The 230,686-nt window shown below is 35.8% G+C and carries 234 protein-coding genes, 1 tRNA gene, 3 pseudogenes, 1 riboswitch and 3 other annotated features (2 of these 242 cut by a window edge); of the genes and pseudogenes, 82 read left to right on the top strand and 156 right to left on the bottom strand.

Features of this window, described 5'->3' with window-relative positions:
• The 7 genes from NST14_RS07090 to NST14_RS07060 form a co-directional block, all read right to left on the bottom strand.
• Positions 1 to 625, bottom strand: the 5' portion of a protein-coding gene (locus tag NST14_RS07090; RefSeq protein ID WP_000862149.1) for a saccharopine dehydrogenase family protein. The gene continues 560 nt to the left of window position 1, outside the view; only the first 625 of its 1,185 coding nucleotides appear in the window; its start codon is at positions 623 to 625; its stop codon lies off the left edge, out of view.
• A complete protein-coding gene (phnW, locus tag NST14_RS07085) occupies positions 622 to 1,719 on the bottom strand; it encodes a 2-aminoethylphosphonate--pyruvate transaminase (protein WP_000138244.1) in 1,098 nt (365 codons plus the stop codon). The genes NST14_RS07090 and phnW overlap by 4 nt, the downstream gene beginning before the upstream one ends.
• A gap of 15 nt (positions 1,720 to 1,734) precedes the next feature.
• Entirely contained in the window at positions 1,735 to 2,529 is a 795-nt protein-coding gene (gene phnX, locus NST14_RS07080) for a phosphonoacetaldehyde hydrolase (RefSeq protein ID WP_000687359.1), read from the bottom strand.
• 21 nt (positions 2,530 to 2,550) lie between these two features.
• Complete coding sequence (locus NST14_RS07075; RefSeq protein WP_000425420.1) at positions 2,551 to 4,308, bottom strand: putative 2-aminoethylphosphonate ABC transporter permease subunit; 1,758 nt, start codon at positions 4,306 to 4,308, stop codon at positions 2,551 to 2,553.
• The gene (locus tag NST14_RS07070; protein ID WP_000006183.1) at positions 4,309 to 5,310 is read right to left on the bottom strand and encodes a putative 2-aminoethylphosphonate ABC transporter ATP-binding protein; all 1,002 of its coding nucleotides are present in this window, start codon (positions 5,308 to 5,310) and stop codon (positions 4,309 to 4,311) included.
• Positions 5,311 to 5,330: 20 nt separating this feature from the next.
• Positions 5,331 to 6,407 (bottom strand): putative 2-aminoethylphosphonate ABC transporter substrate-binding protein, encoded by a 1,077-nt coding sequence (locus tag NST14_RS07065; protein ID WP_000750887.1) that lies wholly within the window; start codon positions 6,405 to 6,407, stop codon positions 5,331 to 5,333.
• A gap of 228 nt (positions 6,408 to 6,635) precedes the next feature.
• Positions 6,636 to 6,788 carry a hypothetical protein gene (locus NST14_RS07060; protein ID WP_000240799.1) on the bottom strand — a complete coding sequence of 51 codons (153 nt, stop codon included), beginning with the start codon at positions 6,786 to 6,788 and terminating at the stop codon, positions 6,636 to 6,638.
• Between the two features lie 148 nt (positions 6,789 to 6,936).
• Between NST14_RS07060 and NST14_RS07055 the strand changes: the two genes are divergently transcribed.
• Positions 6,937 to 7,272, top strand: coding sequence for a DUF3905 domain-containing protein (locus NST14_RS07055; RefSeq protein WP_000725962.1), 336 nt, complete (start codon positions 6,937 to 6,939; stop codon positions 7,270 to 7,272).
• A gap of 38 nt (positions 7,273 to 7,310) precedes the next feature.
• On the opposite strand, the gene NST14_RS07050 is transcribed toward NST14_RS07055, so the two are convergent.
• The 5 genes and pseudogenes from NST14_RS07050 to phaR all read right to left on the bottom strand — a co-directional run bounded on the left by NST14_RS07050 (position 7,311) and on the right by phaR (position 12,512).
• Positions 7,311 to 8,660, bottom strand: a complete 1,350-nt coding sequence (locus NST14_RS07050) for a TrkH family potassium uptake protein (RefSeq protein ID WP_001204709.1) — start codon at positions 8,658 to 8,660, stop codon at positions 7,311 to 7,313.
• Between the two features lie 23 nt (positions 8,661 to 8,683).
• Positions 8,684 to 9,872 (bottom strand): annotated as a pseudogene (locus tag NST14_RS07045) (NAD(P)/FAD-dependent oxidoreductase).
• 94 nt (positions 9,873 to 9,966) lie between these two features.
• Positions 9,967 to 11,052 carry a class III poly(R)-hydroxyalkanoic acid synthase subunit PhaC gene (gene phaC, locus NST14_RS07040; RefSeq protein ID WP_000206335.1) on the bottom strand — a complete coding sequence of 362 codons (1,086 nt, stop codon included), beginning with the start codon at positions 11,050 to 11,052 and terminating at the stop codon, positions 9,967 to 9,969.
• A gap of 82 nt (positions 11,053 to 11,134) precedes the next feature.
• Positions 11,135 to 11,878 carry an acetoacetyl-CoA reductase gene (locus tag NST14_RS07035; RefSeq protein ID WP_000250412.1) on the bottom strand — a complete coding sequence of 248 codons (744 nt, stop codon included), beginning with the start codon at positions 11,876 to 11,878 and terminating at the stop codon, positions 11,135 to 11,137.
• Between the two features lie 151 nt (positions 11,879 to 12,029).
• The gene (gene phaR / locus NST14_RS07030; RefSeq protein WP_000566940.1) at positions 12,030 to 12,512 is read right to left on the bottom strand and encodes a polyhydroxyalkanoic acid synthase subunit PhaR; all 483 of its coding nucleotides are present in this window, start codon (positions 12,510 to 12,512) and stop codon (positions 12,030 to 12,032) included.
• 198 nt (positions 12,513 to 12,710) lie between these two features.
• Here phaR and phaQ point away from each other — a divergent pair, with 198 nt between their 5' ends.
• From phaQ to NST14_RS06995, 7 genes are all read left to right on the top strand, one after another.
• Entirely contained in the window at positions 12,711 to 13,163 is a 453-nt protein-coding gene (gene phaQ / locus NST14_RS07025) for a poly-beta-hydroxybutyrate-responsive repressor (protein WP_000903020.1), read from the top strand.
• A 42-nt stretch (positions 13,164 to 13,205) separates the two neighbouring features.
• Positions 13,206 to 13,730 (top strand): polyhydroxyalkanoic acid inclusion protein PhaP, encoded by a 525-nt coding sequence (gene phaP, locus NST14_RS07020; RefSeq protein ID WP_000448576.1) that lies wholly within the window; start codon positions 13,206 to 13,208, stop codon positions 13,728 to 13,730.
• Between the two features lie 101 nt (positions 13,731 to 13,831).
• Positions 13,832 to 14,275 carry a MaoC family dehydratase gene (locus NST14_RS07015; RefSeq protein WP_001067916.1) on the top strand — a complete coding sequence of 148 codons (444 nt, stop codon included), beginning with the start codon at positions 13,832 to 13,834 and terminating at the stop codon, positions 14,273 to 14,275.
• Positions 14,276 to 14,423: 148 nt separating this feature from the next.
• Positions 14,424 to 14,609, top strand: coding sequence for an alpha/beta-type small acid-soluble spore protein (locus tag NST14_RS07010; protein WP_001140707.1), 186 nt, complete (start codon positions 14,424 to 14,426; stop codon positions 14,607 to 14,609).
• Between the two features lie 114 nt (positions 14,610 to 14,723).
• Positions 14,724 to 16,043 (top strand): TrkH family potassium uptake protein, encoded by a 1,320-nt coding sequence (locus NST14_RS07005; protein WP_000822333.1) that lies wholly within the window; start codon positions 14,724 to 14,726, stop codon positions 16,041 to 16,043.
• Positions 16,044 to 16,081: 38 nt separating this feature from the next.
• Positions 16,082 to 16,247: riboswitch (yybP-ykoY riboswitch) on the top strand.
• A gap of 90 nt (positions 16,248 to 16,337) precedes the next feature.
• On the top strand, positions 16,338 to 17,132 hold the full coding sequence (locus tag NST14_RS07000; RefSeq protein WP_000383322.1) for a TerC family protein: 795 nt from the start codon (positions 16,338 to 16,340) through the stop codon (positions 17,130 to 17,132).
• Between the two features lie 203 nt (positions 17,133 to 17,335).
• On the top strand, positions 17,336 to 18,187 hold the full coding sequence (locus NST14_RS06995; RefSeq protein WP_000893048.1) for a formate/nitrite transporter family protein: 852 nt from the start codon (positions 17,336 to 17,338) through the stop codon (positions 18,185 to 18,187).
• Between the two features lie 27 nt (positions 18,188 to 18,214).
• Here NST14_RS06995 and NST14_RS06990 read toward each other — a convergent pair whose 3' ends face one another.
• From NST14_RS06990 to NST14_RS06950, 9 genes are all read right to left on the bottom strand, one after another.
• Positions 18,215 to 18,526, bottom strand: coding sequence for a cyclic-phosphate processing receiver domain-containing protein (locus NST14_RS06990; RefSeq protein ID WP_001103778.1), 312 nt, complete (start codon positions 18,524 to 18,526; stop codon positions 18,215 to 18,217).
• Between the two features lie 14 nt (positions 18,527 to 18,540).
• Positions 18,541 to 19,263, bottom strand: a complete 723-nt coding sequence (locus NST14_RS06985; RefSeq protein WP_000495748.1) for a prepilin peptidase — start codon at positions 19,261 to 19,263, stop codon at positions 18,541 to 18,543.
• Between the two features lie 112 nt (positions 19,264 to 19,375).
• A complete protein-coding gene (locus tag NST14_RS06980) occupies positions 19,376 to 20,086 on the bottom strand; it encodes a LutC/YkgG family protein (protein ID WP_000147209.1) in 711 nt (236 codons plus the stop codon).
• Positions 20,086 to 21,507, bottom strand: coding sequence for a LutB/LldF family L-lactate oxidation iron-sulfur protein (locus NST14_RS06975; protein ID WP_000061914.1), 1,422 nt, complete (start codon positions 21,505 to 21,507; stop codon positions 20,086 to 20,088). Before NST14_RS06975 ends, NST14_RS06980 begins: the two co-directional genes overlap by 1 nt.
• Before the next feature lie 16 nt (positions 21,508 to 21,523).
• Positions 21,524 to 22,243 carry a (Fe-S)-binding protein gene (locus NST14_RS06970; protein WP_000869149.1) on the bottom strand — a complete coding sequence of 240 codons (720 nt, stop codon included), beginning with the start codon at positions 22,241 to 22,243 and terminating at the stop codon, positions 21,524 to 21,526.
• Positions 22,244 to 22,411: 168 nt separating this feature from the next.
• Positions 22,412 to 23,101 (bottom strand): FadR/GntR family transcriptional regulator, encoded by a 690-nt coding sequence (locus NST14_RS06965; protein ID WP_255256540.1) that lies wholly within the window; start codon positions 23,099 to 23,101, stop codon positions 22,412 to 22,414.
• 223 nt (positions 23,102 to 23,324) lie between these two features.
• Positions 23,325 to 24,725 carry a sensor histidine kinase gene (locus NST14_RS06960; protein WP_048557209.1) on the bottom strand — a complete coding sequence of 467 codons (1,401 nt, stop codon included), beginning with the start codon at positions 24,723 to 24,725 and terminating at the stop codon, positions 23,325 to 23,327.
• Between the two features lie 3 nt (positions 24,726 to 24,728).
• The gene (locus NST14_RS06955) at positions 24,729 to 25,400 is read right to left on the bottom strand and encodes a response regulator transcription factor (protein WP_000049874.1); all 672 of its coding nucleotides are present in this window, start codon (positions 25,398 to 25,400) and stop codon (positions 24,729 to 24,731) included.
• The gene (locus tag NST14_RS06950; protein WP_001232401.1) at positions 25,393 to 26,367 is read right to left on the bottom strand and encodes a YncE family protein; all 975 of its coding nucleotides are present in this window, start codon (positions 26,365 to 26,367) and stop codon (positions 25,393 to 25,395) included. Before NST14_RS06950 ends, NST14_RS06955 begins: the two co-directional genes overlap by 8 nt.
• Positions 26,368 to 26,503: 136 nt before the next feature.
• Between NST14_RS06950 and NST14_RS06945 the strand changes: the two genes are divergently transcribed.
• The 4 genes from NST14_RS06945 to NST14_RS06930 all read left to right on the top strand — a co-directional run bounded on the left by NST14_RS06945 (position 26,504) and on the right by NST14_RS06930 (position 31,767).
• Positions 26,504 to 27,619: a CdaR family transcriptional regulator gene (locus NST14_RS06945; RefSeq protein ID WP_000898624.1), complete on the top strand. Its 1,116-nt coding sequence runs from the start codon at positions 26,504 to 26,506 to the stop codon at positions 27,617 to 27,619.
• Between the two features lie 117 nt (positions 27,620 to 27,736).
• Complete coding sequence (glcD, locus tag NST14_RS06940; RefSeq protein ID WP_000890742.1) at positions 27,737 to 29,149, top strand: glycolate oxidase subunit GlcD; 1,413 nt, start codon at positions 27,737 to 27,739, stop codon at positions 29,147 to 29,149.
• Entirely contained in the window at positions 29,146 to 30,474 is a 1,329-nt protein-coding gene (locus NST14_RS06935) for a (Fe-S)-binding protein (RefSeq protein ID WP_000209638.1), read from the top strand. Before glcD ends, NST14_RS06935 begins: the two co-directional genes overlap by 4 nt.
• Positions 30,475 to 30,939: 465 nt before the next feature.
• A complete protein-coding gene (locus tag NST14_RS06930; RefSeq protein WP_000747582.1) occupies positions 30,940 to 31,767 on the top strand; it encodes a CAP domain-containing protein in 828 nt (275 codons plus the stop codon).
• A gap of 40 nt (positions 31,768 to 31,807) precedes the next feature.
• Here the strand turns inward: NST14_RS06930 and NST14_RS06925 are convergent, their stop codons facing one another.
• From NST14_RS06925 to inhA1, 11 genes are all read right to left on the bottom strand, one after another.
• Positions 31,808 to 32,413, bottom strand: a complete 606-nt coding sequence (locus tag NST14_RS06925) for a DUF1648 domain-containing protein (protein WP_000598992.1) — start codon at positions 32,411 to 32,413, stop codon at positions 31,808 to 31,810.
• 91 nt (positions 32,414 to 32,504) lie between these two features.
• Complete coding sequence (locus tag NST14_RS06920) at positions 32,505 to 33,428, bottom strand: RluA family pseudouridine synthase (RefSeq protein ID WP_000448363.1); 924 nt, start codon at positions 33,426 to 33,428, stop codon at positions 32,505 to 32,507.
• Between the two features lie 98 nt (positions 33,429 to 33,526).
• Entirely contained in the window at positions 33,527 to 33,943 is a 417-nt protein-coding gene (locus tag NST14_RS06915; RefSeq protein ID WP_000490297.1) for a hypothetical protein, read from the bottom strand.
• A gap of 101 nt (positions 33,944 to 34,044) precedes the next feature.
• Complete coding sequence (locus NST14_RS06910) at positions 34,045 to 36,237, bottom strand: MMPL family transporter (RefSeq protein ID WP_229142925.1); 2,193 nt, start codon at positions 36,235 to 36,237, stop codon at positions 34,045 to 34,047.
• A 110-nt stretch (positions 36,238 to 36,347) separates the two neighbouring features.
• Positions 36,348 to 36,965: a phosphatase PAP2 family protein gene (locus tag NST14_RS06905; RefSeq protein WP_074543518.1), complete on the bottom strand. Its 618-nt coding sequence runs from the start codon at positions 36,963 to 36,965 to the stop codon at positions 36,348 to 36,350.
• Positions 36,966 to 37,051: 86 nt separating this feature from the next.
• Positions 37,052 to 38,101 carry a spermidine/putrescine ABC transporter substrate-binding protein PotD gene (potD, locus tag NST14_RS06900; RefSeq protein WP_000772498.1) on the bottom strand — a complete coding sequence of 350 codons (1,050 nt, stop codon included), beginning with the start codon at positions 38,099 to 38,101 and terminating at the stop codon, positions 37,052 to 37,054.
• Positions 38,102 to 38,140: 39 nt separating this feature from the next.
• Positions 38,141 to 38,941 carry a spermidine/putrescine ABC transporter permease PotC gene (gene potC / locus NST14_RS06895; protein WP_000714204.1) on the bottom strand — a complete coding sequence of 267 codons (801 nt, stop codon included), beginning with the start codon at positions 38,939 to 38,941 and terminating at the stop codon, positions 38,141 to 38,143.
• Between the two features lie 6 nt (positions 38,942 to 38,947).
• Entirely contained in the window at positions 38,948 to 39,796 is an 849-nt protein-coding gene (gene potB / locus NST14_RS06890; protein WP_000715494.1) for a spermidine/putrescine ABC transporter permease PotB, read from the bottom strand.
• Entirely contained in the window at positions 39,793 to 40,776 is a 984-nt protein-coding gene (gene potA, locus NST14_RS06885; protein WP_000720320.1) for a spermidine/putrescine ABC transporter ATP-binding protein PotA, read from the bottom strand. Before potA ends, potB begins: the two co-directional genes overlap by 4 nt.
• A gap of 238 nt (positions 40,777 to 41,014) precedes the next feature.
• Positions 41,015 to 42,382, bottom strand: a complete 1,368-nt coding sequence (locus tag NST14_RS06880) for an aldehyde dehydrogenase (RefSeq protein WP_229142924.1) — start codon at positions 42,380 to 42,382, stop codon at positions 41,015 to 41,017.
• A gap of 171 nt (positions 42,383 to 42,553) precedes the next feature.
• The gene (gene inhA1 / locus NST14_RS06875) at positions 42,554 to 44,944 is read right to left on the bottom strand and encodes a M6 family metalloprotease immune inhibitor InhA1 (RefSeq protein ID WP_001035919.1); all 2,391 of its coding nucleotides are present in this window, start codon (positions 44,942 to 44,944) and stop codon (positions 42,554 to 42,556) included.
• 341 nt (positions 44,945 to 45,285) lie between these two features.
• Between inhA1 and NST14_RS06870 the strand changes: the two genes are divergently transcribed.
• Together NST14_RS06870 and NST14_RS06865 are read left to right on the top strand one after the other, a co-directional pair.
• Positions 45,286 to 45,420, top strand: coding sequence for an anti-repressor SinI family protein (locus NST14_RS06870; protein ID WP_000276217.1), 135 nt, complete (start codon positions 45,286 to 45,288; stop codon positions 45,418 to 45,420).
• 79 nt (positions 45,421 to 45,499) lie between these two features.
• Positions 45,500 to 45,823, top strand: coding sequence for a helix-turn-helix domain-containing protein (locus NST14_RS06865; RefSeq protein ID WP_000578880.1), 324 nt, complete (start codon positions 45,500 to 45,502; stop codon positions 45,821 to 45,823).
• 75 nt (positions 45,824 to 45,898) lie between these two features.
• Here NST14_RS06865 and calY read toward each other — a convergent pair whose 3' ends face one another.
• The 6 genes from calY to NST14_RS06835 form a co-directional block, all read right to left on the bottom strand.
• A complete protein-coding gene (gene calY / locus NST14_RS06860) occupies positions 45,899 to 46,492 on the bottom strand; it encodes a biofilm matrix protein CalY (RefSeq protein WP_000053740.1) in 594 nt (197 codons plus the stop codon).
• A 423-nt stretch (positions 46,493 to 46,915) separates the two neighbouring features.
• Entirely contained in the window at positions 46,916 to 47,722 is an 807-nt protein-coding gene (locus tag NST14_RS06855) for a DUF4047 domain-containing protein (RefSeq protein WP_000917715.1), read from the bottom strand.
• A 160-nt stretch (positions 47,723 to 47,882) separates the two neighbouring features.
• Entirely contained in the window at positions 47,883 to 48,470 is a 588-nt protein-coding gene (locus NST14_RS06850) for a CalY family protein (protein ID WP_000172834.1), read from the bottom strand.
• 62 nt (positions 48,471 to 48,532) lie between these two features.
• A complete protein-coding gene (gene sipW / locus NST14_RS06845) occupies positions 48,533 to 49,102 on the bottom strand; it encodes a signal peptidase I SipW (RefSeq protein ID WP_000767809.1) in 570 nt (189 codons plus the stop codon).
• A 185-nt stretch (positions 49,103 to 49,287) separates the two neighbouring features.
• Positions 49,288 to 50,574: a D-alanyl-D-alanine carboxypeptidase family protein gene (locus NST14_RS06840; protein WP_000247652.1), complete on the bottom strand. Its 1,287-nt coding sequence runs from the start codon at positions 50,572 to 50,574 to the stop codon at positions 49,288 to 49,290.
• A 155-nt stretch (positions 50,575 to 50,729) separates the two neighbouring features.
• Positions 50,730 to 50,957 (bottom strand): hypothetical protein, encoded by a 228-nt coding sequence (locus NST14_RS06835; RefSeq protein WP_000251858.1) that lies wholly within the window; start codon positions 50,955 to 50,957, stop codon positions 50,730 to 50,732.
• Positions 50,958 to 51,322: 365 nt separating this feature from the next.
• Between NST14_RS06835 and NST14_RS06830 the strand changes: the two genes are divergently transcribed.
• From NST14_RS06830 to NST14_RS06820, 3 genes are all read left to right on the top strand, one after another.
• A complete protein-coding gene (locus NST14_RS06830) occupies positions 51,323 to 52,078 on the top strand; it encodes a class I SAM-dependent methyltransferase (RefSeq protein WP_000858642.1) in 756 nt (251 codons plus the stop codon).
• Positions 52,079 to 52,362: 284 nt separating this feature from the next.
• Positions 52,363 to 52,587 (top strand): hypothetical protein, encoded by a 225-nt coding sequence (locus NST14_RS06825; protein ID WP_000929655.1) that lies wholly within the window; start codon positions 52,363 to 52,365, stop codon positions 52,585 to 52,587.
• A 189-nt stretch (positions 52,588 to 52,776) separates the two neighbouring features.
• Positions 52,777 to 52,849: transfer RNA gene (locus NST14_RS06820), tRNA-Val, on the top strand.
• A 212-nt stretch (positions 52,850 to 53,061) separates the two neighbouring features.
• Here NST14_RS06820 and NST14_RS06815 read toward each other — a convergent pair.
• From NST14_RS06815 to NST14_RS06790, 6 genes are all read right to left on the bottom strand, one after another.
• Positions 53,062 to 53,607 carry a hypothetical protein gene (locus tag NST14_RS06815; protein WP_113732393.1) on the bottom strand — a complete coding sequence of 182 codons (546 nt, stop codon included), beginning with the start codon at positions 53,605 to 53,607 and terminating at the stop codon, positions 53,062 to 53,064.
• An 81-nt stretch (positions 53,608 to 53,688) separates the two neighbouring features.
• Positions 53,689 to 53,958, bottom strand: a complete 270-nt coding sequence (locus tag NST14_RS06810; RefSeq protein WP_001195388.1) for a hypothetical protein — start codon at positions 53,956 to 53,958, stop codon at positions 53,689 to 53,691.
• Between the two features lie 18 nt (positions 53,959 to 53,976).
• On the bottom strand, positions 53,977 to 54,336 hold the full coding sequence (locus tag NST14_RS06805; protein ID WP_001036551.1) for a hypothetical protein: 360 nt from the start codon (positions 54,334 to 54,336) through the stop codon (positions 53,977 to 53,979).
• A 134-nt stretch (positions 54,337 to 54,470) separates the two neighbouring features.
• Complete coding sequence (locus NST14_RS06800; RefSeq protein ID WP_001178301.1) at positions 54,471 to 54,653, bottom strand: DUF3976 domain-containing protein; 183 nt, start codon at positions 54,651 to 54,653, stop codon at positions 54,471 to 54,473.
• Between the two features lie 28 nt (positions 54,654 to 54,681).
• Entirely contained in the window at positions 54,682 to 55,059 is a 378-nt protein-coding gene (locus NST14_RS06795) for a hypothetical protein (protein ID WP_001109907.1), read from the bottom strand.
• Positions 55,060 to 55,061: 2 nt separating this feature from the next.
• Entirely contained in the window at positions 55,062 to 55,271 is a 210-nt protein-coding gene (locus tag NST14_RS06790; RefSeq protein ID WP_000428510.1) for a helix-turn-helix transcriptional regulator, read from the bottom strand.
• Between the two features lie 825 nt (positions 55,272 to 56,096).
• Here NST14_RS06790 and odhA point away from each other — a divergent pair.
• The 6 genes from odhA (at position 56,097) to NST14_RS06760 (ending at position 66,587) form a co-directional block, all read left to right on the top strand.
• Positions 56,097 to 58,964, top strand: coding sequence for a 2-oxoglutarate dehydrogenase E1 component (gene odhA / locus NST14_RS06785; protein WP_000197153.1), 2,868 nt, complete (start codon positions 56,097 to 56,099; stop codon positions 58,962 to 58,964).
• Positions 58,965 to 59,097: 133 nt separating this feature from the next.
• Positions 59,098 to 60,357 carry a 2-oxoglutarate dehydrogenase complex dihydrolipoyllysine-residue succinyltransferase gene (gene odhB, locus NST14_RS06780; protein WP_061535900.1) on the top strand — a complete coding sequence of 420 codons (1,260 nt, stop codon included), beginning with the start codon at positions 59,098 to 59,100 and terminating at the stop codon, positions 60,355 to 60,357.
• A gap of 124 nt (positions 60,358 to 60,481) precedes the next feature.
• A complete protein-coding gene (locus NST14_RS06775) occupies positions 60,482 to 62,401 on the top strand; it encodes a putative thiazole-containing bacteriocin maturation protein (protein ID WP_061185267.1) in 1,920 nt (639 codons plus the stop codon).
• Positions 62,398 to 64,347: a TOMM precursor leader peptide-binding protein gene (locus NST14_RS06770; protein WP_095842669.1), complete on the top strand. Its 1,950-nt coding sequence runs from the start codon at positions 62,398 to 62,400 to the stop codon at positions 64,345 to 64,347. Before NST14_RS06775 ends, NST14_RS06770 begins: the two co-directional genes overlap by 4 nt.
• A 15-nt stretch (positions 64,348 to 64,362) precedes the next feature.
• Entirely contained in the window at positions 64,363 to 65,904 is a 1,542-nt protein-coding gene (locus NST14_RS06765) for a SagB family peptide dehydrogenase (protein WP_095842668.1), read from the top strand.
• Between the two features lie 92 nt (positions 65,905 to 65,996).
• A complete protein-coding gene (locus NST14_RS06760; RefSeq protein ID WP_229142922.1) occupies positions 65,997 to 66,587 on the top strand; it encodes a class I SAM-dependent methyltransferase in 591 nt (196 codons plus the stop codon).
• 32 nt (positions 66,588 to 66,619) lie between these two features.
• Here NST14_RS06760 and NST14_RS06755 read toward each other — a convergent pair whose 3' ends face one another.
• The 3 genes from NST14_RS06755 to NST14_RS06745 form a co-directional block, all read right to left on the bottom strand.
• Entirely contained in the window at positions 66,620 to 67,030 is a 411-nt protein-coding gene (locus NST14_RS06755; RefSeq protein WP_000996789.1) for a DUF3908 family protein, read from the bottom strand.
• Between the two features lie 144 nt (positions 67,031 to 67,174).
• Entirely contained in the window at positions 67,175 to 67,666 is a 492-nt protein-coding gene (locus tag NST14_RS06750) for a GNAT family N-acetyltransferase (protein WP_095842666.1), read from the bottom strand.
• A 101-nt stretch (positions 67,667 to 67,767) separates the two neighbouring features.
• Positions 67,768 to 69,102: an FAD-dependent oxidoreductase gene (locus tag NST14_RS06745; protein WP_001110208.1), complete on the bottom strand. Its 1,335-nt coding sequence runs from the start codon at positions 69,100 to 69,102 to the stop codon at positions 67,768 to 67,770.
• A gap of 199 nt (positions 69,103 to 69,301) precedes the next feature.
• Between NST14_RS06745 and NST14_RS06740 the strand changes: the two genes are divergently transcribed.
• Complete coding sequence (locus tag NST14_RS06740) at positions 69,302 to 69,733, top strand: hypothetical protein (protein ID WP_000332405.1); 432 nt, start codon at positions 69,302 to 69,304, stop codon at positions 69,731 to 69,733.
• Between the two features lie 42 nt (positions 69,734 to 69,775).
• Here NST14_RS06740 and NST14_RS06735 read toward each other — a convergent pair.
• Together NST14_RS06735 and NST14_RS06730 are read right to left on the bottom strand one after the other, a co-directional pair.
• Positions 69,776 to 70,002, bottom strand: a pseudogene (locus NST14_RS06735) (YARHG domain-containing protein); the annotation flags it as partial.
• 76 nt (positions 70,003 to 70,078) lie between these two features.
• A complete protein-coding gene (locus NST14_RS06730; RefSeq protein ID WP_000649876.1) occupies positions 70,079 to 70,852 on the bottom strand; it encodes a zinc ribbon domain-containing protein in 774 nt (257 codons plus the stop codon).
• Positions 70,853 to 71,049: 197 nt separating this feature from the next.
• Between NST14_RS06730 and NST14_RS06725 the strand changes: the two genes are divergently transcribed.
• Complete coding sequence (locus tag NST14_RS06725) at positions 71,050 to 71,883, top strand: hypothetical protein (RefSeq protein ID WP_000424508.1); 834 nt, start codon at positions 71,050 to 71,052, stop codon at positions 71,881 to 71,883.
• A gap of 14 nt (positions 71,884 to 71,897) precedes the next feature.
• Here the strand turns inward: NST14_RS06725 and NST14_RS06720 are convergent, their stop codons facing one another.
• The 12 genes from NST14_RS06720 to trpE all read right to left on the bottom strand — a co-directional run bounded on the left by NST14_RS06720 (position 71,898) and on the right by trpE (position 83,261).
• Positions 71,898 to 72,581, bottom strand: coding sequence for a DUF2278 family protein (locus NST14_RS06720; protein WP_001128586.1), 684 nt, complete (start codon positions 72,579 to 72,581; stop codon positions 71,898 to 71,900).
• A 90-nt stretch (positions 72,582 to 72,671) separates the two neighbouring features.
• On the bottom strand, positions 72,672 to 74,171 hold the full coding sequence (locus tag NST14_RS06715) for an L-lactate permease (protein WP_000974169.1): 1,500 nt from the start codon (positions 74,169 to 74,171) through the stop codon (positions 72,672 to 72,674).
• 618 nt (positions 74,172 to 74,789) lie between these two features.
• Entirely contained in the window at positions 74,790 to 75,170 is a 381-nt protein-coding gene (locus NST14_RS06710; protein WP_000733134.1) for a hypothetical protein, read from the bottom strand.
• Between the two features lie 142 nt (positions 75,171 to 75,312).
• Positions 75,313 to 76,128: a hypothetical protein gene (locus NST14_RS06705; RefSeq protein WP_000751438.1), complete on the bottom strand. Its 816-nt coding sequence runs from the start codon at positions 76,126 to 76,128 to the stop codon at positions 75,313 to 75,315.
• Positions 76,129 to 76,467: 339 nt separating this feature from the next.
• Entirely contained in the window at positions 76,468 to 76,818 is a 351-nt protein-coding gene (locus NST14_RS06700) for a DUF4029 domain-containing protein (RefSeq protein ID WP_000946143.1), read from the bottom strand.
• A gap of 74 nt (positions 76,819 to 76,892) precedes the next feature.
• Complete coding sequence (trpA, locus tag NST14_RS06695; protein WP_229142921.1) at positions 76,893 to 77,669, bottom strand: tryptophan synthase subunit alpha; 777 nt, start codon at positions 77,667 to 77,669, stop codon at positions 76,893 to 76,895.
• Between the two features lie 3 nt (positions 77,670 to 77,672).
• The gene (gene trpB / locus NST14_RS06690) at positions 77,673 to 78,866 is read right to left on the bottom strand and encodes a tryptophan synthase subunit beta (RefSeq protein ID WP_001105010.1); all 1,194 of its coding nucleotides are present in this window, start codon (positions 78,864 to 78,866) and stop codon (positions 77,673 to 77,675) included.
• Complete coding sequence (trpF, locus tag NST14_RS06685; protein ID WP_048557227.1) at positions 78,863 to 79,477, bottom strand: N-(5'phosphoribosyl)anthranilate isomerase; 615 nt, start codon at positions 79,475 to 79,477, stop codon at positions 78,863 to 78,865. Before trpF ends, trpB begins: the two co-directional genes overlap by 4 nt.
• Positions 79,474 to 80,235, bottom strand: coding sequence for an indole-3-glycerol phosphate synthase TrpC (trpC, locus tag NST14_RS06680; protein WP_048557228.1), 762 nt, complete (start codon positions 80,233 to 80,235; stop codon positions 79,474 to 79,476). Before trpC ends, trpF begins: the two co-directional genes overlap by 4 nt.
• Position 80,236: 1 nt before the next feature.
• Positions 80,237 to 81,262 carry an anthranilate phosphoribosyltransferase gene (trpD, locus tag NST14_RS06675; protein ID WP_001067335.1) on the bottom strand — a complete coding sequence of 342 codons (1,026 nt, stop codon included), beginning with the start codon at positions 81,260 to 81,262 and terminating at the stop codon, positions 80,237 to 80,239.
• A complete protein-coding gene (locus tag NST14_RS06670; protein WP_048557229.1) occupies positions 81,259 to 81,846 on the bottom strand; it encodes an aminodeoxychorismate/anthranilate synthase component II in 588 nt (195 codons plus the stop codon). Before NST14_RS06670 ends, trpD begins: the two co-directional genes overlap by 4 nt.
• A complete protein-coding gene (gene trpE / locus NST14_RS06665) occupies positions 81,843 to 83,261 on the bottom strand; it encodes an anthranilate synthase component I (RefSeq protein ID WP_048557230.1) in 1,419 nt (472 codons plus the stop codon). The genes NST14_RS06670 and trpE overlap by 4 nt, the downstream gene beginning before the upstream one ends.
• A gap of 52 nt (positions 83,262 to 83,313) precedes the next feature.
• Positions 83,314 to 83,558 (bottom strand) — a binding site (T-box leader).
• A 42-nt stretch (positions 83,559 to 83,600) separates the two neighbouring features.
• Positions 83,601 to 83,838, bottom strand: a binding site (T-box leader).
• Positions 83,839 to 84,294: 456 nt separating this feature from the next.
• On the opposite strand from trpE, the gene putP reads away from it, so the two are divergent.
• Positions 84,295 to 85,773: a sodium/proline symporter PutP gene (gene putP / locus NST14_RS06660; protein ID WP_000107220.1), complete on the top strand. Its 1,479-nt coding sequence runs from the start codon at positions 84,295 to 84,297 to the stop codon at positions 85,771 to 85,773.
• A 271-nt stretch (positions 85,774 to 86,044) separates the two neighbouring features.
• On the top strand, positions 86,045 to 86,443 hold the full coding sequence (locus tag NST14_RS06655; RefSeq protein ID WP_000878719.1) for an Ig-like domain-containing protein: 399 nt from the start codon (positions 86,045 to 86,047) through the stop codon (positions 86,441 to 86,443).
• A 24-nt stretch (positions 86,444 to 86,467) separates the two neighbouring features.
• On the opposite strand, the gene NST14_RS06650 is transcribed toward NST14_RS06655, so the two are convergent.
• Both NST14_RS06650 and NST14_RS06645 read right to left on the bottom strand, forming a co-directional pair.
• Positions 86,468 to 86,863 (bottom strand): PH domain-containing protein, encoded by a 396-nt coding sequence (locus tag NST14_RS06650; protein WP_048557231.1) that lies wholly within the window; start codon positions 86,861 to 86,863, stop codon positions 86,468 to 86,470.
• 79 nt (positions 86,864 to 86,942) lie between these two features.
• Positions 86,943 to 87,854, bottom strand: coding sequence for a DMT family transporter (locus tag NST14_RS06645; protein WP_048557232.1), 912 nt, complete (start codon positions 87,852 to 87,854; stop codon positions 86,943 to 86,945).
• Between the two features lie 203 nt (positions 87,855 to 88,057).
• Here NST14_RS06645 and NST14_RS06640 point away from each other — a divergent pair, with 203 nt between their 5' ends.
• The 6 genes from NST14_RS06640 to exsF all read left to right on the top strand — a co-directional run bounded on the left by NST14_RS06640 (position 88,058) and on the right by exsF (position 93,271).
• Complete coding sequence (locus NST14_RS06640; protein ID WP_001076848.1) at positions 88,058 to 88,789, top strand: alpha/beta hydrolase; 732 nt, start codon at positions 88,058 to 88,060, stop codon at positions 88,787 to 88,789.
• Positions 88,790 to 88,881: 92 nt separating this feature from the next.
• The gene (locus NST14_RS06635) at positions 88,882 to 89,400 is read left to right on the top strand and encodes a YjcG family protein (protein ID WP_000765876.1); all 519 of its coding nucleotides are present in this window, start codon (positions 88,882 to 88,884) and stop codon (positions 89,398 to 89,400) included.
• 1 nt (position 89,401) lies between these two features.
• Entirely contained in the window at positions 89,402 to 89,824 is a 423-nt protein-coding gene (locus NST14_RS06630) for a GNAT family N-acetyltransferase (RefSeq protein ID WP_000543279.1), read from the top strand.
• Positions 89,825 to 89,923: 99 nt separating this feature from the next.
• Positions 89,924 to 91,990 carry an ATP-dependent helicase gene (locus tag NST14_RS06625; RefSeq protein ID WP_000191174.1) on the top strand — a complete coding sequence of 689 codons (2,067 nt, stop codon included), beginning with the start codon at positions 89,924 to 89,926 and terminating at the stop codon, positions 91,988 to 91,990.
• A 142-nt stretch (positions 91,991 to 92,132) separates the two neighbouring features.
• Complete coding sequence (gene cotY, locus NST14_RS06620; protein ID WP_001277716.1) at positions 92,133 to 92,600, top strand: spore coat protein CotY; 468 nt, start codon at positions 92,133 to 92,135, stop codon at positions 92,598 to 92,600.
• 167 nt (positions 92,601 to 92,767) lie between these two features.
• Complete coding sequence (gene exsF / locus NST14_RS06615) at positions 92,768 to 93,271, top strand: exosporium protein ExsF (RefSeq protein WP_000492931.1); 504 nt, start codon at positions 92,768 to 92,770, stop codon at positions 93,269 to 93,271.
• A 78-nt stretch (positions 93,272 to 93,349) separates the two neighbouring features.
• Here exsF and NST14_RS06610 read toward each other — a convergent pair whose 3' ends face one another.
• Both NST14_RS06610 and NST14_RS06605 read right to left on the bottom strand, forming a co-directional pair.
• A complete protein-coding gene (locus tag NST14_RS06610; RefSeq protein ID WP_011181560.1) occupies positions 93,350 to 93,535 on the bottom strand; it encodes a hypothetical protein in 186 nt (61 codons plus the stop codon).
• Between the two features lie 101 nt (positions 93,536 to 93,636).
• Positions 93,637 to 93,996 (bottom strand): DUF1360 domain-containing protein, encoded by a 360-nt coding sequence (locus tag NST14_RS06605; protein WP_000899670.1) that lies wholly within the window; start codon positions 93,994 to 93,996, stop codon positions 93,637 to 93,639.
• A gap of 125 nt (positions 93,997 to 94,121) precedes the next feature.
• Here NST14_RS06605 and exsY point away from each other — a divergent pair, with 125 nt between their 5' ends.
• Positions 94,122 to 94,580: an exosporium assembly protein ExsY gene (exsY, locus tag NST14_RS06600; RefSeq protein ID WP_001277736.1), complete on the top strand. Its 459-nt coding sequence runs from the start codon at positions 94,122 to 94,124 to the stop codon at positions 94,578 to 94,580.
• 60 nt (positions 94,581 to 94,640) lie between these two features.
• Here the strand turns inward: exsY and NST14_RS06595 are convergent, their stop codons facing one another.
• The 10 genes from NST14_RS06595 to NST14_RS06550 all read right to left on the bottom strand — a co-directional run bounded on the left by NST14_RS06595 (position 94,641) and on the right by NST14_RS06550 (position 102,667).
• Complete coding sequence (locus NST14_RS06595) at positions 94,641 to 95,174, bottom strand: spore coat CotO family protein (RefSeq protein WP_229142920.1); 534 nt, start codon at positions 95,172 to 95,174, stop codon at positions 94,641 to 94,643.
• 140 nt (positions 95,175 to 95,314) lie between these two features.
• Positions 95,315 to 96,085: an enoyl-ACP reductase FabI gene (gene fabI / locus NST14_RS06590; RefSeq protein WP_000421886.1), complete on the bottom strand. Its 771-nt coding sequence runs from the start codon at positions 96,083 to 96,085 to the stop codon at positions 95,315 to 95,317.
• Positions 96,086 to 96,193: 108 nt separating this feature from the next.
• On the bottom strand, positions 96,194 to 97,048 hold the full coding sequence (gene rfbD, locus NST14_RS06585; RefSeq protein ID WP_001209175.1) for a dTDP-4-dehydrorhamnose reductase: 855 nt from the start codon (positions 97,046 to 97,048) through the stop codon (positions 96,194 to 96,196).
• Between the two features lie 11 nt (positions 97,049 to 97,059).
• The gene (rfbB, locus tag NST14_RS06580; protein ID WP_001024147.1) at positions 97,060 to 98,028 is read right to left on the bottom strand and encodes a dTDP-glucose 4,6-dehydratase; all 969 of its coding nucleotides are present in this window, start codon (positions 98,026 to 98,028) and stop codon (positions 97,060 to 97,062) included.
• Between the two features lie 15 nt (positions 98,029 to 98,043).
• Positions 98,044 to 98,589, bottom strand: a complete 546-nt coding sequence (gene rfbC, locus NST14_RS06575; RefSeq protein ID WP_000451992.1) for a dTDP-4-dehydrorhamnose 3,5-epimerase — start codon at positions 98,587 to 98,589, stop codon at positions 98,044 to 98,046.
• A gap of 8 nt (positions 98,590 to 98,597) precedes the next feature.
• Positions 98,598 to 99,335: a sugar phosphate nucleotidyltransferase gene (locus NST14_RS06570; protein ID WP_000676174.1), complete on the bottom strand. Its 738-nt coding sequence runs from the start codon at positions 99,333 to 99,335 to the stop codon at positions 98,598 to 98,600.
• Between the two features lie 14 nt (positions 99,336 to 99,349).
• Positions 99,350 to 100,030: a glycosyltransferase family protein gene (locus tag NST14_RS06565; protein ID WP_000654997.1), complete on the bottom strand. Its 681-nt coding sequence runs from the start codon at positions 100,028 to 100,030 to the stop codon at positions 99,350 to 99,352.
• A 12-nt stretch (positions 100,031 to 100,042) separates the two neighbouring features.
• On the bottom strand, positions 100,043 to 100,729 hold the full coding sequence (locus NST14_RS06560) for a glycosyltransferase family protein (protein ID WP_001272381.1): 687 nt from the start codon (positions 100,727 to 100,729) through the stop codon (positions 100,043 to 100,045).
• The gene (locus NST14_RS06555) at positions 100,726 to 101,415 is read right to left on the bottom strand and encodes a class I SAM-dependent methyltransferase (protein ID WP_001087862.1); all 690 of its coding nucleotides are present in this window, start codon (positions 101,413 to 101,415) and stop codon (positions 100,726 to 100,728) included. The genes NST14_RS06560 and NST14_RS06555 overlap by 4 nt, the downstream gene beginning before the upstream one ends.
• 151 nt (positions 101,416 to 101,566) lie before the next feature.
• Positions 101,567 to 102,667: a glycosyltransferase gene (locus NST14_RS06550; protein WP_000932900.1), complete on the bottom strand. Its 1,101-nt coding sequence runs from the start codon at positions 102,665 to 102,667 to the stop codon at positions 101,567 to 101,569.
• A gap of 165 nt (positions 102,668 to 102,832) precedes the next feature.
• Here NST14_RS06550 and NST14_RS06545 point away from each other — a divergent pair, with 165 nt between their 5' ends.
• The 7 genes from NST14_RS06545 (at position 102,833) to NST14_RS06515 (ending at position 110,196) form a co-directional block, all read left to right on the top strand.
• Positions 102,833 to 103,684, top strand: coding sequence for a BclA C-terminal domain-containing protein (locus NST14_RS06545; protein ID WP_048557233.1), 852 nt, complete (start codon positions 102,833 to 102,835; stop codon positions 103,682 to 103,684).
• Positions 103,685 to 103,806: 122 nt separating this feature from the next.
• Positions 103,807 to 104,652, top strand: a complete 846-nt coding sequence (locus NST14_RS06540) for a TylF/MycF family methyltransferase (protein WP_000428847.1) — start codon at positions 103,807 to 103,809, stop codon at positions 104,650 to 104,652.
• Between the two features lie 136 nt (positions 104,653 to 104,788).
• Positions 104,789 to 105,547: a class I SAM-dependent methyltransferase gene (locus NST14_RS06535; protein WP_001004741.1), complete on the top strand. Its 759-nt coding sequence runs from the start codon at positions 104,789 to 104,791 to the stop codon at positions 105,545 to 105,547.
• Between the two features lie 6 nt (positions 105,548 to 105,553).
• Entirely contained in the window at positions 105,554 to 106,489 is a 936-nt protein-coding gene (locus NST14_RS06530; protein ID WP_000427737.1) for a glycosyltransferase family 2 protein, read from the top strand.
• Between the two features lie 142 nt (positions 106,490 to 106,631).
• Positions 106,632 to 107,792 carry an FtsW/RodA/SpoVE family cell cycle protein gene (locus NST14_RS06525; protein ID WP_000654691.1) on the top strand — a complete coding sequence of 387 codons (1,161 nt, stop codon included), beginning with the start codon at positions 106,632 to 106,634 and terminating at the stop codon, positions 107,790 to 107,792.
• Between the two features lie 74 nt (positions 107,793 to 107,866).
• Entirely contained in the window at positions 107,867 to 108,607 is a 741-nt protein-coding gene (prpE, locus tag NST14_RS06520; RefSeq protein WP_000872681.1) for a bis(5'-nucleosyl)-tetraphosphatase PrpE, read from the top strand.
• 200 nt (positions 108,608 to 108,807) lie between these two features.
• A complete protein-coding gene (locus tag NST14_RS06515; RefSeq protein WP_000730496.1) occupies positions 108,808 to 110,196 on the top strand; it encodes a peptidase G2 autoproteolytic cleavage domain-containing protein in 1,389 nt (462 codons plus the stop codon).
• A gap of 47 nt (positions 110,197 to 110,243) precedes the next feature.
• Here NST14_RS06515 and NST14_RS06510 read toward each other — a convergent pair whose 3' ends face one another.
• From NST14_RS06510 to NST14_RS06495, 4 genes are read right to left on the bottom strand one after another with little or no spacing between them, the layout of a single operon-like run.
• Positions 110,244 to 111,137: an RluA family pseudouridine synthase gene (locus NST14_RS06510; protein ID WP_048557234.1), complete on the bottom strand. Its 894-nt coding sequence runs from the start codon at positions 111,135 to 111,137 to the stop codon at positions 110,244 to 110,246.
• A 15-nt stretch (positions 111,138 to 111,152) separates the two neighbouring features.
• Positions 111,153 to 111,950, bottom strand: coding sequence for an NAD kinase (locus NST14_RS06505; protein WP_000673184.1), 798 nt, complete (start codon positions 111,948 to 111,950; stop codon positions 111,153 to 111,155).
• Positions 111,951 to 111,968: 18 nt separating this feature from the next.
• The gene (locus NST14_RS06500) at positions 111,969 to 112,607 is read right to left on the bottom strand and encodes a GTP pyrophosphokinase (RefSeq protein ID WP_001081482.1); all 639 of its coding nucleotides are present in this window, start codon (positions 112,605 to 112,607) and stop codon (positions 111,969 to 111,971) included.
• 30 nt (positions 112,608 to 112,637) lie between these two features.
• Positions 112,638 to 113,009 carry a UPF0738 family protein gene (locus NST14_RS06495; RefSeq protein WP_001180003.1) on the bottom strand — a complete coding sequence of 124 codons (372 nt, stop codon included), beginning with the start codon at positions 113,007 to 113,009 and terminating at the stop codon, positions 112,638 to 112,640.
• Between the two features lie 146 nt (positions 113,010 to 113,155).
• Here NST14_RS06495 and NST14_RS06490 point away from each other — a divergent pair, with 146 nt between their 5' ends.
• From NST14_RS06490 to NST14_RS06475, 4 genes are all read left to right on the top strand, one after another.
• Positions 113,156 to 113,734, top strand: a complete 579-nt coding sequence (locus NST14_RS06490) for a CYTH domain-containing protein (protein ID WP_000191110.1) — start codon at positions 113,156 to 113,158, stop codon at positions 113,732 to 113,734.
• A gap of 180 nt (positions 113,735 to 113,914) precedes the next feature.
• Positions 113,915 to 114,313: a globin domain-containing protein gene (locus tag NST14_RS06485; protein WP_000043380.1), complete on the top strand. Its 399-nt coding sequence runs from the start codon at positions 113,915 to 113,917 to the stop codon at positions 114,311 to 114,313.
• Positions 114,313 to 115,206, top strand: a complete 894-nt coding sequence (locus tag NST14_RS06480; protein ID WP_000360652.1) for a ClpXP adapter SpxH family protein — start codon at positions 114,313 to 114,315, stop codon at positions 115,204 to 115,206. The genes NST14_RS06485 and NST14_RS06480 overlap by 1 nt, the downstream gene beginning before the upstream one ends.
• Positions 115,207 to 115,435: 229 nt before the next feature.
• The gene (locus tag NST14_RS06475) at positions 115,436 to 115,609 is read left to right on the top strand and encodes a hypothetical protein (RefSeq protein ID WP_000754592.1); all 174 of its coding nucleotides are present in this window, start codon (positions 115,436 to 115,438) and stop codon (positions 115,607 to 115,609) included.
• Between the two features lie 117 nt (positions 115,610 to 115,726).
• On the opposite strand, the gene pepF is transcribed toward NST14_RS06475, so the two are convergent.
• From pepF to mecA, 4 genes are all read right to left on the bottom strand, one after another.
• Positions 115,727 to 117,553 (bottom strand): oligoendopeptidase F, encoded by a 1,827-nt coding sequence (pepF, locus tag NST14_RS06470; protein WP_000003390.1) that lies wholly within the window; start codon positions 117,551 to 117,553, stop codon positions 115,727 to 115,729.
• Between the two features lie 50 nt (positions 117,554 to 117,603).
• Positions 117,604 to 118,848 (bottom strand): competence protein CoiA, encoded by a 1,245-nt coding sequence (locus NST14_RS06465; protein ID WP_000612266.1) that lies wholly within the window; start codon positions 118,846 to 118,848, stop codon positions 117,604 to 117,606.
• Positions 118,849 to 118,928: 80 nt separating this feature from the next.
• Positions 118,929 to 120,473 (bottom strand): cardiolipin synthase, encoded by a 1,545-nt coding sequence (locus NST14_RS06460; protein ID WP_000799204.1) that lies wholly within the window; start codon positions 120,471 to 120,473, stop codon positions 118,929 to 118,931.
• A gap of 72 nt (positions 120,474 to 120,545) precedes the next feature.
• Positions 120,546 to 121,229, bottom strand: coding sequence for an adaptor protein MecA (mecA, locus tag NST14_RS06455; RefSeq protein WP_000350710.1), 684 nt, complete (start codon positions 121,227 to 121,229; stop codon positions 120,546 to 120,548).
• Positions 121,230 to 121,568: 339 nt separating this feature from the next.
• On the opposite strand from mecA, the gene NST14_RS06450 reads away from it, so the two are divergent.
• Positions 121,569 to 122,243, top strand: coding sequence for a TerC family protein (locus NST14_RS06450; RefSeq protein ID WP_000362603.1), 675 nt, complete (start codon positions 121,569 to 121,571; stop codon positions 122,241 to 122,243).
• A gap of 49 nt (positions 122,244 to 122,292) precedes the next feature.
• Here NST14_RS06450 and spx read toward each other — a convergent pair whose 3' ends face one another.
• Positions 122,293 to 122,688, bottom strand: a complete 396-nt coding sequence (gene spx / locus NST14_RS06445) for a transcriptional regulator Spx (protein ID WP_000258267.1) — start codon at positions 122,686 to 122,688, stop codon at positions 122,293 to 122,295.
• A gap of 592 nt (positions 122,689 to 123,280) precedes the next feature.
• On the opposite strand from spx, the gene NST14_RS06440 reads away from it, so the two are divergent.
• Entirely contained in the window at positions 123,281 to 123,484 is a 204-nt protein-coding gene (locus NST14_RS06440; protein WP_229142919.1) for a hypothetical protein, read from the top strand.
• A 28-nt stretch (positions 123,485 to 123,512) separates the two neighbouring features.
• On the opposite strand, the gene NST14_RS06435 is transcribed toward NST14_RS06440, so the two are convergent.
• Positions 123,513 to 125,159: a peptide ABC transporter substrate-binding protein gene (locus tag NST14_RS06435; protein WP_000728616.1), complete on the bottom strand. Its 1,647-nt coding sequence runs from the start codon at positions 125,157 to 125,159 to the stop codon at positions 123,513 to 123,515.
• A 352-nt stretch (positions 125,160 to 125,511) separates the two neighbouring features.
• On the opposite strand from NST14_RS06435, the gene NST14_RS06430 reads away from it, so the two are divergent.
• Positions 125,512 to 126,957 (top strand): MATE family efflux transporter, encoded by a 1,446-nt coding sequence (locus NST14_RS06430; protein WP_002163724.1) that lies wholly within the window; start codon positions 125,512 to 125,514, stop codon positions 126,955 to 126,957.
• Positions 126,958 to 127,101: 144 nt separating this feature from the next.
• On the opposite strand, the gene NST14_RS06425 is transcribed toward NST14_RS06430, so the two are convergent.
• The 5 genes from NST14_RS06425 to NST14_RS06405 all read right to left on the bottom strand — a co-directional run bounded on the left by NST14_RS06425 (position 127,102) and on the right by NST14_RS06405 (position 132,816).
• Positions 127,102 to 128,037, bottom strand: coding sequence for an ABC transporter ATP-binding protein (locus NST14_RS06425; RefSeq protein ID WP_000166346.1), 936 nt, complete (start codon positions 128,035 to 128,037; stop codon positions 127,102 to 127,104).
• Entirely contained in the window at positions 128,030 to 129,073 is a 1,044-nt protein-coding gene (locus tag NST14_RS06420) for an ABC transporter ATP-binding protein (RefSeq protein WP_000854346.1), read from the bottom strand. Before NST14_RS06420 ends, NST14_RS06425 begins: the two co-directional genes overlap by 8 nt.
• Positions 129,074 to 129,091: 18 nt before the next feature.
• A complete protein-coding gene (gene opp3C / locus NST14_RS06415) occupies positions 129,092 to 130,108 on the bottom strand; it encodes an oligopeptide ABC transporter permease (protein ID WP_000974101.1) in 1,017 nt (338 codons plus the stop codon).
• Positions 130,105 to 131,034 carry an oligopeptide ABC transporter permease gene (gene opp3b, locus NST14_RS06410; protein ID WP_000534165.1) on the bottom strand — a complete coding sequence of 310 codons (930 nt, stop codon included), beginning with the start codon at positions 131,032 to 131,034 and terminating at the stop codon, positions 130,105 to 130,107. The genes opp3C and opp3b overlap by 4 nt, the downstream gene beginning before the upstream one ends.
• Before the next feature lie 126 nt (positions 131,035 to 131,160).
• Positions 131,161 to 132,816, bottom strand: a complete 1,656-nt coding sequence (locus NST14_RS06405; RefSeq protein ID WP_000727207.1) for a peptide ABC transporter substrate-binding protein — start codon at positions 132,814 to 132,816, stop codon at positions 131,161 to 131,163.
• A gap of 319 nt (positions 132,817 to 133,135) precedes the next feature.
• Here NST14_RS06405 and NST14_RS06400 point away from each other — a divergent pair, with 319 nt between their 5' ends.
• Positions 133,136 to 133,516 (top strand): DUF3899 domain-containing protein, encoded by a 381-nt coding sequence (locus NST14_RS06400; protein WP_001044989.1) that lies wholly within the window; start codon positions 133,136 to 133,138, stop codon positions 133,514 to 133,516.
• A 106-nt stretch (positions 133,517 to 133,622) separates the two neighbouring features.
• Positions 133,623 to 133,839 (top strand) — a binding site (T-box leader).
• A gap of 75 nt (positions 133,840 to 133,914) precedes the next feature.
• Positions 133,915 to 134,904, top strand: coding sequence for a tryptophan--tRNA ligase (trpS, locus tag NST14_RS06395; protein ID WP_000110985.1), 990 nt, complete (start codon positions 133,915 to 133,917; stop codon positions 134,902 to 134,904).
• 402 nt (positions 134,905 to 135,306) lie between these two features.
• Here the strand turns inward: trpS and NST14_RS06390 are convergent, their stop codons facing one another.
• From NST14_RS06390 to NST14_RS06360, 7 genes are all read right to left on the bottom strand, one after another.
• Positions 135,307 to 136,053: a YjbA family protein gene (locus NST14_RS06390; RefSeq protein WP_000966137.1), complete on the bottom strand. Its 747-nt coding sequence runs from the start codon at positions 136,051 to 136,053 to the stop codon at positions 135,307 to 135,309.
• A 143-nt stretch (positions 136,054 to 136,196) separates the two neighbouring features.
• Positions 136,197 to 136,985: a DUF2268 domain-containing protein gene (locus tag NST14_RS06385; RefSeq protein ID WP_000539323.1), complete on the bottom strand. Its 789-nt coding sequence runs from the start codon at positions 136,983 to 136,985 to the stop codon at positions 136,197 to 136,199.
• A 106-nt stretch (positions 136,986 to 137,091) separates the two neighbouring features.
• A complete protein-coding gene (gene fabF / locus NST14_RS06380) occupies positions 137,092 to 138,330 on the bottom strand; it encodes a beta-ketoacyl-ACP synthase II (RefSeq protein ID WP_000412651.1) in 1,239 nt (412 codons plus the stop codon).
• Positions 138,331 to 138,361: 31 nt separating this feature from the next.
• Positions 138,362 to 139,294, bottom strand: coding sequence for a beta-ketoacyl-ACP synthase III (gene fabH, locus NST14_RS06375; protein WP_001100541.1), 933 nt, complete (start codon positions 139,292 to 139,294; stop codon positions 138,362 to 138,364).
• Between the two features lie 402 nt (positions 139,295 to 139,696).
• Entirely contained in the window at positions 139,697 to 139,873 is a 177-nt protein-coding gene (locus NST14_RS06370) for a ComZ family protein (protein ID WP_009879752.1), read from the bottom strand.
• 53 nt (positions 139,874 to 139,926) lie between these two features.
• Positions 139,927 to 140,799 (bottom strand): NAD-dependent epimerase/dehydratase family protein, encoded by an 873-nt coding sequence (locus NST14_RS06365; protein WP_000486163.1) that lies wholly within the window; start codon positions 140,797 to 140,799, stop codon positions 139,927 to 139,929.
• A 29-nt stretch (positions 140,800 to 140,828) separates the two neighbouring features.
• Positions 140,829 to 141,563, bottom strand: coding sequence for a hypothetical protein (locus NST14_RS06360; protein ID WP_000028704.1), 735 nt, complete (start codon positions 141,561 to 141,563; stop codon positions 140,829 to 140,831).
• Between the two features lie 156 nt (positions 141,564 to 141,719).
• Here NST14_RS06360 and NST14_RS06355 point away from each other — a divergent pair, with 156 nt between their 5' ends.
• On the top strand, positions 141,720 to 141,902 hold the full coding sequence (locus NST14_RS06355; protein WP_001211114.1) for a YjzD family protein: 183 nt from the start codon (positions 141,720 to 141,722) through the stop codon (positions 141,900 to 141,902).
• A gap of 37 nt (positions 141,903 to 141,939) precedes the next feature.
• Here NST14_RS06355 and clpB read toward each other — a convergent pair whose 3' ends face one another.
• Both clpB and NST14_RS06345 read right to left on the bottom strand, forming a co-directional pair.
• Complete coding sequence (gene clpB / locus NST14_RS06350) at positions 141,940 to 144,540, bottom strand: ATP-dependent chaperone ClpB (protein WP_000365374.1); 2,601 nt, start codon at positions 144,538 to 144,540, stop codon at positions 141,940 to 141,942.
• Positions 144,541 to 144,751: 211 nt separating this feature from the next.
• Positions 144,752 to 144,931, bottom strand: a complete 180-nt coding sequence (locus NST14_RS06345) for a YjzC family protein (protein ID WP_000531418.1) — start codon at positions 144,929 to 144,931, stop codon at positions 144,752 to 144,754.
• A 491-nt stretch (positions 144,932 to 145,422) separates the two neighbouring features.
• Here NST14_RS06345 and NST14_RS06340 point away from each other — a divergent pair, with 491 nt between their 5' ends.
• The 3 genes from NST14_RS06340 to NST14_RS06330 all read left to right on the top strand — a co-directional run bounded on the left by NST14_RS06340 (position 145,423) and on the right by NST14_RS06330 (position 146,676).
• Positions 145,423 to 146,232, top strand: coding sequence for a Cof-type HAD-IIB family hydrolase (locus tag NST14_RS06340; protein ID WP_001041235.1), 810 nt, complete (start codon positions 145,423 to 145,425; stop codon positions 146,230 to 146,232).
• 105 nt (positions 146,233 to 146,337) lie between these two features.
• The gene (locus NST14_RS06335; protein WP_000516816.1) at positions 146,338 to 146,478 is read left to right on the top strand and encodes a hypothetical protein; all 141 of its coding nucleotides are present in this window, start codon (positions 146,338 to 146,340) and stop codon (positions 146,476 to 146,478) included.
• Positions 146,479 to 146,676, top strand: coding sequence for a DUF3813 domain-containing protein (locus tag NST14_RS06330; protein WP_000527400.1), 198 nt, complete (start codon positions 146,479 to 146,481; stop codon positions 146,674 to 146,676).
• A 25-nt stretch (positions 146,677 to 146,701) separates the two neighbouring features.
• Here NST14_RS06330 and NST14_RS06325 read toward each other — a convergent pair whose 3' ends face one another.
• A complete protein-coding gene (locus NST14_RS06325; RefSeq protein ID WP_000364453.1) occupies positions 146,702 to 147,559 on the bottom strand; it encodes a YitT family protein in 858 nt (285 codons plus the stop codon).
• Positions 147,560 to 147,659: 100 nt separating this feature from the next.
• Here NST14_RS06325 and NST14_RS06320 point away from each other — a divergent pair, with 100 nt between their 5' ends.
• Together NST14_RS06320 and prsA are read left to right on the top strand one after the other, a co-directional pair.
• Entirely contained in the window at positions 147,660 to 147,791 is a 132-nt protein-coding gene (locus tag NST14_RS06320) for a DUF3941 domain-containing protein (RefSeq protein ID WP_001120845.1), read from the top strand.
• Positions 147,792 to 147,920: 129 nt separating this feature from the next.
• Entirely contained in the window at positions 147,921 to 148,778 is an 858-nt protein-coding gene (prsA, locus tag NST14_RS06315; protein ID WP_001214230.1) for a peptidylprolyl isomerase PrsA, read from the top strand.
• Between the two features lie 49 nt (positions 148,779 to 148,827).
• Here prsA and NST14_RS06310 read toward each other — a convergent pair whose 3' ends face one another.
• Positions 148,828 to 149,682, bottom strand: a complete 855-nt coding sequence (locus NST14_RS06310) for a CvfB family protein (protein WP_000281266.1) — start codon at positions 149,680 to 149,682, stop codon at positions 148,828 to 148,830.
• A gap of 246 nt (positions 149,683 to 149,928) precedes the next feature.
• On the opposite strand from NST14_RS06310, the gene NST14_RS06305 reads away from it, so the two are divergent.
• On the top strand, positions 149,929 to 150,420 hold the full coding sequence (locus NST14_RS06305; RefSeq protein ID WP_001040153.1) for a YajQ family cyclic di-GMP-binding protein: 492 nt from the start codon (positions 149,929 to 149,931) through the stop codon (positions 150,418 to 150,420).
• Between the two features lie 483 nt (positions 150,421 to 150,903).
• Here the strand turns inward: NST14_RS06305 and NST14_RS06300 are convergent, their stop codons facing one another.
• Positions 150,904 to 151,806 (bottom strand): helix-turn-helix domain-containing protein, encoded by a 903-nt coding sequence (locus tag NST14_RS06300; protein WP_000397900.1) that lies wholly within the window; start codon positions 151,804 to 151,806, stop codon positions 150,904 to 150,906.
• A 316-nt stretch (positions 151,807 to 152,122) separates the two neighbouring features.
• On the bottom strand, positions 152,123 to 153,424 hold the full coding sequence (locus tag NST14_RS06295) for an alpha-amylase family glycosyl hydrolase (RefSeq protein ID WP_229142917.1): 1,302 nt from the start codon (positions 153,422 to 153,424) through the stop codon (positions 152,123 to 152,125).
• Between the two features lie 213 nt (positions 153,425 to 153,637).
• Here NST14_RS06295 and NST14_RS06290 point away from each other — a divergent pair, with 213 nt between their 5' ends.
• Entirely contained in the window at positions 153,638 to 154,870 is a 1,233-nt protein-coding gene (locus NST14_RS06290; protein ID WP_001091644.1) for an ammonium transporter, read from the top strand.
• Between the two features lie 275 nt (positions 154,871 to 155,145).
• On the opposite strand, the gene katB is transcribed toward NST14_RS06290, so the two are convergent.
• The 3 genes from katB to asnB form a co-directional block, all read right to left on the bottom strand.
• Positions 155,146 to 156,612 carry a catalase KatB gene (gene katB / locus NST14_RS06285; protein WP_001069173.1) on the bottom strand — a complete coding sequence of 489 codons (1,467 nt, stop codon included), beginning with the start codon at positions 156,610 to 156,612 and terminating at the stop codon, positions 155,146 to 155,148.
• 59 nt (positions 156,613 to 156,671) lie between these two features.
• Positions 156,672 to 157,631, bottom strand: a complete 960-nt coding sequence (gene hemH, locus NST14_RS06280) for a ferrochelatase (protein ID WP_061184757.1) — start codon at positions 157,629 to 157,631, stop codon at positions 156,672 to 156,674.
• Between the two features lie 188 nt (positions 157,632 to 157,819).
• Complete coding sequence (gene asnB / locus NST14_RS06275; protein ID WP_061184758.1) at positions 157,820 to 159,667, bottom strand: asparagine synthase (glutamine-hydrolyzing); 1,848 nt, start codon at positions 159,665 to 159,667, stop codon at positions 157,820 to 157,822.
• 238 nt (positions 159,668 to 159,905) lie between these two features.
• Between asnB and NST14_RS06270 the strand changes: the two genes are divergently transcribed.
• Positions 159,906 to 160,460, top strand: coding sequence for a DUF2777 domain-containing protein (locus NST14_RS06270; RefSeq protein ID WP_000616053.1), 555 nt, complete (start codon positions 159,906 to 159,908; stop codon positions 160,458 to 160,460).
• Positions 160,461 to 160,520: 60 nt separating this feature from the next.
• Here the strand turns inward: NST14_RS06270 and NST14_RS06265 are convergent, their stop codons facing one another.
• Positions 160,521 to 160,886, bottom strand: a complete 366-nt coding sequence (locus tag NST14_RS06265; protein WP_000233491.1) for a YisL family protein — start codon at positions 160,884 to 160,886, stop codon at positions 160,521 to 160,523.
• 150 nt (positions 160,887 to 161,036) lie between these two features.
• Here NST14_RS06265 and rocD point away from each other — a divergent pair, with 150 nt between their 5' ends.
• Together rocD and NST14_RS06255 are read left to right on the top strand one after the other, a co-directional pair.
• A complete protein-coding gene (rocD, locus tag NST14_RS06260) occupies positions 161,037 to 162,227 on the top strand; it encodes an ornithine aminotransferase (protein ID WP_000616655.1) in 1,191 nt (396 codons plus the stop codon).
• A 110-nt stretch (positions 162,228 to 162,337) separates the two neighbouring features.
• Positions 162,338 to 162,622 (top strand): hypothetical protein, encoded by a 285-nt coding sequence (locus NST14_RS06255; protein ID WP_000926868.1) that lies wholly within the window; start codon positions 162,338 to 162,340, stop codon positions 162,620 to 162,622.
• A 36-nt stretch (positions 162,623 to 162,658) separates the two neighbouring features.
• Here the strand turns inward: NST14_RS06255 and NST14_RS06250 are convergent, their stop codons facing one another.
• On the bottom strand, positions 162,659 to 163,561 hold the full coding sequence (locus NST14_RS06250; RefSeq protein WP_000945298.1) for a fumarylacetoacetate hydrolase family protein: 903 nt from the start codon (positions 163,559 to 163,561) through the stop codon (positions 162,659 to 162,661).
• 242 nt (positions 163,562 to 163,803) lie between these two features.
• Here NST14_RS06250 and NST14_RS06245 point away from each other — a divergent pair.
• From NST14_RS06245 to gerPF, 7 genes and pseudogenes are all read left to right on the top strand, one after another.
• Positions 163,804 to 163,977, top strand: a pseudogene (locus NST14_RS06245) (aspartyl-phosphate phosphatase Spo0E family protein); the annotation flags it as partial.
• A 100-nt stretch (positions 163,978 to 164,077) separates the two neighbouring features.
• Entirely contained in the window at positions 164,078 to 164,299 is a 222-nt protein-coding gene (gerPA, locus tag NST14_RS06240) for a spore germination protein GerPA (RefSeq protein WP_001111188.1), read from the top strand.
• A gap of 14 nt (positions 164,300 to 164,313) precedes the next feature.
• Positions 164,314 to 164,520: a spore germination protein GerPB gene (gerPB, locus tag NST14_RS06235; RefSeq protein ID WP_001012508.1), complete on the top strand. Its 207-nt coding sequence runs from the start codon at positions 164,314 to 164,316 to the stop codon at positions 164,518 to 164,520.
• A gap of 67 nt (positions 164,521 to 164,587) precedes the next feature.
• Entirely contained in the window at positions 164,588 to 165,202 is a 615-nt protein-coding gene (gerPC, locus tag NST14_RS06230; RefSeq protein WP_001070747.1) for a spore germination protein GerPC, read from the top strand.
• A 6-nt stretch (positions 165,203 to 165,208) separates the two neighbouring features.
• Positions 165,209 to 165,403, top strand: coding sequence for a spore germination protein GerPD (gene gerPD / locus NST14_RS06225; protein ID WP_001052802.1), 195 nt, complete (start codon positions 165,209 to 165,211; stop codon positions 165,401 to 165,403).
• Positions 165,404 to 165,418: 15 nt separating this feature from the next.
• Complete coding sequence (locus tag NST14_RS06220) at positions 165,419 to 165,805, top strand: spore germination protein GerPE (protein ID WP_229142916.1); 387 nt, start codon at positions 165,419 to 165,421, stop codon at positions 165,803 to 165,805.
• Positions 165,806 to 165,847: 42 nt separating this feature from the next.
• Entirely contained in the window at positions 165,848 to 166,063 is a 216-nt protein-coding gene (gene gerPF / locus NST14_RS06215; protein ID WP_001141566.1) for a spore germination protein GerPF, read from the top strand.
• 104 nt (positions 166,064 to 166,167) lie between these two features.
• Here the strand turns inward: gerPF and NST14_RS06210 are convergent, their stop codons facing one another.
• The 9 genes from NST14_RS06210 to NST14_RS06165 all read right to left on the bottom strand — a co-directional run bounded on the left by NST14_RS06210 (position 166,168) and on the right by NST14_RS06165 (position 180,435).
• Complete coding sequence (locus NST14_RS06210) at positions 166,168 to 166,455, bottom strand: RNA polymerase alpha subunit C-terminal domain-containing protein (protein WP_000255721.1); 288 nt, start codon at positions 166,453 to 166,455, stop codon at positions 166,168 to 166,170.
• A gap of 12 nt (positions 166,456 to 166,467) precedes the next feature.
• A complete protein-coding gene (gene addA / locus NST14_RS06205) occupies positions 166,468 to 170,193 on the bottom strand; it encodes a helicase-exonuclease AddAB subunit AddA (RefSeq protein ID WP_229142915.1) in 3,726 nt (1,241 codons plus the stop codon).
• On the bottom strand, positions 170,190 to 173,705 hold the full coding sequence (addB, locus tag NST14_RS06200) for a helicase-exonuclease AddAB subunit AddB (protein ID WP_229142914.1): 3,516 nt from the start codon (positions 173,703 to 173,705) through the stop codon (positions 170,190 to 170,192). The genes addA and addB overlap by 4 nt, the downstream gene beginning before the upstream one ends.
• A 116-nt stretch (positions 173,706 to 173,821) precedes the next feature.
• A complete protein-coding gene (gene lepB, locus NST14_RS06195) occupies positions 173,822 to 174,385 on the bottom strand; it encodes a signal peptidase I (protein WP_000751900.1) in 564 nt (187 codons plus the stop codon).
• A 56-nt stretch (positions 174,386 to 174,441) separates the two neighbouring features.
• Entirely contained in the window at positions 174,442 to 175,035 is a 594-nt protein-coding gene (locus NST14_RS06190; RefSeq protein WP_000347516.1) for a TVP38/TMEM64 family protein, read from the bottom strand.
• 602 nt (positions 175,036 to 175,637) lie between these two features.
• The gene (locus NST14_RS06180; RefSeq protein ID WP_000727686.1) at positions 175,638 to 176,219 is read right to left on the bottom strand and encodes a hypothetical protein; all 582 of its coding nucleotides are present in this window, start codon (positions 176,217 to 176,219) and stop codon (positions 175,638 to 175,640) included.
• A gap of 269 nt (positions 176,220 to 176,488) precedes the next feature.
• Complete coding sequence (locus NST14_RS06175) at positions 176,489 to 177,148, bottom strand: response regulator transcription factor (protein WP_000573661.1); 660 nt, start codon at positions 177,146 to 177,148, stop codon at positions 176,489 to 176,491.
• A 44-nt stretch (positions 177,149 to 177,192) separates the two neighbouring features.
• Positions 177,193 to 179,478 (bottom strand): sensor histidine kinase, encoded by a 2,286-nt coding sequence (locus NST14_RS06170; RefSeq protein WP_229142913.1) that lies wholly within the window; start codon positions 179,476 to 179,478, stop codon positions 177,193 to 177,195.
• A gap of 375 nt (positions 179,479 to 179,853) precedes the next feature.
• Complete coding sequence (locus NST14_RS06165) at positions 179,854 to 180,435, bottom strand: competence protein ComK (RefSeq protein WP_000444428.1); 582 nt, start codon at positions 180,433 to 180,435, stop codon at positions 179,854 to 179,856.
• A gap of 284 nt (positions 180,436 to 180,719) precedes the next feature.
• Here NST14_RS06165 and NST14_RS06160 point away from each other — a divergent pair, with 284 nt between their 5' ends.
• Both NST14_RS06160 and NST14_RS06155 read left to right on the top strand, forming a co-directional pair.
• Positions 180,720 to 180,905 (top strand): hypothetical protein, encoded by a 186-nt coding sequence (locus NST14_RS06160; RefSeq protein ID WP_000659564.1) that lies wholly within the window; start codon positions 180,720 to 180,722, stop codon positions 180,903 to 180,905.
• Between the two features lie 307 nt (positions 180,906 to 181,212).
• Entirely contained in the window at positions 181,213 to 181,416 is a 204-nt protein-coding gene (locus tag NST14_RS06155) for a hypothetical protein (RefSeq protein ID WP_000412673.1), read from the top strand.
• A 200-nt stretch (positions 181,417 to 181,616) separates the two neighbouring features.
• On the opposite strand, the gene cspA is transcribed toward NST14_RS06155, so the two are convergent.
• On the bottom strand, positions 181,617 to 181,820 hold the full coding sequence (cspA, locus tag NST14_RS06150; RefSeq protein ID WP_000301522.1) for an RNA chaperone/antiterminator CspA: 204 nt from the start codon (positions 181,818 to 181,820) through the stop codon (positions 181,617 to 181,619).
• A gap of 352 nt (positions 181,821 to 182,172) precedes the next feature.
• Between cspA and NST14_RS06145 the strand changes: the two genes are divergently transcribed.
• Positions 182,173 to 182,964, top strand: coding sequence for a phosphotransferase (locus tag NST14_RS06145; RefSeq protein ID WP_061131524.1), 792 nt, complete (start codon positions 182,173 to 182,175; stop codon positions 182,962 to 182,964).
• A 183-nt stretch (positions 182,965 to 183,147) separates the two neighbouring features.
• Here the strand turns inward: NST14_RS06145 and aceA are convergent, their stop codons facing one another.
• The 11 genes from aceA to NST14_RS06090 all read right to left on the bottom strand — a co-directional run bounded on the left by aceA (position 183,148) and on the right by NST14_RS06090 (position 193,188).
• Positions 183,148 to 184,425 (bottom strand): isocitrate lyase, encoded by a 1,278-nt coding sequence (gene aceA / locus NST14_RS06140; protein ID WP_000787354.1) that lies wholly within the window; start codon positions 184,423 to 184,425, stop codon positions 183,148 to 183,150.
• A 23-nt stretch (positions 184,426 to 184,448) separates the two neighbouring features.
• On the bottom strand, positions 184,449 to 186,038 hold the full coding sequence (gene aceB, locus NST14_RS06135; RefSeq protein ID WP_048557247.1) for a malate synthase A: 1,590 nt from the start codon (positions 186,036 to 186,038) through the stop codon (positions 184,449 to 184,451).
• Positions 186,039 to 186,227: 189 nt separating this feature from the next.
• Positions 186,228 to 186,887 (bottom strand): S-layer homology domain-containing protein, encoded by a 660-nt coding sequence (locus NST14_RS06130; protein ID WP_229142912.1) that lies wholly within the window; start codon positions 186,885 to 186,887, stop codon positions 186,228 to 186,230.
• A 339-nt stretch (positions 186,888 to 187,226) separates the two neighbouring features.
• Complete coding sequence (locus NST14_RS06125; protein WP_000739933.1) at positions 187,227 to 187,886, bottom strand: S-layer homology domain-containing protein; 660 nt, start codon at positions 187,884 to 187,886, stop codon at positions 187,227 to 187,229.
• Between the two features lie 411 nt (positions 187,887 to 188,297).
• Complete coding sequence (locus NST14_RS06120; protein ID WP_001208791.1) at positions 188,298 to 188,969, bottom strand: S-layer homology domain-containing protein; 672 nt, start codon at positions 188,967 to 188,969, stop codon at positions 188,298 to 188,300.
• A gap of 84 nt (positions 188,970 to 189,053) precedes the next feature.
• Positions 189,054 to 189,956: a DMT family transporter gene (locus tag NST14_RS06115; protein ID WP_000469094.1), complete on the bottom strand. Its 903-nt coding sequence runs from the start codon at positions 189,954 to 189,956 to the stop codon at positions 189,054 to 189,056.
• A gap of 95 nt (positions 189,957 to 190,051) precedes the next feature.
• Positions 190,052 to 191,317, bottom strand: coding sequence for a M48 family metallopeptidase (locus NST14_RS06110; protein ID WP_001233284.1), 1,266 nt, complete (start codon positions 191,315 to 191,317; stop codon positions 190,052 to 190,054).
• 134 nt (positions 191,318 to 191,451) lie between these two features.
• Positions 191,452 to 191,640 (bottom strand): hypothetical protein, encoded by a 189-nt coding sequence (locus NST14_RS06105; RefSeq protein WP_000949420.1) that lies wholly within the window; start codon positions 191,638 to 191,640, stop codon positions 191,452 to 191,454.
• A gap of 11 nt (positions 191,641 to 191,651) precedes the next feature.
• Positions 191,652 to 191,951: a hypothetical protein gene (locus tag NST14_RS06100; RefSeq protein WP_001006054.1), complete on the bottom strand. Its 300-nt coding sequence runs from the start codon at positions 191,949 to 191,951 to the stop codon at positions 191,652 to 191,654.
• A 25-nt stretch (positions 191,952 to 191,976) separates the two neighbouring features.
• Positions 191,977 to 192,315: a hypothetical protein gene (locus NST14_RS06095; RefSeq protein ID WP_000651702.1), complete on the bottom strand. Its 339-nt coding sequence runs from the start codon at positions 192,313 to 192,315 to the stop codon at positions 191,977 to 191,979.
• Positions 192,316 to 192,339: 24 nt separating this feature from the next.
• Entirely contained in the window at positions 192,340 to 193,188 is an 849-nt protein-coding gene (locus tag NST14_RS06090) for a CPBP family intramembrane glutamic endopeptidase (protein WP_001067975.1), read from the bottom strand.
• Between the two features lie 141 nt (positions 193,189 to 193,329).
• On the opposite strand from NST14_RS06090, the gene NST14_RS06085 reads away from it, so the two are divergent.
• On the top strand, positions 193,330 to 194,034 hold the full coding sequence (locus NST14_RS06085) for a response regulator transcription factor (protein WP_000272687.1): 705 nt from the start codon (positions 193,330 to 193,332) through the stop codon (positions 194,032 to 194,034).
• Between the two features lie 9 nt (positions 194,035 to 194,043).
• On the top strand, positions 194,044 to 195,786 hold the full coding sequence (locus tag NST14_RS06080) for a sensor histidine kinase (protein WP_229142911.1): 1,743 nt from the start codon (positions 194,044 to 194,046) through the stop codon (positions 195,784 to 195,786).
• 280 nt (positions 195,787 to 196,066) lie between these two features.
• Here the strand turns inward: NST14_RS06080 and NST14_RS06075 are convergent, their stop codons facing one another.
• Positions 196,067 to 196,969, bottom strand: coding sequence for an AraC family transcriptional regulator (locus NST14_RS06075; protein WP_000446822.1), 903 nt, complete (start codon positions 196,967 to 196,969; stop codon positions 196,067 to 196,069).
• Positions 196,970 to 197,106: 137 nt separating this feature from the next.
• Here NST14_RS06075 and NST14_RS06070 point away from each other — a divergent pair, with 137 nt between their 5' ends.
• Entirely contained in the window at positions 197,107 to 197,592 is a 486-nt protein-coding gene (locus tag NST14_RS06070) for an RNA polymerase sigma factor (RefSeq protein WP_000823996.1), read from the top strand.
• 5 nt (positions 197,593 to 197,597) lie between these two features.
• On the top strand, positions 197,598 to 198,716 hold the full coding sequence (locus NST14_RS06065) for an anti-sigma factor (protein WP_000501920.1): 1,119 nt from the start codon (positions 197,598 to 197,600) through the stop codon (positions 198,714 to 198,716).
• Between the two features lie 40 nt (positions 198,717 to 198,756).
• Here NST14_RS06065 and NST14_RS06060 read toward each other — a convergent pair whose 3' ends face one another.
• The 16 genes from NST14_RS06060 to NST14_RS05985 form a co-directional block, all read right to left on the bottom strand.
• Positions 198,757 to 199,734, bottom strand: a complete 978-nt coding sequence (locus NST14_RS06060) for an HD domain-containing protein (protein WP_048557256.1) — start codon at positions 199,732 to 199,734, stop codon at positions 198,757 to 198,759.
• Between the two features lie 213 nt (positions 199,735 to 199,947).
• Entirely contained in the window at positions 199,948 to 201,054 is a 1,107-nt protein-coding gene (locus tag NST14_RS06055; protein ID WP_048557257.1) for a metallophosphoesterase, read from the bottom strand.
• A 127-nt stretch (positions 201,055 to 201,181) separates the two neighbouring features.
• Positions 201,182 to 201,697: an SMI1/KNR4 family protein gene (locus NST14_RS06050; protein WP_000551523.1), complete on the bottom strand. Its 516-nt coding sequence runs from the start codon at positions 201,695 to 201,697 to the stop codon at positions 201,182 to 201,184.
• 64 nt (positions 201,698 to 201,761) lie between these two features.
• Complete coding sequence (locus tag NST14_RS06045; RefSeq protein ID WP_000659253.1) at positions 201,762 to 202,610, bottom strand: hypothetical protein; 849 nt, start codon at positions 202,608 to 202,610, stop codon at positions 201,762 to 201,764.
• Positions 202,611 to 202,787: 177 nt separating this feature from the next.
• Entirely contained in the window at positions 202,788 to 203,438 is a 651-nt protein-coding gene (locus tag NST14_RS06040) for a hypothetical protein (RefSeq protein ID WP_001037223.1), read from the bottom strand.
• Positions 203,439 to 203,480: 42 nt separating this feature from the next.
• Positions 203,481 to 204,236 carry an Imm26 family immunity protein gene (locus NST14_RS06035; protein WP_000446713.1) on the bottom strand — a complete coding sequence of 252 codons (756 nt, stop codon included), beginning with the start codon at positions 204,234 to 204,236 and terminating at the stop codon, positions 203,481 to 203,483.
• 164 nt (positions 204,237 to 204,400) lie between these two features.
• Positions 204,401 to 205,003, bottom strand: a complete 603-nt coding sequence (locus NST14_RS06030) for a hypothetical protein (protein ID WP_000382049.1) — start codon at positions 205,001 to 205,003, stop codon at positions 204,401 to 204,403.
• Between the two features lie 115 nt (positions 205,004 to 205,118).
• Positions 205,119 to 205,643: a hypothetical protein gene (locus tag NST14_RS06025; protein WP_001008521.1), complete on the bottom strand. Its 525-nt coding sequence runs from the start codon at positions 205,641 to 205,643 to the stop codon at positions 205,119 to 205,121.
• 43 nt (positions 205,644 to 205,686) lie between these two features.
• Positions 205,687 to 205,932, bottom strand: coding sequence for a hypothetical protein (locus NST14_RS06020; RefSeq protein ID WP_000282232.1), 246 nt, complete (start codon positions 205,930 to 205,932; stop codon positions 205,687 to 205,689).
• Positions 205,933 to 206,113: 181 nt separating this feature from the next.
• Positions 206,114 to 206,611, bottom strand: a complete 498-nt coding sequence (locus tag NST14_RS06015; RefSeq protein ID WP_048557258.1) for a barstar family protein — start codon at positions 206,609 to 206,611, stop codon at positions 206,114 to 206,116.
• A gap of 263 nt (positions 206,612 to 206,874) precedes the next feature.
• The gene (locus NST14_RS06010) at positions 206,875 to 207,900 is read right to left on the bottom strand and encodes an S-layer homology domain-containing protein (protein ID WP_048557259.1); all 1,026 of its coding nucleotides are present in this window, start codon (positions 207,898 to 207,900) and stop codon (positions 206,875 to 206,877) included.
• 89 nt (positions 207,901 to 207,989) lie between these two features.
• Complete coding sequence (locus NST14_RS06005; protein ID WP_000435472.1) at positions 207,990 to 208,241, bottom strand: hypothetical protein; 252 nt, start codon at positions 208,239 to 208,241, stop codon at positions 207,990 to 207,992.
• Positions 208,242 to 208,353: 112 nt separating this feature from the next.
• Positions 208,354 to 209,886, bottom strand: coding sequence for a fatty acid--CoA ligase family protein (locus NST14_RS06000; protein WP_001055186.1), 1,533 nt, complete (start codon positions 209,884 to 209,886; stop codon positions 208,354 to 208,356).
• A 161-nt stretch (positions 209,887 to 210,047) separates the two neighbouring features.
• On the bottom strand, positions 210,048 to 210,476 hold the full coding sequence (locus NST14_RS05995; protein ID WP_000832616.1) for a hypothetical protein: 429 nt from the start codon (positions 210,474 to 210,476) through the stop codon (positions 210,048 to 210,050).
• A gap of 254 nt (positions 210,477 to 210,730) precedes the next feature.
• Positions 210,731 to 211,720, bottom strand: a complete 990-nt coding sequence (locus tag NST14_RS05990) for a lipoate--protein ligase (RefSeq protein ID WP_000897258.1) — start codon at positions 211,718 to 211,720, stop codon at positions 210,731 to 210,733.
• 9 nt (positions 211,721 to 211,729) lie between these two features.
• A complete protein-coding gene (locus NST14_RS05985; protein WP_000784661.1) occupies positions 211,730 to 212,464 on the bottom strand; it encodes an MBL fold metallo-hydrolase in 735 nt (244 codons plus the stop codon).
• A 180-nt stretch (positions 212,465 to 212,644) separates the two neighbouring features.
• Between NST14_RS05985 and yhfH the strand changes: the two genes are divergently transcribed.
• On the top strand, positions 212,645 to 212,773 hold the full coding sequence (gene yhfH / locus NST14_RS05980) for a protein YhfH (protein ID WP_000567010.1): 129 nt from the start codon (positions 212,645 to 212,647) through the stop codon (positions 212,771 to 212,773).
• A 39-nt stretch (positions 212,774 to 212,812) separates the two neighbouring features.
• Here the strand turns inward: yhfH and NST14_RS05975 are convergent, their stop codons facing one another.
• Complete coding sequence (locus NST14_RS05975) at positions 212,813 to 213,826, bottom strand: LacI family DNA-binding transcriptional regulator (protein WP_048557260.1); 1,014 nt, start codon at positions 213,824 to 213,826, stop codon at positions 212,813 to 212,815.
• 197 nt (positions 213,827 to 214,023) lie between these two features.
• Here NST14_RS05975 and NST14_RS05970 point away from each other — a divergent pair, with 197 nt between their 5' ends.
• The 4 genes from NST14_RS05970 to NST14_RS05955 all read left to right on the top strand — a co-directional run bounded on the left by NST14_RS05970 (position 214,024) and on the right by NST14_RS05955 (position 218,129).
• The gene (locus NST14_RS05970; protein ID WP_001082268.1) at positions 214,024 to 214,965 is read left to right on the top strand and encodes a helix-turn-helix transcriptional regulator; all 942 of its coding nucleotides are present in this window, start codon (positions 214,024 to 214,026) and stop codon (positions 214,963 to 214,965) included.
• A gap of 84 nt (positions 214,966 to 215,049) precedes the next feature.
• Complete coding sequence (locus NST14_RS05965) at positions 215,050 to 215,550, top strand: DinB family protein (protein ID WP_000713022.1); 501 nt, start codon at positions 215,050 to 215,052, stop codon at positions 215,548 to 215,550.
• Positions 215,551 to 216,133: 583 nt separating this feature from the next.
• The gene (locus tag NST14_RS05960) at positions 216,134 to 216,871 is read left to right on the top strand and encodes a hypothetical protein (RefSeq protein ID WP_000733102.1); all 738 of its coding nucleotides are present in this window, start codon (positions 216,134 to 216,136) and stop codon (positions 216,869 to 216,871) included.
• Between the two features lie 64 nt (positions 216,872 to 216,935).
• Positions 216,936 to 218,129 (top strand): hypothetical protein, encoded by a 1,194-nt coding sequence (locus NST14_RS05955; protein WP_229142910.1) that lies wholly within the window; start codon positions 216,936 to 216,938, stop codon positions 218,127 to 218,129.
• A gap of 31 nt (positions 218,130 to 218,160) precedes the next feature.
• Here the strand turns inward: NST14_RS05955 and NST14_RS05950 are convergent, their stop codons facing one another.
• The 4 genes from NST14_RS05950 to NST14_RS05935 form a co-directional block, all read right to left on the bottom strand.
• The gene (locus NST14_RS05950; RefSeq protein ID WP_000138195.1) at positions 218,161 to 218,466 is read right to left on the bottom strand and encodes a DUF2087 domain-containing protein; all 306 of its coding nucleotides are present in this window, start codon (positions 218,464 to 218,466) and stop codon (positions 218,161 to 218,163) included.
• Positions 218,467 to 218,504: 38 nt separating this feature from the next.
• A complete protein-coding gene (locus tag NST14_RS05945; protein WP_002163726.1) occupies positions 218,505 to 218,717 on the bottom strand; it encodes a hypothetical protein in 213 nt (70 codons plus the stop codon).
• 143 nt (positions 218,718 to 218,860) lie between these two features.
• Positions 218,861 to 221,674, bottom strand: coding sequence for a YhgE/Pip family protein (locus tag NST14_RS05940; protein WP_074532249.1), 2,814 nt, complete (start codon positions 221,672 to 221,674; stop codon positions 218,861 to 218,863).
• Between the two features lie 215 nt (positions 221,675 to 221,889).
• Positions 221,890 to 222,462, bottom strand: coding sequence for a TetR/AcrR family transcriptional regulator (locus NST14_RS05935; protein WP_000963374.1), 573 nt, complete (start codon positions 222,460 to 222,462; stop codon positions 221,890 to 221,892).
• 474 nt (positions 222,463 to 222,936) lie between these two features.
• On the opposite strand from NST14_RS05935, the gene NST14_RS05930 reads away from it, so the two are divergent.
• The gene (locus tag NST14_RS05930; protein WP_000984141.1) at positions 222,937 to 223,782 is read left to right on the top strand and encodes a membrane protein; all 846 of its coding nucleotides are present in this window, start codon (positions 222,937 to 222,939) and stop codon (positions 223,780 to 223,782) included.
• Positions 223,783 to 223,836: 54 nt separating this feature from the next.
• On the opposite strand, the gene NST14_RS05925 is transcribed toward NST14_RS05930, so the two are convergent.
• Positions 223,837 to 224,136, bottom strand: a complete 300-nt coding sequence (locus NST14_RS05925) for a hypothetical protein (RefSeq protein ID WP_229142909.1) — start codon at positions 224,134 to 224,136, stop codon at positions 223,837 to 223,839.
• A 152-nt stretch (positions 224,137 to 224,288) separates the two neighbouring features.
• Positions 224,289 to 226,655, bottom strand: a complete 2,367-nt coding sequence (locus NST14_RS05920) for a DUF6359 domain-containing protein (RefSeq protein ID WP_229142908.1) — start codon at positions 226,653 to 226,655, stop codon at positions 224,289 to 224,291.
• Positions 226,656 to 226,896: 241 nt separating this feature from the next.
• On the opposite strand from NST14_RS05920, the gene NST14_RS05915 reads away from it, so the two are divergent.
• Positions 226,897 to 228,249, top strand: a complete 1,353-nt coding sequence (locus NST14_RS05915) for a DUF4026 domain-containing protein (protein WP_000453738.1) — start codon at positions 226,897 to 226,899, stop codon at positions 228,247 to 228,249.
• Positions 228,250 to 228,288: 39 nt separating this feature from the next.
• Here the strand turns inward: NST14_RS05915 and hemY are convergent, their stop codons facing one another.
• The 3 genes in view from hemY to hemE are tightly spaced (at most 19 nt apart) and all read right to left on the bottom strand, a layout consistent with a single transcriptional unit that may run on beyond the window.
• Entirely contained in the window at positions 228,289 to 229,710 is a 1,422-nt protein-coding gene (gene hemY, locus NST14_RS05910; protein ID WP_061185143.1) for a protoporphyrinogen oxidase, read from the bottom strand.
• A 19-nt stretch (positions 229,711 to 229,729) separates the two neighbouring features.
• A complete protein-coding gene (hemH, locus tag NST14_RS05905; RefSeq protein ID WP_000726777.1) occupies positions 229,730 to 230,665 on the bottom strand; it encodes a ferrochelatase in 936 nt (311 codons plus the stop codon).
• Between the two features lie 14 nt (positions 230,666 to 230,679).
• Positions 230,680 to 230,686 carry the end of a uroporphyrinogen decarboxylase gene (gene hemE / locus NST14_RS05900; RefSeq protein ID WP_000252614.1) on the bottom strand. It continues 1,040 nt past the right edge of the window, so only the last 7 of its 1,047 coding nucleotides appear in the window; its start codon lies off the right edge, out of view; the stop codon is at positions 230,680 to 230,682.

Below are 230,686 nucleotides of genomic sequence, written 5' to 3'. Positions count from 1 at the left end.
TTGTCTTACCATAAGGCGCCGGTAATTCAATTTCTCTTGGACGCGCAAACGGAGGCACTTGCTTAAACTCACCATCTTCATACACTGTACGCGATGGCAAATGTGGATCATATTCATATGTCGTTGTTTCTGTAATGGATGCAGAAAAAGCAATAGGACGATACGAACCATGACTTACACGAACTGACTCTACAGTATGTAACTGATTTGCTGCATGCATCGCCATCATTTGCGTTACACCTGGCGTCATACCAAACCCAGGTAAACATGTTTTTCCGTTTTGAACAAATATAGAATGCGAATCATTTTCTTCACCAAATCCATTTAAATTCACACCGTGACAACCTGCTTCTGCAATACATCGAGTAGATAATCCATTTAACTTAATTGTTGTACCATCCATTACAATGTCATAGCCCTTCATTTTTGCAACCGTATCCTCATGATTCGTTACATCTACTTTCACAAAATCAACGCGAGGATCGTTGAGCCATTCTACTACTTTAAGCCCCTCTTCTTCGTTAAAATCTGCTACTGTAATCGTCTCAAAAGATGAAAATTGCACTAAATCTAAAATTGCTTCACGACAAATTTTACCTGCTCCACCTAAGCAAAATACTTTCAACCTATAACAACTCCTTTAGCGATACTATCAACTAAGCGATGAATATCTGCCTCATGTACATCACCGATATTTCCAATGCGGAATGTATCTACTTTTGAAATTTTACCTGGATATATAACAAATCCATCACGCTTTAATTCATTGTATAATTGATCAAAATCAAACCATTCTTCTGGATAAATGAAAGATGTAATAATAGGCGATTGATATTTTTCATCTACTAGTGGCTTAAATCCGATTTCTCTCATTCGATTCACTAATAGTTTTTGATTGTTATCATATCGATTGTAACGTGCTTTTACTCCGCCCTCTTCTTCTAATTCAAGTAGTGCTTGATAAAAAGCGTGTACAACATGTGTAGGTGATGTAAAACGCCATTTTCCATTTTGATTTTCCATCGTTTCCCATTGATCGTATAAATCTAAAGATAATGAACGTGCCTGCCCTTTACATTTCAACAATTCATCGCGCTTTGCAATAACAAATCCGAACCCTGGAACCCCTTGAATACATTTATTCGCACTACTAATTAGAAAGTCAATTTGCAACTCAGCGATATCTATTTCAATACCACCAAAACTACTCATTGCATCAACTAGTGTTACTTTTCCGTATTGCTTCCCTAATTTACATACATCTACAATTGGATTGATAATACCTGTTGTTGTTTCACAATGAACAACTGCAATATGTGTAATCTCTTTATCTTGTTGTAATATCTTTTCTACTTCTACAATATTAGTAGGCTCCCACTCTTCTGTTTGACTGACCACCACATCTATATGTAACATCTCTGCCATTTGTACAATTCGCTTACCATACGCACCATTTGTACAAACAAGCAGCTTTCCGTTTTTTGGAATGACAGAACCGATTACTGCTTCAACTGAAAACGTACCGCTTCCTTGCATTAATACTGTTGTATATCTCTCTTCTTCCTTCGTTGCTAACGATACAAGTTTAGCTCTTACCTGTTGCACCATCATGTTATATTCAACATCCCACGTACACCAATCGTATAGCATAACTTCTTTTACTGTTTTTGTTGTCGTTAATGGTCCTGGCGTTAATAATAAGTAGTGATTTTCAGTCATGATCCTATTCCCCTTTTATGAAATAATAAATTCTTGTTTCTCGATTTGTTCAATTACGTTTTCGAGTCCCTGCATCGTTTCAATTGTAAAATGAGCCCCGTTTTCAACGAAACGCTTTCGAACTACTTCCATTTTTTCACGAAGTTCTACCGGATCCATAGTTTCAGCTGCCCACTCGCTTAAGCCGAGCTCACTACTACCGAGAATTACACCCACAGTCCACATACCAGCATTTCTGCCCTCTTTCATATCTGACACTGTGTCCCCGACTTTTATCATATGATTCATCGGATACACACCAAGTTCCATTGCATTTTTATAACACATCCAAGGGTACGGACGGCCTGCTGAAACATCATCTGGCGTCACAAGAACATCAGGTTTATATCCTTGTATTTCTGCTTCTTTTGCAACGATGTCCATCATTTCTCTCGTATAACCAGTTGTTGAGCCAATTTTAAGGCCTCTTTTACGTAATGAAGCAACCACTTCTTTCACCCCATCAATTGGCGTGGCATAGTGTGGCAAAATAGTAAAGAGTATTTCTTCAAACTCTTCATACATCTCGTGAATGTCTGCTTCTGTTGGTAAATGTCCGAAAACACGCTCCCACTCATTCGCAATACGAGGCATTTCTGTTAGTGCCCTTACATGATCGATCTTTAATAATCCCATCGGTTTACGGGCTTCTTCATCTGTAATTTTAACACCACGTTTACGAAAAATTTTTATGAATACTTCCAGTGGTGCAAAACATCCGTAATCAACTGTCGTACCTGCCCAATCAAAAATAACTGCTTCTATTTTCATTCAATCCATCACCCTTCTCACTTATCTTTTTTGCCATTGTGACGTTCGGTTACGAAGTGCTTTCGTTCCCCATTCATATACAACTCTTACTACAATATTTGTAACAACAATAAGTACACTCATTGCAGCTGCTGGCGCTACATTTCCTGCATCATCCATATTTACGATTGATACGGCAGCTAGTTTAAAATCAGCTGCGTATAAGAATACAACCGCTGACACAGTTACCATCGAATTGACGAAATAGTACATGACCATTTCTAAAATTGCTGGTAAACACATCGGTACTGTTACTCTAAAGAATGTTTTATAAAACGGAATGCCCATCGACTGCGAAACAAGCTCAAACTCTCGGTCTAATTTCTTTAAAGCAGTCGTTGCGGTAACGAATGTTACAGAATAAAAATGAATGATGTTTACTAGTACTAGCACAGCAATTGTTCCGTATAAAGAATGAAACGGATTCGTTACTGAAAGTCCAAGTATTTGAATCGTTGGTTGACTAAAGAAAAAGACGTATCCCAATCCAAGTACTAAACCTGGGATTGCTAAAGGGACAATCGAGAAAAAGTAGCCTGTTTTTCGGAAAAACTTTAGCTGATCTATTTTCTCAATCGCATATGCGAACATAAATGTTAAAATTGCCCCAATAACTGCTGTAACTGCTGAGACAATCACACTATTTTTAAATGCTTCAAGTCCATCTCCTGTTAAACTCGAAAAATTAAAATGCTCAAATGTAAAACTCATATTATATGGCCATACTTTCACACTTGCAGCAATACCAACCGCCACAAATAAAAGAATAATCATAAGTGTAATCACACTACAATATATGAATGAGACTACATCTCTTTTCTTATTAGCCGTTATTCTATATGGCACTGCTTTGGAAGATAAGAAATTTGCCTGCTTTCTTTGCGTAATGCGATCAACTGCAAATGCAAATATAGCTGGAATTAATAAAATCATTCCGACAGTTGCACCCATCGGCATATTTTGTTGTCCAATTACTTGTTTGTATACATCAGTAGCAAGTACATTATATTGCCCACCAACAATTTTTGGTGCGCCAAAATCAGTAAAACTAAGTGTAAACACAACAAACATCGCACTAATTAATCCATACTTTACACTAGGTAAAGTAACAGTGAGAAATTGCTTTGTTTTACTCGCTCCCAACATATTAGAAGCTTCATATAAACGATAATCAGAACCTTGGAAAGCAATTAATAATATAAGAAATGCTTGCGGAAATGTATACATGACTTCAGCCATTACAATTCCTACTGGTCCATATAAAGGGATTTGTATACCTTCAAATAAACCAAACATCCCTTTCGTTACTAATCCTTGATTACCAAATAAATATGTCAGTGCGATACCATGCATCATCGTTGGTGCGAATAATGGTAACAACGCGACATATTGAAATACACGCTTGCCAAATACATTCGTACGAGCGATCGCATAGGCGTAAGCGAAAGCAAGTGTCACTGCAATAATTGTTGTCGCGCCCGAAATCCATATCGTATTTTGTAATGATTGAACTAATGTTGGGGTTGTGAAATATTTACTGAAATTCGCAACACCAATGAAAGCTCCATCTTTATCATAAAAAGCTTGTGTAAACAATTGTAATAGTGGTAATACAAGCATAATCAAAAAAGCAAGAATCATACCAATAATTAATAGTCTTTGTATCCATTCTTCTTTACCGATACGTCTCTTAATCTTTTTTTTCGTACTTTCTACCTTTAAGTCTTCTAACATCTCCATCTATACAACAACCTTCTTTCCATATGACAACATATGATTTTCTGAGAAAGAGATTTGAATCGGATTTCCTTTCCTAATAGCTGTTTTTTCTACTTCTGATGCCAATATATCTACAACGATTTTCTCATTATATAGATGTGTTTTTTCATCTATAACTCGCACTTCTGTCCGGTATACAGATCCACGAAATTCCATACTTTCCACAACCGTTTTAATACCATCATTTTGTACAATCGTTACATGTTCAGGACGAATTGCATGTTCTTCATTATTTTTCGAAAAGAAATTAATAGAACCAATAAAATCTGCCACAAACGGATTGGCTGGTCTTTGATAAATCTCCTCTGGTGTTCCAATCTGCATAATTTCCGCATGATTCATTACAACAATTTTATCAGCCATCGTTAATGCCTCTTCTTGATCATGCGTGACCATAATAGTTGTTACTCCTACTTTTTCTTGCAAATCACGCATTTCTCTACGTAACTTTTCACGTACTTTTGCATCTAAAGCAGATAACGGCTCATCGAGTAACAAAATATCCGGAGACAGAGCGAGCGCACGTGCAAGTGCTACTCGCTGCTGTTGTCCACCAGACATTTGAGCAGGATATTTATCTTTTACATTCAGTAAATCAACTAGTTCTAACGCCGATAGCGCCTTCTCTTTTACTTCTGCTTTTCCATACTTTTTCGTCTTTAAGCCGTATTCAATGTTTTCAAGTGCTGTTAAATTCGGAAATAATGCATATGATTGAAACACCATTCCGAAATTTCTCTTTCCAGGAGGTAATGCTGTAATATCTTTTCCATTCACAGCTATACTGCCTGTTGTCGCCTCTTCTAGCCCTGCTAAAATTCGAAGCAATGTTGTTTTCCCACAGCCACTTGGGCCTAATAAACATACAAACTCATTTTTTTTCACAGTAAAAGAAATATCTTTTAACGCTGTAAATGCATCAAACTGTTTTTGAATGTGTTGAATTGATAAATATTCGCTCATTTTTTCTCTCTCCCACTCACTTACTTTTTCGGTTCTGCTTTTTGGCCAAACTCTTTTTCCCATTTTTCTAAAATTTTGTCGCGATTTTCTGCTGCCCACTTAAAGTCATTCTTTTTGTATAATTTTTCCGTCACATCTTTAGGGAATCCATCTGGAAGTTTATAATCATTTTTAATTGTCGCAAATCCATTTTTCTCGAAGTATAACTTCATTACATCATCAGTAATTGCCCAATCTAAAAATGCTTGCGCTAATTTTTCATTTTTTGCATTATCTTTTTTAATAAGTGCGTTCGCTTCTACTTCCCAACCTAATCCTTCTTTTGGCAATACAACTTCAACTGGTGCACCTTTTTGTTTCTCTTTCAAAGCACTATAAACCATCGATACACCAACTGGATATTCACCCGCCCCCGCTAATTTCGCTGGTTTTGAACCTGAATGAGTATAAGTTGCCATATTATCATGAAGTTTCTTCATGTAATCCCAGCCTTTATCTTCACCCATAATTTGTAACCATGCAGAAACTGTTAAAAATCCTGTTCCAGAAGATGCTGGATGCGGCATAACAAGCGTTCCTTTATACTCTGGTTTCGTTAAGTCTTCGTATGATTCTGGCATCGGTAAATTTTTCTTCTTTAATTCTTCTTTATTTATAGCAATCCCCGTCATAAATGCAGTATTTCCTACCCATTTTTCTGGTTGTTTATCATCTTTAAATTGCGGTAAAACGCGATCCGCTCCTTTTGGAGAGTATCCTTTTAACATATCTTTTTTATCTAAAGCTAATAGACTTGAAGCTGCAGTTCCCCATACAACATCTGCTTGTGTATTTTTTCCTTCAGCTAGCAATTTTGCTGTAATAACTCCAGTTGAATCACGAACAATATTCAGCTTCACATCTGGATATTTCTTTTTAAAAGAATCAAGATAAATTGGTACAAGTTCTTCTTCAATTGCTGTGTAAACAGTTAATGATCCAGATAATTTATCATCTTTTACTTTTGCCCCAGCACTTTCTTCTTTCTTTGCACCACACCCCATTAATAACGAAAATACCATTCCAGTTGCTACAGCTTTAAAGATTGTTTTTTTCACTGTCTCTCTCTCCTTTTACAAATCTTATGTACAACTCAAATATAAACAACTAGTGTAAAAGCAGTATTAAACCAACATTAATCTTTTGTTTGTTGTTTGTTTTTGTGTAATACGTTGCTACTTCTATGTTTTTTCGCATTTTTCTGCTAATAATGAACACTAAATTTACAAATAATTAAAAAAACCTTTATAATCCCACAAAAAAATGAGGCGTTTGTAAAAAACGCCTCACTTTTGTTTACCTTTTTTTGAATTACGATTTGCATACTTCGCGCTATTTTCTCCTTCATACTCTAATGCAAATTCTGCATCTGGTAAGCTTTCTTTCGGAGTTTTATTATTGTTGATTGCCGCATTTTGTTTCACTTTTCTTTTTACCAATACATTCACCTGCTCTCAAAAATTCACTTTCTACTCTAGTTTGAAGCGAGCTAAAATAATTATTACTGGCAAGTGTTAACAAGTACATAAGAACTGTTAGATGGAAATACTACATATGAAGAAATCATAATAAAAAGGAGCTCTTATTTTGAAGAAGAAAGATAAAATCCAGTCACCCATTTTAGATGAAACGCTCCCGCATCAAATGAATTTCCCATCTTTTAAAGGAACAGGAAAGAAGATGCAACAACCTTTCATAAATCAATATGACGTCGTAATCGGAGACAGTAAATATGATTCCGAGAACAGTCCACTTCACAATTGGAGTGATGATGTAGATCCTGCCATTATGGCTGGAGAAGAATGGATCCATCCTACAAATGATATTGGTTGGATTTCAGAAGAAAATCAAGAGTTACTAAAAAAAGAAGGAGATAATAAGAAGGATACTTTTATGCATCCGCAATTTGGCATTAATGACTAAAAAACCATTCTACCTATGTTAGGTAGAATGGTTTCATACTATCCAATAATAATTCTCTCTTTCGGATATTTATAGCGAGGTGGCTGTTCTCTTCCGCCACTAGCTAGTATAAATGTTAAAATACCGACACGCCCGATAAACATAAGTACAATGAGTACAAGTTTACCAACAGTTGTTAAATCTGGCGTAATACCTGTCGATAGTCCTGTCGTCCCGAAAGCAGAACAGACTTCAACAATTAAACTCATAAGCGGTACATTTTCCGTAATAGATAAAATAAATAGTGCTGTGGCACATAATAAAATCCCCATTGTCATAACGACAGATGCTTTCAGCACGTCCTCTTCATGTAGCTGACGTTTGAAGACTCTAACCGTTCTCCCGCCTCTTGCAAAAGTGTATAGTGACAATATACTAACAGCAAATGTCGTTGTACGTATCCCGCCCCCAACCGAACTTGGAGATGCTCCTATAAACATTAATATACTCATAAATAAAAGCGTCGGTTGTGACAATTCAAGTATATCCATTGTAGCAAGTCCCCCGCTTCGCGTCGTCACAGATTGGAATAGTGTATAGAAAACTGTTTCATGCCATGACTTTCCTGCTAAAAAATGATTTCGTTCTAGTAAAAAAATCATAATCGTTCCAACGACCACGAGCGCAAAAAATGTTGTTGTCGTCAATTTTGTAAATAGCGAAAAACGAAATAGTTGCTGTCTCCTTTTACTAAGGAATTGTTTCACTTCCATTAATACAGGGAAGCCGATTGCTCCTAAAATAATAAGTAACATATGAATCATTTGAACAATGTAATCTTTTTTATACGGAATTAGCGATTGTCCTGTTAAATCAAATCCGCCGTTCGTAGTTGCACTAACAGCTGCAAAAAAACCGTGAAAATAAGCTTCTTGCCAAGTTGGAAAGTAAAGTAAGAATCTTGTACCTAATAATATCGCTCCAATAAGCTCTATTGAAATAATTACAATTAAAATAGAACGCATCAATTCTACAAGACCTGATAAATTCCCTTGATTATGGTCTGCCATAATGAGTCTTCTTCTCTGCAAACCAATCTTTTTTCCTGTTATAATCCAAACGAATGTACCTAACGCCATAATTCCTAAGCCGCCCAATTGTAAAATAAGGGCTAAAATAATAATTCCTGCCGTAGTAAATGTATCTGAAATCGTAACAACAGACAGGCCCGTAACACTTACCGCACTAACCGATGTAAAAAGTGCATCTATAAATGTCCATTTGACACCAGGCTTCGTAACAAACGGTAAACTAAGCAATATCACCGATACAACTACCGCTAATAAATAAAACAGAACAATGAGTTGTACAGGGCGTAATTTTTGTAAAAACTTTTTTATATCTCTCATTCCATCACTTCGCTACCTTTTTTCTATCGATTAAATAAAGAAAAATCTTTACTTTCTTTATTTGTAAATAACTGCTCAAATATTTTAGCAAATACCATTCCATACACAGTTCCATTACCTCCATATGGCAATGCATAAAATAAATTATGTATCTTATTATCTTCTTTTAAAATAGGGAGACCATCATGACTACCGCCAAATGCTGCCGCCCAATAGTAGTCTGCCTGTATATCTTTATACTGCGGGAACATCTCTTTTATAATGTTAATAAGGACATCACGCTTATGCAATAATTTCGTATCACCGATTGTTTGAATTTGCATTGCTTCATCTAATCCGCCTACAATAATACGGTTTTTATACGTTCGAAAATATAAATACGGCCGTGCTGTTTCCCAAATTAATGATCGCTCATACCAACCTTCAAACTGATCTATTTCATTTGTTACAATTGCATAAGAAGTTTCTACTATTGTATTTTTTTCTTTCTTTCCAAAAAGTGCTTCATAACCCGTCGCCATAATAATATTCTTTGCTACAATTTGATTTCCTGTTTTCGTATAACAAATTAAATCATTTTGACGTTTTTTTATATATATGGCCTCTGTATGTTCATATATAGTAGCACCCATTTGATTTGCTTTATGCAAAAGGCTATGCGCTAATAAATACGGATTTACCTCAGCATCACCGTGTGTATATAATGCCGCTTGTTTTGTAAAAGGATACCGTTCCTTAATATCAGATGCTGTAAAATACTCAACTGGAAACTCATAATTCTGTAACGTTTTGTATTCCTCTTGTAAAAATGAGACATCTTCACTTTTACTTGCATAATATAAACTGTTTCGCGGAATAAACTGGGGATCGATATCGAGAGTCGGTACAACTTTCTCCATTGTTCGTAACGCTTCGTAACAAAGCTTATATGCTCGCACCCCTTTTTCTTCGCCAAATGTATGGATAAGTGAGGTTAACGATTTATCATGAAGAAATTGTAATAACCCTGTATTAGCAGCTGTGCTGCCACATGAAATCATATTTTTTTCAATAAGTGTAACGCACATTCCCATTTTCGCTAACGAATACGCTATTTGAGCACCCGCTTCGCCACTTCCAACTACAAGCACATCACATATCATTTTCTAACGATGGATAACAAGGCATAGAAGCTCCTGTATCCCAAAACAACTTACCAATCATAAGCTTCATAATTATACTCCTAAAATATAAATTTCTCCTTTCTATGTTTTGTTATTTTACATAAAAAAATCCAACTAACATATGCTAGTTGGATTTTTTATTTTTACTTAGAGCGCTCGTCAAGCCAGTCTCCAATCGTCGGATACGTTTGTTTTACCGCTGTTCCACCGTAAACAATCGACATATGTCCCGTTGGTAAACATACATATTGTTTATCTGTGCTAGAAATATGATCTAGCAACGCTTCTACTTGGCACGGCAGGGCGATATGATCACGTTTCCCTGAAATATTTAAGACATTCGCCTTAATATTTGCAAGGTCTACCTTTTGTCCGCGAATCACAAGTTCACCCTTAACCAATTTATTATTTTGATAAAAATCACGAATCCACTGTCTGTATGATTCACCTGGGAACGGAATGCCATCGCCAACCCACTTTTGAACTAACCTCCAGCTTTCAACGAAGCGCTCATTCTCTGAACGATCTACTAAAGCAACATATGGACCAACAAAGTTCGTAATTGGTTTTAACATTTTGTTTCCGAAATCAATCATTTCTGGCGGAATATTTCCAAATGTATCAACCGCTTTATCTAGATTGAAGTATTTCTCATCTAATAAAGGGCCATATAATCCTGTTTCAGAGAAATCAAAAGGACTTGTCATAAAGATTAGGTTACGAATTGGCATGTGCGGATGAAGTGCCGCATAAATAGAAGTTAGCGTTCCCCCCATGCAATAACCAAGTAAAGAAATCTCGTCCGATTTTGCAGTTCGCATTACTTTTTTCACTGCTTTTGCAATATAATCAAACACAAAATCATCAAATTTCAAATGACTATCTTCTAAACCAAATGTGCCCCAATCAAGCATATACACATCAAAACCACGGTCCACTAAATATTCCACTAAACTATTTCCAGGAGTTAAATCCATAATATATGGTTTATTAATAAGAGCATATATTAGTAGAATTGGGACTCTTTGTGTTTTTTCTTGTTTTGGAATGTAGCGATAAAGCTTCGTCTTATTCTTCGTCCAAATAACCTCTTTCGGCGTTAATCCTACTTGTGGCTCTGGTTCACGTAATAAAATTTCACTCGCCCTTTTCACTCGGCGATATGCTTTTCGGTACTCTTCTGGGTATAGCTCTAATTGCTTTTCCCATTCTGTTGCGAATGTAGTCATTTTTCTATCTCCTTTTTGGTCAATTTCCTTCTAAAAAAAGAAGTGCATTCCTGCTATGGATATGCACTTTTTTCTTACTTCATTACATATATAATCCGCCGTTAATGTTTAATTGCTGACCTGTGATATAAGCACCGTCACGGCATAGGTATACTACACCTTTTGCAATTTCATCAGCTTGACCAAAACGTTTTTTCGGGATTTTCGCAACGATTTTTTGGCGTACTTCTTCTGGTACTTCTGCTACCATTTCAGTATCAATAAACCCTGGGCAAATAGCGTTTACAGTTACATTTGTTTTTGCAAGCTCTAATGCTAATGATTTTGTAAATCCTAGCATACCTGCTTTCGCTGCTGAGTAGTTTGTTTGTCCAAATCCACCCGCTTGACCAATAATAGAAGAAATGCTAATAATTCTACCTTCTTCCGCTTCCGTTATGTATGGAAGTACCGCGCTTGTCGTATTAAACACACTGCTTAAGTTCACGTCAATTACGCGTTCCCAATCTTCACGATTTAACTTTTTGAATGTACGATCTCTTGTAATACCAGCATTATTAACAAGAATATCAACTTTACCAAAATGATTCACTGCTTCTTCTACAAGTCGGTTTGCGTCTTCTACTTTAGAAACATCTGCTTGAACTGCATAAACGTCATGTCCTTCTTTTCCTAGTTCATTTACTAAGTTTTCAGCTGCTTCTTTACTGCTGTTATAGTTAATAACAACTTTTGCGCCCTCTTGTGCTAACGCTACTGTGATTGCTTTTCCAATCCCTTTTGCCCCACCTGTTACGATTGCTACTTTGCCATTTAATTGAACCATTTCTTCTCCCCCTTAAATGAATTTGTGAACGACTATTATGAATCATTTTGGTACTCATACTATGGAGTCCCTATATAATTATGTTTCGCTGTTTATACATAGAAAAGAGATTCTCCCTTTCTCTTTCATATGTTATAAACAAGCGCTATTATCACTTTTTATTTTCTGGCTTATTCGTAGGTTTTACTTCTTCTTTTACAGGTTCTTGTAGTTTTGCTAGTACTGCATTTTGCTTTTCTAGCAATTCTAAAATTTGATCAACTTTCGTTTCTAATGTGCGAATATCTTGTTTTACTTTCGTAACATCGCGCTTTAATGTAGGAGCTTGTCCTACTGACTCTACCTTATCTTCTAGAAACTCCTCAATGTTATCCACTTTATTTTCTAAGTTAATAACAAGCGTAGCCACTCTAGCGATATCCTCTTTCGTAGGCACATTTACCTGCTCTAAATAATTTTTTGTCGTATCATTTAATGCTTTTTGATAAAACAAATTCAAATCTAGAACGCTGCCCATCCAAGCAGAATATTCTTCTGTTTTAATTGTTTCATTGAGCGCTTTTCCCCAAAATGTTTCGGTTTGTTCATAAGCATTTTTCCATGCTTGTAGTGGATCGAATTTTTGATCAATCACTTTACCTACACTCCCTTTTTCGTTTTTGAAACAATTCAACCTATTCATTATTTTCTAATATTCTGAATAAAACTTCAAGTCTATATTTTATTTTTTTCTATTTTCTAACAAATGTATTGACTTTAAAAACAGATAGGTGTAAATTGCACTTATAAGCAAAAAATTCCATCTAACTGATTCATGAGGTGATGCACAATCATGCTACATAATGAACCAGAACAACGCGAAAGTTTGGAGAACAACCAAGCAAAACAACCAAACTCCATGCCAAAAAACTTCTTAGTTCCCTTCTTACTTCTCTGTCTTAAAGACTGGAGTCTTCATGGTTACAAACTTATTCAAATGCTAATGGATATCGGCTTTTCTTCTGTTGACCAAGGTAATGTGTACAGAACACTACGCAAATTAGAAAAAGAAAACCTTATTTCTTCTACTTGGGACACAAGCGACGGAGGGCCAGCCAAAAGAATTTATTCTTTAACTGAATATGGAGAGCAATATTTAACAACATGTGCGACTTCTTTTGAGCATTATCAAAATATGTTGCGGACGTTTTTCACGTTATACACCAATGCATTCTTTCCATTTTCTACTTCTCCAGAAAAGGATGAAAAAGATTCTTCATCTTCACCTGGTGATACAGCAGAATAATCTGCGTTCACAATATGTAAAAAAACATTTGGGGGTCAAACAATGGAAACTAAACCATACGAATTAGTCGATGCATTTTGGAAAAACTGGTCTCAATCACTTTCCCTTTTCTCTTCAGCTGGGAAACAATTAGAGCAACTTACTTTAGAAACATTAAAACAACAACAAGATGCTTTGCATAAATTAACAGCAGGAGTAGATGAACTAGAAAAAGAACTGCAACAATTTACTACTCAATTCAATAATCAGTATACAGATTACGTGAAGCAATTAACTGGAAACTCCTTAAATGATCAAATTAATGAGTGGCAAGACAAATGGAAAGAGCTTTCTGCTCATATGCAACAGCTAACTGTTTCTCCTACAAAAACATCTTTGTCTATCCTTACTCAAACAAGCGGTCAATTTGAAGAAACAACGAAGCAATTTATTGAACAACAACAATTACAACGTGAAGAGGCTCAAAAACAGTTAGAAGGTTTTTTGGAAGATTTCAAGACAAAACAGTTGGAACTCGCAAAAAAGTTCGAGGAAAACTCAAAAAATCTATTTACTTCCATCAAGTAAGAAAAATGTGGGAGCTAACTGCAGCACAAACAAAACTCTTTCTTCCTCCTACTACATCAAGATGGCTAGCATTTTTCGATATGGAAAAGAAGGAGGACAAAATGAATCCATTTCAAGAAGCACAAACCGTCCCGGAGCTTCGTTATGATGAGATTCAAGTCGGTGATCAAGCATCACTTACAAAAACGATTACGGATGAGGACGTTATCAATTTTGCAAAATTGACTGGAGATGTGAATCCTATTCATATTTTAGATTCTTTTGCAAAAACGACAATGTTTAAAGAACGTATTGCTCATGGTATGCTCGTTTCAAGTTTTATTTCTACCATCCTTGGAACGAAACTCCCGGGTAAAAATACGATTTATTTATCTCAAAACGTTTCATTCCGCGCTCCTGTCAAAATCGGCGATACACTTCGCGTTGTGGCAGAGGTCATCAAAAAACGTGACGATAAAAAAATCATTACGTTGCAAACAAATATATATAATCAATCGGATGATATTGTCGTGGAAGGTACAGCGACAATACTAAAAAAAGAGTAGCAAAAATTGCTACTCTTTTTTCTATCCAATAACTTCTAATCACACCGATTACTTCCGCGTATGAGCACGCCGGTTCCACATAAAATAACGGTACCAGTTCAGATACATACTTAGCTGAACTGGATTACTCATAAGGATGTGTATCATCATGGCAAAAACAAACAAATTACTAGTTCCAGGTGCTGAACAAGCACTTGATCAATTTAAATATGAAATTGCACAAGAATTCGGCGTAAGCTTAGGGTCTAATACTGCATCACGTTCTAACGGATCAGTTGGCGGTGAAGTAACAAAACGTCTTGTTTCTTTAGCTCAACAACAATTACGTGGATAACAATATAACATATGGCTTAGAGGCAGATATTCTCTGCCTCTTTCTATTTTTAACATACATAATGGTGCTTTTTCACATACTAGTAAAAGCAAACTGAAAGGAACGATATGTAACATGAAACGGATTAACATTCGCATGAGTCCTCCCCGTGTTCTTACTTTGTCTTTTATTATGTTATCAATTATCGGTACATGCTTATTAAAATTGCCAATTGCTACAACGACGTCTATTTCATGGCTCGATGCTTTATTTACAACCGTTTCTGCTTGTACGGTTACAGGGCTTGGTGTTGTGGACACCGGGAAAGTATTTACCTTATTTGGCCAATGTGTCATTTTAACACTTATACAAGTGGGCGGACTTGGCATTATGAGCTTTGCCGTTTTAATTGCGATTATGCTTGGCAGAAAAATTGGCCTTCAAAACCGAATTTTACTGCAACAAGCATTAAATCAAACGAATATAGGCGGTGTCATTCGTCTTGCCAAAGCATTATTTTTATTCTCTTTTACAGTCGAATGTATCGCTGCTTTCATTCTTTCTTTTGAATGGGTACCGAAATATGGGATTGCTAAAGGGATCTATTATAGCTTTTTTCATTCCATCTCTGCTTTTAACAATGCAGGTTTTTCTGTTTGGAGCGATAATTTAATGTCCCACTCTCACAGCATTCTTGTCAATCTCGTCATTTCCTCCCTCATTATTTTAGGTGGGATTGGTTTTACAGTAATCGTAGATATAAAAAGAAAGAAAAATTTTAAAAACCTTACATTACACTCAAAACTTATGCTCTCTTCTACTCTAATCATCAATATTATTGCGACTGTTTTTATTTTTATATTCGAGTTTCACAATTCTCTTTCTATGAGAGGCTTTACTCCATTTGAAGAAGGCATGGCTGCTTATTTCCAAGCTATTTCAACGCGTACTGCTGGTTTTAATACAGTTGATATTTCCGCATTATCAAAGCCTTCCCTTTTATTAATGATGCTTCTAATGTTTATCGGAGCCGGTAGTGCTTCAACTGGCGGTGGGATTAAATTAACAACCTTTTTAATCATGTTTTTTGGAGTATTTAAATTTTTACAAGAGCAAGATGATATTGTCGTGTTTAAAAAATCCATTAAAGATACTCTCATTGTCAAATCATTAACCATCGCTATTATTTCTATTTCATTTATTTTTTTTGCTATTTTAATTTTAAGCATTACTGAGCGAGTTCCTCTATTGATGAGTGCTTTCGAAGTATTTTCAGCATTTGGGACTGTCGGTCTCAGTATGAATTTCACACCACACTTAACGATGATTGGAAAAGCTATTATTATCTTTATGATGTTTTTTGGGAAGATGGGGCCTTTAACATTAGCTTTTTCATTTGCACGTAAAAAGAACCGGAAAATAAAATATCCGAATGAAGACATTTTAACAGGTTGACAACCGTATAAATTATCCATATAATGAGAGTACAATAGCATATCTCCAAAGGGGAGTAGCGTCCAAGAATATTTCTTGGAAACAAAGTCGTCATTACGTAGAACTTAGTTCTTCCGGCTTTGTTGGCATTTTCATTACATATGTCTAGCAAGACCTTTGCCTATTAACGGCAGAGGTCTTTTTTGCATTCATTACCAAATTCTTCCAAAGTTAATAGGCAGGAGTATGGGGAAACTAAATAGTGGGGAAATTCTTCACTTATTTAGTACTTATAGAAATGAGAGGAGAATGTACATGGATGTATCATTATTATTGGAGTATGGTTGGGTATTACTCATCCTAATTGCACTAGAGGGGATTTTAGCGGCTGACAACGCTCTTGTTCTTGCAATTATGGTAAAACATTTACCAGAAGAAAAAAGAAAGAAAGCACTATTTTATGGATTAGCAGGGGCATTTGTTTTCCGTTTCGGATCGTTATTTATGATTTCGTTCCTAGTCGACGTATGGCAAGTGCAAGCAATCGGTGCCATTTACCTTATGTTTATCGCTGGTAATCACTTATTTAAAACGTATGTTAAAAAGAATACAGATGAAGAAACAGAAGAAAAAGAAGCAAAGAAAAAACAAGAGAACTTTTGGTGGACTGTATTTAAAGTTGAAGTTGCAGATATCGCCTTCGCAGTTGATTCTATTTTAGCTGCTGTTGCATTAGCAATGACTTTACCAAAAACAGGATTAGGTACAATTGGTAGTCTTGATACTGGACAATTCGTTGTTATCTTTGTAGGTGGACTTATCGGATTAATCATTATGCGATTTGCGGCAACTGCTTTCGTACAAATTTTAAAACGTAAACCAGGACTTGAAACTGCGGCATTCTTAATTGTAGGTTGGGTTGGTGTGAAACTAGCAGTTTATACGTTAGCACACCCTGCATTAAATGTAATTCCGCACTCATTCCCAGAATCTACACCATGGAAGCTTACATTCTGGATTGTATTAGTTGGAATCGCAGCTGGTGGTTGGTTCTTCTCAAAAGAAGTAGAAACAAAAGTAGAAAAGAATTTAGACGAAAAAGCGCTGTAATTACAGTGCTTTTTCTTTTTTCCTTGTCCCCTCTCAATGTCCAGAAAAAATTCTATTATACTATATTTTGTAAACGCTTTCTTAATATATGTATGTCCTTTTTGTGAAACATTGCACAAACTTATTGAAACTATAAAAGAATCCATGTACTTTATTCATATAAGGAGTATTTATAGATGATGTACTAAAGGAGCGTATTACTCATGCTAGAACAAGGATTAGATTATGTTGTCAAACTGGCTAAGAGCAAAAAACAAATGTTAGATACAAACCCGATGCAATATTTCATTCGTGCAGCACTTGCGGGTATTTATATCGGTTTTATTATTGTTCTATGCTTTAAATTAGGTAACTTTTTTCACATTGCAGATTCACCAGCAACTTATTTAGCTGCTTCTATGTTTTTCGGAATTGCTCTCGTACTTATTATATATGGTGGTGCTGAATTGTTTACTGGAAACACAATGTACTTCACTGTAGCAACATTAAGAAAAGAAACAACACTATCTGATACACTTCGTAACTGGTTTGCTTGTTATGCAGGCAATTTAGCTGGTGCTTTATTCTTTGCCTTACTATTTTACGCAACTGGCATTTTTGAAGCAATTGATCACGGTCATTTCATGAATAAAGTAGTAGAAGGAAAAATGAATACACCTACAATGCAACTATTCTTTAAAGCAATTTTATGTAACTGGCTTGTATGTCTTGCTTGTTTCTTACCTTCTCAAGTTAAAGGTGATACAGCAAAAATTATGATGATGATGATGCTCGTTTTCACATTCTTCTTATCTGGTTACGAGCATAGCATCGCAAACTTATCACTGTTTGCTTTATCTTTAGTTTCACCGCATCCTGAGACAATTTCTTTTGCAGGTGCTATTCATAACTTAATTCCAGTTACAATCGGTAACATTATTGGTGGGTCTGTATTTGTCGGTATGGTATACCATTACTTAACAAAGAAAGTACCTGACGTGAAACAAGAAGAAACTGAATTAGGAGCAGCTCAACAAGAAGAAATCATTCCGTTGCAAGCGCATATGAAACATTAAAAACTCCAAAGTTTTACTTTGGAGTTTTTAGCTCCCCACATATTTAACAACAAGATTAGGATTAATCTCTCCTTCTTCCTTTCCCTTATTCATTCTCTGTTTCATCTTATGCATACCGATGACATCATTCGTATGAAAGTGTATTTCATTTACATATAAACCCTCTTTACAAAAAGCTTCGACAAAATCTAATCCACTTTTTTCTCCCCATCCCATATTGAAATCAATGGAAAGAACATTCACCTCATAATCTCGTACCATTTGCAAAGCACATTCTACTGTAGTTGCGAGCACGTAACCGTACGGACAACTTCTTTGATCATCCATATATACATTCATTTTCTATCCCCTCTCTATTTTGCATACGTGACCAACATGTAACATATTGCCCCAAGACTAATAAAAGGACCAAACGGTATTTGAGTCCTCATTTTCATACGTTTTAATACGAGACCAGCTCCAAAGAAACAAAGACTAAAGCAAGATGCTAAAAATAAAACGATAAAAATCCCTTTCAGTCCCACTATAAATCCAAGTAACGAAAGTAATTTTATATCCCCTCCCCCAAGCCCTTCTGGATATATCTTTTGCATGCAGTATAACAAAATGAATATAACGCAACTACCAACTATACTATCTATCCAAGTGACTAACGGTATAAAAGCACATTCTAAAATGAGTAAACAAGCAAACCAAGCTAAAATACGATTTGGAATTAACATATATATGTAATCTGTAACTGAAATAATAAGAAGTAACGAAAAAAGTGATAAAACGATAATAAGCTCTCGTTCCACCCCAATCATATATACAGTAAGAAGGCATATCATTCCAGTTACAAGTTCAAATACTACGTACAAAATTGAAATTTTCCTCTTACAATTCGTACAACGCCCTCTTTGCATACAAAAAGAAATGATTGGAATCAATTCTTTTGGCTTTAGCACATACTTACAATAATGACAATATGAACGCGGGGTTATGATAGACTCCCCTAGCGGAACTCTCATCGCAATTACCATAAAAAAAGAACCAAACACCATCCCCGCTAACAATGCATATACATAAGTGAACATCCCTTCCTCTCCTTTCCAGAAGAACATAGCAAAAAAAGGAGAGAACTTCTACTTCATATTATCTCTATTCTATTAAAAAAGCAGGCCATTTTCTGGCCTGCTTTCCCCTATTTTATACGATGAAATATACTGCTTTTAATGGTCCATGTACTCCGACAACAAGATTCATTTCTATATCTGCCGAGTTACTAGGTCCTGTAATAAAGTTAATACAAGATGCCACTGTCTCGCCATTTTCTACACGCTTGTTCATATCCTCAACTGCTTGTGTAATACGAGGTACAAGTGTTTCACGTGGAATAATAGCAAAGTATACAGTCGGTAAAAAGTGTAAAGAACGGCCTTGGCCTTTATGACTTTGTACAACGATCGTACCAGATTCGGCTAAAGTATAATCACTAAATGCAATTCCAATATTCGTTCTTTCCGCGATACGCATATTCTCTTCTTTTTTCTCAGGATCCCATACGTTCACTTCAACATTTTGCTTTGGAAGTTCTTCTTTAAATAAAGAAGTCAATCCATAAGAATCAAAACGTTCATCTGCCGATAACATAATAGGTCCCCCGCCGTTTTCAACGATTACTTTTTGAATATCTTCACGTAAACGGTCATTTGTCGTTTCCACAACAGTTGTATGAATGTTTGTACATTGATTTTTAAATACTTCTAACAATTCTTCTTGTGAATAATTTTTTAACGTTTCTTTATTCACATTGTTTTTCCATACTGGACGTTTTACACCATCCGTTTTACGCGTGCGTCCAAGTTCTTTTGCAATATTTTCTAGAAAGGACTCACGGTTTTGAATTAATCCTGTCATTATTTGTCCCCGCCTTTCTTATGATCTTTATACCAATCACGGAATCGTTCTTTACTTGGAGCCGGGAATTCACGAATATCTGTCCAGTTTTTAAGTGGCCCAACACCTTTTGATACACGGTTACCAGATGTAAATGGACTCATTGCTGCTGGCGCCATCTTTGATCCCATTTTATATAAAGCTGCTGAAGATGCACCCATACTAAACATTTTCATTGCTAATTTTTCTGCAAGTGGAGCACGCCCTTCTTGCTCAACGATAACTTGACGATGTTTTAATAATAAATCATGCAATGGAATTTTTACTGGACAAGCTTCTGTACACGCTCCGCATAAACTAGAAGCATAAGGAAGCTCTTTGTAATCATCATATCCACCTAAAAGTGGTGTTAATACCGCCCCAATTGGTCCTGAGTATATAGAGCCGTATGAATGTCCACCAACATGTCGATATACAGGGCATACGTTCACACAAGCAGCACAACGAATACATTGCAAAACTTGACGGAATTCAGATCCGAGAATTTGAGAACGACCATTATCAACCACAACTAAGTGGAATTCTTCTGGGCCATCTACTTCCTCTTCTTGAATTGGTCCCGCTACCGTTACATAACTTGTTAACTTTTGACCTACTGCACTACGACATAGTAAACCAACTAAAACATCTAATTCTTCCATTGTCGGAACCATACGTTCCATACCCATAACCGCAATTTGTGTTTTTGGAATCGACATAACAAGGTCGGCATTACCTTCATTTGTTACTAAACAAAGAGAGCCAGTATTTGCAACAGCGAAGTTACAACCTGTCACACCAATTTCAGCATCCATAAATTTTTCACGAAGTTGTTTACGAACAAACTTTGTCATTTCGTATGGATCATCAGAATTTTCATAGCCAAGCTTTTCTTTAAATACGTCACGAATTTGCGTTCTATTTTTATGAAGAGCAGGCGCAATAATATGTGAAGGTGGATCGTTATCTACTTGCAGAATATACTCTCCTAGATCACTTTCTAACACTTCACAACCGATTTCTTCAAGCGCATGGTTCATACTAATTTCTTCTGTTACCATTGACTTTGATTTTACTACCTTTTTTGCCTGCTTCTTTTTTGCAACGTCTTGAATATACTTTGCTGCTTCCTCTTTCGTTTTCGCAAAGTACACATGTCCGCCTCTTTTGGATACATTTTCACTTAACTGCATTAAGTAATAATCAAGATTTTCTAACGTATGTTGACGAATTTCTTCACCGAGTTCACGCCATTCTTCCCAGTTTCCTAATTCATCTGCTGCTTTTAAACGATTCGTATATAAGCGTGTTTGTGCAGAAGATACTGCTCCGCGCATAAACGAATCTTGAATTCCATCGCCAACGCGATCATTAAATTTTTTCTCACTGATTTTCATAGACATAGCTTATGTTCCCCCTTCATGAGCGACTATTCAGTACCTCAGCAATATGCATTACTTTTATTTCTTTTCCTAAACGCTCAATACGTCCGCCAATGTTTAACAAACACCCACAATCTGCACCGATTAAATAATCAGCGCCTGTTTCCATTGCACTATCTACCTTTTCATCTACCATTTGCTCAGAAATTGGAGTCATCTTCACTGAAAACGTTCCCCCAAACCCGCAACAATTTTGCACATTTGGTAACTCTCTCACAGTTAACCCTTTTACATTTGATAATAAAATTCCTGGTGCCTCTGTTACTCCAAGCATACGTGTCATATGACATGATTTATGAATAGTAGCAATCCCTGGTAAACTTGCACCAACATCAGTAACCTTTAAAACGTCTACAATAAATTGTGTAAATTCATATGTTTTATCAGCAACTTTTTGTGCACGTTTAGCCCACTTCGGATCATCTTTAAAAACATGCGGATACTCATGAAACATTGTCGCACAAGAACCAGATGGCGTAACAATATATTCTGCATCTTCAAAAGTTTCAATCATATGTTTCATCGCTTCTTTTGCAGCTTCTACATGGCCGCTATTATAAGCAGGCTGACCGCAACAAACTTGTGCTTCTGGAAATTCAATTTCACAACCTAAACGCTCCAACACCTCAACTGTTGCTTTGCCGACATTTGTTTCAAACATATCGACTAAACAAGTAACAAATAAAGTAACTTTCATAATTATTACTCCCCCTTTTTACAACTCCACCAACAAACATATGGTCATCAGATGACTAAGGAGAGAAGAAATAGGCTCAACCATGGCCTATCCTCTCCCTCTTCTAAAGAAAACGCTTACTTAATCTCTCTCTATTTTATCAGAAAATTAGATTTTTAAAAGATTAAATTAAGAATTTATATCGTTGCTACCTGTGACAATATGTTCCACATTTGTTAAATGATCTAGCATTGCTTGCTGCGCTAATTCTACATCTTGCTTTAACACTGCATCATATATAACTTGATGCTCTTCTATAAGTCGTTCTGATGTTGTTTGTTCACCATATAAAATAATGCGTCTTGATTCACCAATCGTTTCAGCAATCATCTCTGAAACATGATTCATGAGTTCAAGCAAAATGTTGTTATGCGAAGACTCCGCAATTCCCATATGGAACTGAAAATCTGCTTTTTCGCCAGCCTTTTCATCTCCAATGCTCTTTGCCATTTCATCTAACCAATGCTTCATATTTTGCAAATTATCTTCCGTACGTTTTGCCGCAGCTGCTCGAACTGCCCCCACTTCAAGCACCTTTCGTACTTCTAATAAATTCAAAATATCTTCTTTCTTCATCAATAATCTATTGTTTAATGATTTTGTTAATGAAGAAGAATCAAAATTCTTCACATATGTACCTTCTCCTTGTTTCATCTCAATTAAGCCCATCGCTCTTAGCGCACTTAGCGCTTCACGAACAGCAGATCTGCCAACTTGAAACTGCTCAGCTAATTGATGTACAGGAAGTAGTTTGTCACCAGGTTTTAACGTACCATTTTTAATCATTGTTAAAATAGCTTCAGATACTTCTTCGTAAATTTTTTTCGGTTTAATAGATTTGTACTCCAGTTAAATCACCTCAGTATCTTCCAAACAACAATTGAAACGATTTATAAGAACTTTGCATCATAACCATTTTAGAACGAATTGGTAAGAAGTACAAATGTTTTGTTCATAAAATCGTCAAAATTTCGATATTTATTACATATTAATTAATACTTTTACGTATAACTGTTTTCTAAAGAAGAGCATGCCCTAAAAATTAGAACATGCTCTCCTCATCCTGTACTTTCAATTTAATACTAACCGTCGTGCCGTTCCCTTTTTCACTTTCAATTCGCCACTGTCCTTCATGTATATGAACAATTTGTCTTACAATTGCCAGGCCTAAACCTGTTCCACCATGTTGACGACTTCTCGCTTTATCAACTCTGTAAAAACGTTCACCAAGGTTTTCTAAATGCTCCGTATCAATACCGATTCCTGTATCTTTTATGTTCAATTCACAGTAATCATCTATCTGCCTAAGCGTTATCATAATATCCCCGTTTTGATTTGTATACCGTATCGCATTATCTAACACGTTATGAAGCACTTGTTGCATACGATCCTCATCAATCATTACAATGATTTCTGGATTTAAATTTGTTGAAATACGAATTTTCTTTTCTATAAACTTAATCTCATACGTATCTAACACATCTTCAATTAGTTGTGAAAAAACGATAGGTTGTTTCTTTAAAGGGAAATGTTCCCCTTCTAGTTGTGCTAAATCTAATAAATCATGAACGAGACGCTGCATACGATCTGCTTCTTTATGAATGAGCTGTGTTACTTTTTCCTGCTGCGGTCCCTTCGCTACACCATCTAAAATAGCCTCGCTATACCCTTTTATATAACTAAGCGGTGTTCTTAGTTCATGCGAAACGTTAGCTAAAAACTCCTTACGCTTTACGTCTTCTGTCTCTAAAGAATTTGCCATCTTATTAAATGCTTTTCCTAATCGTCCAATTTCATCTTCAGAAGAAATTGTAATTCGTTCTGAGAAATCTCCCGTAGCCAAATGATTGGCAACTCGTTCCATTTGCGAAAGTGGTTTCGTAATAGCAATAATAATTTTTCTACCAACCCATATTGTCAGTAAAGTTATAGCAAGTGCTAACGGTGCTAAAATAAGACCCATATCATATATTAAGTCTTTTATACTTTTTAAAGGAATATAAGAATATACAATACCAACTAATTTTTTATTTTCTAAAACAGGGATGACAACCCCCATAATATTACGGTCAAAATGTTCCTCGTATCCTATCTTTGTCACAGTTTTTCCATCTAATAATGCTTGCCTGTCCCCTTCACTTATAAGAGAATGATGGTGCACATCAAATGGTAAACATGCACTTAAATCACGTGGGTTCGATACGAAAAGAACGTCTGAACTAGATATTTGATCAAATGCTCTTACTTTCTCTTCAAAAATTGATATTCCTTCGCGCTTATCATATTGCGCAGCAAGACGCTTCCCTTCCATTACTAATGAATCTTTTAAATTATCAACGTATAGTTTTTCATACGAATATAAAGATACAAAATAAAGAAAGGAAACTGTTACAAATACTGCACATACTACTGTCAGCCAAAGCTTCTGTACCATCGTAAACATACGTTACACCTCAAATTTATAGCCTACACCCCAAACAGTTTGAATGTAGTTTCCACTTTCTCCAAGCTTCAAACGCATCGTTTTCACGTGCGTATCTACTGTTCTTGTACTTCCGGCATAATCATATCCCCATACCTTTTCCAGCAATTGTTCCCGGCTAAATACTTGTCCTGTATGTTGGCAAAGAAAATAGAGTAAATCAAACTCTTTTACTGTAAGAGAAATCGTCTCACCATCCACCTCAATCTTCCTACTTTTTTCATTAATAAGGATCGGGCCAAACTGAATCTCCTCTTGTTGCTCTTGCTTTGTATAACGTCTTAACACAGCTTCCATACGAGCAATTAATTCACCAGGACTAAATGGCTTTACAATATAATCATCTGCTCCCATACGTAAGCCGTTCACCCTATTCCACTCTTCACCTTTTGCTGTTAAAAATATTATTGGTACATCTGACGTTTTTCTAATTTCTTTACAAACTGAAAGTCCATCCATCTCTGGCATCATAATATCTAGTACAACGAAATCATAATGATTTGTCTCTAATTTTTTTAGAGCTTCTTTTCCATTTTCAGCTTCTTCCCACTCGTATCCGAAATTATCTAAGTACATTCCAACAAGTTGCCTCATATCACTTTCATCATCTACAACTAGCACCCTATATTTACTCATTGTCCTTCCCTTCTCTCTCTATGAGTTGAAACGGTCCTTTTCCGACTTTAATTGTTTGTTTTATTTTCAAATTCTTCATATCCATGACGCAAACTTCATCACTATCATAGCTTGCTACGTACCCTTCTGCTCCGCTCTTCAAAAATGCAAATGGGTTTGATCCTACTTCTACAGAAGCCACCTCTTTATACGTGCTAACATCAAACTTTCTAAGCGTATTCGAACCGTGACTTAATGCATATACGTACTTATGATCCTTCGTAATATTCACAGGCATAAACGGAGCGTGTAAAGAACGTACCATTTCTCCGCTCTGCAAAGAATACACTAATACTTTCTCATTTACCTGATTTCCATCACCATGTCCGCCAATCCATATTTCTTTCCCATCTGGACTAATTGTCGCCCCCGTTGACGCTGGTGGAATCATAAAGGTTTGTATCACTTCTTTTTTCTTTGTATCAATTGTCGTTAGCTTCGTATCATAAAAGTTTAATACAGATAACTGGTTATGGTACTCTACCATCGTTATTGGCCCTTTTCCGGTTGACACACTTCCTGTCTCTTTACCTTTTATCGTAAAGAACCTTACCTTTTGGGCATTTTGATCGGCAGCAAATAATTGTTTTTTATCTTCGGATACGATTACATTTACAATACCTTTTCCAGTTTTATATTTCTCCACTTGTCTTCCTTCGACTAGTGAATATACATACATGTACTCTAACTGCTTACCATATACAAGTATGTCTTCACCATTTGGAAGTAGTAGGGTTCCTGCCATCGGCTCGTTAAGTTCCCATGTCGTAATTAACTTTTTAGTTTGCTTATCGACAAAACTAATACTGCCTTCTTTTATATTCGTTGTTATAATAACACTTTTATCTTTAGCAATCGGTGTATACGAGCTTCCTTGACACCCTACTAATAGAAATACAAAACAGAGAAGAAAAACAGACTTTCTCAAAAGATTCCCTCCATCTTCGGATGATTTCGTTATAATTGTAAAATAACAAATAAATGTGTGGAAAGTGTGAAATTTCCCTTTCCTACTTCATTTACATATATAATGTACAACAAATAGAATTTGAGGTGTGCCAATTATGCTTTTTCCTGATTTAGCAAATAAAATTGTACGAGAAGTACGCAGACTAATTAAAGAAAATATTATTATCATTAATATACAAGGCGTTATTATCGCAAGTACAGATATAGAAAGAATCGGTCAATTTCATGAAGGCGCACTCCGCTGTGCGAAACAAAAGAAAACTGTCATTATTACAAAAGAAGATGAACGACGTTTGCATGGCGTAAAAGCGGGTATGAATCTCCCTTTACTATTCCATGACGAAGTAATTGGTGTCATTGGAATTACAGGCGAACCTGAAAACATTTCCCAATACGGAGAAATATTACGTAAAATGACCGAACTACTCATTCACGAAAACTACTTTTTAGAACAGCTAGAACTTGAACACCGTTCTTATGAAGCATTTGTCTTTGATTGGCTCCAAAATACAGACTGGTCTCCAAGCTTTCTCGATCGTGCCAAAACACTTGGTATTGATTTATATAAGAAGAAACAACTTATTTTGTTCTCTATCGATCAAAATGACACGATGCTTCAGCGTAAGATTTGGCAACACGTACGCAATCTATTAACAAAGGAGCATCTATTTGTTCGCTGGGGAAATGATCGATTCATTTTATTTACAGCCACGAACTCCAAAGAGCAAACATATCAATTTTTAAAACGATTAAAACAAGACTGTGAAACTTTGTTTTCTATTCCTTTATATATCGGGATTGGCCAATCCGTTACACCAAGCAATATGAACTTATCATACGAACAAGCATTACAAGCTCTTTCCGTATCACTTGAAACGAAAAACATTGTATTTAATGAAGATTTACGTTTAGAAATGTGCTTACAAGATATTTCTGCGGAAACGCGGGAACAATTTCTAAAGCGCACCATCGAAAACTTATTATCATCGCCTGAACTTATGCACACTTTACGTTTATTTATTGATTATAACCAATCCTATAAACAAACAGCGGAGCAATTACATATACACATTAACACATTGCATTATAGACTTAAAAAAATTGAGGAGTATACAGGACTTGATCCGAAACAATTCAAGGACTTAAATATTTTATATTTCTCGCTCCTCTTATTAGATAATCAAACAAAAAAGAATGATAAAATAGATTAATCTTTAGATGATTATACATAGAAAGAATCCCCCGACTTTTTTATCATTATAATGAAAGCACTGTGACAACGTTTTTTATTATGACTCATTACGTTAACAGTTTGAGGGGGATTTCCAATGTTAGAAAAACAAATTATTGATTCATTCGTATCCATTGTTGGCGAAGATAATGTAGATACATCCAATATGGGGCGTTTAACGTATAGTTATGATGCCACTCCAAACTTCCAAGCAATGCCTGATGCAGTCATTGCTCCTCGTAATACAAATGAAGTAGCTGAAGTATTAAAAGTATGTAACACTCACAAAATCCCTGTATATGTTCGTGGGTCTGGAACAAATCTTTGCGCAGGGACATGTCCACTTGAAGGCGGTATCGTCCTTATCTTCCGCCATATGAATAACATTTTAGAAATTGATGAAGAAAATTTAACAATTACTGTACAAGCTGGTGTTATTACGCTTGATATTATTAAAGCAGTAGAAGAAAAAGGTTTATTTTATCCACCAGATCCAAGCTCAATGAAAATTTCTACAATTGGCGGTAACATTAATGAAAACTCGGGTGGATTACGTGGATTAAAATATGGCGTAACACGTGATTATGTGATGGGGCTTGAACTTGTCTTACCAAATGGTGATATGATTCGCACTGGTGGTAAATTAGCAAAAGATGTAGCTGGTTACGATTTAACTCGTTTATTTATCGGTTCTGAAGGAACACTTGGCGTCGTAACAGAAGCAATATTAAAACTTGTTCCTATGCCTGAAACGAAGAAAACGATGCTTGCACTATATGAAGATATTAATGAAGCTGCACGTGCTGTTTCTTCTATTATTGCAAATAAAATCATTCCAGCGACACTTGAGTTTTTAGACCAGCCGACAATTGAAGTAGTAGAAGAGTTTGCTCAAATCGGTTTACCAACTGACGTAAAAGCAATTTTATTAATTGAACAAGACGGTCCACCTGAAGTTGTTAATCGAGATATTGAAAAAATGGCTAACGTTTGTCGTTCCATGAATGCAGTTGATGTTCGCGTCGCAAAAGATGAAGCGGAAGCAGATGCGCTTCGAACAGCTCGCCGTAGTGCACTGTCAGCACTGGCAAGATTAAAACCTACTACAATATTAGAAGATGCAACGGTACCACGCTCACAGATTGCTCCGATGGTTGAAGCTATTAATGCCATTGCCAAAAAATATAATATTCCTATTTGTACGTTTGGCCATGCTGGCGATGGCAACCTACACCCAACTTGTATGACAGATGCTCGCAACGAAGAAGAAATGCACCGAGCTGAACAAGCTTTTGCTGAAATATTTGCGAAAGCAATTGAACTTGGTGGCACGATTACTGGTGAACATGGTGTTGGTGCGATGAAGGCTCCGTATTTAGAAATGAAGTTAGGTAAAGAAGGTATTGCTGCTATGCAAGGAATTAAACAAGCCTTCGATCCAAATAACATTATGAATCCAGGAAAGATGTTCGCGAAGGACACTCGTAAAAGAGTGGTGGTTGAGCGATGACAACATTAAATAAAGAAAACATTCAAAAGGAATTTAAAGAACGATTAAGTGAAGATGAACTACTAAACTGTATGCGATGCGGTTTCTGCTTACCAACTTGCCCTACTTACATTCAATCTGGATATAAAGAATCACATTCCCCGCGTGGACGTATCGCATTAATGAAAGCGGTCGTTGACGGCTTAATTGAGCCAGATGAAGATGTTGAAAACACATTAAATGTTTGCCTCGGCTGCCGTGCTTGTGAACCTGTTTGTCCATCTGGTGTGAATTATGGACATTTATTAGAAGAAGCTCGTGATATTATAAATCAAAACAAAAAGTTTTCAATGCCAGTGAGAGCTGTTCGTAAAGTCGTTTTTGAAGGACTTTTCCCGCATCAAAATCGAATGAGAACATTAACAGGATTAATCGGATTTTACCAACGTTCCGGTTTACAAACGCTAACACATAAAACAGGGATTATGAAGTTATTCCCTGAAACACTTGCAACAATGGATCTCGTTTTGCCTAAGGTCCCTAAAATGAAAGCAATGAAAGATCGCCCTGAATTTTTACCTGCTGAAAGTACGAAGAAGAAACAAGTTGCATTCTTCACAGGTTGTTTAATGGATACAATGTTTTTAGAAACAAATAACGCAACGATGAAACTGCTTCAGTTAGCTGGTTGTGATATCGTTATTCCGAAAACACAAAGTTGCTGCGGGGCATTACATGGACATGCTGGTGAGAAAAATGGGGCAAAAGAATTAGCAAAACGCAATATAAAAGCATTCGAAGATTTAAACATCGACTATATTATTACGAATGCTGGTGGTTGCGGAGCTTACCTCGTAGACTACGATTACTTGTTAAAAGATGATCCACAGTGGGCTGAACGTGCAAAGCAGTTCGTTTCTAAAATTAAAGATATTACTGCTATTCTAGTAGAACTAGATTTCCATAAACGTAATGACTTACGAGTCACGCCGCAAGTTATTACGTATCAAGACTCTTGTCACTTACGCAATGTTATGCGAACATCTTCAGAACCTCGTATGTTACTAGAAGCAATTCAAGGCGCAACATACCGTGAAATGAAAGATGCGGATCGCTGCTGTGGTTCTGCTGGTATTTATAACATTGTTCATTCAGAACTATCTATGGAATTTCTAGATTACAAAATGGACCGTGTGCATGAAACAGAAGCAGCAACCATTGTTACTGCAAATCCAGGTTGTTTATTACAAATGAAATTAGGCATTGAACGAGAAGGTCTTTCTCATAAAATGAGAGGAATTCACATCGTTGATTTATTATTAGAAGCAATTGAAACCAACTCGTAATAACTCGTAACATACGTAATAATAGGAAAACGGCTATCTCCTTCGTCTATGTAAAGAGATAGCCGCTTTTTTGTCCGCTACAACATTAAAAATATGTTACTTTATTATAAAAAAGAACAACAGAAACATTACAGTTTTGTAAAAATCAATCCAGTATATTCCTCAAAAAAACGCTCAAACCATTGATACAATAGGATTCTTCATTTTCAATATAGGTACATTTATCCAAAAAACGCGTCTTATAACCAAGTATAAAAATGCTGAAAATTCCTTTTATACTCTATGTTTCTCTTATTTTTCCCCTTTTCCCCTCTTAGGATAAATTAGGTAAATTTTAAGTCTATGAATTTTTTTCCATCTTTTTTCTCACAAAATCTATGCTACGATGAATTTGTCAGTCAGACAGGCTGTCAAAAACAAATCGTGTGAAAACAAATTAAAACTTTATATAGGGGGACACACATCATGAAAAAGCGTGTTTTATTATCTGTAGCTGCTGCAACAGCTCTTACTTTAGGAGTATCTTCTCTAGATGCACAAGCTGCAACAGTACAACCATCTAACATAAAGGTTCAAAATATTCAGCATTCAAAAGTGATGATGAAGCAAATGAGCCAACAAGAATTACAAGCATTCTTACAATCTATGGGCGTTGAGTCATTAGCACAATGGCAACAAGGAAACTTCCAACCAAATTGCATTATTCCTGGTCAACAACCTACTGAAAATGTTGTAACTGAGCAACCGACAGCTAAGCCAGAAACTCAAAAGCCTGCTGAGCAAAAACCTGCCGAGCAAAAGCCTGCTGAAGAAGTTCAAAAACCAGAAGCTCAAAAGCCTGCTGAAAACAATAATACGCAAAAACCGGCTGAACAAAAACCAGCTGAGCAAAAGCCTGCTGAAGAAGCAAAATCTTTAAGCGAGTTCGAACAACGTGTTGTTGAATTAACAAACGCTGAGCGTGCAAAACAAGGTTTACCAGCTTTAAAAATCGACACTGAATTAAGCAAAGTAGCACGCATTAAATCTGAAGATATGCAAAAAAATAACTACTTTGATCATAACAGCCCTACATACGGGTCTCCGTTTGACATGATGAAGAAATTTGGTATTTCTTATACATCTGCAGGTGAAAACATCGCCCAAGGCCAACGTACACCTGAAGAAGTAGTACAAGCTTGGATGAACAGTGCTGGACACCGTGCAAACATCTTAAATAATGGATTCACTCACATCGGTGTTGGCTATGTAGAAAGCGGCAACTACTGGACACAACAATTTATTACGAAGTAAATAGATTAAAAGAGTCTTCTCATAATGAGAAGACTCTTTTTTACGTTTCATAACTTTCTATTATGTATGAGTATAAAGCGTAGAACATAAACAAAATAGAACCACCACTTATTACGCTAAGTAACACATAAAATCCCCATTTCAAGTTCAAAAACAATGAAAACAATATACTACATGCCATCACTTGAAAAATCCGTCTACTCACTAAACGGATCTTTTTTAATTTGATTGGGTCTTTTTCCGTACTCTGAACTTTTTTAAACGCCTTACTAAGCATAAAAAGAAACATACTAATCCCTATTGTTAGTCCTGTTTGAAAGGATATCATGCTTCCAAAATTAATAAAGAGAATGAGCATATGGATAAACAACATAAATAAAGTAATCGTCTTTAGAAATCCACTTATAATGACATGCTCGTCTTCATTAAACTTATATATATTATGTGAAATAATATACATCAATCCATGTAAGAAAATAATAAGACAAGGAATAAGTGCTATAACAACTTGTTTACTCATAAACTCGTTTGGCCGACCATTTACATCCCAATGTACCGCCAAATGCTCTTGTAAATATGGATAGAGACATAGAGTAACTAAAAGACAAGCGAAAAATATTCCTAGTATATATTTATATTTGATCAAGTGATTCTCACCCCTCTTTTCTCTTAACGGCTTCGCTTCTTTTAGAGAAATTCCTGCAAAAATCTACTTTTCTCAACTTTAAACTTACACTTTACGCATTTACTCTTTGAAATTCTTTCATTGTGTCATTTAATTTTGTAGGAAATGGTACATCCACTTCAATCTCTTCTTTCGTAATTGGATGTAAAAAGTTTATCTTCATCGCATGTAACGCTTGCCTAGACATATATTTCGTTCCTCCACCATATAAAACATCCCCAACTAACGGATTACCATTATAGCTCATATGAACACGAATTTGATGGGTTCTACCAGTTTCTAATTGTAACGTTACAAGCGTAACATTTTGTTTTCTAAAATACTTCTCTACTTTATAATAGGTAATTGCTTGATCTCCCTTTGGAGAAACACGTCGTCTCGTCGCATGATGGCGATCTCTTCCGATAGCCGCGTCAATCGTTCCTTGCTTTTTTTTCACTTTGCCTTCTACAAGAGCTGCATATGTTCTTTTAATTTTTCGTTCCATTAATAAACGATCCATAATTGCACCAGCAATTCTATGTTTGGCAAACACGACACCACCTGTCGTATCTTTATCTAACCGATGAATATGACGAACCTTCGTCTCTAAACCTTGCATTTGAAAATGAAAGGCAACAAGATTTGCAAGTGTTCCCATCCCGCCTTTTTCAGAAGGATGCGTATCCATCTTCTCAGGCTTATTTACAATGAGTACATGATCGTCTTCATATACTACATGTAATTCACCATATTCAGGCTCTACATCGTATTCTTCCTCCATAAACATATGAACTTGCAACTTATCGCCTTCTTTTAAAAGCTCATTCCATCTTCTTTGTTCTCCATTAACGGTAACACCTTTTTCCATACGAAGCTGATGTAACAACTTTTTCGGTATTTCCCATTCTATTTTTAATAACGACTCAATGCTTATACCATTCCATTTCGCTGGCACAGTCATTTCGCACCATTCGCCCTTCTTCTTCGTTTCCATACTGTATCACCTTATTTCTATTGATTCTCTCATTGTAACGGAAAATACAATTTGATGCACCGTCAAAAATAGAGGACAGTCTTATAATAGACTGCCCCTCATGCTCTACGCCTTCTCATTTCCTGCAACACTTCTTCCGCTTTTTGTTCATATGATAAATCTTTAAAGAAATCCGCCAACCTCTTATAATCGTTATACGTATCTAATAAGTCATCCATCTTTTCTACTTTCATCACTTGTTGTTTTTGCTTCATTTTTACCGGATAACGATAGCCCGATACTTCTTGTATTTTGTAATACTCATCCTCTACTTGAATGACCTTTACAAGTTCCTCTTCTTCCGCATCCATCGTATACCCATCAAAATCTCTAAGCAATTCATAAATAATATGAGTCCATTCATCTTTTGGATAAAATCCTTTTTCTAACCGATAACCGACAATGCGATACATATGCCCATCGTTTTCTGCAAACTGTACTGTATCATTTAGCTTAAATTTAAAATAACGAAACATTGCCTTCACCTACTTATATGTAATGTTCTTATCACATACTATTTGCAAAATGTAGGTCTTGCTATTCATAAAAAAATACTCATCTATAAGATGAGTATTTTTTACGATGATTTTTCTTTTTTCTTTCGAAATGGTAACCACCAGTTCCAGTCTCCAAACAATTTCATTAAACTTGGTACGAGCATAAGACGAATAATTGTTGCATCAAGAAATATCGCTAATGCAACGCCAAGCCCCATTTGTCGTACTGGTAAAATATCAGTAAAAGCAAACGCACCAGTTACAACAATCATAATTAATGCAGCTGATGTAATAATTCTACTTGTTGAAACAAGTCCTTCTAACGTCGCCTGATCGTTATCCCCTGTTTCTTCATACAGTTCATGAATACGCGAAATAAGAAAGACTTCATAATCCATGCTAAGCCCAAAGACGAGGCCGAAAATGAAGATTGGTAAAACAAATAGAACTGGACTTGCTTCTAAACCAAAATGACCACCTTCGAATAACCAAACAACAATTCCAATTGTTGCGCTTAAACTAAGTATATTCATAATAATCGCCTTAATTGGAATGAGTATAGATCGAAATGCAAATAATAATATAACAAAAGTCGATCCAAATATAACAGACATACCAATTGCAACTTTATCTTTAATTTCATCTTCTAACTCTTGTTGGAACGTCGTCATTCCGCCTAGATAATATGTAACGTTCGTTTCTTTATAATTTTGTTTAAAATCACGCACCCACTGTTTCGCAATTTCTGTACGTGGTTTTGTATGTAAAAAGACTTCGATTGTTGTCTTATTTCCTTTCGTATACGATTCAAATACCGGAGCTATTTTAGCAGCTTCTGGCGACTGTAACATCCCCGCAACTTGCTCTGATTTCATTCCATTTAAACTGTCGTATAAACTTCTTACTTCATATACTTTCTTATCATCTTTTAACTTTTGAACGACTTCTTCTACCTTTTGTAAACTTTCTTTTTCTTTCATATCTTTTTTCGTCTCTACCACTAACGTAACATCAGCATGTGTTTTTGCAGTTTTATTAAATGCCTCTTCGTACTTCTCATATGCAATTCTTGTATCACTTTGTTTAGGTAAAGCTTCTACGTCAGGGAACTGTAAATTAGCTGTACGTAATGGTAATAAACAAATTACAATAAATGTTGTAACAACAATAATCATCGCAATTGGATGTTTCATTACAAATTGTGCAAATGTACGCCATGCCTTTGCCGGCGTATGTGCTACTTGATTCTTTTTTAATATTCGTTTACCAATTAATGATAATAACGCTGGAAGAAGTGTGAGCGAGAATACAATACTCATAATCACAACAATCATTCCACTAATTGCGACAGACTGAATATAATCGATTTTAAAGAAAAACAAACCGGATAGGCCAACGAATACACATAATCCTGAAAATATGATTGCCCGCCCTGCTGTCTGATATGTAATTGCTATTGCTTCTTTTACCGTTCGCTTTGCAACTTCCTCTCGAAAACGATTTACAAATAATAGCGCAAAATCAATAGATAGCGCAAGTCCGATCATCGGTGCAACATTTAGCACAAAGATAGATAGTTCCTTATCACTACCTATAAAATATAATATGCCCATCGTACTAATAACACTAAGTGCCCCATTTACAATTGGTAAAATAGATGCCAAAAGGCTACCGAATGAAAATAGTAATACGAGAAATGCAATTGGTAACCCAATCATCTCTGCCACTTTTAAATCATTTTGCGTTCTTTCATTAATCTCTTTATTAATTTTCGGAAACCCTGTAGGTGTTACTTTTAATGCTGTATTACTTTCCTTTTCAATTTTATCAGCAAATTGTAATGTCTTTTCCATTCGTTCTTTATTTGTTTTCCCGGAAAATAAAATTGTCGCATAGCCGATATCATCTTGTAACATTTCTTTATTTTGCACTGGATGATGGAAAGATTCATATGTCTCTTTCTCTTGAACATTCTTTACAATTTCCTCTAACTGCTTTTTAAATTCCTCATGTGAAACACCTTTATTTTTTTCAAAAACGAGTAGGAGCGTATCTTGAGACCTCTTAAAATCTTTATCTAAAATTTCTTTCGTTTTTTGATAGTCTCCTTCTGTTTGGAAACCGTCACCACCTAATACTCCCGGTAGCTTTGGAGCGAAAATACCGAGCGCTATCGCAACCAATAGTAATGCTACTATTACTGTATAACGGAACTGATACAAAAAAGCTCCTAATTTTCCCCACTTATCTAATTTATGTACATTTGTTTTCACACATTTTCACCTACTTTACATCATTCAATTGTTACTTATAATGTATCACATCTTCATGCAAACAAAAAACGTCTGGAAACACTATAATGATAGTTTTTCCAGACGTTTTTTTATCTCTCTTTATTAAGTCCCAATCTCTCGGTAAGTAAACGATGGCAATAAATCGCCATAATTAACAAAATACCACCTACACAATAACCTGCTAAAATATCAGTTGGATAATGTACATTTAAAATAACTCTACTTAATCCAATCGATACGATTACTATTCCCATGAAAAGCGTTATCACATATTTTCCGGTCACACTCTTCAAATTTGCTGCAATAATATAAGCAAGAAACCCGAATGTCATAATAGATAACATTGCATGCCCACTAGGAAAACTATATCCAAGCGCATCAAATGCTTCATTTAACGACGGACGATCTCTTTTCATAATTTCTTTTATCCCTTTATTCACAAGATGTGTTGTTAAAATGCCCATTGGATATACAATCATCGCAGCATAATAACGTTTTCTCCAAAAAACAAGTAAACTTATAATAAGCACAGTTACAATTCCAATGGCAGAACCTAATTTTGTATAGTGTGAGAAAAATGTAAGCGAACTTTCTGTTTGTAACCCTTTTACTACCCCTCGGACATATGTATCCATCACTGTAACGCCGCCAGCATGTACTCGCCAAGCAACAATGCCAAATACAGCAAATAATAAACCGATACACATTACCTCATATTGATGCAACTTCTTCAAACGATTTCCTCCTACTATGAAAAAATGCGATTTCTACTGTAGAAACCGCATTTTCTTACTTATTTACCTTTTGTTTTTAACTCTGTCCAGTAACGGTCGTAGTCTTTTAGCTTATCGTCTACATCAACAAGCCATTCTGTACGATCTAATTCTTCTTTCGTTAAGAAGATCATGTGGTTATCACGATATTCTTTACTATGAAGAGGGTGAGCTTTTTCATTTGGATTACTGTATCCAATTGACTCGTAGTTTTTCACACTTACTTTTTCATCTAATAAGTAGTTCATAAACTTCTCTGCAAGCTCTTTGTTTTTTGCACCTTTTGGAATTGCTAACGTATCAGCCCAAATTGTGCCGCCTTCTTTTGGTACAACGTACTCTACATCTTTATTATCTTTTGCGATAAATGCTGCATCCCCAGACCAAACTGTTCCGATCCAAGCATCTTCTGTAATGAATTTTTGTTTAATATTATCTGTATCAAATGCTAATAAGTTTGGAAGTAGCTTCTGTAAATCAGTTGCTGCTGTCTTTAACTGTGCATCGTCTTTCGTGCTGTTTGAGAATCCATGCTTCTTAAGACCCATTCCTAACACTTCACGAGAATCATTTAATAAAGTTACATGCCCTTTATATTTCTCATTCCATAAGTCAGCCCAGCTTGTAGGTGCTTCCTTCACATACTTTTTATTGTATGCAATACCTGTTACGCCCCAAGTATATACTAAAGAATATTTATTCTCTGGATCAAACGCAGGTGTTTTGAAATTAGAAACCATGTTTTCGATATTTGGGATATTCTTTTTATCTAACGGCGCTAATAAATCCATTTTCGCCATCGTTTTAACCATATAATCCGACGGCTGAATTAAATCATACTTCGCGCCACCTGCTTGTAATTTCGCAAGCATTTCTTCATTACTTGCATACTTATCATAGTTAATTTTCACGTTATATTTCTTTTCAAAATCTCTTAGCACTTGCTCATCAAAATTGTCAGCCCAGCTATAAATGTTTAACTCTTCTTTTTTTTCACCACAACCAGCAAGTACACCAGCAACAAGGCTAAAGCTAATTGCTGCGCCGGCTAATCTTTTCATTAATTTCATCGGTTTTATTACCTCCTCGTACTTTCTATATCGTTCGTATTATAAAGGAAGGTGTCCTCCAGAGTTTTCTTCACCATCTGCACCTTTGTTACGGAAGATTTCAGATAGAACCATTAATCCTACGATAGCCACAATTAAAATTGTAGAAAGTGCATTAATTTCTGGTGATACTCCGCGCTTAACCATACTGTAAATGTATAATGGCAATGTTGTTGATCCTGGTCCTGATACGAAAAAACTAATTACAAAATCATCAATTGATAATGTGAATGTTAATAATGCAGCCGAAATAACTCCAGGTGCAATCGCTGGGAACGTTACAAAACGAAACGTTTGCCACGGCGTTGCTCCTAAATCATTCGCAGCCTCTTCTAAATCACGTCCCATACCAGAAAGACGTGCTGCTAAAATAACGACAACAAATGAAATACTAAATGTAATGTGTGCAATAATAATTGTTGTTTTACCAAGTTCCATACCTAATTGACTAAATAAAATAAGTAAAGATAATCCCATTAAAATATCAGGAATTAAAATTGGTAAATACACAAGACCATTAATAGCACCTTCATAACGATATTTATAACGATGTAATGCAATTGCGAAAATCACACCAAGAACAGTCGTTACAATCGTCGTTACGACCGCAATCGTCATACTATTTACAAACGCATCAATAACATCTTGTTTTTGAAATAAATCTGTATACCAATGGAATGTGAATCCTTCCCATTCCGCATTAATGCGAGAATCATTGAAGGAATACACCATTAAAACCATCATTGGAAAATACAAGAACAATAAAATTAACCAAGAATAAGAAACTAAAAACTTCTTCATCTTTGCCTATTCCCCTCCGTTCCCATCATATTTATATACTTTCGTTGCACGATAATATAAGTAAATTAACAGAACAGAGAATAGAACAACAATCATAGATAACGCAGATCCAAACGGCCAATCACGCGCTCCTAAGAATTGATTTTGAATTACGTTTCCGATTAATGCTACTTTCGATCCACCCATAACGTCTGATACAACAAACATTCCGATAGAAGAAACAAACACTAAAATAGAACCGGTAGCAATCCCTGACATCGTCATTGGTACTGTAACATTCCAAAATGCTTTTACTGGTGTTGCTCCTAAATCATAAGCTGCTTCTAGCTTACGCTTATCAAGCTGCTCAATCGCTGCATACACTGGTAAAATCATAAATGGTAATAAAGAATATACCATCCCAAGTATTACAGAAGGTGTATTATATAATAAATTTAAAGGCTCACTAATAATACCTAGCTTCAATAGCAATGTGTTTACAAGACCTTGTGAACGTAAAATAACAATCCATGCGTAAGAACGAACAAGGAAGTTAATCCAAAACGGGATCGTTGCCAATAATAAAAGAATGGAACGATATTTACGATCAACAATTGTAATTGTATATGCAAATGGATAACCGATCAGTAAACATATTACTGTCGTGATAACCGCAATTTTCACTGTTTCCCATAACGTCCCCATATATAATGGGTCAAATACACGTGCTATGTTCTCTAATGTAAATTGCATTTCCACTGTCCCATATGCTCCGCGCTGCATGAAGGCAAATGCCAATACAAACAGAAGGGGAATTAGGAAGAATATTAACAGCCACGCGACTGTAGGTAGTGCGAGTAATTTCCCTTTTTTCAATTTAAGGTCACCTCGTCCTCTTGCTCCCAGCCTACGTATACATTATCTCCAATGCTCCACTGCGCTGCTTCTTCAGCAGTTTGATATGCCATTAGTAATTCTGATGTTTTCTCATCACGTACATAAAGCTTTTCCATATTTCCAACAAACTCAATGTCTTCAATATGTCCAAGGTGGTATTCTTTTAAAATCTGCTCTTCAACCGAACGCACTTTTACATTTTCAGGGCGAATTGCTACATAGCCTTCCCCGTTTTTCACAATATTATTTTCACCGATAAATGTCGCAACGAACAACGTTTTCGGCTTATTATAAATTTCTTTCGGCGTTCCAATTTGTTCAATATGGCCTTTATTCATAACAACGATACGATCACTCATGCTCATCGCTTCTTCTTGGTCGTGCGTTACGTATATGAACGTAATTCCTAAATTACGTTGTAAGTTTTTCAATTCACGTTGCAAGTCTTTTCTTAACTTAAAGTCTAATGCTCCAAGTGGCTCGTCTAGTAATAATACACGCGGGTTATTTACAATCGCTCTCGCAATTGCTACACGCTGCTGCTGTCCACCAGAAAGCTTTGCAGGTTTACGATTACGGAACTCAAGTAACTGCGTTAAACGCATTGCCTCTTCAGCACGCTCTTTTTGCTCTGCTGCCGGTACTTTCTGCATTTTCATACCGAAACAAATATTTTTCTCCACATTCATATGTGGGAATAACGCATAGTGTTGAAACACTAAGTTCATATGACGCTTATATGGTGGCAAATCGTTAATCTTTTCATCATCTAACAAAAGATTCCCTTTAGTTGGTGTTTCAAACCCTGCGATCATACGAAGTAACGTCGTTTTCCCGCAACCACTCGGCCCTAAAATCGTTAAAAATTCCCCTTCTTTAATATCTAAAGAAAGCGGTGGGATAATCACTTGATTTCCAAAATGTTTTTCTACTGCTTCAACTTTAATAATCTTTTTCATTTTCCCGTCCTATCTACCTCAAATTTAAATTTTTATATTCATGAATACATATTTATGTTCTATAGACTATTTTTTGTTTCGATCCAAACAAAAATGGTTATTTAGCAAGCGTTCACTTCTATTCTTTATGTAGTATGTTTGATTCATTTTCGCATGATACATAATGTCGAACAGAAAAACCCCTTCCATTGCGAAGGGGCTTTTATCATACGGCTACGCCTACTGATAAACACCATCATCATTTTAACAACTTTCGTATGAATTTTAAAGCACTTTTTGTAGAAGAGTAGCGAATTTTCATATCGAATGCCGTAGATTGGGCTAAAATGCTTTTATAATGTGAAAAAGTCCGAAAACTTTCTTCCCCATGATAACTCCCTAATCCACTACTTCCGACGCCACCAAAAGGTAAATATGGCGTTGCAAGATGATAGACGACATCATTAATACAGCCTCCGCCATATGAAATATTACTCGTCACTTTCTTTTGTACCTCTTTATCTTCAGAAAATACATATAACGCTAACGGCTTCGGATGTTGCTGGATTGTGCCAATTACATCTTCTATATTGTCATACTCTATGATTGGTAAAATCGGACCAAAAATTTCATCTTCCATAACGGAACTTTTCCATGTAACATTAGTTAACACTGTTGGTTCTATATGTAAAGTCTCTTTTTTATGGTTCCCGCCAATTACAGTTTTACCATCTTTCAAAAACGTACATAAACGTTCAAAATGACGCTCACTCACAATTCTTACATAATTATCATTGTGCAGTGGCTCTTCTCCATACTGCTCCTCAATTTCATGTCGCAACGCTTCAATTAACTGTTCTTTCACGGAAGCATGCACATACATATAATCAGGCGCTACACACGTTTGCCCTGCATTTAAAAACTTTCCCCACACAATCCTTCTTGCCGTTACATCTACTTTCGCATCTTTATGTACAATACATGGACTTTTCCCGCCAAGTTCTAACGTAAGCGGCGTCAACTGTTTTGCTGCTGCTTCCATGACAACTTTCCCAACGCCCACACTACCTGTGAAGAAAATATAATCAAATGGTTCTTTCAGCAAAGCTGTACTCTCTTCAACGCCGCCTTCTACTACCGCTACAAGCTCTTCTTGGAATAAATCCTCTAACATCCTTGTAATCACTTTGGAAACGTTTGGCGTTAACTCCGACGGTTTTAAAACGATTGTATTTCCAGCTGCTAGAGCTCCTACAAGCGGTGCAATTGCTAATTGAAACGGATAGTTCCACGGTGCAATAATAAGTGTCACACCGTACGGTTCAGGCACTACTTTCCCCTTTGCTCCAAAATGAGTGAGTGCTGTTCGAACACGCTTCGGTTTACTCCACGATGAAATATGCTTCAATTGAAAAGAGATTTCTTTTAATACATATCCCACTTCCGTTGTAAATGACTCATGAACTGACTTATTTAAATCTAATTTTAACGCCTGAAATATTTCTTCTTCAAAACGCTGAATGCCTTCATAAAGCTTCTTCAAATTATTCTTTCTCACTTCTACACTTCTCGTATGGCCATTATAAAAATATTCCTTTTGTTTATTTACAATAGAAGAAACACTCATTCATTCACCTTCTCCCACTATTTTTATCCAATTCTTTCATTATTTATATAGACTTCATATATAATAAATTTCTATTCGTAAAGTTACATTATATATAATTTCTTTTTGTATATAAAATTCATTGCTCACAAAAAAACTACCGAAAGAAAACCTCTCGGTAGTTTTACTGTATTAACGATATAAACGAACAGCACCTGCAGAATTATCATCAGCTTGTCCTACTACTTCAAACTTCAGGCCAAGATTCGGTAAAATACGTCCTGCATCTGGAATCTGTTGATTAATATACGTTTTTGAATCATCAAACTTCGGTACACCCGCTAAGCCATCATACGTAAATGTTCCACGCGTTGGAGATACAACTTTCCAAGCTGGTGTTTTGTCGAATGAGAACGCCGCATCAGCAATTTGGAATCGTGTACTACTCTTAACTGTCGGTTTACCATTTAAAGTTCCTACAATTGCTTCTGGATGAGAATCTACTACACCAAGGAAACCGTGTCCTGGATGTACGCCAACCCAGTTATCTGTGTAAGCTGAGTCCGCATACCATACAACCATACCAGTGTTAAATACTGGACCACGAGCAAATTTCAATGCGTTATCTGCACCAGCATAGTTTCTCCACTCTACATAATAGTTATGTTTTTTCTTCTCAGTTCCGTTAGATACAACAAAACCATCTAACTTTAATTGTGGTGTCCCTTCTGCATCATCAGAGAATACTACTTTACCATCTACTGTTAATGAAGCATTATCAAGAGCAAATCCATTTAATGCTAAACCACCATCAGTAATGTAATCAAATGTTAATTTTACTTTCTTACCTTTGAATTGGCTTAAATCATATGATTTGTCAATCCATTTTCCATTTGTCGAATCTGCATTTCCACTATTAGCTTTCTCACCAAGTCTTTCAATTAACGTTTGTTGACCATCTTCTGTTACAGCATGTACTTCAAGGAAGTCATACTCTGCTTCGATTTCATATAATGATTTGAAATCAAATTTTGCAGTAGTTGCATTCGTTAAATCGAACAGTGGTGTTTCCATCTTCGTATGAAGATCGTCACCTTTTGTGCTGTAGTAATACTGTTTTCCAAATGCAGGATCAATTGTTTTTACATCTTTATCAGGTAAGTTAACACGAATCATACCTGGGCGGTTAGATTTCGTAACACTTTGGTCTAAATATGTCGCTAAACCGATACCTTTATTTAATTTCTCGTAATCTACTTCTACGATATTTGCCCAGTTACCACCGATTGTTTTTTGGAAAAACTCTTTATTTTGCGGTGAGAAACTCGTTGGCGTTGTTCCTGCAATTTTACCAGCCCAGCTTCCGCCACTCATAACAGACCAAGCTTCAATTGGCTCACCTTGACCGCTATATTGTGTATCGTACTCATCCGGAAGGCCTAAATCATGACCATATTCATGTGCGAATACACCAACCGCTCCATCTTCTGGTTCAATTGTGTAGTCAAATGCTGCAATCTTTCCGCCCCAATATGGAACTTTTGCTTGCGTGCCTTCAATTGGGAATGGCTTTGGTCCAACAGTCCAGCGATGTGACCAGATTGCATCGTCACCTAATTTACCACCACCTGCTTCTTGTCCAACACCCGCATGAATAATCATTAAGTGATCGATTAAACCGTCCGGTTGATTTTGATTTCCATCACCATTTACATCGTATTGATCGAACTGGTCAAACTCTGATAAATCAATGCCGCTATCTACAGCTGCTTTTAATGCATCTTTTACTAAATCACGAGGTCCTTTTGGCCCTTTATTATCATGACCACCGCTCGCAGCATCTGCACCGTAATCAGCAGCTTTACCAGGAACTGTTAACCATTTTGTAACTGTTCCGTCTACTGTATAACTACCGCCAGATTGCTCTTCATAATATTGTTTAAACGTTTCGATTTTACTTCCGTCATCTAATGTGAATGGCTCATTACCGAATAACATTTTTTCATAATGTTCTTTGTTAAAGTCTTCCGAATACATATAACCAGGTTCTTTATCGATATTGTTATGTTTAAAGTCAGCGTACTCTACAAGTAAAACGAGTACTTTATCTTTACGAACATCACCGTTATACGCTTTTTGCTTTGCCGGAGATGTTGGTACTTTACCATTTAGACCACCTTTAACTGGTCCTGTCGCTGCTGGTGTGCCTGTTGCTGGTTTGTCTAACTTTTCTTTCGTATCTGCTTTTGCATCTTTCACTTTCTTTAAAAAGTCCGATGCTTCTTTCGTAAGTGGGTCCCCATTTGATACTTCTTTCCCAGGATTTTCACCCTTTTTGTTCTCTACGTATTTTTCGACAGCTTTCTTTGTTTCTGTCTCTGAAGCCTTCGAATCAATTACCCCACGTTTTTTTAGAGCATCTGCTAAACGTTCTTCCGGAATTAAATGATCATCAACTGGGCTCGTAGCTGTCTTATTAACAGGCGTTTCAGCATATGCAGACTGACCACCTGCTCCGAATGAAAGACCTAATACAGCTGTCAAAGCGATCGATGATAAAACTTTGAACGGTTTCTTGTTCATCCCTTATTTCCTCCCCTAATAAATAATATGTATTACAAATTGAATTTTATTAAAAATTCAATATTTTTTCAATATTTAGTCATATTATGTAATGTTTTTAATATATTTGTAAAAATTCCATAGTTAGCATACGAATATATCACAATTCAACAATGTTTTCTGAAAATATTGAAAATATTTGTCAGAAACTTTATAATCGCCATAGAGGGAATTTAATGGGGATTTTATCTTTGTTTTATCTACAAAATATTTGATAATTCACTACATAAATACAAAATCTGATTGTATTATCACGTATTCTGTAGCAGCAGTTATGACCGATAATTAGGGAGGAATTACATTTGTACAAAGATAAGACTGACGCATTGGATCAAGAATGGATTGATTTAATACTTGAAGCTCTAGACGCTGGTATCGCTCTGCAAGATATCGAACATTTTTTCCAACGTATGAAACCATCAAGCCAGGCTCAATAGGTTTGTTCTTTTTAGCGAAGTTTATGTTATAATAATGACATCATAAGACGACGACATATTGATAGAAAGGTGCGCAAATATGATTGGAGAACGTATAAAACGCCTGCGTTTACAAAAAGGTATTTCATTAACTGAACTTGCCGAAAAAGCTGGTGTTGCTAAATCTTACATTAGTTCTATAGAACGAAATTTACAAAAAAACCCTTCCATTCAGTTTCTTGAAAAAATTGCAGCAGTTCTACAAATTCCAGTTGATACTCTACTTCATGATGAAACAACAAAGGAAAATCACTTAGACTCCGAATGGACACAACTCGTTAAAGATGCAATGAACTCCGGCGTCTCCAAAGAACAGTTTCGTGAATTTCTTGAATTTACAAAATGGAAGCAAGATCAAAAATAATAAATAGAAAGAAGTGCTTACAATCGGCACTTCTTTTTTCTTTATAAAAAAAAGCGGGGGATACCCGCTTTTTTATTATTTTTCTTCTCCAGCTTCTTGGTTAGCATTGAACGTCCATTCTAAATTCAATGAATCACCTTGGAAGATATTTTGGTCTTTTCCATCATCTACAAATTCAAATTGTACCCATAAATAATCCTCTGTACCAGCTTCTAATCCACCCTTTTCTCCCCACTCAGGAGCAAAAATGTCTTTAGCTAAAAGATCTGGATCAGTTTTTTGTAAGTCTGCTAAAGTTGTTTCATATACAGGCTCACTTTGTTTATCCCAGTTCCAAAGGAATTTCACTTTAACGTGCTTACCAAAGTCTTCACCAGCATTATCGCCCTTTGCATCTTTCACAGTATACTTTGTCGCTAGTTTAACGTCTTTAATTGTTAATGAACCGCTATTCTTTAATAAGAACTCTTTCTTAACAGAATCCCCTGGTTTTAAATCTTTAATATCTACAAGCGTTGTAGGGTCTAATGTAAGATCTAACGTCCCAGCCGCAAATGTATTATTCGATACTTCTTTATCGCTAAAGTATGCGAATGTTCCTCCACCAATTAAAGATAACCCCAATGCTGCTGATGCAACTCCCATACCTAATTTCTTTTTCAGACTCACAATCAATTCCCCCTAGCTGTTTTTTTATATTTTTATTGCTATCTCTTATTTAAAATAAGAGATGTAACTAAAACTATATTAGCATTAGCTAATATTTGTTCTTTTTTAAAAACCTTATGTTCATTATAACGAACAAACCTATATAAATACAACAAATATTTATTAATATTTTCAGTTATTTTTATTTCTCAATATTATTCTGAAATTTCCAAAAAATATCGAGAAATAAAAAATGCGAATTAATATTTAAACTAATTATTCTCCTTCACTATCATACTGTCAACTAGTTTTCTCCTATCTTCTAGATTTTTACATGTATCGTTAAAATAAAGAGGATACAGCCGAATAGGTGAGTCGCAATGCTCTCTCACCTATTCGGCTGTATAACCGCTATTCGCTCTATATGTTGCTGTATTTTACTTGCTATTCTTGTTTCTTACTCTCTTCTTGATTTTTTGCTTCCTCTTGTTTCTTCTTCTCTTCTAGCTTTTTCGCTTCCTCTTGTTTCTTCTCTTCTAGTTTTTTTGCTTCTTCTTGTTTCTTCTCTTCTAGTTTTTTTGCTTCTTCTTGTTTCTTCTCTTCTAGTTTTTTCGCTTCCTCTTGTTTTTTCTCTTCTAGTTTTTTTGCTTCTTCTTGTTTCTTCTCTTCTAGTTCTTTTTGCTTCTCAGCCTCACTCACTTGTTTTGCTGTTTCATCTACTAGTAACTTCTCAAAATCTTGAATTTGTTTATCAATCACTTGTAAATTAACTTCTTTATCAATATACTCACAGTTTTCTTTTACTATATGGAAGCCAGCATTCACATACGAGAATACTTGCTTATTCGATTCAGTTGTATTTCCTTTTAACTCTTCTTGTACTTGATTATAAGGTTCTTCTATTGATTTATATACTTTTTGTAACGATTCTCTCTCAGTAGCTATCTTCTCACGCCCTTGCTTCCATATAACAAGCGCCTGTTCTAATTCCTGAGTGGATCTAACATTTAATTTTGATTTCATCCCTTCGTACTCATGCAAAATAACTTCCTTATGCTGCTTAGCTTGTTCTATTAATTGATCAACTGTTTTTGGAAAAATACTTGCTGTAGAAATAGTAGCCGCTACTTTCGTTTCATGAACGAAAGCTGCTTCTGTATAAGTCATCATTTGAGAGCCTAAATAAAAAGTAATAGAACACAAACATGGCAATATAAGCATCTTTTTGAATTTACGCGGTTGCTTCAGCATTTTAATCTCTCCTATCGAACAACTTGTTCTTTATCAAGAACTATATCTTTATTATAATAAAGTGAATTACAAAATGATATAAAAATTATGTTTCTTTTTATATTTCACTTTTAGCAAAAAAGAGACTATCATTTTTGATAGTCTCTTTTTCTTGTCCTTATTATTTTCCTTCAGCTTCACCTTGTTGTGCATCAAACGTCCAAGTTAATTGTAGCTTATCCCCCTGGAATTCATTTTGATCTTTTTTATTATCAACGAACTCAAATTTCACTTTGAATTTATCAGACTTACCTGCAGAAATACCTTTTTCATCCCAGAACCAAGCAGCTAAATCGTTATTTACCGCAGTAAGTGTGTCACCCTTCAATTTATCTAGCGTTGTTTCCTTTACGATTGTTTCATGCTTGTCTACATTTTTTAAGAATGTTACTTTAATATGTTTACCAAAATCATCTTTATTATCTTTCTTCACATCTTCTACATTGTAATCTGTTTTTAGTAGTACTTTTTTAATATCTAATGTCCCTTTATTTTCTAATTTGAATTCTTTTTCGACTGTATCACCAGGCTTTAAATTCGATACATTAACAACTGTTGATGGATTTAATGCTAAATCAAGCGTACCAGCCGCAAATGTATTGTTTGACACTTCTTTATCACTGAAAAACGCAAACGTTCCTCCGCCAACTAACGCTGCTCCTAATACTGCTGATGCGATACCCATTCCTAATTTTTTCTTTAAAGTCATGTCCATATCCCCTTGATTTATATATTTGTCAACTTCCTAAACGGAAAGTATAACCAAATGAACTAGACAGATTGTTCTACTTTTTTCTCTTTCTTTTCTCCGTCTATGCTACGAATAGCACCAAAAATAGTAATAGCGGAATATCCTAATAAAAAGACTCCTGGAATAATAAGAAGTAAAGCAGCTCCCGCTTTTGAATTTGCATAATTTAATGCATACCCTGCATAAGGAACTGTAATATCCGCGTATTTTCCAATGACATTCTCCGCAAGTACTGGTTCTAAATCAGCGCCGTTGTTGTTATCCCCTTTTGTTTCATACATTACTTTTCCATTTATATCTTTCACACCGATAATACGGTGAGTGATAATTTTTTCATCTTTCTCTTTAAAGGTAATAACATCACCTTTTTGATATTTAGAACCATCTTTCGTCGGCTCTATCGCAATGATTGATCCTGTTAAAAATGTTGGCTCCATCGATCCTGAAAGAACACTCTTAAATTGATATCCCATTACCGTTGGATCACCACCACTCGCTTTTGAAGAAATAACTACAAAAGCTAAGCAAACCATCAACGCAAATAAAACAAATGAGATAACGTTGCTAATCACCTTCCAAATTAATTTCATCGTTTCTCTTCCTCTCCGTTGTTTTATATTATTTGAAGTATGCAATATTCATTTTTGTTCTTTAACAAGAACACAACTAAATAATATAACGAACAAACTAAAAATGCAATAAGAAGATTTACAATTATTAGTTATTTTAAAAATAAAAAAGGCAGTTCATGCTGAACTGCCTTTTAATTAGTAATTTATTTTTCTTCTGATTTCATTCCTGTTGTATTTCGGCGTAGCACTACAAATAAAATAGCTCCAAATAGTACAGCAGCTCCTATCCCAATGCTTATTATTTTCACATTTGATTCTTTTACTTCAGGCGTAGCCGTATCTTTTTTAGGCATCGCAAAAGTAACATCTTCTTTTGAAAGAACATTTACCGTCGCAATTGTTTGATTATTTTTCGTAATATCAACTGCCCCAACTACCTCACCGCGATGGATTCCTTTATGATACAAAGAATCTTTATCTAATGTAGCCGCCCGGAACGTCGTCTTCACATTTTTCCCTTCATCTTTCTTAAGCATTAGTTCTGCACTTTTTTCAAGCTCACTATCAATATCTTTATTTAAATACGTTGTCTTTTGATGCCAACTATGTTTATCCAGTACAGTTTGCTTCACAAATTGACCGAAAGAATAGTCCGCCATCTGCTTTAAATCTTCATAAATTTCAGGTCTTTGAGAAGCCATTACTACATTTATAATACGATTTCCATCCTTCTCATTTAATAAAACGAGTGTATTGCGCGCTTCATTTGTAAAACCTGTCTTACCACCAATACTATATGGATTTTCAAAATAAGTAGATTTATTAAAAATAGACACCGTCTGCCTAGATGTCGTAACTGTCGTTCTTTTCGTATTCATCGCTTGTAAAATTTCAGGATACTTTTGCACACCTCTCGTAATCATAGCCATATCATATGGCGTAGTATAATGATTCGGATCATGCAATCCGTTTGGTGTTACAAAATGACTGTCGGTAGCGCCTAATTGCTTCGCTCTCTCATTCATCATATTAGCGAAATTCTCAACACTTCCGCCAATACGCTCCGCAATCGCATACGACACATCATTTGCACTCAGCACCATTAAAATCATAAGTGCAGTATTTCTATTAATCGTCTCACCAGGTTGAAACTCAATTTGATAATTACTCTTCTCTTGATCTAATGCTAATTGTGAAAATGTAAATTGATCCTCTGGCTTCGTATGTTCCATAAGTAAAATCGCCGTTAACACTTTCGTCATACTAGCCGGAAATGCACGGTGATGTGCGTTTTTATCATACAAAATATCTCCGGTTTTCGCATCAATTGTAGTTGCAAACTGACTAAAAACATTTGGTCCTTCCTTAGGTGGTGGCGCCACTTGTTCTGGATTCACTCCAATATTCGTCTCAGCACGTAACGTCATAGGTGTCAAAAAAAATAAACAAATAACGGTAACAAAAGCCAAAATTTTCTTTAAATTTACCATATGACTCTCCCTTTTCACTATACTCTCACAGTTTAAAAATTGAATCTACCAATCTATATGTAATTTGTATTAAATTGGAAGAATATTCACTGTTTTTTACTATATCATACTTTTACGATGAAGAACATAAATATACAATAAAAAATAAGAAAGAATTATTCTTTCTTATCCTTCTCATCAATCAATGAATCTATTAAATTTTGACTAGCTTCCTCAGGTGTAATCTCATCGGTCATCCCCATAAACGACCAACCTTTAGAATCGACCCACTCAACAAACTCTTGCAAAAACTCATCATGTGTAACATCCACATCAAGAATTGAGCCATTAATTGAAATCGTTCTATTTTTAGATACGCGCATCTTGAACGTTTTCCTTACCATTACGATAATTCTCCCTTTACTTTTGAATATTTATAAAATAATCTTGTATCTCTGTTATACATGATTTTAAGTAAATTGTAAAAAGGATATATTGGCCAATTTAGATATTGAAAATGGAAATCGCTTATCCTACATACCTCTCGTTCCATATACAAATGGTCATATTATTCAACAATTAAACCATTTAGATGAATAAAAAATCATGGTCTTTTGGAAGATATCACGCAAAATAGTATAATTTGAATAAGAGCACTAAGGTAGCTCCATTTAGATGAACTTTTACGTTGTAGACTTAGAGATTGATGCGGAAATTACTATTTGGTTCCTATTTCTATACATAATATTGCTGGAAAGAAGGTAGTAAGGTGAAAACAACAGAAAATTTTACTGACAAGGCCGATATATATGCGAAATATCGACCTAGTTATCCCAATGAATATATTGAGTATTTGCTTTCAGCTAACGAATTAAATGAGAATCAAATTGTGGCCGATATTGGTTCAGGTACAGGGATATTTAGCTGCCAGCTGCTTGAAAGTGGTTTACATGTTATTGGCGTTGAGCCAAATGACGACATGAGAAAAATGGCAGAGCACTCGTTAAAACGATATCCTCATTTTCAATCAATAAAAGCAACTGCCGAAAATACCACTTTAAAAGAAAATAGTGTGGATTTAGTAACTGTTGCTCAAGCATTTCATTGGTTTGATAAAGAAGCTTTCAAAATCGAATGCCAACGAATTTTGAAACAAAAAGCAAACGTTGCTCTTGTTTGGAATAGTAGAGATGTAACTAGTCCACTTATTAAAGAGAACGCAGAAATTTGCCAGAAAACCTGTCCAACCTTTAAAGGCTTTAGCGGTGGAATAGATGAAACTCCAGAAATGTTTAACAGCTTTTTTAAAGATGGAAAATACGAGTTTAAAGAATATCAAAATGATTTACTTTTTGATTATGAAGGCTTTTTAGGAAGGAATTTATCAGCGTCCTATGCTCCGAAAGAAAATGACGAAGAGTATAAAAGCTTTGTTCTTCTCCTATCAGAGTTATTCGATAAATACAGTAAGAATGGAAAAATTATTCTTCCAAACTTAACGCGAAGTTATTTGGGCAATGTGTAAACAGCTGGACATATAATTAACCCTCACCAATCGGACACGATCATTGAATAAACCTTAGCTTTATTGGTATATGTTGAATACAATGCGGTACACTATATTGAAAATTAAGCAAGCATACTCCCGGTCTGGATTTAGGACGAGGGTATGCTTGTTTCGTGTGATAAAATTTAATAGCTTTATTATCTTTTTATAAAAAACTCACATTTTATCACACGAAATACACTTGAATTTATTACAATGAAATGGAATATATTAGAAAATATCTAAAACCGAGGAGGAACTTCATGGCGCACTGTACGTATTGTAAAACGAAATGGAAAGTAAAAGATGTATGGTCGATACTCGTAACATTTGAAAAAGATTGTCCGTATTGTTTCGGAAGGCAATATTTATCAAAGAAGACCGTAAATGCTATGCCAGAACTTTTAAGCTTACCTTTACACTTCTTATTCCCTTTTCTTGTTCATTTGAGTGATGAAGGTCCTTTGGATTGGTATCGAAAAAAATAATATAACCGCTCTATTTTAACCCACTTTTCATTACATTCCCTACCTATATATTCCTTAATACACTACTAAATTGACTCCAAATTCTTCCTGTTCAAAAGATTACTATAAAAATATTGTAAAATTTCAGTTAATTATATATAATTGCTTTAACATAATGAGTAAAGATGCTATTACATAAGTATTTTTGAAGATCCCGTAGCTCAGCAGGGAGAGCGCCACCTTGACAGGGTGGAGGTCGTGAGTTCGAGCCTCTCCGGGGTCATAAAAAAAGAGAAACCATATCAACTTTCTACGTGATATGGCTTCTCTTTTTTATCTAAATCAATCACTTCCCACCAAACCTCTTCTCCAAAGACTTCGCATTGGCAAACAATACTTCTTTCAAGTTATCATCTGCAACGATTTTCTAGTCACCACCTCTATCTTTGCTAAAAGCACTAGCAAAGACCATTGGCATAAAACTTCTCCCATCTATCAATCCGTATCAGTAGCACAAACTAACCACATTTTCTGCTCCCTACTATCCAACACCATCCAAGTAACATCCCACGCAACATCATAAAACCAATCTGTCCAAGGGTGATAGCTTTCAAAAACTTTAATATCTTCGTATCGATCTTGGAACATATATTGGCATACATTGACTGCTAATTGCTTTGCGATAACTGGTCGTTCCTTAAATGTTTCATATGCTCCGCCCCACAAAATTTGCGCGGCAATGCTACCATCAAGCATGACTGCCAGATGTTCTTCAAAATGAAACTTATATTTTTCTGACGTATGTATTTTTAACTCTTCTAAGTTATGCATTATATCTAAAGAGTTGAAGATTCTTCTAAAGAAGTGATCGTATCCATCTTTCAAATGTGGTATTTCTTTGAAAAAATTTTCATTATGTACTTTAAAACAGCTTATAACCGCTCCGCCATTTACGTTTTGTTCCTTGAATGTATGTATGAGTTTCTCAATAGATGAGTCATTCGTTTCAATTTCCTCAAACGTTCCCTCTTTCCATCTCATAACGCTCACTACTCTCTATTAAAAATTTGTTTCTTCATTATAAATAGCAAAATAAAACCCAGCAACTTTAAAATTGCTAGGTTATCTCTTATTTATATTCGAAAAAACAATTACAATTGCTCCAAGCACATAATGCCCCGACACCAGCCACACGCCCCGATCAAAAATCATAAGTGACAACCAAAGCGATATATTAATAGCAGCAAATAATACGTATAAAATGAAGTCTCTCTTTTGTAGTGCCCCTCTATTCATTACAATGTAGATTGCACCGATTGGTGGAAGGATAAAACAAAGGAAAAAGACAAACGTTTTTCTTAACGACCATGGATATGAAGTTACTGTCTGCATAGGAATCTCCTTTTCACTTTATAATACTTTTAACATTGGCCTCACAATTCTATATTCTTCACCATCAGGCTCCTTTATGATTAAAGGTGAGTGGGGACCTTTTTCTTCTTCTATCATTGTGAATACTTCTGTTTTTTCCTGTACTATGTTGGATTCACTATTTTTAATAGGTTTTTCACTTGTTTCAATTTTCTTTGTTACTTCTCCTAGCCTTTGCCCGACTTCTTCTGCTTTGGCAGGTTCATTCGTAACATAATATTCTTGCCCCTCCCATACTAACATAGGTGGCACTTGTTCTCGTTTGTTACATATTATATAAGTAGTACTAGCTACAAGTAATAGACATATTAATAAAAAGAAGATAGTTTTTTTATTCATATACTATTCTCCCTATCTATCATTTTATTAAATTATATAATATCCATTATATGCAGTAAATGGATATCGTGGGAATTTTCCGATTTTATACAAAAAAGAAAAACCTTACTGATGTAAGGTTCCATTTTTATATTCTATAGTGACCGATTTATTAAAACGATCATTACGATAATCGCTATAAACATAACAACTAAACAGCCGATCATTTTATAAAAACCTCTTTTCGTTAACGTCCCGCCTTGCACGTCTTTCCGAATAAATAAGAATACGGCTAAAAATAATACAAGCCCAATGCCAAAAGCATACATCATTTGCATATGTTAATCTTCCTTTCTCACTTCCATCTTAATATCTTTTCGATAAAACAACAAACGAGATAAAAACTGTACTCATTGTAAGTGCCATAAGTATATTCAATAGTTCAGTAGCAGATAGTGTAAGTATTTTTAAGTTTAAGCCGAAAGAGAAAAGAAGATAATATGCCGTTAGCGCAAAAAAGCTGAAGAACATTCCTTTATAACGAATAAGTTTCATTCGCTCATCTTTTTCTTTAAATTGTGGGTGTAAATAACTTAAGCAAAAACACATAATCATCATACCAAGTAATGGATAAGTTGCTTCTGGCGGTGCGGAATGCGTCATTATACCTGTTAATATCATAAATCCACTCATGAATAGAAAAATAATTCCCATGATAACGAAGTACTTTTGTGAATAGTTCATCTTTATTCCTCCCCTTCTTTTCCTTCATAAATAAATACATGTTCTATCGTTGTCTGAAATGTTTTCGCGATTTCAAATGCTAACGGAAGTGACGGATCGTATTTTCCCTTTTCAATTGAAATGATGGTTTGTCTGGAAACACCAAGTTTCTCAGCCAATTTTTCTTGAGATAGTCCAAATTTTTTTCGGTATTCGACCATTTTATTTTCCAAGGAAATTTCTCCCTCCTTCCTTATAACGAGTATATACGTAAAGCAAACTTTACGTCAAGTTTCCTTTACATCTGTTTTGTTTATTTTTCGTTCTATTTATATAGAAGAAACTTTTTAATTTCAGCACGTCTATTTTGAAACAAAATACGGAACACTGTAACTAACAGTTACTATATCTCCTCCTCTCTTTTTTTTAAATTTAATATCTCCATATTTGTTTTATCCTTTTAAAATATTTCATTTATCCCTTTATTCGGCGAAATGTGTTATTGGTTTTACGGTGTTTTTCGTCATATTTATAGAAACTAACTGTTTATAAAGCATTTTTTATGTTTAGCAACTTTTTTTGTAGAAATCCTTCACTTTCCTTTCAATATTTAACACTATCTAAATAAAGTTTACGATAAATTCATAATTTTTTATTTTTTATACTATATTCCGTTATATTGTTGTATAATATCAATGAAAGCGCTTATTATTTCAATATACATAATTCGAACTTATTTTTATCGAAACATTCTAACCATTATACTTATATTTACATGCAACAATTTTAGTTATTTGTATAGGTATACCAAATATATCCACCCTATTTTTCTGTAAAATTACTTTATAACATGAAAGATTAACTTGGGTGATAAGTTATTGTGAATGTTTTTTTACAAAACAGATAAGTAATAGTGTTTGGTATTATGTAAATTATTGTAATAACATAAGAGTAAAGAAAAACATTTACATTGATTATTGATTCATCAATTATTGAAAAGAGCAAAATGCACCTTTTTGTATGGAAAAAGGATTATATGCATTGGGAGGTTTAAACAAATGACGAGGAAGAATACAACGACAAACCCTTGGGCCAAGTTCCACGGTCCGAACCTTGGTTATGTTATTGAACAGTATGATCTTTACGTAACTGGAGCAGGTTCTGTTGATCCGGAATTACAAGAGCTTTTTGAAATTTTTGGAGCTCCTTCGTTTCAAGATGATGTCGTAACAGGGGACAACACAGCAACACATTTTTCTCCTCAAAACACAGGGAACATTGAAAAAATTCTTAAAGTCGTTCAGCTTGTTGAACAGATTCGTTCTTTCGGGCATACGTTGGCTCACATCAATCCGATGGAAGATGCTGCAAATGGACAATCTCTTCTTGAGAAAGCAATGAACGAACTGAGCGACGCTGATTTGAAAGCGATTCCAGCAAAAACAGTATGGCAAGATGCACCAGAAGGTATTCACACTGCACTTGATGTAATTCATAGATTAAAAGAAGTGTATACACAAACTTTAGCTTATGAATTTTCTCATATACAAGATAGTGAAGAACGCGCGTGGTTGCATCAAATGGTGGAATCAAATTCATTGCGTCAACCACTATCAAATCAAAAACGAACTGCTCTTTTAAAACGTTTAACAGCTGTTGAAGGTTTCGAGCAATTCTTGCATAAAACATTCGTTGGGCAAAAGCGTTTCTCTATCGAGGGCGTTGATATGCTTGTACCCGTTCTAGATGAAATTGTGCTAGAAGGTGCTAAAAACGGCGTAGAAGATGTCATGATTGGTATGGCTCACCGCGGTCGCCTAAGCGTACTTGCACACGTATTAGAAAAACCATATAGTCACATGTTTGCTGAGTTCAAACATGCAAAAATAGAAGGCGCAGTAGCAAACTCTGGTTGGACTGGCGACGTAAAATACCATTTAGGTAGAGAACAAGTCGTTAGTAACGAAGAAGTTAGTACTCGCGTTACATTAGCAAATAACCCAAGTCACCTTGAGTTCGTGAATCCTGTTGTAGAAGGTTTCGCACGTGCGGCTCAAGAAAATCGTAAAAAATCTGGTCTTCCAGAACAAGATACTTCAAAATCATTCGTAATTTTAGTTCACGGTGATGCTGCATTCCCTGGTCAAGGTATTGTATCTGAGACACTCAACTTAAGCAGATTGAATGCATATCAAACAGGCGGAACAATTCATGTTATCGCAAACAATGCAGTTGGTTTTACGACTGATAGCTATGATTCTCGTTCTACGAAATATTCAAGTGACCTTGCAAAAGGTTTCGATATTCCGATTGTTCACGTCAATGCTGATGATCCGGAAGCTTGTCTTGCTGCTGCTAATCTTGCGATTCAATATCGCATGTTGTTCAAAAAAGATTTCTTAATCGATTTAATTGGTTACCGCCGCTACGGTCATAACGAAATGGATGATCCAGCAGTTACACAACCACAAGTGTACAAAAAGATTAAAAATCACCCAACTGTAAGAGCAATTTATGCAGATCAATTACAAGCTGCTGGTGTTCTAAATGCAGATGAAATTGAAACAATTACACAGTTTACGCAAGAGCAATTAAAATCTGACTATGCACAAGTACCGCCAGCTGATACGAGCGATGCAACAATTCACGTTAAAGTGCCAGATGTCGTTGCAAAGGGCATTCAGTCAATTGATACTGGTGTTGAGCTTGATTCACTTCGTGCAATTAATGAAGGTCTGCTATCTTGGCCAGAAGGCTTTAACGTATATCCGAAAGTGAAGAAAATTCTTGAGCGCCGTAAAGACGCTCTTGAAGAGAACGGTAAAATTGAATGGGCACTTGCTGAATCATTAGCATTTGCTTCTATTTTACAAGAAGGTACACCAATTCGTTTAACTGGTCAAGATTCACAGCGTGGTACATTCGCGCATCGTCACATCGTATTACACGATACGGATACAAATGAAACATATTCACCATTACATCGCTTACCAAACATCAACGCTTCATTCTCTGTTCATAACAGTCCATTATCAGAAGCTGCTGTTGTTGGTTACGAGTATGGTTATAACGTATTCGCTCCAGAAACGCTTGTTATGTGGGAAGCGCAATATGGTGACTTCTCAAATACTGCGCAAGCATTATTTGATCAATATGTTTCAGCTGGAAGAGCAAAATGGGGTCAAAAATCTGGTTTAGTTCTTCTATTACCACACGGTTATGAAGGTCAAGGGCCAGAGCACTCTAGTGCGCGTCCTGAACGTTTCTTACAGTTAGCTGCTGAGAACAACTGGACAGTTGCAAACTTAACGAGCGCGGCACAATATTTCCATATCCTGCGTCGTCAAGCATCTATCTTAGGAACAGAAGCTGTTCGACCATTAGTATTGATGACGCCGAAAAGTTTATTACGTCACCCACTTACGCTTTCAACTGCTAGTCAGTTAAGCGAAGGACGTTTCCAACCTGCTTTAGAACAAGAAAACCTTGGCATGAAACCAAACAAAGTAAAACGTCTTGTTTTAAGTACAGGTAAAATGGCGATTGACTTAGCAGCAGAAATCGAGTCTGGTAAGCATGAGTACAACTTAGATGAAATTCATATCGTTCGTATTGAACAGTTGTACCCATTCCCTGCTGAGAAAGTTCAATCTATTATTAAACGCTTTAAAAACTTAGAAGAAATTATTTGGGTTCAAGAAGAGCCTCGTAATATGGGCGCATGGCATTACATGGCTCCAATTCTGTTCGAACTAGCTGGAGATAAAGTGAAAACAGGTTATATTGGACGCCCAGATCGCTCTAGCCCATCTGGCGGCGATCCATTCGCTCACAAAGCTGAGCAAGAACTAATTGTTTCACACGCTTTAGACGTGAAGTATAACTTCCGTCAAGATAAACTAGAAATTGAAGTTTTCAGCAACTAAAAAGTAACAATGAAGATTTCTAGCTTGTTCCTTGGGCAGATATTCTGCCCAAGGTCAGGCTAACAAATGGAGATTACCGAAGACAAAAGAAGAAAAAACACACCGTTAGGCAAATAAGGGGAGGACATTTAAAATGATCGAAATTAAAGTACCTGAGCTTGCAGAATCTATTACTGAAGGAACTATCTCACAATGGCTTATCAACGTAGGCGACAAAGTTGAGAAAGGTGGCAGCGTTGTTGAGCTTGAAACTGATAAAGTCAATGTAGAAATCATTGCAGAAGATTCAGGTATTGTATCGAAGTTACTAGGCGAACCTGGGGATACAGTTGAAGTTGGCGCAACTATCGCAATTTTAGACGCAAACGGAGCACCAGTTGCAGTAAGTACACCTGCACCGTTGGCTGAGCAACCAAAACAAGAAACAACTGAAGCACCAAAAGCTGCGGCACCAAGTGCTGAACAAACTGCAACTTTACAAGGTTTACCAAATACAAACCGTCCTATCGCATCACCAGCTGCTAGAAAAATGGCTCGTGAATTAGGAATCGACTTAAACGACGTACGTAGCACAGATCCACTTGGACGTGTGAGACCACACGATGTACAAGCTCATGCTGCAGCACCAAAAGAAGCACCAGCTGCTCCAAAAAGTCCAGTTCCTGCTCCAGTTGCAAAAACTGAATTCGAAAAACCAGTTGAGCGCGTGAAAATGTCCCGCCGCCGTCAAACAATTGCAAAACGTCTTGTAGAAGTTCAACAAACATCTGCAATGTTAACAACATTTAACGAAGTTGATATGACTGCAATCATGGAATTACGTAAAGAGCGTAAAGATGCTTTCGAGAAAAAACATGATGTACGTCTTGGTTTCATGTCATTCTTCACAAAAGCAGTTGTTGCAGCATTAAAACAATTCCCATTATTAAATGCTGAAATTCAAGGCGACGAGCTTATCATTAAAAAATTCTATGATATCGGTATTGCAGTAGCAGCTCCAGATGGATTAGTTGTTCCAGTTGTACGCGATGCGAACCAATTAAACTTCGCTGAAATCGAAAGCGAAATTCGTGAATTAGGTAAAAAAGCACGTGATAACAAACTTTCACTAAAAGAACTACAAGGTGGTACATTTACAATTACAAACGGTGGTGTGTTCGGTTCTCTAATGTCAACACCGATCCTAAACAGCCCACAAGTTGGTATTTTAGGAATGCACAAAATCCAAGTACGTCCAGTTGCAATCGATAACGAACGTATGGAAAACCGCCCAATGATGTACATCGCTTTATCTTACGATCACCGTATTGTTGATGGTAAAGAAGCAGTTAGCTTCCTTGTTGCTGTTAAAGATATGCTTGAAGATCCAAAATCATTATTATTAGAAGGTTGATGGATTCATAATCTATTACAGGCTGTAGAATATATCATTCTACAGCTTTTTTTATTGCATTCATACGGGACAAATCGCATGACATAAGGTAATAATGTATGCCTAAAAAGTAAGGAGGATTAAAATGAGTAACCTTCCAGCACATGCAAAACTAAAAGCAAATAAAGATACTTTCTTCCTCCCCGACTCAAACGGGGGTGTCTATTTTCGAAATAACGCCAGTTCATTTCGTATGGACGGTGACGGAATTTATAACTGGATTGAAAAATTAATGCCAATGTTTAACGGTAATTATTCTTTAGCAGAAATAACGGATGGTCTCCCTCTCCCCTATCAAAATCGTGTATTTGAAATTGGAGAGATTTTATATACAAATGGGTTTGTCCGTGATGTAAGTCAAGATGCACCTCATGAATTAAACAGTGCATTACTTGATAGATATGCTTCGCAAATTGAATTTCTAGAAGCAGATTCTCATTCAGGCGCTTTAAAATTCGAAACGTACCGCAATGCAAATGTACTTATAATCGGCTCTGGAGATATGCTTACTTCCTTAGTTTCTTCTTTATTAGAATCCGGATTACCTACCTTTCATTACCTTGTGACAGATTATGAAGAAACGAATTACGACCGTATTCACGAGCTAGTAGAACTTGCGCATGAAGTAGATGATGCTGTACTTGTTCAAGAAATAGATACAACAATTGATCGTCCCCTGCATGAAGTGTTCGAGCCTTTCGACTGGATTTTATACGTTTCGCAAAATGGAGATATCGAAGGACTAAGAGCAGCTCACACGATTTGCAAGGAAGTAGGAAAGAACTTCATACCAGCCGTTTGTTTATCAACACTTGGTATAGCTGGTCCTGTCGTAATGGCTAATCGTGAAGAATGCTGGGAATCCGCATGGCATCGGCTACATGAAACGACTTTACAAAATGAAAATTCATCAGCCGCCTTCTCTCCTATTACATCTGCAATGCTAGCAAATATAATCGTTTTTGAATTATTTAAGCACGTTGCTAATGATTCTTACCGAGAAAAAGAACCTCAATTCTTTTTATTAAATTATGAAACACTCGAAGGAGCATGGCATCCTTTTATAAAACATCCTCTCGCCACTGATGAAAGTTTTACAATTGATACGATAGAAAACCTTTCTGAACAACTTGAGCATCGGTCTAACCAACATACCTCAACTGATTTATTCCGTTTTTTCGATTCATTAACTTCTAAAGAAACTGGTATATTCCATGTATGGGATGAACAAGATTTATATCAATTACCATTATCACAATGCAATATTCAAGTAGCTACACCGCTATCAGATGGTCCAACTTCCCTCCTTCCTCTTATGACTTGCGCTGGTTTGACTCATAACGAAGCGCGCCGAGAAGCTGGTTTAACAGGAATTGAAACCTATGTAACAGAAATTATGCACCGCCTTATCCCTGAACATAACGATATCGGTATTGGCGCTGGAGAAACGATGACAGAGGGTGTATACCGGGCACTACAACAACATTTAAATCACAAATTGTATGAACGACAAGCACATATGCTAGAAGAAATTACGACGGTCGACTTAACGGACATTTATGATAAACATTGTAGATTTTATTACGATGCCCTCGCTACCATTCATGAAACACCTAAAATCGCAATGGGTGAAGAGATTCTCAGCTTTCCAGTCGTTTGGGTTGGTATACATGATCGATGGTACGGTGCATCTAATATTAATATGACGTTAGCGTTACGAAACGCACTACAACTATCGCTTCTTCATATTCAAAATGAAGAAACTCCTTACAGAGCTAATATCTTGCCGGAATCCTCTATTATTTTATATGACACGGATTCTTTTAGGTTAGAAATACAAGCAGAAGAAGAAATTCCAAGTACGCAATCTGTACAGCTTGCCCTGCAACATTTAGAAGAACATCATTTTTATCCATTCGTGTTTGATTTAGCGATTGAATCATTTTTGAAAGAAAACTTAGATGGTGTGTACGGGGTATTAATTGCAAAGGAGGACGGTCTATGACTCAAAATATATTACTTATAGGGGATGGCATTCTTGCAGACTATGTACATGATCGATTATGCAAACAATATTCCATCGTTCGCCAACATACAATTGCAGACGAACTCCCTGAAAATATCGATCTCGCTCTCGTATTACACGACGGCTCTCCTTCTACTATTCATCATGACGCTGAGCTAATTTTCCGTTCAAATCATATTCCGTGGCTACGTGGTTTTACTTCATTTGGTGAAGGTATTATCGGTCCTTATATTCATCCTCTTGCAGCAGGATGTACTCATTGTGCCGATGGACGACGCTTTATCGCTGGATTTGATCAAAAAGAGATGTGGGAGCTACAACGAAAATATGCGGTAAAAGAAGAAAACGTAACAAGGCGTGATGTACGTGCCACCCAAAATGGCATTCTGCAAATGTGCCATCTTATTTGCGCAGAAACAGAGAAAATATTAACTCATACTCATTCTTCTTTAGAAAATGAACTCATTTTACTAAACTTACAAACACTGCAATGTACGCGGCATTCTTTTCTTCCAGATCCGCTCTGTCCTGTATGTAGTAATTTGCCTGATGACACGGCAGATGCAGCAGCGATTTCATTACAACCGAGCTTAAAAACAAGTGATGCAACATATCGCTGTCGTTCCATTCATGAACTAAACACATTTTTAACGAAGGACTATTTAGATTACCGAGTCGGTATGTTGAACGGAAAAATGCAGCATTCTTTATTACCATTTGCTGACGTTATTATAAACATGCCATTAATGTTTGGAAATGAAGGGGTTGCAGGCCGAACTCTTTCATTTGCAATAAGTGAAGCAACTGCTATTTTAGAAGGTTTAGAGCGATATTGTGGTATGTCACCTCGAGGGAAAAAGACAAATGTGCATGCTAGTTTTCATGATGTAGAGGATCATGCACTAAATCCCCTTACGCTCGGTGTACATACAAATGAACACTATAATCGTGATGGTTTTCCATTTAAACCGTTTGACCCTGACTATGAACAAAACTGGGTATGGGGATATTCATTGTCACAAAACCGTCCAATTTTAGTTCCTGAATCAATCGCTTATTATAGCCTCGGTCATCGAGATGCTTACGTATATGAAACATCAAATGGATGTGCCATTGGTGGTAGTTTAGAAGAAGCAATTTTTCACGGTATTTTAGAAGTTGTAGAGCGTGACGCCTTTTTGCTCACTTGGTATGCCGAATTACCTCTTCCCCGCCTTGATCTTAGTTCAGCAAATGATACGGAATTACAATTAATGATTCAGCGGCTGTACACGATTACCGGTTATGAATTGCATGCTTTTAACGCAACGATGGAACACGGCATCCCAAGCTTATGGGTAATCGCGAAAAATACGCGTGAAAATGGAATGAACGTTGTTTGTGCTGGAGGCTCTCATTTGGACCCAGTCCGTGCTTTAAAGAGTGCCATCCATGAAATAGCAGGCATGTTACTTATAACAGACGATGAACTCGAACAAAAAAGAGAGCACTACGAAAATTGCTTACAAGACCCGTATCTCGTAAATAAAATGGAAGACCATAGTATGCTGTACGGATTGAAAGAAGCAGAAGAACGTCTTCACTTTCTTTTACGCGGGGATGCCCCGGTGCAAACGTTCCAAGAAATGAACGGATTACAATCAGTTGATCTAGATTTAACATCCGATCTTAATCAACTTTTAAACCGCCTGCAGCAATCTGGACTTGACGTAATCGTTGTAGATCAAACAGTGCCTCTTATAGAAAAAAACGGATTGCATTGTGTAAAAGTCATTATTCCAGGCATGCTACCGATGACGTTCGGTCACCATCTCACTCGGATTACAGGACTGGATAGAGTGTATACTGTACCGATGACGCTTGGATATACCGCTGAGCCTTTAACGAATGAACAATTAAATCCACATCCGCATCCGTTTCCATAGTAAAGGAGGGATTCTATGCAGCTGGATACTTTTTTACATCATCTCCATTTTTCTATAGAAGAAATTATGCCGAATCATGAAGTGGACTGGGAAGATGCACCGCTTCCTTATAAACTATATCGAAATGTACCTATCATTCCTCTCTCTTTAGAAATCCCATTCTCTTTACCTAACTCTTCTACTACACCTACTTTGAAAGAGATTGGTCATTACCTTTGGTGTTCATTTGGTTTAACCCAGTTATGTCAGCTAAATAGCGAGAAAATTTTATTTCGAAGATCTATCCCTTCCGGCGGCGCTTTATATCCAAATGAATTGTATATATATTTAAAAATTGACGATTATCCAGACGGCATTTACCATTACGACGCCGCGCATCACCGACTTATTTTACTTCGCGAAGGAAATTTCGATTCTTACCTTACAGAAGCACTTGGCAATCGTTGTAACATACAATCTTGTTTTGGTGCTGCATTCGTATCCACTATGTTTTGGAAAAACTACTTTAAATACAATAACTTTTCGTATCGGCTTCAAGGGTTAGATAGCGGTGTTCTCATCGGCCAATTACTGGAATGTGCCAAACAATTTGGTTACACAAATGGTGTATATTTTCAGTTTCTAGACCGTGCAATCAATCATTTACTCGGACTGTCAGAAGGAGAAGAAAGCGTGTATGCTGTCGTTCCTTTCAGTACAGAACCGCAATCTAATTGGTTTCACAATGATTACCGTGAACATAAAACAATTACTTCTCATGAGCTATTACAACAAATTCCGCCTTTAGCACATGAACATTTCGTTCGCTCAAAACATGTAAATGAGTATCCGATGATAACAAAAATAAATGTAGCTTCTATGATCGAATCGACAGCACAGTTCCAAACACTAGCTCATGAAGAGCACTATCAACATCATGTGCACGCTGTACAACTGCCGAAAGTAGAGCGTTTATCTTATGATTTCTTACAACTTTGCCGAAAACGGTATTCCCCTGATGCTGACTTTATTTTAACAAAATGGGATGCAGCCGAGCTCGCTACTTTACTACAAGAAGCGAGCCTCTCCTTCCCTTATTACAATGACATTGATGGTCAGTATGTAAATGAAAATGTGCGCGTCTCATTATATGGATGTTTCTATAATGTAAAAGATATAGAAAACGGCGCTTACACTTATAACAGTAAAACACATTCCATACAATCACTTCGATATGGGGACCTTCGTTATCCCCTTCAATCTAGTATGACGATGGATAACGTAAACCTTTTTCAAGTACCACTTTGCTTACATGTAGTCGGAAAGAAAGATTACTATACAAATGCATTAGGCTATAGAGGGTACCGTATTCATCAAATGGAGGCAGGTATACTCGTTCACAAACTCGTTTTTGCAGCGACCGCAATGGGGATGGGCGGGCATCCTTTACTTAGTTTTGATACAAATTCATGTGATCAGTTGTACGGAATAGATGCTGGGAATGAAACGTCACTTATTCAAATTCCTGTTGGAGCTTATCGGGCGCGGAATTGGTTAAAAGGGGATTTGCGTATTTAGAAGCACGCCGCTCATCGGCGTGCTTTTTTTAAAGGACTTACTTAATAAAAAGAGAAGTGAGTATATATTCTTACATAAAAGGAGAGTTTAACTTGAGCATTTTACAACGATTAATCCAGCAAGCAAAAAATCCTCGGGGGACAATTGGTTCTTCCATGCTTTGTATTATGAACAGTGCACATACGAGACTAACCAATTGGGCATTACAAAAAGTATATATAAAGAAAGAGGCAATTATATTAGATATCGGTTGTGGCGGCGGTAAAACGATACACACTCTTTCAAAACGAACTCCACTTGGAAAAATATACGGGATTGATTACTCCTATCAAGCTGTAAAAAATTCGATACAGACGAATATAAAAGATGTTCAAAAACAAAAAGTCATTGTTCAACAAGCAAGCGTTTCTTCTATTCCCTATCATACAAACTTCTTCGATCTCATTACCGCTTTTCAAACACACTACTTCTGGCCTGATATGGAACAAGATATAAAAGAAGTATTTCGCGTCTTGCAACCGAAAGGATCCTTTTTATTAGTGGCTGAAACTTTCAAAATTCAATATCATATAGAGAAATGCAAAACGAATGAAGAATTAGTAAACCTATTTTATAAAACAGGATTTACAAGCGTGAAATGTTATGAAGAAAGAGGATACCTTTGTGTAATAGGGACCAAGTAAAAAAACAGACCCTTTGAGGTCTGCTTTTTTTACTAGATTAATTTAAAAATACTCTTTATTTGTCTCGCAAATAACCAGTTTTTCGTACCGTAGTTATCATTTAAACTATCTAAATTGATAGATTGTCCGTTAGCAAACTTTAATTCTAACGTTGTATTTTTATCGTTTGTTTTTAAGTTACTATGTGTAATAGCATCATACTTTAATTTTTCAATTTCAACATATTCGTCTTTTTCTTGTCCGATCACGACATGGTCTTGGAAGAAGAAAAATACTTCTACTTTCTTACCGAAACAAAATACATTTTTCGTATAAATTAATGTCGCATTATCAAGTCCGACGCATACTTCTTTCATCTCTTCAATAACGTGTCCAAAGTCTTCTTCCTGTCTTGCGTTTGATTCAGCAATCCATTCTTCGATTGTTTTCATGTTAATTGCCATACTGTGCCCCCTGGTTCGTTCATTGCTTTGTTTAAAAACTAAATACTATATGACAATATAAGCGATACGTACTATGTTTTCAAGGGTGAACGGTATATTCAAAATAAAGTTAAATTTCAAAGTAATATACTAGGAGCACCAATCTCATTGTATTTTAAACGTTTGCACGAGGCATTCTTCATCGTCGATTAACTGTATTTTCTCATCAAATTCGATGTTTAGCTCCCTATATACTTTCTTCCAAAAAGAAACAGCTGGTACATTTTTCACAAGTTCGATAACGAAATATTGCCCTCGTTTCTCTTTTAGTACATTCTTAATAACTTGTTTACCGATTCCTTTCCCCTTGTATTGATTCAATATGAAAATGTCATTTATACCAAAATCGTTTTCCTTCTTCAAAAATGGACGTTCCAGTATTAATAAAAATCCTACAATCTCATTATCACTTTTAATAAAATACGGAGTGATTCCATCATTTCCCCAAAACATATGTAAATCTTCGTATTCAAAAAATCCATTTGCTTCAATTGTTATATTGGGTGTGAACTTAGAGAGGTCATGCAGATATAGTGCATATAAATTACGCAATATTTCTTTTTCTGATTCTTGAACAGTTTGAAGTGTTACAAACATTTTTAATAATCCCCTTCCCTATATGTAACTATTTCCCAACCCTCTTCATTCGACAAAAATGATGATTACCCTTTAACGAAAAAAATAGCACTTAAAAAGTGCTATTCCGCTCGTCTTGCCGCTTGCTGAATTGGATCCCAAACGCTGTTATATGGTGGTGCATAACTTAAGTCGACATCTTCTAAATCGTGAATGCTCATTTTATTGAAGAGTGCCATTGCGATCACATCAATCCGTTTATCTACACCTTCTTCTCCAATTACTTGTCCGCCTAATAATTGTTTCGTGTCAGAACGGTATAGTAATTTCAAGTAAAGTGGTTTCGCATTTGGATAATAGCCCGCCATATTTGTCGAATCTACTTTGACTGTTTTATACGGGATATGTAATCCTTTTGCTTCCTTTTCATTTAAGCCTGTTCTTGCGAGCGTCAAATTCATAAATTTAATAATGCCTGTACCCAACGTTCCTTTAAAAGCTCTTCGTTTATCCAGCATATTCAGTCCAGCAAGTCGCCCTTGTTTATTTGCAGTTGTTCCAATTGGAATATGATCATGAATTTCTTTTATAACGTGATAATGTGTCGCACAATCACCAGCTGCATATACGTCTTGCACATTCGTTTGCATATATGCATTTACCTCGATTGCCCCTTTATGATTTGTACGTATATTCGTTCCTTCAAGAAAATCAGTATTCGGCTTCACTCCGACAGATACTAGAACAAGATCCGCTTTATACGTACCTTTATCCGTTTCAACTGCTTCTACTCGTTCATTCCCTTTAAACGCTTTTACATTTTCATTCGTTAAAATTTCAATATGATGTTTATCTGCTTCTTTATGTATATATTCCGCCATATCTGCATCGTAAATTGTACCGATATGATCATTTCTCTCAATCATTCTTACTTTCTTACCAAGTTCGACGAAAGTTTCTGCCATCTCAAGTCCAATTGCACCGCCGCCAATAATGGTTACATCTTCAACTTTATTCGTTTCTAGCGTTTTTAATATGCGCTCAGCATCCGGAATTGTTTTTAAAAGATGAACACCTTGTAAATCTCGACCTTCCCATTCTGGCATAACAGGACGCACGCCAGTCGCAATTAATAAACGATCGTACGGAAATTCAAAGACATCTTTCGTCTTCGTATGCTCTGCGTACACAATTTTCTTTTCCGTATCTACTTTCGTTACTTCATGTCGTACTTTTGCATCAATCCCGTATTTATCACGAAACGTCTTTACATTACGCGCGATTAACTTTTCCGTTGAAGCGATAGCACCACTAATGACATACGGTAACCCACACTGCGCGTACGAATAAATTTCACCTTTTTCTAACGTCACAACATTTGCATTTTCATCGTTTCTAACAATTTGCATCGCTGCACTCATACCAGCTGCATCTCCGCCAATAATGACATAGTTCACTTTACCACTCCTTCTTTTTTACATACTCTTTACGTTTTCCATATTTTATAGAAATAACACCTACTTCTATTGTAAAGAAAGAGAATTTCATCTTCAAATTTAGTGCACAAACCTATGCCTAAATAGGTAACCGTCGTGCCTTATAAACAACATGTTTAATATGCTATAACAGTAACAATTGAAAGTAGGTGAAACATACATGTGCGCCGGCCTTCTCGCCCAGCTTCCAGATGAACCGCAAGAACCAAAAGAACCGAAACCCGCCGTCTCACTTGACCAAGAATTTTCCATTAATGCAACAATATATAGCGCTCGTGCTTGGTTATCTAACGATGATACATTTGCGCAAGATATTTGGAAAGCTACCCAATTCGCTTCAGCATCACATGCTGGCAAGTCCATCTTTCCAGTCGGTTCTGTTAAAATTATAAACTTCTCTGATGATACAATTACTGTTATTGCTTCACCAGAATCAGATCATGCGCTCAAAATAGTCGTCCCACCCCATTCCGAGGCAGCCCTAACGTCTGGTCCTTTATCACATATACAAGCTAGTACATCAGGAGGATCCAGTAAAGTCACATTTCTCTTTCACATCTTTTTCTCAAGGGATCCTGGTTCAGATAAATAACGATAAAAAGGTACAGTTATGCACTGTACCTTTTTATCGTGTTTATTCTCTTGATTTAATGAGTTCAACATTATAAGATTCAATATCCGTTAGCTCTCCTGTATAATACTTGTTTTCTCTATACCAAGACTGCTTTGAAAAATATGTCCATGCCTTGCGTATATTTCGTTTCTCTCTATTTTCAATTGTTCTTTCGATAAGTATGTTAAGTCCCCACTCGTTAATTTTCGGATATCAATATCAGGAAAGATGAAGCCATTATATATATACTGAGGTTTTGACAAAATTGAACACCGTCTTCAAAATGAGTGCCACACTTTGTACATACATTCATCCACCTTTTCGTTAGAAGCCAGTGAATCCCTGTGTAAAGGTTTGAATTATCGTGCTAATGTAAGACCACAGTACAATGAATGTTGCAATTCCAATTAAAACATTTGCGATAAGAAGTGTATAAATAAGGTCTAATCCGCCGTTATCTAGCTTTACTATAGCAACAATTATACTAATTGACATATACGTTGTAGCCAGCCCTAATAAGATTGGTAAGAAAAAGATTAATAAAAAGCTAAACAGAAAAGAAAGAACTAATATAGCAATAGCTGGCGTCGCTATCGTTCCCCACACACCGAATACTTCAAGAAATGAAAATGAAGATTTCATCATCTTTCCACTTACAAAAATAATAAATCCGACAAATAAAGTTAAAATTAGTAAAAATAAAAAGACAGTTATAGAGTCCCAAAAAAAATTAGGAGTCGTTATATCTGGTGCAAATGTTCTCGTAACAGCAGCTGCTGTGCTCATCATTCTATAAAAAATACATGCTCCTAAAAAACAAATAAGAACAAGACTTACAATTCCATTTCGTACTTCAATCTTGCCGCTTTTCATAATCGCTGTCGGTGCTTTGAAAGCATGTTTAAAAAACTGAAAATATCCACTCGCAAATCGCTTCGCTTGCTCTACCGTTTCATTTGTTCGAGTTTTCTTTGCTAAAGCTACGCGTTCCTGTTGCTCACCTTCACTCGCTACGGCTTCCTCCGTTAACGAATGTCCACAATTCCCGCAAAACTTTGCCTCTGCTCTATTTTCTGTATGACACGCCAGACATTTCATTCTCGCATTCCCCCCTTAAGCAGATACCGTATAGGGTGTTACAAATTCAATATATGACTTTGTACATAAAACATGACTACAAGAAAAAGATTCTGAAATCCTCCTTCTGAAAGAAAATATATGTGCTAGCAATCTTGAAAAAAAATGCTATTATGAAACAGAATAAATAATATTTTTAACAGATTGGATGAAAAACAATGGAATTGGTAAACTCAATTTTTCAAATACTCCTTACAAGCGTAATCCAATTATTTTCTTTAATTGGCGTTATCATTGTAATCGGATTTCTATTAGGCTATTTAGAATCACTAACACGGATGTATTGGTCGAGAGCATTTGGAAGAAAAGGATTCCTTTTGACTGCTTGGATTGGTGTTCCTATTCATGAACTTGGACATGCCATTATGTGCGTACTATTTCGTCATAAAATTGTAGCAACGCAGTTTTTCCCAACAGATACAAGCCAGGGCGCTTTAGGCTACGTACAACATCAATACAATCATAAAAGTGTATATCAACGAATTGGAAACTTCTTTATCGGCATCGGGCCTATTATTTCTGGTATTACCGCACTAATCCTTTTAATGCGCTATTTCGTACCAAATTCATATTTTTTATTTCATACAACTCTCGAAAAAACAATCACTTCTACTTCTATTAATGTAGAAATGGTTCAAAACATGCTCTTGTCGACGTTCGTATTATTGAAAAGTTTATTTACAATAAATAATGTATTGAATCCTTCCTTTTGGCTATTTTTATTTATCGCCATTTGTATTTCTGCACATATCGCTTTAAGCAAACCAGATATTCAAGGATCAATAGACGGTGTTATCGTCATGTTTATCGTGTTATTTTTATTCAACATCATAGCGGGATTGTTTCAGTATGATAGCAACCAACTAATTGGAAAAGTGATGAAGTATAATATGTACCTCATTGCGTTTTCTAGTGTAGCACTGCTGTTCTCTTGTATTTCTACACTTGTTAGTTTTGGGTTTTATAAAATAAGAGGAGGGCGTTCTTTTTGAACGCCCTCTTCTTCTCAATTATTCCTCTTATAATCACAATGCTCAACCGGCACACGAGCATGTCCCTCTTCATCGGTACACCATGACTGTGACTGGAAGGCAAGGAATATACCGATCCATTTTTCTTCCTTTTCAAAGTGAATGAGTATTCCTCCGTCTTGCCATATACCATTATCACCTTTCCATTTTTCTACATTCCCTTGATTCATGTGAATATCATGTATCCCGTTTCCTGGTTCGAAATGAAAGTAAGAATCGGGTGTATTTTCTTCTGGTCCCCATCTTTCACCGAACGCGTAAATAATTGCTTTTTCTTCTATTGCTTGTTTTATATAACGTTCTATTTTTTCATTTAAATCATTATCCACTCCTGCTTTTTCAGCAGGTAAAGGAATCATTTGCTTGGAATCAAATAAATTACCTCTTACGTAGTCTAAAGCTACTTTCGGTTCATTGTTTTTTATTTCTGTAAAACCAAATGGTAATGTTGGTAAAATATGAATCGCTTCTGACCGAATATTGTCGCTTGCAAAATATAAAACTTCTGACGGATAACTTTGCGACTTTACGTTAATTGCAATACGATAATCTACTTCTGCTTCACCTTGTAAATGAACTTGATAATGAGGAGTTTTCCCTTTTCCGATTTTAGATTGTATAACTGTACCTTTTAACACGCCGTAGTTTTTTAGGGGCATACATTTCATCTCCTATTCATTTAATAGAAGCTATTCATGTTTAAAACATTATCCACTCATAACAAAAATCCTCCTATGTCAGGAGGATTTTTAATTTCTCAACATATACCAAACAACAACCTCTACCACTATAAGCAACACCGCACCAAAAATCATTAACGTCGTCTTCTTTAATAGTTCATTTTCACGATACGGAATGTTACATAAATACGCACCTAGTGTAATCCGTGACGGGCAAGCGATCGTCGCTACTGATGATGCGGTGTTTTGCAATGTTGTGACGTATTGCCACGGGAGTGCTACATTTTGCGCCGTTTGCATTTGTAGTTTTATGAACATCGCATTTGAGCCTGCATTACTACCTGTTAAAAAGCCACCGATACCACCGATAAACGGAGCAACGAAAACGAAAAATGTTCCAAATGTTTCACCAGCCGTTTTTGCAAGTAATGAATGCATGCCAGATGCACCCATTAATTCTGAAATGGCGATAAACATTGTCGTCGTAATCGCAAAAGGAATCCATTGTTTGATCGTTTGTGAGAGTGATTGTTTAATAATATTAGACGGGATGCGGAAGAAAATAATAGTAAATAAGCAAGTCATACCGAGCCAAAATCCTGGTGAATATAGTAACTCTAGTTTGTAAGAGTATGATTTCAAATCAAGAACCGCATATGATCTGAACAAATCATGTAATGCTGGAACGAGGCGAGAAAGTAAAATACAAACTGTTAGAAATATATAAGGGCTAATAATTTTTATAATAGATACTTCTCTCTCCGTTGCAGCCGCATGCTCTGTTATAAGATTTTGCCCACTTTTTCCTTTTAATTTAATGATAAGAAAGCCAAATGTAATCGTAATGATAGAACTTAGTATACCTGCTAGTTCAACACTTACGTATGCGTTAGAAAGATAGATTCCGAGAGAAAATAATAGAAAGAAACTGAATCCTTCCTTCCACTTTTCAATAACCGCCTGCCAGCCGCCAACAACGTGTAAAGAAAGAATGACGAAATAAGCAAACATCGGGATACTTAATAGCGCTGTATTTGTACCGAGTGTTGTAAGCGGCATATTGATAAGTTGCGAACCGATAATCGTACCAGTTGCCATTGCCCCCCATGAACTAGCTAGTAAGCCGATAAACGAGAGCAGTACAGCTTGGAACGGTTTATAACCTAATGAAAGAAAAATAGGTGCTGCAACCATAAAACCAATTCCGAATCCACTTACCGATTCAATTAGTGGGCAAATACCAAAGCACATAAGAAGCATTTGTAATAAACGATCTTGCGTCACTTCTTCTAAAAAACGCGCTACTTGGTCGATGTACCCCATTTTGTTCATGAGGTGAAATAAAAAAATACCGAAAAATAAAACGTACCCGACAATAAAACAAATTAACCATCCTTTAATCGTTGCGTGCACAGTTTCACTTATCCCTAATTGAAACGTTGGCGAGAGTAAAACGATTCCAACACATACCGCATAAGAAATTAACGAGGATCTTAATGACGTTTGTTTCAATAAAAATAAGCAAATGAAAATCATCATAATTGGGATAAGTGCCAAAAATATGGCCATGTTATCATCTCATTTCGTTTAAAATACAATTTTCAACTATTATATAACAGATTCACAAAAGAAGACGAGTGATTAAACATATTATAATGAAAGAGATTATTTATTATGTATCCCCTGTTAAAAGAACATATATTAGTTTTTGAGACAAAGAAGTAACTCACAGCAAAAGGGTTATTGAGGTCAGTTGACCGAGTACAAAAATTTCAGGAAGGAAGATTTGTGTATAAGAGTTAATACCAGAATATAGGAAAAGGTACATATGGGTAGATAAAGAAGGTATTTTTGCGATAATGCATTAAGTATTTGGATTATACAGAGGCCAGTAGGAACACATAGAAAACATACTGTTATGCATTAAAGTAATATTTCTTATATATATACAAGAAACTAGGAAAGATCTCAAACGTATGAGACTAGAAGAGTTTGTAAGTTGGTTGCAACGTCCCTATAAAAACACAATTGAATAATTTATTACTACAGCTATTCATGAAAAAGTTAGGTGTTATAGTATAAGGGTACCGAAAAAGCCCATTTTATAAGAAAAAAGAGACTTTTGATAAAAATTCTTGTTTTTTTAATTAATTACTTTTTCAGTCCCTCTATAGTACTTGGAACATTTTATTTTTTTGATTTCAACAAGAACGTTTCTTCATTCTTACCATTCCATTTAATGGTAACTTTTATACTCTCCTTTTTATCAGTTGCCATACATCCCTGACAATTAGATGATAAAAAAATAGTTGCCCCCTTATGAATCTCTACCTTTTTAGAAGTCTGTTCAAATTTACTGCTAATACTAATTTCTAAATTCTCAAATTTTGTATCTTTATCACCATTCTTATAATGAAAATCATAATTCCCATGTTCTTCATTCCCATCAATGTTTACTGAATATCTTCCTGCCCAATGTTGACTTTCTCCAGAAAAAACACTGTATTCTTTTGAGCAGCTTCCTAAAATGGGAATAAAAATTAATAAAAAAGCAATTAATTTTTTCAATGTTTTCCTCCTATAATCACAATTTTTTCTATGCCTATATAAGTTGTTGAAAAACAATCTTCCAATTTAATATTTAATTCTATATAGTAAAACAATCCCCTTCTATTTTAAGAGGATTGTTTTACTATATATTTGTATAATATTAAAAGTTATTTGACCAACTAAATTGCCAAGAAGAACCCCCTCGTTTAATTGTTACATATTGTCCAGCCCCTACATACGCTTGTCCAGCTCCTGATGTAATAGTTGATACTTTTGGCCATGAAGGTGCCGTGTAGTTAAATGTAAGACCTCCTGGGTAGTAATCTTGTTGCTTCATCACTGCCCCATTTACACCAACTCCAGATTGGTTTAATCTCACACGTCTGTTTGGTATAGTGTAACTACTATCTGCTATTTGCCAACCACCTTGTACACTTGAAAGAGATATCCATCCTGATGTTTCATTTATATAGAGTCTACTATAAGCTTTCAAACCACCAGTGTCATCCCATTTTTCTCTATATTTATCTGCTAAAGCGACAATACCTTTTTTAGAATCATTCTCAGCCTCTTGGATAACAGCAAGATTAGTAACAACATATGTCTTGCTTTTCGTTCCGTCTGCATAAGTTATTTCTTCGAGTAATTGAGAAGTTTGATAATCGTCAGCGTTTAATGTATTTGATGTGCTTTCGCTAATAGCAACTCCTTGTTGGATTGGGGTGATTTTCGCTTCTGATTTAAATTTTAGACTGTCTTTAAAATCTTGTTTATTGATTTTTGCTCTCTCATATAATACGTTTAAATCTGTAATTTCATCATATTTCTTAACATCTTTAATTTTAGATTCCCCAGTAGTTTTTTTAATCGCTGGAGCATCTTGTGTTTGAGCTAAGCTAGAAGTAGGAGCAATGAAACTAGTAAAACCAATTGATAAAGCTAGACTTGCATAAAACAAACCTTTAGTTTTCTTCATAGTATTCCTCCCTAATTATAATAGTTTTGCCACAAACCCATTATATGTAATTTTTTCAAACAAAACAACAATATGTAATTAATTGGAATATAATAATTACATATACATTTATGCTACTATCTATTTAATTATTTTAAATGATAAACAATCACTTAAAAATTAACGGAATTTTTGCTTACAAAATTTGTTTTCACGTATGGAAAACAAATTTATTGTCAATCTGCATTGCAGCTATAATAGTAAATCCTATGTATATAAGAAATCCAAATTCAGTTTTAAAAATCATATCAAAATAAAATATCTTAATAACATAGGCTCCTTTTTTGAGTACACAACAATTTATCTATTATTCTCAAAAACCGTCTGCTGCCCAATTATTTTGTCTAACACAACAAACACAATATAAGCACATATGACTTGCAATACAACATCCCCAAATTTTATTAATTCAAATGAATGGATACATCCAAATAATTCATTTAATAATACAATCGAAACGATACTAAATAATTCTATACTAATCGAAAATATACATATTTCTAAAATAGATTGCTCTTGAATGCGATTTAAGTTTGAAAAGATGAATACATATCCTAAAAATAGAGCCATCAACTCTATTTTTGTCATGCTAATGAGCCAAGCGTATAGTGGTACAGTTAGAAGTAGATATAATAGTTTCCGTCTTAGCATGCTTTCTCACCCTCTAAATTATATGTATTTTCTGTATATTTTAACATTTATTACACAAAACAAAAAGAAGAGACTTATGCCTCTTCTTTTTGTTTTGTTGCCTGTATGAATTCACATATTTCTTCTCGTTTTCCATTTTCTAACAGTTCAATGATTTTACTTCCAACGACAACCCCGTCACATAATGTAATCATTTCTTCTACATGTTCCTTTGTTGAAATACCGAACCCTGCCACTACCGGTAAATGCGTATGTGATTTTACTTTTTCTAAGTAACTATGAATCTCCTCTTTAAAGTTTTGACGTACTCCTGTTACGCCCGCTACTGTAACGGCGTAGACGAACCCTTCTGATTCACTCGTAATTTTCTCAATTCGCTCAATTGGGCTTGTAACGGTAACGAGTGGGATTAAAGCGATATTTGCAATTCGGAGAAGCGGTGCAATAATATTTTGTTCTTCATACGGTAAATCTGGAACGATAATACCGTCCACACCTGCCTCTAAGCATCTCTCAATGAATCGTTCTTTTCCGAATGCAAGTACTGGATTTAAGTATGTCATGAGTACAAACGGAATTTGCACTTCTTTCCTTACCTCTATTAATGCTTGAAAAATGCCTTTTACTGTTACACCGCTATCTAGCGCTCGTTTCCCTGCTCTTTGAATCGTCGGGCCGTCTGCGACTGGATCTGAAAACGGGATGCCGATTTCAACGATGCTTGCTCCCGCTTCGTCTAGAAAACGAATTCTTTCTTTTAATTTTTCAAGGCCACCATCTCCGCCCATTACGTACGGAATAAATGCTTTCTTGCCATTTTCAAATGCTGCTTTCATTTTTTCTACTCCCATTGTTTACACCTCTTCCATATAACGTTTTATACTCTCTACATCTTTATCACCGCGGCCAGATAAACAAATGACAAGCCCTTCGTCTTTCTTCATTTGCGGCGCTAATTTTAAAGCGTACGCGACAGCATGCGAGCTTTCTAACGCCGGGATAATTCCTTCTTTTTTCGTTAATAATTGAAATGCTTCTAACGCTTCATCATCAGTAATGGAATGATAAGAAACGCGGCCAATATCTTTTAGCAAGCTATGTTCTGGCCCAACACCAGGGTAATCAAGTCCCGCCGAAATAGAGTGAGCTTCTTGAATTTGTCCTTCTTCATTTTGCAGAAGATACATCATCGATCCGTGGAGAACGCCAACGCTTCCTTTCGTTAAAGTAGCTGCATGCTTTTCTGTATGAACTCCTTTCCCTGCTGCTTCTACGCCGTAAAGAGCAACTTCTTTATCGTGTACGAACGGATAAAACATTCCCATCGCATTACTACCACCACCAATACAAGCAACGACTGCTTCTGGTAACTTTCCTTCTAATGCTTCATATTGTTTTTTTGTTTCTTTCCCAATTACACTTTGGAAATCACGAACAATTTGCGGGAATGGATGTGGTCCGAGAACAGATCCCATAATGTAGTGCGTATCATGCACATGTGAAACCCAGTAGCGAAGCGCCTCGTTTACCGCATCTTTTAATGTACCGCTACCTGCTGCTACACTTTCTACTTTCGCTCCGAGTAATTCCATTCGGAACACATTTAATTTTTGACGTCTTACATCTTCTTCTCCCATAAAAATGACGCATTCTAAACCGAGAAGGGCACATACAGTAGCTGTTGCGACTCCGTGTTGTCCAGCTCCTGTTTCAGCGACAACTTTTTTCTTTCCCATTCGCACCGCAAGAAGTGCCTGACCAATTGTATTGTTAATTTTATGAGCTCCTGTATGGTTCAAATCTTCACGTTTTAAATAAATCTTTGCACCTCCGCAATACTCCGTCATATTCTCAGCGAAATAAAGCGGTGTTTCTCTTCCGACATACGTTTTTAAATAATGATTTAATTCCTTTTGAAACTCTTCATCTTCCATTGCCTCTTTATATGCTTCTTCTAGTTCTAATACAGATTGCATTAATGTTTCTGGAACGTATCGTCCTCCGTATATACCGTAGTGACCTTTTTCATCTGGATATGCGTAGTTCATTTAGAACACTCCTTCGCTTTTATAATAAATTGTTTTATTTTCTCTACATCTTTCTTTCCTTCTGTCTCTACTCCGCTGCTCACATCGACCATATATGGCCGAACAGTTCGAATTGCTTCTTCTATATTAAGAGTGTTTAATCCACCAGCTAATATCGTTTTCTCTCGTAATTCTTTTGGCATATGCGCAAGTAACTCCCAAGAAAATGTCTTTCCATTTCCTCCGTGAAACTTTTCTTTCGGACTATCAAACAATATATAATCCGTTTCATATGCTTGAGCATTTTTCATATCGGCCTCTGAAGTTACTCCGAGCGCTTTTATAGACGGAATATTCAATCTTCTAATCTGATGATTATCTTCGTCCCCATGTAGTTGCACATGTGTTAACCCGCAATTCTCTGTAATTTTCTGGATTACTTCTACTGATTCATTTACGAAAACACCGATTTTTAACACGTTGGCTGGAAGTTCCTGAATGATTTCTTTCGCTAGCCCTGGAGTAATTTTTCTCTTACTTTCTGCAAAAACAAATCCGAGTGCATCAGCTCCGTATTCGCAAGCACGTTTTGCTGTTTCCATATCAGTGATCCCGCAAATTTTCACTTTCATATGTTCACCTTACAATCTTCAAAAAAGGTATGAATAGAAGACGATGTCATAAGCGCTTCTCCAACTAGTACACCTTTTGCCCCAGCTCGTTTAACGCGAATCATGTCTTCTTTTGAATGAACCCCGCTCTCACTAATCCAAAGTAATTTCTCCTCATTTAATCGTTTTCCAAGCTTTTCTGTTTGACTTAAATCGACTTTGAATGTTTTTAAATTACGGTTGTTAATACCGATAACGTGCGGATTTAATTGAATTGCAATTTCTAATTCCTGTTCATCATGAACTTCAACAATCGCTTCTAACCCTTTTTCTAGTACGTAGCTATACAACTCTTTTAATTTCTCTTTCGTTAACGCCGCTACGATTAGTAAAATAATATCTGCACCAGCTTCATACGCTCTATCAATTTGAATCTTATCGATTATGAAATCTTTACATAAAAGCGGAATGCTACTTTCTTCTCTTGCCGTTTGTAAATCATAAAATGATCCTTTAAAAAATTGACCGTCTGTTAAAACAGAAACTGCACCAGCGCCGCATTCTTCATATGCCTTCACTTGTTTTCGTACATCAACATGTAAATTAATATCTCCTTTTGATGGTGATGCTCGCTTTACTTCTGCAATGACAGTAAATTGCTCTAGAGCCTTTACAAGTGAGCGCGTTTTTCTTTTTTCTTTTACTGGTGTATATGTTTCATATAATGCCGCAACTTCCTTTTTCTTTTGATCTACAATTTTGTCTAAAATCGTCCCCACTTTAATTCACCCTTTCTAATTTTTCGTTACTTGCTGCAATTAATAAGTTTAGTTTCGCTAATGCTTTTCCAGAGTCAATGCTATGTGCTGCGAGTGTTATTCCTTCTTCAATCGTCTTTGCTTTTCCATTTGCGAAAAGAGCAAGCCCTGCATTGAATAAAACAGTATCACGGTAAACACTCTTCTCTCCGCTTAATACTCCGAGCGTAATCTTTGCATTTTCTTTCGAATTCCCTCCTCTAATCTCTTCGTTTTTCACTATTGAGAATCCATATTTCTCAGGTTCAATACTCGTTTCTACTATTTCATTATCTTTTAAAATGACAACATGATTTTCTCCTTGCAATGATGCTTCATCTAAAAACCCACTTCCGTTTACGACAAGTGCTTGTTTTCTTCCTAGTTTCTGTAGTACTTGCGCAACTGGTAGTAACATATCTCGTTTATAAATGCCGACAAATTGTGTTTCTAAATTCACCGGATTCGTTAACGGTCCAATTAAGTTAAAGATCGTCGGAACGTTTAATTCTTTTCTTATTTTCATAATGCGCTTTAATGCTGGATGCATCGCTGGTGCGAATAAAAATGCGATTCCGACATGCTCTAATAAATAATCAATTTCGTTTGGCGTACTACTAATATTTACACCGAGTTCTTCTAATAAATCTGCACTTCCTGTTTTACTAGAAACAGCACGATTACCATGTTTTGCAACCTTTACGTCAGCTCCTGCCAGTACAAATGCTGATGTTGTGCTAATATTAAACGTTTGGGCACCGTCACCACCTGTCCCGCAATTGTCCATCGCGCCTTGTATATGATTCGAAAACGGTAATGCCTTTTCGCGAAGAGCTCGAACGAGACCGTATATTTCTTCTGCCGTTTCACCTTTCGCTTTCAGTAAGACTAAGAAAGCTGCAATTTCACTTTCCAATATGTTTTCATTTAATAAAAGAATCCCCGCTTTATACATTTCCTCTTCTGTTAAATGTTGTCCCTCCACCAATTTACGAAGATAGTTATTCATACTCTTTCCTCCTCTTTCACTTCGCCTAAAAAGGCACGTATTAACTTTCCGCCTTCTTCTGTCGCGATTGATTCCGGATGAAACTGTAATCCGAAGAGCGGATAATAATTGTGACGAACTGCCATTATTTCTCCATCGTCCATCGCTGTCGCTAATATGTCAAAACACTGTGGCAAGCTCGTTTGTGCTGCAACAAGAGAATGGTAGCGCATCGCTGTTAGCGGCTGCGTCACATACGAAAAAATTGACGTTCCGTTATGTTTCACACGCGATGTTTTTCCGTGTTTAATGCGCTCTGCTCTTACAATCTCTCCTCCAAACGCTGATATAATTGCTTGATGACCAAGGCAAATACCTAACATGGGAACGTTCTTATAAAAATGATGAATCACTTCAATACAAATGCCAGCATCCTCTGGTTTTCCTGGTCCTGGCGAAAGCACAATTCCTTTTGGGTTCATTTCTTCTAATTGTTCTATCGTTATTTGATCATTTCTTACGACAACAATCTCTTCTTCGTATTCGCCTAATAGTTGATACAAGTTATATGTGAATGAATCATAATTATCGATCAGTACAATCATTTCATTACCTCCAATAGCGCTCTCGCTTTATTTAATGTTTCTTCATATTCAGCTACTGGATCTGAATCGTAAACGATACCCGCTCCTGCCTGAACGTATGCTTTTTCATCCTTTACAACCATTGTTCGAATGGCGAGCGCCATATCAAGATTCCCTGAAAAACTAACGTATCCAACTGCACCGGCGTACACATTTCTTTTTTCATTCTCTAGCTCATTTATAATTTCCATCGCCCTAATTTTCGGAGCACCTGATACCGTCCCCGCTGGTAAGCAATACGCTAATGCATCAAATCCGCTCATTCGTTTTCGTAATGTTCCGTAAACTTCAGATACAATGTGCATAACGTGAGAATATTTTTCTACTTTCATATATTTATCTATCGTAACTGAGCCGATTTCACTCACCCTACCAATATCATTTCGCCCAAGATCTACAAGCATCATATGCTCCGCTCGCTCTTTCTCATTTTCTAACAGTTCTTTTTCAATCTCCGTATCTTCCTCCTTCGTTTTCCCTCTCGGTCTCGTACCGGCAATTGGATTCGTCATTACTTTATCCTCCCTTACCGATAACAAACTTTCTGGCGAAGAACCGAGTACAACATAATCTTGAAAATCGATATAAAACATATATGGTGATGGATTGGCAATTCGAAGTTTTCGATATAACGCGAATGGATCTCCAATACATTCGCTTTGCAAACGCTGAGATAATACAACTTGAAATATATCCCCGGCCCCAATATGTTCTTTCGCCGTTTCTACCATCGCGCAAAATTCTTTTTCCGTTATAGAAGAAGTGAATGATAGTGTTGATCTTATTTCGGTTACTTCAGCTTCTTCTCCCTGTAGCACTTCTTCTTTGTATATTTGCAACCTTTCATATACTTCTTCGTAATCTGCTGAATCATCTTCCCTGCATACATATACAAACGACAACTTTTGGCGTAAATGATCGTAAACGATAAACTCACGATATATTAAAAGGTGTACTTCTGGAATATTCAATGGATCATATAAATCTGCTCCAATGTTTTCATATTGCCGAATGACGTCATAGCCAATATAACCAACTGCTCCACCGCAAAATGGAAATGGACTATCTACTTGAGCTGACGCAATCACTTCTTCTAACACTTGAAGTACGTTACTTTGCAACTTTTCTGACCTGCCGTAAATAGTTCGTTCCACTTCTGTACCAGCACTTTTCACTTCACTATATGGATTACAACCTAAGTAAGAATAGCGCCCTTTATCTTGATGAAGCTGTGAGCTTTCTAATAAAAATTTCTTTTTACCTTTCATACGTCTATATAAAGAAATTGGCGTAATGCTATCTCCTTCTTCTTCAGTGATTACTAAAAATGTCTTTCTCTCTCTTTTTTGTTTTATAAATTCTTCTTTCGTCATCATGTCCTTCACCTCGCCCTGAAAAATAAAAAAGTCCTCTACATATCGAAAATATGTAGAGGACGATAAATATACCGCGGTACCACCTCGTGTTGGATGCAAAAGCATCCCGCTTTGTTCAGGTACAAAATTTATACCTTATCCTTGTAACGGCGGAACCCGGGTTGCCTACTGAAAATAATTGTTCAGCATACCTCTCGTAAGCCCATTCCGTATATGACACCGCACCGGGCTCCCACCTATCCCCGGCTCTCTGTAACGTCTCCAATATACGTACTCTTCTTACTTAAACGATTTCATTTATTTAATTTTTTATACACAAAAAGGGAGTACTCATCCTATAGAAAGGACGGGTACTCCCGTGGTGCCACCTTAATTCGTTACGAACGTAACGCACTTTACCGTATCAAAAACAATACGTGTCTCTTGTATCGATGAGATCATGTCGCCAAAGCCTACTTCTTTCGTTTCGGTTTGGAAGCTCCGAAGCCCATTCCACATCAATTCCATACTGATTCGCACCAACCATCAGCTCTCTGACATGTTCATCATGTGTACTCTTCTTCATCAACGCTTGCATTTTTTTAAGTTGCACTCATTATAGACCTAACTTTTTTCACAAGTCAATACTTTTTAAAAAATTTTATTTTTCTCTCCTTTCAATATTATATTGACAAAACAACCTCTTTTTATGTAAATATAATAAATACTCTATTAAAAATAAGGTTTTTTGTATGAATATTATATATCAAAAAAGTAAAATGACATCAAAAAACGCTTACATTTCTGAAAATTCATATTTCTGTATGGATTTTTCAGAATAATCATGATAGATTATAAAGTGAAACTTTAATCAGTGGGGATTTTGTTCATCCCCCACTGATTATTAGTTGAACCAATCGGGCATTTACGGGCAGTTGATCTCCCACCTAACTTCCTTGCCCAGCCGATTTTAAGGTGGGAGTTTTACTGCCCGTTAATGCGGGATAAATATGCATAACGCATCAAAAGACATGACAAAAGGAAGGGGAACTACATGAGTACGCAGATGTTAACTTTAACTTCTATCTCTATTTACATGCTCGGGATGTTAGTAATTGGCTATTTTGCCTATAAACGAACGTCCAACTTAACAGATTATATGCTTGGCGGGCGTACACTAGGCCCCGCAGTAACGGCATTAAGTGCTGGAGCATCCGATATGAGTGGTTGGCTTTTAATGGGCTTACCCGGTGCAATGTTTAGCGTTGGATTAAGTAGTAGTTGGATTGCGATCGGCCTAACACTAGGCGCATACGCAAACTGGCTATATGTCGCTCCTCGCTTACGTACCTACTCAGAAATTGCAAACAACTCTATTACTATCCCAGAATTTTTGGAACACCGATTCCAAGACAAATCCCATATGCTACGCTTAGTATCTGGACTTGTTATTATGATTTTCTTTACTTTTTATGTAGCTTCAGGATTAGTTTCAGGCGCTGTATTATTTGAAAATTCATTTGGTATGAACTACCATGTTGGATTATTCATTGTTGCAGGCGTTGTTGTCGCTTACACGTTATTTGGTGGTTTCTTGGCAGTAAGTTGGACAGACTTCGTGCAGGGAATCATTATGGTAATTGCTCTTATTCTTGTTCCTACTGTTACAATTATGAATGTAAATGGGCTTGGTCCAGCATTTAGCACAATTAAATCAATTGATCCAACATTATTAGACATTTTTAAAGGCACTTCTGTATTAGGTATTATTTCATTATTCGCATGGGGCCTTGGTTATGTTGGACAACCACATATTATCGTACGATTTATGGCAATTTCTTCTGTAAAAGAAATTAAAAGTGCAAGACGAATTGGTATGAGCTGGATGATTTTCTCTGTTGTTGGAGCTATGTTTACTGGTCTTATCGGTATTGCATACTACTCAGACAAAGGATTAAAGCTATCCAATCCAGAGACAATTTTCCTGGAACTGGGAAAAATTTTATTCCACCCGCTTATTACTGGATTTTTATTAGCCGCTATTTTAGCAGCAATTATGAGTACAATCTCATCTCAGTTACTCGTTACTTCTAGTGCCATAACTGAAGACTTATATCGTACTTTCTTTAAACGTTCTGCTTCTGATAAAGAGCTTGTATTTGTCGGCCGTATGGCTGTACTTGTTATTGCATTAGTTGGATGTGCATTAGCGTTTAAACAAAATGATACGATTTTAGCTCTTGTTGGATACGCTTGGGCTGGATTTGGCTCTTCATTCGGACCTGCTATTTTATTAAGCTTATACTGGAAACGTATGACGAAGTGGGGCGCACTTGCTGGTATGATTTCTGGTGCCGCTACAGTCATTATTTGGACTCAATTCAAATTCTTAAAAGAATTCTTATATGAAATGATTCCTGGTTTCACTATTAGTTTACTAGTAATCGTAATTGTTAGTTTACTAACACAGCCTTCAAAAGAAATTGAAGAGCAATTTGAGAATTTCGAAAAACAACATAGTGATAATCTATAAAGGAAAAGCTCTGCTGTTATGATAGCAGAGCTTTCTTTTTATCCCGCTATTTGTTGGCAATAAGACTCACACCTCAAAATTCGGCGAATACGAAGGAGCTAGGTGGGAAATAACTGCCCGATTGGTAAAGAACTAATTAAATTTGCAATTTATCAATGTTCGACAATCTTCTGCTCGAATTTAACAATTTCTTTATGTTTCATTAAATTAAACGTAACACTACTCCTTTATAGTAATACTATCAGCACTTATACAGAAAGGGGACTCCAACATGTTAGCAGCTTTCCAGCAACAACAAACACGAAAATTTTCACCTATCACCAATACTTCTGCGTCTTGTTTGAACATACAACCTAATCCACCTAAAATTTCAATCGCTCCTTCTGTTATTTCAGTCATCGGTGTTCATATGGAAAAAAATAAGTTGAAAATAAGAACTGGCCAAAGCACTGAGTTGTCCGCCACTGTTTTGCCAGTACAAGCAACCAATAACGAACTTATTTGGACGAATATGAATGCTGATGTTATCACACTGTATCCAAAAGGTGATACAGTAACGATTACTGGAAAAAGTGCAGGTAGAGCAGTCGTAATTGTTACAACTGCTGAAGGTAAGTTCAGGGACCTATGTATCATTCATGTACAACCTTATATGACAAACCCAAAGTAAAAGAGTGGCTATGAAGCCACTCTTTTACTTTATTTCAATGTGTGGATTTTTACTTGTAACGAGATTGATAAATTTCTCTTTATCTTTAGGAGAAATAATTTCTGTTTGATGTGATCCATAAATAATTTCAAGTCGATCAAGTGACAATGCATAGGCTGCTATTGGATTTTTCGTATTTGAAATTTGTTTTATATCTCGTATCAATATGCGCTTTTTCACGAAACCGGATCTAATAGTAATTGTTTCTTCTCCGACAATATATTTTGTTGAAAACCAACTCCAAATAAATACTATGGCTAATGGGATTGTGAAAAATAAAAGAAAATATTCTCTTCCTGCAAATATGGGAGCAAAACACGCTCCCATGACAACGAAAAAAATCGGATATAACCATGCATCTTTTTTTGATAGAAACTCCATTTCCCTCCCCCTTCTACGCCGCCCGTATTTCTATAAAACAAAAAGAGAAGTATCACAACTTCTCTTTTCTCTCTTAACATTATAATTCCTGTGTATAAACAGGCTCGTTTACGACATTTTTTGCTGTTCTTTTTTGTTGCTGCAATAAGAAAACAGATACACCAAACAATACGAGTATGCTACCGATCATTTGCATTGCATTTAATCTTTCCCCAAGTAAGAAGAACGCTAGTATAGATGCTCCAACTGGTTCCCCTAAAATACTCATCGAAATTGTTGTTGCATTTACGTAGTTTAATAACCAATTATTAATGACGTGTGACACTGTCGGCACGACCGCAAGTAAAAGAAAGACGGTCCAATCCCACTTTGTATAACCTGTAAAAGGCACTTGCAATACTATATTATAAATTCCCATAAAAATACCTGCGAATGCAAAGACTGTAAAGCTGTAAATCCAGTGTGATACTTTCTTTACTGTCGTTTGCCCGATAAATAAATAACCGACAACTGCTATTACACTTAAAAAGGATAATATATCTCCATAAATTGCTTGTTTACTTAGTCCTAAATCTCCCCAACCAATACACACTACACCTAATATCGCAATTCCCATTGTCGCAATGGCTGAGTATGTTGTTCTTTCTTTAAATAAGAAAAAACCTCCAACTAAAGATACGATTGGTTGAAGCGCTAAAATAATCGTCGAACTCGCAACTGTTGTATGCTTTAAAGATTCAAACCATAAAAGAAAATGAAGTGCTAAAAAGAAACCAGATCCAATTAAAAATCCCCAATCTTTTATTTGAATCTTACTAAACTCTTCCCGTTTTTTCCAAACGATAGGCAGCATAAGAAGTACGATAATCCATAATCGATACATACTTAATATGGAAGATGGTGCTGAGGACATCTTTACAAAAACTGCTGCGAATGAAATGGCTATAATGGAAATGGCTAATGGTAGTGCGATTGATCTTTCTTGTTTCAAATTCCGTCTCCCCTCTCACCTGTCAAAAATCCCACTTCATTATATCCGTTTTCTTTCCTAACTTAAATACTAATTTTTTAGATTCTTCGTACCATTATGGTAAAATAGAAACGAAAGCACCTATTAGTGAATATTTCTTTCTTTTTCACTACAAGCGTCGCTCTTACAATTATTACAGTAAATTTTTATTTAGGGGGATCTACATGAATCAAACAATTGGGAGAATTGAAGAAATTTCATTTTATAGTGCATCACTTCAAGAAGATGTTACACTTCTCGTTTACTTACCGGTAAATTACACACCGCTGCACAAACATACAGTTGTCATTGCACAAGATGGCAGAGATTATTTTCAGCTTGGGAAAGCACACCGTGTAATTGAGCGCCTTCGTGAAACTGAAGAAATTGACCGTACAATTATTGTCGGTATTCCCTATAAAAATGTCCACGATCGTAAAGAAAAATATTTCCCAAACGAAGTAAAAAACGCTGCTTATATTCGTTTCCTTGCTCATGAACTTGCGCCATATATCGATGAAAATTATCCAACGTACCAAATGGGAAAAGGTCGCGTGCTAATTGGAGATTCTCTTGGCGGAACAGTTTCCTTTATGACTGCACTTATGTATCCGCATACATTCGGTAAAGTCGTTATGCAATCACCATTTGTGGATGAAACAGTAATGAACTTAGCAAAAGACTTCAAAAATCCGGAGGCGCTAGAGCTTTATCACGTTATTGGGACAGAAGAAACAGCTGTAAAGCGCACGGATGGACAAGTATCTGATTTCGTAGGGCCGAACCGTGAGCTTAATACGCTTCTGACAGATAGAAATTTCATCACGCATTACGAGGAGTTTGAAGGTAATCATACGTGGAAATATTGGCAAACTGATTTACCGAAAGCTTTCTCTCATATGCTATCAATGAAATAATAGAGAGCAGTATTCAGAATAATTTGATATAATAGATTAAGAGAGTTATTTTCTCAAAATCTAACTAGACTTACAAAGGGAGGAATTGGAACATGAAATTAGGCATTGTAATTTTTCCATCTAAAATGATTCAAGATAAAGCGAACGGATTGCGTAAACGTTATGATCCGCACTACGCATTAGTTCCGCCACATATTACATTGAAAACACCCTTTGAGACGCAAGATGAACAATTAGAATCGATTGTAAACGAGTTACATACAATCGCAAGTAAAACGAACCCTTTCACCCTTCATGTTGGAAAAGTTGGTTCATTCGCACCTGTTAATAATGTTATTTATTTTAAAGTAGAAAAAACACCTGAACTTACTTTCTTAAATGAGGAAATGCATAGCGGATTCTTTACACAAGAACGCGAATACGCTTTTGTACCTCATTTAACAATTGGACAAGGCTTATCAGATGCAGAGCATGCTGATGTACTAGGTCGATTACGTATGAAAGATTTCTATTACGAACAACCAATTGACCGCTTCCACCTTCTATATCAATTAGAAAACGGAACATGGACTGTACACGAAACATTCCGCCTTGGAAAGGGGAACAACTAATTTGCATGCACAGATCGTACAAACGGACGAACAACTAAGAGATGCATTCTCTGTACGTAAGCAAGTATTTGTGAAGGAACAGCAAGTTTCTGCCGAAGAAGAGTATGATGAGTTTGAAGAAACTTCCATACACGTCGTTATATATGATAATGATGTTCCCGTTGGTGCTGGGCGTTTTCGCACCATTGATGGAATAGGAAAAATGGAACGCATTTGCGTACTAGCTTCCCATCGAAAAAAAGGCATCGGAAAAATTGTTATGAATGCACTTGAAGCATATGCGAAGGAAAACTCGCTACCAAAATTGAAGCTGCATGCTCAAACACATGCAGAAGATTTCTATAAGAAACTTGGATATGTAACGAATTCTGATGTATTTATGGAAGCAAATATTCCTCACATCGTTATGATAAAAGAATTGTAATTTGAAAACAGGAGGTATCCCCTCCTGTTTTTTACATTGCTATTTTCTTTTTCTTCCGCTAAAGTTAAATGTTGATGCTATAGTTTTGAAGGTGAATATATGACACAAGAAAAATTTTCACAAAAATCATTAACGCACGCTGATATTCCACGTGCAACATATCATATTCCGAAAACATCTACCCATTTAATTATGGAAGAAGATGCAGATGCGGCGTATTTCCGCGCTCTCGAACAGCAAAATGTATTTTTAAACGAAAAACAATTAGAGGCTGTACGAACGACAGAAGGCCCTGTTCTTACACTGGCTGGTGCTGGAAGCGGGAAAACATCTGTTTTAACAACTCGCGTCGGTTATTTAGTAAATGTAAAACAAGTTCATCCGCGAAATATTTTATTACTTACATTTACACAAAAAGCGGCTGAAGAAATCCGAAATCGTGTAGCGAATTTACCGGGTATGAATCATGCGGCAAGTAGCTACGTTGTTGCCGGTACATTCCACTCTGTCTTTTTAAAATTGCTTCGTAGTCAAGGATATAATCAGCAAATTTTAGCAAACGAAAAACATAAACAAATTATGATAAAGAAAATTTTAAAAGAATTGCGTTTAAAAGACGATTATGATGCTGAAACGATGCTCGCGATGATTTCACTTGAGAAAAACAAATTAAATCGTCCGAAAGATGTAAAAGCAAAAACACCCGTTGAACAAGAATTTAAAGAAGTATACGAGCGTTTTGAAGAAGTGAAACAACGATATAATTATATTGATTTCGATGACATCTTATTAGAAACATATTATATGTTAGAAAATAACGCTCCTTTGCTTACCCAATTACAACAACGTTTCCACTATATTGAAGTAGATGAGTTCCAAGATACATCGTATGCTCAATATGAAATTGTAAAATTGTTAGCTTCGCCAAGAAATAATTTATTTATCGCAGGTGATGACGATCAAGCGATATACGGTTGGCGAGGAGCAAGTCACCAAATTATTTTATCTTTTCCAAAAGAATTTGATAACACTACGATTATCGCCCTTAATACGAATTATCGATCCAATCCTTTTATTGTCGGACTTGGAAATGAAGTTATCAAACTAAATCAAGAACGGTTTGATAAAGAGCTATATTCTGTTCGTGAAGAAGGTGTACAACCTTTTTACGCAAGACCGGCTACGACTCTTGATGAAGCAAATCAAATTTTGCAGCTCATTCAAGAAAAAGTAGATAGTGGTGAACGAAATTATAAAGATTTTTGTTTGCTGTATCGCACACATTCTGTAAGCCGTTCGTTACTTGATCAGCTTACCATTCATAAAATCCCGTTTATTAAGCACGGTGCGAGTCAGTCATTTTATGAACATTCTTTAATTAAGCCTGTATTGGATCATTTACGACTCGTAATTGAACCATTTCGATTAGAATCACTTTCAAACATATTACCAACGATGTATATCGGGCGTGATGATTGTATTTCATTTATTGAACGTGAACAATGGAAATATGGTGAAGGCCGTTTCCCTTCTCTTCTTCATTTCTTATTATTAAATCCGAACTTAAAACCTTTTCAAGTGAAAAAGGTAAATGAGCGTATCGATTTTATTAAATTTATAAAAGAATTAGAACCGAAAAAAGCATTAAAAGAAATTATTCATGGTAAAGGAAAGTATTTAGAGTACTTACAAAGTAACGATCGTTCTTCCTTTACGATGCATAAAGATATACAAGAAGAAATGTTAGAAGAATTAATGGAGTCTGCAACTCGTTTCACCGACATTCCAGCTTATTTACAGTTTATTGATGAAGCCATTCAAGGGCAAAAAGAAATGGAAGCATTAAAAACAATGCCGCAAAAAGATGCTGTTTCGCTTATGTCTATTCATAACGCAAAAGGACTTGAATTTCCATGTGTCTTTTTACTCGGGGCGAGCGATGGTATTCTGCCTCATACTTCTTCTTTAAAAGATGCAAATGATCGTGTTACAGAGACTTCTGAAGCTTTAGAAGAAGAACGCCGACTACTTTATGTCGCAATTACACGTGCGAAAGAAGAATTGTACATTTCCTCTCCGCAATTTTTTAGAGGAAAAAAATTAGATATATCTCGCTTTTTGTATACTGTGCGAAAAGATTTACCTGAAAAGACATCCACGAAATAAGGATGTCTTTTTTTATATTGCAATATGTACATCCCTCCTATATAAATTCCCTCTTTTTATCATAAGAATTAACGTAATATCAACCATATCCCACTCATATTGTAATAGTGTATGTCAGAACTCACGAGAAGGAGTGAACATAATGAGCTGCAATTGTAACGAAGATCATCAACATGATTTTGATTTCAACTGTGTATCTAATGTCGTTCGTTTTATACATGAACTACAAGAATGTGCAACGACAACATGCGGATCTGGTTGCGAGGTTCCATTTTTAGGAGCACATAATAGCGCATCCGTAGCAAATACGCGTCCTTTTATTTTATATACAAAAGCTGGAGTACCTTTTGAAGCATTCGCGCCATCTGCAAGCCTTACTAGCTGCCGCTCTCCAATTTTCCGTGTCGAGAGTATAGATGATGATGATTGTGCTGTATTGCGTGTATTAAGTGTCGTATTAGGTGATACCTCTCCTGTACCACCTACTGACGATCCAATCTGTACGTTTTTGGCTGTACCAAATGCAAGATTAATATCGACTAACACTTGTATTACTGTTGATTTAAGTTGCTTCTGCGCTATTCAATGCTTACGTGATGTTACGATTTAAAACTAAATAATGAGTTAAGCATGGATTGGGTGGCAGAATTATCTGCCACCCAATCCATGCTTAACGAGTATTATTATGTAAATTTCTTAAAATTGGGAACTTGTCTAGAACATAGAACCTGTCCTTTTCATTAACTGAAAGTAGAAACAGATAAAGGAGTGAAAAACATGTTCTCTTCTGATTGCGAATTTACGAAAATTGATTGCGAGGCAAAACCAGCTAGTACACTACCTGCCTTCGGTTTTGCTTTCAACGCGTCTGCACCTCAGTTCGCTTCACTATTTACACCACTACTATTACCTAGCGTAAGCCCCAATCCAAATATTCCTGTTCCTGTAATAAATGATACAGTAAGTGTCGGAGATGGCATTCGAATTCTACGAGCTGGTATTTATCAAATCAGTTATACATTAACAATTAGTCTTGATAACGTACCTACTGCACCAGAAGCTGGTCGTTTCTTCTTATCATTAGGTACACCAGCTAACATTATTCCTGGATCAGGTACAGCGGTTCGTTCTAACGTTATTGGTACTGGTGAAGTAGACGTATCCAGCGGTGTTATTCTTATTAACTTAAACCCTGGTGACTTAATTCAAATTGTACCAGTCGAGTTAATTGGAACTGTAGACATCCGTGCTGCAGCATTAACAGTTGCACAAATTAGCTAGTAAAAAGCGGTATTTCTAATACAGAAATACCGCTTTTTTATATGTATAATAAAAAACACTCACAGTAACATGAGTGTTTCATTCTTCATAGTGTTTTATTGTGTTCTTTTTTTTTCCACAATTACATCCCTTTTTCTTCACAAATCCTTGTTGCTGTAATTGTTCTTGATATGCCTGTTGTTGTGCTTGGTGTTGTTGCTGCATGTGATACCATTGCTGCAGGTCATATGAATTTTGCCTTGGATTATTGCTCACAGCAAACATCTCCTCTACTGTCAATTCTGTCTATTTACTATATGAACAACTCTTTATTTCCGTTCCCTCATTCTTTTAAACTCCGCTTTTTCTCGTATTATGGAAATATATTATTCTCCCATAAAATATCCTGTAATCGTTTCAATGATTGCTGCTGCTCCTGCAATAGCTAATAATGCAAGTAACGGCTCTGCAACGATCGGAATCCAATTATATAAGACTAATAAAAAAGCACTAACCCATACACCTGTACACCAATAACAGCTTAATAATTCGCCAACCCACTTTCTTAATCCTTTACCTTTTACTTTTGTAAAAGTTGATACACTTCCATCCGGCTCTGTAATTTCTAATTCATCAATAAATGGTCTTCGCAAAAAGCCTGTAATTTTATCATAAACAATTAAACGAGTGAGCCTAAAAGCAGCTAACGCGAAAATAAAAAATAAAAGCCAGCTTGTAAACAGCATAATTCCACCTTCCCTTATCCTCTTTCGCCTATTTAAAAAAAAAGGTCTTGAGATTGTGACCAAATCTCCTCAACTCCAATATCTTATTAATGTAAATACAAACAAGAAGATAAGGAGTGACATTAATGAGTTGTAACGAAAATAAACACCATGGCTCTTCTCATTGTGTAGTTGACGTTGTAAAATTCATCAATGAATTACAAGATTGTTCTACAACAACGTGTGGATCTGGTTGTGAAATTCCATTTTTAGGTGCACACAATACTGCATCAGTAGCAAATACACGTCCTTTTATTTTATACACAAAAGCTGGAGTACCTTTTGAAGCATTTGCACCATCATCAAGCCTTACTAGCTGCCGATCTCCAATTTTCCGTGTGGAAAGCGTAGATGATGATAGCTGTGCTGTGCTACGTGTATTAAGTGTAGTATTAGGTGACGGTACTCCGGTACCACCTACTGACGATCCAATTTGTACGTTTTTAGCTGTACCAAATGCAAGACTAGTATCGACATCTACTTGTATTACTGTTGATTTAAGCTGTTTCTGTGCGATTCAATGCTTACGCGACGTTACTATCTAATAAGTGAAGTAAACTAAAAAACTATTGGGGTGGTAGAAGATTTCTACCACCTTTACATATTTAAAAGCCGGCCATATCAATCGATTTTATCTCCTCTATAGATAACCTAATATCTCTCATACTATTTGGCGGCATAATGGCTACAATTCCATTACGATACGAGATGATTGATCCAACATATGAGACTGTAGCTGTTTTTATTCTGCACCTTACTTTCGGAATATAATGAGGACGATTTAATAAAAAATGAATCTTCTCTTCATTATTCATATCCTTAAATGATTTATTATACGGGACAGTTCTCACTGGTTCTTTCTGTTTCTGTTCCAGTTCCTCTTCTTCTTCTATTTTCTCTTCTACTTGTTGCTCTTTTTGCTCTTTTTGCTCTTCTATTACCTCTTCCACCGCACTACTTACAACATTTTCGTTTCTATTACTTTCCTCTTTTTGATCCTCATTTTCAAAGTTTGTTAAAATAATTCTTTTGATTTTCGGTGCAGCAAGTTCCAAACTTACTTGCGCAATATATAACAACGGTTTTCCAACTGTTGAACTTTTATTTTTATTCTTCACACTCGTCCCTCCCACTTCCATACGTAGCTGAATAAATCGTGTACTATTATACTTATATTCATAACGTGGTAAGAACTTTCGTTAAAAATCGTTCTTTCTAAGAACAAATAAAAAGGACAATCTCAACATGTAGAGATTGTCCTTTAAAATTAATATTATATTTATCCTAAGATATGATACCCTGAATCAACGTGAATGTTTTCTCCTGTTACGCCGCGTGCTAAATCACTGAATAAGAATACTGCTGTATCCCCAACTTCTTCTTGCGTTGTTGTACGACGAAGTGGTGCGCGCTCCTCAATTTCTCTTAAGATTGAGTTAAAGTCGCCTACACCTTTTGCAGATAACGTACGAATTGGACCTGCAGAAATAGCGTTAACGCGAATGCCATGTTGACCTAAATCGTTAGCTAAATATTTCACGCTCGCTTCTAATGAAGCTTTTGCTACACCCATAACGTTATAGTTTTTCACAACGCGCTCGCCGCCAAGATATGTTAACGTTAAAATATTTCCGCCTTCTGTCATTACTTTCTTCGCTTCTCTTGCTACAGCTGTTAAAGAGAATGCACTAATATTTTGTGCAAGTAAAAATCCATCGCGAGAAGTATCTACAAATTCACCTTTTAAGTCGTCACGATTTGCAAAAGCAATACAATGTGCTACACCGTGAATTGTACCAACTTCTTGTTTGATTGTTTCAAAGCAAGCTGTAAGTTCTTCATCATTTGTTACATCACAAGGTAATACAAGTGACTCTTGTCCTTCTAATGTATCCGCTAATTCACGAACGTTTCTCTCTAAACGTTCTCCTGCATATGTGAAGATTAATTTTGCACCTGCATTATGCAAAGAGCGAGCAATTCCCCATGCAATACTTCTTTGGTTCGCAACGCCCATAACAACAAATGTTTTCCCTTGTAATAGTTCCATGATATATCCTCCCAGAAATACTTATACTTGTTATTAGTACCTGATACTATAATTATAGTAACATAAAACCTCTTAAAGGCAAACAAAAAAGTCATTAACTGAAAATTGTTAATGACTTTTTGTTTCTATAAAAAAACGCTCTAATCCTTCTTCCCAAGAAGGCATTTGTAAAAAACCATTTAATCGCAGCATGTTATGTTGGAAAATAGAATATTTTGGTCTCGCTGCCGCCGATCCAAATTCTTCAGTTGAAACCGGTAATACATCCACTTTCATATTTGCATACGAAAATATTTTCTTTGCAAATTCAAACCAAGAACATGATCCTCTATTGGATACGTGATACGTACCGTATAAAGAAGTATGGATGAGCTTATTAATCATTACATTTAAATCCGCCACATACGTAGGAGAACCGATTTGATCCGCTACAACAGATACTTCTTCTCTTTCTTTCCCTAATCGCATCATCGTTTTCACAAAATTATTTCCATACTTACCATACAACCATGATGTACGAACGATAAAGTATTTATTATGTAACTCTTTGACGAACTGCTCTCCCGCATATTTAGAAGCCCCGTATATATTTATCGGCGCCGGATTATGAAATTCATCGTACCCTTCCGGTCTATCACCTTGAAATACATAATCCGTACTAATATAAACTAACTTTGCCTCCACTAATTGTGAGGCAACTGCTACATTTCGAGCCCCTATTGCATTTATTCTATAAGCAAGATCTCGTTCTTTCTCAGCTTGATCAACCTTCGTATACGCTGCACAATGAATAATGATATGTGGCCTTATTTTTTGTACCACTTGCTGCACTTTGGATATATTTGTTATATCTAGTAACTTTTTATCAAATGGATATATGTCATATTCTTCAGGATTTAACTCTTCTTGTAGTTGCTTTCCCAATTGACCATTTGCTCCTGTTATGATAATCCGTTCTCTCATTTATATGCCCCTTACTTTTTTAATGGTTTCCACCATTCCTCATTCTTCTCATACCATTGCACCGTTTCTTGTAACCCTTGCTCAAACGTATACTTCGGTTCCCAATCAAATTCATTCTTCATTTTCTCTGCATCAATCGCATAACGGCGGTCGTGTCCTAAACGATCTGTCACATATTCAATATCCTTTTCCGTTTTTCCTAAGAGAGTAATAATTTGTTCCACAACATCTATATTTGTTTTTTCATTATTTCCACCTATATTATATACTTCTCCTATACGTCCCTTATGCAAAACAACGTCAATCGCACGACAATGATCCGTTACATGTAACCAATCTCTTACATTTAATCCATCGCCATATAACGGTAATTTTTTTCCTTCGAGCGCATTCGTAACCATTAACGGAATTAATTTTTCAGGATATTGATACGGCCCGTAGTTATTGGAACAACGCGTTACTATAACTGGTAATTGATATGTTTTATAATAAGATAAAGCTATCATATCGGCGCTCGCTTTGCTTGAAGAATATGGACTATTTGGAGCTAACGGGGTTTCCTCGGTAAATCGCCCTGTTTTTCCTAAAGAGCCATACACCTCATCCGTTGATACTTGCACGAGTTTAATATGCGGATATTTTTTTACTAATTCTAATAAGGTGACTGTCCCAATTACATTTGTATCATAAAAAGGAAGCGGATTTTCAATACTACGGTCCACATGTGATTCAGCTGCGAAATTGACAATGACTTGCACATCACGTTCCTTAATAACATGCTCCAGCAGCTCTCCATTTTGAATTTCACCTTTTACAAAATAGTAATTCGGATGATCTTGAATAGACTTTACATTATTTAAGTTTCCACTATATGTTAATGCATCGAAATTAATAATTTTATATGTTTCATAGCTTTGTAACATATAATGCACAAAATTACTTCCAATAAATCCGGCCCCACCTGTTACTAATATATTCATACACAACTCTCCTACTCAAAAACTATCTTCACATTCCTGAAGCGATGGTAATATTCGATCTTTATCAGACAAAATAGGGCTTGTTACCGGCCATGGAATTGCTAAGTCTTTATCATTCCAAAGTACCCCTGAGTCATGATTAGCACTATAATACTCATCTACTTTATACATAACAATAGTATGCGGGACAAGTGTACAAAAACCATGTGCAAATCCTTTTGGCACTAATAATTGCCGATGATTATCCGCGCTTAAAATATATCCTCTCCATTGTTTAAAAGTTGGTGAATCTTTTCGCAAATCAACGATAACGTCATAAATTGCTCCTTGCATAACTTGAATAAGTTTCGTTTGTGCTTTCGGATTTTTTTGAAAGTGTAACCCCCGAATCGTTCCCGCTTCTGTCGAATACGAAACATTATCCTGTACAAATGAATACGTAACTCCTAATGTTTCTAGCACCTTCTTATTATAACTTTCAGTAAAAAAGCCACGCTCATCTCCAAATAACCTCGGTTCTAACAATTTTGCGTCGGTAAAGTTTGTTTCTATAACTTCCATATTCTCACCTATTCTCCGTTAAACTGTTTACCAAAGTTTATATCCCGCGCTAACATATTCGCCCTTTGAAGAGAAACATGAGTTCCTGCATCAGTCCACCAACCGCTCATTTCATTATAAGTAAGTACCTCACGTTTTAAATACCAATTATTGATATCTGTAATTTCAAGCTCTCCCCTTGCGGAAGGTTTTAATTCTTTTATATAAGAAAAGACTTTCGAATCATACAAATAAATTCCTGTGACTGCATAGGAACTTTTCGGCTCTTTCGGCTTTTCTTCAATTTCAATTATTTTGCCGTTTTGAATATTTGCTACGCCAAATCTCTCCGGATCATCTACAGATTGCAGCAGTACTTTCGCACCTTCTTTTTGATTTGCAAACTCTTCAACATACGGACGAATATCATCCGAAAAAATATTATCACCTAATATAACTACCATGCGGTCATTCCCAACGAAATCTTCACAAAGCCCTAATGCTTGCGCAATTCCACCAGCCTTATCTTGCACACGATACGTAAAGGACACGCCAAACTCTTGACCGCTTCCTAAAAAACTAACAACATCTCCCATATGCTCTTTACCTGTAATAATCATAATATCTGTAATCTCGCATTGTTTTAGCTTATATACCGCATGATAAATCATTGGATAACGTCCAACAGGAAGCAAATGTTTATTCGTTACTTTCGTTATTGGGTATAACCTCGATCCAGTACCGCCTGCTAAAATAATCCCTTTCACTCTGCATCTCTCCCTTATGATGGAGATAATATATCTTTATACTGTTCTACAAACACTTTTCGATCTTTCTCATATGTATCCGCATCAAATTCATCTCCGTTATAATGAATACACCATAAATTTGATTGGTTTGGGATACCAATTAAATAACCAGCCCTTTGAAACTCTAAAGACTGTGATACATCATAAAAGTGGAACCCTTGAAACAAATCTTCTCGCCACGGAATATCATACTGCGTTGCCATGAATAACCCATCAATTGCCTGCACCGACATAAAAGATTGGCTTCCATAAAACCCCTGATCTAAATTTAATAGTTGATAATTCCGTCTTCTATACTCAATCACTTTCCCTACTAAATTTTTCCCTTCCCACCATATCCCGTTACTCGGTAAAAATTGGGCTCCAGCTACTCCAATTAAGCCGAGCTTTTCATTATCTTTAAACAGAGAAATAAGTGTATAAAACATCTCTCGATTAATAAGATAAGTGTCCTGATGTATATAAACCTTATACTTCGCGGGATATGAAAGCGCTCGGTTATATGCGCTTGCCATACTTTTCGCATCTCGTATCGGAAAAATTTGCACGACATAATCAGGGGGAACAAAAAGGTTTCTTATTTGTCTCTCGCATTGTTCAAATAGCTCTTCATTATTTACACAAACAACAACTAATATTGTACGATCCTTCATTTTGTAGCCCCTCTATTCGTCTTGATTTACATCTGACATATAGTTCTCCACAAATATCTTTCTATACTTGTCATAGTTGGTCATATTTACATCAATATGATAGTGAATGCACCACGCATCACGCTGTACAGGAACCCCAACTGTATAGCCAGCTTTTCTAAATTCAAATGACTGAGATACATCATAATAGTCAAACCCATCAAACAAGTCTTCTCGCCACGGAATATCGTATTGCGTTGCCATCAATAAACCGTCTATACATTCCACAGGCATAAATGTTTTTGACTCATGGTACGGTTGTTCTTGCGTTGCCATATAAAATAAATCGTTCATATAACCAATTACTTTCCCAACAACTCCCTTGCCTTCATTCCATATCCCGTTTGGAGGAACATACTGGGCTCCAATCATTCCAATCATTCCAAGATGTTCATGTTCGTTAAATAATTGAAGTAATCCGTATAAAAATGCCACATTCATAATGAAAACATCTTGGTGTATATATACTTTATATTTCGCTGGATGCGAAATCGCTTGATTATATCCGCTCGTCATACTTTTCGCATTCCGAATTGGCATAAATTGTACAATATATCCTGGAGGCACTGCCAATCTCAATATATGCCGTACACACTGTGCATACATTTTCCGATCATTTATACACGTAACAAATAATATTGTTTTTTCACCAGCACTCATAACTGTGATTTTTCTGCTTCAATAATATACTGAAATACGACCGTCTCAGCCATGAAGCCACTTCCAAGACGATATTTCTTACAAATTCCATATAACTCCTCAATTAACGGTTCATACACTTTATGATCAATATATACACGATCTACTTTACTAATTGAATAGCCTGCTTTTAAAAACATTCGGAGCATTTCATTAAATGTAAAGAAACGAATATGCGTTTTATCTAATAAACCATATTCTGTATACGTCCAATTTCCAGCAAGTAACGGTGCTAATACTGAAATGTGAGCAACGTTTGGTATACTTGCTAAAATCACACCATTTTCTTTTATATATGGCTTTACTTTTTCTATTACAGCCCAAGGATCAAATAAATGCTCTAATACGTCACCAAATATAACGCAATCAAATTGCTCCTCCTCGTACGGCATATCCATTGTTTCTATATCGCCTAAAACGACATGATCTAGTTTTTCTTTTGCTTGTTCTGCCGCCTCTGGGAATGCCTCAATTCCAGATACACGTGTGCCATTTTCTTTTATGGCAGCTCCCAATGCACCACTCGAGCAACCGATATCAAGAACTTCTTTCCATTCCTTTTTTATATGCTTTAATAAATTCGGATTCACTGCATTATAATAATGCCCAGACTTTTCTTCGTATAAAGAATTTTTTGGGGAATTCATTTTACACACTCCTTATGCAAATTGAATTTGAAATATAAATCTCATTTAAAGTCTATAAATGTAACCTGTACTAGTTACATTGCCGATACTTTACTATATAGCCAATCTATTAGAGTTAGAATCGCGATGAGCCATTTCTAAAAAAAGCTGCCTATAACGATTTATATTGTTTATCAAAAACACTCCGAAAATATTTGCGGTTATATTCGATTGCAGCATTATTTGGAACATAAGCAGCCGCTAATTCGTTGTAATAATAAGCTTTGTCTTGATCTCCTAACTTGCTATAACAAATACACATTTGTAAATAGGGAAGCCATGTGTAGCTCGCTGGACTATGAAATGGACTCTCCGTCGCCATTGGTACTTCCGTTGCAAGTTTAAACCAAAATATCGCTTCGTTATATTTTTGTTGTTCCATATATATATATCCTATTCTTGTACAATTCTCCCCTCTAGGAACATCATATCGAAACGACTTCACGCAAGATTCAATTGCCTTTTCCCATGATCCAAGCTTTGCATAGCAATCTCCTAACTTACCACATGCATAAATTTTCTCTTCATACCATCCTTCATCTTGATTAAGAAATGTTTCATATAGCATAACTGCATCATCATATTTTTGGTTATCCATAGATTCATTAGCGTAATAAAATAAATCTCTCGGACTCAATTCTTCTCCTGCAGCTACAGCATTTTGAAAAATTTTCAAATTACGATTTGTTACCTTTTTTTCTTTTTTATGTGTAATAGCAACATTACTACTAAAAGTTTCACCAGAAATAGCTAAATACTCATGAACCTTTCCAAACCATTGAAATTGTTTTTCACGCTTTACAAGTCGATTTCTTTTTGTACAATATAAAGGTTTCCCGCTAGAATCCAATGCAAGATGATACGGCATCGAAACAGCATCAATTTTAGGATCTAATTCTCTTTTTAAAAGTTTCAATGCTTCTTGAGCATCTTCTAATAATACGTCATCTGCATCTAGCCACAATATATATTCTTGCGTTGCTTTTGAAAAAGAAAAATTTCTTGCTGCTGCAAAATCATTAATCCATGGAAAGTCATATATGTTAGAGGTATATTGAGCTACAATTTCTTTCGTTCGATCAATGGAACCTGTATCAACTATAATAATTTCATCAACAATTTTTTCGACTGCATCTAAACATCGACCTATTGTATCTTCCTCATCTCGAACAATCATACATAAACTAATTGTAATTCCTTGCTTGTTCAACATAATCACCCTCTTCCAAATCAATCATATGTTATACATACAATAAACTTTCCACTTTTTTAACTTGCACAAGCAGTTTAAGATTTCTTTTCAATAATTCAAATGTCCGTGTCATTTTCTTTCGGTTTTGCATCTACTATATAATGAACGCTTTATGGAGGTGAATTTATGTCAAATAATAATTATTCAGATGGATTGAATCCCGATGAATCTTTATCAGCTAGTGCATTTGACCCTAATCTTGTAGGACCAACATTACCACCAATACCACCGTTTACCCTTCCGACTGGACCAACTGGACCGACTGGACCAACTGGGCCGACTGGGCCAACTGTACCAACTGGGCCAACTGGGCCAACTGGACCGACTGGACCGACTGGGCCAACTGGTACAACTGGTACAACTGGACCAACTGGTGCTACTGGACCGACTGGGCCAACTGGTACAACTGGTACGACTGGACCAACTGGGCCAACTGGAGACACTGGTGCTACTGGATTAACTGGGCCAACTGGAGATACTGGACCAACTGGACTGACTGGGCCGACTGGAGCTACCGGACTGACTGGGCCGACTGGTGCTACCGGACTGACTGGGCCAACTGGGCCATCCGGGCTAGGACTTCCAGCAGGACTATATGCATTTAACTCCGGTGGGATTTCTTTAGATCTAGGAATTAATGATCCACTACCATTTAATACTGTTGGATCTCAGTTTGGTACAGCAATTTCTCAATTAGATGCTGATACTTTCGTAATTAGTGAAACTGGATTCTATAAAATTACTGTTATCGCTAATACTGCAACAGTCAGTGCATTAGGAGGTCTTACAATCCAAGTGAATGGAGTACCTGTACCAGGTACTGGATCAAGTTTAATCTCACTTGGAGCACCTATCGTTATTCAAGCAATTACGCAAATTACGACAACTCCATCATTAGTTGAAGTAATTGTTACAGGGCTTGGATTATCATTAGCTCTTGGTACGAGTGCATCCATTATTATTGAAAAAATCGCTTAAATTTTTACTTAGCAGTAAAACTGATATCAGTTTTACTGCTTTTTCATTGGTAAATTCAATCATTAAATCCTTCTTTTCTACATAGTCATAATGTTGTATAACATTCTTCAGGAGGCACTTATATGGAAAATAAATCGGCTGTCCAGCTTTATCTCGAGTTATTAAAGAAAACAATTTTATTTGAAATATGGTTGGAATACGAACCATACTTACCTGCTTCGTTACATATTTCTAAAGAACTATCATATGAACCAGTTACGGTTCCCCTTCCTTTATTTCTTAAGCAGTATATAGAAAATCACAATTTAAAAATCGTTAATCCTAACGTTTCAAACAATGAGCGTCAAGGTGGCAAGGATTGGCCAAGAGCTGCACATAGTATGGTTGGGCGAAAACGTATGAATCAATTACAAGAGGCGATGGAAACTGTAGTCAGGGAAAATATAGAAGGTGATTTTATTGAAACTGGTGTATGGCGCGGAGGATCATGCATTTTTATGAATGGGTTTTTACAAGCAAACAACATTAAGGATCGTACTGTATGGGTTGCCGATTCGTTTGAAGGTCTGCCCGCACCTAACTTAGAACAATATCCGAAAGATTACGGTGATTATTTGCACACATTCGATTACTTACGAGTTTCTTTAGAAACAGTGCAAGAAAACTTTAGAAAATATGATTTATTAAATGATCAGGTGAAATTTTTAAAGGGTTGGTTTAAAGATACATTGCCTTCAGCACCGATAGAAAAAATTGCAATTGCACGCCTTGATGGTGATATGTATGAATCAACGATGGATAGTCTTGTAAATTTATACGATAAAGTTTCAATAGGTGGCTTTATTATTATTGATGATTATGGACTGATAACATGCGCAGAGGCTGTAACAGATTTCAGAAGTGAAAGAAACATAAAAACTCCTATGACTCAAATCGATGATTTCGGTATTTTTTGGAGAAAAGAATAGAATAAAAAAATATTTAGTTGAGGGGTACTATTATACTACTAATTCATGAAAACCAATCTTGTAATGAATAAAAGCAAAGCTCCCCTCAATATAAAGTAGAAATTTCCTACTTTACTATAAGAAAGGTGTGAATTTTTTGAACGAAAATGAGAAAAAAATCACATTAATCCCACCTCCAGAACTTGTTCAATATGTAGGTGGTCATTTTGAAGAAGTTGGAAAAGAGTTTATGCAGTATTTTATTGAAATTGGCAATTTAAAATCAAATGAAACAGTGTTAGATGTAGGCTGTGGTATCGGCCGGATGGCGGTTCCATTAATGAACTATTTAAGCGATGATGGTAATTATTATGGATTTGACTTATTTAATAAAGGAATTACATGGTGCAAAAATAACATTTCAACACGCCGTAACAATTTCCATTTTGAACATGTCGATATATATAACCAATTCTACAATCCCGATGGAAAAGAAGATGCTTCCCAATACAAGTTTCCATATGAAGATGAATCATTCGATTTTATTTTTTTAACGTCTGTATTTACCCATCTTCTTCCGAAAGAATTAGAACATTACGTACGCGAGATTGCACGAGTTCTGAAAAAAGATGGGAGATGTTTTATTACTTTCTTTTTAATTAATCCTGAATCTTCCTATTACTTAAATGCAGGACTAAGTCCGTTAGGTTTTTACCATCAAATTGACAATTGTTATGTTCTAAATAAAGATATCCCGAATTTCGCAGTTGCCTATCTTGAGGAAGATATTCGTACTCTATTAAATAAATATGGGCTAGAAATGCAGACTCCTCCCCATTATGGTTCATGGTGTGGCAGAACTGAACACACAAGTTATCAAGATATTATTCTTACACAGAAAATTTCTGAAAGGTAGTTGTATATGGAAAACATAAAAAATGTACCTCTCGTTTCCATCCTTATTCCTACCTATAATCGGCCACATTATTTTAAAATTGCTCTAGAAAGTGCATTAGCACAAACGTATTCAAATATTGAAATTATTGTAGGAGACGATAGCACAAATAATGAAACAGAAAAATTAATATACAGAGATTATTTACATAAGCATAAACATATAACGTACATTCGAAACCCCTCTACTTTAGGACAATTTCATAACGCCCTTATGCTTTTAGAACAATCAAATGGAGAGTACATAAATTTCTTAATGGACGATGATATATTTTATAATAATAAAATTGAAAAAATGATGTTTTATTTCCAAAAAGACTTAGATCAAAATCTCGCACTTATTACATCTTATCGTACTTGGATTAATGATGATGGAGAGATAATTGAACAACACCCCTCCATGAACAGATTATATGATGAAGATACTCTATTAAATGGGAAAGATCTTGGAAACCATATGCTTATACTAGGGCAAAATATTATTGGTGAACCTACGACTGTACTCTTTCGAAAACGCCTATTAACAGAACCTTTCGGTACTTTAAATGGTAGAAATTATAATTGTAGTGTGGATATGGCTTCTTGGATCAGTTTACTTTCCAAAGGTGATGCAATCTATATTACGGAACCTTTAAGTTCTTTCCGCCTTCATACGGGACAGCAAGTACATCACAAATACCTTGAAGGTTGCGAAGATTTTTCACATCTCGTTTTACATTCAAAAAAATATGGTTTTCTACAAGAGACTGACTATTACAAAACGAGTCTGTTAAAAGCTTGCGAATGGTATAAAAACGCTACAACATTTTATCAGCTATATCCAGAACTCATTCCAACGACCGATACACATACTCGCCTTTCTCATTGTTTGAATATAGTTACAAAAGAACTCCATGCAATCTAATCCATCACAAGGGGGAATTCCTTCCTTGTGATGTATGACTTCCCGCAAATAGTGGAATAAATGTATGCATAGTCTGCTTGTATATTATTTTTTTCATGACATAATCCATATATTTACTAGGCGATAGAAAGGAATACATACATTGAAAGATCCAAATTCTCAATATCAAATAGACTACGTATTACTATGCATCTTATTTGCCATTGGGACTGTTAGTTGCTTTGCAATTGCAAGTGCACAAGCCTCTTTACCACCATTTTTGCAACATGTAAATTTTGTATTAAAGCAAATCCAGTGGTACTTCATTGGATTCATAGCCATTGGTGTTATTATGATTATCGATTTCGATCGTTATCAAAAAATTGCTTGGTATTTATATAGCTTTGCATTGGTACTACTAATTGGACTAGAACTTCAAGTACCAGGTGCCATTACAATTAAAGGTGCGACCGCTTGGTACAGGCTCCCAGGCATCGGAAATTTCCAGCCTTCTGAAATTATGAAATTGTTTTTAATTATCGTCACCGGACGAATTATAGCAAATCACAATGAGAAATATTTTTACCGAACAATACACGATGATTTTTTATTACTCGGAAAAATATGCGCAACAAGTTTGCCGCCCCTACTACTTATCGCAAAGGAACCTGATTTAGGAAACACAATGGTAATTTCAGCTATGCTTGCAGCAATGATATTAGTTTCTGGTATACGTTGGCGTTTTATTTTCGGGATAGCTTCCGGTATCTTTGCAGCTGGCGTTACATTAACGTATATTTTTTTTACTCATACAAAATTCTTTAAAGCACACATTTTACAAGAATATCAATTAAATCGCTTCTACGGCTGGTTAGCTCCATACAAATATGATGCGCAAGGCTATCAATTAAGACAAGCTTTCTTAGCTACTGGATCAGGAGAAATGCAAGGAAAAGGTTGGGAAAATGGACAAGTATACTTTCCAGAACCACATACAGATTTTATTTTCACGAATGTCGCTGAGCAATTTGGATTTTTAGGCGCAAGCGTCATTATTGCACTTTTTTTCCTACTTATTTTCCGCATGATTCATATCGCTATAGAAAGTAATGACCCTTTCGGTAGTTACATCTGCGCTGGTACAATCGGAATGTTTACTTTTCAAGTATTTCAAAATATCGGGATGACAATCGGACTACTACCTATTACAGGAATCACATTACCCCTTATGAGCTACGGAGGAAGTTCCTTACTCACATACATGATAGCGATTGGATTTGTTTTAAACGTCCGCTCAAGAACGAAAATCTTTATGTTCAACTGAAGCACAAAAACGGTATATTTTTATCTCTATCCTTTTTTAGATATACTAATGAAAAATATGATGGAGGTTTAAATATGAAATATGACATTATAGGGGATATTCATGGATGCTTCCAAGAGTTTCAAGATTTAACGAAAAAACTCGGATATAACTGGAATAGTGACTTACCGATTCACCCTGATCAACGCAAGCTTGCTTTTGTTGGCGATATCACAGATCGCGGTCCTCATTCATTACGTATGATTGAAATTGTATGGGAACTTGTCATAAATAAAAAAGTAGCGTATTACGCTCCGGGAAATCACTGCAATAAACTATACCGATTTTTCCTTGGACGTAATGTGACAATCGCTCATGGACTCGAAACAACTGTTGCCGAATATGAAGCACTACCTTCTCATCAACAAAACATGATAAAAGAAAAATTCATCACACTTTACGAGCAATCCCCTTTATATCATGTACTCGATGAAAAAAGGTTAATTGTGTGTCACGCCGGCATTCGGCAAGATTACATAGGAAGAAAAGATAAAAAAGTACAAACCTTTGTATTATACGGCGATATTACAGGAGAAAAACATGCTGACGGTTCACCTGTCCGTCGCGACTGGGCGAAGGAGTATAAAGGAACATCTTGGGTTGTATATGGACATACACCCGTAAAAGAACCTCGCTTTGTAAATCATACAGTCAATATTGACACTGGTGCTGTATTTGGTGGCAAACTAACTGGACTACGTTATCCTGAAATGGAGATTGTTTCCGTTCCTTCCTCCCTGCCTTTTGTCCCTGAGAAATTCCGCCCAATTTCATAACTCATATGTGTAAGGATTACCGTATCTTTTAGGCGTCTCTCATATAAAGTGAAACTTTAATCAGCCCTCACCAATCCCACTTTAATGGGCAGCCCGCCCATTAAAGTGGGATAAAAATTGGGTAAAGTCATTAAAAAAAGATGCAATAAAGTGCATCTTTTTTTAATGACACGGCATATACTGTCGCAGGAGGTGACAGAATGAAGAAAAAATCTTCTAAACAAAAAAGAAAATGCCCGCCTTTTTATCTGCCCATGTACGGAATTAACAACTGGTGCAGCATTCGAGCTGCAGCTGTAGAAGAACTGGAAGAACAAGAGGCTTCCACAAAAAACAAAGATAGACCAAAATATGTCTCATTACAGAATGCTGTAATGAGCCGCATAATTGATAATAGAAAAGCAAAGATGCAGCAAAAAAATAAACCTCTCTCTACTCATATTGAACAGATTGTGCCTTCTGAGCAAGTAGAGAAGAATACAGAAGAAAACAGCCCTGTAGCAATAAATAAAAAAGCGGAAGCAGAAATTCCAGCTGCTATTATAAATCAAGTAAAAAAAATTAAAGAAGCATTAGTACCATCAGGTGATATACAAACAGAAAAAACGATTATCATTCAGACCCCTACATCTGAAAATAAAAAAGTAAAAAAAGATGGGCGGTATGCATATGCAGAGGGTCTTCACTCTCATGCAGAGGGTACAGCTTCACATGCAGAAGGACTTCTCACACATGCAAAAGGTTCTTTCTCTCATGCAGAAGGATCAAAAACAAAAGCAACTGGACATAGTTCCCATAGTGAAGGAAGTGAAACGACAGCAGGTGGCTCCTATTCTCATGCGGAAGGTAAACATACAATCGCTTTAGGCGAAGCAGCACATGCAGAAGGAACCGCGACTATCGCTAACGGATTCTCTTCTCATGCGGAAGGTAATCATACATCAACAGCTCATTTTGCAGGTAGCCATATTATGGGGCGCTTCGGCACAGCAGATGAATCTTATTCTTGGTTTATTGCAAACGGCACAAATGAAACCGATCATAATATCGGTGCAAAGTGGCTTGCTCATAATGGAGAAATGTATATTGAGGGCGCTTCTTACAATGCAAGCGGAACTGATTTTGCACAAATGTTTGAAACAGTAGACAATACTTTTATTGATGTAGGTTACTTCGTTACATTTAGTAGCGAAGAAAAAATTCGAATCGCTACTTCAAACGATTCATTCATCTTAGGAATATCTAGTGCCACCCCCGCTCTTATAGGAAATAGCGGTGCTTTAAGTTGGCAAAAACGCTATAAAACAGATAGCTTCGGAAAACGTCAATATGTACGTACGGAATCGCAAGACATACAACCTCTTTTAAATGCAGAATGGGATCCAGCTTGCAAATATATAGCAAGAAAAGACCGTAACGAGTGGCTTCCTGTCGGATTAATTGGACAAATGTTAGTACGTGATGACGGTACTTGCGAAACGCATGGATATTGTCGTCCAAATAACGATGGCATTGCTACAAAATCTGAAAGTGGCTTTTTCGTTATAAAGCGCACGGGCGACAATCAAATTTTAATATTATTCCGCTAAGAAAAAGGGAACAAAACTCTTCGTTACATAAGAATTTTGTTCCCTTTTTAAATATGTCTTAATACCGCTTGCATATCGCTTGGAATCGGTGTAGTGAAAGACATTTCTTTCTCTAAAATAGGATGATAAAACGTCAAGGATGTACTGTGAAGCGCTTGTCGTTTCATTTCATCTCTTTTTCCACCATATAAATTATCGCCAAGTAGCGGATGTCCTATGTACGCCATATGCACACGAATTTGATGCGTTCTCCCTGTATCGAGCTCAAGTGATACGTGCGTCTTATGATTGACGCTATCGATCACTCTAAAATGAGTAACGGCTCTTTGCCCCTCCTCACAAACGGTTCGCTCAATAATGCTATCCGATTTTCGTCCAATCGGTGCGTCAATCGTTCCTTCTCTTTCTACCATCTCACCGTGAACAATCGCTTCATACGTTCTTTTCACAGCTTTTTGTTGATGCTGTTTCGATAAAAGATGATGTACGAAACGATTTTTTGCAATAAGCATAAGCCCTGAAGTATCACGATCTAACCTCGTTACGATGTGAACCGTACTTGTAAGATGTCGCTTATCATAATGAGATAAGAGCGCATTCGCAACACTTCCTGCCGGATGTTCTCTAGACGGGATCGTTGACATGTTTGCCTCTTTGTTTATGACAAGAACTGCATCATCTTCATATACGATACATAAAGGAATATCTTCAGCAATCATCCCTTCACTTCTTTCCTCTACTGGAAAAAAGACACGTAATTCTTCACCAGCTTGCAACTGATGACGAACGCTCGCATGTTGACCATTTACTTCTATAGATCCGCCATGAAACTTTATATCCGTTAATGCAGCTTTGGAGATTCCTTTTGTTTTTAAAAATTCTCTAACTAAAGTTCCTTCCTCAGCCGAGTCTATATCCCATTTCAATGTAAATCTGTTCAAATATATAAACCCTTTCTATTTATCTGCAACAAACGAGTCACGAACTCGTTTCCAGAACGGAAATGGACGGAAACGAACGAATCGTACTTTCTCATTTGCCACGCGATACTGAATTGATTTCACATCTTGATGAACCATCGTTAAATGGTCCACCGTAATTTGTAAGTTCATTCCTGCAGTCGGCTTCAGCACGCATGTATGATGTTTCGGCAATACGAGCGGCGAACCTACCGTACGAAACACCCGGTTATTAATAGATGCCATTTCCGCAATTTGAATCGCTTCAATAGAAGGGTGAATAATTGCTCCGCCAAGCGCCTTATTATACGCAGTACTTCCCGAAGGAGTAGAAATACAAAGGCCATCCCCGCGGAACGTTTCAAAGTACTCTCCGCGTATTTCCACTTCTGTTACTAATGTACCTTCTGCACTTTTTACAGTCGCTTCATTCATCGCTAAATACTGCGACTCTTTACTCCCATTCACATAGCGAATAATCACTTCTAAAAGCGGATATTCCACCACTTGGAATGGTGTTTTAGCAATTGCAATTACTAATTTCTCTACTTCTGTCGGTAACCAATCTGCATAGAAACCTAAATGCCCTGTATGTACACCAACAAATGCTGTTTCATCCAATCGATTATAATAACGATGAAACGCATATAAAAGCGTTCCATCTCCCCCAACAGAAATTACAATATCGGGTTCCTTTTCATCCATTATAAATCCAAAATCTAGCAAGTATTCTTTCATCGTGCTTGCCAGTGCATCTGATGATTGATCTCCCTTTGACATAATTGTAAATTTCATCGCCCAACACCCTTTAGTTTATGATTCGGAATCTTTCGTTTCTTGCTTTCTTGAAAAAGCTTTCTGCGCTTCTTGAATTTCAAGACGGATAGAAGACATTTCTTCATCTAATAAAAATGCTGCTTCCGCTGCACGTTGCAAGCGTATTTTAATATCTTCAGGAAAACGTCCACTATATTTATAATTTAAAGAATGCTCAATTGTTGCCCAAAAGTTCATTGCTAGCGTACGTATTTGGATTTCTACCAATACTTTTTGTTCCCCTTGAATTGTTTGAACAGGATAACTAATAACAACGTGATAAGAACGATAACCGCTATCTTTCTTCTGCGTGACGTAATCACGTTCTTCCACGATTTCAAAGTCATTTCGTTTTCGAAGATATTCTACAACAGGCTTAATCTCATCAACAAATTGACACATCATTCGAAGGCCCGCGATATCTTGCATATCTTCTCTTAGCCTGTCTAACGGTACATTTCTCTTCTCCGCTTTATCAATAATACTTGCAACCGACTTTACCCTTCCTGTTACAAACTCAATTGGAGAATGCTCTGTTAACATTGCAAATTGAGTACGCATTCCTTTTAGTTTCACTTTCAGCTCTGCCACCGCTTGGTGGTAAGGTGCTAAAAATTCTTCCCAATTTCGATTCATTTCAACCACCACCAAAATCAATCCATTTGCTTATAGAAATACTTTTTCTACAGCAGTTACTAGTTCTTCTCCGTAATTTGCATTACCTTCAATATTTTCAACTAAATATTCTACTTCTTCTTTTAAACCTTCTAATTCCATTTCAATGTCATTCACGCGAACGAACATAACCACGTCGTTATTCATCGCTTCATGCATTGCTTCCCAGCATGTATGCGGAATGCTTACATAAATGAAAGATGATTCGTTTTCTAAGATATATAAAAATGATAAATTATCTGAGTCTACAAGTACGTGATTACGCGCACTTAACTCCTTTACCTCTATTTCACTATTTTCCGCACAAAAAATAAGAGCATTCTCTCTCTTTTCTACGCTCTTAACTTGGATTTTATTTTGCATGCTCTAACTCCTCCATCTCAACTTCCTGTCTTACTTAACAGTATTATTGTATCATAACATGGACGCAAACAAATAAAACATTGAACCAAATTTGTGAAAAAGCGATAATGTGTAAAGAATTATTTTTCAAAAGGAGCGCGCATACAATGACACAAGAAATTGAAATTGAATTTAAAAATATTGTTACAGAAGAAGAATTCAATACATTATGTAAATCATTCTCTATTGAAGGATTTACGAAACAGGTGAATCACTACTTTGAAACACCGAGCTTCTCATTAAAAGAAGCTGGCTCTGCACTTCGTATTCGTCATAAAGGAGAAACTTATACATTAACATTAAAACAACCTGCAGAAGTCGGCTTGTTAGAAACGCATCAAGTTATAACAGCAGATGAAGCAAGATTGATGATGGAAACAAATACAATTATTCAAGGCGCTGTAGTAGATCAACTACACACATTACAAATTCCTGTTTCTGCTTTAACTTATATGGGTAGTTTAACAACTGAAAGAGCCGAAACACTATTTGAAGGCGGAACGCTTGTCTTTGATCATAGTTTCTATTACAATCACGATGATTATGAAATTGAATTTGAAGTGCAAGATGAAGAAGCAGGCAAAGCTGCCTTTATTCATTTGTTAAAGCAACACGACATACCAATCCGTCATACAAATAATAAAGTAAAACGCTTTTTCCTTGCCAAACAAAACAAAGCACGCTAAAGTGAAAATTCCACTAGTGAATACGTTCTACTAGTGGATACATCTCACTTTTTGAAAAAGAAAAGATTCTTTTACATCTGTAGAATAAGCAAAGAACGTTATGAAGGCGGTTTATTTGCCCTCCCTAACATTCCATTGCTACAATAGATATACATTTCATGGAAAAAGGAGTTTAAAAGGATGAGCAAGCAACCGATGACACCATTTGAAGCAATTGGCGGTGAACAATGCATTGCAATATTAGTAGACACATTTTATTCCTATGTCAGTAAACACCCTGACCTATCTCCCATCTTCCCGGATGATTTAACAGAAACAGCTAGGAAGCAGAAGCAATTTTTAACACAATATTTAGGTGGTCCTAATTTGTACACGGAAGAACATGGTCATCCTATGTTAAGAGCACGCCATCTCCCGTTTGAGATTACTCCAAAACGAGCAGAGGCTTGGCTATCGTGCATGGAGCAAGCAATGGATGACACAGGAGTGCACGGTCATATAAGAGAGTTCGTTTTTGAACGTTTAGCATTAACTGCTCAGCATATGGTTAATACTCCAGACGAAACAGGTGAAATATAATGGATAAACAGGAAGCAAAGCATATCAATATGCCATCTCCTTCCGCATGTGAGCATAAGTCTGTAGAAGCATATTTATTTATTGATCCACTTTGTAAAGATTGCTGGGAAATTGAGCCCTTTATTATTAAACTATGGCTTGAATACGGGAAATACTTCTCTATTCGTCATATCGTAACAGGAAAAGTGGACGGAACGAACGCTTCCTCACACAAATGGAATAAACCTGCTAATATTCGATTTGTGTGGGAAAAGACAACAAGTTTACAAGGTTTTTCATGTGATGGAAAGGTACATATGCAAGAAGCATCGTCAACACCATATTTAGTTTCGATGGCAATTAAAGCAGCGGAGTTGCAGGGCCGAAAAGCAGGTTCGAAGTTTTTGCGAAAACTCCAAGAATACATTTTCCTTGAAAATGTATCAAATCCTGACTGCGAATTATTACTTGCATGCGCAAAAGATAGCAATATTGATGTAGAAGAATTTAAAAAAGACCTATATTCTGCTAGCGCAAAAAAGGCTTTCCAATGTGACTTAAAATTCACAAATGAGATGCATATTACAGAAATACCTTCTCTCGTATTCTTTCATGCAAATTCAGATGAAGAAGGTATTAAAATCGCTGGAACGTATTCCTACGACGTCTACGTACAATTATTGAAAGAACTTGTAAAATGTGAAATCGAGCCAGAGCCATTACCACCTTTAGAAGTATTACTGGAAGCGACACAATTTATCTCTTCAAAAGAAGTAGCATTTATATATGACTGCTCGAAGCAAGAAATTGAACGTGAACTAAAAAAATTACAACTGAAACGAAAAGTACAAATGATTGACGTAAAATGTGAGCGTTATTGGAAATGGATAGCAAAAGAAAAAGACCTGGTGTAAACACCAGGTCTTTTTCTTTACGGCTTATAAAAATATTAAAGGGGATGGGAGAAATTTTCACGTTCAAACAAAGGGGTATATGTTTGTATGTGAATTCGTTCACGCTTATTATATTACAAGATTCGACGTCAGATGACAACCCCTTTTGTCGAATTTCACACTTTTGTCACATTCTAAACGTTTTCATTTTTGAATAAGCTATAAAAAAGCTATTTTGGAGGTGTTTTGTATGAAAAAAACGTATATTTTACTTATCATTCTAGCTATCATTGTTTCTTTTTTCTTGTACATCCTCTCCCTACTACAAGCTTTTCCTAAAATGATTGCCTTTCCTCTTTTATTTGGAGTCATTGTCATCGCTCTCTCTTATTTCAACCATAAAAAACGATTTAAAGGGTTTTAATGAACTGTAAAACTGCCTTCTATTTTAGAAAAAAGAAGACAATTCGATTTATTTTCTCGACAAATATCGACAAAATGACATTAAGAAAAAGACGAGGCAAATTCCTCGTCTTTTCTATTACTTCTCTTCAAATAATAATGCTTCTAATTCATTTAATTTCTCTTCAAATACTTGCAATGCTTCTTTTACCGGTTCTGGAGATGCCATATCTACTCCAGCTTTTTTCAGCACTTCAATTGGGTAATCTGAGCTTCCTGCTTTTAAGAACTCATTAATGTAACGTTCTACTGCTGGTTGCCCTTCTTCTAAAATTTGTTTAGATAGAGCCGTTGCTGCACTAAATCCTGTTGCGTATTGGTATACGTAATAGTTGTAGTAGAAGTGCGGAATACGAGACCACTCTAAACCAATTTCTTCATCAATTACTAAAGCATCACCGAAATATTTCTTATTTAAATCATAGTAGATCTCCGTTAGCATGTCTGGTGTTACCGCATGTCCCTCTTGTACTTTCTTATGAATAATATGCTCAAACTCTGCGAACATCGTTTGACGGAATACAGTACCACGGAATCCTTCTAAATAATGATTTAATAAGTATAGACGCTCTTTCTTATCTTCTGTCGTTTTTAATAAATAATCGTTTAGAAGCGCCTCATTACAAGTTGATGCTACTTCCGCAACAAAGATTGAATAATCCCCGTATACGTGCGGCTGCGTTTTTCTTGTGTAGTAACTATGGACAGAATGGCCAAATTCATGAGCAAGTGTAAATAAATTATTTACATTATCATGCCAGTTCATTAAAATATAAGGATTTGTTCCATAGGCACCAGATGAATATGCACCGCTTCGTTTTCCTTTATTCTCATACACATCTACCCAGCGATTTTCATATGCTTCTTTCAAAATATCAACATACTCATCACCAAGTACATGTAAAGACTTTAATAACATGTCTTGCGCTTCTTCATACTTCACATTCATTTTCACTTCGGGTACAAGTGGTGTATATAAATCATACATATGAAGCTCATCAAGCCCTAGTGCACGCTTACGAATATCAATGTAACGATGTAGCAAGTGTAAATTGTCATTTACAGATTGAACAAGTTGATCATACACCGCTTCAGGAATATTATTATTACTTAATGCTGCTTGACGTGCAGAGTCATATTTACGAACGCGTGCATTAAAGTTATTACGCTTCACAGCTCCGCTTAACGTACTTGCAAATGTGTTCTTATATTTCCCGTACGTTTCATATACAGCTTTGAATGCATCTTCACGCACACGACGATCATCACTTTCTAAAAACTGAATGTAACGGCCATGTGTAATTTCTACTTCTTCTCCATCCTCACCTTTAATAGATGGGAATTTCAAATCCGCATTATTCAACATACCAAATGTATTACTTGACGCACTCATTACTTCAGATGCTTCTGCTAATAAAGCCTCTTCCGCTTCAGATAATACGTGAGGGCGTTGACGCGTAATTTCTTCTAACGCATGTTCATATACACTTAAGTCTCTATTTTCTTTCAAGAATGTTTGCAATGTATCTTCTGAAATCGATAAAATTTCAGGCACAATATATGCTGTGCTACTAGATACTTGTGAATATAAATTTGTCGCGCGATCATTTAACGCTTGATACACAGAGTTTGTTGTATCTTGATCGTAACGCATATGTGCATATGTATATAACTTACCTAATCGCATTGAAATTTCATCTTCATATTGCAATGCTTCAAGTAAATTGTTCGCAGAGTCACCAAGTTTCCCTTTAAATTCAGTTAACTTCGGTAATAGCTCTTTAATAGCTTGGAATTCTTGTTCCCATTCTGCATCTGTTTGGAAAATATCTTCTAATCGCCACGTACTTGATTCTTCAATTTCGTTACGATCCGGTAATGTTTTTGCTGTGTTTTGTTCAGACATGCTTTAAGCCCTCCTTTAAATATCTCTACTTACATACAATTCGATTTTTCTTATGTAATTCCTTCAAGATCAGTCTTTATTATATCCGCTTTTCCTTCTCTCATGTTGTACTTTGCCTCAAATAAAGATAAGGCATACGCTAAACTCCTTTCATCATATTTCATAACTTCCTCCTCTGTTTTTAACATGGATATCCCCCGTATTTTCCGGTACTTATAAGCCCCTACTCTCTGCAAGACACCTGCATAACATAAAAATGTCATATATTCAGTAACTGCCACTTTCCATATATGCTGTGAAAAGTACGGGAGCATACGCCTTTTCGTATACTTTTTTATATAACTACACACGTACTTGAGGGAAATACAATCCCCTACCGCAAGCTCACCTATACACTTCATATATAGAAAAGCTTGCCATATAAATGAATTTGTTTGAAAAGCAAATGAGGACGGGAGTGGCACACCAATTTCAGAAGGAAAATTTGCTGGGGTACATTTACATTGATATAAGAGGCGTAATAGTGACTTATCATTATACTTCAAGATGGGCAAAGCGTTTTGACGAAAATAATCCTTTCGCTTCTTCCATTCTCGGTTTAATACTTCCCTTTGGAAAGGAACAGGAGAAAAGAGCATTTCAAAAGTAGTCGTTTCAATTGGTAAATATATAATCTGTGAAAAAGCAACGCTTGTAGAAAATGATGTAATAAACGTGCATTTCATAAATGATTTTTGTTTCGAACAGAAGAAAATAAGAAGTGGCTGAGGATAAGATTGTAAGGAGAAAGCCATAATTGAGGAGAATTTCATCCAGTATGCAGAGTGCTTTTTCAATTGATTTCCACCAATAATCCAAATGACTTGTATACCAGCTTTCCAATACGAATAGGTTCGTTTGCAGAGCTGCTCTATAGAAAGATTGGCGCATTGATATTCAATCGCAATTTTTCTCCCTGCTCTCTCTATAAAAATATCCGGTCGTTGCTGAATCTCTGGTAGATAATGCTCTATCTCTACATGAACATTTTGACGTTTGAACCACCGATATAACAATTCTTTACCGTACATATGATATGTAGATTCTGCTTCATAAAAGGCTAAACATGAATCTACTTTCTTATGAGCAAAATGCCACCTTTTTTGTTTTCCTAATCTCATTAGTACTTCCTTCCCGCAAGCTATGCAAAAGAAACTTTCCCTTTTACGCATATGGTGTAAAAGCTCTTCATCATGATGATCGAGTAGATGAATTTTTTCTCCGTTTTCTCTTTTTGCGATAAATATTGGAATCACACCCTTTCAGCTCCTTATATTCTACAATTTATTACAAATTCCTTTTAAAAAAGAGATGTCCCAATTTTGGACATCTCTTTTTATAATAAAGGCGATAATAACCGGTACGTTGATTCAACGATTCGTCTATGAAGACGCCTTTTATGAAAACGATCGACATGAATTTCACTTGATTCTTCTAAATCGTCTTTAAAATCTTGAACAAGTTTTCGAATGCTATCTGTATCATATAAAAAGGCATTTACTTCAAAGTTCAAATGAAAACTTCTCATATCCATATTCGCTGTCCCAATTGAAGCTAAATCAGAATCGACAATGACAACTTTACTATGGAGAAAACCTTTTTCGTATTCATATATCTTTACCCCTGCGTCTAAAAGCTCTGGGAAGTACGATCTCGATGCGTAAAAGACAGTTCGCTTATCAGGCTTACTCGGCATTAACAACCGAACATCAATACCAGCAAGTGCCGCTACTTTTAATGCGGATAAAATATCATCATCCGGAATGAAATACGGCGTTGCAATCCAAATGGATTTCCGCGCAGAAGCAATCATGGCAAAATATAAATGTTTAATTGTTTCCCATTTATTATCCGGCCCACCTGCAACGAGCTGCACGCCGCCCCAATGCTCCCCCTCAACTGCTTTCGCTTGTAAATATTCAGGGGCTAGCACAGCCTCGCCAGTCATATAAAACCAATCTTGAAGGAAAATAAGCTGCAAACTTTGCACAGCTTCCCCACGCAAATATAAATGCGTGTCTCGCCAAAAGCCGAAGTACTTATCCTTTCCTAAATATTCATCACCAATATTTAATCCACCTACAAATCCTTCATTCCCATCAATAATAACGATTTTTCGGTGATTTCGATAATTAATCTTATCGTTTAAAATCGGAAAACGTACAGGGAAGAACGGAATCATTTCGACACCTGCGTCGTTTAATTCTTCAATATATGATTTTGATAATTTAAAACTTCCAACCGCATCATATAAAAAACGAACGACTACGCCTTCTTTTGATTTTTGTATTAAAATATCTTTAATTTCTGTTCCAAGTTTATCATCACGCACAATGTAATATTCCATATGAATGTGATGTTTCGCTCGTTTTAATCCATCTAAAATAGCCTGAAACGTTTCATCTCCATTTGTTAATGTTCTCGTTTCAGTTTGAAATGAAATATTTAAAGCGCCTAAGCGATCCGCTAAACGAAATAACAGCTCTTGATGCTTATGATTGCGCAAAATCCGTTCTTCGTAATCTTCATGCCCCTTATATTGTAAAAACGCTTGTTCATCGAGCAACGCCTTCTTTTGGAACATTCTCTTCCTCCGAAAGTTCTGTCCGAATAATAAATAAGCGAAGAATCCAAATACCGGAAAAATCCCTAACACAATGAGCCATGTAAGTGTTTTTGACGGATGACGGTTCTCTAAGAAAATAACGCAACCAATTAAAAATGCAGATACCGTAAATAAAATACTAATAATACCTAAAATCGAAACATCTTTTATCCCAATTACATCCGAATAAAACGCTACATCAATAAACATACGTAATGACACAAATAATGCGAACAATAGTAAAACAAAGAAAATCAACTTTAACGTATTTTTCATCTCTTACCTCCTTACTAAGAAAGCTTTCCTATTCTTCATATAAAAAGCCGATTTCATACTACAGAAATCGGCCTACGTTTTAGCAGGAAAATTATTGCGAATTGTTTCAAGCGCATGCTCTTTCACAATTTGTTTCCCATACTCACTTACACGATGAATTGTTAAAGTTGATTCTTCCCCGTATTCTAAAACAATGCTTAAAATGCGATCAATTTCTTCTTCATCATGTAGCACTTCATCGAATTCCACATATACATAATAGCGGTCCTCAAATGAATACAGCTCATCTTTTATATCTTCAAAGATAAGACGATGACTTAATGAAATGACATCTTCAAAATCATTAAACTTAATTAAAAAGCCAAACGTACCATCTTCGTTAAAGTTTGTACCTGCTTGTTCCTCTACCTCTTCCACTAATTCTTGCTGGAATAATGATTCAATACCTTCATCTAGAGGAATGTCTATAATTTTATCTACACCTATTGGTAGTTCTAGCTTTTGTCCATCCTTTGAAAGTTCTGCTTTCGTTACAAGTACTTCAATCCCTTTATCGACTGCTTGCACTTGAATCCATAACGGCCCATCAATAAAGAAATCGTCATGATCACGAGCTTCGTCCATCATTTCCCAAAAGAGCTCTTCGCTTCTTTCGCGGTCATACCAAATTTCCTCACGATTAAAGCCTCTGTCCTCTATATCAATGTACGTAATAAAAAATTTCATCGTATGATCATTAATTCTTTCAATATCCAAAATACAACTCTCCCTTCCTGCTTAGAATTGTTATGAAGGGATTCCCCACTCATATGACAAATCAATAGATTCTTGTACTCTCATTTTATGATAAGATTCTCCAGAATGGAAATAAAATCGATTTATTTTACAAAAATAGTTATATACCTATCTTCATTCAATGGTATACACAAATATATCATTGTCGCGATGCCTCACTTATAAAAAATTTGGACATACATTTCCATCTTCCCCCGTACACTGTAATAAAGTGAAACTTTTATTAGAGAAGATGCTTTAGTCCTTTTCACCACATACATATAGTTCGCTTATTAAAACATCATAAATGGAGGCAGACGAATGGACTTAGAGTTTTTAACATCTGTACTAATGATTGTCGGTATCGATGTTGTATTAGGTGGTGACAACGCAATTGTCATCGCACTAGCTAGCCGAAATTTACCTGAATCGAAACGAAATAAAGCTATTTTGATCGGTACTCTTTTAGCAATCGTACTAAGAATTATCCTTACTATACTAGCTGTCTATTTGCTCGACATTCCATTTCTGCAACTTATCGGGGGCATTTTACTTACATTCATTGCAGTAAATTTACTAACTGATAATAGCAACGATCTTTCTTCTATTCAAGGAAAAACAACTTTATTTCAAGCTGTGCGTACAATTGTATTCGCGGACCTTGTTATGGGATTTGACAACGTTATCGCCATTGCAGGGGCAGCTCACGGAAGATTTTTACTCGTAATAATCGGTTTACTCATTTCTATCCCGATTATTATTTGGGGCAGCAAACTCATTTTAATACTTATGGAACGCTTTCCACTCCTCATTTATTGCGGGGCAGCAATTCTCGCTTATACAGCAGGAAAAATGGTCACACATGAAGACAGACTTGCAACCTTTTTTCATAACAACCCAAGTTTCACTGCAGGCATTCCTTACTTATTTATTTTCACCATCTTATGCATCGGCTTTATCGTTCAACGAGTTCGATTACGAAATTTGAAACATTAAAAAAAACCTTCTACTATATAATAGGTAGAAGGTTTTCATATTATTATAATTAATTTACAAGACGCTGTGCTTCACGTAATTGGAACGTTCTTACTGTACGTGGTAAGAAACGGCGGATTTCGTCTTCATTGTAACCTACTTGAAGGCGTTTCTCGTCAATCATAATTGGACGACGTAAAATCCCTGGATAGTCACGAATCATCTTATATAAATCTTGAAGTGGTAAAGACTCTAAGTTTACATTTAATTCTTGGAAAACTTTCGAACGAGTAGAAATAATCTCATCCGTTCCGCTTTCTGTCATACGTAAAATCTCTTTAATTTCCTCAATCGTTAATGGATCTGAGAAAATATTACGTTCTGTATAAGGAATATGATTTTCCTCTAGCCATAATTTCGCCTTTCTACAAGACGTACAGCTTGGAGAACTATATAATGTTACCATACAAAGCTCACTCTCCTTAAAGAGTACAAATTCTGTACTAATTACAGTTTAAATTTCTAAATTCAGCAATTTTTCGCGATACCTTGTCTTAAAACAAAGTGCAAAAATTGCTTTTCATGTAAGCAACAACTTTTAGTAAACAACAATTACTTTTAATAAGTAACTTCTATAATCATTATACAATAGATTTTGCAAGAAATATACAGTAAATTTCCTTCTAATTGAGAAAACTCTTCCGTGCATTTCACTGCTATGTAACATAATCACACTTACTTCAGCTGTTCTTTAACAATAATCTTCAACCCTCTTAACGCTTGCTTTTCATAGATTTTTCATATGATTTATAGTTATTCTCTCATAATCTTTCCTATGAAAAAGAGAACGTTTTCTTACCTTTTTTTGATAAATCAATTAAGAAATGTAAGACTATACAAGTGAGAATCAAAAGAACGTTTGTTCTCATTTTAACAAACATTCTCATTCATGTCCATACGATTTCTAAAATAAATCAAAAATTTTTCTGACATTTCTTTCTTTTTCATTTTTTATCTCATACAATAAAAATACAGACAGGCAAAGGGGGAATTTGCAAATGATTGCTTTTTTTATTGATTTTGTCACTGTTGCTGCCCTCATCATCGGAATAACAGCATTGATTGGCGTCATTACAAATAGTATTGGTGAAAAACTCTTTGGCGGAAAAGAAAAGATGAAGTTTGTTAATAAAAGTTTCGATGTACAATCCGGCTGGAACCAAGTTGGTGGGAAAGGTATTTATAAGAAACGTACGTATTAAAAAAAGCAGGCAATTACCTGCTTTTTTCTTATTTCTCTACTGACGCCCATTTAAAGCTTAAATCGCCACCATATTTATGGTTGTACATATTTTTAATGGAATCTCTTTGTAAGTATGCTCTACCACGTTGATATACCGGTACAATCGCAGCGTCATCAAGTAACATTTTCTCTGCTTCTAGTAAGCTTTTCCAACGAGCATTTACATCGCTTCCATCTTTTTTTGCTTTCATGATGATCTCATCATATTTCGGATTAGAATATTTCATTTTATTTTGTGATCCGTCAGTTACAAACATATCAAGATATGTAATTGGATCTGGGAAGTCTGCACTCCATCCAGAGAATGACATGACGAAATCGCCCGCATCTTCTAATTTTAGTTTTTGCGCGAATGGTTGTTGTTTAATTTTCACTGTTAAACCTGGTAAATTCTTTTCTAACTCACCTTTTAAATATTCCCCTGTTTTCTTCGATAATTCAACATCTTCGTTTAATAACTCTAATTCGATTTCATTTTTACCAAGCTCTTTTTTACCAGCTTCCCAATATTTCTTCGCTTCTTTCACGTTTGGTTTTACAATATCTCCATTTACAGCACGGAAGTCCTTTTTATCCGGTCCTTTAATGAAGTTATCAGGAATTAATCCTGTTGCTGGCTTAGAACCGTTATTTAATAATGTATCAACGAACGGTTTACGTTCAAAAGCAAGTGAAATTGCTTTACGAATATTTTTATTTGCTAACGCTGGATCTTTTTGATTTAAACGAAGGAAGAATACAGATGTATCTTCTACTGTTTGGAAATCTGGTTTTCCTTTATATTTATCGATGAACTCCGCTAATAACGTTGCTCGATCGACTGCGTTTGTTTCATATAAATTAATTGGTGTAGACGTGTCTTTAACAATATTAAAGTTTACTTCCTCAATCTTCACTTCTTTATTATCCCAATATGACGAGCTCTTTGTCATTTTAAAGCTACGTTCATGTTGCCAATCACTTAATGTAAATGGTCCGTTATAGAGTGTTGTATTCGCTTCCAAACCAAACTTCGTACCTTGCTCTTTCACGAACTTTTCATTCACAGGATAGAAGATTGGATATACCATTAAATCTACAAGGTATGGAATGGAATTGTCTAATTCCACTTCTAATGTATAATCATCAATCGCCTTTACCCCTAATTGGTCCGGACTCATCTCTTTTTTGTTAATTTTCTCTGCATTTTTTATATCATACATAATGTACGCTGATTTCGCAGCTGTATCTGGGTTAATCGCTCTTTGCCATGCGTATACGAAATCTTTTGCCGTCACAGGCTCACCATTTGACCATTTTGCGTCTTCACGTAATGTAAATGTATATTTTTTACCGTCTTCTGATTTTTTGAATTCCTTCGCTACACCAGGAACAAGCTTATCGTCTTTTCCTAAACTGTATAAGCCTTCCATCGTATTAGTCATTACTCTTGAAGAAACTGCATCAGCTGATAACGCTGGATCCATCGTTGGAATTTCTTGCGTTTCAATTAAGTTAATAACTTGCTTCGCACCGCTTTTCCCGCTATCCCCTTTTGCGTTCGCTTGCGGCTCATCTTTTTGGTAGCTACATGCCCCTAACATCATGCTCATTGCTACTGTTGATACTACAAAAACTGGCATCTTTTTTTTCATATTTCCACCCTCCACAAAAATGTTAGCCCTTTCATTTTCAAACAAAAAGAAATATATATATGTTCTAACAATTCATATTATACACACAAATATATTTTTTGTATATTTATATTTCTATTTTATTAAAATTTTCTGTTAAAACTTAATCCTTTGTAAACGTTTCATATTGCCGATTTTCCTTACTGAAGTGTCAGAAATAATTATTTTTATATTTTTCTAAATTATTAGATAAAAACAAAATTTATATTTTATAATACTTTACGCATAATTATCCTTCTGTTTTTATCATAAAATAGCTCTCCCTTCATAATAAAGATATGTAGGTTAAAATGAGTGCAAAGGTCAAGAAAGTATGTTACGATACACTTTGCTAAAAATAGATATCGGTAAAGAGGGGACGGACATGACAGCAATTCAGGCAAAAAACAGGCCTACTGAGAAATTAAGTTTATTCTTATTAACATGGCCTATTTTTCTAGAAGTTTTTCTATTTATGTTAATGGGGATCGCTGATACTTTCATGTTAAGTGCATTATCAGACGATGCTGTATCTGGGGTTGGTGCAGCGAATCAATATCTCCATATCGCTATTTTGGTACTAGAAGTCATCGGGAACGGCGCAGCCATCGTCGTATCTCAATACCTCGGTTCCAAACGTTTTATGGAAGCATCAAAAATATCAGCTTTAGCCGTCACATTAAATTTAGTGGTCGGACTCGTTATAAGCGCTGGTTTTCTTTTATTCTCAAAACATATGATGATGGCAATGAACTTACAAGGCGATGTACTAATGTATGCACAGAGCTATTTATCTATCGTCGGAGGAGCTATTTTCCTTCAAGCTATTATTAATTCATTAGCCGCAATTATCCGCGTACATGGCTTCACAAAGCAAGCGATGTTTATTTCTCTTGGAATGAATATTATTCATATCGCTGGAAACTACGTACTCATTTTCGGAAAATTTGGTTTCCCAGAGCTAGGTGTACAAGGGGCTGCCATTTCTTCTGCTGTCAGCCGACTTATAGCGCTTCTCGTTTTCTTCTGGTTACTGTACCGCGTTATGGAGTACCGTGTAAAATTACAATACTACTTCACCTTATCAAAAGAATATATCGGGAAAATTTTAAAAATCGGAATTCCATCTGCGTTTGAGCAGGTTATGTATCAAGCTTGCCAAATTGTCTTCTTATACTATGCAACATATTTAGGAACGGAATCGTTAGCTGCTAGACAATACGCTACGAACATCTCTATGTTCACTTATTTATTCGCTATTGCAATCGGTATGGGAACTGCAATTATTATCGGACGCCTCGTTGGCGGTGGTGAAAAAGATGAAGCGTATGAACGTGTATGGAAAAGTGTAAAGTGGGCGATCGGTGTCACTTTATGTATGGTTGCTCTCGTTATTACATTCCGCACACAATTAATGGGACTATTTACAGATAATCCGCACATTATTGCGTTAGGTGCGTCAGTTCTTTTACTAAGTGTACTACTTGAAACAGGGCGTACGATGAACATCGTCATCATCAATTCACTTCGCGCAGCTGGTGATGCAAAGTACCCAGTTTTAATCGGCGCATTCTCTATGGTGTTAATGAGTTTACCACTCGGTTATTTTTTCGCCTTCCATTTAGATATGGGGCTCGTTGGTATTTGGCTAGCAATTGCTATTGATGAATGGACACGTGCCATTATTATGTTCTTCCGCTGGAAAAGTAGAGCGTGGGAGCGTTATGCACTTGTTAAACCTGAAGAACAAGAGGAGATTGTTTCTGTTCAGGCGCAATAATACTCGTTTAATTAAGGTGTAGTCATTAGTATAGGCAACTTATATTTGCGATTCTTTAAATATATCGACTTACCGAGAAATATTGACAACTCTTTTATATAGTAAAAAAATCCATTCTTCTGTAATAGAAGAATGGATTTTTTATTATTGATAAATCTCTTTATATTTCTTGTACTCCGCTTCAGAACATAGTACGAAATGTCCCGGGCGAATTTCACGCATTGTCGGTTCTTCACTGCCATAATTGTGCTGAGATGGATCGTATACGATACGTTTACGATTGCGCTCATAATCTGGATCTGGAAGTGGAATTGCTGATAATAGTGATTTTGTATATGGATGAATTGGATTTGCATATAACTCATCACTTGTTGTTAATTCAACGATTTGACCACGGTACATTACACCAATGCGGTCACTAATGTATTTTACCATTGATAAATCATGGGCAATGAATAAGTATGTTAAACCTTTTTCTTTTTGTAACTTTTTCAGTAAGTTTACAACTTGCGCCTGAATTGATACGTCAAGTGCTGAGATTGGCTCATCGGCAATGATAAATTCAGGTTCTACAGCAAGTGCACGAGCGATACCGATACGCTGACGTTGTCCACCTGAGAATTCATGAGGGAAACGGTTTGCGTGCTCTTTATTTAAGCCAACTGTGTTTAATAATTCATGAACACGGTCCATACGCTCTTTTTTGTTTTTCGCTAATCCGTGAATATCAATACCTTCTGCAATAATATCCCCTACTGTCATACGAGGGTTTAATGATGCATATGGATCTTGGAAAATCATTTGCATTTTACGGTTGAATTTCTTCAATTCTGCGCGTGATTTTTTGCCATGTACATTTTCACCGTCGAACAATACTTCACCTGCAGTTGCATCATATAAACGAATGATCGTTCTTCCAGTTGTTGATTTACCACAACCCGATTCTCCTACAAGACCAAATGTTTCTCCGCGGTAAATATCAAATGAAATATCATTAACCGCTTTGACAACACCACCACTCACGTCGAAGTGCTGCTTTACATTTTTTACTTCAATTAATTTCTCACGTTGTTTAGTCATGTTGTTCACCTGCTTTCATTTGAAGAATGCGTTTTTCAACGACTGCCGGCGGTTTTACTTCTGGAGCTTGCTCATGAAGTAACCAAGTTGCCGCATAGTGTGTATCACTTACTTTAAATAAAGGTGGGTCCATTTCAAAATCAATTTTCAGTGCCTGTGGGTTACGTGGTGCAAAAGCATCTCCCTTTGGCGGCTTCAATAAATCTGGAGGCGTTCCAGGAATTGCATATAACTCTTCTTCTGAACCATCTAAACTTGGCATAGATGCGATTAAGCCCCAAGTATATGGATGTTTTGGATTGTAGAAAATTTCATCTACAGTTCCGATTTCAACAACTTTACCAGCGTACATAACTGCTACGCGGTCCGCAACGTTCGCCACTACACCTAAGTCATGCGTAATGAAAATGATTGCTGCTTCTGTTTTTTGTTGAATGTCCTTCATAAGCTCTAAAATTTGCGCCTGAATTGTAACGTCTAGCGCTGTTGTCGGCTCATCGGCAATCAATAATTTTGGGTTACAAGCTAATGCCATCGCAATAACTACACGCTGCCTCATACCACCAGAGAATTGGTGCGGATATTGTTTTAAACGAGCTTCTGGATTTGGAATACCTACAAGGTCGATTAATTCCAACGCAACTTTACGTGCGTCTGCTTTACTCATTCCTTGGTGTTTAATAAGGCCTTCCATAATTTGATTTCCAATTGTCATCGTTGGGTTTAATGATGTCATTGGATCTTGGAAAATCATCGCGATATCTTTACCACGTACTTGCTGCATTTCTTTTTCTGTTAATTTCGTTAAGTCACGACCTTCAAATACGATTTCACCATTTTTAATGCGTCCAGGAGGATTCGGAATTAATCCCATTAACGCTTTAGAAGTAACTGATTTCCCAGAACCAGATTCTCCTACAATCGCTAATGTTTCCCCTTTTTTCAAATCAAAAGTAACGCCGCGTACAGCTTGTACTTCACCTGCATGTGTATCAAAGGAGACTTGTAAATCTTTTACCTCTAACAATGTTTTCATCTTTGCCTCTCCCCTCTTTTACTTACGCATTTTTGGATCTAACGCATCGCGTAATCCGTCTGCCATTAAGTTAAACGCTAAAATTAATATACTGATGACAACCGCAGGAATGAACATCATATGCGGATACGTTTGAATTGATTTATAACCGTCATTTACAAGAGAACCAAGTGATGCGAATGGTGGCTGAATACCTAAACCGATGAAGCTTAAGAACGCCTCACCAAACACCGCTGTTGGAATTGTAAACATTGTCATTACAATAATTGGTCCCATTACGTTCGGGATTAAGTGTTTTACAATTAATTGTGTATTTGTTGCACCTAATGTACGAGATGCTAATACGTATTCTTGATTTTTTAATTTAAGGATTTGTCCACGAACGATACGCGACATCCCTATCCAACCTGTAATTGCCATTGCGAGTGTAATTGACCATATACCAGATCCCATAATGATTACCATTAAAATAACGATGATTAAGTATGGAATACCGTTAATAATCTCCATAATACGTTGCATAATGTTATCTACTCTACCGCCATAGAACGCTGAAATACCTCCATATGCAACCCCAATTACTAAGTCAATTGCTGCTGCTAAAAGAGCGATATATAATGATACGCGTGTACCTTCCCATGTTCTTGTCCATAAATCGCGTCCAAGATCATCTGTACCAAACCAGAAATACTCTTTAATATCACGTTTTTCATATTGGTCAACACCATATTGATCTGTACCGTCAAATGGTAACCAATGAACATTTTCAATAACTGGAATTTTCGGTGGCAATTTTGCACGTCCTAAATCTTGCTCTTTATACGAGTGCTTACTTACCATCGGTCCGAAGATTGCTAGTAAGATAATAAGCGTTAATAAAACTAAACCAAACATTGCTCCTTTATGTTGGAACAAACGTCTTCTTACATCTTGCCAAAACGTTAAGCTTGGACGGGCAATGACTTCATTATCCACATTATTTTGATTAGCTTGTTGAAATAAGTCTGGAGATAATTTTTGTACATCTTTCATCATTTTTTCCCTCCCGCTAAACGAATACGAGGATCAATAATTCCGTATAAAATATCAACAATGAAAATAACTAAGATGAAGATCGCACTATAGAAAATTGTAGTTCCCATAATAACTGTATAGTCATTCACTGTAATAGATTTAACGAACTGTTCCCCTAGTCCTGGTACAGCATAAATTTGCTCAATAACTAATGTACCTGTAATTAACCCTGCAACCATTGGTCCTAAAATTGTTACAACTGGAATTAACGCGTTACGAAGGGCGTGTTTGATAATGATAACGCCTTGGCTAATTCCTTTCGCTTTCGCTGTTAAAATGTAGTCAGCTTGCATAACTTCAATTAACTCTGCACGAGCGAAACGTGCGATTGTTGCGATAACTGCCATCGATAAAGCGATTGTAGGCATTACTGTAAACTCTGGCCCTTTCCAGAATGCTACTGGGAACCATCCAAGTTTTACCCCTACGAAATATTGTAGTAATGCGGCAAATACGAACGATGGTACCGACATCCCGAGTACGGAAATAATTGTCGCTCCATAGTCGACCCACGTATTGTTACGAAGTGCCGCAACGATTCCTAAAATTAAACCGATAAATGTTCCTAATATAATCGCTTGTAAACCAAGTTGTGCTGATGGTCCAATGCGATCCACAATCATGTCTGTTACTGGACGGTTATCATATTGGAATGATACCCCTAAATCCCCTTTTGCTAAGTTACCTAAGTAACGTGCATATTGAACTGGTACTGGATCATTTAAACCATATTTTTCAAGAATGATTTCTTTTTGTGCCGGTGATAACTTCTCCTGATTTTTAAGCGGAGAACCTGGAAGTAATTTCATCAAAAAGAAAGTCAACGTAGTAATTAAAAATAATGTCAAAGCCATGTACACGAAACGTTTTAATACATAACGTCCCATAGTCAAGCACCTCCCCGTTTTTCTCAAAAGCAATAAGATAGTTTAAAATATTCTTACTTTTATTTTTTTAAAATAAGAGTACATGCCCATCATAGGCATATACCCTAGTAAACGATGGAAAAAAGATTATTTTTGTTCAACAGATGCCCATTTGTAAGTTAATTTACCACCATAGTTAATTGGGATAATATCTTTTACAGCACCTTTTACTACATACGCTGAACCTTTTTGGAAGATTGGAGTGATAACTGCATCCTCTTTAATTAACATCTTCTCTACTTCTAATAGGTTGTCCCAGCGTGCTTGTAAATCTTTTGTATCTGTTTTAGCTTTTAGAATTAACTCATCATATTTCTGATTAGAATAGCCTGTTTTATTTTGAGAACCATTCGTAACAAACATATCTAAATATGAAATTGGATCTGGGAAATCTGGTCCCCAAATACCAAACGCAATATCATATTGCTGAGAATCTTCTAATTTATTTTTTTGTGCGAATGGCTGCTGTTTAATTTTAATAGATAAACCTGGTAAGTTCTTTTCCATCTCACCTTTTAAGAATTCACCAACTTTTTTCGCATCCTCATTATCGAAGTTTAAGAATTCTAGTTCGATTTTATCAGTGCCAAGCTCTTTTTTCGCTGTTTCCCACAATTTTTTCGCTTCTTTTGGATTTGTTTCAACTAAATTCCCATTTTCAGCTCGGAAATCTTTTTTATTCGGACCTTCAGCGAAATCTTTTCCAACAAATCCATAAGCTCCAATTGCACCATTATTTAAAATAACCTTCGCAATGTTATCACGGTCAAAGGACATTGAAATTGCTTTTCTTAAGTTTTTATTGCTTAAGTATTGATTACTTTGATTAAATCTTAGGTAAGCAACCCCTGCTTCTTTTCTTGTGTGGAATTCTGGGCTTTGTCTAAACTTATCAACAAATTCTGAAGATAGAGCCGCACGATCAATTGAGTTTGTCTCATATAAATTTACATCAGTTGACGTATTTTTAACAATATTAAAGTTAATTTCTTCGATTTTAACCGTTTTATTATCCCAATATGATGGGTTCTTCTTAAACTGGAAGCTTTGCTCATGTTTCCAATCACTCATAACAAATGGCCCATTATATAATGTTGTATTTGCCTCTAACCCAAACTTATCACCTTGTGCTTTTACAAAGTTCTCATTGAGCGGGTAAAATACTGGATAAACCGTTAAATCAACAAAGTAAGGAACGGGATTGTCTAATTCCACTTCTAATGTATAGTCATCAATCGCTTTTACACCTAATTGGTCAGCAGGTAATTCTTTTTTATGAATTTTCTCTGCATTTTTAATATCGAACATAATGTACGAATACGTCGCTTTTGTATCTGGATTTACTGCTCTTTTCCAAGAATACACAAAGTCTTTTGCTGTTACAGGTTCCCCATTCGACCACTTCGCATCTTTTCTTAATTTAAATATGTATTTCTTTCCATCGTCTAGCTTCTGAACATCTTCAGCAATTCCAGGCACTCTCTTTTGATCTTTGCCGATACGATATAAACCTTCCATCGTATTATTTAATGCTGTAGAAGATGCAGAGTCAGATGCTAATGATGCATCCATTGACGGAATTTCAGATAACTCTGTTAAATTAAGAATCTGCTTTCCGTTACTACTACTCGTAGCGTTTTCTTTCCCTTTTGCTTTTGCGTCATCCTTCTGATAGCTACACGCACCAAGCAACATACTTGCAGTTAAAGTCGATGCAAGTAATAACGGTATCTTTTTCTTCATGTTGTGTTGCCTCCCCTAATTGCACTTCCTGTACCCTCACTTGTAAAAAAGTAGAATTGAAAGAATAATCTCCAAGTTTCTACAATTTTCATTATACATATAATATAACAATTGTGAATATAGTTTTTTGTTTTTTTGTTAAAATTTTTAATAAAATGTTTATTTTTTTATTTTTTTGTAAAGGGATACGTTAACATTGCTACCATCATCTTGCAATCAGACCTTTAATTGCGTATAATTTTCAAAAAATTAGTTCTAGTACATATTATAGCTTTTATAGTATAATAATTCTAGTAATATTTTGACGGAGGGGAACATTTTGAATAAAGTTTTTTTTCATACTTGTATACTAATTTTCATAGCGATAATCGCTTCTAGTATTGGTGCATTCCTCGTTTCATCGCATTTTTTGTTGAATTTTGTCAACATCTCTTTTTATATTGCACTATTTTTTATTCTTACAGGCGGTTTTTTATTCATATTTCAAAATGGATTTTTTAACGTAACAATTTACGCATTCCAAAGAGTATTTGGTACGAACAAAAAAATCGACTCTTTAATTGAAGAAGTAGAGGAACCTGTCGATAAGAAAGAACGTATTTATAAAACATATTCATTCAAATGGACGTATCCAATTTGCATTACCGGTATCGTTCTTGGGTTGTTCTCGACCTTCATTAGCTTTACTATTTTGATGTAGTTTGCAAACACTATCCCATATGATATAATAATCTGCAAAACATTTTGTTATAAAACTTTAGTTCTTTCATATTTAAAAGAGCTCAGGTAACAATAAATAAATTTATATGTATGCGATGATAAAGAAGAGTACATATTGAGGCAATTTCAGAGAGCTTGTGGCTGGTGTGAACAAGTAATTGTACAGTATGGAATGGGCTTTTGAGCTCCAAACCGAACCGAAAGTAGTAGGCTTTGGCGTTATATCCAAACGTTATTATGGATTAGAGAGATTTCACAGTAGTGAAATAATTAGGGTGGTACCGCGGTCCATTCGTCCCTATAGTTTTTTGGGATGAATGGGCTTTTTTGTTTGCCTTCTCTTCCCTATCACGCATTCAAATTTAGGAGGAATTACTTATGTCAGTTATCTTTTCTGGTATTCAGCCGAGTGGAACGATTACACTTGGAAACTATTTAGGGGCTATGAAGCAATTTACAGAGCTTCAAAACGAACACGACTGTTATTTCTGTATTGTAAATCAACATGCGATTACAGTGCCTCAAGATCCCGTCGGGCTTCGTAAAAACATCCGCAGTCTTGCTGCACTTTATGTAGCATGCGGTATCGATCCTGAAAAAGCTACGTTATTTGTACAATCAGAAGTACCGGCACACGCTCAACTAGGATGGATTATGCAATCAGTTGCTTACGTTGGAGAATTAGAGCGTATGACGCAATATAAAGATAAAGCGTCAGGTAGAGATTCAGTACCAGCTGGATTACTAACGTATCCACCATTAATGGCTGCTGATATTTTACTTTACAACACTGAAATCGTGCCTGTTGGTGATGACCAAAAGCAACATATGGAATTAACACGTGACCTAGCAGAGCGTTTCAACAAACGCTTCCGTGAAGTATTCACAATTCCTGAAATCCGTATTCCAAAAGTAGGAGCTCGCGTTATGTCACTAACAGAGCCTACGAAAAAAATGAGTAAATCTGATCCGAATCCAAAATCAATGATCAGCATGCTTGACGAACCAAAAACAATTGAAAAGAAAATTAAGAGTGCTGTAACTGATTCTGAAGGTATCGTGAAATTTGATAAAGAAAACAAACCTGGCATCTCTAACTTATTAACAATCTACTCTTCATTCTCTGGAAAAACAGTTGAAGAAATTGAAGCAATGTACGAAGGAAAAGGATATGGCGACTTCAAAGGCGACTTAGCGCAAGTAGTCGTAGAGGCAATTCGTCCAATCCAAGACAAATATAACGAACTAATCAACTCACCAGAACTAGACGAAATTCTAGACAAAGGTGCCGAAAAAGCAAACCGCGTCGCATTCAAACAACTACGCAAAGTAGAAAACGCAATGGGACTAAGCAGAAAACGTAGGTAACATATAAAGCGGAGGCGACTGCTTAGCCCTGACGGCTAAGGTTCTTTCCCACAGAAGGTGCTTTTTACCTTCTTGTGGGGAAGGTTCTTAGACGCGAAGGGTTAGGAGCCGGAGCTAGATTACATATAAAGCGGAGGCGGCTCGTTCAGCTCTGACTGGCTAAGGTTCTTTCGCATAAAAGGCGCTTTTTGCCTTCTTATGCGGAAGGTTCTTAGACACGAAGAGCTTGCCGCTGGAGCTGGATTTCATATAAAGCAGAAGCGGCTCGCTTAGAATGTGAGGGGGATGGAGCTCCTGACGTAGAGGCGTTTTTTGCCTCGCAGGAAGGCGCGAAGCCACCGAACATTCTTGCCGCTGGAGCTAGACTACAACAAATAAAAAAAACCGCCGATTGGCGGTTTTTTAATTTACCTTTTGCTCGTTTTCCATTTCCCATAACTTTTCAAAAAATGGCTGTCCTTTTACGAGACGCTCGCATAATTGTTCGTGCTTCTCAGACCAACCTGTTTTCGCTTCATCATACAGCTTAGCCCAAATATCTTCAAATTCCATATGTTGAACCATTCCGTATGCTGATGGATCCCACTCTGTGAACCAATAGCGAATTTCCGCTGTGTTTTTCGTTGTATGTAATTGATCTAACGCCATAAATAGTAATTGTTTAAGCTGTCTTTCTTTACGAGTTAAGCCATTCATAATGAAAGGTGATGGTGATAAAATATGATGTTCTTTTTCCATTTCTTCTACTTGGAACTCATACTTTTCTGCTTGTACGTTTTCTACCATCTCATATACCATCTGCTCTTGGCGCGGTATAAGTCTGCTCTTTCGAATCGGTACGTTGTAACCAATTGTGTCGATTGCAATAATTCCTTTTCCATCTGTAACTACAAAGCAATACTCTTGCTGCAAACGTTCATGATTTTTACGAATATAAGCCTTATGATGTACGTCTTCCAACATTTTTTGCGGAAGCTCTAACAATTCGTTCTCGATGTAATGATATAATGTGGAATCTACTTTTAATAATGGCACTTGATCTAATAGCTCAATCGTATCATCTTTCCGCCATTCGTAAAAATGACAAACGTTATACCCATTTTCTTCACCTTCAAACCAATTTACCCATACATCATGTAGATATAACATTCACTACCCCTCACTTCACTACTGTTTGTATCCATCATTATGTTCAATTTTTCTTAACTTTATTCCACCTAAGGAAATATATTCTAATTATTATTTTTTCTTCTATTAATACTAAAAAAACAGGAAAGAGAGCTCCTGTTTTTTTATATATGAAATGTTTTTGCTTTATTCAATATTTCTTTTGCATCTATAGGTAATAAAGAAAGTGTATCTTCTCCTTCCAAAGTTACACAATCTTTGACAATATGAAATCCAAGCGCATAGCCAAGCATCTTCGGATAAGAGTGAAATCCATTTAATAAGATGTCGTGCTCCCTTGTTCCTCGCTTTATACTTATTCTTTCATATACAACGTTTTTCCAATAATATATAGCCTCTTCTTTTGAAAGATACGTCGTCCACGGTGCATTGTTTTTTTCTGAATATCTTTCCGTTACCGCTTGCTCAGCTAACCCTTCCATAATCATCGTATCAAGTAATGTATATTCCGTTTCTTTCGTCTCAATTTGATGCAACCTGCATATATGATGATATTCATGCGCCAATAGCACTTTTAATTCTTCCACCGAATTCCGTCCACATACGAATAAGAAAATAACGTGACGCATAGATAATCCAGCCCTGCCGTTATACTCTTCTTGTACAGTTCGATTATAGGAATCTGATAATAGAATAAAGACAGGGACATCTGGACCTTTTAACCAATTTTTCAGTTTCTCATACTCTGCACGTAACTCTTTCCAAACTTCCTTTTTCTCTAACTCTTTAATTTCTCGTTCTCCTCGCATAACAGGGCGATACATACCTTTAGAAATTAAAAAGCGATACAACCTTTCTTTTGGCAGCGGGATATACTTCGTAAACTTCTCACACAGCTTTTCTGGCCGTCCATAATATAGATGTAACCACTCAGCAGTTTCAACAACCCCCATCTTTATCCCTCCTTTTTCTTATGTATATGCAAAAAGAGAAAAAGACGTAAAAATAAATAAGGAGTTTTTTCGCAATATATCGCGAAAAAACTCCTTATCTCATCTATTATTTATACGCTTTAAATACTAATACTGCGTTATGACCACCGAATCCTAATGAATTACTTAACACCGCGTTTACTTCTTGATGTCTCGCATTATTCGGTACGTAATCTAAGTCACATTCTGGATCTGGTGTCTCATAGTTAATTGTTGGAGGAATTACTCCGTCTGTAATTGATTTAATAGAGAAGATCGCTTCAACAGCACCAGCTGCTCCTAATAAGTGACCTGTCATTGATTTCGTTGAGCTGATTGCTACTTTATACGCATGCTCTCCGAACGTTTCTTTAATTGCCATCGTTTCATACTTTTCATTCGCATCCGTACTTGTACCATGCGCATTAATGTAATCAATATCTTCTGGCTGTAGACCTGCATCCGCTAAAGCTTGACGCATTGCGCGCACGCCGCCTTCACCGCCAGGAGCTGGCATTGTAATATGGAATGCATCACCAGTTGCACCGTAACCAGCGATTTCCGCATAAATGTGAGCACCACGAGCTAATGCGTGCTCTAATTCTTCAAGAATTAAAATACCTGAACCTTCACCCATTACGAAACCACTACGGTTTTTATCGAATGGACGGCAAGCTGTTGCTGGATCTTCATTGAATGTTAATGCTTTCGCTGAGCTAAATCCTGCGAATGCCATACTTGTTAACGGCGCCTCTGCCCCGCCCGTAATCATTGCATCAGCATCACCACGCTGAATTGCTTTAAACGCATCACCAATTGAGTTTGCACCAGATGCACAAGCCGTTACAGAACAAGTGTTAATTCCTTTTGCTCCTGTTGCGATTGATACTTGGCCTGCTGCCATATCTGGAATCATCATCGGTACGAAGAATGGGCTCACGCGGCGCGGGCCTTTCTCAGTAAAAATCTTAAATTGTTCTTCGTATGTTTCCATACCACCAATACCAGAACCAATCCATACACCAATTCGAGGTCCATTTTCTTCTGTAATCTCAAGCTTTGCATCTGCAACTGCCATTTTCGCTGCTGCTACTGCATATTGTGTAAAGCGATCCATACGACGCGCTTCTTTTTTATCAATATATTTCTCGACTTCAAAGTCGTTAATTTCTGCTGCTACTTTTGCTGGAAATAGTTCCGGATCAATTCTTGTAAGTCGTCCGATTCCAGATACACCCTTTTTAATGTTTTCCCACGCTGTTTCAACATCTGTACCGACCGGTGTAACAGCTCCTAGTCCTGTAATTACGACCCTCTTTTTTTCCATACAAAATACACTCCTTTTTTTCTCTCAGTCCTTATTTACCCCAACGAAGAGCGACTGCTCCCCATGTTAATCCGCCGCCAAAACCAACAAGTATAATTAAATCACCATCTTGAATACGTCCGTTTTGCAATTCCTCTACCATTGCAATCGGAATGGAAGAAGCTGATGTATTACCGAACTTCTCAATTGTCATACTCATCTTTTCTTGTGGTAAATTTAATCTCTCTCTTGCAGATTCCATAATACGAATATTCGCTTGATGCGGTACTAAGAAATCCACATCTTCTTTCGTAAGACCAGCTTTATCTAGAACGCGAAGACAAGAATCACCAAGTTGACGAACAGCAAATTTAAAGACTTCTCTGCCATTCATCATAACATACTCATCTTGATAAAGATGCTTACCGCCACTTCCGTCCGCTCCTAATTCGAAAGATAGAACGCCTTTACCTTCTGAAACAGCTCCCATTACGATCGCACCGGCTCCGTCTCCAAATAGTACTGCTGTATTTCGATCGTTCCAATCTACAATTTTAGATAGTTTATCACTACCAACTACTAGTATATTTTTATAAGTTCCCGTTTGAATAAATTGCTGCGCTGTAATCATTCCGTACATAAAACCAGCACACGCTGCACTTAAATCCATTGCAGCTGCATGTTTTGCGCCAATTGCTTCTTGAATGACACAAGCCACTGCTGGAAAAGCACGATCCGGCGTTACTGTTGCTACTAAAATAAGATCGATATCCTCTCCGCTAACCCCTGCATCTTCAAGCGCTTTTTTAGAAGCCTCTACGGCCATATATGAAGTATCTATTGTATCATCGGCAATGCGTCTTTCCGCAATCCCTGTTCTCGTACGAATCCATTCATCGGATGTATCCATTATTTTCTCTAAATCGTGATTTGTGACTACTTTTTCCGGCACATATCTTCCGATCCCTAAAATGCCCACGTTCACATCGCAGCCCTCCGTTTTATATCAATTATTATGACTTGGTACTAATTTTAAAACATAAATGTATTTTTGTCTAGAATATATTTCTGCTAAAACATAAAGCGAACGCATTATTCACCTTATTGTTTATGAAAAGGAACGGAAACATACCTTTCCCTGTTCTTTCGAAATATAAAAAGGCCCGAACCGTTTCTACTTACAGTTCAGGCCTCTCTTCCATCTAAATTTTTATTCTTTATCTGCTTTCCTTCTAAACTAGAGGGTTCTCCTCACTACTTTTCCTTTAGCCTCTTCATATATCTGGTTTTCCCCCAGGCGAAAATAAAAAAAGGCCCTGACCGCTTCTATCCACGGTTCGGGCCTCTCTTCCATCTCAAAAGATGCTTTTTATTCTTTTTATGCTTTTTATTCTTGATCTGCTTTCCCAAGCTCATATGCTTCGTTCATAACTTTCATCAATAACTCTAATACTGGTTGAGCTTTCTCCATATCAAGCGCAATTCCATTATCATCTAAAATGGCCTTTGCTTCTGGTAAATGCTTCATTGCGATTTGTAAAAATTGCATGCTTTTCTCATTCATATTATGTTCTTCCTCTCCATTAAAACTTTCACATACATAGTGTAACACGCTCGCTATCCTTCGTATAACTCTTTATATTTTTTCATATGTGCCAATTGTTTATTTAAACCGTATTCTAACGGAGTATTTCTTTTTATCGAAATAACCTCTACAGTTCCATCTCTTTCTTCCACATTCTCTTTTTTCACTTTATCCTCTGCACGTAAAAGGTTCATACCTTTTTTCCATAATGATTTTTTACCACTAAGTAAATTATATATACCGAGATACTCCTCGTTCATTCCATTTTCCCATAAGTATTCACATACATCTTCAACGTACAGTAGATCACTCGCGTTTTCCTCACTCGTATAATGGCACTCTTTCTCACCCAGTTCTGATAAAATGAGCTGATGATACATCATAAAAGATGGTTGCCATGGCCCATATAATGTAGGAACTCGAAATACACTATATTGTACCTCTCCTTTTTTCAATCCTTCTTCCACTTTCGCAAATAGACGTTTATTTTCGGACTCATCTACGTTTCCTACTTCAATAGAAGAAATTAGATTTAACTTCACTTTATGTTCTTCACACAGTCTTATCATTCGCTTTAAATACTGTAATATAACTCTTTCATTTCGAAAGCCACTTTGTTGGTTAGGCTCATACAGACAAAAGTAAACGGCATCAAATTTCTCTTCCTCTACGGATCTCCATCCGTCTTCATCTCTTATCGAATAATACGTAAATAACGCATTTCGCCCAATTAACAATAACTTCTCTTCATTAATTTTTGTCATACTATCGAATTCATCAAAATCAAGACCATATACTTCTACTTCTTCTGCAATCATTTTATTCACAAGGTGATAACCTACAAACGTAAGTGCACCTATAATTAGCACGCGTTCCATACCACCAACCCTTTCTCCTTGAAACAAATAGCTCCTCATTTATGTATATGGGAGCTTCACAATTCTTCTTCATATTTTTTAAAGAAATCAGTCGTTTGCCTAACCATTTTATATTTCACATCTTGCAGATGGAATAAGACAGAAGTATCGCATTGGTTCAATTGCCTCATTTTCTCGTATTTACGTAGCAACTGTTTTCTTCCTCTTTTTTCTTGTGTTGATACAAAAATTTTAACAGGTACACAAGACGGAAGAAGCGTAAATGATTTCTTATTTATTTTCGATTCTAATTCTTCTTCTTTAGCATCATACGCTAAACATAATTCCTTCACGAGTCTCTTGTAAAAAAACTTATGCTCTTTCTCAAACTCGACATATTCTGGTAAATCTAAACACGGATTTAGCATAATGACAGAGCGTATACATTCAGGGTATTTGTTCATCATTTCAAGTGCTACAAGTGCCCCCATACCATCTGCCATAATGTGCATTTTCGCATTCAATGTCTCTTTTCTCAGAACAACGTCATATAGGCGTTTTGCTAGACGAACAGATTGATCGTTTCCCCAATGTCTTCCGTATAAATTAGAAGAAAAGACCGTATAGCCTTCCTCAATAAGGCCATGTAAAAAATAAGATCTACCCGCATGCTGTGTCCATAAACTTGTACCATTCTCAATAAAGTAGTTGTAATCACCTAGAAGCATGACAGAAAATCCATTTGGCTTCTCCGGTAAATAAATGACACATGGTTCTTTTTCTAAGTAAAAAAAACGTTCCGTAATACTCATTTTTCCCCCGCCTTATTTTCTAAACGTATAAAAGTACTCTTTTATAATGTATGAACGGAATGCAAATTTGCGTTGAAAAATCTACAAATATTTTTCTATATTCTTTTTTCAATTGTGTTACAATAAGGACAGATTGAACGAATAGAGGTGTAAAATATGCGTTTCATTTGGGCATTAATTTGGTCGTTCTTGCTTGTACATATGATGAGCTACGTAATCGGCTCTATGACTGGCGGTACATACGATTTTAACCAAGCGTCTATTTTCTCAGTTGTTCTTGCGGTATTCGTACTAGCAATTGCAGCTGCAATTCCAAACGAGCCAGTAGAACAACACTAAAAAAAGAGTCCGGATTTTATCCGAACTCTTTTTTGTTTTACTTCACATGAACGACTAATTCGTTATTTTCTACATCAACAACTACATGACTATTGTCAGTAATCGTTCCTGCAATTAATTCTCTCGCTAATTTCGTCTCAACTTGACGCTGTACATATCGTTTTAACGGACGAGCTCCGTACATTGGATCGAAGCCAGCTTCGACAACAAACTCTTTCGCTGCGTCTGTTAATTGTACCGTAATATGACGGTCAGCTAAACGGCCTTGTAATTCTTTTACAATTTTATCAACAATACCTTTAATTTCATTCGTTGTAAGAGGTTTGAATAAAATAATTTCGTCGACACGATTTAAAAACTCTGGTCGGAAATGTCCTCTTAATTGCCCCATGACAAGTTCTCTTGATTCCTCTTTAATTGAGCCATCTTCTTCTAATCCATCTAATAAATGAGCAGATCCAATATTTGACGTCATAATAATAACTGTGTTTTTAAAGTCTACTGTACGTCCTTGCGAATCTGTAATGCGTCCGTCATCTAACATTTGTAATAAAATGTTGAATACTTCTGGATGTGCTTTTTCGATTTCATCTAACAAAATAACAGAATACGGTTTACGTCTTACTGCTTCTGTTAATTGACCGCCCTCTTCATATCCAACATATCCAGGAGGTGCACCAATTAAGCGTGACACAGCGTGTTTCTCCATGTACTCAGACATATCAATACGAATCATTTGCTCTTCACTATCAAATAAAGACTGCGCTAACGTTTTTGCAAGTTCTGTTTTACCAACACCAGTCGGTCCTAAGAAGATGAAGGAACCAATTGGACGGTTCGGGTCTTTAATACCAGCACGAGCACGAAGAACTGCGTCTGATACTAGGCTTACCGCTTCTTCTTGTCCGATAACACGCTCTGATAAAATTTGCTCTAATCGTAATAATTTCTCACGTTCACCTTCAACGAGTTTTGCGACAGGAATACCAGTCCAGCGTGAAACAATATCAGCAATCTCTTCTTCACTTACTTCCTCACGTAATAAACGATTTTCTTGTTTATTATTCGCGCCCATTTCTTCTGCTTCTTTTAACTCTTTTTCAATTGCAGGAATTTTTCCGTGGCGAAGTTCCGCTGCTCTATTTAAGTCGTAATTACCTTCTGCTTCTTCTAATTCACGGCGCAGACGCTCTAAATGTTCACGTAAGTCACGAACTTTGTGAATATCTTCTTTTTCTTTCTCCCATTTGGCTCTCATGCCACTTGCCACTTCTTTTAAATCCGATAATTCACGTTGCAATGTTTTTAGACGTTCTTGGCTACCAAAGTCTTTCTCTTTTCCAAGAGCTGCTTCTTCAATTTCCAGCTGCATAATGCGACGCGTTACTTCATCTAATTCTGTTGGCATAGAATCAATTTCTGTACGAATTGTTGCGCACGCTTCGTCAACAAGATCAATTGCTTTATCCGGTAAGAAACGATCCGAAATATATCGATCTGATAAAACTGATGCTGCTACAATCGCGCGGTCATGAATATTTACACCATGATAAATTTCAAAGCGCTCTTTTAAACCACGTAAAATGGAAATTGTATCTTCAACAGTTGGTTCTTCTGCTAATACTTGTTGGAAACGTCTTTCTAGCGCTGGATCTTTCTCAATATATTTACGATATTCATCTAACGTCGTCGCCCCGATACAATGCAGTTCACCACGCGCAAGCATCGGTTTTAACATATTTCCTGCATCCATTGCGCCTTCTGTTTTACCAGCGCCGACGATTGTGTGAAGTTCATCAATGAATAATAAAATGCGTCCTTCACTCTTTTTAATTTCATTTAATACAGCTTGGAGACGCTCTTCAAATTCACCACGGAATTTCGCTCCAGCTACAAGCGCACTCATATCTAATGCAAAGATTGTTCTATCTTTTAATCCTTCAGGTACATCCTTTTTCACAATACGCTGTGCTAACCCTTCAACAATTGCTGTTTTACCAACACCTGGTTCACCAATTAAAACTGGGTTGTTTTTCGTTTTACGTGAAAGAATGCGGATTACGCGGCGAATTTCACTATCGCGGCCGATAACAGGGTCAATTTTCCCCGCTCTTACTTCCGCTACTAAATCACGACCATATTTTTCTAACGCTTCATAAGTTGCTTCTGGATTTTGACTAGTCACTCTTTGATTCCCCCGAACTGTCATTAAAGACTGTAATAAGTTATCTTTCGTAATATGAAATCTTGTAAATAATTGGTTTATATCGCCTTTTTCTTCAGTAAAAGCAAGTAATACATGTTCCACTGAAATGTAATCATCTTGCAATTTCTCTGCTTCTTTTCCTGCTCTTACAAGTAGTTGTTGCAGAGCACCTGTTATATATAATTTACCTGCTTCTGCACCGCTCCCCGTTACGGAAGGCTTTTTCTTAATTAAATTTTCGGCGCCTTGTTTTAATGCTTCTATATCGACGTTCATTTTTTGAAAAATACGTACTGCTAACCCATCTTGCTCTTCTAATAATGTAAACAAGAGATGAACAGTATCTACTTCTTGATGGTGATGAGATACCGCTAAAGATTGGGCACTCATAATCGCCTCTTGTGTTTTTGTTGTCATTTGATTTAAGTCCATCTTTACAGTCCTCCAAATGTTTGACTTTCTTTGACCTTTGATTTGATTATACGCCAACTGACTTTTTTATACAATAATTTTGCTTATGTATTTTCAAACTTATTATTTGAAAAAGAAAAAAGGAGCATTCATGATACAACTGAAAAATATACGGTAAATGAAATTAAAATGTGTAACGACAAAAAAGCCGCAATAACGATTGCGGCTCCTGTTACGGTTTTCTTTTATACGTCCACTGACGGTTATGATTCGTGTTATCTGGAAACTTGTCACCAGCAGTTAGTTTCACCATTTGCGGGTCTTTTACCATACTTCCCGTTTCACCAATTTCTACGTAAATGCCATCATTCGGCGCTTTTTGTCCAGAACGAAACCTGCGATTTTGTCCCATTTCCATTCTCCTTCCATGACGTCTTTGCCTCATTAGTATATCCATTTTAAAAGAAAGCTTTTCTGTCATGTTTAGGAAACAGGTACTACATTTCGTTCTTGTACATATACATGAATGACACAAGCTTAAAGCAGGGATTTCTTTCCTATTTGTAGAAAAAAAGAAACCAACCTACTATAGGCCAGTTTCAAAGGAGAGTCAAACATATACGAGAAGATTACATGTTCATTATAAGCCTCATCATACGAGAAATGTAACCCTTTTCACAATTTGTCCATAATGAAAGAAACATTGTTTGAACTTTCTAAAAAGATGTTGACTTTTCTTAATTTCCAACGAGAAATAGTAGACACCGCAGCACTTTGCGACGTAAGATGGATATATAGTGAACTTTCCATCTTTGGTGGTCTCACCCAGTCTAACCTCTTATTTCTGCAGATTAAAAACGGAAATACAGATAAAAACAAAAAAATATTATAAGAGGTGAAATTATGAACAAACAACATTTAATCGCACTAGACTTAGACGGCACTTTATTAACAGACAACAAAATAATTTCCACTCGAACGAAACATACAATTGCAAAAGCAAAGGAACAAGGACATATTGTTGTCATCTCAACAGGACGTCCATTCCGCGCTAGTTATGATTACTATAAAGAACTTGGTCTAAATACACCAATCGTAAACTTTAATGGCGCTTACGTACATCACCCTCTTGATTCAAAGTGGGGCACACATCACTCTCCTCTTGAGCTAGCAACAGCGCAAGAAATTGTCCGGGCTTGCTTTGATTTTGGCGTAAAAAACATATACGCTGAAGTAATGGACGATGTGTATGTACGTGAAATTGATGAAGATAAAAAACATATTTTCGAATTCGGTTCTCCAAACATTTTTACAGGAGACTTATTAAATATTTTAAATGATCATCCAACTTGCTTATTAATTGACGCACATGACGAGCATTCCAGTGCAATTCGTCAACATTTAACTGATATGCACGCTGAAGTAATCGACCATAGAAAGTGGGGCGCACCTTGGCCGATTATTGAAATTGTAAAAAGCGGATTAAATAAAGCTGTTGGACTACAAAAAATTTCTAGTCATTATAACATTCCACAAGAGCGAATCATCGCTTTCGGTGATGAAGATAACGACTTTGAAATGATTGAATTTGCTGGTCACGGCATCGCAATGGGAAATGCCATCCCTGAATTAAAATCACTCGCAAACCATACGACGCTAACGAACGAAGAAGATGGTATTGCACTATATTTAGAAGAGGTTCTTGGGTTGTAATCTAAAAATTCCCTGCTTATAGTTTCTCGCCAAACGCTCATACTATCATTAGACGCACAAGTTAGCGCGTCGATTGTTTTCAGCTAAATAAAGGGGGTTTTTCGAATGGGTAAAAAGAACAAATCAAAACGTTTTATCCAACAAGGAGCCGATGCTGTTATGAAGCATGATGCAAGATTCCCGTACCGAGGTACATTAGCTGAGGCAGAAAAAGCGAGAAGTAACTCTTCTTTTGGAGGGGTCTAAATGGGGAACTTACTATTTCAACAAGCTAGAGATGCTGTTGCAAATGCTGTATCTTGTTCAAGCGGCGTCGAGCAACAAGATCTCGTATATAGAGCAAAAAATGCTTTGCAATCCGCTTACGCAAATTCTTCAACTGCTGAAAAAGTTCAGCTACGTGAAATGCAAGAGCAGTTGCAAAACATTACGAATGCACATTAAAAAAGAGGACCAGCTTTGGTCCTCTTTAATCTTTTCGAAACAATCCGAACACCCCAACTGTTTGCAGTACGTTTGTAAATGCACCTGGGTCCACTTGTTTAATAACCCTCTCCAATTCGTACAGTTCGTAACGGGTAATAACAATCATTAACATTTCCTTATTTTCATTCGTATAAGCACCAGTTGCTGGTATAGTTGTAATCCCCCTCACTAAGCGTGAGTGAATCGCCTTTCGTACATCCGCCCCATTCTTCGTAACGATTAATGCCGTAATCTTCACATGACGCGTATGAATTGCATCGATGATTCGCGTTGACACATACAAAGTCACTAAAGTATATAATGCTTTTTCCCATCCATACACATAGCCGGCAGCGATAATGATCAGTGCATTAAAGAAGAAAAAATACGTACCGACAGGCTTGTCTTTAATCTTTGATAAAATCATGGCGATTATATCTAAACCACCTGTAGAAGCCCCCCACTTCAACGCAATCCCTACCCCGATTGCTGAAATAAGCCCACCAAAAATCGCATTTAATATGATGTCGTTTGAAACTGCTCTAACTGGAATAATTTCTAAAAACATAGTCATAAAGATAACGCAAAGAAAACTAAAGAAAGTAAAGGCCTTTCCAACCTTTTTCCATGCTAAAATAACGACTGGAATGTTAAACAAGCTAAATAATACCCCGGTTGATATGTGAATAGATAAAAAATCACCTAATATTTGTGATAGCAATTGAGACAATCCAGCAAAGCCACTTGCATACACTTTCGCTGGCGTTAAAAATAAATTCATTCCAATCGCATTTAACAAACCTGCGACGATTACAACGATTAACTTCTTTATAAGTTCGGTATAATTCAACTTCAAATCCATTTCCAATCCACCTTCATTATTCATGAATACACTGCTATACATAGTCTTTACGAAAAAGGAAATGATAAACGTACAACGTTTAGAAATGGAGTTGATACATATGCCACATACGAGTGATAACGACAAAAAAGCACGCGATAATAATGCAAAACGCGCGCAAAAAAATGAGCAAGAACAAAAGAATATAGAGCAAGGTAAGCGTGCTTATTCCAAAAAGACCGATCACCTTTGATCCCATCGTACATCAACAATATTGTTGATGTACTTTTTTTACATTTCACAGGAAAAAACATTAAAAATTCACTTCATGTTCACTTCTATATTCTACAATAGCGATAACATATTCGGATGAGGTGTTAGCATGAGAGGAAAACACATTTTCATTATTACTGCACTACTAAGTATATTAATGCTATCTGCTTGTGGACAAAAAAACGACTCAGATACAGTCGCTACAGCAACCGACTCAACCATTACGAAGAGCGACTTCGAAAAACAATTGAAAGATCGTTACGGAAAAGACATGCTGTACGAAATGATGGCGCAAGACGTTATCACGAAAAAATATAAAGTATCTGACGATGATGTAGATAAAGAATTACAAAAAGCAAAAAATCAATACGGAGACCAATTTAAAAACGTATTGAAAAACAATGGTTTAAAAGATGAAGCTGATTTCAAAAATCAAATTAAGTTCAAACTTGCTATGAATGAAGCGATTAAGAAAAGTATTACAGAAAAAGACGTGAAAGACCACTATAAACCAGAAATTAAAGCAAGCCATATTTTAGTAAGTGACGAAAATGAAGCGAAAGAAATAAAGAAAAAATTAGATGCTGGTGCTTCATTTGAAGAACTAGCAAAACAAGAATCGCAAGACCTACTATCAAAAGAAAAAGGCGGAGACCTCGGATATTTCAATTCAGGTAGAATGGCACCTGAATTTGAAACTGCTGCCTATAAACTAAAGGTCGGACAAATTAGCAATCCCGTTACATCACCAAACGGTTATCATATTATTAAATTAACTGATAAAAAAGAATTAAAACCCTATGATGAAGTGAAAGACTCTATTCGCAAAAACTTAGAAGAAGAACGTATCTCTGACCCTATATTCGGCAAAAAACTATTGCAAAATGAATTAAAAAAAGCAAATATTAAAATAAACGATAGTGAGTTGAAAGATACGTTTACTCTTGTACATGAGCAAGGGAATTAAAAAAGCACCACCTTATAGGTAAAATATAAGGTGGTGCTTTTTATTTCCTTTATTTCTTAAAGTACGTCCAACCTTCTTCTTGGTAAACCTTTTCTTCTTTCATCAACTTACCAAGTGCACGCTTAAATGCAGCTTTACTCATATTGAAACGTTCTTTAATGTCTTCTGGATAACTCTTATCCCAAAACGGCATTGCTCCGCCTCGTTCTTCCATATATGCATAAATCACTGCAGCATCATCTTCCATTCCTTCTTCTTTACGAGGAAGAAGTGAAATGTTAATTGTACCGTCATCTTTTACATCAATAATTCGTCCCGTTACACGTTGACCGATGCGAACTTGTTCTTTTCTTTCTGTATGATGTAAAAATGCACGGAAATGCTCATCTGTTAATACGAACGAACCAACTTGAAGTGAACGATACACACGTCCGTTTACGTTTTTATTACGCATAGATGGTGTCGCATCTACAACGATTTCTTGCATATCACTATCTCTTGCCGGAAGAGCAATTAAACGATCACGATTCGTTAATTTTAACGTACAATATAATTCATCTCCAACTTCAGGCCATACTGGCATATAAATTGGGAATTCATCAGCTGGAATTAGTATATCTTTTGATACACCAATATCAACAAACACACCTAAACTAGGAATAACTTCTACAACCTTTACCCAGTTCCAATCATATGTTGTAATAATTGGCTCCTTCATTGTTGCCGAAATACGATTTTGGTGGTCAAGGTATAAGAATACATCAATCGTATCGCCTTCTTCAATTTCTCCAGCTACTTCATTTTTATGTAGGAAAATTTCTTCTTCTTCATTTCCAACCATATATCCAATTTCCGTTTCGCGTAAAACAGTTACCTGTTCAATCGATCCTATTTGTAAATACATATTTTTTTAATTCCCTTCTATATATATAAAATGAACTTTTTAACTTTTTATATTTTTATCATTCCAAACAAAAGTTAATTATAACACGATTTTCTCTTTATTTGTCCAACTGCCCAAAATTCACTATAATAAAATGAGGTTACATCATTATAAGTATGAAAACACTTAAGTCTAATCTCGTTTTCAGCTATACTTTAGTATGTACAGTACATAAAAAGAGTAGAAATTTATTTGGAGGTGCTAACTATGGCAAAAGATAGTTCTTTTGACATCGTTTCGAAAGTAGAATTACCTGAAGTAACAAACGCAATTAACACTGCATTAAAAGAAATCCAAAACCGATATGACTTTAAAGGAAGTAAAAGTGATATTAAACTTGAAAAAGAAGTACTTGTTTTAACTTCTGACGACGAGTTCAAATTAGAGCAAGTAAAAGACGTTCTTATTTCTAAACTCGTAAAACGTAACGTTCCAATTAAGAACTTAGATTACGGAAAAGTTGAAGCGGCAGCTGGTAACACTGTTCGCCAACGTGCAACACTTCAACAAGGTATCGATAAAGATAACGCGAAAAAAATTAACAACATCATTAAAGAAATGAAATTAAAAGTAAAAACACAAGTACAAGATGATCAAGTACGTGTTACAGCGAAAAGCCGTGATGACTTACAAGCAGTTATCGCAGCAGTTCGTAGCGCTGATTTACCAATTGACGTACAATTTATTAACTACCGCTAAAAAGAAAAACATCCTCTATGTAGAGGATGTTTTTCTTTTTAGCTTGTAAAAGTCTAAGCTTACGGGCAATCGGATAAATTTTATGCATAAATGAAGAAGAACCTTTTAAAAATCGGAACAAAAACCTCCCTCCCCAATCAAATGTAACAAATTATGAGTATAAGAATATTTTCCACCCTTTCCTGTAATGTAAAATTAGTAAGGAATTTATTTTATGAAAAATGTTAATTAAAAAGAGTTAGAAGTGGTTATTTGAAGAAATTAATACTATGTTTTTTATTAACTACATTCTGTCTATATATTGCAGGGTGTTCTAATAATATAACTACACCTGGGGATACATCTAAAACTTCAACATCTGCGAATTGTAAATACATCAACAAAGCTTGGTATAAGAAACCTACGAACTGTAATAATCGATGATATAAGTCATAAAAAAGACACCATATGGTGCTTTTTTTATAGAGAATAATAAGATGTTCATCAGAAATTATGAGTGATTTTTTTATTTTGTTGTTCAAAATATTTTTCTTTAACTATTTTTATCAGATCTTCTTTTTCTGTTAGTTCAAAGATAAATAATGCTTTTTTCATATTATCAGCTACATCTTCTTCATTACATTGTTTCAGCTTTAGCATGTTCCAAGCTTTCCCGTAGTATAATTCGCCTAATAAATATAAAGTATTTAGATTAATAGCTAATTTAATACCCATATCATTGTATTTTATTGCCTCTTCATGTTGATTTGCATGACCTAACATTTTCCCTAAATTAAAAATGATTTTTAATTTAATCTCTTTATCTCTAGGGAAATCTAACTTGTTAAAATTAGTTAAACATCTTCTTAATATAGTAATACTCTTTTCATATTCTTTATTTGCCCAATGAAATATAGCCATCGACTGCATAATATCTATTTCTCTTTCCGATAAAAAATCACCATTCGTTACAGTTAGTTTTAGTGCATTATTTAAAAGATTTAAAGCAGTTTTTATTGATTTATTCACATAAAATATAGCAATCGCTTCATGCCATATTAGAAATTGTTTATCTTCTTTTAACTGGAAATTATTTTCGGTTTTCTCTTGTTTCACTATTTCATAAAGTTCATTATATTGTTTTTGTTTTGTACAATCTCTCATTACACATTTTACATTTTCTACATATTTTAGTTTTTTGTTTTGAGTTAGTGCGAAAATATGATTTGGATCAATACCAAGTCTTTCAGATAATTGATATAACAATATGCTAGATGGATAAATCATACCTTTTTCTATTTTGCTAATTTGACTTTGCGAACATATTCCATGACACAATTCAGATTGTGATATATTCTTTTTCATTCTAAGCTCTTTAATGGTAATACCCAAATCGTAAAATTCCATTTTTCCTCCTCAAATATAGCCCTCAATGAGTAACAAAATACTTTTCACCCTTTAATGTAATGTAAAATTAGTATATTTTCAATTATTGTTTCTTCTATCGATTTTTTTACTTCTTTGCTCAGTTGCATTTCGAGGTGAGAGTCTTACTTCAAAGAAAAACAGACTAGGGAGAAAGTTTTCTCCTTAGCCTGTCCCACCGAACAAATTCCCCATCGTCACTGTTATCCCCAAAATACAGAATTACGAATACGATAAGAAGACTTGAACATCTCACCTCATCACGCACTTTTAATTGAACACAAAAGAGAATATCCCCTTATTTCCGCTTCTTTTTAACCACAATTAAAAAAGCAATAAACAATACGTTCACACCGACGATTAAAGAAATAAATAGCCAATTCACACCTGTTTCCCCGTTAACTTTATACACATTTGATTCTTCACGCTTTAAAACGAGATAAAATTTTCCGTTTTCTTCTCTTATAATTTCATCTTCTAACAATCCCCTTAGCTCTTGTTTTTCACCAATCTCACTTGCAGGTAAAGCAACTTTTTGTGTTTCTCTCGTATTATTAATCGCTACTACTGTCACTTCATCTTTATACTTTCTCTTTAGTACACTCATTCCATCTTTATCGTATAGAAGCTCAAACGTACCGCGGCGTAAAGATGGTCTCGCTTGTCTAAGCTCACCGAGTTTCGTTATATGTTGCATAAACTTTTCATCTGATTTGAAGTCCATTAATCGTCTATTATCTGGCGTACCTCCTCCATCCAATGCAATTTCAGTTCCGTAATAAAAATTCGGAATACCTGGTGTTGTTAATAAATATGTAAGAGCTAGTTTCAAACGAGATGGTGGATAATTCATATTCTCTTTTGCAATACGAGCAAATCTTTTTGTATCTTGATTATCTAAAAATGTAGCGGCTGCTCCGTCTTTTTTACTTACATCATATAAAGGTTTCACCGATACGTCCGCTTTGGAAAACGCATCTACTATTTTTTCGTTGTATTCACTATCTTCTTTTGTCATAACTCGAAAATCTTTCTTTATCACTTGCATATCTTTTTGCACATCATCCCAAAAAGCAGGCGATTTTTTTTCACTATGTATTACATAACTTGCATCTAAATCAACTTCTTTGATCCACCATTTCATCGAGTCGATTACTTGTTGTTCGTTTTCTCCAAGCGGAAATTGAAATACAACTTTCATTCCTTTTGCATGAGCTTCTTGCACAAGTTCTTTCACATCATTTTCTGTTCCGAAATGTTCATTTACCTTCTGAAAATTGCGCACGTCTAACCCATCGTATTTTACACTTTCAAAAAGCGGCGAAAGCATAACAGTAGTAAATCCCATTTTTTTTATGTAATCCATTCTTTTTATAATACCTCTTATATCTCCGCCCTGATATCCTTCTAAATTGCCAACTTCTAACTGTTTGTCATTTTTCGGTTCCCCATTATTAAAACGATCAATCATAATGGAATATATAACTTCGTCTCGCCACTCTCTTTTTTCGTCTGCAAATGTATGTATTGGTACAAACAAAACGACAGCTAAACAAAAACAAATGAATAGTTTCCTAGTATGTATTTTCCCCACACGCATCCCCCATGTATTTTAATTGTAAGAATATTATACCAATTATCCAAACGAATCGCATACGTTGATTTCATTCTTATCAAATTAATACATGTTAGGTTTTCTAACATTACATATAAAATTTTCTGAATTTTTAGTTGATTTTTCTTTTTATTTCGAATATGATATGAAACATAACAAATTGATGTTATTTTTTCTAACATTACAGGAGGAGAGAGCATGAATACAGGAGATACGGTTTTTATGTTTGTAGCGACAGTAATGGTCATGTTAATGACACCAGGATTAGCACTTTTTTATGGAGGTATGGTTCGCAGTAAAAACGTACTCAGTACGACAATGCATAGTTATAGCGCAATGGCTATCGTTTCGATTCAATGGATTTTAATTGGTTATTCTTTATCATTCGGACCAGATTGGCACGGACTTATCGGCACATTCGATTGGTTCGGTTTAAACGGAGTTAGCTACGCACCAAATCCAGACTACTCATCTACTATTCCTCACAATTTATTTATGATGTTTCAACTCATGTTCGCTATTTTAACTCCCGCTTTAATTTCAGGAGCATTTGCCGAAAGAATGCGATTTTCAGCTTTCCTTATTTTCATCCTTCTATGGACAACAATCGTTTACAATCCTGTCGCTCATTGGGTATGGGGCGTTGGCGGATGGCTAAGAGAACTTGGTGCGTTAGACTTCGCTGGTGGTAATGTCGTTCATATTACATCTGGCGTGGCTGGCCTCGTATTAGCTATTTTCCTTGGAAAACGCAAAAACATAAACGGTTCGTCTCCTCATCATTTACCATTTACGATGTTAGGCGCTGGTTTACTGTGGTTCGGCTGGTTCGGTTTTAACGTCGGAAGCGCATTATCTTTAAACGACGTAGCTTTAACTGCATTTATTAATACAAATATAGCCGCCGCTGCCTCCGCATTAACTTGGATGCTTTCAGAGTGGTTCTTCCAATCAAAACCGACCGCGATGGGAGCTGCTTGCGGCGTTGTTTCCGGTCTAGTCGCTATTACACCAGCTTGCGGGTTCGTTACACCTTTCTCAGCTCTTCTTATCGGAGCAATTGGCGGCGTATTATGCTTCGGAGCGGTCTTTTTCTTAAAAACAAAATTCGGATACGACGATACACTCGATGCATTTGGATGTCACGGCATCGGCGGAACTTGGGGCGGCATTGCGACAGGACTATTTGCAACTACCACCGTAAACAGTGATGGTGCTAACGGATTATTTTACGGGAACGCCGCGCTGCTGTTGAAACAACTTGTAGCAATCGGCGCAACATATGCGTTCACAATTATAATGACGTACGCGATTATTAAAGCAATTAACTTCTTCCTCCCTGTCCGGGTAGATGAGCACGAGGAACATATGGGACTTGATATTTCAATGCACGGAGAGAAAGCTTATGAATATACTGAGCGAGTGAACTAAAAAAGAGATGCAATCTATTGATAGTAGATTGCATCTCTTTTTTGCATTTATCAGCACTGCATACCCCAGCTAGTATTCCTGTAAATATATCAGCGATTCTTCGGATATATCGACGATTTTTCAAATATATCAGCGATTATTTCAATATATCGACGTTTCGACACGATATATCGATTTACCAACAAATTCCGACATAATGAAACTGAAGAATACCCGTGTGTAACTTTACATAAACAAAAAAAGACGACCGTTTCATAACAGTCGTCTTTTCCAATTTATTTCGGAGCATTTCCTACATATTGCGTAATATCAACGTTTAATGCTTGCGCTAAACGCATACCGTACTCTTGATCTGCACGGAAGAAGTTACATACAGCTAGTAATTTCGTACGTTCATTTACGTCTTTTAAGTCATTTGTTAAGTTTGCAATTAAGTTGTCTTGCTCTTCTTTAGAGAATGAACGGTAACGCTCACCCGCTTGTTTGAAATCATTTGGTTTGTCAATTTTCTCACGAGATACATAGCCTTCTACTTTCATAGTTGAATCGCGGTAAGCTGGGTCTTCAACTGGATTTTCAGCATGACGGCTCGGTTCATAGTTAATTGTAGATGGGTTTTGATTGATTTGCATCGCACCATCACGTTGTTGATTATGAACAGCTGCGTATGGACAGTTTACAGGAATTTGTAAGTAGTTTGCACCAAGGCGGTAACGCTGTGTATCTGGATAAGAGAATAAACGACCTTGTAATAATTTATCTTCAGATGGTTCAATACCATTTACAGTTGCACTTGGAGAGAACGCTACTTGTTCTACTTCCGCAAAGAAGTTTTTCGGGTTACGATTTAACGTCATTGTCCCTACTTCCATTAATGGGAAACGATCTTCTGGCCATACTTTCGTTGGGTCCAGTGGATCAAAGTCTAAAGAATCCATTTCATCTAGTTGCATCACTTGTACGTGTAAATCCCATTTCGGGTAATTTCCTTTTTCGATTGCATCGAATAAGTCACGAGTTGCATGGTTGAAGTCTTTTCCTTGTACTTCTTGCACTTCTTTTGCACTTAAGTTACGTACACCTTGCTGTGGCTTCCAATGATATTTAATGTAGACGATTTTACCTTCCGCATTAATCCATTTGAATGAATGTACACCGAAACCTTCCATTTCACGATAGCTTGCTGGTGTACCGTAATCAGAAAATACCCATGTCATCATATGTGTAGATTCTGGACTTAACGTCATGAAATCCCAGTAACGATCTGGTGTTTGAATATTTGTATCAGGTGCTGGTTTTAAAGAATGCACCATATCAGGGAATTTAATTGCATCACGAATGAAGAAGACTGGTAAATGGTTACCTACAATATCGTAATTTCCTTCTTCTGTATAAAATTTAACAGCGAAACCGCGTGGATCACGTGCTGTTTCAGGAGAACCTTGACCATGAATAACCGTTGAAAAACGAACAAATACAGGCGTTTCAGTTCCTTCATTTTGTAAAAATGCTGCTTTCGTATATTGCTTCATGCTGTTTTTCGTTACGAATACACCGTGAGCACCTGCACCACGTGCGTGCACAACACGCTCTGGAATACGTTCACGATCAAAGTGAGCCAATTTTTCTACTAAATGATAGTCTTCTAATAATACCGGTCCACGGCGACCAGCTGTACGAGAATTTTGGTTATCTCCGACCGGAGCACCTTGGTTTGTTGTTAAGCGATTATTTGGATTCATCTAGGGGGATCCTCCTCTTTCTTTCATAGTAATTATTATTTATTTAAAATTATTATAAATTAATTATTATTCAAAATTAGTTCTTTGTCAACTATTTCTTTCATTTTTCTGGAAACAATTGTAGCTAAACAATCAATAAATGTAGATTGTGCATTCGGCATATTTGGTCTAAAATACGCAGCATTTAATTCATCCGTCACAACTTTACACTCGTAATCGTTGTCATATAAAACTTCTAAATGCTCTGCCACAAAACCAACTGGGCAATATACGAAAGATTTATATCTATGCTCTTCAAATAAATCTCTCGTTAAATCTTGTACATCCGGTCCAATCCATGGATCAGGTGTATTTCCGGCACTTTGCCAACCAATTGTATAGTTTTGGATGTTTGCAGCTGCTGCGATTAAATCCGCCGTATGCTGCAATTGCTCCACATAAGGATCACCTGCTGCAATAATTTTTTCTGGTAAACTATGCGCTGAAAAAATTACAACCGCTTTCTCTTTATCTTCAATTTTTGTAAATGTTTCTTTTATTTGATCTGCCCAATACGAAATAAATTTCGGTTCATCATACCATTGTTCAATTGGTTCAATAACAGGACCACCTATTTCCTCCGAGAGACGAATTGCACGCTCGTTATATGCCTTAATGCTAAAGGTAGAATAATGCGGCGCTAATACGATACTAATTGCTTGCTCAATTCCATCGCGCTTCATCTCTTCTACTGCATCTTCTATAAACGGAGCAGTATGTTTTAAGCCTAAGTAACAATTAAATTCATACTCTGTAAACATATTATTCATTGAGTCTGTTAATTTATGCGCTTGCTCTTTCGTAATTTTTGCAAGCGGTGAAATTCCACCAATCGCTTTATAGCGTCCAATTAAATCTTGGAGTGCTTCTTCTGATGGCTTACGCCCATGACGAATATGTGTATAATACGCCTCTACTTCATCTAATGAATCCGGCGTTCCATACGCCATTACGAGTAAACCTATTTTTTTCTTTTTCATCTATATAACACCTCAATTTTATAAATGAGAATCTTTTTCAAGAACATTTGTTTCCAATTATAACAACTAATAATAAGTACGTAAAGATAATTATTCTAAATAAGTATTTTTTCTAATATGATTTTGAATTTTATATGACAATTTATTTAATAAAAAGCGACTTACTTATAAAGTAAGTCGCTTTTCTCCTATTCTTTAATATTTACTCCATATTCTTTAAACCAAACGTGAATTTGTGCTAAATGAGCTAAAAGTTGTGGCCCAGTCATTAATTGACCATACCATGGCGTTTGGAATGCACTGCCGCCTGACTCAATTAATCCACTCAGCTGTTCTTTATCAAATAGCTCGTGTAAAATCGATCCTTTATCTGTTAATAAATCTTGTATCCATACTGTTACTGCTTTCGTATAGTGCGGATTATGTGTTTTTGGATACGGGCTCTTCTTTCTATATAATATCTCATTTGGAAGTAACCCTTCTAACGCTTTACGCAATAGACCTTTTTCGCGGTTTTTATACATTTTCATTTCCCAAGGAATATTCCACGCATATTCGACAAGCCGATGATCTGCAAATGGAACGCGTACTTCTAAGCTCGCCCCCATACTCATACGGTCTTTTCTGTCTAATAATGTTGTCATAAACCATACCATATTTAAATAAAATAATTGGCGTCTTTTTGCTTCTAGCGGACTTTCCCCATCTAAAATAGGAACTTCTTGAATGGACTCTTCATAGCGCTGCTGTACATATTGTTGTAAATTTAATTTATTTCTCCATTCTTTCTTTAGCAATTGTTCACGCGATTCTGTAGAACGCATCCACGGAAATGCGCTCGATTGTAAATCATCTTCTCTATAAAACCACGGATAACCACCAAATATTTCATCTGCACATTCCCCAGATAAACCGACGACAAAATCTTGTTTAATTTCGCGGCAAAACCATAATAATGACGAATCGATATCTGCCATACCAGGCAAATCACGAACGAGTACTGCTTCTGTTAAATACTGCGCTAATTGTTCATTTGAAATGACGCAGCGATGATGGATCGTTTGAAACGTCTCCGTCATTAAATGAATAAATGGTGCATCTGAATTTGGCTGAAACGCATTTGCTTTAAAGTATTTGTCATTATCTTCGTAATCAACCGAATACGTGTGTAATTGACCTTTTCCCGATCTTTCGTATTCTTTTGCAGCAATTGCTGTTATAGCGCTTGAATCTACACCGCCTGATAAAAAAGTACATAATGGTACATCAGAAACGAGCTGCCTTGTAATCGCATCTTGTAATAAAAATCGTGTTTTTTCTACTGTTTCTTCAAAGGAATCTTCATGCTTTTTACTTTCTACATTCCAATATCTCCATATGCATAAACCGTTCTTTGAAAATGTCATCGCATGACCTGGACGTAATTCTTTTATACCAGCATAAATGCCGTGGCCAGGCGTTCTAGATGGTCCAAGGCCAAATATTTCAGATAATCCTTCTAACGTCACTTCCGCCTTCACATCTGGATGCGCCAATATCGCTTTTAACTCTGAGCCAAATAGTAATCGCCCACTGTCATATTTATAAAATAGTGGTTTTACCCCTAATCGATCGCGCGCAATAAACACTTGTTCTTTCTGTTCATCCCATACAGCAAACGCATATATACCGTTTAAATGATCGACACATTCTTCTTTCCATTCCATATACGATGCTAATAGTACTTCCGTATCAGAATGACCTTTGAACGTATATCCTCTTCTTAATAGTTCCTTTCGAATATCTTCCGTGTTATACAGTTCGCCGTTATAGCAAATTGCATAATTTGCTTCATCTTTTAAACAAGTCATCGGCTGTTTACCACCTTCAGGATCAACAACGATTAACCGTTTATGCCCAAATGCGACATTGCCTTTAATCCAAACTTTATTATCATCTGGGCCACGCTTCGCTAACGTCTCAGCCATCTTCGTAACGACGTCCCGTTCTCCTTCTAATGAGCGTTTATAATCCACCCATCCTGTAATCCCGCACATATAAATCATCCTTCCATCTTATTTCTTTTCTTGAACGTGCAGTAATCCCCACCCTAAGAGGTGCGGATTACAAAATGAAAAACTTGACGATAACCTACTATCCATATACGGAATAGCATTTTCACTCAGTAAAACGTGTTTTATTGTATGCCCACCTATGTGTAGATGTGTCTAGTTATAAAGAATGCACGAACTGTCTATAACAGGAATAACTACTTTTCAAAAGGAGAAATCGTGTATGATACAACGTAAACATATTTTATATAACCAGCCTCGCGCTCATACGGTCGGTAATGTAGAATATATAAACAATGAATGGGTATTCTTTGATGATGAAAATGAGGAAGCATTTTTATTAGAAGATATTGCCGAAGATGGATTTGAAATTTTATATAACAACAACTGGCTACCGGCTCGTTTCTATGAACAAGATATATTACAAATCGCCAACGAACAGCACCATTTGCAAAATGGGGAAATGATACGCATTCGTAAAAAATTACTCCTTAGCTATACAGAATGGCTTGAGGAATTACCTGACTCTGTCTTCGCCTTATTAACAGAGGCATTGCAATCACTTCATTACTCTTTATATGATTGCATGTATTGTCATAATTATTTATCCTTTTTACCGAAAGAGGAAGCATGCGAAGGAGTAAATATTCTTTTATTTGATAACGAAGAGATGATTTGTACACTGCAGCACCATTTCGTTCGTCACGCTACGTCAAATAAAAATATGTTTCGTTTTACGAAAGTAAACGGAGAAGAGTTGCATATCGATGCAACATAAAATAAAAAACCACCTTATCTCCCAAACATTTGAGATTATAAGGTGGTTTTATTTTCTTTATTAGAATACTTGCCAACCAATCGGTAATTTCAGTCCTAGATAAAATACCGCTACAAGCGCGATAATAAATAATCCCCAGAATGCCCCCGTTGCCTTGTTCTTGCTCATTTTCACAAGAACCATTTCCATTCCAGCGATAACTAAAATACCAGCTAGCATTTTTAAACCATACCACATGTGCATGTTACTTGTTGCAGTCTTCATAATACCCATGTACAACATGAAACCTGTCACAATAATGATAATGTACATAAGACGAAGCCCCATATGTACACCTTTCCCTTTTCTTCCTGCTGAATAAAGTGAATACGCAACGAAAAATAAAATTAAACCTAACGCCCATGCTGTAATATGCATATGTACCATCGTATCCCTTACCTCCTCTTTTCACACTTTTTCACTCTATATGATAACATGTTCATTTATTTTCAGGAAATGTTTCGCTTTTTTACATTTAAATGCTATAATATTTAGAGTATTTACAAACTTCTTGTAATAACAAAAGGGGGAACAATCATGATTCAAACTAAGGATATTATCGAACTTACAGACACATACGGGGCAAATAACTATCACCCACTTCCAATCGTTATTTCTAAAGCAGAAGGCGTTTGGGTAGAAGATCCTGAAGGAAACCGCTATATGGACTTATTAAGTGCATATTCGGCAGTAAACCAAGGTCATCGTCACCCAAAAATTATTAACGCTTTAATTGACCAAGCTAATCGTGTTACGTTAACTTCTCGTGCTTTCCATAGCGATCAATTAGGTCCTTGGTACGAAAAAGTTGCGAAACTAACTAATAAAGAAATGGTACTTCCAATGAATACAGGTGCAGAAGCTGTTGAAACTGCAATTAAAACAGCTCGCCGCTGGGCTTATGATGTGAAGAAAGTAGAAGCAAACCGTGCTGAAATTATCGTTTGTGAAGATAACTTCCACGGACGTACGATGGGTGCTGTTTCTATGTCTTCAAACGAAGAGTACAAGCGCGGATTCGGTCCAATGCTTCCTGGCATCGTTGTAATTCCTTACGGTGATTTAGAAGCGTTAAAAGCTGCTATTACACCAAACACAGCTGCATTCATTTTAGAGCCAATCCAAGGTGAAGCAGGGATTAACATCCCCCCAGCTGGTTTCTTAAAAGAAGCTCTTGAAGTATGTAAAAAAGAAAACGTTTTATTCGTAGCAGATGAAATCCAAACTGGCTTAGGCCGTACTGGTAAAGTATTTGCTTGTGACTGGGACGGTGTAACTCCTGACATGTACATACTTGGTAAAGCGCTTGGCGGCGGCGTATTCCCAATCTCTTGCGTTGCAGCAAACCGCGACATTTTAGGGGTATTTGAGCCAGGTTCTCACGGTTCTACATTCGGTGGTAATCCACTTGCATGTGCTGTTTCTATCGCAGCTCTTGAAGTGTTAGAAGAAGAAAAATTAACAGAGCGTTCTCTTCAATTAGGTGAAAAATTAGTTGGACAATTAAAAGAAATCGATAACCCAATGATTACTGAAGTTCGCGGTAAAGGTTTATTTATCGGTATCGAATTAAACGAGCCAGCTCGCCCTTACTGTGAACAACTAAAAGCAGCTGGACTGTTATGTAAAGAAACACACGAAAACGTAATTCGTATCGCACCACCTCTAGTAATCTCTGAAGAAGATTTAGAGTGGGCATTCCAAAAAATTAAAGCTGTATTATCGTAATAATAGAGAGGTTGTCCTACATGTTGGGACAACCTCTTTCATTTTATATTGATTTATACTAAAATAAAATTGTAATTTTCTGTATTTTAAATTCATAAAGGAGGTGCGATATGTTATTAAGATACGGCAAACATATTAACTATTTAGCTACAACTTTTCTTTTAGTTACATTCTTTGGCTTCCTACTTTCCGTAACATCGCTTAGTCACTACTCAACTCCCACTACATTCACACTACTGAAAGCATCATTTTGGACTACTGTTATTCTTACTATCATTGGTTTTGGACGCGAAAAAAGCGCACTTACGGTTATACTATTTGGCATTTGTACACTTGCAGTCATTGGTCTTTACACTTTTTCCGTTATCGATTACCTCTATCACCCAAGACCATAGAAAAGAGCTATCTTATTAATAAGATAGCTCTTTTCTTCACTTCACTACATTTCGCAAAGTACCAATTCCTTCTACTGTAACAACTACTTCATCACCGGCATGCAAAAACTTCGGTGGTGTGAAACCTTTTCCAACACCAGCCGGGGTTCCTGTTGCAATAATATCTCCTGGTTCTAATGTCATTCCTTTACTTATCGTTGAAATGATTTCTTCTATTGAAAAAATCATTTTATTTGTATTTGAAGTTTGTCTTACTTCTCCATTTACTACCGTTTCAATGTGTAACGCATTTGGCGCACTAACCATCGATTTATGAATTAAATACGGTCCCATCGGACAAAATGTATCGAAACTTTTTCCAAGGAAAAATTGCTTATGCTTCCTTTGAATATCGCGAGCAGTTATATCATTTATAATGGTATAACCAAAAACATGCTCAAGCGCTTTTTCTTTTTTTATTTGTTTCCCTCGCTTACCAATGACGATAGCTAGTTCCCCTTCATAGTCTAATTCATTTGTTGCGTGGGGATGACTATTAATTTTTTCATCCATTCCAATCACTGTCGTTGGTGCTTTCGTAAAGATCATTATATTTTCTGGAATTGACTCTACGCCGCCCATTTCCATCGCATGCTCACGATAATTTTTTCCAACGCAAAGAATATTCTTTCTTGGCCTTGGAATTGGTGCTAATATTTTCACCTCAGTTAACGGGTAATACGCCGTTCCTTCATTTTCCTTCGCCCAATTGACAATTTCACACATTTTTTCAACACATTCGGTTCCTCTTTCAATACATTCTAACATTGTAATAGGGATTGTAACCTTTTCTCCCTTTTGCCTTTGCGCTTCTCTTAAGTGCAATACCTTTTCTTCTTCTTCATCCACAATACCTACAAATACCTTTTCTTCTTTTTTCGCCGTTACCAAACGCAACATTTCCACTCTCCATCCTAAAACTCATACCTTTTAATTGTATTCGCATCTGTAAGAAAAAAACCTTCTCATACACGCTAATTTTTACAATATTCTTCTCATATCCGATTCGTTACTCCTTTATCATTTGGCATAAAATGTAGAAATTTTACTTTTTTAGCGAATGCATTTCTTTTTTATGTTTTTTTGTATAATATGTACTACATATATACTAAAAATTTCATTTAGAGATGGAGCCGATTTCAATGTTTGAGCAAGCGATTGAAAAAAAACGTGAAAAAATGATTTATTTTGCTGAACGCTACGGAATGACTTCTCAAAAAACAGTGGATTGTAGCCAAGAACTGGACAGGCTCTTAAATGCAATTTGGCATGTACATACGGATTTTCACCCTAATCAAACACTCGACACACACACAATAACGTGTGTGTTTCTTTTATTTCAAAAAAACACACATTTTATTAAAAACGCCCATACAATAGTAGAAAAGAAAATTTTAAAAACGAAAGGTGTTTTGTATGCCAGCTATGGTCGGACATATTCGTATCGTTAATATTGGATCAAGTGGTATTTTTCATATTGGAGATGTATTTGCGATTAGGCCTATTAGTTATTCACGCGCTTTCGCTGGGGCCGGCTCTTTTAATGTTGGAGATAACGTTTCTGTCTACAATTATCAAAGCGCAACGACTGTTAATGATTCAGATGTTGTTGATCAAGCGATAATTGGTTCAACTTAAAGGGGGCGATTGTATTGAATTTTTATGTAAACCAAAGCATCATCATTAACAGTATTAAAATTGATAGCATTACAACCTCTTCTGTATTCCAGATTGGTACTGCCGGAAGTATTAAAGCCCTATCTAAATTCTCAAATACTGGCGGATTTACAGAACCCCTTCGCCCATTACAAGCGAAAGGACAAATTATTTCTATCAAACCATCAACTAGTTCTTCTTAAGACATCCTTGTCATAAATATATAGTAGGAATATATTTACCCTCCCTATTGAAAAGGAGGTTTCACAAATGAATCAAGATATATATACTTACTTACACCAACTTCAACAAGCTCTTCAAGCACAACAAGCGACCATTCTTAACTTAGAAGATCAAGTTCGTCAATTACAAGAAGAGCTTAATGAATTAAAAAGTCGCCCCTCCTCTTCTATAGGAAAAGTGGAATATAAATTCGATCAATTAAAAGTAGAAAATTTAAATGGCACTTTAAATATTGGATTAAATCCATTTTCAACAAAAGGACAACAAATTGAGGATTTTCAAGTTGACACGGAAACTTTGAAGGTCAATCCTGAAACAGATACAAACCCAGACTTTTACCAAGGTATCCTTCAGGAAATGCATCGTTACTTAGATGAAGAAGCATATAATCGAATTCTCCATTTTGAACAGGAAGAGAGAACGCCGCTCGATGAAATGTATCGACAAATGATGGTTGACGACATAAAGAAACAGATGGAGCATAGACTTCCTTATTATTTATCACAAGCACAATCACATGAAGGGATTTCAACAGATCCAGATTATTTACGAGATATCATTATTCAAGCTATGAAACATGATATCGACAAAGCCTTCCTCTCTTTTATTCAACACATACCGGGCAATTTCCGAAAGGAGTAAGTATGTATGAACCTTAACGTTGTAAACCGCGAGTTCAAAGTCGGACAGATTAAAATGAACGGTGTATCGTCGTCCGCACTCTTTTTAATTGGGGATGCAAATTTCCTCATTCTATCTTCTATTCTTGATACGCCGTTTGAAACTGTTACAGAGGGTCCATTTGTGCCATTAGTAACAGATGTCCCTCCTACTCCAGGTTAAGGAGACTGAGAAATTATGTTACATCACGTGTCTATTGTCCAAAATGTTTCTATTGTTTCGTTAGGGATTGCTGCCGTATTTCAAGTTGGAGATGCCAATCAAATGGAATTAAAAAGTAGAGCTCTTGCCGTTCACCGGGAATTCCCTTGTTATATAAAAGACGAAGGTCGCTTAGATGCATTTGAAATCTTTACAGATGAATACATTACAATCCCGAAACGAACGACAGATATAAAATTAAACATTGTAAATGAATGTCCTTTTATTGAAGTGAATAACGTTGAATTGCGCACACTTTTAAACTCTGGTGGATTTCAAATTGGAAATGTTGATTATGTTTTTAATAACTCTCGTATTATGCAAATTCGCCAATATATTACAGATGAACCTTCCGCACAATAATTCATATAGTAATTACAAAGTTTAGTAAAGTAGGTGGATGGTATGCCTTCTGTTGTTGGAAATCTCGTCGTGCAAAACAGTAATGGTTCTTTCAATTTAGGGGATTTTTATAACGTTTCTCCGAAAGAAAATACGAAAGCTTATAATGGATCTGGAGCTTCCAATGTTGGATTTGTCGTGAATACTTTTAACGGTGTTAGTGCAACAAATACGTTTGATTCTGATGTGGCGGATCAAGACCAGATTGGAACAGCTTAATCAAACAGTTGCCCTGTAATTACTCTTTATAGGTAGATAGTAAAAGAGTCCATCTAACGTGATGGACTCTTTTCTATTTCTTCTAGAAGAGCATAGCACTCTTTTTATTTAAATGATAATCCTTGTTCCTCCAAAGCCTTTCTAAGCTTCGGCATCGACGCAGGTCCCATACCATGCAGTTTTAAAACTTCTTTCTCACTATACTTTGAGAGTTCTTCTACAGTGTGAATTCCATGATGCTCTAGCGCCCTTCTTGCTGGCACTGAAAGAAGGGAAAGAAACCCTTCTTTTGGCGTTCTCTCTTTCTCACAGGTTGGGCAAGTTGGACAATCGCTACTTTTATAGTACTCATGTCCTTTTTCACACGTTCTTAACGTTTTTTCCGTTACCATTTGCAAGCCCCTCTATTCCTCAACTTTTATAACATGATTACCATCAAAGAAGTATAAACATTTCTCTTTCACAGGGTGTTGTAAGCTTTTCTCAAGCGCTTTTGCATATAACGAAAGCTGGACTTTATATCGCTCTTCTAAAATTGGTTTCGCTTGATCAAATCCACCTGGGAACTTCCCTTCAATCGTATCCGTTTTAAAGTCGATTAAAGTAATACCATCTTCCTCTTCAATCATGCAGTCAATAACCCCTTGGACAAGAATGGATTCCCCGCTCTGCCCTTGCCAATCTTGATACGCTTCTTCTGCTGCAAGCATCATCGTAAATGGTACTTCACGCTCAACACTTTTCGCCGCTAATACCCTTTTACCTAGGTCACTATCAAAGAATGAAATTACTTTTTCAATCGCAATTTCTTCCGCCTGCTCGAATGTTAATAATTCTTTATTTACCATTCCAGCAATTTGCTCCCGAATCACTTCTTCTGTAATCGGCTTCTTCAAATCAACATGCTGCATAACGGCATGTACTGCTGTTCCGCGCTCTGCATATGTTAATCCCTTTTTCTCCATAAAACGAGGACGTGTCCTAATTGGTGCACGTATTTTTTTAATAAAGGCATTATCGCTACCTTCTTCAGATTGATAATTTCTCTTTATTTCTGTAACAGATTGCTTCGCACGATGAGATGTCGCTTCCTCATATCCGTACTTCCACATTAATCTATCGTACACCTCTTCTTTCCGTTCACTTTGCAGGGGAACGGCCTTTTTCTCACGAAGTGCTTCTAACAATTCTTGTTTCTCTTCTTGAACCGGTTCTGGCGCGAGTAACGTGTTACCGTCAACAACTTCTACTTTCCAGCTAGTGTCATACCCATAAATTTCATCTGGAACACTTCCTTGTCCTAATTCAAGAAGTATTTCACTATCACGGTGCCTATATAATGAAGGTGCAATCCAGTCTAAGTAGCAAGACGCTCCGGCACGTATATGATCTGGTAATAACCATTCACTATGCTCTCTCGCATCCAGCCATTTTTCCATTTCCTTAGTTGCATCCTTAACTGTTCCAATTAAAATTAACTTCTCTTTTGCACGTGTTAACGCTACGTATAAGACGCGCATTTCTTCCGCAATTAATTCTATTTTCATTTTACGCTTAATTGCAAGTTGTGATAATGTCGTATATTTAATTCGTTTACGAGGATCGATAAATTGCGAACCGAAACCGAAGTCTTTATGCAGTAAGAAACGCTTCATTAAGTCTTGTGTATTAAAGCGACGACCAAGTCCAGCGACAAATACGACTGGAAACTCAAGTCCTTTACTTTTATGAATTGTCATAATGCGAACGACATCTTCTTGTTCACCTAAAGCTCTCGCCGTACCCATATCATCACCGCGTTCTAAAATACGCTCAATAAAGCGTAAGAAGCGGAATAGTCCTCTAAACGATGTTGCTTCATATTGTCTTGCGCGGTCATATAGTACACGCAAGTTTGCTTGCCTTTGCTTTCCAGCTGGTAAACCACCGACAAAGTCATAATAACCTGTCTCACCGTACACTTTCCAAATTAAATCGGAAAGAGACTGTTGGCGCGCAAATTCACGCCATCCTTGCAGTAAGTTGTAGAACCATTCTAATTTATCATGTAGTTCTTTTTCTTCTTCAAGCGGTGCCCCTTTTAAGAATGAGCTCATTACTTCATAAAACGATCCTTTCTTCCCATGAGCACGAAGCGTTGCAAGTTCTTCATCATTTAATCCAACGATTGGGGAACGAAGTACTGCTGCAAGCGGAATATCTTGCATCGGATTATCAATAACGCGGAATACGTTCATCATAATATTTACTTCTGTCGCTTCAAAGTAACCAGTCGCAAGATCAGCGTATACTGGAATTCCTTGCAATTTTAACTCTTCCATAATTTGCGGTGCCCACGGCATGGAGCGAAGTAAAATAACGAAGTCGCGGTATTGTACAGGGCGCATACTATCCGTTTTACGATCATACACTTCATAACCTGAATCAACCATCGCTTTAATGCGCTGCGCCATAAGACGAGCTTCAAGCTGTGCTTTTTCTACTTCCGCACCTTCTTCACCGTCTATTACTTCTTCTTCTGTTTGCTGAATGCACAATAGTTCAGCTGCTACATCTTCACCTTCTGGATAGCTAGCACCTAGCTTTAATTCAGCGTCAGCATCGTAATCGATTTCCCCAACTTCTTCGCCCATAATTTGTTTGAAGATAAAGTTTGTACCCGCTAACACTTCATGACGACTACGGAAGTTTTTCGCTAAGTCAATTTTCATTCCGCCGCCTAATCCTTCTTGCGTGAAGCGTTTATACTTTCCTAAGAATAATCCTGGTTCTGCTAGTCGGAAACGATATATCGACTGTTTCACGTCACCTACCATAAACAAGTTTCCTTCACTCTCAGAATCTTTCGTTACGAATTTAATAATCGATTCTTGTACGAAGTTCGTATCTTGATATTCATCGACTAATACTTCAGCAAATTTATTACGATATTGAAGTGCTACAGCTGATGGCTTCATTTCACCTTCTTCACTTTGTTCGCTTAAAATTTGTAAACAGAAATGCTCTAAATCTGTGAAATCGACCATTCCTTTATCTCGCTTCATCGCTTGGAAACGCTCTGTAAATACTTTTACAAGCTGTACGAGTTTTTCTAATACAGGATGCATATCTTGAAAATCTCGTAAGAAACTTTCAGGTTTGCGACTAAATAGCTCTTCTTGTAATTTCTTCACTTCATCTTTCGCTTTATTACGAAGAGAGTCTACTTGTTTTACAACATCCTCGTTATAATCGCTTTTCTTAATACGCTTTAATGTTTGCCACGATACGTTTTGCATCGCTTCATATACGCTTGTCCATGACTCATGAGCAGCTGATGATAACGTTCCAAGTAAAGCTAAATCCGCTTGCAGTGTTTCAACACGGGGCGCTGGACCGTCAGGAAGCATTGCGAGTTCCGTTGCTTTCCGAATATGCTGTTCCGCTGTTTCAAGCTGGAATTTCACATCTTCTAATAAGTAAGAGGCGTACACTAAATCTTCAATTGTCTTTCCTTCGACGTCATATGCTTCTACTAATTTATCGAGCCATTTTTCCGGATTTGGATGCGCTCTTGATTCTGTATGAAGCGCTAAAATCATACGTTGTAAATCATCGTCACTGCGGTCACTCGTATAACGATCAACGAGTTCAAAGAATATCGCATTATCTTCTATCCCATACTCTTCTTCTAATATGTCATCTAGCACTTCTTCTTTTAATAGTTCATTTTCTGTTTGATTGGCAATGCGGAAACGAGGATCAACATCAAGCATGTAATAGTATCCTCTAATAACTTGTAAACAAAATGAATGGATCGTTGAAATGGAAGCTTTATTTAATAAGCTCAGCTGCTTTCGGATGTGCTGAGAGCCAGGCTCATCAATTAATACTTTTTCTAATGCTTCCCCAATTCTGTTTTTCATCTCTTGCGCCGCTGCATTCGTAAATGTTACAACGAGCAGGCGGTCGACATCGACTGGGTTTTCTTCATTTATAATCTTTTTAATAATACGTTCAACTAATACTGCTGTTTTCCCTGATCCTGCTGCTGCTGCGACTAAAATATCACGTCCGTTCGCTACAACCGCTTTCCACTGGTCATCTGTCCACTGACTACCTTCTGGTTTTTTAGGCCAATTTTCTATCATTCTCCGCCAACCTCCTCTCTAATTTTCTCCATCGCTTCGCTATCTTTCATATCTTTTAGCGTACGGAATTGGTTATCTTCAAGTGATTCATCGAACTGACAAACCGATTTGAAGTTACAGAACGTACACGCCGCTTTATTTCCTTTTTTGTAAGGGGCAATATCGATCACACCTTCTGTAATGTCTTTCCCGATATTTTCAAACGTATGGTGTACGTATTTTTGCAGGACGTTAAACTCTTGTTCACTAGCAATACTTGAACGCGCACTAAAACTACCGTCTTTTTTCAGACCAGCAGAAATAATATCAGAGCTTCCTGTTGAAAGTTTGTTATCCATTAAACGAACAACGTCAGCATCTCCTAGTACGAGACCTTTCATTTTGAATTTCTTTAAAATTTCCTTTTCAATTTCTGCTTCAGATGCGTCACCTTTTACCTCCACAATTGGGTTATGAATGTGGAAATACAATACACCAGCTGGTGATGCCGTGCCGCCTTTTTTCATCCACGTATGCGCATTTGAAGTAACAACATCTAAATACGTTAACATTTGAAGTGCTAATCCGTAATACACTTCCGTTAAGTCTAACGCTTTTGAGCTTGATTTATAGTCAATAATACGTAGGAATGTTCCATTTTCATCTTCTGCCTTATCAACACGGTCAATACGGCCAACTACTTCCATCTTTACACCATTAGGTAACGAGAATTCCATTGGCTGAAGTGATCCTGTACCGCCCATACCAAATGGCACTTCTAGATCAACTGGTACGAAACCGCTAGACTTCGCATGTTCACGAAGAATGATTGACGTACGGAAAATGATTTGTTGTAGTTTTTGTTTTAAATAGAAATGACGGTTTGAACTTAATAAAATTTGTCTTTGTAATAACGGTGCGATTTCTTCTATTACTACAGTAGAAAGATGCTCACACTCTTTTATTGATAAATCCGCCCAAGTACGATTTTCACGTAATAGCCTATCTGCAATTCTCTTCAGCGCTGCATGGAAGAGCTCTCCGATATCTGGCGCATCCAGTTTGAAAATATCACGCTCTCTTAACGATAAACCGTGCTGCGCAAAATGAGCGTACGCACAACGGTTAAATAATTCCATACGAGAAACGCTTCCTTTTATTTTATCTCCGTATAAATCTCTACTTACAGCTGTACTTAGCTTTTGCGCACGATTTCGGTAGAATAAGCTTGATAATACGCGGCTACTTTTTTGCTTCCATTCATCTGAAGTAACGTAGAAATTATATACATCCCACCAAAAGTCTAAGTTGCCTTCAAATCCATATCGCTTCCACGTTTGAAGTTGCTGCATAACATATGACAACGTTACTTCTGGTGTTGCTACATATGAAATTTGTTCCGAACGTGATAAATCATTTACGTCGTTCGTAATAAATGTATCTTTCACATCAGGGAACATTCTTTTTATTTTCTTAATAAAGCTAGAAGCAAGTAACGTCTTTCCTTCCTCATCTGCAAGCGGGCATGAAATGTATAATTTCTCAGTTGCTCTCGTTACCATTTGGTACATAACAAACTGTTCTTCTAATAAAGTTTGTCTCGTCGTTGGTGCGAGTTCAATACCTGCAGCGCTAAGAACATCTCTTTCTTCATCAGAAAGCATACCTTCATCCATCGGTGCTGCTGGAATCACACCTTCATTCACTCCAATGACGAATGTTGCTTTCACATTTGATAATCTAGAACGATCAATATTCGCAATTAACACTTGGTCTAATGACGGCGGAATGTTTGCGAATTGAAGCGCCTCAAGACCTGTCGACATAACGTCTGTGAACATAGAAAGTGACATTTTTTCTTCGCCAAGCATCTCAACGAACGTATCAAGAAGACTCATTACTTCTTCCCATACTTGTTCATGATCTGTCGCAAATAAGAAATCTCCGCTCTCTTCTGCACGAATACGTAATGCTTCTAATTTTTTCGGAACGTCAAGCTCTTCTAAAAATAAGTAAACAGCTTCGCACATTTGCATAACCGTTCCCGCACGCTTCAGTCTTTTTTGCATACGAATAACAGGCGTTCTTACAACGTCACGCAATCGATTTATTTTCTCTTCCATTTCACGTTCACTGTCTGTAATCATCCCGTCCGTATCGTCAAGAGAACGATAGCGGCGATACATCCACGGATCTTCAGAAGTCCATCTTTTCCCTTGTACACCGTACGCTAAACAGTAGTTTTCAAACTCATCCATCTCTTCGCGCATCGTTTCTTTTCTTACGTCTAATGGATATAAAAGCTCTGTTTTCACGCAGCGAAATACTGCATCATAACGCCAATTCCCGCTAATAATCTCGAGTGCAGAACGAATGCATTCTACTAACGGATGATGTGACATCGGGCGTTTTTCATCGATAAAGTGCGGGATATTATAATCTGTAAATAGAGTCCGCATTACATCGTAATAACTTTCTCCGTTACGAAGAAGAACTGCAATATCTCGGTAACGATAGTCTTCATCCGCCACAAGTCTACGAATTTCACGAGCAACGCCTTCTACTTCAGCTCGTAAATTCGCGGCTGTATGAATCGTTACACTTGCTTCCCCGTTAAATTTCTCATTCGGACGCGCTTCATAATGAGCTTCTAAATGCGCTAATGCTGGAGAATGAAAACGCGGTTGTTCCATAAGCGGAATCGTTTTTTCAATTTCTATTTTCTCTTCACGCGCTACTTGTTTTATTTTTTCATACGTTAACGTCGTTTCATAAAATAAATCTAGTTCATTTACTGGCTGCGCTAACGTTTTTTCATCTATCGTTAATGTAATTGTCACTCTCGCACCGCAAATCATAAGCTGTCTTACAATTTCTAGTTCTTGCGGTGAAAACGAATGGAAGCCATCTATATAAATTTCAGCTCCCTTTACATATTCAGACTGCGGAAGCTTTTCCACTAGCAATTGCAGATAGTCTTCTGAATCTAAGTACTTTCCGATTAAAGCACGTTCAAAATCATCATATAATAACTGTAAGTCATACACTTTATTCGCTAATAGCTTTTGTTCAGCACTGCTACTATGTGCATCTAATTGTTGCCACATTTCATATACGTTTGATGGCGTCACGTTATATCGTTTAAACTCCGCAATCATACTGCCAAGATGTTCAAAGAAACCATTTTGCTCCGCTGCTTTTTGGAATACCGATAATCCATCTTTACGAGACTCTACAATTTTACGAAGTAACATATGTACGCCCGCTTCATCAATGTGAAGACGACTCGCTCCGCCAACTTCTTGCAATACTTTCCACGCTAATCGTGAAAAACTAAAAACTTGTGCCCGAATAGAACCTCTAACATCCTCACTACCAATTAACGCCTGCTGCGTTTGGAATGTCATCTGTTCTGGCACAAGATATAATATTGTTCCCCCTCTTGGACGCTGCTTTAACTCTTCTTGCACTTCGTGTAAACAAAGTGTACTTTTTCCACTTCCCGCTCTACCAATCACAAATCGAAGTGACATGTAACCCCACCTTTCACTTACATAACGAACGTTAGTTTGCTACTATAATTGTATTATAGGACACGAAAAAAGACAAACGGAGTAGTTTGTCTTTTTCTATACTTCTACCTATTATATCAACCTTTTGAAAAATTCGTTTGCACCTCTTGAATTGGCCAATATCGTAAATCAACTTTACCGACAACTGTATCAGCTTTTACAAAACCAAAATGTCTACTATCCCAGCTCCCGAGGCGGTTATCACCTACTACAAAAATATATCCAGGTGGCACCGTTTTTTCCTTCGTTAACTCTTCTAGCGTAAAGTCACCTGTTAGTTGTCGTCCATTTATCTCTTTCTTATATTTCTCTAGATAAGGTTCATCCACGAATTGTCCGTTTATATATAGTTTATCATGCTTATATTCAATATGATCCCCAGGTAAACCGATAATTCGTTTTACGTAGTCCTCTTTTTTGTTCGCATGAAATACAACAACATCAAACCTATTCAAGTCCCCCACTTGATAACTCACCTTATTTACAACGAGCATATTGCCATCTTGCAATGTCGGCATCATTGATTTCCCCTCTACAACGTACGTTGAAAAGAAAAACGTTCGAAAAAATACAGCTAATAATACACCAATTAAAATTGTTCGTATCCACTCTATGCCTTCTTTTTTCAAAGTTTTCTTCATCCGCTTCTCCCCTTATCCTTTAATAATGAAGCTTTCCTTTACAAAGAAGACTATTCTTAATGTAGTTCTAACTTTACTTCGATTTTCTTACCGACATACCATAAAATAAAAATACCAATTGCTACAATGACTGATTTCACCGGATTATGAATAAATGACATTAAATCATGACCGATATACGTTAAAATAAAAATCATCACAAGCTTTCCGAACGCGAGCGCAAGGCCAAACTGTTTTACACTAATGCGAGATAGACCAGCAACAACATTTATAAGCGCAGATGGTGTAAACGGAAAACAAAATATGACGAAAATCGGTGCGAACCCTTTCCTTTCAATCCACCCCATTGCCTTTCGTACTTTCTCATGCTTATTTACAAAAGAAAAGAAACGACTTCGGCCAAAATGGCGGATTATGAAAAAGACAAGTAAGGCACCCATTACTGATCCAAGCCAAGAATAAAGAAAACCGAGCCAAAATCCAAATGCAACAGCATTCGCCAGTACAAATACGATAAGTGGCAATGCTGGAATTAGCGCCTCTATCATCGGTAGCCCAATACCAAGAAGTGGTCCGAACGCTTTATAGCTTTCAACAATATGATCCATATTTTCTGGTGAAAAATACTCTTTGATTGTCTGAAAATCCATTCTACACTTTACCCCTTTACTCTAAGTACTACCTCTACTGTATCATTGCCTATATGAAGAGGAAATGGTAGATACGACATATGGAGATGTAATTATTAATTTTCCATACCTTTCATGAGAATTCCTTCATTATTATGCTATGATAATCTATCAATATTCGACAATATTTAGAAAGGAATGATATACATAGTGACAATCAGTATTTTTCAAAAATAAATTTGCTGTGCATAATGCTATTTTATATCAACAATACACCCTATAAATAAAAAAGAGTTTGACCCGAGTAGCTATTCAGCTACTTTTGGGTCAAACTCTTTTTGAACTTCAATATAATTTTAATAATAAAATTTAATGATTCTTTTTATCTTTAAGAAAAAGAATTACAGAAATTATTACTAGAACAATAACTATGGTATCTAAAACATATGATACCGTTGTACTTAAACTTATTAATTCCACACTCATAATCCCTGCATACAAGCTTACAAATATCATTAATAAATCGTATGTCTTTTTTAATTTTAAGTAACGAATTACAAAAAATACTGAAAAACTAAAGAAGAAAATCGTACTGATAATAGTCATATTTCACTCCTATATCATTATTCAAAACAAGCAGAATAAATACTTCCTAAAGCAAAGAACTCTAGCAACGCTTGTTTAGCTTCTGGTCCCGCTGCACTTGCTGCTTTTTTCACTGCAGAAGTTGCAGCTGCTTTTTTACTTTGTCCACTAGCTCTAGCAGCATTATATGCTGGAATCAATTTATTCACAAATGTTTTTGCCCCACCTAGCGCTTGTAATGCACTTTTAATTTTTGTAAGCTTAGTAATTGAGAATACATTAGAAAGCACTGCAATCCCGACAGCTGAAACACAACCTGCTACCCCATATGCTACAGCTTCATCATTTTCGACAGCATCCATAACTTGGAATAAACCATCATAATTATTTTCCGCCATCCACTGATTTACAGAATCACTACCTTCCGCTAATACACTATCAGGAATTGATTCAATAACACTTAACACCTTAAATGCTTTGTCCATTTCAGCCTTCTCTTCTAATGAATAAGTTGGTGGATTAATTTCTGCCGCACTTACAGAAGTTGTATTTGCTAGACTTCCACCTAAAATTGCAGCTGACAGCATTAACGCTGTACCTTTAAATAGTTTCTTTTTCATCACAATTCCCCCAATTAAACTGACATAACGTCGTTTTTAATATGTACCAAGTTACTTTATCTTGGTTTCTATACATAACTATATTAAAAACAATGCAAGTTTCATACGAAGAGTTTCTTGTCTTTTTCCGAAATACAGTTTTCGGAAAAAGACAAATTTACTTTTCTACATCATAATAAAGGGAATAAAAGAGTGAATTTGTAAAAAAGAAAAAGAAGTGATTGAAGGTTATTTCAACAAACTAAATTTTTGATCTTTTATTACATATATTACAAATTAATTTTAGATAATATCCCAAGAGATTTTGCTTTCTCTACAGCCTCTACTCTAGAAGATACTCTTAACTTATTAAATAATTCCGTTAACGTATATTCTATAGAACGTTGGCTTAAATTCAACGTTAGTGCAATATTTTTATTAGTCATTCCTTGCTGTACAAAAATTAAAATCTCTCGCTCTCTTTGAGTTAAAGTAATAGGAAGTTCATTTGTTTTTTCAGATTGTAACAATGATTTTGCTGAAAACTGCTGAATTCGCAATTGCCTAAATAAGCCTAATGGAATAACCACTTCTTTTCGTTTAGCGCAACGAATCGTAGTTATCATCTGTTCTTTAGACGCCGTCTTACTGATAATTCCAGAAATATTATTTTCTAGAAGTAGATTGAAATGCGGCTCTATGTCAAAACCTGTATAAATTATTATAGCAGCATCCGGATCATGCTTTAAAATCCCCTTTGTAACTTCCAACCCATTTAAATTAGGCATAAATAAATCCACTAAATAAACATCATATTTTTTTTTAGTAATACAACTTAAATATTCAGCACTGTCAAACAAAACATCTGCACAAATATCTTCTGTTTCTATGAGTGCCTTTGTTCCCATTCCAACAGCCATATGGTCATCTATAATAAGAACCTCTATCATTTTCATACTCCTATTAACAATTTTTTGCAAATCACATATAGTCTTTAATTAAATTTAATATCTATCTCTAATCCTTGACCTATATTCGAGTTTATTTTTATTTCTCCATTTAAGCTTTTCACCCTAGTAACAACCCCTGATATTCCCATGGTTGTATAGGATTCAGTTAATGCACTTGTTTTCATTCCGATACCGTCATCTTTATATACAAGATAAATCGATTCCGCTTCCTCGAACACATATAGATATACAACAGAAGCTTGCGAATGCTTTAATGCGTTATTTAACAACTCTTGTATAATTCTATATATAGCATTTTCATACTCTAAATTTCTCATATTAAACTTTTCTTGAATGTCATAATGCAAATGAAAATTCGCCTCAAAACTTATCTTTTTAAACAATCGCTGAAGTGATTGTTGCAAACCTAACTCCTTTAGAAATGGAGGTCTTAAATTGTTGCATGTTTCTCGAACAATATATATTTGATCCATTAATTCCTCCTTGATTTCATTTAATACTTCTACTACTTTTTCATCTACAAATAATTCTTTATATCCTTCCATTTTTCGATACAAACGTAACTGATCTTGTAAAACGCCATCGTGAATATCCCGAGACAAATCCCCTCGTTCCTTTTCACTTATCATTAAAGATAAACGAGCAAATCGATTGACATACTCTTTTTCTGAATTTTCATGAGATATTTCATCCATAAAATCTTCTAACTTTTTAGTAGCTTCAAATTGCAAATGGATATAATTTGAAATTGTTTCCAACCATAAAATTTCGTCAATACTTAAACTCTCTCTATCACAAATTAATACTACTTTACTTGCATTTAAATCTGAAACCACAACGATAAAATATCCTTCTATCCATATCACGGATCCTACTGTGAATTCGCACCACTTTACTTTTTTTAACACCTCATAATTTAGCGACACTTTTCCCTCAATAGGTTCTATCTCTTGGTTGACATTATTAATTTGTAGAAAAATTATTTCCTTTATTGCTAATACGTCTATAAACTCTCGTTTAATTACTTTTATTAAATCAGATTGTTTGTACTCACTTTTCATTTGATGAAGAAATCTATTTAAACTATTTGAATAAATTTTCTTATGATCATATAAGATCTTACGAAACTTAAAATCTAAATAGTCTTTAAAATAATAACTCACAATAATAAAAATAAAAGTAACAATATTTACTTGAATAAAATCTAATACATTTTCCAACTCAAACTTCTTGTCAAAAACAATTATTTCCATTATCAATATTAATCCTGAAACAATCAATGATATAAATAAGTAATATTTAAGTCTACTAATGATAAAATTCACATCAAATAAATCCCTTGAAATCAATAAATAAAAAAAATAAGTTGGGATGAATAAGAAAAATATTATAGATATTTCAAATTCTATTAATTCTTTCCCTAAAAATAAGCTGGGAATAACAAAAAAGAATATAAACGGTATTAAAGAAATCAAAAAACTAATAATAATAGCTTTAATAAACTCCAATTTTACATTTTGTTTATTCCGAAAAATAAAGCGCACTAAGAGAAACATTATAGTAAATAACAATATTAAAAAGGTAATTCCGTTTATTAATGAACCTAATCTATTATAAAAAAACCGCAGTGCATTCGTTGATATTAATAGAATAATTACAGTTTTTTGCAGAAAATTAAGGGTTTTAGCATTGATAATCCACTCATTCCTATTGTTAAAATACGCATTTAAAAATAATAGGAATAACACTAGGGAGTAATTGAAGCTACTTGACATAACAATCATACCTAATACATCCATTCTCCCATAGGCAATTGAGCTAATATATGTCAGGCTAAACAATGTAAGGAATTGCAACAAGTAGTTAGACCAATTATTATTTTTTCTACCGTTATAAATTATTATAAATAGACAACTACTAATAAATATTAAGTAATATAACAACGGCATAAACAAATGATATGTAAATTGTTTATCACCCTTTTCATACATTACATTATATTTCCTTTCAGTTTCACCTTGTTGAACATGAATAGTTTGTACCTTTTCCACTCTAGAAAACATGTTTACAGATGAATTGAATTCCGGGGGTTCTCTATCTAAATTCTTTATAATATCTCCCCTCTTAATTCCTTGTTTTGCAGCCCATTTATCATCATCCAAATCTACTATTTGATAATTTCCATCTATCTTCTCTACTTCAATTCCCAGCATTGGATATTTAACAATAATAGTCGAAAAATAAACTACCAATAAAAAAGAAATAAGTATAAAATTTATTTCTTTTTTATAACTATGGATATTTTTCATCAAAACCCTCCCAGAATAAGAAATCTTGCCGAGTATACAACAAAAAAAGGAGCTATCAATATAACTCCTTTTCAGAACTGCATTTGTTTATGGCCATAACATATTACGCAGTGTAGGCAGCGCCACTACTAATACAACAAAGCTAGAAGTCATATACTTGAAATATAAATTATAATTAACTTTTTTCATAATTAATACCCACTTTCTATTTTTTAATTCTATAATTTGAAATCGATATAATCTCTTTTAATATTATATTATAAATATATATATATTCTCCCGAAAAATATATGCGTCTTTCCGAAATGCTTTTTTTGGAAAGACGCATATATTAAAAGACCCCATACTACATTTTAAACTACTTCTAAAATCCTTTTACACATCCTCTTCTCTAACAAAATACACACTCTCATATGCTGGTTTTAATCTAGATTCATCCCTTTGATCAACCTCTTTAAAGCAAGGATTCCCTTGTTTTTTCCTACGATCTTCATACTCCGTTCGCAATTTCGCAGTACGATTTTGTTGATTTTCAAAACTAGTTTTCGATATCTCTAACTTCACAGCAAAGCCATTTATAAATCGGATAATAAGGTTTCCATCTTTTAATTCTTTATTATTTTCAATATAAAAATGAGACAACCACGCGCATTCTTTTCTAGAATACGAATAGGTAGGGAAAAAATAAAGTTGATCTGTTGGACTAATCGCAATCGGAGCTTTATGTGTAATATGAGTTAACTCTTTCGTTCCTTCTTTTCTGCCTAAAAAACTAGAACCATGCTTGCGGCAACTTCTTTCTATAATATCTAAAGGCTTTTGAAATACGAAAAAAGAGTCTTGCACTTCAACAACTCGCGTAACAATTTTCTTTTCACTGAGAATTACAGGAAGTAAGGCCATTGTATTTTTATTTACAACATAGTTTTCGACGTAGCGTTCTACTTTACTTTCCATATTCCACTATCTCCTTTTTTCTATTTATATTAGCAGCTGCATGTATAATTTTAGCATCTATGAAAAGGAAATGGCTTACAGATTCCGCTTTTTTACAATACTTTATTATTTGTCAACTGCCTTTTAAATTATAAAATAAAAATATATTATTTTTATAATAATAAACCTATACAAAATCTATTTATACTACCTATAAATATTTACAACTACTTCCTCATTTCGCATCATTAAGACAATTAACTTTGCTATAATTAAAATAAAAATCCAATATATGGAGGTCCACTATGAAAGAAAAAGAAATGCAACCAACGATTCACATGAAAAATAGCAGCATTGTGATCGTGAACAACCCAGCTAGCATTATATTCGCTTTATTTTTCATTCTATTATTTTTTGCAAAGCCTTTTCGTAAATCGAAATGCTCTGAATGTAAGAAAAGCGCGAAGAAAAAAGTTGAAAAAGAAGAGTAAAAGGCCTTCTATTTTGGAAAGCCTTTTACTCTTCTTCATATTCATATTTTCTTCCGAGTGTCCCTGTATCCCCTTTATTTTCTAATATTATTACATATAAAAAATTATCCACTACGTTAAAAAGTACTTGTACGTGTTACCCATTTTTATTAAGAACTTCACCTTTATAAATCACTAGCAACTTTTTAACTCGTTAAATCTGCAATATAAGTTTTGTATATAATTCCACTTCAAAACACAAAATATGTAAGTGATTATTTATGATTACATTCGTTTTTTATCTAATTCCAAAAAGGAGCTGTATAATATGGAGAAAAAAAGTCTATTAAGCCAACAGATTAATAGCGTCCCATCAGATGCTCTGAATACCCCTAGTAAGGAGCAAGAACAAATGTTAGAAACATTATCTCAAGACGAACAAAATTCTAACAACAATGCTAACAAAAAAGATGATACTCAAGGTCTATCTGGAAAAGATTTCCCCATTTCAACAGAGAATACAAATTTATAGTTATTTACTATCATACGCAGCAAATGCTCTTGCTGAACTAATTCTTCTACAGAAACTAATACGCATTCCAGATAATTTTTCACCCGTTGTAACATAGAAAAAGAGATTTAGATATAAAAACAGGCTCTGGGAAAACTTTCTCCACAACCTAAAAAAAAGGATGGCATTAGCCATCCTTTTTTCCATCATCAACTATAAAATTATAGTTTGATTACGTTTTTAGCTTGAGGTCCACGGTTACCTTCTTCGATTTCGAAGCTAACTTTTTGACCTTCTTCTAGAGATTTGAAACCTTCAGTTTCGATTGCAGAGAAGTGTACGAATACGTCGTTTTCGCCTGGAACTTCGATGAAACCGAAGCCTTTTTCGTTGTTAAACCATTTTACTTGTCCTGTTACTGCCATAATTATTTCCTCCTAAGAAAATACATTTTTTTAATTTTTTAGTTTTCCTATCTAAAAAAAGAATCCACACATTATCAAATACGAAACATAAACTAGTTCTCACATACTTTTTCTCGTTCGTTTTCAGCACTTGATAATATATGGATTGCTTAATTTAACTATTCAACTGACATTATCATAGCACATTAAAATAAAATGTACAATCTTTTTTGAAAATAACTGACAAATTAAATCACGTATGCAATTATCAATATCTTATTTGAATAAAAATAAACAAATCTTTCGAATGCCACTTTATTCCTTTTTCTAAGTGTTAAAATGTAATCTGACAGTACTTACTGGAGGGGATGAAATGTCAAACTACACAAACGAAGAAAAGCTTACAGGGGGAAACGTCTCAAACGTATATCGTTCTAAAAATACTGTTCGGCGAGAATTGAAGCCAGACAGTGTAAAAATTCATAAGTTATTACAGCATTTAGAAAACAAAGGTTTTCATTACGCACCAAAATTTTTAGGTATAGATGAGAAAAATAGAGAGATTTTATCTTTTATTGAAGGAGAGGCTGGGAATTATCCTTTAAAAGAATATATGCGATCTAATGATGTGTTAAAAGAAATAGCAAAGATGCTTCGCCTTTATCATGATGCTGTAAGTGACTTTCCGTTATTAGATGATTGGAAACCTATGGACCATACCCCAAATAATATTGAGGTTTTATGCCACAATGATTTTGCTATATATAACATTATATTTAATAACGAGAAGCCAGTAGGAATTATTGATTTCGATGTTGCTGCCCCTGGACCAAGAAGTTGGGATATCGCTTATACACTGTATACTTGCGTGCCTTTAAGTAGAGTGTATTATACGGAATCAGACGAGACAATTCATTATGAATCGGCACAACATGCTGGCCGTATGAAAGAAAGAATAAAATTATTCGTCCAGTCCTACGGTAAAAGTATGGATGAAGATTACTTAGGTATGGTACTACTACGTCTAGAAGCATTATGTACATATATGAAAAGAAAAGCAAACGAAGGCGACGTAAATTTCCAAAGAATGATTGATGAAGGACATTTAGAGCATTATGAAAAAGATATGAAGTTTATTCGTGATCATGGAGCTGAGTGGATTTGATCATATTGTCTTTTTTTGTCGGTAAGTCGATATCCTTTGTCGAATCGTCGATATATTGGAAAAATCGTTGATATATTTTAAGTTATGATAGATATATCGAGAAAATCGTCGATATATTTTTATTTACTCTCGAATCGTGCGAAAAATAATAAGGGGCACCCTTCAAAAAGGGGCCCCTTCCTTTTATTTCGTAAACTGCGCCTCTTCCGTAGATCCTTTTAATGCTGTCGTTGATGAAGTACCACCTGTAATAACTTGTGCTACTTCATCAAAGTAACCTGTTCCTACTTCTCGTTGGTGACGAGTTGCAGAGTAGCCATGTTTTTCTGCTGCGAATTCTGCTTGTTGTAGTTCAGAGTACGCTGCCATGCCGCGCTCTTTATAGCCGCGTGCTAATTCGAACATGCCGTAGTTTAATGAGTGGAATCCAGCAAGTGTTACGAACTGGAACTTATAACCGTAAGATGCGATTTCTTTTTGGAAGCTCGCAATTGTTTTCTCATCTAGTTTTTGTTTCCAGTTAAATGAAGGTGAACAATTGTATGCAAGCAATTTCCCTGGATGCTCTTTATGAATTGCGTCCGCAAATCGTTTTGCATCTTCTAAATTTGGTTCAGATGTTTCACACCAAACGAGGTCTGCATAAGGAGCGTATGCTAAACCACGTGCAATCGCTTGGTCAAGACCTGCTTTCGTACGGTAAAATCCTTCTGGTGTTCTTTCTCCTGTAATAAACGCCTTATCAACCGGATCAATATCGCTCGTAATTAAATCAGCTGCATCCGCATCAGTTCTTGCAACGATAATTGTCGGTACTCCCATTACATCTGCAGCAAGGCGTGCCGAAATTAAATTACGTACCGCTGTTTGCGTTGGTAGTAATACTTTTCCCCCTAAATGACCGCATTTTTTCTCTGAAGATAATTGATCTTCAAAGTGCACACCTGATGCACCCGCTTCAATCATACCTTTCATCAGTTCAAATACGTTTAATTGTCCGCCAAATCCAGCTTCTGCATCTGCTACAATTGGTACGAAATAATCTGTATCACCGCTTCCTTCCATATGCTGAATTTGATCCGCACGTTGAAGCGTTTGATTAATTCGTTTTACGACAGCAGGTACGCTGTTTGCTGGATATAAACTTTGGTCTGGATACATATGTCCAGACAGGTTTGCATCTGCTGCTACTTGCCATCCACTTAAATAAATTGCTTTTAACCCAGCTTTTACTTGTTGCATCGCTTGGTTTCCTGTTAATGCGCCAAGTGCGTTAATGTAATCTTCTGTATGAAGCGACGCCCAAAGCTTTTCAGCACCGCGGCGCGCTAATGTATGCTCGATATCAATTGACCCGCGCAGGCGAATTACATCTTCTGCCGAATATGGACGTGTGATCCCTTTCCAGCGCGTATCTAGTTCCCAGCTTTCTTGTAATTTCTCGATTCTTTCGTTTTTCATTTGTTCCATCCCCTTTTCACTTTTTATAAAATTTCATAACCCGGTAATGTTAAAAATGGTACGAATTCATCACTCCGAACAAGATTTGTAAATAACGTTGTCGCCTCTTGGAATCTCCCTTTCTTAAAGGCTTCTTTACCAATCTCTCTTTCTATTTTTGCTAACTCTTCTTCTTTTAGCTCTTCCATTAATTCAAATGTAATATTACGGCCATCATTTAATTTTCCACCTTCATGGCGAATCCATTGCCATACTTGTGCCCTAGAAATTTCCGCTGTTGCCGCATCTTCCATTAAGTTATAAATTGGTGCTGCTCCCCGTCCGCTTAACCAAGATGCGATATATTGAATGCCTACGCTAATATTCATACGAAGACCCTCTTCTGTAATCGTTCCCACTGGTACTTCTAATAAATCCTTTTCTGTAACATGTATTTCTTCACGTTTTCTAAAAATTTGATTCGGCGTTTTCATAATGTGATTAAATACTTCCATCGCGACTGGCACAAGTCCCGGGTGGGCAACCCAAGTCCCGTCATGACCGTCTAAAGCTTCGCGCTCCTTATCCGCACGTACTTTTTCAAAAGCTGCTTCATTCGCTTTTGGGTTGTTTTTAATTGGAATTTGTGCTGCCATTCCTCCAATAGCTGGTGCATTACGACGGTGACACGTTTGAATGACTTTCAAAGAATACGCGCGCATAAACGGCGCCGTCATCGTGACTTGCGCTCTATCTGGAAGTAAAAATTCATTATGATTACGGAAACCCTTTAGAAAACTAAAAATATAATCCCATCTTCCGCAATTTAATCCAGCAGAATGATCTTTAAGCTCATACAAAATTTCATCCATTTCAAACGAAGCATGTATCGTTTCCAGTAACACCGTGGCTTTGATCGTTCCGTTTGGAATACCGATATATTTTTGAGCAAATACGAAAACATCATTCCATAACCTTGCTTCTAAATGGCTTTCCATTTTCGGTAAGTAAAAGTATGGACCGCTTCCTTTTGCTAAAAGAGCTTTCGCATTATGGAAAAAATAAAGTCCAAAATCTACTAAGCTACCAGACATATTCTTTCCGTCAACTTGCATATGTTTTTCTTCTAAATGCCATCCTCTTGGACGCACAATTAATACTGCTGTTTTACTATTTAAACGATATTCTTTTCCGTTTTCATTTTTATGTGAAATCGTTCCCTTTACTGCATCTCGTAAGTTTATTTGACCTTCAATCGCATTTTCCCAAGTTGGTGAATTCGAATCTTCAAAATCCGCCATAAAAAGATGTGCTCCTGAATTTAAAGCGTTAATAACCATCTTTCTATCTACTGGGCCAGTAATCTCTACGCGGCGATCCTCTAAATCTTTTGGCAATTTAGCAATTGTCCAATCAGCTTCACGTATGTGCTTCGTTTCTTCTAAAAACTTCGGAAACTCCCCTGCATCAATCCTCTTTTGTTTCTCCGCACGCTTTTGTAAAAGTTCTATGCGGCGCTCATTGAAATTTCCATGTAGTTCCTTCAAAAAACTAAGCGCCTCAGGTGTCAATATTTCGTTGTACGCTGGCAACATTTCTCCGGGCAATGTAACCCGTGAAGTTTGCGTCGACATATTAGCATCCCCTTCTTAAACTGTTTTATAACAGATTTGATTTTATGTTTTATATTATATAACAAATCTTCAGAAAAGGAAGTTTTTTTTGAAAATTTAATTGTTTTTTTGTAAAACTGTATTCTTCCACCGGTATTACACATAAAAAAGAAGCCAGTGTTATACAACACCAGCTTCTTGTTCTATTATTTATTCAAAAATTGTTTTAAATAAGAATTGCGCATATTGTTCACGTGTTACTTTCATGTTTGGAGCAAAGTTACCCTTTCCATCTCCTACCGAAATACCATTTGAACCTACTGCATTAATCGCATTTTCTGCCCAATGTCCTTTTGGTACATCTTTAAATCCTTTTGTTTCTTTTACTTCTAACTCATATGCTACTGTAAGCACTTGTGCCATTTCTGCACGTGTTAATGTATCTTTCGGTCTAAAGTTTCCAGTTCCATCACCATTAAAGATACCCAATTCTGTTAATACTAAAATTTCTTCTAAGAACATTGTTGATCTTTCATTAATATCTTTATATGGATTTTCAAGAATATCGCCTTCCTCGAATACTTCACTGAAATCCATTGTGCGATAAATTAAAGCGGCTACTTGTTCACGTGTTACGTTATGTCCAAAACCGAACACACCATTTCCATAACCAAGCATAATTTCTTGTTCTGCTAAAGTTTGAATTGCTTCATAAGACCAATGTCCTGCTGGTACATCTTTAAAGAATGCGTGACTTGCTTGTTGTGGCTTTGCAGCTAATTCAGCTTTTGCTGTTGTCCCTTCAGCACTAAATGCCACTCCACCCATAATTGTTAAAGCTGTTGCTACTTTTAAAAACTTTTTCTTCACAGTATTCTCTCCCTAAAAACATATTTTTTTCTAATATAAAGAATTAATGGAAGCGTAACAATAGAATTCCCATGTGATTTTTGTCTAATTTATGAACTATATTTCATATACTTTTATTTACACTTGATTAACAATAAAGTTACTAAAACGTATATTTAAACAATAAAAAGTCACTTTATTCAATCTCTTCTTATCCACTAAAGTTGGAAAATTAAATTACGAATAGAAAATCAATATAATTACAAATAATTTTAAATAAGAAAAAAGCGTGGAATTCCCGCGCTTTTTTCTTAATATATATTATATCAATATAATTTAAACGTCCTTATACTTTAACTTTCATTCATAATCTTCATCTTTTACTGGAAAATAAAAAACAGCTCTATTTAAAAACGTTGCATATTGCTCACGTGTTACAACTTTATTCGGTTCAAATTGCCCATTTCCTGTTCCTACTATGACATGATTAGACTGTAGTGCACTAATCGCATTTTTTGCCCAATGATTATTTGGTACATCTTTAAATGTATGGTTCTTCTTCACCTCAAATGTAAATGCATTCGTAAGAATTTGTGCCATTTCTGCGCGTGTTACTGGTGCAGTTGGTCTAAAGTTTCCTTTTTCATCACCTTTAAAAATACCATGCTCTGTTAATACTAAAATTTCATCTAAAAACATTGTTGCTCTCTCAGAAATATCTTTGTATGGATTTTTTAAAGGTCCTTCCCTTTTCAAATTCAATGTACGATACAGCACTGCTGCTACTTGTTCTCTCGTTACATTATCACCTACACCAAACTTACCATTTCCATACCCTAACATTACTTTATTGTATACTACATCCATTATATCGTCATATGCCCAGTAGTTTACTGGAACATCATCAAACACAATCATTTCTGGATATTCTTCTGCTTTTACGTTGGGAACATTCGTACTTACAAACAAGCCGCCCATAATAGTCATCGTTGCCATTATACGTAACATGTTCTTCTTCATTGCCCTCTCCCCTTTACCTCCATTTTAAAAAACGGAAAATAATAGACTGAAATCCTTTCCAATATTACATATGTTGCCTTTGCACCATTTATGCAATATATTACATTTAAAAAATCTATTATTGTGAAAATCACTACTAAAGGAGAGCCAATTCGCTCTCAATTTCAATTTTTATACCGAATTGTACGCAAACTAATTTTCTTTCCTGTATTCATGTAAAGGTGTTTCTATAATATAAATATTCTACTTTTTTCAAAAGAAATCCTTCACGTTTTAAGAGTTCATTTTCTAGACAAAAAATGCAATTATATCGACTTACCTACAACATACGACAATAGTAACCTCTCTATTAATAAAAGCTCATAATGAGCGGAAGATACCTCTTCTACACATTATGAGCTTTCTCTCTATCTATTCCATTTTCCCTGGAGAATTATCAATTGATCGTTGTAAAAACTTTGCAAATTGTCCGCGTGTAACGAGCATTTCAGGCTGGAACTTGCCATCTCCCGTTCCTACCGCTACTTTATTAGACTGCAATGCGCTAATTGCATCCCTTGCCCAATGATTTTCTGGTATATCTGTAAATGTATGCGGATGCTTTGTTTTCAACTCATATGCTTTCGTTAAAATTTGTGCTAATTCTGCACGAGTCAATGTATCTTTCGGACGGAAATTCCCATTTTCGTCTCCTTTAAAAATACCAAGCTGTGTTAAGCGTAAAATTTCGTAAGGGAACATGGTTGATTTCGTACTAATATCTCCATATGGATTTCCAATAGTCGCACTTCTTTTTACATGAAGTGCGCGGTACAATACTGCTGCCGCTTGTTCACGTGTTATATGATCTTCTGTCCCAAACTTACCATTTCCATAGCCATACATAATGCGATGATATACTAAATTTGTAATTTCATCATACGCCCAATGATCTGTTGTTACATCATCAAACTTTATCATAATATCAGGACTAGATTTTTGGACGACATCTGTATTTGCAGACACACCATTTGCACCTACAAATATTCCTCCCATTAGTGTTAACGATGTCGCTATCTTTACTAGCTTTTTCATCTCTCTCATCTACCTTTTCCTTTATTTCCCTGCAAATTATATTATACAATAAATCTGAAAATTATAAATTCATTTCGAACTAATTATTTACAATTAAGAATATAATTTTTCTTCTACTACTATTTTTTCACCCTTTGTTTTTCGAAAAGTAAATGCCATTCCTACAAATATAAGAACAATTCCTACTATTTGCATACTAGTCGGTCTAAACCCGGTAAAGACTGTATCTAATAGTATTGCAACCGCAGGATCTAAGAACACTAATACAGAAATTAATCTCGTCGATAAATCTCTTAAACTGTCAAAAAATAAGTAATATACAAATCCCGTATGTATAAGACCTGTCGCTGTAATCATCATCCAATTCATCTCTGTTAACCCTTGAAACTTGCCAAAGTCTACGAATGGTAGCAATAAAAATATACCTAAAAATGTTTGTAAAAATGTCATCGCATAGGCGCTCGTATGCTGAATTCCTTTTCCTAATAAAGTGGTAAAAGCATAAAATAGTGCCGCAAGTAGTGCCCATACCATGCCAGATGACATCAGTTTTTCAAGTGATAGACTTCCATCTACTCCAGCCACTAACACTGTACCGATAAAACAAATAACAATGGACAAAACAGCAAACATTGTAAGTCTCTCTTTAAATACAATACTACCAATCATTAATACGATAATGGGTGCTAGATGATAAACTGAAATCGCAATTGTAATCGACATAACTTCAAATGCTTTAAATAGAAATACCCAGTTAAAAACGAGAAATACACCGCATGCTAATATTTGCATGACTTCTTTTTTATTCCATTGCTCACTTTTATATTGTCCTGTTACGAGCCAACATAATGCTAAAAATATAGTCGCACAAATACAACGAACGAATACTAATTCAAAAGACGGTAAACCTGTTTGAACAGAGAAAAATCCAATTGATCCGAAAATAGACATCGAAAGGATCATTTTTATAGCCGGCATTGATTTTGAATGAAACAAAATATTAACCTCCTAAACATTTCACTGAATATTCCATATATTATACACTATAATTTTCCAAAACTCGAATAACGCATAAAAAAAGAAGCAGTACACTACCGCTTCTTTTCCTTTTCATATTGTTCAAACGTATGAATTCTTTCAAAAATTGGTGGGTGTGTATATAAGAAAAACTTTACTAACGCAGGCGGATTTACTTGGCTTAAGCTCGTTTTTGATAAATATTGAAACGTTTTTACACCAGATTTCCCGTCCTTCGTCATATCTAGAGCGTATTGATCTGCCGCTCGTTCTTCTATACGAGAAACATAGTTTGTTGCTGGCTGTGATGCAAAAGAGAGGACAGAAGAAATTAAGAAAAATAAAGGTAAAATTGAGAAACATGCTGCTTTTGACATTTGCAGCGTATCCCCCCATTTTCGAATACACATATTGATAATACGACTAATGAGGTACATCCCTATAAACGATAGCAACACATAACTCGCAACGCCCCAATATATATGTTTCATAACATAATGCCCCATTTCATGAGCCATTATAAATAAAATCTCTTTATCTTTTAATTGCTTTAGCGTTGTATCCCACATTACAATGCGCGAGTTAAGTCCTATTCCTGTTACATATGCATTTAACGCATTCGTTTTTTCCGACATATTGACTTCATATACATGTTTCGCTGGAATATCGGCTTTGTCTGCCATCGCTAAAATTTTCGTTTCTAATTCTTTATTTTTCAGCGTCGAAAAGTCGTTATAAAGTGGATCAATCACGACAGGCTGTATAAATGTTAAAAAGATTGTAAACGGAACAGAGAGTGCCCACCCTGCTAACCACCATCTCTTCGGGAATTTGCGAATAAGCCATAGAAGAACCGTAACTACAATTAACATCGTCGCATAGCTCTCCCAAAAACCGATAACATGATCTTTTATCCAGCTTTGTGTACTTTGCGTTGAAATGCCGTAATCAACAGAAACTTTTCGGCTAATCCATTGCATCGGCAGGGCAAGAACTGTTGTAAGTAGTGATAAATAAAAGAAATAAATCGCAACTTGCAGGACACTTATTTTCGTCGTTTCCTTCGACCATTTCTCAAACTTTTTTGAAATACCGAGCACAAGTACAAATAATAAAATAATCCATTCAAGAGGCGTCGCTAAAAAATACAGTAAATTTTTCACGCGCGAATAATCTTGGCTTAGCGTAAGCTCTCTTGCATTCATAAACGTTTCTGGATCTGCACTCGTTCCTTTGTACATGTCAGGAATTAGTTCATGATTCCATCCAAATAAATACCAATATATAAATAACGCAAACCCAACGTACAAAAAAAGCGACCACCCGATAACCTTCCTCACGCTATTCCCTCCTCTATGCTGCCTGTCTATTATTATTGTAAGTTCGTACGTGCTAAATTAGAACAAGCTTATTACGCGAATTGCTCGAGATCCTTTTATTTACATAAAAAAACTCTTCTACAAATAGAAGAGTTTTACCTACCTTTAGACGCTTTCTTCGGTTCATACTCTGGGATAAGAAACGTACTTACAACCCAGCATATTAAACCAGCGCCTTTTATATAGCGTATATATTCATAGTCCTGAAAAAATAACGTCGTTACAATAAGCGTAAAAAATCCAATTAAAACTAGTACATATCCTATTTGCTTCTTAGATAACATAACGTACCTCCTTAAGGAAGTACATCCATTAATAAGCTAAAATCTTGCAGAGAAAAAGAACTATATTTCATAATCCCTTGTACAGCTAAAAGTAAAATAAGGCCGGTCACACACATATAATTAACGCTTTCTTCACTCTTTTTTTCAGCAACTACACCGCCACTGATACAAAGAATTCCTAATAAATGAAGCGCTAAATACATAAAGAAATAAGCTTCCTCCCAGCGAAGAATAACGTTGACTGTCGTTATTAGCACTATACTAAGCACAATCAAATAAAAAAACTTATTTGATGATATTGTTTCATTCATATAATTTTATACATCCCTTTCAAATTTAGAATGAATGATGTTTCAAAGCTATAAAGTAAATGATTGTTTTCATACTATAAAACAAAAGGAAAGCCACTATTACTTTCTCGAATACGTTATGAACCCACATATACTTCTCTTCATTTTTTCTGAAGATGCGCTTCATCATTTCTTCTACAATTAGACCAAATAGTAGTAAAACCCCTAACACAATGAGAAGAGAAATAATATTTTCTTTTACATGAGTACTAGAAAATAAGTAATACTCCGGAAACACAATCGTATCTACTACAGGTTGCAGCCAATGACAAACGCTTTTATCACATATATCTGTAATAGACGTAGCATCTATAATATCTTTCAATATTTTTCAATCGTCTTTTTCATCTCATTTACTCCCCACTACGTCTGAAAAGCTTTTTTCCTGCTCTACATATATAGCGGGCATTTCTTTACTCCAATATTTGCGGTTAACAAATAAAAAGATGAGTACTAAGTTTAATCCTGTTATAAAAATAATAAGTCCTGGAAAGAACGTCGTATAATTTGAGAAATCTGTAAAACTCATTATCTCTTCTTTATTTATTAAAAAAGAAGCACCGATTACAAATGCATTGTTTAACATGTGAATAGCGATTGGCATGAGTAAACTATTCGTACGAATATATACGATTGATAGTACAACGCTAAATACAATTGCACCTAGGAAATCAACATGTAACAATGCAAACAATATTGCTACAACAATGATCGCTATGCTCGTTCCCCATTTTGCTGCGAAGCGTTGCAGTAAAAATCCGCGAAAAACAAATTCCCCAATAATTGGTGCGATGAATACGACCATAATAACTTGATAAACGTATCCTCCAGTGCTATCCATAATCGGTTCGCGTAATGCGTTCATAATAAATGTCGGTGTAATCCATGCAAAGCTATACATGTACAAAATAAGATATCCATAACTAAACACGCATAACATGATCGTAATGTATAAAACTTGCACCAGGTTAAATGTTTCATTTCTATTAATAAATAATGAAAATGAAACACGGTGTTTTTTATACTCAAAATAAATCCACGTAATCGGCAGGATATAGAATATAAGAATATTTATAAAAGTAGAATTTTGCATATGAAATGTATTTTCTATCAATTCATTACTGGCTCTTGCAACTACAGTTAATAGTGCAAATACAATTAAAAAATATCTAGCTCGCATCGTTTGAAACGGATTCACACTCATCTCCTCCCCTATGTTACTTTTATCATATCATTTGATTCTTAATTTTTTGAGAAAGAAAACCTTAAAATTTCCTTAAAAATTCCATAAGTTACCGAAAGATGATATGATATTCGAGGAAATTAGGAGGGATTTTTTATGTATGAAGCAAATATTTTGCTCGTTGATGATGAAACAGCAATTTTACAATTACTAACTACCATTCTTGAAAAAGAAGGTTTTTCTCATATTACAACTGCAACATCCGCTGAAATAGCTTTATCTCTCACTCAGCAAAACGATTACGATTTAATTATTTTAGATGTCATGCTTCCTGGACAATCTGGTTTTGATATTTGTCCAATCATTCGTCAAAAAACAGATTGTCCTATCTTCTTCCTCACAGCTAAAACATCTGATTTAGATAAAATATCTGGATTTTCACACGGTGCAGATGATTATATTACGAAGCCATTTAATCCACTTGAAGTGGTAGCTCGTATGAAAGCACAACTCCGAAGACATATGAAGCAAGTTATGCCACACGAACAAAAAGCACAATCCAGTTCATTTGGTAGATTTGAAATTGATCGATATTCCGCAGAGCTTACAGTAAATGGGCGTGTTGTCGAATGTTCCGCCCAGCTATTTCAGCTATTACTCTTCTTTTGCGAGAATCCGAACTACGTATTTTCAAAAGAAGAAATATACGAGAAAGTTTGGGGAGCACCTGCCTATAATGGCGATGACAATACCGTTATGGTCCACATTCGAAAACTACGTGAAAAAATCGAACAAGACCCAAGTAAACCAGAATATATAAAAACCGTTCGCGGGCTTGGCTATAAGTTCATTACAAAGTAGGGTGACGATATGAACTTTAATAAACGACTTATTATCCAGTTTATCATGCAACACGTATTTGTTTTAGTTACATTACTGATTGCTGTAGTAGCTGCATTCACGTATTTAATTTTTCTTGTTACGAGTACTTCATACGAACCAAACATTCCAGATGCTGAAAATTTTATGATTGCAAGATACATTTCTTCAGAAGATGGCGATATTTCGTTAAAAGCTGAAATAAAAGACTTAATTAAAGAGAAAAATGATTGGATTCAAGTTGTAGAGGAAAACGGAAAAGTTCTCTATCACTTTAATACGCCAAATGACGTACCGACATCTTATACGAAAACATCTTTATTCTCGTATATACAGAATCACATAGAAAGTCCTTATACATTTACATATTGGGAAATTGAATTAGAAGAAAAAAACGTACTTGTTATTTACGGCGGTATGTTAAAAAGCAATGTATTACTGAAAACGATACAGAAAGAGCACCCTTCTGTATCTACAGATTCATTCGCATTAACAGAAGAAGAAAAACAGTTACTTTCTAAAGAAAAGGCTACTCTTCAAATCTTTAATAGTGGCGGCGAAGAAGTATTCTCCTATCCAGATGGAAAGAAAAAAACGTTTTCTGTCATACAAGCTGCTCTTAGCGAAAAGGAACCGTGGAACCATAAAGAAAACACGTCTAGCTTTTACGACACAAATAGCAATCATCTTCTCGTTGTAACTGCCAAAAATGAGTACTACTACCCAGATGATGAAATAGACGATGTATTTGCTAAAAAGTTTCTAATCGGATGCGGATTAATCCTTCTTATCGTATTTGTTTATTTAGTCATTCTTTCTATTTGGTACGGTAATAAATTTGGAAAACCGTTATTACATGCGATGCGCTGGCTTAAAAACATAGCTGGTGGAAAGTACGAAGAGCCTGTTAGTAAAAAAGGAAAACCTATCAGGTTCAGGAAATCTGGTAAAGAAAAATGGTCATTCCGCTTATTTAGTGATGTTACAAATTCACTAGAGCACCTTTCTATTACACTCAAAAAAAATGATGCAATGAGGCAAGTACTGCAGCAAACACGTGAAGAATGGATTACTGGTCTAACGCACGATTTAAAAACACCACTAAGTTCTATATACGGCTACGCATTATTACTAGAATCAAAACAGTATAACTGGACCGATCGTGACATTCAGCAATTTGGCAGCGTTATGAAAGAGAAATCTCAATATATGACCACACTAATTGATGACTTAAGCTTAACGTATCAATTAAAAAATAATAGTCTTCCTGCGCAGCATGTAAACATTGAAATGAATCAATTCGTCCAAAAAGTATTATTACAATTCATTAATAATCCGACACTTCAAAATCAAAATATTGAATTCGTACCAAGCTCAAATAAAATTCAATATTTCATTGAAGAAAAATGGTTCCAGCGTATTATTGAAAACTTACTCGCAAACGCTGTAAAACATAATAATGAAACGACTAATGTCATCGTAAAACTTTCGCAAAACGCTACTTCATTTACACTCTCTATTTCAGATAACGGAAAAGGAATGGATGATAAAACGAAAGAGCTTCTATTTGAGCGATATTACAGAGGAACAAATACAGAAGAAAGCAACATTGGAACTGGACTTGGCCTCGCTATTACAAAGCAACTCGTTCATGCTCATAACGGAACGATTTCTATCGATAGCGAACTTGGAAAAGGAACGACGATTATACTTGTGTTTCCGTTTCGTTCGTAGAAAAGGCGCTATGTGGCGTCTTTTCTTTTTTGGGAGAGTTCAGCGGTATATGAAATGATATAGACCATCTTTCTGAGTTGTTTTAGCGGTATATGAAATTATATCGGCGCCACTCGAATTATATCAGCGATTTTCTAAATATATCGGCTTATCGACAAAAATCAACAACTATAGCACCCCATCTTATATGCAAAGCTCCTGAAAAACAACGATTCCAGACCAATTGAAATTTCACGAAATAAAAAAGCGAACCACCTCCCAATGACTCGCTCTTACTCTATTATTTCTTCTTCACCGGTATCCAAAGCTCTACTTGAGCGAACTCACTTTTATCTTCGTGACAACGCTCATCGTATAATTCAAACTCTGTAACGCCGCAATGTTCGTATCCTGAATGCGGGAACCACTCTGAGAATACTGCATTCCACGTTTGGTGAATAGACGATACCATTTCTTCATGAGGAACTTTCGGCGTTGTAAATACCGCATATGTTGCTGCCGGGAACGTGCGCTTTGCAATTTCATTTGGTACATTTTCAAAGTCTGTGACTTCCATTCCGATAATATAAGTGAAGTCCCCTGTTTCTAAATTAAAATCAGTACATAATCCAAGCTCTACCCATTGGCTCGTATCTTTACGATTCGGAATTGTCGTTCCAAGATCTTTTTGTAAATATTCTTGCCAAAATGCTGGAATGTCTTGATGGTTCTTCCCTTCTTTACTTGTCGTCTTCAGTTCATAACCCGCCACTAAAAATTCCGGTTTATTTACAATACGATATTCCATTTGTATGCCTCCTAAATACGGATTTAATTTTCTTTGCTTTACATTCACGCTGTAATACATCGGTGTTTCTATTTCCTGCTTTCGATATTCACTCGGTGTCATTTGAAACAATTTTTTAAAGGCTCTCGTGAACGTTTCGTGAGATTGAAAGCCATGTTCAAATGCGATATCAATAATTTTTTCATCCGTATGAGAAAGTTGATAAGCTGCCCGGGCTAACCTCCTCTTCCGAACATACTCCATTACCGTATCACCTACTAACGCCTGGAATACACGATGAAAATGCGACTCAGAAAAACCTGCAATGCGAGCTAACTTACGCAGCGTCTGTTTTTCCATTACATCTTCCTCGATATAATCAATGGACCTTTGAATTTGTGTTTCATAGCTTTCCATCTCTGTTCACCTGCCTTATATGTATTATGATAAAAGAGAATCCTATCCAATTCTTGACGTTTTTTACTATAATTCCATAAAAAATTGTAACTTTTTTATATGTTTTTCGTTGTTATGTATGAAGGGAGGGAAATGTAGTGAAACGTAAACAATCATTAGAAGAAATTTATTCAGAACATATGCAAGATTTATTTCGCTATCTTCTCTCCCTAACCGGAGATTCCCATTTTGCTGAAGATCTCATGCAAGAAACCTTTTACCGCATGCTCGTCCATATTGACTATTATAAAGGCGAAGAAATTAGACCGTGGTTATTTACAATTGCCTACAACGCCTTTATCGATTGGTATCGAAAAGAGAAAAAATATAAAACAACTACAGTGGAAGAATTCCATTTACCAAACGTGCCAAGTACAGAGCACTCTTATTTCATAAAACATGAGATTGCTAGTTGGTTAGAAGGTTTATCTTCTCTTCCGCTTGAAAGACGAAATGTTCTGTTACTACGAGATTACTACGGATTCTCATATAAAGAAATAGCAGAGATGACCGGTCTCTCACTAGCGAAAGTGAAAATTGAATTACACCGTGGTCGAAAAGAAATGAAAAGCATAAAGGAGTGATACGGATGGGTTGTACAGAATTTAAAAAACTATGGGAGAAGTACGCAAACGGAACGCTCACGCATGATGAACAGAAACTGTTAGAAAGTCATATTGAGACATGTGAAGAATGCGAGGCTTACTTAGATCAATTGCTTTCAAAAAGTGAAACAATAAAGAAAAAACTACCACCACAAAACCTGAAAGTTCCGTTTTGGAAAATAAAATGGAAACAACGTTGGCAAACCGTTAGCTTTGTCCTTGCCGTTTGTATTGCAATCTATTTTGTTGGTCATTTCTCATCTTCTTTTTACTTCTATAATATGAAAAAATTAGTTGAAGTAAATGAGATTCCAGCACTCGCACTAGAAGCAACAATTCCAAATAGTCGTTCCACTGGAGGCAGTACAAAGATTAAACCCTTTTTCCGTACAGAAATTGAAATGAATTTAGTTAAAACGGTCGGTAAAAAAGAAATGCCAATTGGTACAGTAACAACGCGTAGCTTCTTATCATCTGTAACTGACACAAATCAATCATGGGCAAATAAACCCTATTCCAACAAACTTTCCTTTGTTCATCCAAAAATAAAGCAAGATGATCATTTGAAAGAAATCTCTAAAAAAGTTTGGAGTACACTCGGAAAGATACATGAGGGCACCGTTGCAGAAGTAGCGATATCTTTTGACAAACCTTACACTTTACAAGAATTAGCATCCATTCTATATAGCACATTTGAAGCACAAGAAATGCCGCCCACTCCTATATGGTACGCTTTAGACACAGGGCAAGAAAGAATAGATGAAGAAGATTTCATTCTACATGGCGGAGAGGTTATCGGATTTTCAGAACATATAAATCTCCCTGATAATGAAGCAAAACGACCGAAGACAAAAGAAGATGAAGTAATCGAAATGATGCGTATTCTTTCTGAGCATAAAAAAACTGTAAGCAAAACTACTTGGACTCCTGAAAAAGAGCTGAACTTAGATAAGCGTTATGAGTATGTAAAAGATAACGGCGTAAAAGTATATGGCATTGTCATTACTGGGCCGTCGAAAGAATTGTTAAAATTACAAAACTCACCTCACGTACGTTATGCGACTCTTGGAGATATTGAGGTTTGGAATTGGTTTGATCAGTGATGTGGGAAAAGGAGAGCATCTAGGAGTGATGCTCTCCTTTTTAATCCGAAATCACTTTCACATACATCCCTTTCACCGCTTTTTCATAAGCGCTATCACTCATCCGTCTTATGTTTTCTGACACAACAGACGATGGAACGACTTCCCCTTCACGAAGTATCGGAGGATCAATAAGGCGTACTTTATTTTTCTGATACAAATCATAATCGTTTTTATCTTCTTTTACTTTTACATTCGGATGAACTTTGCTTACTAAAGCATGTACTTCTGGATTACTACATTGCTGCAATTTCGAAATTAGCTCATCATCTTCAAGAAGAAAATCATCTGCATGAATAACCTTTTTGTGTAGAGCTAACTTTAGCGTTTTTGCTAACATATCATTTCCATAAATATTCATTGGTTGCATAAAGAAATCGATGACTTCTTTGTAATACGTTTCTGTAAACCACTCTGCTATTTCGATATTTTGAAGGACCATTCTCCCCTCTACTGCGATAATATCCTCTAAAAATCTATGAACCTCTTCTAAAGAAATATACCCATATGTATACATATCTCGTAACGTATAATCCACTCGATCTGCACATAATTCTGGCGCTGACCTTTCCAGTAACGTCCACTTCGAATCATCTAACAAAATCTCTTCATAGTTATAGCCATACTTCGCAAGAATTGCTGGAATTTCTGAATTTTTCACAACAGCACTAAATATTTCTTCATGATAACTTTCATTTTTGTTATCAAAAACATAATCAATCACATGAGAAAAAGCAGTATGCGATACGTCGTGCAGTAAACCAGCAATTTGTTCCTCTACTGAGCCACCGAGTTTCTTAATTAACAACATAACGCCAACTGAATGATCAAAGCGCGTTACATTCCATTCCTCATTTATTAAGTAGCTTGCGCCAGTTTGATGAATACCTTTTAACCTTTGCACAGACTTACTTACAATTAATTCTTCTACTACTGGATCCACTTCAAATTCTCCGTATAGCACATCTGATATGATCACTTATAATCCCCCTTTATCTTATAATCGTAACTCTTTTATGAAATCGACACCAATAAAATATTAAATTCAAATATATTGATTTTAAATTATTAATATTGTATATTATACATGTCTGTTATTTGTTTTAATTCATTTATTTTTATTGAGTGCTCCTTATATGGAGCCTTTTTTATTTGTAAAAATAGAGAGCCATTAGCTCTCTATTACATACACTTATTCAAACGTAACCTCCACCTGTACAATCTCCGACCTACTTCCAAGTCTTAATGGTGGCCCCCAAAATCCGAAACCAGAAGAAACAATTGCGTGGAATGCACCTTTTTGTGCGTATCCCCAGTCTAGTTCGTACATTCTTCTCGTTACAATATGGTTTGGTGCCATTTGTCCGCGGTGCGTATGACCGGATAATAGTAAATCTACGCCAGCATCCGCTGCTTGTTTCAACTCAAATGGTTGGTGATCCATTGCGATAACTGGCATGGATTTATCTACTGTACTCATAAGTTTTTCAAAGCTTTGGCGATCTCGCTCTGTTTTATCTCTTCTTCCAACGAGATAAAACTGATCTTCAATTGTAATTACTTCATCTAATAAAATGCGAATATCGATCTTATCCATCTCTTGCAGGAATTCTGGAACTGCTCGTCCGTAATATTCGTGATTTCCTAACACACCATATACGCCTAGTGGAGCTGTCATTTGTTTCATAATATGTCCCATATTTTTTTGAATGAACACACCTGGATGATCATCGATAATATCACCCGGCAGTAAAATAATATCAGGCTCCATTTCATTTACATGACGAACAAGCCTTTTCAAATGCGAAACGCCAGATAATTTACCGAAATGCATATCAGAAGCCATCGCAATGCGTAAGCTTTTACGTCCCTCTACTTTTTTCGGAATGTGCACCTCATACTTTCTTACTACCGGGCTATATGCATTAAATACTCCGTACGCAAAGATAAAAATAAATGCAGCTAACACAGCTGCCCCTGTCCAAATAATTGCCGCTTCTTTCTCTACTACAAACTGTAAAAGAAAGACTGTAATATTAGCTAACGGCAATAACATAAGCGCGTATTGTATAACCGCAAACCAAATCGAACCTATCGTTCGTAGAAATGGCAAAAACTTAAACACTTGCACGAGAATGTACGCATAGGAAATGAAGCCAACAACGAAAGCGTAATATCCCCAAGACTCCCAGCCAAATACGGCATGAAGCCAAACCCAGCCGTTCCAGCCTATGTAGAGCATAAGTAGTGTGTATATAATTAATATCGTAAATATATTGAGATAACGAAGATTCTTCACAACTAGCCTCCTTATTCATTTCTTCTATTATATCTTGTTATGCACTTATAACGTAAATATTAAGCACAGCGATCTTCACAATAAAAACCATTTCTATATTTTAAGTTCATAAACTACTCCCCGACCATTAATCTATACGCACCGCTTCTTCTAATAACAAATTCAACCATTCTTCCATCGTTCCTAGGTCTCTTAAAACTTTCTTATTTCTTAAATGTAATTCTAATACTCTATTCTCTTCATTAATAGCATATATTGTGCCTAAATCCATTGAATCTGCAAAGACAAAATATGATTCAGGAATTTTTTTAGAATCATATAATTGTTGAAAACTCTTTAATTCAAACGGTTGCAAATATTCTTCCTCATCAGAAAGACCACCCACTTTCGGCTGCCCTGCTATACGAACTAAATTCGCTAAAAAGCTTCCGTTCATAAGAGATAGTAGATATTTATATGGTTCTGGAAATACAGTTTCCATCTCATCTTCAAATACTTGAATTTCTTCTTTACTAAGAGGCGGATTTATCACATTCATCCAATTAACTTTATCTATATTTCCAAACACCCTAGTTCCAGTTCTTACAGTTTTTGTATCTTTTCCATATACAGGTTCCAGTTTTTTCACAATAATATTGTGCATAATTTCAACTCTTTTCATACAAACTTAACACTCTAATACATTCAGCTTTCTTTCTATTATTTCCTCACATATTAAGTACATCAACATAATACAGCGTATCGTCCGTCTGAAAATACATAACAGATCCGCGGCTATAATAATTAACAAATTGAACCTGCTCCCCTAGCTCATTACGAAGATTCATATCATGCATATGATTATTATTTAAATCATAAACAACCAACTTTTTATCTTGCGTAATAAATACTACTTTATCTTGAGCAACCGCAAAACTTTTCGACCATGTTTCCCTAGTTAAATTTATTTCATTCCACGACATATGAAATTTTTTATCTTTCATTTGAACTAAAGGAAATTCTGAATAATAATAGAGCCAAACGTCTCCATCTAACACATTCATTGCGTAACAATCATCTATATACGGTATATTATATTTTTCTACATATTGATCATAACTATCAAAAATTAATTGACCTGTAGAATCAAAAGCAACTATACCATTTGCTCCAATTGGGCACTCTCCAAAAATCCCTTCATCACAATAACTAACCCAAATATCTTCATTCACATCAACCTGACAATCTTGAATCCCTTCTCCTGCATAAAACTTAACATATTCACTTCCATCCGGATTATAAATAACTGCATTCTCATCTTTATAATTAAATATAAGCAACCCTCTCTCTCCGATTCGTTGCATACATTGAACAGATTCAACATGAATATCCGCATTTAAATTGAAATTACTTATATTCACATTATTTTTATCTAAATAAATCATACAAGGTCGATTCTGATTGTCTTGTACTAGCAAAATTACATTTTGCTTGTAATCTAAACTCATTTTTTTAATTTGATAGGCTTCAACAATAGACTTAAAACTTATTAACTCTTTACATACGATCTCTTTCATATAGATGAAAATCCTCTCATTAATTCTAAACATATAAATAAGCGTCAAACTTACTTAATCTTAATAAGTTTGACGCTTACTCTCAATTATTATTTTAACTAATACATTTTAATCTCTTAAAGAAGTGATGCACTTCCTCTTCTCATTCAAATAAACCGTTCAGACCGCGGAACAAACTTAAGTGCTCTGCATGGAAGTTTGTATGATTAGACATTCTTTACATAGATAAAAATATAAAAAACTCTGTCCTATTTGAAAAGTTATTCCTCCTGTAAGTCCCCCTTCATTCCCATAATCCTCTCCGGTCAACATAGCCACATAGTTCATACTTTTCGAGCAACAAGGACACGTTGCCTCTATAAAATCGTCTATGTATAGAGGTGCTCCAAGTATTCTACAAATATAGTCTCTTCCCATCGCATCAAAAGCTTGGTCATTTTCATCTTCATCACAAGGGACATCATATTTCTCCATCGTTATTAATTTCATATCATATTTCGGCAAAGGAACTGGTATCTTATCAATTAATTCATACTTCCAATCAAACATCTCACTTTGAGTAATGGTATGTATAGAACGTTCCATTATATTTATTTTGAAATTTTGTATATCTTCATATAAGGAACAATTTAAACAAGTAATTAACGGCAACTCTTTTAATTCTTCTGTCTTAAGTTCCTCTAATCTCGAATCATTCAAATCAAAGGTAAATATTTGATGCGCTTGTTCATTACATTGCGGACATATAGGACCTTCCCAAGTTGCTCCACCAAAATAATGGCTATATCCCTCTTCCCCGCGAATAACTCTAAATCCTAATTTATTCATGCATTTTCCTCCACTTTATAATACGGATAAAAGTTGCTATCCTCAGTTATACTCAATTATAAAATTTCTATTATCAGATATCTCTTCTACAAACTTTTGTTTCTTTTCTAACTTGTATTCTATGCAGAAATCTATTAAATGAGCAGTAGACCAAGTCACATTTCGAACTGGGTTTTTCCTAGTGTTTTCATTTATTTCTCCCATTATTTCCATATCAACAATAACCTTAAGAGTATAATCGTCAAATACCATTCCATTAAGCATCAATGCTGTCAAAATGTTAGCATTATCGATCTCCTCCTTAGTAGGTACTGTTTTCAAATGCAAATCGAATATAACACATAAAGGAAACACGTCTTCCATCAATTCAACAATTTGTCCGAAAAAATATGTTTCATTTGGTAAAGAGATAGAAAATACATCCCCAGCTTTCCATTTTTGTTTTTTAGGTCGTTTCCAAGATTCAATGAACTGTTTATACTCTCTTTTATTCTCAAATGTAAATTCTTCGTCTATAAGCTTATTCACCAAAATCGTAACTTGTAACATTGTCTTTCCATTTGTTGAATATATCTCTACACAATCGCTCTCTGAATCAAAACGGACTTTACCTTTTATTCCCGCTTCTTTAACTTGATTTCGTATAAAAACCATTGCATCATAATTTGTCTCTAAATCTAAAAGCCCAGCTAAATCCTCAAAAATGATATATTCTTTTGAACTAAAATCTGGTATAAACATACGTATTTTTCCGATTTGTAACGTATAATTTAATTCATTGAATAGTACTGATTCCATTTATTCTCTCCTATAACACTCTAACTGTTTTTCATTGAAACTATTTTCTTCTAATAATAAAATCCTCTCATTGATTCTACACATAAAGATTGTAAAAAATGCACCCAAAAATTCAGGTGCATTTTCATTCTCAATGTAGAAACTTCATGTTTTGCTGCTTCATTCTAATCCATAATACGTTCTTCCGCATAACAAACAAATACTTGCTTTTCCGAACGTAAAGATACTAAATAATACTCATCTTCAAAATGCCCTACTATATACCCCATTTCCCCCGCCAGTTCAATTGTTTCTTTATTGAAATATACTCTTGTCCGATCAAAATTTATATGTTTTATGATACTCTCTAACTCATTATCGTTTACTTCTTTTTCAGAGAAAAGGAACATGAGGCTCCCTTCCATACATACAGGAGAAATCACATCGAAAATATCAGTTGCAGGGTCATACTGGTTTATTAAAATTGTGCTCTTCACAATCGACTTCTTCCAGTTTAACTCTTTTAATTCTTTTTCCCAAATGTAATTTTGCACCTTTGTTAATTCCTCTTGAACCCCTTCACAATTCACTAAAATATATAAATGAAATTTCGACATCATTGTTTTCATAAATTGTTCCATGCTTGTATCAACATCAACTATATATCTATTAATTATTGATAACAAATTTAAGATTTTATCATTTTCAAAATTATCATGTTCATCTAACACTAGAAAATAGTCGTTCTTTTCTGTTGCAGGTTTGTGTATTTCGATGTATGTGTCCATGTTTTCTCCTTAAAAACAATTTTTATTTACGACTAAATTACCCTGGCATATATAAAGAGAGAAGAGCTTATATTCACTCTTCTCTCTAATATCTTTATCCATCCTTACTCTTTTTCTATATTTCTAAATTGTTACTAGCAATTGTTAATAATGCACCATCATATTGAATAAATGCACACGCCGATGAGGGGACTAATGTAATTTTCGGAACAAAACAATTCCCCATTACATACTCTATAATCTTATTTTGATTTAATTTTTTTAATTTAGTATCAACCTTTTCTCCCAAACAAATTATAGCTAACGTGTTTTCTATACTTACACTATAAAATAATTTGATAATATAAAGTACTTCTTTCTTTTGTATAGATTCAAAAACAAAGAAAACATTATCCCTGCCAAAGTCTAGCATCTTATAAAAAATATTTTTAGAATCGACTTCCTTTTTAAAATGTAATATTTCTGATTTACTTACATGTATAATGAATTGACGAATCCTCTGTTGAAAAAGCAAATTCAAATTATCAATATTAAAATCATCATTATTATGTAAATCCGTTTCATATATATCAGTAAAATCATTCACCCGATATATATTACTATCTTCTATACACTGAACTTTTTTGAATTCAAAGTTCATTTTAGTCCTCCTTATTCAGTTCTAAGCTATAAAGCGCAAAGTATTATTCAAGAGAATCTCCAAATATATCAATCCATTCCTCTAAAACTCTACCAAAATCATTAATATTATCCTGTTCATCAAAGCCTTTTTCAATTAACTCATCTGCCAAAATGTCTCTCAACTCATGGATGATTTCAATTTCTAACATACGAAAGTCTTTACAATCTACAATCCATAATAGTTCAGGTGCCTTTCTCCTTACTATCTGCTGCAATAATTCTTTTGTATCCTGCTTAAAATTATACAAGTTGACTTTTCCTTTCTATAAACAACGGCGAACTCCTCAAAGAGATTCCTCTTTTCATCTTATAATACGTTTCAACAATTACTAGCTATATTTTAAAATATTATGAACCTGTAATATTTAGAGGGATAGTTATAAAAAAGCATTGTGATTACTACCACAATGCTTTTTTATAACTGCAAATTTATTTTATAATATCAAATTCAATTATGCCTGTGGACTTAAACCTCTCAATTATATGTTTCTCTTTATTATCTATACAACAAAAAAACACATGAACAGGGGTTGGAAAAGTTATTAACTCCCCATATTCCCTACCTTCTGCCCACTCCATACACGTATCAGACAATATATTTATTAACACTTCAAAATTCTCATTGTCATTCACCAACAATTTATCTGTTTTACTAATCAAAATTACATATTGCTCAGATGTTAACCAACTTAAATCGTTTATACACTCATCAAAAGCATTCCAGTTACCACCGAAATAATCTGGGAAATTCATTTTCTTTGAGAATTCGCTAAATAACCCATTCATATCCATACATTTACTACCATCAATAGATATTAATTGGATATTCTCTTCTATTCTTAAATGTTTAGAATGATTAAATTCATTTATAAATAGTAAATGTATAAATGGAGGAGTTAACGATTTTATTTTATTATCAATTCGCATGATCTTATCATCCTTTTTACGTGGTAATTGAACAAAAGTTTTATAATGATTTTTTGTATAATATGCTTTTCAATTTTGACCAATTACAATCCTTTGCTAGACATACGCACCTGTAAAGTATACATATTGCCGAGGTCCATTTCCACTAATAACGGATTAATATTATCCTCTACACTATCCTATCAATAATTGACACATAAAAAAGCACACAATCCATTCACAAAAGTGAACGTTGTGCGCCTTCATTTCTCAGTCTATTTCATTTATTTCTTCAACTTATCCGCCTTCGCAATAAATTGTGCTGCTTCCGCACGACTTACCGCTTTATTTGGAGCCCAGCCATTATCTGTTCCAATTGAAATCTTTTCTTGGATTAAAATATTGGCATACTTCGCACCCCAATGATTGTTTAAGTCAGCAAATTCTTTCGGTAGTTTTATATTTTCATTTCTTTCTAATTTATATGCATTTACTAACATAGAAGCCATTGATGCACGGTTAATTAACCCGCCCGGATTAAAGTTTCCCTTCTCATCACCTTTTACAATACCTGCTTTTTCAACAGCAGCAATATACGGCGTTGCCCAGTGATTTTGTGCATCAGGGAATGATGGCTTTGCATCTTTCTTAATTTCTAATCCTAAAACAGTTGCTACTATTTTTGCAGCGGAACTACGATCAATATTTTCAGCTGGTGCAAATGTACCATCTGGCTTACCGTGTACTGCTTCTTTATCTACTAAATATTGAACTGATTCTTGTGCCCATGCTGGTACGTCAGAGAATTTAGGCTTCTGTTCAATTGCACTCGCATCGATTTCAAACTGTACTTGATATGTATGATCATATTTAATTGCTGGAATTAATATATGCATTTGCATATTATATTTTTTCGAAAACTCATCAATTTCAAATTGAACAACTTTCGTACCGTTATTTGCTTTATCTTCGGAAATTACTTTTACATCATGGAATGTCCCTAATTTTTTCGGATCTTCTACTCTAAGATACTGGAAATAGCTACTATCTTGAACTGTTAACGTAACGATTTTTTTATCACCTTGAATCGTTACTTTTGCATTCTTTAAATATGTAGACGCAACAGATGTATCATTCGTTTGATCTTTATAAGTCTTTAAAATAACGTCATACGTGCCATCTGCTAATTTGCTAGCTGCTTTCATTTCTACTACCGCTTCTGCTTTCGCAATCGGTGCCATCATACCGCTAAATGGAACTACTAACGTTGCTGCTATAACAAATGCATTCATATATTTTTTCTTAATCATTATCAATATGACATCTCCCTTTATATAAATATACTTAACACAACTATCATATTGATAATGATTATCAATGTCAAATAAAAATAATACTATTATTTCCTACATAAGTACGCTTTCCGCTCATTTTTAAAAAGTAAATAATGCGCTGTATGAACTTTCCGTTCTAAATAATCGATAGAATACGAGCTTGATGGATCAACTAAATCACCTATCGCTCCTGAAAGGTGATCAATGACTTGCTGCAAAACCTCTAAGTTTTTCTTCTCACTTTCAGCATTCATTTCATCCATAATGTCACAAATAAGATACTGCACTCGCCGTAAACGTAATTCCTTCTGTTCCACTTATATCTCCTCCTTATTAGTCATATTACGGTTTAAATATATGGCACCATAGCTTAACCAATGCTAAAAAATAGAAAGGCAACCATCTTCATAAAGATGGTTGCCCCTAGATTTAAACTTGCATCGCTTTTTCTCTCAAAGCTCTTCTCAGCAACTTGCCTGTCGTATTCTTCGGCAGTTCTGTTAAAAATTCAATACTCTTTGGTACTTTATATTTTGCTAAATGTAATGTGCAGTAATGCATCAGTTCTTCTTCTGTTACGTTCGTTTGTTTCAGAACGACGTACGCTCGCACTGCTTCTCCTAAGTTTTCATCAGGAACACCGATTACGACAACTTCCGCCACTGATTCGTGCATGTACAATACTTCCTCTACTTCACGAGGATATACGTTATAGCCGCCAACTAAGACGATATCCTTTTTGCGATCAACGATATAGAAGTAACCTTCTTCATCCATTTTTGCTAAGTCACCTGTATACAACCAGCCGTCCTTTAATGTCGCAGCTGTATCTTCTGGTGCGTTATAATATCCTTTCATAACGTTAGGCCCGCGAACAATTAATTCGCCGACTGCTCCGACAGGTACTTCTTCCCCAAGTTCATTTACAATTTTATTTTCTACATGCCAAATATTTGTACCGATTGACCCTGGCTTACGCGGACGATCTAGTGGATTAAAACAAGTAACTGGTGATGCTTCTGATAAACCATATCCTTCTGAAACGATAACGTCAAAACGTTGTTCAAAGTTTTGCAGAAGAGCAACAGGCATTGAAGCACCACCTGAAATACAAAGGCGAAGCGTCTTCACATCTTCTGCGCTTGCTTCTTCGAATAAATATAAATAATTATACATTGTCGGTACACCGGCAAAAATCGTCGGTTCGTACGTGCGGCAAATACGGAATACTTCTTTCGGGCTAAATTTCGGTAACATTAAAATCGTTGCCCCGTTCACAATCGGTGCATTGACCGCCACTGTTAAACAGAATACGTGGAACATTGGCAGTGCCGCAACGACGCGATCATCAGCCGTATATTGTAAATACGATGCCACATCGCTCGCATTACTATATAAATTTTTATGCGTTAACATAGCGCCTTTCGGTTTTCCAGTTGTGCCCGAAGTGTATAGAATAACCGCTACATCTTCTTCATCTAGTTCTGGGCCTTCGTAAGTTACATCTCCAGCCCCTATCATTGTAGTAAACGTTTTCATTTTTTCGGTTTCTGTATGGTTAAAATCTGATGAGGTTTCGCATATGATGATGTTTTCAAGTGAAGGAAGTCTTGTTGTAAGAGATTGTATAACAGGTAGAAGGACGTCGAGTACGATAATTGTTTTTACATCTCCATTTTGTAAAATGTAATGCATTTCGTCTGCTGTATAAATTGGATTAACTGGAATAACAGTTGCTCCCGCTTTCATTGTTCCGTATAAACCGACCAAAAAATGTGGTGAATTTCCAACAACTAATGCAACATTGTCCCCTTTTCCAATGCCCATTTCTGCTAAATTGCTAGAAAACCTTGTGACCATTTTGTTTAATTGGTCATATGAGACCGACTGATCCATAAATATATAAGCCGGTTTATCCCCCTTCTTTTTCGCCGTTTCAGCCAAAGATTGAACGAGATTCACACAAACCCCACCTTTATAAAATTTAGAATATTTAAAAATTCTAAATTAATTATATTAAAAGAAAATTAAAGTGGCAAGTGTTATTCCATTAACTGCATATAAACAGATCACCTCCTCTTCATTTACTTTGGAAGGATAAGGGAATTTTATTTGCAAGTAATTTATGAAACTAAACCAAAAATCATTTTAGGATAATATGCACTCATCTTTTCTCTAAGTTTAGTAAGTTCCTCTTTATTTAACGTCGTATGCTCTCCAAACAAGTTAATCGCGTCCGCTCCATCTTCATGAAAATACACCGTAACATATAGTGCCGGTAACCCTGCATTGTCTTCATCTATTGAAAAGACGACATCTGGTGTCTTATTAACAGTGCTGAATGTTTCATTTCTTTTCCACTTCTTATTTTGAAACATGTCTTGTATTTCCTGTATCTTTCGTCTGTTATCTGTATGCGTAAAATATATAACATTATCTTTCGCTGGTTTTCCAATCGATAAAAGTATGCGACTTGAGGACGTTTCATCGTTACAAGCTGCTATTCCAATAACGAAGCTGAGCAATAATACAACGTACATTACTCTTTTCATTTCGATCCGCCTCCTTTTGAATATGTATATTCTTTTATAAGAGGCAGATGTCCTGTGATTTTATCGTATATAAAATTATATCGGCGATTTTTCAGATATATCAGCGCAACTCGAAATATATCGGCGATTTTCCAAATATATCGACCGCAACTCGAAATATATCAGCGATTTTTAAAATATATCGACTTACCGACAAAACGTGACAATCTACGCAAAAAGAAAGAGGCTGCCAGTTACGGTAGCCTCCCTTATTTTTAGAAGAACAAATGTAAGAAATCTTCTGTTGTAATATTACCGAAGTAACGTGCGATATCTACGCCTTCTAAAGCTGCAGTGAATGCATCTTTATCAAATTGTACGCCTGTTAGACGTTCTTCAATATCATGCACATCTAGTGAACCGAAGAAGTCACCGTAAATTTTACATTCTGTTACTGTTCCTTTTTTCACTTCAAGACGAACGTCAACTTGTCCAACTGGGAAGCGGTGTGAATGTTGTAAGTTGAACTTCGGAGATTTTCCATAGTTCCAGTCCCAATTGCGGTAGCGCTCTTCAGAAAGTTTGTGGATTTCTTTCCAATCCTCTTCTGTTAATTCATACGTTGGGATTTCTGTTTCTCCTTCAAAAATTGTTTCTAGAAGAAGTTGTCTAAACTCTTCTGTCGTCATTTCTTCGTTTAGGAACTCTGTAATGTTCGCAACGCGGCTACGGATTGATTTAATTCCTTTGGATTGGATCTTATCCATTTTTACTTTCAGTGCTGATACGACGTGATCGATTTCAGAGTCAAATAGTAACGTACCGTGACTGAACATACGACCTTTCGTTGAGAACTGCGCGTTACCTGAAATTTTTCTGCCTTCAGCTAAAATGTCGTTACGACCACTTAGTTCTGCATTTACGCCTAATTTACCAAGCGCTTTCGTTACAGGCTCTGTGAATTTTTTGAAGTTGCTGAAACTGTCTCCATCATCTTTCGTAATAAAACTGAAGTTTAAGTTTCCTAAATCATGATATACTGCGCCTCCGCCTGATAGACGACGAACGACATGAATACCTTTTTCTTTTACGTAATCTGCATTAATTTCTTCTACTGTGTTTTGGTTTTTACCAATGATAATCGAAGGTTCATTAATGTAGAAAAGTAAATATGTTTCGTTAATATCTAAATTCTTCACACAATATTCTTCAATCGCTAAGTTTATTCTAGGATCTGTAATCCCTTTATTATCAATAAATAACATCGTATCACCTCATGAGTTCCATACGTAGCCACTATGCGCTAGCGTAATATGGCCACTGAAAATTTGTTTTGCTTCTGTTACTAAATCAGCTGGATTGCCTGTATGCGGTAAGTGCGTTAATAAAAGTTCTTTTACATTCGCATCTTTCGCAATACTTGCTACTTCTGTACTATTCATATGCCCTGCTTTTGCAGCCTCTTGATGTGCATACATATTACACTCACAAATGAAAAGATCAGCATCTTTTGTGAATGGAATAAATTCAGGAATATAACTGGAATCTGCGCTATATACTACAGCGTCATTACCTGCTGTAATACGCATCGCAAAGCATGTAACAGGATGAACAGTTTTTAAGAATGAGATCGAGAACGGTCCAACTTGAAGTGTTTCTTCTGGATTGTACGCGATTCCTTTCGTATGCGGTTCATGCGTTAAAGAATGGAATCCACTCTCATCAAACGTATGACCGTATATTGGTAGTTCCGGTAGTTGTCCCTTTGTCGCACTCGTAATTAATCTCGCATATTGCAATACCCCAATGTCTGCAACATGATCGTGATGATAGTGCGAAAGTACAACTGCATCTATATCAGATGGTGTTATATATTTTTGAAGCTGTGCTAATACACCACTACCACAGTCTACAAGTAAACGAAAACCATCGTGTTCAAACAAATACCCCGACGTTGCTTCTCCCGCTTCTGGAAAGCCGCCCCAAAAGCCGACAACAGTCATTTTCATATGTATCCATCCTTTCTAAAACCGAGTAGAAATGCATGTTTCACTTACATTCTACATTGTTAACTATAATCCATTTCCTAAACTTTTTCATTAATTTTCAATTTTGTTATAAAACAGTTGTTGACTTTTGTTTTTTGTACTAATACAATGATAGTAAGAAATGGAAATGGAGGGATTGACATGATCGATCAACCAATGGAGTTTTTCAGAAATTTACCGACGAAAACTTGTGCGCACTGTGGGAAAGAAATTGATGAGCAACACGAAGCATACCATAACAAATGTGATGACTGCGTTCACGAAGAATAGTAGTTTGTGAACAGAAAAAAACCTAGCAGACATAGTCTACTAGGCTAATAACATCGTATCCTTCATCGTTGAACCTTTCACCAAGAGCTCCAGTTCAAACTCATACAATTCTTTTTTTCGATAATTTTTCGTATGGATTTTATCCATCATCAGGTCGACAACTTTTCGGGCCATCTCATCGATTGGCTGTTCAATTGTCGTAATACCTGGCTCTGTAATCTGTGATAAAATTTGATTATCAAAACCGATAACAGCGAGATCATCTGGAATGGTCCAGTCATGGCGTTTCGCCTCTGAAATAATTCCAGCTGCTACCTCATCGCCTCCTGCCAAAATCGCGGTAGGATTTTTTTTGTCCTTTAATACTTCATGGAATATTCGTTTTCCATCTTCCCAAGAGAAAGCGTTTTCAAGAAAATCAATCGCTTCTACTTGGCGGCTCTTCTCCGTTATTGCACGTAAAAAGCCCATTTTTCGCTGTTGGCTAACCACTTTGGTTTCGTTACCACGGCAAAAAATAAGATTACGATATCCTTGTTCTAACACATGCTTAGCAGCTATGTATGCTCCTTGCGCATGATCAAACTTCACTGTTGGAATATTTGCTTCCTCAATATATTCATTACATAACACGATTGGACCGTGTTGTAAGTATGGCTCTACATCTTCCCACGGATTTTCTAGTGAACATAGAATAATCCCATCTACTTGTTTCGTAGATAATAATTGTAAATACTCCATCTCTTTTTCCGGTAAATATCTTGTTTGACAAATAATCAGTTTATATTTATGTTCAGAAGCAGCAATCTCGATTGCTTCAATAAATCTACTGAAGAAAGGATTTGTAATCCTTGGAACTAGCACCGCAATTGTTTCCGTTTTTTGTTTACGAAGCCTTCTCGCCGCAGAATTAGGAACGAAGCCTAAATGCTTCATTGCTAATTGAACCCTTTTTTTCTTCTCATCTGAAACATATGGATGATTATTAATCACCCTAGAAACCGTTGTCCTTGATAACCCCGCTAATTTCGCCACGTCCTCTATAGTCGACACGAAATTCTCCCCCTTTGCATGAAAACGTTTTCTTAAATTGATTATATAGTATATTATTGGAAACTGCAATACGGCTTCTTATGATTTTACTATATTAATATTATACATAGGGAAAAGTATGTTAATGGGAGGGGATTTTATATTACTTTTAGAAGTTTACAGGAGGCATATTTATTAAAGATAAAAGGAGATATTTCATGAATCGGACCGATCGTTTATTAGCTATATTAATTGAATTACAAAGAAGACAAACTGTTACAGCACAAAGCTTAGCGGAAAAATTTGAGACAAGTATAAGAACGATTTATCGAGATATGGATGCACTTAACGAATCGGGTGTTCCTATTTATTCAATGCCTGGTCACGGTTATTCATTAATGGATGGTTATTTCTTGCCCCCCATTCAGCTTACGCCTGAAGAGGCTGTTACTCTTTTACTAGGCGGTGATTATATCGAGAAAACTTTCACTTCTTCTTTTTCTGTACATGCACGATCAGCAAAAGAGAAACTTGAAATTGTTCTCCCTGCTGATCAACAAAAGAAAGCCCAGGAATTACGAGAAACTTTTCGTTTCCTTTCTCCTATATTTTCACATCAGCAATCTGAACAAGAAAAACTAGAAAATCAACTTCTTCTATTGCAAGAATCTATTCAAAAAGAACAAGCTATCTCTTTTTCTTATCGGAAACCGAGAGAAACTACAAAAATAAAGCGGACCGTTCATCCTTATGGCTTAGTCAATATTTCAGGAATTTGGTACATCGTTGCCCACTGTTTACTTCGAAAACAAATACGCAATTTTCGTTTAGATCGAATGGATACATTACAGCAAGAACAAGAATTCTTTACAAAGCCGAAAGATTTTTCTTTACAAAACTATAAACCTGAAAGCAATCGGACTGTTACGGTTCATTTATTGTTTCCATCTCATATTGCACATAAGATTATTGAGTCCCGCTACTTTTTTATAGATTCATACGAGCATAGAGATAACAGTTTTCACGTTTTTTTGAAATCAAGAAACATAGACGAAGTATTTCAATGGGTATTTAGCTGGGGGAGCCAAGTGCAAGTACTTGAGCCAAAAATTCTTTCTGAGAAAATCCGTGATGAAGCAAAAAAAATGTTAAAACTTTAATTTCACTACTGACATAATGTTGTCAGTAGCCATCCTTTATATTAGGTATTAGCAAATACATTTTTATAAAAAGGGGTTAACAATATGAAGAAATTTGAGGAATTAGCAACGTATTACATAGAGGAATTAGAAAGGTACTCTATAGAACAATTTAGGACGAAGCCGTCTAGCGAAGAATGGTCCCTCGGTCAAATGTATAGTCATTTAATTGCCTCTACATATATGCAGTTAGATGCAATTGCGAAATGTAAAACTGAAACACCATCAGCAACTAACAAGAAAACGGACATGGGTGAAAAAGTATATAAACTTGGTGCTTTCCCGGATATACAAATCAAAGTACCAAATCATCCTGGATATACACCTGAAAATCCCTCTAATAAAGAAGACATACAGAAACAGCTTCTAGAATTAATTACAATTGTTAAAGACATTGAGCCAACACTTTCTTCTATCCCAAGTGATTGTAAAGTCGAACATCCTGGGCTTGGTTACTTACATGCAGCAGAATGGTTTCAACTTATTTCTATGCATTTTGCACATCATCTTCGTCAGAAAGAGCGATTAGAGAACGCAATTTCATAATTTCTCATAAAGGGAAAATGGAATCCTCCCACCAATATAGTGGGAGGAAGAATAAAATGTTTTAAAGATGGCTCAGATATTTACCTGGCCATCTTTTTAATCATGACTATTAAAATGGAACTATACAAAGTAAACTACTACTTTGTAAGAACCCTCGTTGAAAAACTGAATTGAGACAATTATATACATTACTGAAAGTGAAAGTTCAAATAAAGTACTATTTTTATTTCTCAACAAAAAAACGTAGGGAATATAACAAATTACGAATATCACGTATTATAACAAATGGTACGACTAAAGAATAATTTTTATAAAGCCCGCCATAATCATTCCCTCCTTTTATTCCTTAGACAAATATTCACACAAACTGTATTATACATTTCCATATAATTTATCTACACTTAAAAACATAATAACCTTATTTTTCAAACCTATTACAAGCCAAACTTTCTCAACAATTAATTACTAAAATACGATTTACAGCTATAAAACTATCACTTATCATTAAGGATAATTTTACCATTTAAATAAAATACAGGTAAAATTCCCAGAAAAAAAATAAATTGCACAAAGGGGATGGATTATGAAAAAGCTACATGCATTAACATTAACAATGGGGTTACTAGCTTCTACTGTGATTGTACCTACTGCTTCTCTGGCAAAAAGTGATGATTTACCTTACTTAAATGAAATCAAAAAAATGCAGCCCGATGTAAGTACACAAGAGCTAATATCTAGTATTAATGAATTAGCAAACAACACTGGGAATACAAAAGAAGCTGTTTCTGAACAGATTTATAAAGAGCTAAAAGCAGATGAAGAACAAGGCAAAAAAGAAGCAAGTAAAAAAATGAATACTTTAGGAGCTAGTGGTGGTACAGTTTCAGTTGGGAACAGCAATATGGGGGATTTCTTCTATACTGGTTCATACACTGCATACTTAAATCATGGACATGTTGGTATGTATTATAGTTCAAATACAATTGTAGAATCTGTACCAGGTGATGGCGTTCGTACAATTAGTACTACATCCCGTAAAGTAGATAAAGGAGATGCGGTAGTAAAATCCGTAAATACATCTTGGCAAAACAAAAATGATGCGGCATGGTGGGCAAAAGATCGTGTAGGTAAAGATTCATATTCTTATAATTTTGCTACAAATAGAAGTACAACACATTATGGGGCTAAAAACTGTTCTAAACTAATTTGGTCTGCTTATCAACTTCATGGCGGACTAGATTTAGATAAAGATGGCGGTGCTGGTGTATATCCACGGGATGTTCGTGACGCAAAACAAACCTCAACAATTCGTAATATTTAATACTGAAGAAAAAGTGCAACAACTATATTTGTTGCACTTCTTCTTATAAAAGGAGCTCATAACAGTGAAAAAAATAATCGTTCTTATTCTAAGCATAATTTTAATTGTAGCACTCATCTACTTTTTCTTCTTTAAAAACAATAATGTAAATTCAATATCTGAAGAAGATATTGAGAAAAAAGATTTTTTGAAAGATAAACAAGCTGTTATATATCTCTCTTCGACTGCCGATCAAGATATGGATGGCAACGGGATTAGTTATGCGATATTCATCGATAAAAATGCAAAAGCACATGGATATAAAATGAATGGTTTAGAACTCGGAGGAATAGGTGTATCTGATAACAAAAAAGAAATCGTACTAGAAAGTAAAGATAATATTAAATTTATTGGAGATGATTTTAAAAATTTTAAAATGAAATACCAACATACAGGAGATCAAAGGATATATTTAAAAAAACAAGACTTATTTGTTAACATTTACAATTCAGGTAGTAACTCATCTACTGGAAATTATGATTCGAATGTAATTTTTGGTAATCAAAAACAGATTCATAAAGGAAATATTCCTCATTATCTTATTAGCTCTGGCGTCAATACAGATGAAGTCTTAGTCTTAACTCAAGATATAGATAAAAATGAGCATAGTTTAAAAAAATTACTATTTAATGATTCAACTATGCACCTTGAAGATGTTACAACAATTAATCTTAATAAAAACATGTCGTATTCTAGTTACTCATCTATTTTAAGTGACTCAAATTTTTATTATACGATTTTAATTGAGAACGATAACTCCATTAAAGGCAAAGTATATTTATTACGCATTGATAAAAAATCATTAAAACAAGATTTAATTTTACTTTCTTCCGAGGAGAATTCCACAGCTTCCATACCATTTACAAAGAATAATTCCGCTTATCTACATAACAATGAATTATTTTTTATAAATGGACTAGGTGAGGTCATAACTTTTAATACCGAAACAAATGCAGTCAATCCTAAATTCAAAATTGATTACCATGTAACGGATGGCGTTAGATATAATGAACAAACATATTTTGAAAACGATCAATTATATGTATTACGTTATAATGAAAAGCAAGAACATAAATATTCTATAGAAACATACTCTCTAACAACCGGTAAAAAAATTAAAACTACTAAAATTAAAGATATGGATCAAATTATTACATCTGTTAAAGGTGGTAAATCCATTTACGCCTACGATTTTAAAATTTTACATCCGAATAAATAATAAAAAGCTCTGTTTTCCATAACAGAGCTTTTTATTTTAACTCCTCCCACTTCGTCCACATTTCTCTCCCATTTATACGGTACATATTATCCTCTCTGTCCATAAACCCCTGCACAATAAACTCGCGTCTAATCGTACAAAAATCGTCATGATATTGTTTGATGAATGCATTGATTTCTTTTTCCGTATACTGATTCTCCGCATTTAACTTGCTAATTAAATACTCTAACAATACTAACTTTTTCTTCTTTTGACCTGGAATTGATTTTAGGCGGTCCTCTTTATCAAAAAAGTTACGAATAGTTGTATCTCTGAATTTGATTTCATTTTCGGTCATTTTGTTATCCTCCATCGGTTTTTATGTAATAAAACTCTTTATTTTTCTTTACCGTTTTTCTTCATTCTTTTACTTACAACATCCATAAAGTAATACCCGCTAATAAGCACATAGTAAACTACAAGTATTCCTAGTGCATCTTTCATATTTATATATTTTTCTTTATGAAACAAGATAGGTGAAAGGGCGTAAACAAGAAAGATGATTAGCGGATTTAAGATAAAATAATAAGTAAGCTTTCCTTTCATCATATCAGCTCCTCTATTCTAGTTTTCTCTTTAAATTGTTGTAATTCCTTTTCTTTCGTTTCTATAGTTTTTAGACAGATTCATATCCGAACTACAAAAAAGATGCCCTGCATTACAATAAAAAAGCACCAAAAAGGTGCTTTTTTCTACGCTTCAACCGATTGATTTTCAGCAATATTTTTAAACTGTCGTTTGTGCATCCAAGTTAATGAAGCAATTGTTCCAAGTGATAACACAACGATAAAGATCATGAGTATTCCTATGTTTTGCCACATGAAGTTAAAGTCTCCGCTTGATACGACTGCTTTCAGCCCTGATACAGAGTATGTCATCGGTAGCCAAGCATTGAATGGTTGTAAAAACTTCGGAATCAATTCTAGTGGGAATGTTCCAGCACTTGTTGTAAGCTGAATAATTAATGTGATGATGGCGATGAAACGCCCTGCATCACCGAATGCTGTTACTAAACATTGAATTAATGCGATAAACGCTAAACTTGTAACGATGCTAAAGAGTATGAAATAAGGAATACTTTGTACTTCTACACCTAATCCAAACAGTAATATAACATCAGCTACTACTGCTTGAATAATACCGACTGATAGTAATACGCCGAACTTACTAATAAACCAACTAAATCCTGATTTCGGAACACCAACTGTGTCACGTAATGGATATACGATAGATAATAGTAATGCCCCAACGAATAAACCGAGTGATAAGAAATACGGTGTGAATCCAGTTCCGTAGTTTGGAACTTCCGCCATTTTCTCCGTCTTCACTTTTACAGGACTTGCAAACATATCATACGTTTTATCCGTTCCTTTTACTTCACCAGTTTTCTCTGCCCCTTCGCCAAGTTTCTCAGCAAGTTCACCTGAACCGTCGTTTACTTTTACAAGGCCATCCGTTACTTTCCCGGAACCGTCTGCTAGTTTATTAACGCCGTCGATTAGCTGGGTTGAGCCGGTTGACATTTTATTTAGACCACCATTTAGCGTACCTATGCCAGTTGTTACTTGACCAGAGCCATCTGCTAGTTGATTTACACCACCTGCCATTTGGTTTGCTCCTACAGATAATGTACCTAAACCGCCTGTTACTTGGCTTGAGCCATCTGCTAGTTGATTTACACCACCTGCCATTTGGTTTGCTCCTGTAGATAATTCACCTAAACCGCCTGTCACTTGACCAGAGCCATCTACTAATTGAGTTACACCACCTGTCATTTGGTTTGCTCCTACAGATAATTTCCCTAATCCTATTGTCACTTTTCCAGATCCACTTTGTAATTGAGTTGCGCCATCAATTAATTGAACTGATCCCTCTTTTAATTTATCAGCACCTCTTTTTGTATCTCCTAACCCTTCACCAAAATCCTGAAACGTACTAACAAATTTCGCTTGTTCATTCGTTAGTTTCTCAATACCCTCCGTTAAAGCTTTCACCCGTTTTGGATTTGGTAATTCGCTTTGTACTCCACTTGTCGTTTGTTGTATTTCACCTTTTAATTGTTTTACTTCTGCATTTAATTTATTTGTTCCACCTGCAACTCCAACAGCTTTTTGTTGCACTGTCGCTGTACTTTTTGCCGCACTTGTTATAAAGGGTTGCAACTGATCTTGATATTCTTTTGGTAAACTCTCGATTTGCTTTTGCAAATTTGCTACATCTTGCGCTGCAGTTTGTGCATCCTCTGCTGTTGATTGCGTGAATTCATTTAACTGATTTACTTTTTCTCCAGCCTCATTTATTTTCTCATTTACCTTATTTAATGTAGAAGGAGCTTTTGACTGCATTTCCTCTAAACCTGCAATAGAGTTTTGTACGTTACTATTTAACTCCTGCAATCCCTTTTGAATCCCTTGAGACCATTTCTCTAATTGGCTTTGTCCCTCAACAACTTTTCCCATACCATTTGATAGATCGGTTGTTCCTGCTTTTAATTCGCCAGATTTACTTACCAATTTGTTCAAACCACCAGTCACTTGCTCAGATCCATCACGTAATTCGTCAATTCCTTTTTTCATTTCATCCGTTTTTCCATTTAACGTATTCAAACCTGCTGTTACTTTCTGAGATCCATCTTGTAATTTCTCTATACCTACCTGCATTTCACCCGTTTTGCTATTTAACGTATTCAAACCTACTGTTACTTTCTGAGATCCATCTTGTAATTTCCCTATACCTACCTGCATCTCACCCGTTTTGCTATTTAACGTATTTAAACCTGCTGTCACTTTTCCGGATCCATCTTGTAACTTATTAGATCCATCTGCTAATTTCTGAACTCCATCCTTCATCTCCCCAGACTTCCCTTGAAGTGTATGAAGTCCATCCGTCACTTTACTTGAACCATCATGCAGCTCATTTGATCCGTCATGTAGTTTACTTGCACCTTCCGCCCCATCTGCTAATCCTTTTGAGACGTCTTGAATGGAATCAAACATTTTCTCTGCATATGTTTTCGTTAACGTACTTGCTACTTCACCTTTAATTTTTTCAATGGCTGTTCCGCCAATTTGTGAAGATAAGAAGTTTAAGCTTTCGTTTGGAATATATTCTAAGTTTAATGGTTTCGGTTCATCTTTTAATAATGTTGTAGCGTTACTTGAGAAGTCATCTGGAATGCGTACTAACATGTAATACTTTCTGCCTTCCATTCCTTTTTTCGCTTCTTTTTCACTTACAAATTCCCATTTAAAACTGGTATTATCTTTTAAATTATCAACAAGCCCTTTTCCGACCTCAATTGGTTTTCCGTCAAATACTGCACCTTTATCTAAATTGACTACCGCAACTGGTAAATCATCTAACTGTTTATACGGATCCCAAAAGGCCCATAAAAACATACCTGCATATAAAATTGGTACGAATAGAACCGCGATAATTGGAATTAATATTTTTTTACTTTTTATAATTTGTGTGAACTCTTTACGAAGTAACTGATTTCCTTTCATCATTTCTCCCCCTTTTCAAAATGACCATATTGTTCAATTGGTCACTTTTACCCAAACAAAAAGGCTATACTGATTCATACATATGCCTTATCCCCGAATTTATACTATGCAACTGTTCCTTACTATGAAGTGAATATTTCTATTATCCCTCCTAAATTAAATATATGACCACCTTGTTCAATCGGTCACTTTTTTATAATAATAAAAGGATTATCTTAGTTTGACAATCCTTTTAATAAATAAAATTCAAATAATTCTGCAATTTTCTCTTTTTCTAGCGGTTCATGATTTTTTTCCCAATCAAAAATAAGCGATACATATAAGCGAAGCATAATAAATGCTGTAATTTCTGGATCACATTTGCTAATTTCACCTTTATCAATCGCAATCTTTAAATAGGATTGAATGACAGAAACGATTTCCACATCTACTTGTTGCATCACTTCTTGTACTTCTTTCGTTCCCATATCGCGCTCTTCTTGAATTAACTTAATCATGAGCTGATGTTCTTTTCTGAATTCTAATATGCTATATAATGCTCTATGTACATTTTCAAAAAATGAAACATCTGAACGAATTGCATTTTCTGCAACTTGCTTCATTTCTGTAATTAAATTAGAAATAATCTCGCCAAATAGCTCTTCTTTATTTTTGAAAAAAGTATAAATCGTCCCTTTTCCTACATTCGCTAACTTCGCTACTTGATCCATCGTTGTTGCTTTATAACCGAATGCTGAAAAAGACTTTGTTGCAGCCTCAATAATAGAACGTTTTCGATCTATCGCCACATCGTCACCTCCAAAAATGACCAATTGGATAATATAGTCAATTAGTACATCTTTGATATTACCACACGCTTACATTCTATACAAGTTCTCTTTTTTATTATTTCCAGTATAAAAAATTCCAGTCAAATTGTATCATACTGTCCATAGTTTATCAGAAGAAAAGAGAAAAGGAAAAGGTGTTCTTGAGATATACAGCTAAACCTTACTTCCCAACAACAAATTTCTCTTTTTTTAAATAATCAAATAAAAAAACAAGAAAATCTTTACATTTAATAGTAATATAGAAAATAGACAAGTTTATCCGACTTTAACGGGCAGTAAGACCCTACCTCAAAATTCAGCGAAAGCAAAGAATTTAGGTGGGGATCGAGCTGTCCATAAAAGTCCGATTGGTGAAGACTAATAATCAGTGGGGGATGAAGCCCCCACTGATTAAAGTTTCACTTTATCAAAACAGTGGAGGCTTTTTCAGTCATGATGCGTGCACTTCGTTTAAATATAAAGCAAGCTTTTTGTAATCGTGTTTCTTTAATTATTATGTTTAGTGGATTCATTCTTATTTGTATTTATCATTATTATTATGTCATTCGTTATTTAGGGGACGCTGCAAGCGGACCTATATCAACAGATATAAAATGGATTGGATTTCGTGACAATGAAATGGATGTTTATTTATTATTAATGCCAATTATTGCGAGCCTTCCCTTTAGTACAAGTTACAACTCGGATAAATCTGATGGCTTTAAACAGTTTGTAAGTAAAGGAATTAATTTATTTTCTTATTCAATAACGAAATATATTGTTACATTCTTTTGCGGCGGACTTCTTTATACGCTTCCATTTATCTTATCTTTATTATTTTGCAAATTAACCATTCCAGACGGAGAAACGCCGGCTGGTTCAGGCATCATAAATGTTAATGGGATGTTTGCAAACTTATATGAGGCTTCTCCCATTATTTACATTACTGTATATATTGGAATTAACTTTTTATTTGCAGGTTTAATGGCTCTTTTAGGACTTGCTGCATCTGCATGGTCACAAAAAGATTATATGTCGCTTCTATTTCCATTTGCAGCTACCTCCATCCCTTACGTCCTGCTAAATACCGTCTTCCCTACAATAGGCGGAGCACCAATTCATTTATATGATCCAAAACAACCATTGGATGGAATGTCACCGTACATTTTAACGGTGCAATGTGCTTTCTTTCTTTTCGTTAGCTTACTTATGTATATACGAGGGGTAAAGCGGGATAGAAAAAAATATAGAAGAAGATTGCAAAGAAGAGATCGGTGTAGAAAATCATTTCAAGTATAATAAACCTCTAATTTCCTTACTATCTTGAAAATTAGAGGTTTATTTACTATCCTTTTATGGCGTGCCAGCCAATCCCCATAAAATAACGACCCCTACAAAATAAATCGCTTTAATACCTACAACTAAACATAATGAAATAATTGCATATTTACTTAATTCTCTCCTTGCGCCAATTAAAGTAAAAATAACTGCTAAACTAAACGTTATATAAGATGCTGCTGTATGTATTAAGTTATATATAATATCTAAATTTTGCGTAAGTCCTATTACCTCCGCTACAAATTGAAGCATGACGATTGTACTAAAAAAAATTGCAAGCTGATTTATTAATTTTCCATTTAGTTGTGCTTGCATCATTGACCCTCCTTAAAAACTAAATATTCAACCAATTTTACCATAAAACTGCAGAAGACCAATCTATATCATTCTAAAAAATCGCTTATACACTATCCTTATCTATTTTTATCAAATAAAAGAACGCTTAGTTACCTAAGCGTTCCCCTACTTTAAGATGCCTTCTTCAAATCAATTTGAGCAAGTACTGGGTCGTGATCACTTACACGTCCGTGCTCTTTCATAATGTTTGTGTTTAAGTGTACTGGATCTACGATTGTGTGCGGTGCGATGTTGTTTGTTACTAAAATATGATCTAGCACTTGTGCATTTCCTTCATGAATATACGTGTAGCGATTTTCTTTCGGCACTGTATTTAACATATTTTTCAAGATTGTTCCTTCTAGTGCTTTTAGTGGTTTAGCAAACTCAAAATCGTTCATATCCCCTAACACAACAACTGGTGCATTCGTGTTCTTTTTCTGAATTCCTTGTACGAAATGATTTACTTCTTGTGCTAATTGAACTCGTTTTTCTTCACTTTTTAATACGAGCGGCTGTACTTTTCCAAATGGTGTTGCATCTCCTATTTTTGAGTTTAAGTGATTTGCAACAACAACTAAATTTTGTCCTTGGAACGTAAATTCTGCCGCAAGCGGTTTACGTGTACTTTCAAACAATGGATTTTCGTCTCCAATACGGACAACGTTTTTATCAAGCAACTTCGGTACTGTTGCTAATTTCACGCGTGATGGGTTATAGAAGAAACCGACGCGAATGTTAGCGCCTGGTGCTCCTCCGTCTAAATTATTATTCGGAGCAATTTCTACATACTCATACTTTGGCCCGCGAATTTCTAGCACTGCATCAATGATACGTTTTGCGCTTAACAAAGCATCTGTTGTACCGTCATTAACCGTTCCGTTATTATCTTGCATTTCCTCTACACCGATAATATCCGGCATTTTTAAATTGTATTTAATAGAATACGCTAACGCTTTTACTTTTTCATCTGTTGTTTCTTTTTTATTCGCCGAGAAGTTTTCAATATTATATGTAGCAACCGTTAACTTATCAAGACGCGGCTGAATATTTGCTCCTATTTGCTTAAATCCACCGTCTACTACAGATGGTAATTCCGTTATTGGCGCAATGCGGAACGCACCGTAATCATATCCGACTACTCCTGTTATATCTCCAGTGAAAGTATCTCCTACTTTTGCTACATAATTACGAGGTACTTTTACAGAAAGACGCTCTGGGTTTAATTGATTTTCATCTAATACAGGTGTGCCATATTTCGTTACGACTTTATTTCCGCCATTTTTCACTGTTACATATAAATTCCCGTTTTTCTGAGGTGCAATAATTTTTGGCGTTGGCATCGTAACGCGCATACCTTCTATACTTTCATAAAAATCGATTGCATCTTCATTTGGATCAAATAAACCAAATGCATCATTATCGATAATTTGATCAGGAATTTTCACACCGTTTTCTCCAAGTACAATCGGTGCTGGTAAAACTTGATCTTTTGCGATTACAGCAACGCGGCTCGCTTTAATTTCCGTCGTCGTTAAGTCTGTTTCAAACCTTTCTGCATATCCAGGTCCAACATATTCTTCTACTACTCCATCAACTTGAATAAGATCTCCTACTGCTACATTCGCATCCTTTTTGTACACATACATACCTTCTGAAGTAGCTGGATCATTATCTGGCTGATTATCTTCTATATAAAAACCATTTTTATCAAGCGCTGTTACAACGCCTTCCACATTGTATACTTTCTTCCCGTTGTAAGGAGAAAGATGTGATTTTCCTTGAATATCATGAATACGAACCTGTTCATTGTTTACGATAACAAATGAAAATGTTGAAATCGCTGAAGAAGTAAGCCCTTCTTTCTCTGCAATTGCTTTAATCACACTATTTTCATTCACTACAATTTGTCCGTTATAACGAACACTTTTATTTGTAGGGTTAGAGCCATCTAACGTGTAATAGATTGTTGCTCCTTCTGTATTCGTTGTTAACGTTACTGCTGTTCCTTTCGCAACTTCTCCTCCATTCGGTGAAGCTACTACATCACTAACACGGTTTTGTTCTTCCCCTTGAAACTTATGAGCTGTTACTGATTTTAAACCTGGGCTACTAAAATATAATTCAAGCGTCCCTGTTAAACTAACTTTCTTCCCGATATTTTCAGGATGATCTTTCACGTTTACTGCCGCTCTCACATCGCCTTTTGGTAACTGAACAGGCATGATTTTGTCTGGATTCGTTTCATTTGGCGAATCAGCAATTGCTACGTTTGTATCATCAAACTTAGCCGGATCTTTCGTGTATTTCGAAGGACTTTGCGTATATCCGACGATATACCCTTCCACTGTCCCCTTCGTTTTCCCTTGCTGCTTAAATACTTGAATTGCTTTTTCTACTGACATAGAAGTAGTTTCTTCTGCTTGTACTAAAGTTCCAGTAAATGAAAGCAATAGTATGAATGATAAAAAGACACTTAACAATTTCTTCACAGCCATTTTCCTCTCCCTATTTCATATTTTCTCAGCATGTCTATCATATCAAATGATTCGTTATATAGAATGATATTTCGACAAGTTTTACAAAAAATTAATCTAATTTACTCGTTTTCAAACTATAATACAAAATAATAATTTTACACTTTCTACGAATGCACTCTATAATGTTAGAGAGAGAAAACAGAAAATATCGATATTTCATTGGCATGTAAAATGGATTCATTTGAATAGGAGTGATTGGATGGAAGTACAGACAGAAACATACCGCGCAGCTATGAATGGAACATTAGAACGTCATTTTTCAGATATGATTGCTGTTATACCGACTAGAATTACAATTGAGCAGTTAAAACAACGGCTAGAAACTATCGCTACTAAAGTTGATGAGTTAAAAGTTGTTTATAGTGATGAGACAAGCCTTATTGTTGAGTTACATATGGATGAAAATGTCATACCGTATGAACTGCATATTGATGAAACGGATGATCCAGAAGAATACAAACTATACAATAGACAAGATTCCACAATCGTAGACCGTACTTTTGAAGATGCGGCTTATGGTACTGAAATTTTCACCCGTACGCTATTTGTAGGCGATGTGCTGGACTGCTTTTTCCAGCAGTTACAGTTTTTATGGAACCTTGCGCCAGATTTGTTATTTGTAATTGATTCAAGTGCAGCAATGAAGGTAATATCTAGAAGCTATATTGAATATCACGTTGAAAATGAATTATTACCTGACATTCCTGACTTGTACGTTATTCATTCCGTTTATGAAGACGATAAAGAAGGCGAGCCTACGCAATATTGGTTTCATACACACGGCCTTTTAAGAGCGGGCGTAACAGAAATAGAATTAATTATTCCAAATCGCATTCCTTCCTACTATGGCATTGGTGACCTCTTTCAAACATTTGCGAATAATGCCGTTGAAAATGGACAAGTCCCTATGAATGAGCCTATCGTTATCGCACATAGTCAGCAAGGTTCTATACATACAGTAGCTGTGCCGTGGGAAAAAGGTTTATCTTATATTGGGCATAAAACGAGTATAGATCAATTATCTTCAATTGAGGATGAAGAAGTGAAGCTACAACCAATAGATGCACAAAACACATTCTTAGGCGGGATGGATGACCGAGATGAATACCATCAATCGCCATCTGTTCTCTTGTTCAAATTTGATACTTCAGAAGAATGTATCGAAAGCTTTTTCAAAGAACACGAGGAAGCTACAGGGCTCATGTTCTATAAAACAAATAGTGAAACGGCTCGTATGGCTTACAATGCAAAAAATACTTTCGGGTATTTCAGCAACATTTTTCAAATTGAACAATCAAATGAGGAGTTTCGTTTTCTCGCTAAGTTTGGCGTTTCCTATGAAGAGGGTAAAAGCGAGCATATGTGGTTTGAAATGCAACATATTACAGAAGACTTTATTCAAGGAATACTCATTAATGAACCATATTTTATAGAAGATATGAGTGAAGGAAATAGTTATCATTTAGATTTTGATGACTTAACGGAATGGGTTATTTATGCAGGAGATGCCGTTATAAAGCCAAATAACTTATACATGTTTATTGGTGAATAAGTAACAAAACGCCTTCAATATGATTGAAGGCGTTTCTCTTTATTGTGCGATTGATTCCGTATTCATTACTTTCTCCAAATGAGAGAGTACACGTTTTGCAGCCTTCTCACCTTGGTCAATACAGTCCGGCAGACCAGAACCAGCGTAAGAACTACCTGCCAAGTATATACCTGGCAACTCTTTCTCCATAAATGTTGTGAGTTTCTTCATTCGCTCGTTATGGCCTACTGTATATTGGGGCATTGCTTCTTTCCAACGGCTTACGACTGTAAACTCTGGATTCTCTGTAATATCCATCGTCTTTCGTAAGTCTTCTAGTACGAGCTGAACGAGTTCCTCTTCTGTTTGTTCTACAACTGCTTCATCACCAGGTCGTCCAACGTAACATCGAAGAAGCGTTTTTCCTTCTGGCGTTGTATGTGGCCACTTTTTATGCGTCCACGTACATGCTGTAATTGTGTAATCACTATTTCGAGAGACAACAAATCCTGTACCATCAATATCTCGCTGAATGGCTGATTTCGGGAAAGCCATTGCTACATTCGCAACTGATGTGGACGGAATGTTGCGAAAGAAACGAAACTGCTTGTACTGTGCAAACATAGATGGCAATACTTTATGTGAACTTGCCACTACGACCGCGTCCGCTTCTATTTCTTTTCCGTTACTAAGAGTAATCGTATAGCCATCACCCTGTTTTGTAACTTTTTCAATGCGAGTTCCCTTTATTATCGTACCTTCATGCATCTTTGCTTCAAGAGATTCTACGATAGATTCTAAACCTGTTTTCACTGTTTGGAAGATTCCTTTTTTCGGTTCAGCTTTCTCTTCTTTCGGAGCGAGCGTACGCATACCGAGTGAAATACTGCGATGTTTCTGCTCAATTTGATACATTTGCGGGAATGTTGACATTAAGCTCATTTCATCAATATCCCCTGCATAAATACCAGATAGTAATGGTTCTATTAAATTTTCAACCACTTCATTTCCGAGGCGATGTCTGAAAAAGTGCCCGAGTGATTGGTCAGATACTGGTTTTGATCTTGGCATTAATAGATCAAAACCAGCTCTTAGTTTCCCAATTGGGGAGAACAGCCCGGAAAATAGAAACGGCGTAATTTGCGTTGGAATTCCCATCATTGATCCATTCGGCATTTTATGTAACCGATTGTTTACGAGGATAAATGATTGACCGGCCTCATTATTTACAAGTTCATCGCCAAGACCTAATTCTTTCACTAATCTAGCTGCACTTTCTTTTCGTGCTAAGAAAGAATCCGGTCCGCGCTCAATTGTAAATCCATCTTTTCGAACGGTTTGAATTTTTCCGCCAAGTTTACCCGATGCTTCTATCAGTAATGTATCAATCGGCAAGTTTTTTTCATGAATATTTTTTTGTAAGTTATACATTGCTGTTAATCCAGTGATGCCTCCGCCGATGATCACAACTTTTTTCCTCAAGCAGGCTCCCCCTTTCTTCTTACAGTACAGATTCTTTTTTCTTTACTACAACATCTGTTAAGCAGTCAATAAATGCGTCCGATGCGTTTGGCATTTCTGGACGATAATATTTCGCGCCAATTTCATCCGTTACCACTTTACACTCAAAGTCGTTGTCATATAAAACTTCTAAATGTTCCGCAACAAATCCAACTGGTGCATATACGAATGAAGTATAACCGTGCTTTTCATTTAGTTCCCTCGTTAAATCTTGTACGTCGGGACCAATCCAAGGATCTGGTGTGTTTCCTGCACTTTGCCAACCTACTGCATAGTTTGCTACTTCAGCGCCTCTTGCAATATAGTCCGCTGTTTCATTTAATTGATCTGGATATGGATCGCCCATTGCGATAATTTTTTCTGGTAAGCTATGAGCTGATACGATTAATACTGCTTTTTCACGTTCTGCGTCTGACATACCGTTATATATACCTTTCACTGCATCAACCCAGTACTGGATAAATTTCGGTTCTTTATACCAGCTATCGATGCCATGAATTGTTAAGTTTCCAAGTTTCTCAGCTTCTTCTTGTGCTCGTCCAACGTATGATTTTACGCTAAACGTAGAATAGTGCGGCGCAAGAACAAGTGCGATTGCATCTTGTATACCGTCGTTATGCATATCTTTCACCGCATCTTCAATGAACGGTTCAATATGTTTTAAGCCAAGATACATATGGTACTCGACTTCATCTTGTACTTCATTTAAACGCTTCTCTAACTTCTTAGCTTGCTCTAATGTAATAGTAGCTAAAGGAGAAATACCACCAATTGCACGGTAACGCTCTGTTAAATCTTCTAGCATTTCAGGACTTGGCTTTCTTCCTCTGCGAATATGTGTATAGTAACGTTCAATATCTTCTTCTTTATATGGCGTTCCGTATGCCATTACAAGCAAACCAATTTTCTTTTTCATACAGCAATTCTCCTTTACTTC

Source organism: Bacillus sp. FSL W8-0519 (assembly GCF_038005585.1).
Classification (GTDB): Bacteria; Bacillota; Bacilli; order Bacillales; family Bacillaceae_G; genus Bacillus_A; species Bacillus_A paranthracis.
Note: the sequence above shows the minus strand (reverse complement) of the source record. Positions and strands in the feature narration are given on the sequence as shown.

Excerpts from the sequence above, each read along its gene's own strand:
- NST14_RS06655 (WP_000878719.1), top strand. The coding sequence starts at position 86,045 with ATGTTAGCAGCTTTCCAGCAACAACAAACACGAAAATTTTCACCTATC.
- NST14_RS07000 (WP_000383322.1), top strand. The coding sequence starts at position 16,338 with ATGGATGTATCATTATTATTGGAGTATGGTTGGGTATTACTCATCCTA.
- NST14_RS06475 (WP_000754592.1), top strand. The coding sequence starts at position 115,436 with ATGAAAAAAACGTATATTTTACTTATCATTCTAGCTATCATTGTTTCT.
- NST14_RS06370 (WP_009879752.1), bottom strand. The coding sequence starts at position 139,873 with ATGAATGAGAAAAGCATGCAATTTTTACAAATCGCAATGAAGCATTTA.
- NST14_RS06290 (WP_001091644.1), top strand. The coding sequence starts at position 153,638 with ATGAATACAGGAGATACGGTTTTTATGTTTGTAGCGACAGTAATGGTC.
- NST14_RS06390 (WP_000966137.1), bottom strand. The coding sequence starts at position 136,053 with ATGTTATATCTACATGATGTATGGGTAAATTGGTTTGAAGGTGAAGAA.
- NST14_RS06080 (WP_229142911.1), top strand. The coding sequence starts at position 194,044 with ATGAACTTTAATAAACGACTTATTATCCAGTTTATCATGCAACACGTA.
- NST14_RS05950 (WP_000138195.1), bottom strand. The coding sequence starts at position 218,466 with ATGACCGAAAATGAAATCAAATTCAGAGATACAACTATTCGTAACTTT.
- potC (WP_000714204.1), bottom strand. The coding sequence starts at position 38,941 with ATGAAGAAGTTTTTAGTTTCTTATTCTTGGTTAATTTTATTGTTCTTG.
- NST14_RS06010 (WP_048557259.1), bottom strand. The coding sequence starts at position 207,900 with ATGATTAAGAAAAAATATATGAATGCATTTGTTATAGCAGCAACGTTA.
- NST14_RS06725 (WP_000424508.1), top strand. The coding sequence starts at position 71,050 with ATGGAATTGGTAAACTCAATTTTTCAAATACTCCTTACAAGCGTAATC.
- NST14_RS06920 (WP_000448363.1), bottom strand. The coding sequence starts at position 33,428 with ATGGAAACGAAGAAGAAGGGCGAATGGTGCGAAATGACTGTGCCAGCG.
- NST14_RS06720 (WP_001128586.1), bottom strand. The coding sequence starts at position 72,581 with ATGCCCCTAAAAAACTACGGCGTGTTAAAAGGTACAGTTATACAATCT.
- potA (WP_000720320.1), bottom strand. The coding sequence starts at position 40,776 with ATGAAAAAGATTATTAAAGTTGAAGCAGTAGAAAAACATTTTGGAAAT.
- NST14_RS06355 (WP_001211114.1), top strand. The coding sequence starts at position 141,720 with ATGCGTTTCATTTGGGCATTAATTTGGTCGTTCTTGCTTGTACATATG.
- NST14_RS06295 (WP_229142917.1), bottom strand. The coding sequence starts at position 153,424 with ATGCGTGTGGGGAAAATACATACTAGGAAACTATTCATTTGTTTTTGT.
- NST14_RS06180 (WP_000727686.1), bottom strand. The coding sequence starts at position 176,219 with ATGAAAAAGAAACTATTTAAAGGTACAGCGTTAATGCTGTCAGCTGCA.
- NST14_RS06435 (WP_000728616.1), bottom strand. The coding sequence starts at position 125,159 with ATGAAAAAAAAGATGCCAGTTTTTGTAGTATCAACAGTAGCAATGAGC.
- NST14_RS07005 (WP_000822333.1), top strand. The coding sequence starts at position 14,724 with ATGAAACGGATTAACATTCGCATGAGTCCTCCCCGTGTTCTTACTTTG.
- NST14_RS06505 (WP_000673184.1), bottom strand. The coding sequence starts at position 111,950 with ATGAAATTTACAATTATGTCAAAGGGAGATCAATCATCAGATGCACTG.
- NST14_RS06995 (WP_000893048.1), top strand. The coding sequence starts at position 17,336 with ATGCTAGAACAAGGATTAGATTATGTTGTCAAACTGGCTAAGAGCAAA.
- NST14_RS06310 (WP_000281266.1), bottom strand. The coding sequence starts at position 149,682 with ATGTATTTACAAATAGGATCGATTGAACAGGTAACTGTTTTACGCGAA.
- NST14_RS06450 (WP_000362603.1), top strand. The coding sequence starts at position 121,569 with ATGGACTTAGAGTTTTTAACATCTGTACTAATGATTGTCGGTATCGAT.
- NST14_RS06880 (WP_229142924.1), bottom strand. The coding sequence starts at position 42,382 with ATGAGTGTTTCTTCTATTGTAAATAAACAAAAGGAATATTTTTATAAT.
- NST14_RS06480 (WP_000360652.1), top strand. The coding sequence starts at position 114,313 with ATGGATAAACAGGAAGCAAAGCATATCAATATGCCATCTCCTTCCGCA.
- NST14_RS06800 (WP_001178301.1), bottom strand. The coding sequence starts at position 54,653 with ATGCAAATGATGTATGCTTTTGGCATTGGGCTTGTATTATTTTTAGCC.
- NST14_RS06330 (WP_000527400.1), top strand. The coding sequence starts at position 146,479 with ATGGGGAACTTACTATTTCAACAAGCTAGAGATGCTGTTGCAAATGCT.
- gerPA (WP_001111188.1), top strand. The coding sequence starts at position 164,078 with ATGCCAGCTATGGTCGGACATATTCGTATCGTTAATATTGGATCAAGT.
- rfbC (WP_000451992.1), bottom strand. The coding sequence starts at position 98,589 with ATGGAAGTTATAGAAACAAACTTTACCGACGCAAAATTGTTAGAACCG.
- NST14_RS06945 (WP_000898624.1), top strand. The coding sequence starts at position 26,504 with ATGCTTTTTCCTGATTTAGCAAATAAAATTGTACGAGAAGTACGCAGA.
- prsA (WP_001214230.1), top strand. The coding sequence starts at position 147,921 with ATGAGAGGAAAACACATTTTCATTATTACTGCACTACTAAGTATATTA.
- NST14_RS06420 (WP_000854346.1), bottom strand. The coding sequence starts at position 129,073 with ATGAAAACATTGTTAGAGGTAAAAGATTTACAAGTCTCCTTTGATACA.
- NST14_RS07050 (WP_001204709.1), bottom strand. The coding sequence starts at position 8,660 with ATGAGAGATATAAAAAAGTTTTTACAAAAATTACGCCCTGTACAACTC.
- NST14_RS06440 (WP_229142919.1), top strand. The coding sequence starts at position 123,281 with ATGATTGCTTTTTTTATTGATTTTGTCACTGTTGCTGCCCTCATCATC.
- NST14_RS05970 (WP_001082268.1), top strand. The coding sequence starts at position 214,024 with ATGAATCGGACCGATCGTTTATTAGCTATATTAATTGAATTACAAAGA.
- NST14_RS06640 (WP_001076848.1), top strand. The coding sequence starts at position 88,058 with ATGAATCAAACAATTGGGAGAATTGAAGAAATTTCATTTTATAGTGCA.
- NST14_RS06550 (WP_000932900.1), bottom strand. The coding sequence starts at position 102,667 with ATGTTGAACAAGCAAGGAATTACAATTAGTTTATGTATGATTGTTCGA.
- NST14_RS05990 (WP_000897258.1), bottom strand. The coding sequence starts at position 211,720 with ATGTTATTTATTGATAATAAAGGGATTACAGATCCTAGAATAAACTTA.
- addA (WP_229142915.1), bottom strand. The coding sequence starts at position 170,193 with ATGATAGAAAATTGGCCTAAAAAACCAGAAGGTAGTCAGTGGACAGAT.
- NST14_RS06765 (WP_095842668.1), top strand. The coding sequence starts at position 64,363 with ATGCAGCTGGATACTTTTTTACATCATCTCCATTTTTCTATAGAAGAA.
- NST14_RS06555 (WP_001087862.1), bottom strand. The coding sequence starts at position 101,415 with ATGAATTCCCCAAAAAATTCTTTATACGAAGAAAAGTCTGGGCATTAT.
- NST14_RS06545 (WP_048557233.1), top strand. The coding sequence starts at position 102,833 with ATGTCAAATAATAATTATTCAGATGGATTGAATCCCGATGAATCTTTA.
- NST14_RS06105 (WP_000949420.1), bottom strand. The coding sequence starts at position 191,640 with ATGTTATCTAAGAAGCAAATAGGATATGTACTAGTTTTAATTGGATTT.
- aceA (WP_000787354.1), bottom strand. The coding sequence starts at position 184,425 with ATGAAAAACGAAAGAATCGAGAAATTACAAGAAAGCTGGGAACTAGAT.
- fabF (WP_000412651.1), bottom strand. The coding sequence starts at position 138,330 with ATGGAAAAAAAGAGGGTCGTAATTACAGGACTAGGAGCTGTTACACCG.
- NST14_RS06425 (WP_000166346.1), bottom strand. The coding sequence starts at position 128,037 with ATGACTAAACAACGTGAGAAATTAATTGAAGTAAAAAATGTAAAGCAG.
- NST14_RS06610 (WP_011181560.1), bottom strand. The coding sequence starts at position 93,535 with ATGTTTGCTGTGAGCAATAATCCAAGGCAAAATTCATATGACCTGCAG.
- NST14_RS06990 (WP_001103778.1), bottom strand. The coding sequence starts at position 18,526 with ATGAATGTATATATGGATGATCAAAGAAGTTGTCCGTACGGTTACGTG.
- NST14_RS05960 (WP_000733102.1), top strand. The coding sequence starts at position 216,134 with ATGAAAAAGCTACATGCATTAACATTAACAATGGGGTTACTAGCTTCT.
- NST14_RS06560 (WP_001272381.1), bottom strand. The coding sequence starts at position 100,729 with ATGAGTGCTGGTGAAAAAACAATATTATTTGTTACGTGTATAAATGAT.
- NST14_RS06405 (WP_000727207.1), bottom strand. The coding sequence starts at position 132,816 with ATGAAGAAAAAGATACCGTTATTACTTGCATCGACTTTAACTGCAAGT.
- phnX (WP_000687359.1), bottom strand. The coding sequence starts at position 2,529 with ATGAAAATAGAAGCAGTTATTTTTGATTGGGCAGGTACGACAGTTGAT.
- NST14_RS06705 (WP_000751438.1), bottom strand. The coding sequence starts at position 76,128 with ATGAAGAAAACTAAAGGTTTGTTTTATGCAAGTCTAGCTTTATCAATT.
- NST14_RS06670 (WP_048557229.1), bottom strand. The coding sequence starts at position 81,846 with ATGATTGTACTGATCGATAATTATGATTCATTCACATATAACTTGTAT.
- rocD (WP_000616655.1), top strand. The coding sequence starts at position 161,037 with ATGATTCAAACTAAGGATATTATCGAACTTACAGACACATACGGGGCA.
- exsF (WP_000492931.1), top strand. The coding sequence starts at position 92,768 with ATGTTCTCTTCTGATTGCGAATTTACGAAAATTGATTGCGAGGCAAAA.
- NST14_RS06125 (WP_000739933.1), bottom strand. The coding sequence starts at position 187,886 with ATGAAGAAGAACATGTTACGTATAATGGCAACGATGACTATTATGGGC.
- NST14_RS06855 (WP_000917715.1), bottom strand. The coding sequence starts at position 47,722 with ATGCTGAAGCAACCGCGTAAATTCAAAAAGATGCTTATATTGCCATGT.
- odhB (WP_061535900.1), top strand. The coding sequence starts at position 59,098 with ATGATCGAAATTAAAGTACCTGAGCTTGCAGAATCTATTACTGAAGGA.
- phnW (WP_000138244.1), bottom strand. The coding sequence starts at position 1,719 with ATGACTGAAAATCACTACTTATTATTAACGCCAGGACCATTAACGACA.
- aceB (WP_048557247.1), bottom strand. The coding sequence starts at position 186,038 with ATGTCGACGCAAACTTCACGGGTTACATTGCCCGGAGAAATGTTGCCA.
- NST14_RS07035 (WP_000250412.1), bottom strand. The coding sequence starts at position 11,878 with ATGGTTCAATTAAATGGCAAAGTAGCAATCGTAACAGGTGGGGCAAAA.
- NST14_RS06825 (WP_000929655.1), top strand. The coding sequence starts at position 52,363 with ATGGCGCACTGTACGTATTGTAAAACGAAATGGAAAGTAAAAGATGTA.
- NST14_RS06960 (WP_048557209.1), bottom strand. The coding sequence starts at position 24,725 with ATGTTTACGATGGTACAGAAGCTTTGGCTGACAGTAGTATGTGCAGTA.
- NST14_RS06500 (WP_001081482.1), bottom strand. The coding sequence starts at position 112,607 with ATGAATCGAAATTGGGAAGAATTTTTAGCACCTTACCACCAAGCGGTG.
- NST14_RS05985 (WP_000784661.1), bottom strand. The coding sequence starts at position 212,464 with ATGAAAATGACTGTTGTCGGCTTTTGGGGCGGCTTTCCAGAAGCGGGA.
- trpS (WP_000110985.1), top strand. The coding sequence starts at position 133,915 with ATGTCAGTTATCTTTTCTGGTATTCAGCCGAGTGGAACGATTACACTT.
- katB (WP_001069173.1), bottom strand. The coding sequence starts at position 156,612 with ATGAATCCAAATAATCGCTTAACAACAAACCAAGGTGCTCCGGTCGGA.
- NST14_RS06605 (WP_000899670.1), bottom strand. The coding sequence starts at position 93,996 with ATGCTGTTTACAAGCTGGCTTTTATTTTTTATTTTCGCGTTAGCTGCT.
- NST14_RS06730 (WP_000649876.1), bottom strand. The coding sequence starts at position 70,852 with ATGAAATGTCTGGCGTGTCATACAGAAAATAGAGCAGAGGCAAAGTTT.
- NST14_RS07010 (WP_001140707.1), top strand. The coding sequence starts at position 14,424 with ATGGCAAAAACAAACAAATTACTAGTTCCAGGTGCTGAACAAGCACTT.
- exsY (WP_001277736.1), top strand. The coding sequence starts at position 94,122 with ATGAGTTGTAACGAAAATAAACACCATGGCTCTTCTCATTGTGTAGTT.
- NST14_RS05940 (WP_074532249.1), bottom strand. The coding sequence starts at position 221,674 with ATGAAAGGAAATCAGTTACTTCGTAAAGAGTTCACACAAATTATAAAA.
- NST14_RS06935 (WP_000209638.1), top strand. The coding sequence starts at position 29,146 with ATGACAACATTAAATAAAGAAAACATTCAAAAGGAATTTAAAGAACGA.
- NST14_RS07070 (WP_000006183.1), bottom strand. The coding sequence starts at position 5,310 with ATGAGCGAATATTTATCAATTCAACACATTCAAAAACAGTTTGATGCA.
- NST14_RS05915 (WP_000453738.1), top strand. The coding sequence starts at position 226,897 with ATGGAAGTACAGACAGAAACATACCGCGCAGCTATGAATGGAACATTA.
- trpA (WP_229142921.1), bottom strand. The coding sequence starts at position 77,669 with ATGGGAGTAGAAAAAATGAAAGCAGCATTTGAAAATGGCAAGAAAGCA.
- opp3C (WP_000974101.1), bottom strand. The coding sequence starts at position 130,108 with ATGATGAAAGATGTACAAAAATTATCTCCAGACTTATTTCAACAAGCT.
- NST14_RS06165 (WP_000444428.1), bottom strand. The coding sequence starts at position 180,435 with ATGGAAAGTAAAGTAGAACGCTACGTCGAAAACTATGTTGTAAATAAA.
- NST14_RS05995 (WP_000832616.1), bottom strand. The coding sequence starts at position 210,476 with ATGAAAAGAGTAATGTACGTTGTATTATTGCTCAGCTTCGTTATTGGA.
- rfbD (WP_001209175.1), bottom strand. The coding sequence starts at position 97,048 with ATGAGAGAACGGATTATCATAACAGGAGCAAATGGTCAATTGGGAAAG.
- potD (WP_000772498.1), bottom strand. The coding sequence starts at position 38,101 with ATGAAATTAATGAAAAGATTAGCCGGCGCAGCAATTAGCTTTAGCCTT.
- NST14_RS06850 (WP_000172834.1), bottom strand. The coding sequence starts at position 48,470 with ATGACTTTAAAGAAAAAATTAGGAATGGGTATCGCATCAGCAGTATTA.
- NST14_RS06495 (WP_001180003.1), bottom strand. The coding sequence starts at position 113,009 with ATGCAAAATAAAATCCAAGTTAAGAGCGTAGAAAAGAGAGAGAATGCT.
- NST14_RS06980 (WP_000147209.1), bottom strand. The coding sequence starts at position 20,086 with ATGACAGGATTAATTCAAAACCGTGAGTCCTTTCTAGAAAATATTGCA.
- gerPF (WP_001141566.1), top strand. The coding sequence starts at position 165,848 with ATGCCTTCTGTTGTTGGAAATCTCGTCGTGCAAAACAGTAATGGTTCT.
- trpB (WP_001105010.1), bottom strand. The coding sequence starts at position 78,866 with ATGAACTACGCATATCCAGATGAAAAAGGTCACTACGGTATATACGGA.
- NST14_RS06865 (WP_000578880.1), top strand. The coding sequence starts at position 45,500 with ATGATTGGAGAACGTATAAAACGCCTGCGTTTACAAAAAGGTATTTCA.
- NST14_RS06975 (WP_000061914.1), bottom strand. The coding sequence starts at position 21,507 with ATGTCTATGAAAATCAGTGAGAAAAAATTTAATGATCGCGTTGGCGAT.
- NST14_RS06120 (WP_001208791.1), bottom strand. The coding sequence starts at position 188,969 with ATGAGAGAGATGAAAAAGCTAGTAAAGATAGCGACATCGTTAACACTA.
- NST14_RS06030 (WP_000382049.1), bottom strand. The coding sequence starts at position 205,003 with ATGGACACATACATCGAAATACACAAACCTGCAACAGAAAAGAACGAC.
- NST14_RS06955 (WP_000049874.1), bottom strand. The coding sequence starts at position 25,400 with ATGAGTAAATATAGGGTGCTAGTTGTAGATGATGAAAGTGATATGAGG.
- NST14_RS06595 (WP_229142920.1), bottom strand. The coding sequence starts at position 95,174 with ATGGAAGTGGGAGGGACGAGTGTGAAGAATAAAAATAAAAGTTCAACA.
- NST14_RS06050 (WP_000551523.1), bottom strand. The coding sequence starts at position 201,697 with ATGCACAATATTATTGTGAAAAAACTGGAACCTGTATATGGAAAAGAT.
- inhA1 (WP_001035919.1), bottom strand. The coding sequence starts at position 44,944 with ATGAACAAGAAACCGTTCAAAGTTTTATCATCGATCGCTTTGACAGCT.
- NST14_RS06170 (WP_229142913.1), bottom strand. The coding sequence starts at position 179,478 with ATGAAAAATATCCATAGTTATAAAAAAGAAATAAATTTTATACTTATT.
- NST14_RS06145 (WP_061131524.1), top strand. The coding sequence starts at position 182,173 with ATGTCAAACTACACAAACGAAGAAAAGCTTACAGGGGGAAACGTCTCA.
- NST14_RS06460 (WP_000799204.1), bottom strand. The coding sequence starts at position 120,473 with ATGAAAAATACGTTAAAGTTGATTTTCTTTGTTTTACTATTGTTCGCA.
- NST14_RS05920 (WP_229142908.1), bottom strand. The coding sequence starts at position 226,655 with ATGGCTGTGAAGAAATTGTTAAGTGTCTTTTTATCATTCATACTATTG.
- NST14_RS06755 (WP_000996789.1), bottom strand. The coding sequence starts at position 67,030 with ATGGCAATTAACATGAAAACAATCGAAGAATGGATTGCTGAATCAAAC.
- NST14_RS05945 (WP_002163726.1), bottom strand. The coding sequence starts at position 218,717 with ATGATGAAAGGAAAGCTTACTTATTATTTTATCTTAAATCCGCTAATC.
- NST14_RS06305 (WP_001040153.1), top strand. The coding sequence starts at position 149,929 with ATGGCAAAAGATAGTTCTTTTGACATCGTTTCGAAAGTAGAATTACCT.
- phaQ (WP_000903020.1), top strand. The coding sequence starts at position 12,711 with ATGCTACATAATGAACCAGAACAACGCGAAAGTTTGGAGAACAACCAA.
- sipW (WP_000767809.1), bottom strand. The coding sequence starts at position 49,102 with ATGAAATTAATTTGGAAGGTGATTAGCAACGTTATCTCATTTGTTTTA.
- NST14_RS06015 (WP_048557258.1), bottom strand. The coding sequence starts at position 206,611 with ATGCGAATTGATAATAAAATAAAATCGTTAACTCCTCCATTTATACAT.
- NST14_RS06970 (WP_000869149.1), bottom strand. The coding sequence starts at position 22,243 with ATGAAAGTTACTTTATTTGTTACTTGTTTAGTCGATATGTTTGAAACA.
- addB (WP_229142914.1), bottom strand. The coding sequence starts at position 173,705 with ATGTCACTTCGATTTGTGATTGGTAGAGCGGGAAGTGGAAAAAGTACA.
- opp3b (WP_000534165.1), bottom strand. The coding sequence starts at position 131,034 with ATGGGACGTTATGTATTAAAACGTTTCGTGTACATGGCTTTGACATTA.
- NST14_RS07015 (WP_001067916.1), top strand. The coding sequence starts at position 13,832 with ATGAATCCATTTCAAGAAGCACAAACCGTCCCGGAGCTTCGTTATGAT.
- gerPD (WP_001052802.1), top strand. The coding sequence starts at position 165,209 with ATGAACCTTAACGTTGTAAACCGCGAGTTCAAAGTCGGACAGATTAAA.
- NST14_RS06650 (WP_048557231.1), bottom strand. The coding sequence starts at position 86,863 with ATGGAGTTTCTATCAAAAAAAGATGCATGGTTATATCCGATTTTTTTC.
- NST14_RS06300 (WP_000397900.1), bottom strand. The coding sequence starts at position 151,806 with ATGGAATTTTACGATTTGGGTATTACCATTAAAGAGCTTAGAATGAAA.
- hemH (WP_061184757.1), bottom strand. The coding sequence starts at position 157,631 with ATGAAAAAGAAAAAAATAGGTTTACTCGTAATGGCGTATGGAACGCCG.
- NST14_RS06490 (WP_000191110.1), top strand. The coding sequence starts at position 113,156 with ATGACACAAGAAATTGAAATTGAATTTAAAAATATTGTTACAGAAGAA.
- NST14_RS05965 (WP_000713022.1), top strand. The coding sequence starts at position 215,050 with ATGAAGAAATTTGAGGAATTAGCAACGTATTACATAGAGGAATTAGAA.
- NST14_RS06530 (WP_000427737.1), top strand. The coding sequence starts at position 105,554 with ATGGAAAACATAAAAAATGTACCTCTCGTTTCCATCCTTATTCCTACC.
- NST14_RS06210 (WP_000255721.1), bottom strand. The coding sequence starts at position 166,455 with ATGGTAACGGAAAAAACGTTAAGAACGTGTGAAAAAGGACATGAGTAC.
- NST14_RS06905 (WP_074543518.1), bottom strand. The coding sequence starts at position 36,965 with ATGTGTATCGGTTTATTATTTGCTGTATTTGGCATTGTTGCTTGGCGA.
- NST14_RS06715 (WP_000974169.1), bottom strand. The coding sequence starts at position 74,171 with ATGGCCATATTTTTGGCACTTATCCCAATTATGATGATTTTCATTTGC.
- NST14_RS06985 (WP_000495748.1), bottom strand. The coding sequence starts at position 19,263 with ATGTTCACTTATGTATATGCATTGTTAGCGGGGATGGTGTTTGGTTCT.
- NST14_RS06025 (WP_001008521.1), bottom strand. The coding sequence starts at position 205,643 with ATGAACTTTGAATTCAAAAAAGTTCAGTGTATAGAAGATAGTAATATA.
- NST14_RS06750 (WP_095842666.1), bottom strand. The coding sequence starts at position 67,666 with ATGTTTGTAACACTTCAAACTGTTCAAGAATCAGAAAAAGAAATATTG.
- rfbB (WP_001024147.1), bottom strand. The coding sequence starts at position 98,028 with ATGAATATATTAGTAACAGGTGGGGCCGGATTTATTGGAAGTAATTTT.
- NST14_RS06835 (WP_000251858.1), bottom strand. The coding sequence starts at position 50,957 with ATGGTAAGGAAAACGTTCAAGATGCGCGTATCTAAAAATAGAACGATT.
- NST14_RS06265 (WP_000233491.1), bottom strand. The coding sequence starts at position 160,886 with ATGGTACATATGCATATTACAGCATGGGCGTTAGGTTTAATTTTATTT.
- NST14_RS06160 (WP_000659564.1), top strand. The coding sequence starts at position 180,720 with ATGAAAGAAAAAGAAATGCAACCAACGATTCACATGAAAAATAGCAGC.
- NST14_RS06700 (WP_000946143.1), bottom strand. The coding sequence starts at position 76,818 with ATGCTAAGACGGAAACTATTATATCTACTTCTAACTGTACCACTATAC.
- NST14_RS06335 (WP_000516816.1), top strand. The coding sequence starts at position 146,338 with ATGGGTAAAAAGAACAAATCAAAACGTTTTATCCAACAAGGAGCCGAT.
- phaC (WP_000206335.1), bottom strand. The coding sequence starts at position 11,052 with ATGACTACATTCGCAACAGAATGGGAAAAGCAATTAGAGCTATACCCA.
- NST14_RS06065 (WP_000501920.1), top strand. The coding sequence starts at position 197,598 with ATGGGTTGTACAGAATTTAAAAAACTATGGGAGAAGTACGCAAACGGA.
- NST14_RS06270 (WP_000616053.1), top strand. The coding sequence starts at position 159,906 with ATGATACAACGTAAACATATTTTATATAACCAGCCTCGCGCTCATACG.
- NST14_RS06100 (WP_001006054.1), bottom strand. The coding sequence starts at position 191,951 with ATGAATGAAACAATATCATCAAATAAGTTTTTTTATTTGATTGTGCTT.
- lepB (WP_000751900.1), bottom strand. The coding sequence starts at position 174,385 with ATGAAGAAAACTTTGAAAAAAGAAGGCATAGAGTGGATACGAACAATT.
- NST14_RS07075 (WP_000425420.1), bottom strand. The coding sequence starts at position 4,308 with ATGGAGATGTTAGAAGACTTAAAGGTAGAAAGTACGAAAAAAAAGATT.
- fabI (WP_000421886.1), bottom strand. The coding sequence starts at position 96,085 with ATGGAACTATTACAAGGGAAAACATTTGTTGTTATGGGCGTTGCGAAC.
- NST14_RS06250 (WP_000945298.1), bottom strand. The coding sequence starts at position 163,561 with ATGTTGCGTTTGGTAACGGCGAAAAAAGAAGAAAAGGTATTTGTAGGT.
- NST14_RS06805 (WP_001036551.1), bottom strand. The coding sequence starts at position 54,336 with ATGAATAAAAAAACTATCTTCTTTTTATTAATATGTCTATTACTTGTA.
- NST14_RS06625 (WP_000191174.1), top strand. The coding sequence starts at position 89,924 with ATGACACAAGAAAAATTTTCACAAAAATCATTAACGCACGCTGATATT.
- hemH (WP_000726777.1), bottom strand. The coding sequence starts at position 230,665 with ATGAAAAAGAAAATTGGTTTGCTTGTAATGGCATACGGAACGCCATAT.
- trpE (WP_048557230.1), bottom strand. The coding sequence starts at position 83,261 with ATGATGACGAAAGAAGAATTTATAAAACAAAAAAGAGAGAGAAAGACA.
- NST14_RS06035 (WP_000446713.1), bottom strand. The coding sequence starts at position 204,236 with ATGGAATCAGTACTATTCAATGAATTAAATTATACGTTACAAATCGGA.
- glcD (WP_000890742.1), top strand. The coding sequence starts at position 27,737 with ATGTTAGAAAAACAAATTATTGATTCATTCGTATCCATTGTTGGCGAA.
- NST14_RS06795 (WP_001109907.1), bottom strand. The coding sequence starts at position 55,059 with ATGAACTATTCACAAAAGTACTTCGTTATCATGGGAATTATTTTTCTA.
- NST14_RS06515 (WP_000730496.1), top strand. The coding sequence starts at position 108,808 with ATGAAGAAAAAATCTTCTAAACAAAAAAGAAAATGCCCGCCTTTTTAT.
- odhA (WP_000197153.1), top strand. The coding sequence starts at position 56,097 with ATGACGAGGAAGAATACAACGACAAACCCTTGGGCCAAGTTCCACGGT.
- NST14_RS05930 (WP_000984141.1), top strand. The coding sequence starts at position 222,937 with ATGATGCGTGCACTTCGTTTAAATATAAAGCAAGCTTTTTGTAATCGT.
- NST14_RS06220 (WP_229142916.1), top strand. The coding sequence starts at position 165,419 with ATGTTACATCACGTGTCTATTGTCCAAAATGTTTCTATTGTTTCGTTA.
- NST14_RS06635 (WP_000765876.1), top strand. The coding sequence starts at position 88,882 with ATGAAATTAGGCATTGTAATTTTTCCATCTAAAATGATTCAAGATAAA.
- NST14_RS06930 (WP_000747582.1), top strand. The coding sequence starts at position 30,940 with ATGAAAAAGCGTGTTTTATTATCTGTAGCTGCTGCAACAGCTCTTACT.
- NST14_RS06540 (WP_000428847.1), top strand. The coding sequence starts at position 103,807 with ATGGAAAATAAATCGGCTGTCCAGCTTTATCTCGAGTTATTAAAGAAA.
- NST14_RS06360 (WP_000028704.1), bottom strand. The coding sequence starts at position 141,563 with ATGAGTATTACGGAACGTTTTTTTTACTTAGAAAAAGAACCATGTGTC.
- NST14_RS06325 (WP_000364453.1), bottom strand. The coding sequence starts at position 147,559 with ATGGATTTGAAGTTGAATTATACCGAACTTATAAAGAAGTTAATCGTT.
- asnB (WP_061184758.1), bottom strand. The coding sequence starts at position 159,667 with ATGTGCGGGATTACAGGATGGGTGGATTATAAACGCTCATTAGAAGGA.
- NST14_RS06770 (WP_095842669.1), top strand. The coding sequence starts at position 62,398 with ATGACTCAAAATATATTACTTATAGGGGATGGCATTCTTGCAGACTAT.
- NST14_RS06740 (WP_000332405.1), top strand. The coding sequence starts at position 69,302 with ATGTGCGCCGGCCTTCTCGCCCAGCTTCCAGATGAACCGCAAGAACCA.
- NST14_RS06840 (WP_000247652.1), bottom strand. The coding sequence starts at position 50,574 with ATGGTAAATTTAAAGAAAATTTTGGCTTTTGTTACCGTTATTTGTTTA.
- NST14_RS06485 (WP_000043380.1), top strand. The coding sequence starts at position 113,915 with ATGAGCAAGCAACCGATGACACCATTTGAAGCAATTGGCGGTGAACAA.
- NST14_RS06565 (WP_000654997.1), bottom strand. The coding sequence starts at position 100,030 with ATGAAGGATCGTACAATATTAGTTGTTGTTTGTGTAAATAATGAAGAG.
- yhfH (WP_000567010.1), top strand. The coding sequence starts at position 212,645 with ATGATCGATCAACCAATGGAGTTTTTCAGAAATTTACCGACGAAAACT.
- NST14_RS06320 (WP_001120845.1), top strand. The coding sequence starts at position 147,660 with ATGCCACATACGAGTGATAACGACAAAAAAGCACGCGATAATAATGCA.
- prpE (WP_000872681.1), top strand. The coding sequence starts at position 107,867 with ATGAAATATGACATTATAGGGGATATTCATGGATGCTTCCAAGAGTTT.
- NST14_RS06040 (WP_001037223.1), bottom strand. The coding sequence starts at position 203,438 with ATGAATAAATTAGGATTTAGAGTTATTCGCGGGGAAGAGGGATATAGC.
- phaP (WP_000448576.1), top strand. The coding sequence starts at position 13,206 with ATGGAAACTAAACCATACGAATTAGTCGATGCATTTTGGAAAAACTGG.
- NST14_RS06385 (WP_000539323.1), bottom strand. The coding sequence starts at position 136,985 with ATGGGGGTTGTTGAAACTGCTGAGTGGTTACATCTATATTATGGACGG.
- NST14_RS06915 (WP_000490297.1), bottom strand. The coding sequence starts at position 33,943 with ATGTTTCGTTATTTTAAATTTAAGCTAAATGATACAGTACAGTTTGCA.
- NST14_RS06345 (WP_000531418.1), bottom strand. The coding sequence starts at position 144,931 with ATGGGACAAAATCGCAGGTTTCGTTCTGGACAAAAAGCGCCGAATGAT.
- pepF (WP_000003390.1), bottom strand. The coding sequence starts at position 117,553 with ATGTCTGAACAAAACACAGCAAAAACATTACCGGATCGTAACGAAATT.
- trpD (WP_001067335.1), bottom strand. The coding sequence starts at position 81,262 with ATGAATAACTATCTTCGTAAATTGGTGGAGGGACAACATTTAACAGAA.
- NST14_RS06815 (WP_113732393.1), bottom strand. The coding sequence starts at position 53,607 with ATGAGATGGAAAGAGGGAACGTTTGAGGAAATTGAAACGAATGACTCA.
- spx (WP_000258267.1), bottom strand. The coding sequence starts at position 122,688 with ATGGTAACATTATATAGTTCTCCAAGCTGTACGTCTTGTAGAAAGGCG.
- NST14_RS06810 (WP_001195388.1), bottom strand. The coding sequence starts at position 53,958 with ATGCAGACAGTAACTTCATATCCATGGTCGTTAAGAAAAACGTTTGTC.
- clpB (WP_000365374.1), bottom strand. The coding sequence starts at position 144,540 with ATGGACTTAAATCAAATGACAACAAAAACACAAGAGGCGATTATGAGT.
- NST14_RS06340 (WP_001041235.1), top strand. The coding sequence starts at position 145,423 with ATGAACAAACAACATTTAATCGCACTAGACTTAGACGGCACTTTATTA.
- cotY (WP_001277716.1), top strand. The coding sequence starts at position 92,133 with ATGAGCTGCAATTGTAACGAAGATCATCAACATGATTTTGATTTCAAC.
- cspA (WP_000301522.1), bottom strand. The coding sequence starts at position 181,820 with ATGGCAGTAACAGGACAAGTAAAATGGTTTAACAACGAAAAAGGCTTC.
- gerPC (WP_001070747.1), top strand. The coding sequence starts at position 164,588 with ATGAATCAAGATATATATACTTACTTACACCAACTTCAACAAGCTCTT.
- NST14_RS06045 (WP_000659253.1), bottom strand. The coding sequence starts at position 202,610 with ATGAAAGAGATCGTATGTAAAGAGTTAATAAGTTTTAAGTCTATTGTT.
- putP (WP_000107220.1), top strand. The coding sequence starts at position 84,295 with ATGAGTACGCAGATGTTAACTTTAACTTCTATCTCTATTTACATGCTC.
- NST14_RS06075 (WP_000446822.1), bottom strand. The coding sequence starts at position 196,969 with ATGGAAAGCTATGAAACACAAATTCAAAGGTCCATTGATTATATCGAG.
- NST14_RS06085 (WP_000272687.1), top strand. The coding sequence starts at position 193,330 with ATGTATGAAGCAAATATTTTGCTCGTTGATGATGAAACAGCAATTTTA.
- NST14_RS06155 (WP_000412673.1), top strand. The coding sequence starts at position 181,213 with ATGGAGAAAAAAAGTCTATTAAGCCAACAGATTAATAGCGTCCCATCA.
- NST14_RS05925 (WP_229142909.1), bottom strand. The coding sequence starts at position 224,136 with ATGCAAGCACAACTAAATGGAAAATTAATAAATCAGCTTGCAATTTTT.
- NST14_RS06175 (WP_000573661.1), bottom strand. The coding sequence starts at position 177,148 with ATGATAGAGGTTCTTATTATAGATGACCATATGGCTGTTGGAATGGGA.
- trpF (WP_048557227.1), bottom strand. The coding sequence starts at position 79,477 with ATGAAAGTGAAAATTTGCGGGATCACTGATATGGAAACAGCAAAACGT.
- NST14_RS06255 (WP_000926868.1), top strand. The coding sequence starts at position 162,338 with ATGTTATTAAGATACGGCAAACATATTAACTATTTAGCTACAACTTTT.
- NST14_RS06430 (WP_002163724.1), top strand. The coding sequence starts at position 125,512 with ATGTTACGATACACTTTGCTAAAAATAGATATCGGTAAAGAGGGGACG.
- NST14_RS06775 (WP_061185267.1), top strand. The coding sequence starts at position 60,482 with ATGAGTAACCTTCCAGCACATGCAAAACTAAAAGCAAATAAAGATACT.
- NST14_RS06190 (WP_000347516.1), bottom strand. The coding sequence starts at position 175,035 with ATGGATTTTCAGACAATCAAAGAGTATTTTTCACCAGAAAATATGGAT.